This is a genomic window from Serratia sp. SM04 (assembly GCF_040280225.1).
GTDB classification, from domain to species: domain Bacteria; phylum Pseudomonadota; class Gammaproteobacteria; order Enterobacterales; family Enterobacteriaceae; genus Serratia; species Serratia sarumanii.
Window position 1 is genome coordinate 113903 of the sequence record NZ_JBEOQT010000003.1, and the last position, 226174, is coordinate 340076.

Below are 226174 nucleotides of genomic sequence, written 5' to 3' on the forward strand. Positions count from 1 at the left end.
TGATGGCCGAGCCGGTAGCGGTAATTCCCAAGCCGGCGAACGAGCGGAACACGATGCTCGCCAGCCAGTTGAAGTTGCCGATGATGTAGGCGAACGCGCCGACACAGAGCACCTTGCGCAGCAGCTTGGCGATCACGTCGTCGCCCTGGCCGGTGGCGTGGCTCATGGCCCAATACAGGCCAGCGATCGTCATGTCGATGACGATGAGCGTGGCGGTGAGAAATGCCACTTCGCCCTGCAATAAGCCGAAGCCCGAGTCGATGTAGCGCGAGAACGTATCGAGGAAACGGTCGATGATGGTCACGTCGTTCATGGCGAATCCTCGGGCGGAGTGAGCGGAACGGCGCCCTCTGGCAATTCATCTGCGGGCGTATCGAAGCTCGGCGGAATCGGCGGGAGTTCAGCCAGCGAGTTGTATTCATCCGGCCCGGTATGGCCGGCGAAGAAGCGCCGCCGGAAGGCTTCAGCGGCGGCGCGGCAGGCATCCTCGCCCACGGCCTGCCGGTCGGCCGCGCATTGCCCGCGCAACGCCTTGAGCCGCACCGGATCTGCGGCCAGGGCGTCGGCCAGGTTCTCGGCCGGCTGCTGGCCGCACGCGGTCAGCAGCACGGCCATCAGGACGGAAGCGCATCGCATGGCCGCCTCCGGTCAGTTGTTATAGAAGTTGACGGACTGCGGCGTGTACGGCGTGCCGGTGCCCAGAAAGCGCCGCCGCACTTCGCGGGCGCGCTCCATAGCCGCCGCTTGCCGCGCCAGTTCCAGTGAAGCGGCCCGGTCTTGCGTGATCTGGAGCTGCTGCGCCTGGATCGACTGCTTGGCCTGCAAAGCCAGGAGCTGGTTCGTCGCCTGCATCGCTTGCAGCGCGCCGGTGGCCGACTGGCTCTGGCTCACGAGATCGGCCAGCGCGCTTTCGTCTTGGGCGAGGTTCTGCGACACCTGCGCCTGCATCCGCATCGCGGTGTGCAAGCCGTTCAAGGTGTTCTGCCAGCGTTCGCGGGCGTCCTGTGCCATGCGGTCGCCGCTGATGGTGGCGGCGTACTGTTCCGGGTACAGGCGGGCGAACGTGGCATCCATGCTCTGCACGTCGTAGGCCAAGCCGCGCGCCTCGGCGATCAGGCGCTCGGTGGTGGCGAGCGTCGAGCGCAGGCGGTTGACGATGTTGAAGTCGAGATTTGCCAGGTTCCTGGCCTGGTTCATCAACATCTGCGCCTCGTTCTGAAGCTGGTTGATCTGGTTGTTGATCTGTTCCAGCGTGCGCACGGCGGTCAGCGTGTTCTGCACGAAGTTGGACGGGTCGAACACCGTCAGCGCGGATGCGGGCTGCACGGCCAGCAGCGATACCGACAGCACGGCAGCGAGTGAGACAGAGAGCAAACGGGGCTTGGTCTTCATGGTGAAACCTCCAGCGGTTGAGAAGCGAGAAAGGAAGCTGCCGCCGGAGCGGACGGCAGCAGGTCGGCGGCCCAGCCGAGGCCGCGATGGCGCAGCCACGCGCCGGCGAAGCCGGGAGCGCCGGCCTGCGTCAGCACGCGGTCAATATCGCGTTGGTCTTGAGGGGTGGATGCGCCCGCGAATGCGAGCGCGACAGGCCCCAGGTCGAGGTCGAACAGGCGATTGCCGAGGCGCGACTGGTAGTAGTAATCGCGCTTGGGCTGTGCGGTCGCCACGATCTCAATCTGGCGGCTGTTCAAGCCGAAGCCTTCGTAGATCGTGCGAATCTGCGGCTCGGTGGCCTGCGGGTTAGGTAAGAAGATCCTGCTCGCGCAGCTTTCGATGATGGCTGGCGCGATGGTCGAGTCCTTGATGTCGGCCAGCGACTGCGTGGCAAAGATGACGCTGACGTTCTTTTTTCTGAGCGTCTTGAGCCATTGCCGGATGCGGGCCGCGAAGGACGGCTCATCGAGGAACAGCCACGCTTCATCGAGGATCAGCAGCGTGGGCGCGCCGTCAAAACGTTCGTCGAAGCGGGCGAACAGGTAGCGCAGCACTGCTTGCACGGCGGCGGGGCTGTGCATCAGTTCTTCCATCTCAAAGCCCTGCACGTCGGCCATGCCCAGCCGGTCGTGGTCAGCGTCCAGCAGCTTGCCGTGGGCGCCGCCCAACACATAGGGCGCGAGCGCTTGGCGCAGCGCGTTGGACTGCAATAACACCGACAAGCCGGTCATGGTGCGCTGCTCCACTGGCGCACCGGCAAGGCTTCGCAGCGCCGACCAAATGGCAGCCTTCTCGTCCGGGCCGACCGTCACGCCTTCGTGCAGCAGCCGGCCCTCCACCCATTCGGCGGCCCAGGTGCGGTAGCCCTCGTGGGCTATTCGCGCGAGTGGCTGGAAGGCGATGCCGCCATCGGCACCGAGGTCGTAGTGCTCACCGCCAAGGCCGAGGATGGTGGCGCGCATCGAGCGCCCCATGTCGAAGGCGAAGATCCGCGAGCCGAAGTAGCGCCGGAACTGCATGGCCAATATGGCGAGCAGCACCGACTTGCCCATGCCGGTCGGCCCGGCGACAAGGGTGTGCCCCACGTCGCCGATGTGCGTCACCAGCCGGAACGGCGTCGCGCCATCGGTGCGGGTGACGATCAGCGGCGGGCCATCGAGGTGTTCGTTCTTCTCCGGCCCAGCCCATACCGCTGACATCGGCATCATGTGCGCCAGGTTCAGCGTCGAAACGATGGGCTGACGCACGTTCGCGTATGCGTTGCCGGGGACGGACGACAGCCAGGCATCGACTGCGTTGAGGGTTTCGGGGATGGTCACGAAACCCCGGCCCTGGATGACGCGCTCCACCATGCGCAGCTTCTCGTCGGCCACGGCCGGGTCGGCGTCGAGCACCGTCACCGTGGCGGTGAGGTAGCCGAAGGCGACTTGATCGCTGCCCAGCTCCTGCAAGGCGGCATCGGCGTCGGCGGCCTTGTTGCTGGCATCGGTATCGACCAGCGGGCTTTCCTGCTGAAAGATCGTTTCGCGCAGCAGCGCGATGACGTTCTTGCGCTTGGCGAACCATTGGCGCCGCAAGCGCCCCAATTCCCGTTCCGCCTCGGCTTTGTCCAGGCACAGGAAGCGCGTACTCCAGCGATACGCAAAGCCCAGGCGGTTGAGGTCGTCCAAGATCCCCGGCCAGGTCGAGGTCGGGAAGCCTCGTACCGACACCACGCGCAGGTGCTGATCGCCCAGCATGGGCGCCAGGCCGCCGACCAGCGCGGCATCGGCCAGCAGTGCGTCGATATGGAACGGCACGTCGGGCACGCCGACGCGATAGCGCCGCGTGGAGACTGTGGCATGCAGGTAGGTCAGCGTCTGGCTATCGTCCAGCCAGGCAATCTCCGGCATCACACCATCGAGCAGGTCGAACACGCGATCGGTCTCTGCCACGAAGGAATCAAGCCGACCACGCCAGTCCACACCCTCAGTGGGCCGGTTCTCGTACAGCATCCCAGCCGCACGGGCGCGAGACTCTTGCGGCGGTAGGTGTTGCAACGTGAAGTGATAGACGCTCTCGAAATGGCCATCCGACTCCTCGAACGCCGCGCGTCGCTCCTCATCCACCAGCCAGGACAGTGGTTCGGGAAAGGAGGATTGCGGATAGCTCGATGCCCGCATCCGCTCGGCCTCGATATAGAAGGCCCAGCCAGACCCGGTACGGCGAAGCGCGTTGTTCTGCCGCGCCGACGTGGCAATCAGCTCGCCCTGTGTCGCACTGTCCAAGTCGGGGCCGCGAAACTGGAACGTGCGTTGAAACGAACCATCTTTGTTCAGCACAACGCCCGGCGCGACCAGCCCGGCCCAGGGCAGCCAGTCGGCAAGCAAGGCCGGGCGCTGACGATATTCGGCAAGGTTCAGCATGGCGTCCTCCCCTCACACGTCCAGAAGCGGGCGGTGTTTGATATGCCGCGCGAAGACCTGCATGAACTGCGGATCGACGCGCGCACCCCATACGGCCAGCGAGTGGCCGACGATCCAGAGCACCACGCCGGGAATCCACAGTTGCAGGCCCAGCCCGACGGCGGCGGCTAGCGTGCCGTTGGCAATCGCCACGGTGCGCGGCGCACCGCCCAGCAGGATCGGCTCGGTCAGCGAGCGATGCAGCGGCACTTCAAAGCCCGGAAGATCGGTGGCCTTACTCATACGACGGCCCCTCCGGAGAAGCTGAAGAACGACAGGAAGAACGAGGACGCGGCGAACGCGATGGACAGGCCGAACACGATCTGGATCAGCTTGCGAAAGCCGCCGCTGGTATCACCGAACGCCAGCGCAAGCCCCGTCGAGATGATGATGATCACCGCCACGATCCGGGCGACTGGCCCTTGGATGGATTCGAGGATGGAGGTCAGCGGCCCTTCCCACGGCATCGAGGAACCGGCGGCCTGCGCCGTGCCCGCCAGCAACAGCATCAGCGCGGCCAGCAGCAGCCCTTGCCCTGCGGGACGGGCCAGGTGGCGCAGCCGCGCCATGCTGGACAGGCGAGAAATAGGATTTACGGAAAGACGGAAAGCATCAACGTGCGTCATGGCAGTTCTCCAGGTTGGTCAGGGGTCGAGGAAGGCGCAGCGGCAGCGGCTGCAAGAGGAACCGGCGGCAGCTCGGGAAACGGCGTTTCCAGCGCATCTGTCAGGCGATAGCCCGCACCGTCGAAGCCGACGACACGGGAGATGGTTTCGACGTGACGTTTGCGGCCACGGCCTGCGATGTGAATCACCACGTTGACCGCCTCGGCGATCAGGGCGCGGGGCGGATTCACTGCCACTTCGAGGATCAGTTGCTCCAGACGCAGCAGTGCGCCCAAGGCGGAGCCGGCATGGATGGTGGCAATGCCGCCGGGGTGGCCGGTGCCCCAGACCTTCACCAAGTCCAGGGCTTCGCCGCCACGCACTTCGCCGACGATCACGCGGTCAGGCCGCAGGCGCATCGTGGCCCGCACCAGCTCGGTCATTGTGACGACGCCGGCGCGGGTGCGCAGCGGCACATGGTCGCGGGCCGCGCATTGCAGCTCGATGGTGTCTTCGAGCACCAGCACGCGGTCGCCTGTGGCGGCGATCTCGGCCAGCAGCGCGTTCGCCAGCGTGGTCTTGCCGGTGCTGGTGCCGCCGGCGATCAGGATGTTCTGCCGCTCGCGCACGGCGCGGCGCAGGAACTCGGCCTGCCCGGCGGTCAGGATGCCGTCGGCCACGTAGCGATCCAGGCCGATGATGCTCACGGCCCGCTTGCGTAGCGCGAAGGCTGGCCCCGGGGCGGCCGGAGGCAGGATGCCCTCGAAACGCTCGCCGGTTTCCGGCAACTCGGCGGTCAAGAGCGGCTGGCCGCGATGCACCTCCGCGCCGACATGCGCGGCGACCAGGCGGATGATGCGTTCACCATCGGCCTCGGGCATCTCCACGCCCAGCGGCGAGCGACCCGACGACAGCCGATCCACCCACAGGGTGCGATCGGGGTTGAGCATGATTTCCACAACATCCGGATCTTCGAGCGCAGCGGCGATCAGCGGCCCCATCGCCGTGCGCAGCATCTGGATGCGGCGATCCTGGGACGCCGCGGCGGATGAGCGAGATTCAGGCGGAATCTGCGGAACGGCACTCATGACGCACGCTCTGCAGCTCGCTCATCGGCGGACGCCATCGCTGCTGCGTCATCCATCCGCATCGGATCGGGGTGCAGTTCCTCCACCACGTCGCGCACCAGACTGCGGCCACGCAGCAGGTGGCGACCCAACTGCTCGACGAACTGCTCGAAGCGCGCTTTGCCCTGGGCGCGGGCCGCGTCCTTGTGGGCTTCTGGCACCGGCGTGCTGATGGTCAAGAAATAGCGGATGAACAGCGCCAGCGTTTCGATCTGGATGTTCTGGTCGCGCTCCATGCGTTCGGTCTGCCGCGACAGTCGATCCAGCCGCTTGGCAATGGCGGCCTCACGCTGGTCGCCCGCATCGGGTGACAGCCAGGACGCCAAGGCCGCTGCGACGATGGAGGACTTGGACACGCCTTTCTTGGCGGCAAGTTCATCCAGGCGCTTGGCGTGCTCGGGCTGGATGAAAAGATTGAGGCGGTATTGGCTCATAGGTCGATTCCGTCGTTGGGGTCGAGAGAAGCCAGCCGGGCCGTGCGCTGCATGGCCGGGTCGAGCTGGCCGGGAAGCGGGAGCGCCAGGTCGTCGTCATCGAGCAGCTCCAGGTCGTTCGCACACGCGTCCAACTCGGGCTCGTAGGCGACGGTTTCGGAGAGTTCGAGCTGGCGGCGCGGGCCGCCGTCATCGGTGCCGCCCGGACCATCGGCGGATACCGAGGTCGGCGCCGTAGGTACGGCCGGGATCGCCAAGCCGCTCCAGTCGTCGGGGCGGGCTGGCGGCGCGTCGGCGTACCTCCCGACTGCGAGCACGGGCGGTGGCAGGACGCGATCCTTGAAATTGGCGTCGACGTAGTAACGCAGCTTCTTCGCGCGGATCGGGGCAACGCTGGACACCATGACTACGGCGTCCTCAGGTGGAAGCTGCATCACCTCGCCGGGCGTCAGCAGCGGACGTGCAGTTTCCTGACGCGACACCATCAGGTGCCCCAGCCACGGAGCGAGGCGGTGGCCCGCGTAGTTGCGCTGCGCGCGAAGCTCGGTGGCGGTGCCGAGGGTTTCGGAAATCCTTTTCGCCGTCCTTTCGTCGTTGGTGGCGAAAGTCACCCGGACATGGCAGTTGTCGAGGATGGAATGGTTCTGCCCATACGCCTTGTCGATCTGGTTCAGGCTTTGAGCGATGAGAAAGCTGCGGATGCCGTAGCCGGCCATGAAGGCAAGCGCGGACTCGAAAAAATCGAGGCGACCCAGCGCCGGAAACTCGTCCAGCATCAGCAGCAGCTTGTGCCGGCGCGCGATGCCATCGCTGCCGTCGAGCGATTCGGTCAGCCGCCGCCCGATCTGGTTCAAGATGAGCCGGATCAGCGGCTTGGTGCGGCTTATGTCGGAGGGCGGCACCACCAGATAGAGCGATACCGGGTGCTCGGCGGAAATCAGGTCGGCGATGCGCCAATCGCAGCGCGATGTGACTTCGGCCACGGTCGGGTCGCGGTACAGGCCGAGAAACGACATGGCGGTGGAGAGCACGCCCGATCGCTCGTTGTCCGACTTGTTGAGCACTTCGCGGGCAGCGGATGCGACAACCGGGTGAGGCGCATCGCCCAGGTGCTTCGTCGTCATCATCCGGTGCAGCGTCAGCTCGAACGGACACGCCGGGTCGCTGAGGAAGTTGGCGACGCCGCGCAGCGTCTTGTCCTCGCCTGCGTACAGAACATGCAAGATTGCACCGACCAGTAGCGCGTGGCTGGTCTTCTCCCAATGATTGCGCTTCTCTAACGCACCTTCAGGGTCAACCAGAATGTCGGCGATGTTCTGCACGTCGCGCACTTCATGTGCGCCGCGCCGGACTTCAAGCAGCGGGTTGTAGGCGGCCGACTGCCTATCGGTGGGGTTGAAAAGCAGGCAGTGCGAAAAGCGCGAACGCCAGCCCGCCGTGATCTTCCAGTTCTCTCCCTTAATGTCGTGAATGACGGCGGACGCCGGCCACGAAAGCAACGTAGGCACCACCAAGCCCACGCCCTTGCCCGAGCGCGTGGGTGCGAAGCTCAGGACATGTTCCGGCCCCTCATGTCGGAGGTATTGGTCGTCGTGTTGGCCGAGGAAGACGCCCGCCGGGAGGGTCAGTCCAGCTTTGCGGATGTCGACGGCATCGGCCCAGCGTGCCGAACCATAAGTCGTAACCAGCCGCGACTGCCGAGAACGCCATACCGACATGGCGATGGCGACGAGTAAAGCGAACAAACCGCTACCACCCGCAATCGCACCGCCTGTGTCGAAGACGTGCGGCGCGTAGGCATCAAAGAAGAACCACCATTCGAACAAGCGCCACGGGTGATAAACCGGTACACCTAGAAGATCGAACCAGGGCGATCCGAGGCGTACTTGATAGCCAAGGGTCGCTGCTGTCCATTGTGTGGCGCCCCAGACGCCGGCGATCACGATGCCGATTACCACAGCGATCTGGCCGAACAGAACGTTCGTCCCTTGCATGACCTGTCCTCCGATTTCTCCTGCGCTGGTGTCTCATTGAAAGCGTTGCACAGGGGGTGTCGCAGGCGTCAGGATCGGTTCTGGGCTAGTGCCGGTCAAAGACCGTTCGCAGCACAATGGTCGAGGGAAAAGAAAGAATGAGCGCGGTGGCGAGTCAAAGAAAAGCGCCGCAAGCGAAAGCGCACTGCGGCGCATACAGAGTTCCAAGCAAGTTACCCAAAAAAAGCCGTCAATGGGCCTTGCTTCCACTCATAGGCAATATTTAGATATCATGAAAAACGATGATATTTAAGATTGGAATAAAAATGAAAAATATCAAGAGTATGGATCTCAACTTGCTCAAGGCGCTGGACGCATTGTTAGACGAACGCAATGTGACACGGGCGGCGGCCCGTCTGGGACTAACCCAGCCGGCCTTGAGTGGCATGCTGACGCGGTTGCGCGAGAGCTTCGGTGACCCGCTTTTCGCGCGCTCGCAGCGGGGTATCGTTCCAACGCAGCGGGCGCTGGATCTAGGGATGCCTGTCAAGCAGGTGCTCGCCGAAATCGACGCGCTGCTCCAGCCACCTTCCTTCAATCCGGCCACCGCACAACTGACCTTCTCCATCGCCGCGACGGACTATGCGCTGCGTGCCGTTGCTGTCCCATTTCTATCGGCACTTAAACGGCACGCACCGCGTGTACGAGTCTCATTAGTGCCAGTCGAGAGCGGGCAGCTACAGAACCAGCTTGAGCGCGGTCAGATCGATTTAGCCCTCCTGACGCCAGAGATCACTCCGCCAAATCTGCATGCCCGAGAGCTGTTCAAGGAACACTATGTGTGTGTCCTGCGGGAAGACCATCCTGCGGCTATGGGGCGCAAGCTGACCGTTAAACAGTTCTGTGCTCTCGACCATGCGCTTGTTTCCTACGATGGTGGAGGTTTCCGCGGCGTCACCGACGATGCGCTAGAACAGTTGGGCAAACGACGCAGCGTCACACTGTCGGTCAAGAGCTTTCTGATCTTGCCAGACATCCTGCGTGCCAGTGACATGGTTGCGATCTTGCCGAGCCGCTTGGTCGCCGGTATGGACAAGCTGGCTATCTCCCTGCCGCCGGTGAAGATACCGGGGTTCACCAAGACGGCTGCTTGGCACGAACGCACCCATCACGATCCAGCACATCGCTGGATACGAGCACTGCTGTTCACTTCCTGTGCTAACAACAAGTAGGCAAGATCGCTCCTATCGTCATGCTCAGCACAACTCTACCTCGCACTACAAATAAGCAATCAGTCGGCTCAATTGGAGACGCGCCCTTTCGTAGCGCCGCTGCGAGATAGCCTAGTCGGTGGATGGCAGAACCTAGGCCTTGATATCATATTTTATGATATCAAAAATAGAAACTTAGGATTTCACTTATTGCAGATGGAGGCTCATGATTTGCTCCATGACCACTTGAATGACGCAGCCACCCCTGTTGCGTCATCGACATTTTGTGAAGGAGCTTCGATATGAGCAAGCAACAGAACGCCATCCTCTGGCCCGAAGGCTACACGCCGGGCTTTACTGAGAATTTCGCCTCCAATGAGATCATCGCCGCCGGCTTGAGCGCGGCCGACGTATGGCCTCTACTCGTCACACCATCGCTGTGGCCAAGCTACTACGCCAACTCGGCTAACGTGTGCTTTCATGACGGCAAAGGCCCGGTACTGGCCGACGGCGATCGGTTTTACTTCGAGACCTTCGGCTTCCCGGTAGAGGGGCAGTGCAACGAATACGTGCCACCTGCGGATGGGCAACCCGGCCGCGTGGCCTGGCACGGCTGGTCCGGCGAGGAAGGCACAGATACGCGCCTGGATGTGCATCACGCCTGGCTGGTTGAGAACCTGGACGGCAGGCGCGTGCGCATCCTCACGCAGGAAACTCAGAAGGGCAAACCGGCCGAGGAGCTGCACAACGCCAAACCCAACCCGATGATCAACGGCCATCAGGACTGGCTCGACAGCTTGGTCGAGGCAGCGCGCAAAGCCAAGCAGGCGTAGTGGTCTCCGGCCGCTTGATCCCAAGCGTCTGAACGGAGAAAACCATGATGAGAACTCCCCTCAGGATTCTGCTGGTCCTGACTTCGCAGGCAACGATGGGCGACGAACTGCTCAACCGCGAATGGTTCCGCAGTCGGACCGAAGCGAAGGTGCTGATCGAACGTTGGCGACAGTTCTACAACGAGCAGCGGCCGCATAGCGCGCATGCTTACAAACCGCCGGCGACGATCCGGCGCAACTGGATCCAATCCGATAGCATCCCCTCCGAACTCACTGCCTGACTGGCTACAAAGTTCGTACTCAGGTCACCTTGGCGCAGGCACTGAAGGTGGAGCCACCCGGAATGGGTGCTCCCACCGCCTTACGCGCACTGGCTCGAACTCTCCCGAGGCGCCGGCAAGCTCGTCACATAGCGACTAGAGAGAGGAGGTGACCGTACGAGTTCCCAGCGCCCGATCCACTCTGGGAGCTGGGTCGCCTAGCGACTACGCTACCAATGGAGCTAGCGATCAACTCGATAACTTGAGCGTGATAACGCCCAGGATGATCAACGCCACGCCAAGGTATCGCATCAGGGAGGTTGGGTCGCCATAGAAATGAATTCCGACTAAGAAAGTTCCCGCCGCTCCGATACCCGTCCACACCGCATAAGCAGTCCCAATCGGTATCTGACGCTGAGCAAGCCATAGGAAGGCGCCGCTAATTGTCATGAAAGAGACGGCTACTGCGACCCCACTCCAACGCGATGTTGGCTCTTGCGCCATTTTCAGCCCGACCGGCCATCCGATTTCAAACAATCCAGCCAAAACAAGATAGATCCAACCCATTGCGATTCTCCTTCAAATTTTTCATATCCGGCATACATACTCCGGCATGACCACCAGCTTAGAACTTCGGCGGCTCTTTAGGCGTGGTGTGGGGCACATCGCCATCTTCGTAAAAGCGCTTTCGCGTAGCCTCGGCAACCCGGTTACATAGTTGGTCGCCCAGCATTGGTCGATCCAACTTGCATTGCTTGCGCAACTCTTTCAGACGCTCAGGATTGAGCGCTAATTCATCGACTGTCGGAAGGTTGGCTTTATCTGGTTTCCCAGATGGGCTGCAGGCTGCCAATGTCGAGGAAAGCAATATGAGAGCAATCTTCTTCATGGTTAATTTTCTTTGGGAGATTGTGTGATGGTTTACCGCCGACCTTTGGCATCTGGAGATTTGATCGAATGAACGCGTTCCATGAAGCGAGTCAGCATTTCTGACGGCTCGCTGGCCGGCCGTAGTAGATAGGTCGTGAGCATTGGCGAACGTCCAGTCAGCGGCCGTGCGACCACCCCCTGTTCCCTGCTGGCTGTGATATGCGCGCCTCCTGTGAGGCCTAGTGCAAGTCCCGCCGAAACCAGGACCATCATTAGATCGCTGGAAGTCACGCGTTCGGCAATCAGTGGCTCTATGTCCACGCGACGTAGCACCCGTTCAACTTGCCGAGCATGGCCCTCACACGCCACCGCGTCGCAGAGCACCAGCGGATACCGCAACAGCTCTTCTAGGGGAATCTGTTTGTGGGATAGCAAGGGGTGCCGTGCGGGCACAGCTACCATCAGAGGGTCACTCCACACCGGCACGGCGATGATGCCTTCGCCGACTTCATCCGATTGAGCGAAGCCGAGATCGTACAGTTCGCCACACAATCCCTTGATTTGCTGTGCCAAAGGCACCTCGAAGAAGCGAACTTCCACTTCCGGCTCTTCCTGCCGGCAGAGCGCCAACAACGCAGGCAGGCGCGATGGCGTGATTCCATCAGACAATGCAATACGGAGCTGGCAATGAAAGCCATTGGCTGCGGCGTTCACACTGTCGCGCGCCTGCTGCAAAGCTGCGAAGACACGCGGCACGCTCTCAAAGAAGAGCCTGCCCGCACGAGTCAAGCGGGTGCTCCGAGTGGTTCTCGCAAATAGCGCTACGCCCAACTCTTCCTCAAGTTCCTTGATGGCGCGCGACAGCGGCGATGTCTCTATGTGGAGGCGCTCTGCGGCTCGGGCAAAGTGCAGCTCCTCTGCCACCGCCAGAAAGTAGCGCAGGTGTCGAATTTCCATGTTCGCATTCCTCATCACTCAGGCCTCACCACCTTCGCCTTGCGTCACGCTATTTAGCTAGCCTTCGCAAGCTGCTCCAGCATGTTTCTGCGATCAAACAGGAGAGCCGGATAATGCTTTTGCCAGGACGCCCCATTGCATGGCTGTCTCGGCCCGCGTGCGGATCAGCGAAGCCTGCGCTGACAGCACCCCGGCCTCAGCCTCGGCCACCACCGTGGCGTCCACTTGTCCCGCCTCGAACAGACGTCGGCTGCGATCGAGCTGACGCTCCGCGACTGCGACACCCTCGGCCTGATGCTCCAGTGCTGCGTGCTGCGTATGCCAACCGAGATATGCGTTCTCTACGTCCTGCAAAGCACTCAACAAAGTGCGCTCGAACTCCGCACGGGCAGCTCGGCTGCGCGCCTCTCCGGTCTCGATGCCGGCACGGATCGCGCCACCATCGAAGATCGGCAACGACACCCCGGCCCTAAGTGAAAAAATGTTTCCAGTGATGCGGGTTCCCACACTCTCTACGCGCTGCCGTCCGCCGCTCAGGTCCAACACCAGCCTGGGGAAGCGTTCGCCTTCGGCTGCGTTCCAGCGCGCGGTTTCGGCGGCGAACTTCGCTTCGGCGGCGCGCACGTCGGGCCGCTCACTCAGCAGGTCCGCAGGTATGCGTGTCGGTGTCCAGTCCGGGACGGCGAGCGACGCAAGAGTTGGGGAAGCTGCAGGCGCTCCGGGCGTTTGTCCCACTAGTACATCGAGTGCATGCGTCGCCTCGCCGCGCGCACGCCGCAGTTGCTCTTGCTCCACGCGCAGTGCGACGACGCCGGCGCGGGTACGCTCGATGTCGAAGCCGGTAGCTTGTCCGGCCTCGAACTTCCGTTGCATCAGCAAGACGAGTCGTTCTGCGGATGCCAGCCGCGCCGCGGCTAGCGCTTCGAGCTCACTGGCTTGGCGCTGCTGCACAGCCGCCGACACTGTTTCAAACGCGACCTGCCACCGCGTGGCAACCCACGCTTGTTCGGCTGCCACCGCATCCAGGCGCGCACCTTCTGCTGCCTGCGAAAGCCGTCCCGACAGGTCTGCCTCCCACGATGCGGACAACGTGGCGCGGCCATCATTGCCGATTGCAACGTTCTCTGAATAGTCGCGTCCTCGAGTTGCCTGCGTGCCCGCGGACAACGAGGGGAGCAGGGAGGCCCGTGCTCGCCGCGTGGCGGCCGATGCCTCGTCCACGCGCGCTCGCGCAATCGTCAGTTCGGTATTGCGCTCCAGCGCCGCCCGGACCAAGGCATTGAGGTGCGGATCGCCGTAGGCCGTCCACCAATCGACGGGAAGAGTACGGCGGGACGATTTGTCCAAGATGCCTTCACCTCCCTCTTCATTTGAGAAATGGGCCGGTACATCCAGGCGAGGTGGATCGGCAGAGTGCGGGGCATGGCTGCAGGCCGCAAGAAGCAGTAGCGGAGAAATCATGGCAATGAGGCGATAGCGTTCAAGAATTTGAGACATGGCAGCTCCTTGCGCTCCGAAAAAGTCTTGACGGACTGTTGTATGGCTTCTACTATACCGTCTGGACTGTATATGACTCAAGCTTTTTTGGAGCACGACCATGCCGCCCCGCGCGAAAACAAAGTTGCCCCCCCCGTCCACTGCCCATAGCAGCGCCGATGCGCAGCCCGGTCTCCAGCAAGGAGCCCAGCGAACTCGCGACCGCATCCTGCAGGCCGCCCGCGAACTGGTGCTGGAGGAAGGTGCCAGTCGCTTGACACTGGACGCCGTCGTTGTGCGGGCCGGGTTGAGCAAAGGGGCGTTTCTCTATCACTTCAAGACCAAACGCGATTTGTTCGTGACACTGATCGACGAGATGATCCGGGCGTTCGACGCGGTACAAGCCAATCACGAGCGCAGGTTTGCCGGAGATCCGGACCCCTGGCTGTCGAGCCAGGTGGAAGCGATGCCCGACGACGAGATGCAGAAGATGGGCGCAGCGCTGCTCGCGGCAGCTGCGGAAGATCCAACACTTCTCGACCCACTGCGCGAGTGTTACCGCGTGCAGTACGAACGCGTGCGTCGATCCCCGCGTGGCACCGAGACCGCGGCACTCATCATGCTGGCATTGGATGGCGCCCTGTTCGCCGATCTTCTGGGTTTGCCAATACTCGCACCCGCAGAGCGGCGGCATTTCTTTCGGGCGCTCCAGGATCTCGCCTCGGGCCATCTCGAACTTGTCCCGGCAAAAGGACGCACATGAGTCGCGTCCGTAGCGGTGTCATGACCGCGTGCGCACCGCGCTCCTTGGCGGTTGCTTGCACACTATCCATTTCGACTCTGCTCTCAGGGTGCGGAAACTCGCAATCCACCGTATCCGAGCCTCCGCGCGCAGTGAAGCTCGCCGCCGCGCAGTCGGATCTCCCGCATAGCTCTCGCATCGAATTGACTGGCTCGGCGCGAGCAACCGAGCGCAGCATCCTAGGATTTGAAACAGGAGGACGGATCGCCAAGTTGAACGTCGACGTGGGTGAACGGTTCTCCCGCGGCCAAGTCCTGGCAGAACTTGATGCGCAACCTGACCGGCTTCGCGTGACACAAGCGCAAGCATCCCTGGCGGCCGCCGAAGCCGGCCTGATGGATCGACGTGTACAGACAGATCAACAGCGCCGGTTGCTCGAAAGCGAAGTCATCTCCCCTGCTGCGTTCGAGAGCGCGAAGGCGCAGCTAGCGGTCGCAGAGGGTCAAGCGCGCACTGCCAAGGCGGCGCTTGGCCTGGCCGAACGAGCACAACGTGGCACGATGATCGTCGCTCCTTTCGATGGTGTCGTGGCGGAAAAGCTGGCTTTGGCGTTCACCGACATTGCTGCTGGTGCGCCGGTATTTCAGGTCGACGGCGTGCGCAGTGGCACTGAGATCATCGCGAACGCGTCTACTACACAGGCACCTCACATAGATGTCGGCCAACGCGCAGAACTGAGCTGGAGCGGAGCCGAACAACCAATCCGAGCGGTGGTACGTCGTGTCGGTCTGCGCGCCGAAAATGGCTCGCTCCTACCCGTGGTGCTAGTGCCTGAAGATAACGCGCAAGCGCGCGCACTTCGGCCAGGTATTCCCGTACAGGTCGTGCTCGACGCACCTGCGGCAACCTCCAAGACCTCTCGGCCCGAGACTGTATCCATACCTTATGCCTCGCTGGTGCTCGGCACGAAGCCGGGCGAGGCTTCCGTCTTCGTCTACACCCCTGAAGATAAGAAGGTGCACCGTCGCGCGGTGCGCTTCACGCCGGTACAGGAAGGAGACAGCGCGCGCGTCCTCGCTGGACTCAAGCCCGGCGAGACGGTGGTTGCCGCCGGAGGAGGATGGCTCACCGATGGACAGCCAGTGACACCACTGGAAGCCACCACTCAATTGACCAAGCGCTAACGCGATCCACCAGGTTACTTCATCATGAAGATCACCGAGATGGCGCTGCGCGCCAGTCGACTTACCTACTTTGTAGCGCTCATCATTTTCGTCGCCGGCATCGCGACCTTCCTGAATTTTCCTTCTCAGGAGGAGCCGACTGTCACGGTCCGCGATGCGATGGTCACGGCGTTGAACCCGGGGCTGCCCGCCGAACGCGTTGAGCAACTCATTGCCCGGCCGATCGAGGAGCGCTTGCGCGAACTGGCAGAGGTCAAGCGCGTGACGAGCACCGTGCGCGCAGGCAGCGCCATGATCCAGGTCACGATCTGGGACCGCTACACCGACTTGGCACCGATCTGGCAGCGCGTCCGGGCCAAGGTCGCCGATTCGAAGGATGCCTTACCACAGAGCACGATGGGGCCTTTCGTCGACGAAGACTTCGGCCGCGTCGCGGTTGCCTCGATTGCGGTCACTGCACCAGGTTACTCCATGAGCGAGATGCGCGTCGCGCTCAAGCAGATGCGCGACCGCCTGTACACCGTGCCTGGTATTGAGCGCATCACTTTCTACGGCCTGCAGGAAGAGCGCGTCTATCTCGAATTCGATCGGCCTAGGCTCGCGCGATTGGAGCTGACACCACAGGGGGTGATCGACCAACTCGTCAAACAGAACGTCGTCGCTTCGGGTGGACAAATTGTTGTCGGCGGCATCAATGCAACCTTGGCGGTCAGTGGCGAAGTGCGTGACGCTCCCTCCCTGCGAGCAATGCCGATCGCGCTGCCACGACCGCAAAGTAGTACGGCGCCCGTGCCGACGATCGCATTGGGTGAACTGGCGCAGGTGAGTGTGCGGCCAGCCGATCCGCCGGAATCTGCTGCCATCTACAAAGGCCAGCCCGCTGTCGTCATGGCGGTTTCGATGGCCTCCGGTCAGAACGTGGAGCAGTTCGGAAAAGCGCTCAAAGCACGGGTTGCAGACCAGGAGAAGCTGCTGCCGGCGGGTTTCGATCTGTCATACGTCACTTTCCAGGCCGATGTCGTCAAGCACGAGATGGGCAAAATGAACCACGTCATGATGGAGACGATCATCGTCGTCCTCGGTGTCGTCGTGCTATTTCTCGGTTGGCGCACCGGGATCATCGTGGGCATGATCGTGCCGTTGACGATCCTCAGTGCACTCATCGTCATGCGCGCGATGAACATCGAGCTTCAGAACGTCTCGATGGGCGCCATCATCATTGCGCTCGGCTTGTTGGTGGACAACGGCATTGTGATTGCCGAAGACATCGAACGCCGCCTGGCCGGTGGCGAAGATCGTAAGCATGCCTGCCTCGAGGCGGGCCGCACGCTCGCCATTCCGCTGCTCACGTCCTCGCTCGTGATCGTGATCGTGTTCTCGCCGTTCTTTTTTGGCCAGAACGCCACGAGCGAGTATCTGCACAATCTCGTGGTCGTGCTGGCACTGACGTTGTTCGCTTCGTGGCTGCTGTGCCTGACTGTCACGCCCCTATTGTGCTACCACTTCGCCAAACCCCATCACAAGCAGGAGCAGGGCGACGCCTATGACACCCGCTTCTACCGTGGCTACCGGCGCGTACTGGAGTGGGTGCTCCACCATAAGGCGGTCTATGTAGCGTCGATGATCGCGGCGCTTGCCATTGCGCTGTATGGCTTCACCACCCTGCCGTACGATTTCATGCCCAAGTCCGACCGGCTTCAGTTCCAGATTCCGGTGCAGCTCGCCCCCGGTACCGACTCGCGCGAAACGCTCGCCCGCGTGAAGCAGATCAGTGGTTGGCTGGGCGACACGAACATCAATCCAGAAGTCTCCGATCACATCGGCTACGTCGCCGATGGTGGCCCGCGCTTCATCCTTAGCCTGAATCCACCACTGCCGGCATCGAACATCGCGTACTTCGTTGTCACATTGAAGCCGAAGAGCGACATCGACGCCGTCCTCGCCCGCACCCGCAGCTACTTTGCGCAAGCACATGGCGACGTGCGCGCCGAGCCCAAGCGTTTCTCGCTCGGTGCGACCGAGTCAGGGACTGCCATTTATCGCGTCAGCGGTCCGGATGAGGAGGTATTGTTGGGGGCCGCGTCCAAAATCGAAGCAGCGCTGCGCAAGCTGCCCGGCACCATCAACGTCAAGAACGATTGGGATACGCGCGTTGGCCGCATCGACGTACGGGTCGACCAGGACCGCGCGCGTCGGGCGGGCGTGACGACTGAAGACATCGCTGGCGGGCTGGATGTCCGCTACAGCGGCAGATCGATCTCGGTTATTCGCGACGGTGACACCTCCGTCCCGATCGTCCTGCGCAGTATCGTAAGCGAGCGTCGCAGCACGGCAGACGTAGGCGCGACGCTCATCTATCCCACCAACGGCGGTCCAGCGGTGACGCTGGCTCAGGTCGCAGACGTATCGCTCGCGAGCGAGCCCTCGGTCATCCAACGGCGCAATCTCATCCGCACGATCACCGTGCAAGGACAGAACACCTCTTACACCGCCCAGGAGATCATCAACCGCCTGGCGCCTAGCGTCGCTGCCCTGGACCTGCCCGCGGGCTACTCGGTTGAACTTGGCGGCGAGATCGAGGAAGCCGCCGAATCGAACGCCGCGCTGTCGACCTACATGCCCCTCGCATTTCTGGCGATGCTGATGCTGTTCGTATGGCAGTTCAATTCTTTCCGCAAGCTCGGTGTGATCCTCGCGACGATCCCTTTCACGCTTATCGGCGTGGTATTGGCTCTGAAGCTGACCGGCACACCTTTCAGCTTCATGGCGACCTTCGGCGTACTGGCCCTGTTCGGGATCATTGTCAACAACGCCGTGCTCTTGCTGGAACGCATCGACCAGGGGCTAGCGGAAGGCCTGCCACGCCATGAAGCCTTGGTTGGGGCCGCGATACAACGGCTTCGTCCAATCGTGATGACCAAGGTCACCTGCATTTCGGGACTGGTGCCACTCATGCTCTTCTCCGGACCATTATGGAAAGGGATGGCGATCGCGATGATCGGTGGGCTGGCACTCGGAACGCTGGTGACGTTGGGCTTGATTCCGCTGCTTTACGAAGTCCTGTTTGGAATCAAGCGAATTGGGCCGTGGAACCTGAGTGTCGCCACCGCGCATGGAGATCGCTCATGAGTCTCTTGCGAGCCGCCGCGTGCTGCGCATTCTCAGAATTCGTATGCACCCACGCTTCATGCGTATGTCTCGCTAGGCTTATGCGATTCAGCACCCATCCGCTGATCTGGAAATCCTGGTCGATTGTCATTGCCGCAGGGGTTCTAGGAGCGGGCTATCCACTGGGCCTGCGGGCCATCACGGCGGGCGGTCCGATGCGCTGGGTCGGCCTCTGTGTGGCAGTGACGTGCATGGCGGCCAGCGGCGCACTTTTGTGGTTCGCGCTCAAGCGGATTCCGATCAGCGCGGCCTCTGCAGCCTGGGCAGGAATCGGGCTACTTGGAAACTTGGGCGTCGGCGCCCTCCTACTAGGCGATGTCGCATCGGTAACGCGCTGGTCTGGCACCGCCCTCATCGCAGCAGGCATTGCCTGTCTTAGTTTCGTTTGATCAAGGAGACCCATTATGAAGAGCAAAACTGCATTGATCCGCGGCGGCATCTTTTTTTGCGTAGCAGGCGCGCTCTCTGGATGCGCGACCAACAGCATGACGCGCTCCGGATTTCTCGGCGACTACGAGAAGTTATCGCCGACACGATACGAGAACGTACTGATGTACCGCGCAGCGGGATTCGAGCCCAAGCGTTATGCCGCTGTCGTGGTGGAAGAAGCGCAGATCAAGACCGCCTCGGGTCGCATCGATGGGCTCGATGACGCGCAGCAGCGCGAAGTGCTAGACCATGTGACGAGCGAACTGAAACGCCAGGAAGGCAAAAGTCCCGCCCCCCCAGGTGGCGCGGGACAGGTTCGGGTGCGTGTAGCGGTCACCGAACTGCAGACACCGAATCGGGCAGTCAATGCAATGACGACCCTGCTGGTTGGACCCGTGACGACGGGTGGTGCCAGCCTAGAGTTCGAAGCAGTCGATTTAAGGACGGGACGCCGGGTTGCTGCCGCCAGTTGCTTCGAGCGCGGCAACGTCATTAAAGAGTTCGCCGGTTCGTACACATTGCTGGGTCATGCCAAAGCGGCGATCACGAACTGCATCGAGCGCATCGACAGCGCTTGGCGGGACACGCAGCCATGAGCAACGCTTCACAGGCTTGGCTCCGGCAGGATGCCATGGTCGGCGGTGATCACAAATGGCTGGCGGGTGGCGACTGGACGATAGAGCACTACGCCAGTCTGGCAAAATCCGTGTCCGCCGCCCGCATCAGTCATGCCGAGGGGTACGCCACTCCCTTACTCGACTGGACGCAAGTCCAGAGACTGGACACCGCCGGCGCGGCTCTGCTGGTGGAAATTCTCGGGCCAGACTCGATACTCGACCGGCCGGAGGCAGCTCCAAATCTGTCCTCGGATCGCCTCGCCCTAATGAGAGCGCTGGCCGCCGCTGCTACCGATCAGCAGAAGACGGAGAAAGCAGCGGTGAGCGGGAATCCTCTGCTCCGCGGTCTGGGACGCATAGGCCTGACCTTGGAACAGGGCTGTCGTGCGTGTCTTGGTCTGGCCGGGTTCGTGGGCCAGATCATCGAAACATGGAGCCGTACCGTTCGTCACCCGCGTCGCTGGCGCGCGACCTCGGTGATCGCTCAAATCCAGCGATCAGCGGTGGACGCCATTCCCATCGTGGCGCTACTGAGCTTCATGGTAGGAATGGTGGTGGCGTTCCTGGGAGCAACGGTGCTGGCCAACTTCGGTGCGAGCATCTTCTCGGTGCATCTGGTCGCCTTCTCGTTCATGCGCGAGTTCGGAGTGCTGCTCCCGGCCATATTGATTGCAGGCCGTACCGCAAGCGCGTACACCGCCCAAATCGGTTCGATGAAGGCAAATGAAGAGATCGATGCGCTTCGCTCCAACGCGCTCGACCCCATCGAGTTACTGGTGCTGCCACGCGTGCTGGCGCTTCTTGTGTCCTTGCCACTGCTCACCTTAGTAGGCATCTTGGCTGGCATTGCGGGCGGCGCCACCGTATGCGCACTGAGCTTGGAAATTCCTCCCGCACAGTTCCTTGCCATCGTGCAGGAAAAAATCGAGGTGCGCCATTTTCTTGTCGGAATGAGCAAGTCCCCGCTCTTCGCGGTGATGATCGCCGCTATCGGCTGCCATGAAGGGTTCAAGGTCGCCGGTAGCGCTGAGTCGGTAGGCGACCACACGACGTCTAGTGTCGTGCAATCAATCTTCATGGTGATCCTGATAGACGCCATCGCTGCACTGTTCTTCATGGAGATGGGCTGGTGAGCGCGGTGAAGCAAGACACCGACAACGGTGTGCGACACGCTATTGAAGTGCGCGGCCTGGACAACAGGTTTGGAACCCAGCAGGTCCATCAGGACCTAGACCTGGACGTGCGGCGCGGGGAAATCCTTGGCGTGGTGGGAGGGTCAGGCACCGGGAAATCCGTGCTCTTGCGTAGCGTCGTCGGGCTGCAGAAGCCGCATTCGGGCGTGGTCCGTATCGGGGGGCGCGACCTACTGCGAGCCCAATGGCTTGCGCGCGCGCGTATGGAGCGAAGGTTCGGCATTCTGTTCCAGAAGGGCGCGTTGTATTCATCGCTGACCGTCTTGGAGAACGTCGCTCTTCCTTTGATCGAGCATGTCGGTCTGGCGCGGCCTCTTGCCGAGCGTTTGGCAAGAAGCAAGCTGGGCTTGGTGGGGTTGCCTGCCGGAGCGGGAGACAAGTATCCGGCCTCGTTGTCCGGAGGCATGGTGAAACGAGCAGCACTGGCGAGAGCCTTGGCGCTTGATGCGAACATCCTGTTTCTTGACGAACCCACCGCAGGACTGGATCCAATCGGGGCTGCATCTTTCGACCAATTGATTCTGACCCTGCGCAATGCACTGGGCCTCACGGTGTTTCTGGTAACCCACGACCTCGATACGCTGTACACCATATGCGACCGTGTCGCGGTCCTGGCGAACCAGAAGGTACTCATCAACGACGGCATCGAGGCAGTCGAGCGCTTCAAGCACCCGTGGATACAGGAATACTTTCACGGCCCCCGTGGCCGTGCGGCCGCACAGGCCACTGGTGCTTCCAGCCAAGAGACGCAGCCATGAAACCCCTCCGCATCTGCATCATTCTTCCGTCGCGCACGCATTGGGCTGGGCGCACGCAATATTTAAACTCTGAGAACGAGGTGGTCTGATCATGGAACCACGTGCCCATCATGTATTCATTGGTCTGTTCGTCGTGCTGCTCGGTGCGATTGGTATTGGCTTCGCGCTTTGGCTCAGCGACACACGTTCCGACCACGATTACCAGTATTACCGGATTATGTTCGATGAGCCAGTGACCGGGCTTACGCCCGGCAGCCAGGTTCAGTACAGCGGAATCACGATTGGCGAAGTCGTTGCACTTTCTCTTTCACCGCGAGACCCAAGGCGGGCGATAGCGCGCGTACGCATCAATGCCACCATCCCGGTCCGGCAGGATACCCGCGCTGAATTGGTCATCACGGGAATTACCGGCAACGCGGTGATCGAGTTGAGCGACGGTGGGCCAAACGTGCCATTGCTGGATCGGAGAGAGGACGAGGAACCGTTGATCCTCGCACCACGTTCGGCGATGGCATCCCTGGTCTCCGGTGAGGGGAACAGCATGACGACACTCAACGGCATCTTGCTGCGCACGCAGGAGTTACTGTCGAAGGAGAATTTGGCTCTTGTGCACCGCAGTCTGGTGAATCTTGAACAGACCACGGGCGCGGTCGCTGACCAGAGGGCCGAGATCGCGACGTTAATCAGCAATCTGACCGAAGCAAGCAGAGAATCGACAGCTGCCGTGCGCCAAGCAAATAGCACTCTTCGCGATGCCAACCTGCTACTAAATAACGATGGTAAGCAAATCATGGTGAACACGCGTGATGCAACGGCATCCCTCGAACGCGCCGCTTTCAGGGTTGAGACGCTACTGCAAAACAATCAGGAATCGCTGAACCAGGGCTTGGCCGCCACAGGTCCTGCCATGCACGAACTCCAGCAGGCGCTGGCCAATCTAAACACCGTGCTGCGCCGACTGGATCGCAATCCGGCGCAATACCTGCTCGGTGGAGAGAACATTGAGGAAACCAAGCCGTGAACACTTCCGCCAGGATGATTCCCGTCGCTGCCGTGACTATGACGCTAGTACTCGGCTTGTCCGCGTGCAGTGTGCTTCCCAAAGCAGCTCCAATGGTCACCTACAAATTGCCCGACTATCACATCGCCCAGGCGGAGAGTACGCCGCGCGCCGTTCCGGGACCCGGGGCGCTGCGCGTCTACGCCCCTGAGAGTAGTCGCGTCCTGGATTCGGAGCGGCTGTTCATTGCGCAGCCCGATGGTCGCTTGTCGGCTTGGCAAGGAGTGCGTTGGGCCGACCCCGCACCGGTGCTGCTGCGTGACCGAATCGTCGAAGCCTTCATGCGCGATGGGCGGTCGACTTCCGTGATTACCGATAGCACCCCAATGAGCGCCGATATGGAGTTGCGCAGTACGCTGCGGGCGTTCCAGCTCGAATACCGCGGCACTGAAGCGATCGCCGCGGTTCGGCTCGATGTGCAACTGGTCGATCCGGCCAAACGGACTGCTATTGCCAGTAGACGCTTCGAAGCAATCCAAGCCACAGGCAGCAAGCGAGAGGCCGATGTGGTGAGCGCGTTCGGTGTCGCCACGGATATATTGGCCGGGCAGATCGTTGAATGGGCAGTTCAGGTCGGGGCAGCGCGTTTGCGAGTTGCACCGGAATTGGCAAGCAACCATGCACCCACAGCGTCGTCGATAAGCACAGACTAGTCGTCTTAACGGAGCACAGAAGCTAGGGCCAAAACGCTGCTCGACACCTTAACTCGGTACGACAGCCTACGGCCCCGATCCAATCCCAGGACCTCTTTGCCGTCCAACCTCCCATGACACACCGCCGCCGCGTACAGTCGCGGCGATCTGCTGCCCCAGTCGTGGCTCGATTATCGGCCGCCAAGGCACCAGACTGAATCCCATGCCGTCATCGAGCAGCGCATAGCGACCGCTGGCGAGCATGACCGAGCGCCGGTAGATGCCGGCTACGCGCTGCCCGTCTGTGACGTGCCGATGCTCCAATCCGCTATCGGCGGCAATGTGCTGGGCGGCCTGCGCCAGCTCCCGATTGCGCAGCGTTTCCAGCAGATTCCGGGAGAGAATCAGCCGCTGCCCGCGCCGCTGGGCCAGCCCCTGTTCTTCGAGGAAGTCGGCGCGCTGCTGCAAGGCTTGCCTAGCATCGCCGCCAAAGCCCAGGTCGCCCAGTCCCTTGCCGCCGCCGATCAACTGCTGATCCAGCCAGGTCGCGCCGATGACGCGGGCCTGCCGTTCAATCGGCAGATGCGATTTCAGTTCGACCGCCACGCCGCCCAGCCGCTGCGCGTCGTACTGGCGGCCACGCTCGGCCAAGTCGTCCGGCACCTTCCATAACCCCTCGGCCACGCGCTCCACGATGCCGGCCCGCCGTAGGGCTTCCAGCCGGCGGATATGGGCCGCCACAGCCTCTTGCGGGTCGCGGCCGGGCTTGGCTCGGCCTTGCTCGATCGCCAGGTGGTGATCGGTGCGGTACAGGCCATTGCTCGCCAGCGTGGCGATGTTCTTGTCGGCCGCCCGCACCTCGGCGGAACCGCGTACCTCCACCACCGCGCCGATGGGATAGTTCGCCAGCTCGTCGCGGGCGTCCAACGCGACGTAGTGGGCTTTGCCGTCCAACCCGTCGATGACCAGATAGCCGCGGTCGTGCAGCTCGTCGGCCAGACCCTTAGCAGCCACGCGACCGACGATAGTGCGGCCGTCGTCGCCCGGCTCGAACACCGCCAGCTCGCGAGGCTTGCCGCTCATGGCCCGCTGCATCGTTCGGATGATGTCGCCACGCTCGCCCAGGGCACGCAAGGTCTTCTCCGCGTCCGCATGGACGGCCCAGGTGCCGGGCTGCACCTCGTCGGCCAGGCCCAGGCGCTGCAAGTGTTGCAGGCGGCCGATCAGCAGCAGGCGCTGGCGTTGCAGCCGGGGTTCGTTGAAGCGTTCGATCTGCACCCGGCCATCCTCGCCGGCCTCGCGCTGCAACGTGCGGTCGAGGCTCGTCCACCGCTCTTGCTCCACCTCGCGCTGCAAGGTCTGCTGGATCTCCAGTTCGGTGCGCGGCCCCAGCCATTCCGTCGCCAGCTCGGCGGCGCGATGGCGGAAGCCGTGGGCGATGTAGTCGCCCGCGATGATGAGGTCTTTGCCGGTATCGTCGCGTCCGCGCACGATCAGGTGCGTGTGCGGGTTGTCGGTGTTCCAGTGATCGACCGCCACCCAATCCAGCCGCGTCCCCAGGTCGGCCTCCATCCGGTTCATCAGGTGCCGGGTGTAGGTGCGCAGGTCGTCCAGCTCCGCACTGTCTTCAGGTGAGACGATGAAGCGGAAATGATGTCGGTCGTCCTGGCAGCGTTCCTTGAAGGCATCGAGGTCGGCTTCGTCGGTCTGCGGCCCGTAGGCACGGCCCGGCTCGCCGTTCCGGCCGGCACCGTCGCGCTCGATGTAGCGCAGGTGCTTGGCGAGCGACTGCGGACTGGCGTTGCGCTGGTTGACCAGCAGCGTCTTGATGGTCACGCGCCGTGACATAGGGGTCAGCTTTGCGCCTGCGAAGCGCGCCGCCGTATGGCCGCGTCCAAGCCGTGAGCCGGGCCGCTGGCCGGCGTGCTGGCCGCTCCCGCCAGCGGTAGGACGGCGCACCGCCGACTTGCCGCCGCTGGCCTTGCCAGCCTGCTTGAGCACCTTGGAAACGAAGCTCTGGCCCTGGCCTTTGCCTCGGTTCTTCGGCGCGCCAGGGCGCACCCAGAAATCATGGTCGCCGCGGTCGGTCATGGCTGTGCTCCCTGCAAGCTCCGGCGTGTCCGAGCGTGCGAAGCACGCGGACATGCCTGCATCGGCGCGTGCCTCGCGCCCCACGCGGCACGGCGGCGAAGCCGCGCCGTGCCGCGCCACCCCCACGTGCAGACTGGCTTTGCGGGCGGCAGAGTGCCGAACCCTTTTGTCTTGCCTTCCGCCTTTGCCCCTCGCTCCCGCTCCGGGCATCGGCGGCCCGGCGGCGCTGCTGCACGAGCAGCCAGCCCGCCGGCGAACACGCCAATGGCCGCAGGCCAGGCGCGTTCGAGGCAAGACGCCTGCACGTTGGGCGGCTGCGCCGAAGGCAGCGCGAAGTGCGGTGCGAATGCACCCGCACTGCACGCGCGACGACACGGCGACGAACAGTAGAACGACATGCCCGATGGCACGATGAGAGGCGCGGCAAAGTGCAGCGAATCGGCGGCCATCATGGACGTGTCTCCAGCCAGATCGGATGCGCAACGCCGATCACGGCGAACGCGCTGACCGGCCCGAAATAGCGGCTGTCGAACGACGCCGGGTTGGTCGCGCTCAACAGGAACAGTTCGCCCGGTTGGAGACGGCGGCAAAGCTGCAAGGATGGCAGCGGCCGGCCCAGCCGGTCGGCAGGCAGGGCGGCGGCCACCGGCACGCCGTCGATGCGAACCTGGCCGGCGACGATGCAAACGTGTTGTGGCGCGACTGCGCCCACACGTTTGAGCAGCGGAACGCGGGTCGGCAGGTAGCCGCGCTGCGCAGCCAGCATGGCGGCCCTGTCGGGCAGCGGCATCAGCACGATGCTGTCCACGGACAGCGGACGTGGCCGCGAGGCGGTGCGCGGGTCGAACGGTTCGATGCGATACCAACCGACCGCCACGCTGTCGGACGGGTTGTAGGCCATTCGCGGCAGGGGCTGCACGAACGCCGCCCAGGCCAGCGCAGCGAGGCCGACGGTGGCGAAGCCTGCCAGCACGAGGCGAGCGCGCAGGCGCGAGCGAGGATGCGGCACGGGGCCGGTCGTGGAAATCGTGGTCATGGCAATGCCCTCCCGGCCAGCCAGGCGGCGTGCCGTTCTGCGGTGTATGTGGGTAGCGCCGAGCGCGCTGCGAGCCGGTTCGCGAGCGTGCGCCAGTACGCGGGCGATGTGTCTGCGGCTGCGATGCCCAGCGCCTCGATGCCGTCGATGCGTTCCAGCACGGCGCGCACGTTGGCATCGCCTTCGGCGTGCAGCAGCAGACGCGCGCCCGGCTGCACGCCGGGGATGCGCTGCACGGCGTCCAGCGGCGTGGCGGTCTGCATCACCATGAGCTGCCAGCGGATCGTGCCGTAGTCGTTGGCCTGCCAACGGATGCGGCACAGAACCGCGTTCGGCAGGAACACGGCGCAGCGCCGCCAGCGGTCGAGCTGGAGCGTGCGCGCCGGTTCGCCGAAGCGCAGGTAGAGCTTGAAGCGCGGTTCGATGTAGGCCAGCGCCACGCGCGTCAGCGGCACGTTGCCGGCCTGGCCGGCGAGTGTCGAAGGCGCCGGCGGCGGCGCAGCCGTGGGCGCACTTGCTTTGGGGGTGTGGGCGGTCGAAGCGGATGCGTTCACGGCGTGCCCTCCGGGGGAAACTCCCGCTCCAGCAGGTCGCGCAGCAGTTCGGCTACGGTCACGCCTCGCGTGAAGGCCGACACCTTGATGCGCGCCCGCATGGCGGGCGTGATGTCGAGCGTCAGTCGAGCGGTGTAGAGGTCGCCTTTCTGCACGGCATCTGCGTCGCCCTGGCGAATCCACGCTTCGGCGTGCGGATTCGCTGGGGGACGCGCACCGATGCCGACGCGCTTGCTGCGTGGTGGTGGCTTCCCAGTCATGTCGGCCACCGCAGCAGTTCGTCGGTGAGCGCGGCGATCTCGCGGGCAGCGGCGCTGTCGGGCGCGGTTTCGCGGGCGAGCCGGCCAGCGGCTACGCTGTCGGCAAAGACGATGCGCTGGTGGATCTCCGAGCGCAGCGCGGGCAGCGGCTGTTCGGCCAGCGATTGCCGTGCCTCCCTGCCGATGATGGTGGTGCTGACGCGCCGGTTGATGACGAAGGCCGCGCGCAGCGCTGGCCGGAACACCTGTGCTTCGCGGATCAGTGCGACCATCTCGGCAGAAGCCCATACGTCGTAGGGGCTGGGCTGCACGGGGATCAGCACGCGCTCGGCCGCCAGCAGCGCGGAACGCGCGAGGGCGGCGATGCGCGGCGGGCCGTCGATGATGATGTGATCGGCCCGCCTGGCGAGTTCTGGCGCTTCCTGATGCAGCGTTTCGCGGGCAAGGCCCACGGCGCTGAACAGACGGGGCAGGCCCTGCTGGCTACGCCGCTGCGTCCAGTCGAGCGATGACCCCTGCGGGTCGGCATCCAGCAGGATGACATGCAGGCCGCGCATCGCCAGTTCGCCGGCGATGTGCGTGGCGAGCGTGGTCTTGCCGACGCCGCCTTTCTGGTTGAGAAACGCGAAGATCATGGCGCGGCCCTCCGAGCTGGAAAGCCGGCCTGGCCGTGCCGTTTCGTGGTTGTCCACCGAAACGGCGCGCTTCTACTAAAAGTTATGTATTTCTTGTTAGGTAAGTTAGAGGGAACGCAAACCCGCGCCGTTGTTGGCTTTCCGGCGTTTTCGTACTCCTGATAGCACGAGGGTCGTACTCCTGATAGCACGATACCCGGTACTCCTGATAGCACGAGGCCGTCCACAGGTTCTCCCGCAGTTATCCCCGTGCCGCGTGCGGCACGGGCCGGAAGGTCAGCAGCTCGGTGTTGTCGTCCGGCATCCGCTCGATGCCGAGGACGTAGCCGGGCAACGACTGCCGCGCCACCAGGGCGCGCACGTCGTAGGCGAAGTCCGAGAAGCGGGCCGCGCTGCCGGATTTGCGGTACAGGTGTCGGAAGTCGAATTGCCAGCCGTGCTCCTGCCGCCCGCCATGCTTGCGCACCAGGCGGTACAGCCAGCGTTCGATACCGCCCTTCAAGCGGAAATAGGCCGGGTCGATGGTCAGCACCAGGGCGGCGTCGAGCACGCCGGCATAGAACCAGTCCGGCAAGATCAGCTCGATGCCCAGCGGGGTGCCGCTGGCGTCGGCGAGTTCCTTCCACTCGTTGATCCACGAGAAGCGATGCAAGCGCCTTCCCGTGGTTTCGCGGATGGACGTGGCCACCGTGGTCGATTGCAGCCGGTCGAGGGCGGCCTTCAGGCGCTGGTAGTCGTTGAGGGACGTGCCGCGCCCGATGAAGCGCAAAATCTCGTAAGGCGTGGCGCGTATCCAGCGCGACGGGCGCAGGCCCGCGTCGCGCGCCTCCACGATCTGCGAGGCGGCCCATATCAGCACGTCGGCATCCCATATCGTTGCGATGCCGTGCTCCTGCGTGCCTTCCACGCGAATGGTGACGTTCCCGCTGCGGAAGTCGATCGGCGCCGTGCGCCGCGACTTGGCAAGCGAGAAGAACGGAAAGGCCATCAAGTCCTGGGAATCGCGTGGCGCCATGTCGCCCGGCAGCGCGCGGAACAGATCGAGCTGTTCGCGCTGCGGCAAGGCTTGCCCTGGCGGGCTGGACATGGCGAAGGCCACCCACGCGCCGACGATCAGCGGCCATCACGGTAGTCGCCCGCGTGGCGCTCGGCGTATTCGGGATCGGACGTGGCCTCGTAGCTGCGCTGGTCGGCCCAGGCATCGAGGTCGGACACCGCGTACATGACGCGGCGGCCGAACTTGCGGAACTTGGGGCCGCCGCCGATCACCCGCTGCTTCTCCAGCGTGCGCGGCGACAGCCGCAGGTAGTCGGCGGCTTCGTCGTTTGTCAGGTAGCGTTGAGGCTGCGAGGTCGCAGTGACGGCAGCGGCGGCAGGCCGCGAGGGAGCAGGTCGCATGGGATGTACCTCCATCAAGCCCGGCCACACCACGCGGCCGGATAGAGGCACTCTCAAGAAAGCAAGGCTTCTTGCTAAGGGACGATTCGCACGGGTCGAGAAACGTCCCCCCTAATGCGACGGGAACATTGGAAGCTGCGCTAGTCGGCGGTAGCCGCCGTGCATCAGCTCATCGCCGCGGCGTACCAGCCGCCGTACGCGGGCACGCAATGCACTGTCTTTGTGCCAGTCGGCCGCGACGGCATCCGCGCCGAACAGACCTTCGCCCACCTCGCGCAAGGAGGCTCCCGCGAGGGTCGCGTCGAGCGCTTGCAAGGTATGCAGTTCCAGCAGCGCGGCGGGCGTGGGGCGGGAGCGGGCTGTTGCCACAGGCGTGGCCACGGTTGCGGCAGATAGCGCATCCAGCTTCGCAGCGAGCGTGCGGTAGCGCGCACAGGGCGTGGCGCAGGCGCGTGTGGCGTAGAGATAGGCCGAACCATCTTCCAGGTCGGGTGCGAGTGCCAGCCGAACGCAGCAGCCTGGCCAATGCGATACGAGCACCAGGCGCTTGCCGTCGTGGGTCAGTTGCTTGCGCCCAGGAATGCGCCAGAACTCGAAGGTATGCGCATCGGGTGGTGGGTCGGCGTCGGGGTATAGCTGCACCACGGCATCGTGATCGGGGAACCAAGCAGGATGTGCGTCGCGCGCATCCAGGCCGGGATCTTCCAGCAGGCGCAGGCCCCAGGCCTGCGCCGCATCAGGCTTGCGACGCCGGCGTAGCCAGTCGCGCCGGTAGCTTGGATTCCTGCGCAAATACTCCCAAGCCAGCGCTGGGCCATCGAGGTGCAGCGTGTAGAGATACGCGGCCGTGGGATACCAGTGTTGGCTGCTGCGGTCAGTCATGGCGAAACCTCCCTGTTTCTGGGAACGTCGCCACAATTCCGCTGTGCGGGAGCTATCGAATCGCCATCAAGTGGTCATCAAACTCGGGTTACGCTTTAACTGCTGGTGTCAAGACAGATTCGCTCCAGTGCATTGCCGAAATCGTCTAAATGCGACGACTGCACCGCCCGGAAATGGGGTGCAGCATTGAACACCGTGCCGAATCTCGCGCCTGGCATCATGACTGTTTTGGTCAGGAGCGCACCACCCTGGTGCAAGCATGCGGATCAAGACTTGCCAGGTCTTGGCTAAGACCGAAATAGTCACAATGCGATACTTTTTGCCTGGTCGCGCTGGAATGCGTCAATCGGTGATCGAACCGTTTTCCTGAGCCAGTCGAACGTATTCCGACAGCGGCCGCGTCGGCTGGAAATACCGATCTCGTATCACGGGCTGCTTGAGCGGCCCGACGATGGACGCCAGATCGGACAGCTTCACCGTCGCCAGGGCAGGCATCCCGATCCCGAGGTCGATCAGGCCGTAGGCCGTATCGCCATCGGTCGGATCGAGCGCGGCCAATAGCCAGGTCGCATGTGCGTCCGGTGTGAACAGGCGCACCACGGGCAGCGGGTCACATTCCTGGCCTGCGGCGCGGGTGAGGCCGTGGGCCAGTAGGTGCACCCGGTCTTCCTCGGTGACAAGCGTGGTCAAGGCCGCGCCCCTTCCACGAACACACGCAATCGCCGAGGCGCATCTGTGCCTGCGGACGGATGCACGTATGCGCAAGCGCACGAAGCCGCAAAAGCGGAGAGGCACGAAGGCGTATTGGTGGAAGTCAGGAAAGACACGGATGCGGTTCCCTGGGTCTGAGGAAATCCGCAGATGCGGATCTCCGTAAAAGCACGGAAAAGGAAAACATCACCACCAAATGAACACTATAGATTGTAGTCCTATAGGGCGCAATGGGCTGTCATCTTGGTTTTTTGGGGAAACCATAGGTGGCAGCGAAGAACTCATTGGCAGCGGCGATTCGGACGGTAAGGAAGGCGCGTGGTTTGAGCCAGGAAGCGTTCTCCAACGTGTCCAGTCGCACCTACATGAGCACGCTGGAGCGCGACCTGAAAAGCCCAACCATCCAGAAGCTGGCCGATCTGTGCGAGGTCATGGAAGTGCATCCGCTCACGCTGCTCACATTGGCTTATGCCGGTGACAGCACCCGCGAAGCTGATGAATTGCTGGCACAGGTGCGCCAGGAACTCAGGGCGATATTGGAAGAGCCCGACACGCCTTAGCGCGTTGGCGTGTGGTACTGAATTGCAGCAAGCGGAGCGCGCAGCGCCGCAGGCGCGAAGGCGTGAGGGATTGAAGCCGGATGGCCGTGACGGCTTGCCGGCACGGGGCGAAGCCCGAAAGCCCGGCGGCGCTTACAGCGCCGACACGCCACACACCGCTCGTTGACACGGATTGCGAGCCACAAGGCACGCATGCAGGCCCGCCGTGACGGGCGTATCCAGCACGCGGCAGCAGCAGAAATCCTGCGCGTGCGGTGCTGCGATCAGCAGCATCGCGCCCCGCCGCAGTGGGCGGGACGCGGTAAGCGGCTGTCAGGCCGCCTTCGGCTTGTTGCGCGACCAGATCAGGTCGTGCGTGCCGTCCTCGTTCTCGATCAGGCGGGCATAGACCGTCGCCGGGAACGAAGGGTCGTCGATGGATACGGACAGGTATTCCCGCCCGGCCTCGCTGGTCTTCTTCCACGCTGCGCCGACTTCGTGGCCAGCCGCTTGCAGGTGGAAGTCGGGGGCGTTCTCGGTGTCGCCCTTGTCGTTGGGAACCAGCTTGACCTTGACGTTGAGCGTCAGGGTGCGAAGCGTGCCGGTGAAGCCGTCTTTCTCTGCGGTGAAGGTGCCGATGTTAGCCATGATGTTTCTCCTTTCGGGTTGAACAAGGTCGCGCCAGTGCGTCCTTGTTGTGATCCGGCCGGCGGGGGATGGGCTGGTCGCACCGCACAGCGGTCGCAACAACGTGGAGAACCTGGAAGCGAAAAGAATTTGTCCCGCGAGGAATGCGCGCAGCGCAGGGGAAATTGTTTTCGCTGCAAGGTTGCGGCCATCAAGCACAAGGCGCAGCCGCGCCACCGCCAGGATTCACAACAAGACAAGGACGCACAGGCCGCCCGCTCCCGAATGGAGACGTGGCCAACTCGGCATCCCCGCGTGACGGCTGCACCGGCTTGCGCCCTGACGCGGGCCAGGTCAATGCCCCGACGACAAGGCCAGAGCGCCCCTGCCGCAGCTCACGGCCACATACTGAGGCGTGGTGTGGAAGCTCCATAGAAGCGAGGCTGGGCGGCGTGTCGGTGAACCGTCTTTCGTGACGTACAGACAACGAACCGCCAGCGTCGGGGACGGCACGCTTTCGTGCAACCTGCCGCAGCAAGCCGGGGCGTAGCCACACCAGCCCCGCCCATTGCGGCGGGGCTCGGTCGAATCGTTGGCGGCGCGATGCGCCGCCACACTTGCTGGCTTCGTGGATTTCGCGCACGAGCGCCCTTGTGCGTGGCCCCATCGCCGCCTGTCCGAAGGCGGCGATGGGGCGTTTTGGCTTTGAGCAGTGAAACCGGGCGCGGCCACCGCCGCGCCCGGAGTTTTCGACCACCGGCCCCAAGGCGGCACGGCTTGGGGCCGGTGCGGCTCGTTATTCCTTGGTTTCGATGATCCACCACACGGCGCGCGGCAAGGCGCGGCCCGTGAGGGGATGCAGATCGGTCAGGTCGGCGCGGGCCGTCCAGCCACGCGGCGGACGGTAGCCGCGCACGTCGCCGTCGCCGTGCCAGCGGCGGGCGCGCACCGTGCCGGAGGCATAGGTCGCAGCTATGCGGGGGCGGTTTGCGGGTTGGTGGGTCATGGCAGGCATCCTCAACATGAAGCGCCCCGGCCGGAACCGGGGCGCTATCTACGGTGCGAAGTCACGCGGCCAAAGCCTCGGCCTGCGGCTGGTCATCCGCCACGGCGGCCACTTCTTCCTGTGCTTCGGCTTCGCCATCCGCCGGCGCGTCCTGCCCGGTCTGCTGCGGGCCTTCGGAGCGGAAGATGGCGGGCATCCAGCCGGTGCCAGCGGCCAGCCGTTCGGCTTCGCTGGCAATGTCGCCCTTCTTCAACTTCGCCAGTCGGGTGACGTGCGAGGGCGCGAACCCGCCAACGGCTTCCAGAATCGCGGCCTTCGGCACATGCCGGAAGTAACCCTCATTGGTGGGCTGCCACCACGCGGCCATATCCAGCCCCACGGCCTGCGCCAGTTCCGCGCCGGGCTGGTGCGGCGTGGCGCGAGGCGTCACCACGTCCACCGTGGAAGCTAAGCACACGGCCAACAGCCGCACCAGTTCATCCTGTGATTTCGCCAGCAGCGCGGCGAACAGTTCGGCGCTGTCCTCCGGCAAGGTTTCGCCTGCCACCTGTTGCAGTTCGCGCAGCGCCACGGCGGCGGGTGATTCCGGCCAGTCCGGGGCCATGCCTTCCAGCCGGTCTTGCACCGTGAGGCGCACACCCAGCGGCAGGTCGTGCCCGTAGTGCCTTTCCTGCAAGACGGTCTGCACCATGCCATGCACCACGGCGGCCAGCGCTGCTTGCGGATGCCGTGCAACTTCGATTTGCAGCGCAGCGGTACGGTGCGCGCTCAACCGCTGCGCCAGTCGGTCAGACATGGCGGCGGTCTTGGGCTGCTCGTCGTCCTCGCCTGCGTCCTCGTTCGCGGCTTCGCCTTCGCTGCCGAAACCCTGCCGCAGCCGCTCCAGCGTGCGCAGTGCCTTGGCCTCCGCTTCGCGCAGCAGCCCGCGATGAATCGCGGCCTGCCCGTCGCGGTCGATGGTGACAATGGCACCGGCTGCGGCCTTCACGTTGGCCGCATAGTCCAGCAAGCCATCTTCCAGCGCCTGCAACTGCTCGCCCAGGCGTTCGCCTTCTTCCTGCAAGGCATCGGCCTTTTCCTCGTCCTCGTCGTCCAGCGCGGCATCCACCGCCTCGGCCAGTTCGTGCAGCTTGGTTTGCAGCTTCTCGATGCGCTGCGCGTCGCGCTTGTTCGGACTGCGGCGTTCCCTTGGCGCACGCTGGAAGGCTTGCAGATCGGCATGGGTCATGCCCGGCGTGGCATCCACCCACGCCCAGCCCTCGGCCTGCACCTTGGCGGCGATACCTGCCAGCTTGTCCTGCGCCAGCCGTTCCAGCAGTGCGGCATCGGTCAGATACACGCCTTTGTCGCCCTCCGCGAACAGGTCGCGGCGGATGCCACCGCCTTCCTGCTCGTAGCCGTCCAGCCCGACAAAGCGCACCAGCGGATGCCGGTAGGCGTCGATTTCGCGTTCGGTCAGGCGGTCGCGCAGGTTGTGCGGGCCGCGCTGCCATGTGGGCGCATCGTAGAACGCGGCTTCCTGCGCAGCATGGTCGTCGGTGATGGCGAGGGCCATCAACTGGTCAAGGCTCACGGCCTCGGCCCGGTAGTCGGCCAGCAGGCGCGGCGACACGTTGGCGAGTTTCAGACGGCGCTGCACCACCAGCGGCGTGACGCTGAAATCCGCTGCAATGTCCTCGATGCTGCGGCCTTCGGCCACGAGCGCGGCGAACGCCTCGAACTGGTCGGCGGGGTGCATGGCTTCGCGCTGCACGTTCTCGGTGAGGCTGGCCGTGCGGGCGGTGCCATCGGCCACCAGCAGGCAAGGCACCTCCCATTCCTTGCTAATGCGGTGCTTTTTCGCCAGCAGCTTCAACGCTGCGAGGCGACGGTCACCGGCCACGACCTCGTAATGCTCGCCATCGGCGGCGGCAATCACGATGAGGTTTTGCAGCAGGCCGACACGCTGGATGCTGGCGGCGAGTTCGGGAATGGACATGCGCGGGGTCTTGCGCACGTTGCGGCCAGTGGGACGCGACACCAGCCGCGACAGCGGAACCAGAATCAGGTTCTTGGTCGGATCAGCGGCTTCCAGCGGGATAGCGGCGGCGGTGTTGATGGCGCGGGCTTCGGTTTGGGTAACGGCGTTCATGGTGATAACTCCTATCGGTTCAGGGATGCAGCAGCGAAGAAAGCGACAAGGGCTGCTGCCTGCCCCTGCCGCGTGGGGATTCAGGCTTTCAACTGGCGCATGCCATCGGCCAGCAGCCAGAGGGCGCGATTTAGTCGGATGTTTTGGTCGATGCCCTGCACCGGGCGGGTTTGCTGTCGGCGCCCGTTGGCGCTGCGGCCACGCAGCCCGCCTTGGGTCAGGTTTTCTTGGGTGCGGTTGAACACGCTCCACAGGTCGGGGCGGCGGTCGTCGAAGCGGCGCGGCATCAGGATTTGCGATTCCGTGATGGGCGCGGGCTTGTCGGGGTCGTCGTACTTGAGGGCGAGCGCGGCGCGGGCGAACACTTCGGATTCGCCATCGTCCAAGGTGATGCCGCGCATGGCATCGCGCGATTCCTTCACCCGATCGAAACCGCTCAAGACTTCGTAAGCCCCCTCAATGACCAGACCGGCCACGTCGCCTTTATGGGGCACTCGCACATCGGCCACGGTGTTGCCGCAGACAAGGCCATTGCTGCACACGAACCGGAACATTCCGGCCAGCATCTGATAGCTGCTGGTGCCGTCGTGCGAGTTCAGCAGCACGATTTCGTTGGCCTCCGCGCCGTTGATCTGGCTGGCATGGCGCAAGCGAATCATGTGTTTGGTGTGCTCGCGCTTGCCTTCGTCGCGCACGCGGGTTTGCGTCACCATGAAAGGCTGGAAGCCTTCTTTGCGAAGCTCGGTCAGCACGGCGGCGGTGGGGATATAGGCGTACCGCTGCGAACGGCTCTCGTGCGGGGCATCCGCGAAGATGGACGGGGCCACGCGGTGAATCTGGTCGTCGGACAGCGGGTAATCGCTGCGCAGCGAGGGGGAGCGGAAAGCGAAACGGGATGCGAGTTGCATGGTCTTTCTCCTGACAAAAGAGGTTTGCTGTTCACACCGCACACCGGATTTCTAGATTCGGAGCCCAGCCTTTCGGCTGTTTGGTGCGGTCGGCACGAGGAACCCGGTTGGCCCTGTTGCCACCGTCTTTCCTGAGTTCATCGCCCGCGCCCAAAGGAGCGCGCGGACGGGGGCCGTCAAGGAGCCAAGCGCAGGGTTGGTGCGGCCCGCAGGCGCAGCCGAGGACACGGCCCTGCGCGCCTTGACGGCACACGGTCGCGGGCTACGGTCGCGGGTAAGGTGATGAAGTCAGGGGAGACGGCTGGACAAGGCAACGGCCATCCCTTTGTGCTGACCGCACGCAAGCGAAGCGCGCAGGCCCGAAGCTGGAAGCCGGGCCGTAGGCGTCAGCGATGCGGAAGGCTGGCGAAGCCAGTCCCGCCAGGGATGAGCGACTAGCGAACCTGGAGCAGCGCGATCCGCGAAGCGGAGACGCAAGAGGACTCTTCGTTTACCATTTGTTTCGCAAGCAAATGATGGGAAAGCAAGAACACGGAGATATAGAGATGATTGTCTGCATCAACCGCCTCAAACAGTTCGGAATCTTCAGCGACTTCAATGGAACGAAGATCCAAAAGTTCGGCCGGTACAACCTGGTCTATGGTTGGAATGGAACAGGCAAGTCAACGTTATCGAATCTATTCTCTTGCTTTGAGCTTCGCTCGATGGTTCCCCGCTTCAGCACGGGCCAATTTTCAGTAGTTCTGGAGGATGGCTCAACGATCACGGAATCCACACTCCACTCATCCCAATTGAATATTCATGTTTTCAATCAACGCTTCGTGCATGAGAACATTGATTGGGACAAATCCGTAAAGAGCATCCTTCTTATTGCGAAAGAGAAGATTGATGACTTGCAGAAGCTGGAGAAGCTGAAGAGCGAGCTTCAGTCGAAAAAGAAGGCTCACGACGACAAGCAAAGCGATATCAAGAAGCAGCGTGAGGCATTAGAGAAGTTCCTGACCAATGCTGCCAAGAAAATGAAGCTTGGACTTCAGGCGATTGATACGAGCGACAGTTATTACTTGAATTACGACCGCCGCAAGCTCTTCAACTTCATACAGAATAACGGCGAGACAATTATCAAGGCGGAGTCGGTTCTTCCAGATGAGAGGGTTATCGACCTTACGAATGCCGCCAAGCCAGATCAGCTTCCAAGCATTGCTTTCGCCTCAACGGCCATTGAGCCGGACTACTTTAAGAAAGCGGCGGGCCGCATCAGAGATTTGATTGGGACTACGGCGGTCAATCAAGCAATCCAGCGGCTGACCGATAACCCGGAAATCCGCGAATGGGTTCAAGCAGGCTTGGAAATCCATAAAAACCACGACTCGCAATCCTGCGAGTTCTGCGGCTCTCCGTTCGCCCAGCTTCGTGCCGAGGCGCTTGCTGCCCACTTCAGCAAGGAGTTCACGGAGTTTCAGAGCCGACTTCAGAACGCGGCGACATGGATTGAATCTCAAGGCGCTCCAGCTAATCAGTTTCCCGCATCGACCGAGTTTTATAAAGAACTATCGGCCGAGGCAGAGAAGCTTCAAAAGGACTACGCAACTGCTGCTGAAAAGATCGACCAGCAAATCGACGCCTGGCGGGAAGCCCTGAAGGCCAAGATCACAGACCCTGGGAAGACAGACATTCAGATCTCGGATGTGGTTGAAGACGATGTCACCAATTTCAATGACATCCTGAAATCGATTGTTGCTCTCGTTGGAAAGCACAACAATAAGACTTCAAATTTCAAATCTGAGACCTCAAAAAGCAAGGTGGCACTGGAGCTTCACTTTGCTGCGGCTGAGGTGCAAGAGTTTGACTATGCTGGAAGTGAGAAGAAGTGCAATGACCTTGAGTCAGAAGCAAAGAACGACCATAAGGAAATTGAAAAAATTAGTCTAGAGGTCGGAGCCATAGAAGCGGCGCTCTCGAATGAAACGGTCGGGGCAAAGGAGTTCAATGACATCCTGCATCGCTTCATTGGCCGCTCTGAGCTTTGCCTGAACTTCAATCAGAAGAAGAAAGGCTATGAGATCATCAGAAACGGGGTTGGTGAGCACGATGGGAATTTGAGCGAAGGTGAGAAAACTGCGATTGCATTTGTCTATTTCATCACGAAGCTCAAAGAAAATGGAAATAACATCAAGGATACGATCGTCGTCGTTGACGATCCGGTCTCAAGCTTTGATTCTAATCACTTGTTTCACGCCTACTCGTTTTTGAGAACGCAATGCACTGAAGCCAAGCAACTTTTTGTGCTGACTCACAACTTCACTTACTTTAAGCTAGTGAGAGACTGGTTCACTGGCACCAATAGGAATCGAGTCAAAAAAGGCAACGCCGAGAATTGCTTCTTTTATCGCCTGGATGCGCCACCTGGCTCCCCTCGTCACTCCCTACTTGTGGATGCCGACGACTCACTCAAGAACTACGGTTCCGAGTACCACTATATCTTCAAGAAGCTCTACGAATATAGGGCGCACACAACACTCAATCGAGATGAGGCGTTCTTGACCGCCAACCTCGCCCGAAAGCTTGTTGAATCGTTTTTCACCTTCAAATATCCAAGGCGTCGAAGCGACATTAGTCAATTGATGGAGGCTGGCCTAAAAGATTGCACCATCACGACACCAGAGCTTAAAGAAAAAATCTACCGCTTTATCAATAAGTATTCACATAGCGACGTTATTGAGATAACAGAGGAATCCGCAGAAAACTTGGCAGGCGAAAGCCACAGCGTCATCGGGAACATCTTCCAGTGGCTGGAAGAGGTGGACAAGAAACATTACGACGAGATGATTCAGGTTGCGACGGCCTGAGCATCAGGCCGCGAGGGCCATAGCTATGCCACCAGGCGCAGCAAAAAGGGGCCGAAGCCCCTTGGGCTAGATCAGCCCATGCTCGGCGAACGATGCCGTTTCGTTGCCCGCAACGATGATGTGATCGAGCACGCGCACGTCCACCAGACCCAACGCTTCCTTGAGCCGCTGGGTCAGCGCCCGGTCAGCCGCGCTCGGCTCGGGGTTTCCGCTCGGATGGTTGTGCGAAACGACGACCGCCGCCGCATTGAGCCGCAGCGCCTCCTTGACCACTTCGCGCGGATACACCGACGCACCGTCAATAGTGCCGTGGAACATCTCCCTGTATTCGATCAGACGATGGCGCGTATCCATGAACAGCACTACGAACACCTCATGCTCGAAGCTGGCCAACTTTGTACGCAAGTATTCCTTGACCGCCGCCGGCGAAGTGAACTCTGCTCCGCGCCGCATTTTCCGGTCAATGACCTGGCGCGCAGCTTCCAGAATGTCGTCGGCCGATGCCGGTAGATAGCGCCCGTGCGCGTCGCGCACCAGCAGACAGGAATCGAACGAGGGAAAGGACAGTTGCGACATGATCGTGCTCCGGTTGCTCGGGCGGAATTGCCCGGAACCGGCGGCAGCACGGCGCAGCGCAAGCAGTCAGGGGTCGCAGACGGCCGCCAGGACGCAAGCGCGCATGGCGCGCGCCGCCCTTGACGGCGAGAACGCCGTGATACGGTGAAGGGAACAGCAAGACCGCCCACACCCGCCCACTGCACAGAGTCGATTTTTGGCAAGCGGAGCGCGCAGGCCCGGATCAACGAGCCGGGACGGAGGCGTCAGTGATGGAAGCCCGACAGGGGCGAGACTCGCGCAGCGAAGCTCGATGCGCAGCACGACAGCGCGACGGCGGCACGCCGGGACGCCCGACTGCTTGGGACAGGACTACTCGTTGTCCGTCTTGCGCTGCTCGATTTGCAACTGCGCCCGTTGCGTTGCCTGTTGCAGCCGCTCCACCAGCACGCCCCTCGGCGGCAAGGCGGTCAGATACTCGGCAACGTGGATGCCGGACTTGTCCAGCTCCAGCAATTCGATCTGCTCGCGCTTCTTGCCGGTGCAAAGGATGATCCCGAGCGGCGAGGCTTCCTCCGGCTCCCGTTCGTGCTTGTCTAGCCACCGAAGGTAAAGCTCCATCTGCCCTTTGTAGGCCGCCTTGAAGTCACCTACCTTCAACTCCACCGCAACCAGCCGCCGCAGCTTGCGGTTGTAGAACAGAAGGTCAAGGTGGAAATCCTCGTCGTCGATCGGAATGCGCTTCTGCCGGGCGACGAATGAGAAGCCCGCGCCCAGCTCCAGCAGGAAGGACTCCATTTCACGGATGATCGCCGCTTCCAAGTCGCCTTCCTGCCAAGTGTCCCGCAGGCCCAGGAAGTCGAGGATGTACGGGTCGCGCATGACCAGGGCCGGCGACATGCGCTGCGCATCGCGCAGGGTCGCCAACTCCTGCGCTATGGTTTCTTCCGGCTTTTGGGAAAGCGCCGTGCGCTCGTACAGCATCGAGTCGATACGCTCGCGCAGCGTCCGCACGCTCCAGCGTTGGGTGCTGGCCATCTGTGCGTAGTAGTCCCGCTGGAGCGGGTCTTTCAGCGGCATCAGGGCGATGAAGTGCGTCCAGCTCAATTCTCGTATCAGTGATACGAGAATTCGCTCGTCGGGGAAGGTGGCGGCGAACTGCACCATGCGGCGCAAGTTCTGCTCTGCAAAGCTGCTGCCGTACTCCTCCACCAACTGCGCAGCCAAGGTGGGCAGAACTTCCTTGCCGTAGGCGCCCCGGCGCCTGTCCAAGACCTGCGTGTGGATGCGTTGGCCGATGCGCCAGTAGAGCATCGTAAGCTCGCTATTCACCGTCGAGGCGGCGCGCAAGCGCGCCGCCTCGATCAGTGCCCGAATGTCGCCCAGCAGCGCCGCGGGCGCTGCGAGCGATGCTGCTGATGGCCGGCGCCCGTTCATGCCACCGCCTCCGCAAGCTGCCGCGCGCCCGTGATGGCTTGGCGGCGGCTGGCCACCAGCTCGGCCGCCTCGCGCACCGGCTTGTCCTCGGTGTGGACGTAGTGCATGAACATCGCCACGGTCTTGTGGCCCGTCAGCTTCATTCCCACTTTGGTCGGCACACCGGAATTGGCAATGTCGGTGGTCGAGCGATGACGGATGCCGTGCGTGCCTACGTGCGGCACGCTGGCGGCCTTGAGCGTCCGGCACCAGCCGCCATAGTGCTCGCCAAAGGTCAGGTGCTTGGCCGGGTCGTTCGGCGACGGCAGGACGTAAGGGCAGCCTTCCAGACGCGGCGCCGTCGAAAGCAGCCGATAGGCTTCCTCGCTCATGGGCTTGGAAATGCCGCCAACCTTGCTGTCGGGCCACACCACGCGCCGGTTCTCGAAGTCCAGCCAGCTCCATTCGAGCGGGCAGATTTCGGAGCGCCGCGCCGCAAACTCGAATTGCAGCCGGATCGCCAACGGGATGACGTAGTTCTCCAGCCCCTCCGCCTCCAGTTTCTCCAACTGGCGGAAGATCCGCACCATTTCCTCGTCCACGATGAGCCGGGTTTCCTTGCCCGGCGGGTACATCGGGACGTGGCGGCACGGATTCGTGCCGTCCGGGCGGAAGCCCCAGACTTCGGCCAAGTTGAACATCTTGCGCAGCACGCCGAAGGTCTTGTTGGCCTCGGTCGGCTTGTAGGCCAGCTTTTCCATGAGCCCCGCAATGTCGGGCCGCTTCACGTCATGCACCTTCTTGCGGCCCAGCAGCGGGATGATGTTGCGGTCGATGACGCCCTGGTAGCCGTCCTGCGTGCTGACCTTGTTGCGCTTCTTGGAGTAGTCCTCCATGAACTTTTTGCACAACTCGGCCATCGTGGGCGCCTTGCGCGCCTCGGCCTTGGCACCGCCGGGATCACCACCCCGGCGAACCTCGGCCAGCCAGTCCTGCGCTTTGACCCGCGCCTGTTCGACGGTTAGCTCCCCGTAGAGTCCCAGCGAGGGCTTGCGGGGCTGGCCAGAGTTCGTGCGGTACTGGAGCATGAACACCCGGCGTCCCGTCGAGGTAATCTTGCAAAGGAAGCCGGGCACGACGGTATCCCGTAGTTCGATGTCCTTCGCCTGGGGTTGCGCCGACTCTACGGCGGTCTTGGTGAGCTTGATCTTTGCCATGATGACTCCTTGGAACGACCCGGATTCCAGGAGCCAGATAGGAGCGGCGCGAGGGAGAACCGGGTCAAGTTTCAGAAAGCACCGGCATATGATGGAAGCGCGTAAGCTATTGATAAACCTGCTGTATCGGGCTACGTCGCAGTCCAGCGAACTACCGGGCTGGAGTCATCGTGAAACAAAAAACCCGGCCTAGGAACCGGGAATATTTGTACGAAATGCAGTGTTAGCCCAAGCAGGCTAATAACATTTCGCAGCTTACACGCCAATTGTGCAGAGAAAATGAACGCGGCGTCCGCTCAACCGCACCGCCGCCCTCTCTGCACGGAAGGGCTTACGCCAGTTTGGCGGCAAAGCCCGCTACGCGCTGGCCATAGAGCTTGGCGGTCGCCAGATCGCCCGACAGCATCTCATCCACGCCGGCATCCGCCGGGGTCTGCACCAGCAGCCCCACCGAACCGCCCAGGTTATTGACGTCGGTGCGCTGCGCCGATTTGGTGTTGGCCGGCATCAGCCCCAGGCTGACCCACAGGCCGCCATGTTGTGAAGCCAGCGTCTGCAGCGCGATCAGCGTTACCTGCTTGTCGCCGTTCAGGCTGGCGCTGTTGGTAAAGCCGCCGAACACTTTGTCTTGCCACTTGCGGCCGAACCAGGCCTTGGAGCTGGCGTCGGCGAATTTCTTGAACTGCCACGACGGGCCGCCCATATAGGTCGGCGAACCAAAGATGATGGCGTCCGCCTCATCCAGCGTCTGCCAGGCTTCGTCGCTGATATCGCCGTTCTGATCGATGGCGATTAGTTCCGCCCCGGCGCCTTCCGCCACGACTTTCGCCAAACGCTCGGTATGGCCGTAGCCGGAATGAAACACCACTACTGTCTTCGCCATAGAAATTCTCCACTCATTGCACAAAGACGCCGACGGCGCCCCTCTCGCGTTCAATCTAATCAAGCGCGCAGCGGCTGAATACCAAATAAAACTGACGGTGTTATTCAAAAAAATCGCGTTACTCTGCCAGGCATGCGCAGATAAAAAAAATCCCGCGCAAGGCGGGATAAACTTAACAGGGATGGGGTAATACACTACAGGGAATGGATAACACACAACATCATCGGGTAGAGCTACAGTACCAATCCCAATGTATAGAACTGTCATCCCCGCGTAAGTTTGCTCGGCCAGATGTAACGCCGAATGGGAAATATGACATTTTTCTCAACGCACCACGAACAGGCGCGACTCGAAACCGCCGCTCTTGAAGGTGCCGGTATTGCCCCCCCGGCGACGAACGGCCGAAGTTCGAAAATCGGCGCAATCAGCGCGGCGCCGCACGGCCCTCAGCGGATTTCAACAGTGATATCCGGGTAAGCTTGCTCGCCGTCGCTGAGGTAATGCCCCAACGCCCGGTAAGCCATAACGTACAGCACGGCGGCGGCGCACAGGCACAGCAAGGTCACAAGCAGGAATCTGGATTTGCGCACGATAGGCTCCGTGGAGAAATTTTCGCCTATTGTAGCGCGGCAAAATAAACGAAGGTTCAATTGCCGGCGGGTCAAGCGCCTCGCACTCATTCGGCGAGGCGGCTTCATATCATTTCTTCAGCATGTAGATAAACGAATCGACGGTTTCGCCGCCGGCGGTGGTGACGCTGACCGCCACTCGTTCATAACCCTCACCTTCAAACGCATCGAGAGTCGGCCAGTGGTTGACGAGGTTAGCTGAACGGAACAGAAACCCGTTCACCCGATTGCCACTGTTATCCAGCACGATGCCCGGGTAGCCCATCTCGGCGCCCCAGCCTTCGTTAAGCAGCGAGCCGCCGACGCTACCCTCTTCCCAGCTGCCGCCGATGGCTTCCATAATGTGCGCGTTGGGCCTGCCCGGCCCCAGGGTGCCGTAAACGAATAAGCTTTGCATTTTTCTCTCTACTACTCACTGAAAGTTAACGCATGAACATAGCATGACGTTCAGCGGCGAGCCAACGGGAGTACGGGTAGCGCAGTCGAGTTTTCAAGGGAACAAGTAGGGGGAAGAAAATCAAGGGAGTAATGGCACGCCCTATAGGATTCGAACCTATGACCTACGGCTTAGAAGGCCGTTGCTCTATCCAACTGAGCTAAGGGCGCATTGAGATGCGGCAACCTGCGGCTGCGGGTTGGGATTATACGGTCAGAGGTTAGCGAGTCAATGCCTTTTCATGGCGTTACGGCGGCGGCCGTGCTTTATGGCGTTTTTTCCGCCAGCGCCCGCGCGGCGAGGGTTCCCGTCAACCGGGCGCCGCCATGCTGAGCCAGGCTGAGGCCTACGTAAATCGGCGCGCGCTCAGCCCCTTGCCGCCCACCGCCCCGCCGCAGGCAAAGGCGGGCGGACTGCACCACTGCGGCGATGTCCCCCCAATCGGCATGCTCAACCACCCGCGCGTTGCAGGTCATCTCCCCCCTTTCCCCCAGTGTTGCGTCGGGGCGTGCGCTGTTTAAAGAAGCCTGGCTCCCCGATGCCCAAACCAGCAACAGCGCGCAGCCTGTCCAGGCACAGCCTTTCATGCGCACAGCTTCCGCCACAGGGCGCTCAGGCGCGCCCGCCACGACGGCGCTCCTTCATGCTTGCCGAGCCGATGCAGCGCGGTGAGTTGCGCGCTGTCCGCCGGATGCAGCGAAGAATCGAACACCGTTTCCCCTATGCGTTTAGGCTCCGCCGGTTGCTCGTCAGGCTGATGATGCAACGGGTAAAGCCGGGTTATCGCCCTCATGAGCCTGCCCTCTTTCGCCCTGTGAACGGCCCCAGCGTATCCAAGTGCCGGTAAAAATGGCGTAGAGGATCCTGAGGCCAGCATAAAAAAAGCGTAAATCGGCGTCGGCAACGGCCGCGAGGGTGATTCTGCGCCTGACAGCGCGCTCAGCTTCTGCCAGAATAGCGGCATCCCCGCTTTTCTTAATTGATGGATTTCCACACTGATGTCAGCAAAGATTATTGATGGTAAAACGATTGCGCAGCAGGTTAGAAACGAAGTGGCTGAGCAAGTGAAACAACGTCTGGCGGCCGGCAAACGCGCCCCAGGGCTGGCGGTTGTGCTGGTCGGCGAGAACCCGGCTTCGCAAATTTACGTCGCCAGCAAGCGCCGCGCCTGCGATGAAGTCGGCTTCCTTTCCCGCTCCTACGACCTGCCCGCTGCCACCAGTGAAGCCGAGCTGCTAGCGTTGATCGACCAGCTGAATGCCGATCAGGAAATCGACGGCATTCTGGTGCAGCTGCCGCTGCCGGCCGGCATCGATAACGTCAAGGTGCTGGAACGCATCCACCCGGACAAAGACGTCGACGGCTTCCACCCGTACAACGTCGGCCGCCTGTGCCAACGCGCCCCTAAGCTGCGCCCGTGCACGCCGCGCGGCATCGTCACCCTGCTGGAGCGTTATAACATCGATACCTACGGCCTGAACGCCGTGGTGGTCGGCGCCTCCAACATCGTCGGCCGCCCGATGAGCATGGAGCTGCTGCTGGCCGGCTGCACCACCACCGTCACCCACCGCTTCACCAAGAATCTGCGTCATCACGTCGAGAACGCCGATCTGCTGGTGGTGGCGGTCGGCAAACCGGGCTTCATCCCGGGCGACTGGATCAAACCGGGTGCCATCGTGGTGGACGTCGGCATCAACCGTCTGGAAAGCGGTAAAGTGGTCGGCGATGTCGATTTCGACGCCGCCAGCGAGCGCGCCGCCTACATCACCCCGGTGCCGGGTGGCGTTGGCCCGATGACCGTTGCTACACTGATCCAAAATACCTTGCAGGCCTGCGAGGAATATCACGACGTTCAACCTAAATAAGTAAGGCAGTATGGAAATTTTCAATCTGGACAATCATCCCCACGTCGAACTGTGCGATCTGCTGAAGTTCCAGGGCTGGAGTGAAAGCGGCGGCGCCGCCAAAGAAGTCATCGCTGAAGGGCAGGTGAAAGTCGACGGCAAGGTCGAAACCCGCAAGCGCTGCAAGATCGTCGCCGATCAGGTGGTGGAGTTCAACGGCGGCAAGGTCATGGTTAAACCCTGACCCGCAGCCATAGAAAAAGGCGCTGAATTCAGCGCCTTTTTTGTTTTTCCCTGCGGCTGGATTACTTACGGCGCCAGGTGGTGCCCTGCGGGCCGTCTTCCAGCACGATGTTCATCTCGTTCAACCGATCGCGGGCGGCATCCGCCAGCGCCCAATCCTTCGCGGCGCGCGCTTCGTTACGCTGTTTGATCAGCGCTTCGATCTCCGCCACTTCGCCGTCGTCAACCTGAGCGCCCCCTTGCAGGAACTGCTCCGGCTCCTGCTGCAGCAGGCCGAGCACCTTCGCCAGCTTGCGCAGTTCCGCCGCCATGCCGTTGGCCGCTGCCATATCTTCACCCTTGAGGCGGTTAACCTCGCGCGCCAGATCGAACAGCGCCGAGTAGGCTTCCGGGGTGTTGAAGTCGTCGTCCATCGCTTCGCGGAAGCGGGCTTCGAACGCTTCGCCGCCGGCCGGCGCGGCGTCGGCGTCGGTGCCGCGCAGCGCGGTATAGAGGCGCTCCAGCGCGGTACGCGCCTGTTTGAGGTTCTCTTCGCTGTAGTTCAGCTGGCTGCGATAGTGGCCGGACATCAGGAAGTAACGCACCGTCTCCGCATCGTAATGGCCGAGCACGTCGCGGATGGTGAAGAAGTTATCCAGCGATTTGGACATCTTCTCTTTGTCGATCATCACCATGCCGGAGTGCATCCAGTAATTGACGTACGGGCCGTCGTGGGCGCAGCTCGACTGTGCGATCTCATTCTCGTGGTGCGGGAACATCAGATCGGAACCGCCGCCGTGAATGTCGAAGTGGGTGCCCAGCTGTTTGCAGTTCATGGCGGAGCATTCGATGTGCCAGCCCGGACGGCCCGGCCCCCACGGCGACTGCCAGCTCGGCTCGCCCGGCTTGGACATCTTCCACAGCACGAAGTCCATCGGATTGCGCTTCACGTCGTCGATCTCCACGCGCGCGCCGGCCTGCAGCTGATCCAGATCCTGACGCGACAGCAGCCCGTATTGCGGATCGCTGTCGATGGAGAACATCACGTCGCCGTTGCTGGCCACGTAGGCGTGATCGCGATCGATAAGGCGCTGGGTGATCTCGATGATCTCGGCGATGTGCTGGGTCGCGCGCGGCTCTTGATCCGGGCGATCGATCAGCAGCGCGTCGAAGTCGGCGTGCATTTCCGCCAGCATGCGTTCGGTCAGCTGGTCGCAGGTCTCATGATTTTCCGCCGCGCGGCGGATGATTTTGTCGTCCACGTCGGTGACGTTGCGCACGTAGTTCAGCGAATAGCCGAGGTAGCGCAGGTAACGCGCCACCACGTCGAAAGCGACAAAGGTACGACCGTGCCCGATGTGACACAGGTCATAGATGGTTACCCCGCACACGTACATGCCCACTTTCCCGGCATGAATGGGTTTGAATTCCTCTTTTTGACGACTCAGGGTATTAAAAATCTTTAGCATCGGGAGATTCCGTGGTGTGCGTGATAACAAAAAAGATAACCGGGCTTCAGGTTTCCGCCCGGTAGCGTATTGAAACCTGAAGCCTGATCTATTGCAAGGTTAAGGCCATGCTTTGCTGATTTCACGCGAATAAAATGCGCGAAATTCGGCGGCCGGCGCAATTGTTATAATATAACACAAATGCGATTACCACAGACAGTGCGCGGTTGAGCCGCTGCTGACTCGCTGGGGCGGATATGTTATAAGGGCGGTCTGAATGTTCACTCGCTTTACGTGACGTCTCACTTCACCTTGTTAGGATTAAAACTATGGTTACTTTCCACACCAATCACGGCGATATCGTTATCAAGACCTTTGCTGACAAAGCGCCGGTTACCGTTGAAAACTTCCTGAACTACTGCCGCGCCGGTTTCTACGACAACACCATCTTCCACCGTGTGATCAACGGCTTCATGATCCAGGGCGGCGGTTTCGAGCCGGGCATGAACCAGAAAGCGACCAACGCGACCATCAAAAACGAAGCCAACAACGGTCTGAAAAACACCATCGGCACCCTGGCAATGGCGCGCACCAACGATCCGCACTCCGCCACCGCACAGTTCTTCATCAACGTGGCTGACAACGACTTCCTGAACTTCCGCGGCGAAAACGTGCAGGGCTGGGGCTACTGCGTGTTTGCTGAAGTGGTTGAAGGCATGGACGTGGTCAACAAGATCAAAGGCGTGAAAACCGGCCGCAGCGGTATGCACCAGGACGTACCGGTAGAAGACGTGGTGATCAACAGCGTGACCGTCAGCGAGTAATCGCGGCTGCATGAGTACGCTGTTCATCGCAGATCTGCACTTGTGCGCACAGGAACCGGCAATCACTGCCGGTTTTCTGCGTTTTTTACGGCGCGAAGCGGTGCACGCCGACGCGCTGTACATCCTTGGCGACCTGTTTGAAGCCTGGATCGGCGACGACGATCCCGAGCCGCTGCACGCGGAGATCGCCGCGGCGCTGAAAGCGCTGCAACAGGCCGGCGTGCCCTGCTACTTCATCCACGGCAACCGCGATTTTCTGCTCGGCAAGCGCTTCGCCCGCGCCAGCGGCATGCAGCTGCTGCCGGAAGAGAAAGTGCTGGAGCTGTACGGCCGCAGGATCCTGATCCTGCACGGCGACACCCTGTGCACCGACGATCACGCCTATCAGCAATTCCGCCGTAAAGTGCACAACCCGCTGATTCAAAAATTGTTCCTGGCGCTGCCGCTGCGCTGGCGATTGAAGATCGCCGCCAAAATGCGCGCCCGCAGCCAGCAATCCAACCAGGACAAGTCGGAAGCCATCATGGACGTCAACCCGCAGGCGGTCGAGCAAACCATGCTGCGCCACGACGTGCACTGGATGATCCACGGCCATACCCATCGCCCGGCGGTGCACCGGCTGGCGTTGAGCAACGGCGAAGCCCATCGCGCGGTGCTGGGGGCCTGGCACGTCGAAGGATCGATGATCAAAGTCAGCGCCGACGCCGTCGAGCTGATCCAATTCCCATTCTGAATTCCGGACTGGCGCGCGAGTGAAAATTCGCGCTTTTGACGGTGAAAACCGGCGACGCAACCGTTTTCCTCGCCGTGCGCTCATGGTATGCTCTACGCCCTCATTCGGCCCTCAGCCGACGCCAGACAAATCACAGGAGCCTTACACCCATGGGAGCCAACGCCGCTTCAGCCGCCACTACCGGGGCGAAAATCGCAATTGTAATGGGATCGAAAAGTGACTGGGCCACCATGCAGTTCGCCGCCGAAGTCCTGACCCAGCTCGATGTCCCCTTCCATGTCGAAGTCGTTTCCGCCCACCGCACGCCGGACAAGCTGTTCAGCTTCGCCGAGCAGGCTACCGCCAACGGTTTTGACGTGATCATCGCCGGCGCCGGCGGTGCGGCGCACCTGCCGGGCATGCTGGCGGCGAAAACCCTGGTGCCGGTGCTGGGTGTGCCGGTGCAAAGCGCCGCGCTGAGCGGCGTAGACAGCCTGTACTCCATCGTGCAGATGCCGCGCGGCATTCCGGTGGGCACGCTGGCGATCGGTAAAGCCGGCGCCGCCAACGCCGGGCTGTTGGCGATGCAGATCCTGGCGCTGCACGACGCCGCGCTGGCGCAGCGTTTGGCGGACTGGCGTCAGGCGCAGACCGAAGACGTCTTGAACCACCCCGATCCGCGGGAGGATGCATGAAGCCGGTTTGCGTACTGGGCAATGGCCAGCTGGGGCGCATGCTGCGCCAGGCAGGAGAACCGCTGGGCATCGCCGTTTACCCTGTCGGCATCGATGCCGAGCCCGAAGCGGTGCCGTATCAGAACAGCGTCATTACCGCCGAGATCGAACGCTGGCCGGAAACCGCGCTGACGCGCGAGCTGGCGACCCACAGCGCCTTCGTCAACCGCGACATTTTCCCGCGCCTGGCGGATCGCCTGACGCAAAAACAGCTGCTCGATCAGCTCGGCCTGGCGACCGCGCCGTGGCAGCTGCTGGCGAGCGCCGCCGAATGGCCGCAGGTATTCGCTTCGCTGGGCGAGCTGGCGATCGTCAAACGCCGGGTCGGCGGTTATGACGGCCGCGGCCAGTGGCGCTTGCGCCCGGGGCAGGAAGCCGAACTGCCGGCCGATGCCTATGGCGAGTGCATCGTCGAGCAAGGCATCAATTTCTCCGGCGAAGTGTCGCTGGTGGGCGCGCGCGGCCACGACGGCCGTTCGGTATTCTACCCGCTGACCCACAACCTGCATGAAGACGGCATCCTGCGCACCAGCGTGGCGCTGCCGCAGCCCAACCCGGCGCTGCAGCAACAGGCCGAGCAGATGCTGGCGGCGATCCTGAACGAGCTGAACTACGTCGGCGTGATGGCGATGGAGTGCTTTATCGTCGGCGATCGGCTGCTGATCAACGAACTGGCGCCGCGCGTGCACAACAGCGGCCACTGGACGCAAAACGGCGCGTCCATCAGCCAGTTCGAGCTGCACCTGCGCGCCATTCTCGGCCTGCCGTTGCCGCAGCCGGTGGTGAGCACGCCGTCGGTGATGGTCAACCTGATCGGCACCGCCGTCAACGAACAGTGGCTGTCGCTGCCGCTGGTGCATCTGCACTGGTATGAGAAAGAGGTGCGCCCGGGCCGCAAGGTCGGCCATCTCAATCTGAACGACCCGAGCGCCGCCGATCTGCGCCAGGCGCTGCAGGCGCTGGCGCCGCTGCTGCCGGGCGAATACCAAAGCGGGCTGGCCTGGGCGCAGCAGAAGCTGGCTTAACGGTTTAAGCCGCCGAAAAAGAAGAAGGTTCAGCCCAGGCTGAACCTTTTTTTGCCGCAAAGATCAACGCGAGCCGATGTTACGCAACGGTTTGCCGGCCATCAGATTACGTTCAATATGTTCCAGAGAAATATTTTTGGTTTCCGGGATCAGCGCCAACGTGATGAAAACAAACAGCACGTTAAGCCCCGCATAGACCCAAAATGTGTGCGCGCTACCCAACGAATTCAGCATGGTCAGGAACGTCGCTCCCACAATCATATTGGCGATCCAGTTAGTGGCGGTGGAGCAGGTGATGCCGAAATCGCGGCCTTTCAATGGCTGGATCTCTGAACACAGCACCCAAATCAGCGGGCCGGCGCTCATGGCAAAGCCGACGATAAACATCAGCAGCATGACGATGGCGAAATATTGCGCCACCGCCGAGTTCATGCCGATATTCATCATGGTTCCCAGCGCCCCCATGCCGACGGCCATCACGATAAACCCAAGGATCAGGGTGGGTTTGCGGCCCCAGCGATCGACCAGCCCAATAGCGATAAAGGTGGCCAGCACGTTGACCAGACCGACGATCACCGTGCCCCACATCTGCTGTTCCGTGCTGGCGAAGCCCGCCAGACCGAAAATCTTCGGCGCGTAATACATGGTGACGTTCATCCCGGTGAACTGCTGCATCACCTGGAGAAGAACGCCAAGGAAAACCGCGCGGCGGAAATTTTTATTGCCTTTGAACAACGCCCAACCGCTTTGCTTCAGTTTGAGGCTTTCACGAATTTCATTCAGCTCATGCTGCGCCTGGGCACTGCTGTCGCGCAGCTTCTCCAACACCTGGCGCGCCTGCTCATGACGATTGCGCGAGGCCAGCCAGCGCGGGCTGTCAGGTAAAAAGAACACGCCAACCAACAACAGCCCGGCCGGGATGGTGATGACGCCCAACATCCAGCGCCAGGCGCCGGTATAGCTGAATGCCGTATCAGACAGGTAAGCCGCCAAAATACCGATGGTGATCATCAATTGATACATCGAGATCATGCTGCCGCGGATTTTCTCCGGCGCGATTTCAGAAAGATAAATCGGCGCGGTATAAGAAGCGATACCCACCGCCAATCCCAGCAGAATGCGTGAAACGATCAGCACCTCCACGTTGGGGGCGAACGCTGAACACAGCGATCCCGCGACGAACAGAATGGCGCCGATCATCAAACTGTATTTGCGCCCCAGCCGGAAGTTCATCCAGCCGCTGCCGATGGCGCCGACGGCGGCGCCAAACATCATCGAGCTGACCACCCACTCCTGCTGAGAGCTGGTGATATGAAAAGTGTCGGTAATAAACGGCAGAGCGCCGGCGATTACGCCAATATCCAAGCCAAACAACAGGCCGGCCAAGGCGGCCAAAAAACAGACGAAAAAAGTCATGCCGACATGGGTCGGGCTTTTCTCCGCCGGTGCAACTTTAACGGTAGCGCTCATACAGCCTCCAGGAGAAAACGGTCATCAGTTGTGCGACATGATAGGAGGCAATGCGTCGGAGATAAGTGAGTACGATCACATTAGTGGAAGCGGTTACATAATTTTAAACCTTAATCCTACGCGTCAACAGACGACAAACTCGTTTGGTTACTGTCTAACTCATTATTTATATGCATAAAAAAAGTAAGCAACGGCCTGAGTTTGGTAAGAGCATTGCCATACGCATTGTATCGATAGAGTACAAATGTAATCGATTTCACAAAAATCAGCGTGACGTGCGGAAGGGAACAAGGAGAAAAGCCACGGTAACGCGCGGCGGAAAATCGGCAGGCCCGGCCGCGCTTGGCGGCAACGGACCTGCGATAGCAAGATCAGCCATCATAACTGCGGAACAGCGCCCGGCCGCGCAGCAGGCGCACGCCCAGCCAGCCGCCGCACAGCGACAGCAGCAGCGCGCTGGCCAGCGGCAACGCCCACCACAGCACCGGCGTCGGCGTCCACGGAAAGTCGAACACCCGGCTCTGCAGCAGCCACAGCGCCGCCTCGGCGCCCACCGCCGCCGCGATGCCCGCCACCAGCCCCAGCAGGGCGAACTCGCACCACAGCGTGCGGCGCAGCAGCCGTTTGCCGGCGCCCAGCGTGCGATACACCACCAGCTCCTGGCGGCGCTGACGCATGCCGACCTGCACCTGCGCCAGCAGCAGCAGGCCGCCGCACAGCACCACCAGCACCACCATCACCTCCAGCGCGCGGCTGACCTGCTGCAGCACACCGCCGACCTGTTTCAGGATCGCGCCGATGTCCATCAGGCTGAGCGTCGGGAACTGGCGGTTGAGCTGGGTCAGCATCTGACCGTCGCCGTCGTAGCGGAAGCTGGTAAGCCAGGTCTGCGGCTGGCCGTCCAGCGCGCCCGGCGGGAAGATAAAGTAAAAGTTCGGCTTCAGGCTTTCCCAATCCACCTGGCGCAGGCTGGTGACCTTGGCGCTGAACGCCTGCGTATCGCCGCTGAAGGTCAGCGTGTCGCCCAACTTGATCTTCAGCCGCCCGGCAATGCCTTCATCCATCGAGACTTCGCCGCTTTTCGGCGGCCAGCTGCCCGCCACCAGCGGATTATGATCCGGCAGATCGGCCAGCCAGGTCAGGTTCAGCTCGCGGTTCACCGCCTCGCCGCCCGGATCGTCTTCATGCACCCGCTCGGTCGCCAGCTGCTGGTTTATCTCGGTCAGGCGCACCCGGACGATCGGATAATAGGTTTCCGGCTTGATCTGGTGCTGCTGCAGGAAGGTTTTCACCTGCGGCACCTGCGCCTCGGTCATGTTGAGCAGGAAATAGTTCGGGCTGTCCGGCGGCAGCTGTTGCTGCCAGCGGTCGAGCAAATCGCCGCGCAGCACCAGCAACAGCGCCAGCAGCATAAACGACAGCGAGAACGCCGCCAGCTGGCTGATGGTCACCCACGGCTGATGCAGCAGGCGGTTGACCGCCAGCCGCAGCGCCAGGCTCTTGAGCGTGATGCGGCGCAGCAGCTGCAGGCTGCCCCAGCCGATGCCGCCCAGCAGCAGCGCCAGCACCGCCATGCCCGCCAAGATCGCCCACAGCAGCGTGCTGGCCCCCATCAGCGTCACCAGCAGCGCCACCACGATCGCCGCCGTCACCGGCAGGAAGTAGCGCAGCGGCCAGACGTTGGCCACTACGTCGCGGCGCAGCACCCGCAGCGGTTGGGTAGCCAGCAGCTGACGGTACGGCCGCAGCCCGACCAGCAGCGAAATCAGCACCAGCGCGCCGAGCGCCCACAGCCACGGCCAGGCGCCGGCGGCGGGCAACGCGGCCGGCAATACCGGCTTCAGCAGGCGAATCAACAGCGCTTCGAACGCCAGCCCGATCGCCCCGCCGCACACCGCCGCCAGCGCCATCACCGCCAGCCACTGGCCGACGATCAGTTTACGCAGCGCGCCGCGCCCGGCGCCGAGGGTTTTCAGCACCGCGATCAGATCGTAGCGGCTGCGGCAATAGTGGCTCATCGCCACCGCCACGGCGGCGATCGACAACAGCAGCGTCAGCAGGGCCGACAGCAGCAGGAACTGTTGGGATCGCTGCAGTGACTTGCCGAGCGCGCTGCCGGACTCCTGCAGCCCGAACCAGCGCTGATCCGGCGTCAACTGCGGCGTCAGCCGCTCCTCGTAACGCTGAATATCCGGCTCGGCGCCGGCGAACATGTAGCGGTAGGTCAGGCGACTGCCCGGCTGCACCGCGCCGGTCTTATCGACGTCCGCCAGGTTGATCATGATGCGCGGCGCGGTCTGGAACGGGTTGAAGCCGGCGTCCGGTTCCTGAATGATTTCACCGGCGATGCGCAGCGTGGTGTCGCCCACCTCGAGCGAATCCCCCACTTTCACGTTCAGCAGCGCCAGCAAACGCGGCGCCACCAGCACGCTGCCCGGTTCGGGCTTGATGTTGGCCGGGCGCGTTTCCAGCTTGCCATACAGCGGATAGGCCAAATCGGTGGCTTTCACGTCCGCCAGCTGCGGCCGGTCGCCGGCATAGGTCATGGTGGTGAACGACAGCTGGCGGCTCAGCGTCAGCCCCTGCTGCTGCGCGTCCAGCAGCCAGCCTTCCGGCACCGGATGCGCACTGCGCAGCACCCGATCGCCGGCGATAAAATCGCGGCTCTGCTGGCTGAGCCCTTTGTCCATGCGATCGCTGATGCTGCCCAGCGCCAGCACGCAGGCCACGGAGAGCGTCAACGCCAGCCAAACGATCAGCAGCGACGGCGAGCGCCATTCGCGCCAGAACCAGCGCCAGATCATGCTTCCTCCCACAGCTTGCCTTCACGCAGCCGCAGCCGCCGCTGGCAGCGCGCCGCCAGGGTTTCGTCATGGGTCACCAGGATCAGGGTGGTGTCAAAATCGCGGTTGAGAGAGAACAACAGGTCGGCGATGCGATCGCCGGTCTGGCGATCGAGGTTGCCGGTCGGTTCATCGGCGAACAGCACCCGCGGCCGGCCGCTGAAGGCGCGCGCCAGCGCCACACGCTGCTGCTCGCCGCCGGACAGCTGCGCCGGCAGGTGATCGAGCCGTTTGCCCAATCCCAGCTGTTCCAGCAGCTGCACCGCCTGCTCGCGGCTCTGCCTGTCGCTCTCGCCGCGCAGCAGCGCCGGCAGCTGCACGTTTTCCAGCGCGTTCAGCGTCGGCACCAGCATGAACGACTGAAACACGAAGCCGACGTTCCTGGCGCGCAGCGCGGCGCGGCCTTCTTCGTCCAGCGCGGTCAGCGACTCGCCCAGCAGGCGCACCTCGCCCTCGCTGCCGTCATCCAGCCCGGCCAAAATGCCCAGCAGGGTCGATTTCCCCGATCCGGATTCACCGATCAGGGCGATCGTCTGCGCGGGTTTGACAAGCAGCTCGACTCCGGTAAGGATGGTGAGCTGATGCTCACCCTGACCAACGTGTTTACTAAGATGATGAACTTCAAGAACGTTTTCCGCTGGCATCTTCCCTTCCTTTTGCTGTTGGGATTATTCAGTTTACGCGCTGTCGCCGCCGATACCTTGTTGATTTTGGGCGACAGTTTAAGCGCCGGCTACCGCCTGCCGATCGAGCGGGCCTGGCCGACGCTGTTGGCCGAACAGTGGCAGAAAAAACCGGGCGCGCCGCAGCTGGTCAACGCCAGCATCAGCGGCGACACCGCCGCACAGGGGCTGGCGCGTCTGCCCGCGCTGCTGAAACAGCATCAGCCACGCTGGGTGCTGATCGAGCTGGGCGCCAACGACGGCCTGCGCGGTTTCCCGGCGCCGGACATGCAGCGCGATCTCGGCCAGATCATCACGCGGGTGCAGCAGGCCGGCGCACAGCCGCTGCTGATGCAGATCCGCATCCCGCCGAACTACGGCCGCCGCTATACCGAGGCGTTCAGCGCCGTCTATCCGGCGCTGGCCAGACAGTTCAACATTCCGCTGCTGCCGTTCTATATGGAACAGGTGGTGGTGAAGCCGGAATGGATGCAGGATGACGGATTGCACCCCAATGGGGACGCCCAGCCGTTTATCGCCACCTGGATGGCGGAGCGCCTGGAACCGCTAGTAAAACATGAGTCTAACTAAATTAGGGTCGTACACTAGGTAAAGTTATGCAAAAAGCAGTATTGATAACCGGCTGCTCCAGCGGGATTGGATTGATTGCGGCGCAGGATCTGCGCAACCGCGGCTACCGGGTGCTGGCCGCCTGCCGCAAGCCGCAGGACGTGGAAAACATGCGCCAGCTCGGGCTGGAAGGCATCGAGCTGGATCTGGACGACAGCGCCAGCGTCGAGCGCGCCGCCGCCGAGGTGATCGCGCTGACCGGCGGCCGTCTGTACGCCCTGTTCAACAACGGCGGCTTCGGCGTTTACGGCCCGCTCAGCGGCATCTCGCGCAGCCAGCTGGAGCGGCAGTTCGCCACCAACCTGTTCGGCACCCACCAGTTGACCCAGTTGCTGCTGCCGGCGATGTTGCCGCACGGCGAAGGGCGCATTATCCAGACCAGCTCGGTGATGGGCCTGGTCTCCAGCGCCGGGCGCGGCGCCTACGCCGCCAGCAAGTTCGCGCTGGAAGCCTGGTCAGACGCGCTGCGCATGGAGCTGCACGGCAGCGGCATTCAGGTCAGCCTGATCGAACCGGGGCCGATTTCCACCCACTTTAGCCAGAACGTCAATCAGACGCAGAGCGACAAACCGGTGCATAACCCCGGCATCGCCAAGCGCCTGACGCTGCCGCCGGAGGCCATTCTGCCCAAGCTGCGCCACGCGCTGGAAAGCCCGCGCGCCAAACTGCGCTACCCGGTGACCCTGCTGGCGCACGCGATGAGCGTGCTGCGCCGCATTCTACCGGGCCGCTGTCTGGATTGGCTGCTGCGCAGCAACGCTTAATTCGCCCGCCGGGGTTGAAGAATGGCGGCGCGCCCCCATCTACACCCCATGGCTCCGCACGATCAGAGAGAAAAAAGATGCTAGCTCAAGCTGTTGTTGATATTAACGAAACTAACCTGCACCAGACGCTGGAACAGTCGATGTCCATTCCGGTGCTGTTCTACTTCTGGTCCGAGCGCAGCCAACACTGCCTGCAGCTCACGCCGGTGCTCGACAAACTGGCGGCGGAATACGCCGGCCAGTTCATTCTGGCCAAGGTGGACTGCGACGCCGAACAGATGATCGCCTCCCAATTCGGGCTGCGCTCCATTCCGACCGTCTACCTGTTCAAAGACGGTCAGCCGGTCGACGGCTTCCAGGGCCCGCAGCCGGAAGAAGCGATCCGCGACTTGCTGCAGCGTTTCCTGCCGAAGGAAGAAGATCTGAAACTGGCGCAGGCGCAGGAACTGCTGGCCGCCGGCAACGCTGCCGAAGCGCTGCCGCTGCTGAAAGACGCCTGGCAGAGCAGCCAACAGCGCAGCGACATCGGCCTGACCCTGGCCGAAACTCAGATCGCGCTCAGCCGCAGCGAAGACGCCGAAGCGGTGCTGGCGACCATTCCACTGCAGGATCGCGATACCCGCTATCAGGGCCTGGTGGCGCAGATTGAACTGTTGAAGCAGGCGGCGGACACGCCGGAAATCCAACAGCTGCAACAGCAGGTGCAGCAGCAGCCGGGCAACGTCGAGCTGGCGGTGCAGCTGGCGCTGCAGCTGCATCAGGTCGGGCGTAACGAAGAAGCGCTGGAACTGCTGATGGGGCATCTGAAGAAAGATCTGGCCGCCGCCAACGGCAACGCGCGCAAGACCCTGATGGACATTCTGGCCGCGCTCGGCACCGGCGACGCGCTGGCCGCTAAGTATCGCCGCCAGCTGTACTCCCTGCTGTACTGATATACCCTTCGTCTTTCCAGCCGCATCGTTGTTGGCTGCACGTTCGAACCCCAGTCACTTAGTTATCTAAGCTCCTGGGGTTTCTCACGTTTGCCGCCTAGACGCAACTGGAAATCCATTGGGTATATGTGTTGTCCCAAAGTAAATATTGAAGGGTATCCCCTAAATAGTTCGAGTTGCATCAAGGCGGCAAGTTTGTAAGTCCCCGGGAACTTACTCAAGTAAGCGACCGGGGCGCGCAAACGCAGCCAACACAGATGCAGCTTGAAATATGACGGGGATATCAGCGATAGACCCGCACCCCGCCTTCCACGCCCGCCGGGCTGAACAACACCTGCCACAGCTGAATGTTGCGCGAACGGAACGCGCCGGCGCAGGCGTTCAGGTAATAAGTGAACATGCGTTCGAAGCGCTCGGAATAGCCGCCGGCCAACTCTGGCCACGCACGTTTGAAGTTCTCCAGCCAGGCCATCAGCGTGCGATCGTAATCGGCGCCAAAGTTGTGCCAATCCTCCATCACGAAACGCCCTTCGCTGGCCTCGGCGATATGCCGCACCGAAGGCAGGCAGCCGTTGGGGAAGATGTATTTGTCTATCCAGGCGTCGACGTTGAGATCGGTCTGATTGGAACCGATGGTGTGCAGCAGGAACAGGCCGTCGGGCTTCAGGTTGCGCGCCGCGACGCTGAAATAGGTCTCGTAGTTTTTCGGCCCGACGTGCTCGAACATGCCGACCGACACGATGCGATCGAACTGGCGATCCAGATCGCGGTAATCCTGCAGCAAGATCTCGACGTCCAGCCCGGCGCAGCGTGCCTGCGCCAGCTTCTGCTGCTCGGCGGAAATGGTCACGCCGTGCACCGAGACGCCGTAGTTTTGCGCCGCAAACTGCGCCAGCCCGCCCCAGCCGCAGCCGATATCCAGCAGCGTCATGCCCGGTTTCAGCTGCAGTTTCTCGCAGATCATCCGCAGCTTGGCCTGCTGCGCCTGCTCCAGCGTCTGCGCCTCTTTCCAGTAACCGCAGGAGTATTGCATGTAGGGATCGAGCATCGCCCGGAACAGGTCGTTGCCGATGTCGTAGTGCTCTTTGCCCACCTGCCAGGCGCGCTTGCGCGATTGGCGGTTGAACAGCCGGGCATAGGCGATGCGCGCGATGTCGCTCAGGCTTTTCGGCAGCCGCTCATCGACGCCGGCCTGCAGAATGCGGGTGAACAGCATATCCAGCCGTTCGCACTCCCACCAGCCGTCCATGTAGCCTTCGCCGAAACCGAGCGAGCCTTCCTGCAAAATGCGTTTGAACAGCGCCGGGTTGTGCACCCGGATATCCCAGGCGCGCGGGCCGTTGATGGCGACGCCGGCTTCCGCCAACATCTCCTCCACAATGCGATACCAGCGATCCTTCTTCTGGGCGAGTTCATCAACACTGAGCGAATCCATAACAATCCTTGGCCGAAATGTCATTTCAAAAAGCATAGTCGCAAATAAAAATGACAAATTTTTGACGGTAAATACCGGGGTGTTTTTACTCTAGCCAAGGCGAGCAACATCATGAAATGAATAAAAATTATTGAAATCATGCCATTTAGGCATACTTATCCGCGCCAACGCGGGCGCGGATAAACCGACGGCGGCTAAGGCAAAATAGAGGTGCCGGCCTGGCCCGCCAGCACCGCGTCGATATCCTGCAGGCCGCCGATATGGGCCGTCCGCCCGGTGCGATCGACGAAGCGGCTGACCGCCATGATCTTCGGCCCCATGGCGCCGTCCGCCACCGCCATCGGCGCCAGCTCCTGCGTGGTGGCGCGCCGAATGGCGCGCTGGCGCGGCGTGCCCCACTCCTGATACACCGCGTCGGCGTCGGTGAGGATCACCAGATGATCGGCCCCCACCTGCTCCGCCAACAGCGCCGCCGCCAGATCTTTGTCGATCACCGCTTCGCTGCCCGTCAGCCCATGCTCGCCGGCGATCATCGGGATGCCGCCGCCGCCGTTGCAGATAACGATATGCCGCTGCGACAGCAGCAAGGTGATCGCCTCGATGTCGAGGATCTTTTGCGGCGCCGGCGAAGGCACCACCCGGCGGATATAGTTGCCGTCCGCCTTCAGCGTCCAGCCGAACTTGGCCTCCAGCGCCTGCCGCTGTTCCGGCGCATACACCGGCCCGATGAACTTGCTCGGCGCCTGATAATCCGCATCCTGCGCATCCACCAGCACCCGCGTCAGCAGCGTGGACACCGGCTGCTGCGGATGGTTGGCGCTCAGCTGCTGCGCCAGCATATAGCCGATCATGCCCTGGCTTTCGGCCACCAGAATATCCAGCGGATAGGGCGGCACATCGCGGTACGCCAGATTTTGCAACGCCAGCAACCCCACCTGCGGGCCGTTGCCGTGCACGATGGCGATGCGGTATTTCTGCGCCAGCTTGCCGATGGCGTCGGCGATGAGGGCGATGCTCTTATACTGATTTTCCGCAGAGAGCACGGCTCCGCGTTGCAACAAGGCGTTGCCGCCCAACGCAATGACCAAGGTTTTCATGGTTTGCACCCGTAGTTGAAATCATACCGTCCCGGCCGGATCCGCGATCCGGCCCTCATGTTCACACCGCGCGCCGCACAGTGCGTTAATCGTCGTCACCCCCAGCCATACGCCCAGCAGCGTGTCCGCCCCCGAGAAATGCCCCAGGTTCAGCACCGCCGCCACCGCCGCCGATACGCCGTTAGGTACCTGCAGCCCCTGCGCCAGCATATGCAGCGGCGTGGCGAACACGCCCCGCTCGGCGTAATGCAGGTAGTGCGCGCTCACCAGCGTGGTCAACGCTTCCAGCGGTGGCGTCTGGGCGAAAAACGGCGTCAGCCCGGCGACCTGGATGCGGCTGTCGAGGTGCGCGCTCAGCAACAGACCGAGCAAGGTGTCGTCGTTGCTCGGCGTCAGCCCCGGCCCTTTGCCCAGCGTATGGCGCCAGTCGACCGCGCCGCCCCGCAGCCAACGGGAGAAATCCCGCGCCAGCCTGGCCAGCTCCGGCGTTAACGGCCGCTTCACCAGCCGACCGATTTCGCCGTGCAACCCGCACTGCGCCGTGCAGCGCTGCAATACCGCCGCCAGCGGCCGATCGGCAATGGCCGCCCGCTGCGCCAGCGCCAGATCCCGCGCCATCGCGGCGGGCCGAACAAGGAGCGCATCCAACGTGATGCCTGCGGCGGAGAAAGTGCAGCGTCGTACAGACGGCACCGCACGCCGCACGCGATCGAAATCCCGCGCGCCGAGCTGCCACCCCATCGGGCTCAGGCCGCTGCCGGCGCGGTGCAGCGTCAGCAGCCGCGCGTTTTCCGTCAGGAAATTGATCGCGTTGGTGAAGCTGCCGACGCAGCGCAGCGCGCCATAGTCCCGCGTCACATGGCGGCTGCCGGCCAGCGCGACAATGTCCATACGCCCCTCCGTTCACTTACGCCGTGATGCCGAGCTTATCGGCCAGCGCTTCGATCGCCTTCTCGAAACAACCGAGCGGCGCACGCACCGTGCCTGCGCCGATCTGCCCGACCCCGGCTTCGCGGTGAGCAATGCCGGTGTTGATCAGCGGCGTGATGCCGGTTTCCACCACCCGCCGGGCATCCAGCCCCAGGCAGGCGCCCTGGAAGTCCCAGGTCGGGATCTGCAGCATCATGTTGCGCTCAAGATAGATCTCCGCCATTTCCTCGGAGATGTCGGTGGCGGCGCTCATGCCGCCGGAAGCCCCGACGAAACGCGTCACGCCCGGGGCCGCGACCATCGCCGCCCCACCGATGCCGAAGGTTTCGGTGATCGCGCTGTCGCCGATGTCCGGGTTGGCGTCCGCCTGGCTGAAGCCGGAGAAGAACAGCCCTTCCGGCGTATTGACCGGCGCGGTGAACCAACGATCGCCCATGCCGCTGATCTTGACGCCAAAGTTCTTGCCGTTGCGGGTCATTACCGTGACGATAGTGCCCTGCTCAATTTCTGCTCCCGCATCCATCGCCGCCTTGCAGTAAGCCATCGCCAGATTGAGGAAGAACTGATCGGTGATGCTGAGGAACTGCATCACCTGCGCCAGCTCCGCCTTATCGCGAGGCAGCAGGCTAATCTCCGGCGCCAATCTGCGCATCAATAGCGCTGAGGCTGCGATATTGCGCTGGTGGAATTCGTCCCCCATGCTGATCGCCTGCGCCATCAGCGCGGTCAGATCGATCCCCTCCTCCAGCGTCGCCAGCACCGCTTTCAGCACCGGAGCCAAAGAGTCGCGCATCCAGCGCAGACGCTGCTGCACATCCTCGCCATAGGCGCCGAAGCGCATCACCTTACCGATGCCTTCGTTCATGTTGCAGTAGGCGTAGTTGCCGTGGACGGTGTTCCTGACTACCACCATCGGCATGTGGGCCGAGGTGATGCCGCCCATCGGCCCCACCGCGCTCACGCTGTGGCATGGGATGAACTCGATTTCCCCTTGCTCCAGCAGCGCCAGCGCCTGCTGTTCATCCTGCGCCCAGCCTTCGAACAGGCAGGCGCCAATGCAGGCACCGCGCACCGGACCGCTCATCTCTTGCCAGGTGACCGGCGGCCCGGCGTGCAGCAGCTTGCGTCCTTCAGCCAGCTGCGGGATCAACCGATGCGCCAGATCCACATCCTGCCAGTGCGGGCGCGCCTCGCGGATACGGGCGATAACGGCGGCGTTTGCTTGCTCAATCGTTGCGTACATAGCGGTTCCTTACTTTAATTTTTTCAAGATGTTGGCTAATCGTTGATCGCCGCCGGCCACCGGCGCCCACTGGTAGTGCACCACCGGGATGTCGCTGGTTTGCAGGTCATCGGCGAAGCTGCGCAGCCCGGCGTTGATCACCGCGACGCCGTCCAGCAAGGCCGGCCGTTCGCGTTCAGGTGCGGGTAAGACGGGGGTAATCAGCTGGTGCGCCAGCGCGACCGCCGCCGGCAGCGACGGCATCACTGCGATGCCGGCTTCCTGCAGGGTGGCGATTTGCCGCGAGCGCTGCTGCGGATCCTGTTCGGTGCCGGTGACGGTGGCGATCGCCGCCAGCGGGTGGGCCGCGCCGCGCGCCGCGCGCACGTTGGCCACCTCGGCCGCCAGCGACGCCGCCGGATCGTCCTGAGCGCCGAAGCCGATCACCACATCCAGCAGCAACACGCCGGTCTGCGGCTGCTGTGCCAGGCGGGCGATTTCTTGATTGCGGGCGGTCGGGTCAATCATCGGGTGCGGTCGCCCCTGGGTATAAAAGTCATCGCCCATGTCGATGATGCGATGGCCGTCGGCCATCAGCATGGCGCCGCGCGGGTGCTCGCTATCCACCGGCAGGGACAGTTTTTCCGCCAGCAGCATCGCGCATTCGGCGGCCAGCGTGCCGCCGGCGTACAGCCCGGCGATTTTGCCGCCGGGCACCGCGGGCTGTTGTGCCGCCTGTTGCTGCACGTAGCCCAGCATCGCCGCCAGCCGCGCCGCTTCATCCAGCGTGGCGGCGAACGTGATGTTGCCCTCCTGACGCACGGCGGACTGCGCGCCGAGGAACAGCGCCACTACCGGCTTACCGAGCGCTTTCATCTCGTCAATCACCCGCTGGCGCACCTCGGGCGCCGGCGGTTTGGACACGAACGCCAGCACCAGACTCTGCGGATCCGCCGCCAGCATGCGCAGCGCGCTGATGGCGCTGATGCCGCCGATCTCCGCCGTCAAATCCCGCCCGCCGAGGCCAATGGCGTGCGAGATGCCCTGGCCTGCCAGGGTAATTTGCGAAATCAGCTCCTGAATGCCGGTGCCGGAGGCGCCCACCACGCCGATAGATCCAGCGGGTGCCACGTTGGCGAACGCCAGCGGCGCGCCGGCGATGCAGGCGGTGCCGCAGTCCGGCCCCATCACGATCAGCCCGCGTTCGCGCGCCTTGGTTTTCAGCGCCACTTCCTGCGCCGGGCTGACGTTGTCAGAGAACATCATCACGTTGCAGCCGTCTTCCAGCGCGCTATCCGCCAGCTCCGCCGCATATTCGCCGGCGATCGAGATCAGCGCCAGATTGGCGGCGGGCAGCTTCTGCCTGGCGGTGCGCCAGCTGCGCGCCCGCAGCAGTTTTTTGCCGCCCTGGCTGCCCTGCGCAATCGCCTTGAGCGCCGTCTCCAGCGCCGCGCCGATCTCCTCGGCGATCGTCTCGTCGGCGGACTCCGCCTTGATCGCCACGCAAATATCGTTCGGCGTCGCTTCGCTAAACTGCGGGTGCCAGAAACCAGTCACCTCCAATAAGGATTTATTGGCCGGTGTCCCCATCATGACGGATATTTCCTCGACCTTGGGAGATTCACTGAGTTTGCGGGAGATCAACATCAGGCTGACGGAATCCTGAAAGCTCCCCTTTTTAATAAAAGCATGGATCATGGTGATATCCTTAAGACAGCATTTAATAATATCGGCAATATTTCCCGCACCGGCGGTACGGCGACGCATTGAATTCAGCGAAAAGGTTAATTATCAAGCTACAAATTAAAACCGCGCCCCGAGGTGAGTACGGTCACACTTTATCCATTGTTAGAAAAAATAACTTAATCGCCTGAATATTAGTTAATCCAGAAGGGAAAAAACATTTATAAAAAAACTTCTAACAATGGCGATTTAATTCAACGAATTTTTAATCCAATCGGATAAAACGCATCTGGATCACATTATTCCCCCCCGGTATTTATACATTACAACGCAGAGGCGAATTAAATAAACCGTAGTGATAAAAGGACTGTATATGAAGGTCTCTAAACAACAATTACATCAGCTTATCCAGCAAAAAATTCACGCCGCCGGCCTGAGCCAGGAACACGCCGGCATCGTCGCCGACGTGCTGGTTCATGCCGATGCGCGCGGCATTCATTCTCACGGTGCGGTCAGGGTCGAATACTATTCCGAACGCATCAGCAAAGGCGGCACCAATAATCACCCGCATTTCACCTTTGAGAAAACCGGCCCCTGCAGCGCCATTTTCGACGGCGACAACGGCGCCGGGCACGTGGCGGCCAAGCTGAGCATGGATCGCGCCATTGAAATGGCGAAAGAGAACGGCGTGGCGGTAGTGGGCGTGCGCCGCATCGGCCACAGTGGAGCGCTGTCCTACTTCGTGCAGCAGGCGGCGCGCGCCGGCATGGTCGGCATTTCGCTGTGCCAGTCCGATCCGATGGTGGTGCCGTACGGCGGCGCCGAGGTCTACTACGGCACCAACCCCATCGCCTTCTCCGCGCCGGGCGAAGGCGACGAGCTGATCACCTTCGATATGGCCACCACCGTGCAGGCCTGGGGCAAAGTGCTGGACGCCCGCTCGCGCAACGCCGCCATCCCCGACACCTGGGCGGTGGACGCCGAGGGCAAGCACACCACCGATCCGTTCGCCGTCAGCGGCCTGCTGCCGATCGCCGGGCCGAAAGGCTACGGCCTGATGATGATGGTCGACGTGCTGTCGGGCATTTTGCTCGGCCTGCCGTTCGGCAAACACGTCAGCTCGATGTATCACGATCTCAGCGCCGGCCGGGAATTGGGGCAATTGCATATTGTCCTGAATCCGGGTTATTTCACCAACGAATCGGCGTTCCGTAAAAATATCAGCCAGGTCATGAAAGAGTTGAATTCCGTTAAGCCGGCGCCGGGCGTCAGCAAAGTGCTTTACCCGGGGCAGAACAGCCATGCGCGTGAAATGGAAAGCGAGAAAAACGGTATCGAAATCGTCGACGATATTTATCAATACTTAATTTCAAATGCTATTTACCAGCGTTCTTACGACCATAAAGATCCCTTCGCCAGTTAACGCACTCTTATTATCGTGGGCTTTTTACGCCGCGGCTCGCGGTTGATATTTCTGAGCCGGGGAGAAAAAAGAAAACCTTCATCAGCGCGCTCAGCGCAATAGGTCGGCCGGCGGCGAATAGCCTCCGCCCTGGCCGCATCGCCGCTGAGACACAACATGCGGGCAGGTAAACATGAAAGACTTCCAACAAGAAATCCGTGATATTTCCGGCTGGTTATCGAAAATCGGCGCCGACCCCAGCGGCGGCATGACGCGTCTGCTTTATACCCCGGAATGGATCGAAGCGCAGCACGCGCTGAAAAACGCCTTCGAGGCCGCCGGACTGCGCACCCATTTTGATGCAGTCGGCAACCTGTTCGGCCGGCTGGAGGGCAGCAAATACCCCGACCAGGTGATTCTCTCCGGTTCGCATATCGACACGGTGGTCAACGGCGGCAACCTCGACGGCCAGTTCGGTATCGAAGCCGCCTTCATGGCGATCAAACACCTCAAGGACACCTACGGCCCGCCGCTGCGCAGCCTGGAAGTCATCGCGCTGGCGGAAGAAGAAGGCAGCCGCTTCCCTTATGTGTTCTGGGGCAGCAAGAACATCGTCGGCCTGGCCCGGCGGGAAGACGTGCAGCACATTACGGACGCCAAGGGGGTCGGCTTCGTCAACGCCATGCGCGACGCCGGTTTCGATTTCCCCCCGCCGCATCAGCCGCTGCGCAGCGACATCGCGGCCTTCGTCGAGATCCATATCGAACAGGGCAAGGTGCTGGAAACCGAAGGCAAAACCATCGGCGTGGTGACCAGCATCGTTGGCCAACGGCGTTATGACGTGCGGCTGCAGGGCGAAGCCAACCACGCCGGCACCACCCCGATGAGCTATCGCCGGGATACCGTGCATGCCTTCAGCCGCATCTGCTGCGAATCGATCGCCAAGGCGCGCGCCGAGGGCGACCCGCTGGTGCTGACCTTCGGCAAGGTGGAGCCGAAGCCGAACACCGTCAACGTGGTGCCGGGCTTCACCCACTTCACCCTCGACTGCCGCCACACCGATCAGGCCACGCTGCTGCGCTTCACGCAGGAGATCGAGCAGGATATCCAGCGCATCTGCGCCGAGATGGGCATCGAGGCCGAGATCGATCTGTGGATGGACGAAGCACCGATCCCGATGAACGAACAGCTGGTGGCCTGCGTCAGCCGCCTGTGCGAAACGCAGCGGCTGAATTACCGCATGATGCACAGCGGCGCCGGACACGACTCGCAAATCTTCGCCCCGCGCGTGCCAACGGTGATGATGTTCGTGCCGAGCATCGCCGGCATCAGCCATAACCCGGCGGAAAAAACCGCCGTCGCCGATTTGAACGAAGGGGTGAAAATCCTGGCGCAGACGCTGTATCAGCTGGCCTACACCGAACAGGGGGCCAAGGCATGAGCAACGACATCGACCCGCGCTACTGGAAAAAGATCGTCGTCGTGCTCTGTCTGGGCTGGGCGGTGATCTGGATCTATCGCACCGTCCTGACGCCGATCTTCCCCGAGATCCAACAAACCATCGGCGCGCACTCCAATGCGGAAATGGGGCTGATCGCCAGCTTCTACTTCTTCGCCTACACCGGGATGCAGATCCCGGCGGGCATCCTGGTGGACAAATTCGGCAAGAAGGTGGTGCTGATCCCGGGCTTCTGCCTGTTCATCATCGCCACGCTGCTGATCGGCAACGCCACCAGCCTGACCATGGTCTATGCCGGCAGCCTGCTGGCGGGCATGGGCTGCGGCTCTTATTACGGCTCGGCCTACTCTCTGTCGTCGGAGAATATCCCGCTGGAACGCCGTGGCCTGGCGACCGCGGTGATCAACAGCGGCTCGGCGCTCGGCATGGCCATCGGCCTGATCGCCTCCAGCCTGCTGGTGAAAAGCTTCAACATGAACTGGCAGATCATGCTGTTCATCATCACCGGCCTGCTGGTAGTGATGACGCTGGTGTTCGCCGTGGTCATCAAAGGCTCGCAGCCTCAAGCCGCGGCGGCCGTCAGCCAGACCGTTGCGCCGACGGCTATCGCGCCCGAAGAGGACGGCCAGCCCAGCGGCCTGTTCAGCCTGCGCATGATCTCCGCCTACGCGATGTACTTCGCCACCTGCTACGGCTACTACATGATAGTCACCTGGCTGCCCTCGTTCCTGCAGCAAGAGCGCGGCTTTGAAGGGGTGGCCATCGGCTTCTCCTCCGCCCTGGTGGCGTTCGCCTCGGTGCCGGGCGCGCTGTTCTTCAGCCGCATGTCCGACCGTTTCCGCAACAAGAAGGTGCAGCTGATCATTTTCCTCGAGCTGTGCGCGGCGGTGATGCTGGTTTGCACCGTCATTTCGCCGGACTCCACCATGCTGCTGATCAGCCTGATCCTGTACGGGTTGCTGGGCAAGCTGGCGGTCGATCCGATCATGATCTCCTTCGTCGCCGACAACGCACCGAAGAAAGGCTATGGCACCAGCTTCGGCGTGTTCAACTTCTTCGGCATGTCCTCGTCGGTGATCGCCCCCTTCCTGACCGGCGTGATCTCCGACAGCACCGGCTCCAAGGTGATGGGGTTTTACATCTCCGCCGCCATCCTGCTGGTGGGCACCGCCATTTTCTTCACCGTCAACGTCTTGATGAAACGCACTACGCCAACCCGAACGGCCACCGAGGCCTGACGGCGCTTTTTTACCGGGCGCCGCCGCGGCGCCCTTTCAACGATCAGGAGAATCAACGTGGGTTACTTCAACAATCAAACCGGATATCCAACCGACATTCTGTCAACGCGCGCCATCATCAAACGCGGCAACTATGCGCTGATCCCGCCGAACGGCCTGGTGCGCAACGTCATTCCCGGTTTTGAAAACTGCGACGTCACCATCTTGTCGACGCCGAAACTGGGCGCCACCTTCGTCGATTATCTGGTGACGCTGTACGACTGCGGCCGCAACACCAAAGGCTTTGGCGGCGAAGAGATCGAAACCTTCGTGTACGTCATCGACGGCGCCATCACCGCTTCCGCCGACGCCACCGACTACCCGCTGACCGCCGGCGGCTATCTTTACTGCCCGGCGGGCGTCACCCTGCGGCTGGAAAACGCCAACGGCGGCCAATCCAGCCGCCTGTTCCTCTACAAGCGCCGCTACCAGCGCATCAAGGGTTACGAGGCGCACGTGGTCAGCAACAACGTCGCCAACCTGGAAAAGATCCACTACGAAGGCATGAGCGAGGTGATCCTGCAGGATCTGCTGCCGAAAGATCTGGGCTTCGACATGAATATGCACATCCTCTCCTTCGCCCCCGGCGCCAGCCACGGCTACATCGAGACCCACGTGCAGGAGCATGGCGCCTACATTCTCAGCGGCGCCGGTGTGTACAACCTGGACAATGAATGGATGCCGGTGAAACAAGGCGACTATATCTTCATGGGTGCCTATGTGCAGCAGGCAGGCTATGCGGTGGGCCAGGAAACCTTCAGCTACATCTACTCCAAGGACTGCAACCGCGACGTCGAGCCGTAAGCGCTTCGCCGCCAAAACCAAGGCCACCTGCTCGCGCAGCGTGGCCTTCTTTTTTATCCCAATCGCCGGCCGATGCGCATCGCGCGGGCGACGTTGGCGGCGCTGCGCTGCAGGTTGAGCTCCCCTTGCGACAGCGCGGCCTCCAGCGCACTCAGGCGCGGCAGAATGCTGAACATCGCGTCGATTCCCTGCGCGTGCAGCGCCTCCGCCCCTTCCTCCACCACGCCGGCCAGCGCGATGACCGGCAAACCGCGCGCCCGCGCCAGACGGGCGACGCCGGACAGCGCCTTGCCGCCCAGCGTTTGGCTGTCGATGCGCCCTTCGCCGGTGATCAGCAGATCGGCCTCCGCCAGCGCCTGCTCCAGGCCCAGCGCCGCCATCACGATCTCGATGCCCGGCTTCAGCGTTGCGCCGAGAAACACCTGGCAGGCGATCCCCATGCCACCCGCCGCCCCGCCGCCGGCTTCGTGCCGCACGTCGCGCCCGGTGCTCTGGCGGATCACCTCAGCATACTGCGTCAGGCCCTGTTCCAACTGCGCCACCATCGCCGCCGTCGCCCCCTTCTGCGGCCCGAACACCGCCGCCGCGCCGCGCGGCCCCACCAGTGGATTGTCTACGTCGCAGGCGACCTCGATCCGGCACTGCCGCAGGCGTGCGTCCAGCGTGCCGAGATCGACGCCGCTCAGCGTCGCCAGCTCGCCGCCGCCCCACGGCAGCGCCTTGCCGTCCGGGCGGTAGAAGCGCCCGCCCAGCGCCTGCACCATGCCGACGCCGCCATCCACCGTGGCGCTGCCGCCAATGCCGAGGATCAGGTGGCGAATACCCTGATCCAACGCATGCCGGATCAGTTCGCCGGTGCCGTAGCTGGTCGCCAGCAGCGGGTTACGGCGCGCCGCCGGCGTCAGCATCAATCCGCTGGCCGCCGCCATTTCGATCACCGCCGTCTTGCCGTCGCCGCTGACGCCGTAAAACGCCGCCACCCGTTCCCCCAGCGGCCCCGTTGCCGCCACGCTCACTTTGCGCCCGCCGGTGGCGGCCACCAGCGCGTCCACCGTGCCTTCGCCGCCGTCGGCGATCGGCAGGCAGACGCACTCGGCATCGGGATAAACCTCGTGGAAGCCGCGCGCGATCGCCCGCGCCGCCCGTTCTGCGCTGACGCTTTCTTTAAATGAATCCGGTGCAATAACAATTTTCATGCTGCCTCCTTTATTCGAGACGAAATAAAAATGGCCATGCCTTCCCCCGCTGAAATAATCAGATGAGAAATGCATGGCTAAATAAAATAAAACTGTTGCCGACTATTTAATGAAGATGAAGGGAAGCGTTATTTATTGACCCATTTCGCCGGCACGCTGTAGGTTAATATCGCCCCCAGTATCATCATCGTCGACAAGACGCACATCGCCGCCAAATTGCTGTGGGTCAGCTGTTTGAAATAGCCGATGATATAAGGCGAAATAAAACCGCCGATATTGGCGATGGAATTGATGAGCGCAATGCCCGCCGCGGCGCAGGTGCCGGTAAAGATGGCGTTCGGCAGGCTCCAGAACAGCGGCGAGGGCACCAGGCTCGACGCCACCGCCACGCACAGCGCCGCCATCACCACGTGCTTGTTGTCCGGGAACAGGCCGATGAAGATCAGCGACACCGCGGCGATGCAGAACGGCACGATGATGTGCCAGCGCCGCTCGCGATGCTTGTCCGAACTGCGCGCGGCCGCCAGCATCGCCACCACCGCCAGCATGTACGGCAGCATGGTCAGCAGGCCGATATCCATCACCGAGGTCACGCCGGTGTCGCGAATGATGGTCGGCACCCAAAACGCCAGCCCGCCCTGGCCCATCACGGTGCAGAAGCAAATCAGCCACATTTTGGTGAACGCGGACGATCTCAGCATGCTTTTCATCGTCCACTCCTGCCCGCCGGCGGCGCCCTGGCGCGGCGCGCTCTGCGCCATATCCTCTTTGATCAGCGCCTTCTCCTGCGGGCTGAGCCACTTGGCGCTCTGATAGGTGTTATCCAGGAAACAGAAGATGACGATGGCGATCAGCAGCGCGCGCGGGCCGCTGATAAAGAACAGCCACTGCCAGCCGGAGAGATTCATCAGGCCGTTCATGTGCTCGATGATCCACCCGCACAGCGGGCCGCCGATGATGTTGCTGACCGGGATGCCGCACACGAACAGCGCGGTCATCTTGGCGCGCTGGCTGGACGGGAACCACAGCGTCAGATAGAGGATCACGCCGGGGTAGAAGCCGGCCTCCGCCAGCCCCAGCAGGAAACGCGCCAGGTAGAATTGCCAGGGGTTGGTGATAAAGATGCTCAGCATCGAAATCGCCCCCCACACCACCATCAGCAGCGCGATGATCTTTCTGGCGCCGTAGCGGCTCAGCAGAATATTACTGGGTACCCCGGCGATGATATAGCCGATGAAAAACACCCCGGCGCCCAGCCCGTAAACGGCTTCGGCCATCGAGACATTGCCGTTCAGAATATCGGGCATCATTTGAAATTTCGAAAACGAAATGCCAACCCGATCGAGATAACCGACGATATAGCTCACTAATAAAATGGGCATAATGCGCCAGGCGATTTTTCGATATAAACGGTTTTTGTCAGGGGCGGTAAGAATATCTTTATCAATAACAGCATTATCGGTTGCCATATTCAGTGTCTCCTCGGTTGGCATCCTGCTTTTTACTTTTTATTGTGCTGAATCATTTTTTATTGGATTGGCGGGAACCCTCTTTATTTATCATAAAGAGGGCGTTATTAATGTCGAACATCTCTGATTCTAACGATAAGCCGGCGAATTAAATGCCGGGGGTACTCTTAGCCGGCCACCCGGTGGTTGCCCATGATCTCCAGCGCCCGCACCAGCGCGGAATGATCCAGTTCGCCGTCGCCATTGGCGGCGCAGACGTTGAACAACTCCTGGCAAGTGGCGGTATTCGGCAGGCTGAGCGCCAGCACCTTCGCGCCCTGCAGCGCCAGATTAAGATCCTTCTGGTGCAGCGAGATGCGAAACCCCGGCGCGAACGCCCGCTTGATCATCCGCTCGCCGTGCACCTCCAGAATGCGCGACGAGGCGAAACCGCCCATCAGGGCTTCGCGCACCCGTGCCGGATCGGCGCCGGCGCGCGAGGCGAACACCAGCGCCTCGGAGACCGCTTCGATGGTCAACGCCACGATGATCTGGTTGGCGACCTTGCAGGTTTGCCCGTCGCCGTTGCCGCCGATCAGCGTGATGTTCTTGCCCATCAGCGCCAGCAGCGGCTGCACCCGTTCGAAGGTCGCTTCCTCGCCGCCCACCATGATGGTCAGCGTGCCCTGTTTGGCGCCCACTTCGCCGCCGGAAACCGGTGCGTCCAGGTACTGGGCGCCCAGCTGGTTGATGCGCTGCGCGAACCGCTTGGTCTCCAGCGGTGAAATGGAGCTCATGTCCACCACCACTTTGCCGTTCAGCTTGCCGGCGGCGCAGCCGCGTTCACCGAACAGCACCTCCTCCACCTGCGGCGTATCCGGCACCATGATGAAGATCACGTCCGCCTCATCCGCCACCTGCTGCGGATCGCCGCAGGCAATGGCCCCTTGCTGCAACAGCGCCGCCGGCACCTGATGCCGGGTATGGGCGTAAAGCGTGTGCCCGCCCGCCAGCAGTTTTTCCGCCATCGGCGCGCCCATGATGCCCAGACCGATAAATCCCACTTTCATTTTCATCTCCTCAAGACAGGTATTTTTTAATCCATGACAGGCCGCTTTCCGTGGTGGTGAGCGGTTTGTATTCACAGCCGATCCAGCCGCGGTAACCCATGCGATCCAGCTGCGCGAAGATAAACTCGCAGTTGATTTCGCCGGTGCCCGGCTCGTGCCGCCCCGGGTTGTCGGCGACCTGAACGTGGTCGATCTTCGCCAGCAGGCGCTCAAGGGTCTGCGTCAGCTCTCCCTCCATGCGCTGCATGTGGTAAAGGTCGTACTGCAGATACAGGTTGGGGCTGCCGATCGCTTCGATCAGTTCGATTGCCTGCCGGGAGGTTTGCAGGTAGAACTGCGGCATGTCGTAGCGGTTGATCGGTTCGATCAGCAGGCGGATATTCTGCCGCGCCAGAGCGTCGGCGGCGTAGCTCAGGTTCTCTTTCACCCGTTCGTCGGTGGCGTGGCGGCCGACGGCGGGATCCGGATTGCCGATCAGGCAGTTGATGCGATCGCAGCCCAGCGCCTGCGCATACTCGATCGCGCGCCCGACGCCGTCGCGGAACTCCGCTTCGCGCCCCGGCAAGCAGGCGATGCCCCGTTCGCCCGCCGCCCAGTCGCCGGCCGGCAGGTTGAACAGCACCTGGCTCAGGCGATGCGCCTCCAGTTCGCTGCGCAGCGCGGCGATCGGGTAGTCATAGGGGAACATGTATTCCACCGCGCTGAAGCCCTGCTCCTTCGCCCGGCGGAAGCGCTGCATAAAATCGACTTCGGTGAACAGCATGGACAGGTTGGCTGAAAATTTCGGCATGGTAAGGCTCCTTAACGGTAATCAAAGAAGTTGACCGAGGTCGGCGCGTCTTCCGGCGTTGCCGCCACCGGTTCGAACTCGTTGACGTTATCCAGCTCGGTGCCCATGGAAATATTGGTGACGCGCTCCAGGATGATTTCCACCACCACCGGCACCCGGTGCTGCAGCATCAGTTCCTGGGCCTGACGGAACGCCGGCGCGATCTCTTCCGGTTTGAACACCCGCAGCGCCTTGCAGCCCAGCCCTTCCGCCACCTTGACGTGATCGACGCCGTACTCGCCAATCTCCGCATTGTTGATGTTTTCAAACGACAGCTGCACGCAGTAATCCATATCGAACCCGCGCTGCGCCTGGCGGATCAGCCCCAGATAGGCGTTGTTCACCAGCACGTGGATATAGGGCAGCTTGAACTGTGCGCCGACCGCCAGCTCTTCGATCATGAACTGGAAATCATAGTCGCCCGACAGCGCGATCACCTTGCGCTGCGGATCGGCGGCGCACACGCCCAGCGCCGCAGGCAACGTCCAGCCCAGCGGGCCGGCCTGGCCGGCGTTGATCCAGTGACGCGGCTCGAAAACGTGCAGCATTTGCGCGGCGGCGATCTGCGACAGCCCGATGGTGGTGACGTAGCAGGCGTCGCGGCCGAAGGCACGGTTCATCTCTTCATACACCCGCTGCGGCTTGACCGGCACGTTGTCGAAGTGGGTCTTGCGCAGCAGCGTTTGCTTGCGCTGCAGACAGGCGGCGCACCAGGCGTCGCGATTCGGCAACTCGCCGCGCTCGAAGCGGCGCTTTGCCGTGTCCACCAGCATTTGCAGCGCGATGCGCGCGTCGGAAACGATGCCCAGATCCGGGCAGATCACCCGGCCAATCTGCGTCGGCTCGATATCGATGTGCACCACCTTGCGCCCGGCGGTGTACTTGTCCACCGAGCCGGTGTGGCGGTTGGCCCAGCGGTTGCCGATGCCGAACACCAGATCTGAATCCAGCAGGTTGGCGTTGCCGTAGCGATGCGAGGTTTGCAGGCCCGCCATGCCCGCCATCAGCGGGTGATCGTCCGGAATGGCGCCCCAGCCCATCAGCGTCGGGATCACCGGCACGTTGCAGATCTCCGCCAGCTGCTGCAGCAGATCCGCCGTGTCGGCGTTGTGAATACCGCCGCCGGCGATGATCAGCGGTTTTTTCGCCGCGCACAGCAGATCCAGCGCTTTGTCGATCTGCGCCTGGGTGGCCGCCGGCTTATAGGCGGGCAGTGAAGAGTAGGTGTCCGGATCGAACTCGATCTCCGCCATCTGCACGTCGAAAGGCAGGTCGATCAGCACCGGGCCCGGCCGGCCGGAGCGCATCAGGTGGAACGCCTGCTGCAGCACGCGCGGTACCAGCGCCGGTTCCTGCACGGTGACCGCCATCTTGGTCACCGGCTTGGCGATCGATTCGATGTCTACCGCCTGAAAATCTTCTTTGTGCAAACGCGCACGCGGCGCCTGGCCGGTGATGCACAGGATCGGGATCGAGTCGGCGGAGGCGGAGTAAAGGCCGGTGATCATGTCGGTGCCCGCCGGGCCGGAGGTGCCGATGCACACGCCGATGTTGCCGGCGGCGGCGCGGGTGTAGCCTTCCGCCATGTGCGAGGCCCCTTCCACGTGCCGCGCCAGGTAGTGTTTGATGCCGCCGTGCCGCCGCATCGCATCGTAGAACGGGTTGATCGCCGCGCCGGGCACGCCGAACGCGGTGGTGATCCCTTCTTTTTCCAGCACGTGCATTGCCGCGTCTACCGCTCGCATAATTGCCATGTGATGCTCTCCTTAATTTATTGGAAAATTTTTCCAACTTAAAATTACGCTCAAAAAAACCCGTTTGCTCATCAAACGGGGAGTCTTGCTCCGCGCCGGTTCAGCCCGGCGCGCGACGTTTACGCCTTGCTGCGCGATTCGCCCAGCGCGGCGCTGATGTCTCTGGCCACTTCACCCACCAGTTCGCCCAGCTCCTTGAACCGCTCCTTGCCGACCCGCGAACTGGGCCCGGAGATGGAGATGGCGGCGATCACGTTGTTGTTGCGATCGAAAATCGCCGAAGCCAGGCAGTTCAGGCCGAGCGCGTGCTCTTCATCGTCGATGGTGTAGCCCTGTTCCAGCGACTGATGCAGATCCTTGCGCAGCAGGTTCACGCTGGTCAGCGTCTTCGGCGTATAGGATTGCAGCCCCGAACGCACGATCAGATCCAGCATCTCCTCTTCCGCCAGCGGGTACAGCAGCGCCTTGCCAGCGCCCGAGGCGTGCAGCGGCAAACGGCTGCCCAGCGGTGCGCACATGCGCACCATCGCCTGGCACTCGCATTGGCGAATCAGCACCGCGTCGAAATTGTTGCGGATCGCCAGGTTGGCGGTCTCGCCGGACAGCAGCATCAGCCGGCGCATGAACGGCCCGGCCACCGATACCACGTCGCGATCGTTCATGTAAGCGGAACCGACGGTGAACGACTGAATGCCGATATGCCACCAGCCCAGCTGTGGATCCTGAAAGACGAATTCCGATTTCTCCAGCACTTTCAACAACCTGAAGGTGGTGGAAAGCGGCAGCTCCAGCTTTTCGGACAGCACGGAAACCGACGAACTCCCCCCGGCGTTGGCCAGGTACTGGAGGATCTCCAGCCCGCGATCCAACGCCTGCGCTCCTTTGGTGGCGCCGGCTTCGGTGGCGGGGCGTCCTTTCCTGCGTAATTCGGTCATTCAAGCTTCCTTTGTCAGTGACGGCATGGGTGACGCTATGATAAACGCCCAGCGCGGCGTGCGGCCAGCGCTATGCCAAAACTATGCGATACGGCTCCGGCAAGCGGCTGACCACGCAGTTGTCGGCGCCCGCGCGATCGATAGTGAAAAAGTCGGTGACCTTCGCATAGGCGAACAGCGGGTGGTGCCAGACATTGCGATGATAGTTGATCCCCTGTTTGCCGTTGGTGATAAAGGCGCGCAGGGTGCCGACGGGGATGGTTTCGCCCGGTTCGGCGACGATCACCACGAAGCGTTCGCCGTTCATCGGCACAAAGGCCTGCGACGAGAGCGGATGCTTTTCCAACAGGGAAAAGGTCATCGGCAGATCGCAGGGTTCCGCCCGGTTGATGCTGGCCAGCACCCGGTTGCCGTCGGACACCTCTATCCTGGCGAGATCGTGATAACGCTCGGTTTTCCCGTCATTGATATGAAAGAAACGCGAGCCCTCTATCTGCAATACATCGCCGTAAGGCGCAAAGGCCGCCGGCGTTAATTCTTCGATGACTAAATCCATGTGATTCTCCCAAGCGCATGACCCAGACGACGATTGAACGGCGATATTTCACCCAACGCCTTCACTCTAGACAGCGCGTGGTGAATTTGACAGCATTTTTTTGGAAAATTTTTCCACAACAAGATCGCCAGCACACTTTATGATCGAAGAGCAATATTAGTTGCCTTAAATCAATGAATTAAAAAACCGCCTAATTCATCATCGGGCAAAATGGGGCGGCGCATATTCATCGCTATCGGGTGATTCTGTGACCGGGATCGTGGGGTTGCGCTTTGCCGCTGCCTATCGCGCCGCAACATCAGTAGATTCTTCTCACCGATAACCGAAAAGGCGGTGTCAGCCAAGGACCCCTCATGCTGGATCACGAAACCATTCGTTCGTTTATCAAGGTTGCCGAGTGCCAAAGTTTCTCCCGCGCGGCGGAGCTGCTGCACAAAACCACCGCCACCATCAGCTACCGCATCAAAACGCTGGAAGAGAGCATCGGCACGCAGCTGTTTATCCGCACCACCCGCACCGTCAACCTGACGCCGGCCGGAGAGTATTTGCTGGAACGCTGCCGCCAGTGGCACACCTGGCTGGACGCCATGCCGGGCGAGCTGCGGCAAATCAATGACGGCGTAGAGCATCAGGTGAATATCGTGATCAACAACCTGCTGTACGACGCCGCCGCCGTAGCCGGGCTGTTAACTCACCTGCACGACAAATACCCGTTCACCCAATTCCACATTTCCCGCCAGGTGTACATGGGCGTGTGGGACGCGTTGCTGAATGAGGATTGCCATCTGGCGATCGGCGCGGCGGGCAATGAATCGCTGGAAAACAGCATCAAGGTGCTGCCGCTGGGCAAAATAGAGTGGGTGTTCGCCATCGCGCCGACGCACCCGCTGGCCGCCGCCGCCGATCCGCTGAACGAAACGCAGCTGCGCCCTTACGCCGCGATCAACGTCGAAGATACCGCACGCCATTTGGCCAAGCGCACCGCCTGGCTGCTGTCGGGCCAGCAGGAAATCAAGGTGCCGGATCTGCGCACCAAGCTGGAGTGCCATCTGCGCGGTCTCGGGATCGGTTTCCTTCCGCGCCGGCTGTGCCAAACTTATCTGGAGAGCGGCGAGTTGGTGGCCAAACAGCTCAAATACCCGCGCCAGTCTTCTCCCCTGTCGCTGGCCTGGTCCGATGCTCGCGGCGGCGAAGCGGTGCGCACCCTTATCAACCTGTTCCAGACGCGGGATCCGCTGATCGCGGGTTTGATCGGCGCTCTGGATTAAGTCTCGGTATCGGTAGGCATTTTTCCGGCGCTGACGTAATATCTGTTTACATATGTCTGACAGGAGGTTTGCATGCTTACTTTTATCCCCATCGTGATCGTCGTCGCGCTGATTGTGGTGTTCGCCGGCGTCAAAATTGTGCCGCAGGGGTTCCAATGGACGGTAGAACGCTTCGGCCGCTACACCAAAACGCTGATGCCGGGCCTGAACCTGGTGGTGCCGTTCATGGACCGCATCGGCCGTAAAATCAACATGATGGAACAGGTGCTGGACATTCCCTCACAGGAGGTGATTTCCCGCGATAACGCCAACGTCGCCATCGACGCGGTGTGCTTTATCCAGGTGGTCGATCCGGCCCGTGCCGCCTACGAGGTCAGCAACCTCGAACAGGCGATCGTCAACCTGACCATGACCAACTTCCGCACCGTGCTCGGCTCGATGGAGCTGGACGAAATGCTGTCGCAGCGCGACAGCATCAACAGCCGCCTGCTGCACATCGTCGATGAAGCGACCAATCCGTGGGGGGTGAAAATCACCCGTATCGAGATCCGCGACGTGCGGCCACCGGCGGAACTGATCGCCTCGATGAACGCCCAGATGAAGGCCGAACGGACCAAGCGCGCCGACATCCTCGAGGCGGAAGGGGTGCGTCAGGCGGCCATTCTGCGCGCCGAAGGGGAGAAACAGTCGCAGATCCTGAAGGCCGAGGGCGAACGCCAGTCGGCATTCCTGCAGGCGGAAGCGCGTGAACGCGCCGCCGAGGCCGAGGCGCGCGCTACCCAGCTGGTGTCCGACGCCATCGCCAGCGGTAACATTCAGGCGGTGAACTACTTCGTGGCGCAGAAATACACCGACGCGCTGCAGAAGATCGGTTCCTCCAACAACAGCAAAGTGGTGATGATGCCGCTGGACGCCAGCAGCCTGCTCGGCTCGATCGGCGGCATTACCGAACTGCTGAAAGAAAGCAAAGGCAAATAATCATGCTTGAACTGATCGCGGCGAATCCGCTGTGGTTTTGGCTCTCCCTCGGGGGCGTGTTGCTGGCGGCGGAAATGCTCGGCGCCGGCGGCTACCTGCTGTGGAGCGGCGTGGCGGCGCTGTTGGTCGGCGTGCTGATCTGGCTGCTGCCGCCGCTTTCCTGGGCGTGGCAGGGCATGATCTTCGCCGTCCTGACCGTCGTCGTCGCCTATCTGTGGTGGTACTGGCTGCGCCGGCGCCCGGCGGCCGCATCCGGCGGTTCGCCGGTGCTCAACCAGCGCAACCGCCAGCTGATCGGCACTCGCGCTACGCTGACGGAGCCGATGCACAACGGCATGGGGCGCATCAATATCGGCGACAGCAGCTGGCGCGCGCAGGCGGCGGAAGATCTGCCCGCCGGCACCGAAGTGGAAGTGGTGGCGGTGGAAGGGGTCACGCTGGTGATCCGCGCCATCGGCCGTTAATTAGAACGACAGCATCCCGCCAGGTTGTTGATGATGGGGCACTCTGCCCCCTCGTCGCCCGGGCATTGGTCGGCCAGCGTCACCAGGCGCTGGCGCATTTCGCCCAGTTCGCTGATGTGCCTGTCGATCTCCGCCACCTTCTGCAGCGTGCGCGCCTTCACGTCGGCGCTGTGGCGGGCCGGATCGTTGAACAACGCCACCAGCTCGCGGCACTCGTCCAGGTTGAAGCCCACCTGCCGCGCCTGGCGCAGCAGCGTCAGCTCTTCAACGTGCCTGGCGGAATAATGGCGGTAACCGTTATCGCTGCGGATCGGGGCGGTAATCAGCGCTTTCTCTTCGTAAAAACGAATCGTTTTGCTGGTTAACCCGGTTTTTTTCGCGACGTCGCTAATATTCATTTTCCCTCCTTGACCTTACCCTTTCTGGAAGGTTTAAGCTCCATTCTTAGTGAAAACAGGTCCGGCGGTCAACCTTTAAACACCGCCGTTTAAGCAAGGAGTTCAATCATGTCACACACCACTATGCTGGCATTGCAGGGGCTGTCCTGCATGAACTGCGCGCAGCGGGTGAAAAAAGCCCTGGAAAGCCGCAGCGATGTCGAACAGGCGGACGTTAACGTGCATTACGCCAAAGTGACCGGCGACGCACCGGACAGCGCGCTGATCGACAGCGTGATCGCCGCCGGTTATCAGGCCGAAGTCGCGCCGCACGCCGATACCGAACTGCAGCTGAGTGGCCTGAGCTGCATGCACTGCGTCGGCACCACCCGCAAAGCGCTGGAAGCGGTGCCGGGCGTGTTCGCCGCCGACGTCGCTATCGACAGCGCGAAAGTGTACGGCGATGCCGATCCGCAGGCGCTGATCGCCGCGGTGGAAGATGCCGGTTATCACGCCAGCGTGGCGAGCGCCGCCGCCCCAAAAACTGAGCCGTTGACTGACGCAACACCTTCGTTGCCGGACGTTCAGCCAGCGGCGCAATCTCCCCTTCCGGCAACCGACGGCGCGGACGACAGCGTACAGCTGCTGCTCAGCGGCATGACCTGCGCCAGCTGCGTCAATAAAGTGCAGCAGGCGCTGCAAAGCGTTCCCGGCGTTGAGCACGCGCGCGTCAACCTGGCGGAGCGCAGCGCGCTGGTGACCGGCGCCACCGATGCGCAGGCGCTGGTGGCGGCGGTGGAAAAAGCCGGCTACGGCGCCGAAATGATTCAGGACGAGACCGAACGCCGCGAGCGCCAACAGCAGACCGCACGCGCCAACATGAAGCGCTTTAGCTGGCAGGCGGCGCTGGGTCTGGCGTTGGGTATCCCGCTGATGGCCTGGGGGCTGTTCGGCGGCAGCATGACGCTGACGCCGGAAACCCAGCGCCCCTGGCTGCTGGTCGGCGTCATCACCCTGGCGGTGATGGTGTTCGCCGGCGGGCACTTCTACCGCAACGCCTGGCGCGCGCTGATGAACGGCAGCGCCACCATGGATACCCTGGTGGCGCTCGGCACCGGCGCCGCCTGGCTCTATTCGATCGCCGTCAACATCTGGCCCGATTTCTTCCCGATGGAGGCGCGCCACCTCTATTACGAGGCCAGCGCGATGATCATCGGTTTGATCAACCTCGGCCATGCGCTGGAACAGCGTGCTCGCCAGCGTTCTTCGCAGGCGCTGGAGCGGCTGCTGGATCTGACGCCGCCTACCGCACGGCTGGTGACCGACGACGGCGAGCGCGATATCCCGCTGGCGGAGGTGCAGCTCGGCATGACGCTGCGGCTGACCACCGGCGATCGCGTGCCGGTCGACGGTGAAATCGTGCAGGGCGAAGTCTGGCTCGATGAAGCGATGCTGACCGGCGAAGCGGTGCCGCAGCAGAAAGGCCTCGGCGATACGGTGCATGCCGGGACGGTGGTCGACGACGGCAGCGTGCTGTTCCGCGCCGCCGCCATCGGCAGCCAAACTACGCTGGCGCGCATCATCAAACTGGTGCGCCAGGCACAGAGCAGTAAACCGGCGATCGGCCAACTGGCCGACCGCGTTTCGGCGGTGTTCGTGCCGGCGGTGGTGGCGATCGCCCTGTTCAGCGCGGCGATATGGTACTTCTTCGGCCCGCAGCCGCAGCTGGTCTACACGCTGGTGATCGCCACCACGGTGCTGATCATCGCCTGCCCGTGCGCATTGGGATTGGCGACGCCGATGTCGATCATCTCCGGCGTGGGCCGCGCGGCGGAGTTTGGCGTGCTGGTACGCGACGCCGACGCCCTGCAGCAGGCCAGCCAGCTGGACACCCTGGTGTTCGACAAAACCGGCACCCTGACCGAAGGAAAGCCGCAGGTGGTGGAGATCCTGACCTTCAATCAGGTCAGCGAACGGCAGGCGATCGGCTGGGCCGCCGCGCTGGAGCAAGGCTCCAATCACCCGCTGGCGCGCGCCATCATGGAACGCGCCGCCGGGCAAACGCTGCCGCAGGTGGCGCAGTTCCGCACCCTGCGCGGCGCCGGCGTCAGCGGGGAGATCGACGGCGTGCCGGTGCTGCTGGGCAACGCCGCGCTGCTGGAGCAGCATCAGGTCGCGACCGCCGAACTGGAAGCGCCGATGCGCGACCAGGCCGAACGCGGCGTGACGCCGGTGCTGCTGGCCGTTGACGGTAAACCGGCCGCGCTGTTCGCGATTCGCGATCCGCTGCGCGAGGACAGCGTCGCGGCGCTGCAGCGCCTGCACCAGCAGGGGTATCAGCTGGTGATGCTGACCGGCGACAATCCGGTGACCGCCAACGCCATCGCCAAAGAGGCCGGTATCGATCGGGTGATTGCCGGGGTGCTGCCGGACGGCAAAGCGGCGGCGATCAAGCAGCTGCAGGCGCAGGGCCAACGCGTGGCGATGGTCGGCGACGGCATCAACGACGCCCCGGCGCTGGCGCAGGCCGACGTGGGCATCGCGATGGGCGGCGGCAGCGACATCGCCATCGAGACCGCCGCCATCACCCTGATGCGCCACAGCCTGCACGGCGTGGCGGATGCGGTGGAACTGTCGAAGGCCACGCTGCGCAACATGAAGCAGAACCTGTTCGGCGCCTTTATCTACAATACGCTGGGCATCCCGATCGCCGCCGGCGTGCTCTACCCGCTGACCGGCGCGCTGCTCAGCCCGGTGGTGGCGGGCGCGGCGATGGCGCTGTCGTCGATTACCGTGGTCAGCAACGCCAACCGGCTGCTGCGTTTTAAACCCAGGAAGTGATCTCAGGGGCGCCGTCATGGCGCCCCGCCGTTTTCCGGGCTTTCCTGCGCGGCGGATAGCGTTTAGCATGAATGACGATTTTCCCTCGCCTTTCATGCTGAAACGCGCACCCGTTATTCAGGAGCCACGCCGTATGGGTCAACTGTTACGCCGCCTCGCCGCCTTTCTCGGCCTGATCTCGCCCAAACGATACGCTTATCCGGCGCTGGACATCACTCTGCCGGGCGATCGTCGGCTGCATCTGGTGGGCAGCATCCATATGGGCACCGTCGATATGTCGCCGCTGCCGGCGCGGCTGGCCGCCCGGCTGCAGCAGGCCGACGCGCTGATCGTCGAGGCCGATATCACCGGCGCCGCCTCCCCTTTTGACCACGCAGAACAGCAGCCGGCGCTGGAACAGCGCCTGTCCGCCGAAGAATATCAACGGCTGCTGACGCTTTGCCACGAGCTGGGCGCCGATCCGCACGCCTTCGCCACCCTGCCCGGCTGGCAGGTGGCGCTGATGATGCAGGCGCGCCAGGCTCAGCGTCTGGGGCTACGGGCGGAGTACGGCGTGGACTATCAGCTGCTGCAGGCCGCCCGCGCGCATGACAAACCGGTGATCGAGCTGGAAGGGGCACAGCAGCAGTTGGCGATGCTGGAACAGCTGCCGGAAGGCGGCATCGCGCTGCTGCGCGATACGCTGGAGCACTGGCACACCAACGCGCGGCTGCTGCAAACCATGGTGAGCTGGTGGCTGGACGCCAAACCGCGCGGCACGCTGGACACCCTGCCCGCCACCTTCAGCGCCGGGCTGTACGATGTGCTGATGCATCAGCGCAATCGCGACTGGCGGCATCAGTTGGAGGCGCTGCCGGCGGGTGACTATGTGGTGGCGGTTGGCGCATTGCACCTGTACGGCGAGGATAACCTGCCGGCGATGCTGCAGCCACAGGGCTAAAAAAGAGGCCAATATCGCTATTGGCCAGTCAAAGAGGAATTTCTTGTATTGTAGTTATACGCATAGCAACCGTGTTAACGGTTACAACAAACAGGGTAGCAACCCGGTGAATATCTTGGCAACCCGCTTTATGTAACAGCCGCTCAGGTTGCCGGGCGGGTTGGATTTTTGTATTTTTAAGGCTGGTTATCACCCCTTCCCCGTTAGGGACATTTTGGACAATACATTATGACGCCCGCAGTCGTTCTGCTCGAGAAACAAAAGGTCGCCTTCACCCTTCATCCGTATCACCACGACAGCGACGAAACCAACTTCGGCGACGAAGCGGTGAGAAAGCTGGGGCTGGATGCCGATCGGGTTTACAAAACGCTGCTGGTGGCGCTGAACGGCGACGCCAAACATCTGGCGGTGGCGGTCACGCCGGTCGCCACCCAGTTGGATCTGAAAAAGGTTGCCCGCGCGCTCGGCGCCAAAAAGGCCGAGATGGCCGATCCGCAGCTGGCCCAGCGCGTCACCGGGTATCTGGTGGGCGGCATCAGCCCGCTGGGGCAGAAAAAACGGCTGCCGACGGTGATCGACAGCCCGGCGCAAGCGTTCGCCACCATCTACGTTTCCGGCGGCAAACGCGGGCTGGACATCGAGCTGGCCGCCGCCGATCTGTGCCGCCTGCTGGCCGGCAGCTTCGCCGACATCGCCAAGCGCGACTGACGCCGCCTTCTCAGCGGCACACCACCGTGGCGTCACAGGCCGCCAGCGTCTCGACCAGGCGATCCTCCAGCGCTTTCACCTCTGCGCCGGGCACCAGGTAGTTGTTGCTGATGATGGCGAACGCCAGCGGCCGCCCGGCCGCCGAGTCGACATAGCCGCTGAGCGACGAGACCCCGGTCATGGAACCGCTCTTGGCGTGGACGCGGCCGGCAGCCGCGCTTTTCACCATGCGGCTCCGCAGCGTGCCGCCCACCAGCAGCCCCGGCTGGCCCGCGATGGGCAAGGCGTTATACCAGTCGGCGAACCACGGCTGTTTTCTGGCCGCCAGCAGCAGCGTCGTCAGCTGCTGCGGCGTGATCTGGTTCATGCGCGACAGCCCGGAACCGTCCACCTGGCGGTACGCGCCGGCCTCGATGCCCTGGCTTTGCACAAACCGGCCGATCGCCTGCAGGCCGGCGGCCCAGTCCCCCTTGCCCTGCGTCTTGCGGCCCATCGCTTTGGTCAATACCTCGCCGTAACCATTGTTGGACACTTTCAGGAAGGTGACGGCCAATCGGGAGAGCGGCGGCGAGGTTTTTTCCGCCAGCAGCCGGGCGCCCGCAGGGGTCACGCCTTCTTCAGCGTTGCCGCGCAGCGTGATGCCGTGCGCGCGCAGGGCATTTTGCAATAAGGCGCCAACCACGCGGGCGGGCTGATCGACGGTAATCAAGCGTGAGCTGGCCTCCGCCTGCGCGGCGACGGTGCCGCTGACCACGATTCGGTTGCTGCCCGGCTGGCGATCGAACGTCAGTGCGGTGTCGCCGCCGGTGGTGGTGCGGTTGACCAGCGTCACCGCGTCATTGGCGGGATAGAAACTCACCCGCCCTGGCGCACCGGCGCGGGCGCCCGGCTGCACGTCCACCCGCACCACGTTGATATCGCCGCCGGGGGTAAAGGCGTAGTTCAGCGCCGAGATCGGCGCGGCGAAGGCGAAGGGTTCATCGTCCCAGCTCCAGCCGGCGCCGAATGGCGTTTGATCGAACGCGCTGGCGTCCAGGATCAGCCGCCCATGGATATGGCGAATGCCGCGCTGCGCCAGCGTGGCGGCAAAGGTGTCGAGATCGTCCGGGTGCAGCGTCGGATCGCCGCTGCCCTGCAGATAGAGATCCCCCCGCAAAGTGTCACCGCGCTGCTCGCCGGTGGTCAGCAGCCGGGTTTCAAACCGGTAATCCGCCCCCAGCACGCCGAACGCCGCCAGAGACGTGAACATCTTCATGTTGGAAGCCGGCGCCAAACGCTGCTGCGCGTGCGCCTGATACAGCACGGTGCCGCTCTCGGCGTCGCGCACCATCACGCCGTTCGACGCTCCAATCAGCGCCTTGTCTTGGCCGAGGGCCGTCAGCGCCTGGCTAAGCGTTTGCTCATGACGTTGGCCGGATGACGAACACCCCGCCAGCGCCAGGATGGCGGGCAGCAGCCAGCCTGCGGTTTTCAACATGTCATCTTCCTGCTTGCGTTATCAAAACCAAATTGCCGCTCAGGCTATCATTGGAAGGCGGCGGTGGCGAGAATGTCCGGCCCGTTTATCATTCAGATACGCTCAGGCAACGCCAAACGGCGCTCGTTGTGCACCACCCGCCACGCCAACAGCAGCACGCACAGGCTGCAGAGCGACAGCACGGCGCCCAGGTGCTGCGACAGCCCGGCCAGCACCAAGCCACCGCCTAGCATCAGGTAATACATCAGGCCAAGGATCGCGCCGGCGGTGCCCATGCAGTCTTTATAATGCCGCAGCGCGCGCGCCAGAATATTGGGAATGGCGATGCCGTACGCCATCACCACCAGCATCATCGGCAGAACGAACCACAAGCTCCCTTCCAGCAGCAGTACCAGCAGGCCGCCGGCCAGTGATAAAACGCAGGCCAGCATCAGCAACGCGGGGAACAGCCAGTGTTTGCCGATCAAAAACTTGTTGATCGCCGCGCCGATACCGACCCCGGCCGCCAACACCAAACCGGTATAACCGAACCACTGCGCCGGCAGTTCCAACGCCGCGAAGTGGAATGGCGCCAGCTGGTAATAGCTGAACATGCAAATATTGAACAACGCCACCAGCAGCGCACTGAGCCAAATATCCCCGTCCTTGATCATCCGCCCCAGCGTGCCGAAAAATGAATGCCTCACCACCTGTTGCGGACGCGTCTCCGGCAATTGCCAACCGGCATAGCCCAGCAACAGCGCCGCCAACAGCGCCAAACCGCCAAACACCCCCTGATAGCCCCAATAGTGAGTCAGCACTGCGCCGCTCAATACGCCAACCGCCGGGCTGATCGCCATGGCGATCCCCATCACCGAGAACACCCGCGCCAACTCATAACCGTCGAAGCGATCGCGAATCGCCGTTTGCGTCCCGACCGAACCGACCGCCGCGCCAAAGGCGGCCAGCACCCGCGCCGCCAGCAGCACGCTGAAGCTGCCGCTGAACAGTGCGACGATAGAAGCCAGCAGATAGAGCGTCAGCCCGGCCAAAATGGTGGGACGGCGTCCGATGACGTCGCACATCCGCCCCCAAACCACCACGCCCAGCGCAAAGGCGAAAAAGTAGCAAGAGAGCGTTTGCGCCGCCATTTCCGCACTTACCCGGAAACCATGCGCAATGTGCGTCAATGCCGGGCTGTAGATGGTCTCCACCACCTGGGGAAACATCATCATCGACGTCGCCAATGTCAGAGTCAGCTTACGTTGCATAACAGATCCTGTAGCCAAGAATAAGCTGCACAAGGTAGCATCTGCTCCCGGCGCCGATTACAATATAAAAGACAATAAATTTACAAAATCGGACATACTATGGCGTGGCTTCAGGCGCAGGACAGTTTTAATCCGGATACGCTCGACAACGGCGTGCTCGGGATCGCCGCCGAACTGGCGCAGCACGACTCTGGCACGCATTGGCATGACAGAGGCCAGTTGCTGTTCTGTCAGCAAGGCAGCATGCGTATCACGCTCAACCAAAGCATCTGTATGCTGCCGCCGGGCAGAGTTGCCTGGATCCCGCCGCAAGTGGCTCACCGCGTTCAGGTCAACGGCGTAGTCGGTTACCGTTCGCTTTATCTCGACGCCGATCGCTATGCCTGTCTGCCTGCGCAGCTTGCCGTACTGACAGCCTCGCCGCTGCTGCGCGAGGTGTTGGAACGCATCGCGTTCGCCGCATTCGACACCGACTGGCAGCATGGGCCTCACGCCAATATTCTGGCGGTCTGCCTGGACGAGATCGCCGCCGCGCCGCGCGAACTGACGTTGCTGCCGCTGCCCAGCGACCGGCGCCTGCGCCATCTGGCCAATCTGGACATGCTTCCGCCGCTGCACGAGCTATCGCGCTACAGCGGCGCTTCCGAGAAAACCATCAGCCGGATTTTCCGCCGTGAAACCGGCCTCAGTTATCAACAGTGGCGTCAGCAATGGCGCCTGATCAAAGCAATAGAGATGCTGGCCGCAGGGCTGAGCCAATCCAACGTCGCCGGTCGGCTGGCGTTTTCCAGCGACAGCGCCTTCGCCACTTTTTTCAAGAATATGGTGGGCTGCCCGCCGAGGGCGTATATGGAGAGAAGAAAGTAAGAGGCCGTCTAAAACGGCAACGCTGACAGAAAGCGTTGATGGGGAGGAAAAAAGCGACGGCGGGAACGGCGCCCCCGCGACAAGCGAGAAACGCCGTTCCGCTACGCCCTTATCGATAGACGATCTCGCCCTTCGGCTCGTAGGCCGCCGCATCCAGCGGTGAATGTTTCTCGATGTACTGCTTCAACACCTCGGCGTCGATAAAGCCGGTGTTGACGTAGCTCGGCAGCCCGTCCAGCTTCGGATAGCCGTCGCCGCCCAGCGCGTTGAAGTTCAGCGTCGCCATGCGGTAGGTTTTATCCGCCTGCAGCGGCTGGCCGTTGATCTTCACCTCGCTGACGCCCTTGCCGTCCGCCACCAGGCTGACGTTGGCGAACTGGGCGTAGGCGCCGGAATCCGGCTTCATGTTGGCCACCACCGCCAGGTACTGCTCAACCTCGCTGCCTTTCATATCGACATGCACCAGGGTGTTGCCGAACGGCTGTACCTTGAGCACGTTCTTATAGGTGATATCGCCGCTTTCAATCGAATCGCGCACCCCGCCGCCGCTCATCACCGCGAAGTCGGCATCGGCGCGCTCCCTCTGCGCCGCCAGCATCACCCGCGCCAGGTTGGTCTGCACGAAGCGCACCTTGCTGCGATCGCCCTCCAGCTTGCCGTTAACGCTGCCGATCTTCACGCCCAACTGCGCCTTGCCCTTCTCCTGGAACGGCGTCAGCAGTTTCATCATGGCCGGGTCTTCCGCGATCTGCTGGGTGTAGTACACCCGCTCGCTGGTGCCGTCCGCCTTCTCCACCTTCTTCTTCAGGTTTACCGGGATCAGCTGATAATGCACCAGCTTCAGCTCGCCGTTGCGGAATTCGAAGTCGGCGCGGCCCACGTATTTGCCCCACTCGTGCGCCTGCACGATCCAGGTGCCGTTCTGGCGATCCGGCGAGCACGGCGTGCCCGGCACGTAATCTGCCTGTTTGCGGTTGTCGCCGGCCATGCACACCGGATCCTGCGAGTGGCCGCCGACAATCATGTCGAGATACCCGGCTGGCAGGCTGCGCGCCATTTCCACGTCGCCCGGCGCGTTCGAGCCGTGTTCGCCGTTGTCGTAGTGCCCCATATGGGTGGCGGCGATAATCACGTCCGGCTTCTCGTCCTTACGCAGTTGCTCCACCACCTGCTTCGCCTCCTGCGCCGGCACGCGGAACTCCATGTCGGTGAAGTACTCCGGGTTGCCTATCTTGGCGGTGTCGTCGGTCGTCAGGCCGATCACGGCAATCTTGATGCCCTGCTTGTCGAACAAGACGTAAGGCTTGAACAGGCGCTGGCCGGTGCTTTTCTGATAGATATTGGCGGACAGCAGCGGGAAGGTCGCCCATTTTTCCTGCTGCCGCAGCACGCTCAGCGGGTTGTCGAATTCGTGGTTGCCGATCGCCATCGCGTCGTAACCCACCAGGTTCATGCCGCGGAAGTCCGGCTCGGCGTCCTGCAAATCCGATTCCGGCACGCCGGTGTTGATATCGCCGCCGGACAGCAACAGCAGGCTGCCGCCCTGCGCCGCCACTTCCTGACGAATGCCGTCCACCAACGTTTTCTGCGCGCCCAGGCCGTATTCGCCATGATCGTTCTGCCAGAAGTGACCGTGATGGTCGTTGGTATGCAGAATGGTGATGGCGTAGGTCTTATCCTTTTCCCAGGCACTGGCGGCCCCCGACAGCAACGTCAGGGAAACGGCCAACGCACATGCGGTGGTTTTCAGCGAAAAACGCATGGCGGATCTCCGTGTATTAAATGGCTTTTATGATGAGGGCGAAATTGTAGCGCGAATCAATGACAGCTGATTTCAAATTTTTGCGATGTGAGTCTGATTATTTCAGATATGGTAAAAATTGCGCACCCTGCCTAAGATGTCTTCTCTGTGCTCAACAACTTATCAGGCTAATAATAATATGACCGACAGTAGCCAAAGCGCGATGCCGCCCGCCAAGGGCAGTGCGGTGAAAGGCACCGCCTTCTCCATCCTCGGCGCCATCAGCGTGTCTCACCTGCTCAACGATATGATCCAATCGCTGATTCTGGCGATTTACCCGATCCTGCAAGCCGATTTTCACCTCAGCTTCGTGCAGATCGGCATGATCACCCTGACCTATCAGCTGACGGCCTCGCTGCTGCAGCCGCTGATTGGTTATTACACCGATAAACACCCGCAGCCTTATTCGCTGCCGATCGGCATGGGCTTTACCCTGTCCGGCCTGCTGCTGCTGTCGGTGGCGAGCACCTTCCCGCTGGTGCTGCTGGCGGCGGCGCTGGTGGGCACCGGCTCATCGGTGTTCCACCCGGAATCCTCGCGCGTGGCGCGCATGGCCTCCGGCGGCCGGCACGGCCTGGCGCAGTCGCTGTTCCAGGTCGGCGGCAACTTCGGCAGCTCGCTCGGCCCGCTGCTGGCGGCGCTGATCATCGCGCCTTACGGCAAGGGTAACGTCGCCTGGTTCACGCTGGCGGCGCTGCTGGCGATCGTGGTGTTGCTGCAGGTCAGCAAGTGGTATCAACATCAGCACCGGGCAACTAAAGGGCAGCCGAAAAGCCCATCAACGCTGAAACCGCTGCCAAAACGTACCGTAGTCTACTCGCTGGGCATCCTGCTGGTGCTGATTTTCTCTAAATACTTCTATCTGGCCAGCATCAGCAGCTATTACACCTTTTATCTGATACATAAATTCGGCGTTTCGGTGCAGAATGCGCAAATTCACCTGTTCGCCTTCCTGTTCGCGGTGGCGGCAGGCACCATTATCGGCGGGCCTCTCGGCGACAAGATAGGGCGAAAATACGTTATTTGGGGCTCTATTCTCGGAGCTGCGCCGTTTACCCTTATTTTACCTTATGCATCGCTCTATTGGACCGGCATTTTAACGGTGATTATCGGGGTTATTCTCGCCTCGGCGTTCTCCGCCATTTTGGTCTACGCCCAGGAGCTGATCCCCGGCAAGGTGGGCATGGTTTCCGGCTTATTCTTCGGTTTTGCTTTCGGTATGGGCGGATTAGGCGCGGCAGTTCTTGGTTATGTCGCGGATTTGACCAGTATCGAACTGGTCTACCAAATCTGTGCTTTCCTGCCGCTGATCGGTATTATCACCGCACTGCTGCCCAATATGGAGCATAAACCGCAATAACCCCGCGACTAGCCCGGATGAAATTACTTATTCGTCCGGGTTATCTTACGGATAAATCAATGTTATTTTCCCTATCTGGCACAAAACCCCCTCATTGCCGCGCCTTAAGTGAAATCCTCTGCCTTTTTACAAAAAAGGCCAAATTAGCCAAGCAAGCCGCGCACAAATGCAATAAACTAAATGTATCTTTTCGTAACTTTGTTGCGTTTCTCCCGTGCCGCGATGCATAGCCAGAAGGAGTATGGATGCATAATTCAACACCGCTCATTACCACCATCGTCGGAGGGTTAGTACTCGCCTTCCTCCTCGGCATGCTGGCGAACCGCCTGCGCATCTCCCCTCTGGTGGGGTATCTGGCCGCAGGCGTGCTCGCCGGCCCGTTCACCCCCGGTTTCGTCGCCGATACCTCATTGGCGCCGGAACTGGCGGAAATCGGCGTTATCCTGTTGATGTTCGGTGTTGGCCTGCACTTCTCTTTGAAAGACCTCCTCGCAGTAAAATCTATCGCCATTCCCGGCGCCGTAGCGCAAATAGCCGTCGCCACCCTGCTCGGCATGGGGCTGTCCAAGCTGCTCGGCTGGGATCTGATCTCCGGCCTGGTATTCGGCCTCTGCCTCTCCACCGCCAGCACCGTGGTGCTGCTGCGCGCGCTGGAGGAGCGGCAGCTGATCGACAGCCAGCGCGGGCAAATCGCCATCGGCTGGCTGATCGTCGAAGATTTGGCGATGGTGCTGACGCTGGTATTGCTGCCGGCCTTCGGCAACATGCTGGGCAACGACAACGCCAGCAGCAGCCAGCTGCTGATGGAGCTGGCGCTGACCATCGGTAAGGTCATCGCCTTTATCGCACTGATGATCGTGGTCGGCCGCCGCCTGGTGCCGTGGATCCTGTCAAAAACCGCCAGCACCGGCTCGCGCGAGCTGTTCACCCTGGCGGTATTGGCGCTGGCGCTCGGCATCGCCTACGGCGCGGTGAAGCTGTTCGACGTCTCCTTCGCGCTGGGCGCTTTCTTCGCCGGCATGGTGCTGAACGAGTCCGAACTGAGCCACCGCGCGGCGCACGACACCCTGCCGCTGCGCGACGCATTCGCAGTGCTGTTCTTCGTCTCGGTCGGCATGCTGTTCGATCCGATGATCGTGATTAACGAACCGCTGGCGGTGCTGGCGACGCTGGCGATCATCGTGTTCGGCAAATCCGCCGCCGCGTTCCTGCTGGTGAAAATGTTCGGTCACTCCAAGCGCACCGCGCTGACCATTTCCGCCAGCCTGGCGCAAATCGGCGAGTTCGCCTTTATTCTGGCGGGCCTCGGCATTGCGCTCGGCATGATGTCGGAACACGGCCGCAATCTGGTACTGGCCGGCGCCATTCTGTCCATCATGCTCAATCCGCTGTTGTTCACCCTGCTGGAACGCTATCTGGCCAAGACCGAAACCATCGAAGACCAAATCCTCGAAGAGGCGGTGGAAGAAGAGAAGCAAATCCCGGTGGATATGTGCAATCACGCGCTGGTGGTCGGCTATGGCCGCGTCGGCAGCCTGCTGGGCGGCAAACTGGCCGAAGCGGGCATCCCGCTGGTGGTGATCGAGAACTCCCGCCCGCGGGTGGAAGCGCTGCGCGAACAGGGCATCAAGACGGTGCTGGGCAATGCCGCCAATCCGGAAGTGATGGATCTGGCGCGGCTCGACTGCGCGCGCTGGCTGCTGCTGACCATCCCCAACGGCTATGAGGCCGGCGAGATCGTCGCCTCGGCGCGCGCCAAGCGGCCGAATATCGAGATCATCGCCCGCGCCCACTACGACGACGAGGTGGCCTACATCACCGATCGCGGCGCCAACCAGGTGGTGATGGGCGAACGGGAGATCGCCAACAGCATGCTGAACATCCTGCATCTGGACACCCTGAGCGAAGAAGAAAAAATGGGCGGCTGCCCTATCTGAAGCGCCACGCGCGCAAAAAAGGTCCGGCATGCCGGACCTTTTCTTTTTCAGCGGGTTAACGCTCCCAGTAAGACTCTTCCAGGCTGTCTTCCCGCTCCGGCAGGCCGCGAGTGAGGCGCGGCGAATGCTGGTTCAACACCTGGTAGCTGACGCGGTTGGCGTATTTGCACACCTGCGCCAGGGAGGAGTAAGTCAGGTAGCTGCGCACGTGCTTGCTGGAGTTCGGCACGTTGTGGCGGTGATAGCCGTTGGCGGCGATATCGTGCAGCAACGCCGACAGCGCGCCGTCGCCGGCGCCGTTGGTGTTCATGATCTTCTCCGGCCCGCCCATATACGGCGCGATGTGCGAATAAACGCGCAGCGGATTTTCACAGTGTTCGCGGCGCATGGCGCGGCTGAATTCGTAGCGGTTGAACTCGGCGATATGCCCCGGCAGCAGCGGGTGCTGGGTCTGGCGCTTGTTGGCCTCTTCGGTGTAGCCCGCCATATACAGGCCGTTCGGCCCGGCGGTGCACAGCACCAGATCCACCCACTCCAGCGCCATGTCCGAGGCGGTCAGCGGATCGCTCAGCCCGGTCAGCTCCAGCGCTTCGTCTTCGTTCATCGCCAGAATCGTCACGTTTTCCTTCAGGAAGTCGCGCCACCACTGTGGGTTGTCGGCAATGACGTACTTGGTGCCCAGCGTCAACACCACCGGCACGTCGTGCTTTTTGGCGTATTCGATCGCCTGCAGGGTGGCGGCCTTCATCGGCTCGCCTTCCTTACAGCGCACCAGATAAGAGCTCAGCACCAGCGCCGACGCGCCGGCGATCACTTCTTCAGGAATGCTTTCCGGGCGCAGCTGGTTCATTTGGCCCGGGTTGATGGCGAAGGTGCGCTCGCCGCTTTCGCCAATCAGCGTGAAACAGCGGCCGATGGCGCCGTCTACGCCCTGCAGATAGTTGAGATCGGTACGGCTGGAGGTATTGCACAGGTAACGGTAGGCGTAGCTGCCGATTTTCACGTTGCTGCACATCACGCCGAGCAGCACCGAGCGATCGTCCGCCAGCACCGAATAGTTGTGCATGGTATTGCCGATGGTGCCGCCGGCGAACTGATGGGTAACCAGGTTGTTTTCATTCAGTTCCTGATACAGCGCCTCGGCGACGTCGTCTTCGATCACCAGAGAGTGGCCCAGGCTCAGGCCGTAGCGCTGGACAAAAGCGTCGTCCACCTTCGCCTCGATATCCACCAGCGTCTGGTCGATGCCGACGATATACGAGGTGCTGATTTCACTTTCGGGCTGGGCCTGCTGCAGAAGCGGATCGCGGGCGCTCACCGGGAAATAGTGTTTGGACTTGCGTTTACCAGGAAATTTCATGTGATTGGCGGTGGTGGCGGTTTAACAAGCGGAGAATGTTAACACATTCCCGCCCGATCACGATGATTCTAATATACAGATTATTGATGATTAGAGGCGCTGCGCCACCAGCTGCTGCATCATATCGATATGCGCCGGCTCGTCGTTCAACGCAGAGATATACTCAAACTTCTCGCCGCCGGCCTTGAGGAAGATCTCGCGGTTCTGCTCCTTGATCTCTTCCAGCGTTTCCAGGCAGTCCGCCGAGAAACCCGGGCAAATCAGCTGAATGTGCTTCACGCCCTGCGCCGGCAGCCCCTTCAGGGTCTCATCGGTGTACGGCGTCAGCCACGGCTCGCGGCCGAAGCGCGATTGGTACGTCATCATCACTCGCTCCGGCGCCAGCGGCAGCGTGGCGCTCAGCGCTCGCAGCGTATCCTCGCAGCGCTGCGGGTAGTCGTCGCCCAGGCGCGCATAGCGTTTTGGGATGCCGTGGAACGACAGCACCAACCGATCCGGCTGGCCATGCTCGGCGAACGAGCGCTCCACGCTTTGCTGCAGCGCGGCGATGTAGGCCGGGTGTTCGGCGTAATCGCGGATGAAGGCCACAGAAGGCAAGCGGCGATAGCCTTTCAGCACCCGCGCTACGCCATCCCATACCGCCGCGCTGGTGGAACAGGAATATTGCGGATAGAGCGGCAGCACCACCAGGTTGGTCACGCCCTGCGCCAGCAGCTTGTCGATGGCTTCCGCCAGGCTCGGCGAGCCGTAGCTCATGCCCAGCTCCACCGGCGTATTCGGCATGCGCGCCGCCAGCGCCCGCTGTTGGCGGCGGCTGTACACCAGCAGCGGCGAGCCTTCTTCCATCCACACCGACTGATAGAGCTTCGCCACGCGCGGCGAACGGATCGGCAAGATCGCGCCGTTGAGGATCGGCCACCAGATCAGCGGCGCCGTGTCGACCACGCGATCGTCACTGAGGAATTCCTTCAGATAGCGTTTGACCGCCGACGAGGTCGGCGCATCTGGCGTGCCCAGGTTCACCAGCAATACGCCGTGTTTCTCTTGCTTCATCTCAGTTCCCCTCATTTCCTTTCCGGCCGGCATTCCGTTCTGGGTCGGGATGTCAGCAGCCATTAATGCCGGCTATTGTAACGGAAAAGTCGTGCATCGAAACCGATAACAGCAACAGGCTATGCCTGTGGGCCTCCCCCTTGCGCCAGTCGCCACACCGCCGCCACGTTGCGCGCCGTCACCTGCAGATTGCGATCGGCGCCCGCCAGCGCTTCTTCCAGCGTCACGATGCCATCGAGCACCGAAAACGCCGCGTCGATGCCGTGTTGATGCACCACCTGGTAATCCGGCGTCAGGCTGCCGGCGATGGCGATCACCGGCACGCCGTGGCGCTTGGCCACCCGCGCCACGCCGATCGGCGTTTTGCCGTGGATCGACTGGCTGTCCAGCCGGCCTTCCCCGGTGATCACCAGATCGGCATCGCGCACCGCCTCATCCAGGCGCAGGGTTTCGGTGACGATCTCGATGCCCGGCCGCAAACGCGCGTTGAGCATGCCGAGCAGCGCCGCACCCATGCCGCCCGCCGCGCCCGCCCCTGGCTGGGTGAGCACCGCGCGGCCGGTTTCCCGTTCCAGCAGCTCGCCATAGTGATGCAGCGCCGCATCGAGCTGCGCCACCATCTCCGGCGTCGCTCCCTTCTGCGGCCCGAACACCGCCGAGGCGCCCTTTTCGCCGCACAGCGGGTTATCGACGTCGCAGGCGGCGGTCACGCTCACCCGTTGCCAACGCGCATCCAGCCCGGTGAGATCGAGATGCGCCAGCTGCGCCAGCGCCGCTCCGCCCGCCGGCAGCGGCCGGCGTGCCTTATCCAGCAACTTCACGCCCAGCGCCTGCATCATCCCGGCGCCGCCGTCGTTGGTGGCGCTGCCGCCGATGCCGAGAATGACCGCCTTCACGCCGCGTTCCAACGCCGCCAGCATCAGTTCGCCGGTGCCGTAACTGGTGGTGATGCGCGGATCGCGCCGGCCGGGCGGCGCCAGGTGCAGCCCTGAGGCGGCGGCCATTTCAATCACCGCGGTTTCGCCGTCGCCCAGCAGGCCATAGAACCCCTGCACCGGCTCCCCCAGCGGCCCGGTGACCGTCACCTGGACGATTTCACCGCCGGTGGCCGCCACCATCGACTCCACCGTGCCTTCGCCGCCGTCCGCCATCGGCAGCTTCACGTAGTGCGCCTGCGGGTAAATTTGGCGGAACCCCCGCTCGATGGCGTCGGCGACGCCGAGCGCGCTCAGGCTCTCTTTGAAAGAATCCGGGGCAATAACCACTTTTTTCAGCGTTTTCATCACTGTTCCTTATCCCGCCAGGTTAAATACGCCAAACATCAGCGCCGAGATTGCCGCAATGGTGAACCCCACCAGCGTTTCGTACGGCAGCAGCTTCAGCCGCTCGTGCACCGCCATATTGACGCTGCCGCCGGTGGCGTGGAAGAAGCTGCCGTGCGGCAGGTGATCCAGCACCGTGGCGCCCGCATGGATCATCGCTGCGCCGGCCAGCCCGCTCACGCCCAGCTCAAGCAGCGTGGAGCTGAACACCCCGGAAGCCACGGCGGTGCCGGCGGTGGTCGACGCGGTCGCCATCGACATCAGCGCGCCGGACAGCGGCGCCAGCAGCCAGGCCGGCAGCCCGGTGTGCGTTAAGCCGTTAATCAAGACATCCTTCAGCGCCGAGTTGGCGATAATGCCCGCCAGCGTGCCGGTGCCGAGCAGCATGATCGCCACCGGCGCCATGCGCGACAGGCCGGAGACCATAAACTGATTGCACTGGCGGATGCGCCCCATCAGCAGCGCGCCCGCCAAGCCGCCGGCCGGCAGCGCGATCAGCGGATCGACGGCGATGCCGGCGATCGGCCGCAGCGACAGCAGCAGGATCGCCACCAGCGGCGCGCTGATCGCCGCAGCGAAGCCCGGCCGCGCCCCTTCGGTATGCTGAGTCAGCTCTTCGGCCATCACTTTGCTGCCTTTATCGCTCAGGCGACGCGCCAGCAGATAGGCCACCACCAGGCCGCACAGCCCCGGCACGATGCCGGCCATCATTACCGAGGTGAGCGGCACGTGGAAATTGTCCGCCGCCGCGATGGTGTTCGGGTTGGGCGACATCACGTTGCCGGCCTTGCCGCCGCCGATCATCGCCAGCAGGATCGCCGCGCGCGAAATGCCGGCCTTTTGGGCTATCGACAGCGCGATCGGTGCGACGGTGATCACCGCCACGTCGATAAATACCCCCACCGCCGTCAGGATCAGTGTAGCCACCGCCAGCGCCAGCAGCGCGCGGGTTTCGCCCACCTTGCGCACGATGGTTTCGGCGATGGTGTGTGCCGCGCCGGATTCGATCAGCACCCCGGCCAGCACCCCCGCCGCCAGGATGCGCATCACGGCGTTGGTGATGCCCTGCGCCCCGCCGATCATCAGCGTTACGGTCTGCACCAGGTCGGCGCCGCCGCACAGCCCGCCCGCCAGCGCGCCGGCGATCATGCCGTAAGCCGGCGGCACCTTGCGTAGAATCAGGACGATGGCGACGGCTAACGCCACCAGCGCCCCCAGAGTGGATACGGTTGTCATTGTTGTTTTCTCCGTGGTTGATGTGCAGGCCAACATATCCCGCGCGCCCGGCGTTGGCCTGAGGGGAAACAACAAAAAATCGCCGGGGGAACGGCGTGGAATTTGTGGGTTGGCACAACTCAGTCGTGCATCAGCATGCCGATATATAACCGCAGAGCGTCGGTTAATTGGTTGATTTTCATGCCGGTTATCGCTTCGATACGCTGCAGGCGATAGCGCAGGGTATTGACGTGGATATGCAGCTGCGCGGCGGTCTGCGTCTGATCACAATTCTGCGAAAAATAGTGGCGCAGCGTGCCGCGCAGCACGCCTTTTTCGTCCTGTTCGCCCAGCGTCCGCCAGGGGCGACCCAGCTCCTGCGCGCGCCAATCCTCCCCCAGATCGCACAACAGCGAGGGCAGCGGGTAGTCGTGGTAGAACAGCGTGGCGTGACGCAGTTTCAGGCGCTGCGCCATCGCCTGAGTGGCGCGCGCCGTCAGGCTGGAACGATAGGCGCTTTGCGGATCGTCATAAAAACCGCCGACGATCAGCCGCACCCGGAAGCGGTGTTTGAGTTGGTTTTGCAAACGCTGGGCCTGTTGGCGCTCCAGCTTCAGGCTCCATTCGCCCTGCACCATGCAGGCCGGGCGCAGCAGGGTCATTTCATTGAAGCCGGTAATGGCGATCAACGCGTCGCGCTGGGTGGCCTCCAGCTCCGCCAGCAGCTCGCGCAGCAGGTGCGGCTGCGCCTCTTGCAGCTCGACGATCCACACGATGCGCGCCTGGCGCAGATCCAATCCCAAATACGCCGCCATCGCCGCCAGCGACGCGGTGTTCGGCTGGGGCTGCAGCAGCTGATTCGCCAGCTCTTCCCGGTAGCGTTTTTCCCACTGGTGCTGATCCAGCAGCGCCGCCTGCTCCACCATCATCTCCGCCGCCATCTTCACCAGCTCGGCGTAGGCGCGCACCTCGGCCGGTTCGCCGGAGATGCCGATCACCCCCACTCGCTGGTTGCGAAAGCTGAACGGCAGGTTGATGCCGGGCCGCACGCCCTTCAGATGTTCGGCGGTGGCGCGGTCGATTTCCACCACCCGGTTCTCCGCCAGCGCCAGCACGGCGCCTTCATGGCGCTGGAACAGGCGCTGCGAGTTGCCGGAGGCGATAATCACGCCGTTGCTGTCCATCACGTTGACGGAATGGCTGATGATGCCCATCGCCCGCTGGACGATCTGGCGCGCGGTGGCTTCCGCCAGAAGATTGGTTTGTCTGAGCATGCCCGCTCCCTGCTGAGGGTGAAAACGCAGGCTTGTTATACGCTATTTGGCGCGGGCGATTAACGGGCACGGCCGCAACAAGCCGCCGCGATCACAATTTGGCGGGAAAACGGCAAAAAAAACGCCGGGCCACAGGCCCGGCGTCATGCACAACGTGCTTGCGATCAACCGAGGATGGTCGCCAGCTCTGCGCTCACTTCGGCCACCTTGCGGGTGCCGTCGATTTTGCGGTATTGGGTGTTGCCCGCCGCCGCTTCTTTGCTGTAGTAAGAGATCAGCGGCGCGGTCATCTGATGGTATTCCACCAGGCGCTTGCGCACGGTCTCTTCCTGATCGTCCTTGCGCGTGGTCAGCTCTTCGCCGGTCACGTCGTCTTTGCCTTCCACCTGCGGCGGGTTGAACTTCACGTGGTATACGCGGCCGGACGGCGCGTGCACGCGGCGGCCAACGATGCGGTCAACGATCAGCTCGTCCGGCACGTCGAACTCCAGCACGAAGTCCACGTTGATGCCGGCTTCTTTCATCGCGTCAGCCTGCGGAATGGTGCGTGGGAAACCGTCCAGCAGGAAGCCCTTGCGGCAATCTTCCTGAGCGATGCGCTCTTTGACCAGCGCGATCACCAGCTCATCGGTCACCAGCTTGCCGGCGTCCATGATCTCTTTCGCCTGCTTGCCCAGTTCACTGCCGGCCTTCACGGCTGCGCGCAACATATCACCGGTGGAGATTTGCGGAATGCCGTATTTCTCCATGATGAATTGAGCCTGAGTACCTTTACCAGCGCCCGGAGCGCCCAGCAGAATGATACGCATTGCGTAAATCCCCTTGCTATGTAGTTTTTATAAAATTGCGAAAACGCTCAACGATACCATTTCAGGGGGGGCAGGCTCAAGGCGCGCGAAGGAAATCGATTGCGGAATGTGCAAAAAAACGGACGAACAAAAAGCGAGAAAAGGCGGGGAAAAATCGGCAATGCGCCCCTAACGGTGCCGTTAAGGGCGCATATTTTCAGTTTCAGGCGGACAGCAACTTGTTCATGCGACGGATGAACAGGTTCGGATCCTCCAGCGTGCCGCGTTCAGCCAGCAGCGCCTGATCCAATAACAGGTCGATCCATTCGGCGAAATGTTCGTTATCGCCCACATCGGATGCGCGTTTGACCAGAGCATGCTCCGGATTAAGCTCGAAAATGTACTTCACTTCCGGCGCCTGCTGGCCGGCGGCGGCGAACAGCTTGGCCATCTGGGTGCTCATTTCGTCGGCGTCGGTCACCACGATCGCCGGCGTATCGGTCAGGCGGTGCGTCAGGCGCACATCCTTCACCCGCTCGCCCAGCAGGGTTTTCACGCGTTCGATGAACGGCTCCAGCTGCTTCTCGGCGGCCTTCTGCTCTTCGGTTTCATCCGCCAGTTTGTCCAGCGTTTCATCCGCTTTGCTAACCGACTGGAACGGCTTGCCGTCGAATTCGGTCAGATAGCTCATCATCCACTCGTCGATGCGATCGGACAGCAACAGCACTTCGATGCCTTTCTTACGGAACAGCTCCAGGTGCGGGCTGCTCTTGGCGGCGGCGTAGCTGTCGGCGGTGATGTAGTAAATCTTCTCCTGCCCTTCCGCCATGCGGCCGACGTACTCTTCCAGCGACACGGTCTGCGCCGAGCTGTCGCCGTGGGTGGAGGCAAAGCGCAGCAGCTTGGCGATCGCTTCCTGGTTGCCGTGGTCTTCCGCCGGGCCCTCTTTCAGCACCAGACCGAACTGCTGCCAGAATTTCTGGTAGCCTTCGGCGTCATCTTTGGCCAGCTTATCCAGCATCTGCAGCACGCGCTTGGTCAGCGCGCCGCGCAGGTTTTGCGTCACGCGGCTGTCTTGCAGGATCTCGCGCGACACGTTCAGCGGCAGATCGTTGGAGTCGATCAGGCCGCGCACGAAGCGCAGGTAGTTCGGCATGAACTGCTCGGCGTCGTCCATGATGAACACGCGCTGCACGTACAGCTTCAGACCATGCTTGTGATCGCGGTTCCACATGTCCCACGGCGCCTGCGCCGGGATATACAGCAGGCTGGTGTACTCCTGCTTGCCTTCTACCCGGTTGTGGCTCCAGCTCAGCGGATCGGTGAAGTCGTGGGCGATGTGCTTGTAGAACTCTTTGTACTCTTCGTCGGTCACGTCAGCCTTGCTGCGGGTCCACAGGGCCTGCGCCTTGTTGATCTTCTCCCAGGTGACGGTGTCGTCTTCTTCATTTTTGCTTTCGATCTCTACCGGCAAGGCGATGTGATCGGAATATTTGCCGATCACCGAGCGCAGGCGCCAGGCGTCGAGGTATTCATCTTCGCCTTCGCGCAGATGCAGGGTGATTTCGGTGCCGCGGGTCTCTTTGGTGATGTCGGCGATGGTGTAGTCGCCTTCGCCGGCGGACTCCCAGAACACGCCTTCGTCATCGGCGGCGCCGGCGGCGCGGGTGCGCACGGTCACTTTGTCCGCCACGATGAACGCCGAGTAGAAACCGACGCCGAACTGGCCGATCAGCTGGCTGTCTTTCGCCTGGTCGGAACCGATGGATTCCAGGAACGCTTTGGTGCCGGACTTGGCGATGGTGCCGAGGTTTTCGATCACTTCTTCGCGGCGCATGCCGATGCCGTTGTCGGCGATGGTCAGGGTGCGCTGCTCTTTATCGAAGGACAAGCGGACGCGCAGCTCGCCGTCGCCGGCGTACAGCTCTGGCGCGGACAGGGCGCGGAAGCGCAGCTTGTCAGCGGCGTCAGAGGCGTTGGAAATCAGCTCGCGCAGGAAAATTTCTTTGTTGGAGTACAGCGAATGGATCATCAAATGAAGCAGCTGTTTTACTTCAGACTGGAACCCGCGGGTTTCTTGACCTTTCATACTCATTGATTACCTCAAAAGACAATGGCTACCAAAATCGAACAATGAGGATCAGATGAGGGTCAGGGTCTTGTTTTTCAAGCGGACGGCGGGAAATTTTTGGCAAAAAAACGACGGGGCCGAACGGCCCCATCCGGGAAAACATCAGAACTTGATGGCGTGGCGCCCGGCCAGCGAATGCGACAGCGTGGTGCCGTCGACCATCTCCAGCTCGCCGCCCACCGGCACGCCGTGGGCGATGCGGCTGGCGAGCACGCCATACTGGCCGCACATCTCGGCGATGTAGTTGGCGGTCGCTTCCCCTTCCACCGTCGGGTTGGTGGCGAGGATCACTTCGGTGATGCTCTCCTTTTCCAGCCGTTGCTCCAGGCGATCCAGACCGATATCGCCCGGCCCGATGCCGTCCAGCGGCGACAGATGCCCCATTAGCACAAAGTAGCGCCCGGCGAACTGGCCGGTCTGCTCGATGGCATGGATATCCGCCGGGCTTTCCACCACGCAAATCTGGCCGTTTTGCTGACGGCGCGGATTGGCGCAGATGGTGCAGACGTCCTGCTCGGTGAAGGTACGGCAGTCGGCGCAGTGGCCGATTTCCGACATCGCGCGCGTCAACGCCTGCGCCAGGCGCATGCCGCCGCTGCGATCGCGCTGCAGCAGCTGAAACGCCATGCGCTGCGCCGATTTCGGGCCGACGCCCGGCAGGCAGCGCAGCGCCTCCATCAGGGATTCAAGGAGCGGGCTGGTTTGCATCAGAACGGCATCTTGAAGCCAGGCGGCAACTGCATGCCGCTGGAGACGGAGGCCATCTTCTCTTTCTGGGTCTCTTCGATGCGGCGCGCGGCGTCGTTGAACGCGGCGGCGATCAGATCTTCCAGCATCTCTTTGTCGTCTTCCATCAGGCTAGGATCGATCTCCACGCGGCGGCAGTTGTGCGCGCCGTTGATGGTGACCTTCACCAGGCCCGCGCCAGACTCGCCGGTCACTTCCAATTTGGCGACTTCTTCCTGCATCTGCTGCATTTTTTCTTGCATTTGCTGGGCTTGCTTCATCAGGTTGCCCAGACCGCCTTTACCAAACATAGTCGTCTCTCGTCGCTAGGGCCGCGCACCTCGCGCGGCGTTTAAAGGGGGCGAATACTCTCTTCATCCAGATCCGCGTCGAAGAACCGGCACAGCGTCTGAATATGGGTATCCGCAACGATGGACTGGCGCGCCTGCGCCAGCTTTTCTTCATAGATGGCTTGTCGCCATTCCAGCGGGGTGCGCTCCGCCGGATTATCGTCCTCTATCACGGTCAGCTCGATCGGGCTGCCGTACAGCTCGCCGAGCGCTTCGGCCAGCGTCTTCTGCGCCGAAGGCGAATTCAGATGACGCTGCGAAGACCGCAGATGGAGGCAAATCTTGCCCGCTTCCGGCTGCTGCTTGAAGGCGTTCAACGCCAGCTGCTGCACCAGTTTCGGGATCTTCAGCCTGTCGATTTCCGCCGCCCAGGCGTCGCGCTCCAGCGACTCCACCACCAGCTTGGCGGCCAGCTCCGGCGTTTTCTCGTGCTCCAACGCCGTGCGCAACGCTTTCGGCGTCGCCAGCGGTTCCGGCGCCGCTTCCGGCTCGGTCTGCGCGCGCCAGCGATAGGCTTCCGGCTTGGCCGGTTTTTCCGGCACCTTCTTCTCCGCCAGACGCTGCTGGCTACGCTCGGTCACGGAAGCCAAACGCCCCAGCGCCGAGTTTGCCGGCCGCGCTATTCCTGGCGCCGCCGGCTCATTCTTTTTTGGTGTGGATGCTCCCTGCTGCCGCTGCAGCTGGGACCGCGCTTTCAACAGCTGGGCGGTGGCATCCGGTAATGGGGTCGATGATTGCCGCGACGGCGCGGCCGGCTGCCCTAGCGGCGGCGCGTCCTGAAACTGCGGCGGCTGTTGCGATGCGGCGGCCTGCGGCTGCGCCATCGGCGCCGGCGCGGTCTGCACCAACGCCACCGGCTCCGGGATCACCGCTTTCGGGTGAAACGCCAGCGCGCGCAGCAGGGTCATCTCAACCCCCATGCGGCGATCCGGCGCATAGGCCAGCTCTTTGCGGCCGACCAACAGCGTCTGGTAGTAAAGTTGCACATCGGCCGGCGGCAGGGTGCGCGCCAGCTCGCGCAGCCGTTGTTCCACGGCGGCGTACTGATTGTCGAGCATCGAAGGCAGCAGCTGCACCATCGCAATGCGGTGCAGCAGCGCCAGCGTCTCCACCAGCAGGTTTTCCCAGTCCACGCCGCGCGAAGCGGCCTGTGCGACCTGAGCCATCACCTTTTCGCCGTCGGCGCTGACCAGCGCTTCGAGGATCGCCAGCGGCTGTTCGTCATCGAGCGTGCCGAGCATCTGGCTGACGGTGGCGGCGGTCACCTGCCCCTGCCCCATGGCGATCGCCTGATCGGTCAGGCTCAGCGCATCGCGCATGCTGCCGTCGGCGGCGCGCGCCAGCAGCTGCAGCGCGCGGGCGTCGCTGGTGATCTGCTCCGCCGTCAGCACCGTTTCCAGCTGCTGGCGGATCTGATCGACGTCCAGCGCCTTGAGGTGGAATTGCAGACAGCGCGAGAGAATGGTCACCGGCAGCTTTTGCGGATCGGTCGTGGCCAACAGGAATTTGACGTGCGGCGGCGGCTCTTCCAGCGTCTTGAGCAACGCGTTGAAGCTGTGGCGCGAGAGCATGTGCACTTCATCGATCAGGTAGACCTTGAAGCGGCCGCGCGCCGGCGCGTACTGAACGTTGTCCAGCAGATCGCGGGTATCTTCAACCTTGGTTCGGGAAGCGGCGTCGATCTCGATCAGATCGACGAAGCGCCCCTGCTCGATCTCGCGGCAGTTGTCGCATTGGCCGCACGGCGTGGCGGTGATGCCGGTTTCACAGTTCAGGCCTTTGGCCAGCAGGCGCGCGATGGTGGTTTTCCCCACGCCGCGCGTGCCCGAGAACAGATAGGCGTGATGGATCCGCCCCAGCGAGAGGCCGTTGGCCAGCGCGGTCAGGACATGTTCCTGGCCGACCACGTCTGCGAACGTTTGAGGGCGCCACTTACGGGCGAGAACCTGATAGCTCATTAATACCGGAGAAGTCGAGGAATCTGGAGGGTCATGCTAACACAGCCCCGCGGCGATCCGCGAGGCCGTTGTGCCCAAGGGGCGATGCCGCATCAATGGCCGGCGAAGTCCACCAGGCAGTAGCAGTCGATGCCCAGCTTGTTCAGACGCGCTTCCCCGCCCAGATCCGGCAGGTTGATGATGAATGCGGCGTCGTTCACTTCACCGCCCAGGCGGCGGATCAGTTTGGTGGTCGCTTCGATGGTGCCGCCGGTCGCCAGCAGATCGTCCACCACCAGCACTTTGTCACCCGCGGTGATGGCGTCGGTGTGGATCTCCAGCTTGTCGGTGCCGTACTCCAGCTCATAGCTTTCGCTGAGCGTGGCGCGCGGCAGTTTGCCCGGTTTGCGCACCGGCACGAAACCGACGCCCAACGCCAGCGCGACGGGCGCGCCGAACAGGAAACCACGCGCTTCGGTACCCACCACCTTGGTCACGCCCGCTTCGCGATAGCGCTCAACCAGCAGCTCGATGCTGGCGGCGTAGGCCAACGGGTTTTCCAGCAGGCTGGTCACGTCGCGGAACAGGATGCCCGGCTTCGGATAATCCGGGATGGTTTTGATACTGTCTTTAATAAACTGAAGCTGCTGCGCAGTAGCGGTCATAATTGTTGCCTGATAAAACTGCCTGAAAACCGGCGCGCCGCTCACCCGCCGCCGCCGGGTGAAACACACCGGAGATGAAATGGCAGGCGATCCGCGCACGAAAACGCCCAAATCTATGCAAACCGGCGGACAAATGCAACTCTCCCCTGCATCTTTCAACCCGCAGCGTTGTTGACTGCACGCATTCCCCCCGGTCACTTACCTAAGTAAGCTCCCGGGGATGCCTGCGTTTGTCGCCTGGCTGCGGCTTGAAAGCTATTGGGGAGTTTAAGGGACAATCAGCGCTGTTTTTGTTGCGGCAGGTCAATAACCGGCAGGCGCAGCATAAAGGTCAGCAAAATGACCAGCATCAGCAGCAACAGCCCGCGCACCCACCAGATTTTCACCAGCCACAGCGAACAGGCGAAGGTGAGCACGATCACCAGCACCGCCTTCCACTTCGCTCCCGGCGGCAGCGCGCGATGCTGTTGCCAGTGGCGCAGGTAGGGGCCGAACCAGGAGCGGTGCAGCAGCCAGTGATGAAAGCGCGGCGAAGAGCGGGCGAAACACCAGGCGGCCAACAGCAGAAACGGCGTGGTCGGCAACAGCGGCAGCACCACGCCCAACGTCGCCAGCACCACCGCCAGCCAGCCCAAAATGATCAATAACCCACGCGTCATGCGGCTCTTCGCTCCTCAATCGGTTGCCGCCTACTGTAGCATCGGCGCCGCGCCGGCGGAATATGCGTGCGGCGCTTGTTTCACGGCAGGATCGCGGGCAAGCTTACGCCTGTTGAAATCAAGAGGGAGCTTATGTGAGCACTCAGCGTCTATTACAGGTGTTGGCACAGCAGATCGCGGCGCTGGCGGCCGAAGTGACCCCGCGCGGCGACGCCCCGATCCCGCAGGCGCGCTTCGACGCCGCCCTGTTCGCCAACCGCGGTACGCGGCTGCGCGACTACCTGGCCGAGGTGGAGAAGAATTTCGCCCAGCTGCAAAGCGCCGCCAACGACAGCCGCACCAGCCAGGTGGCCTTTCTGGCCGAAAAACTGGTGGCTCAGATCGCCGCCCTGCAGCGCGAGCTGGCCACCCAGGCGCTGCGGCGCAAGAACCAGCCGAAAGAAGCCCCTGAGGCCGATCTGTACCACAAGCTGGCCGAGCATCAGGACTACGAACGCCGGCTGATCGCCATGATTCAGGATCGGGAAAGCCTGCTTGGCCGTCAGACCACGCTGGCGGCGCAGCAAAAGCTGCAGCACGAGCTGGCGGCGCTGGAGGGGCGCCTGATGCGCTGCCGCCAGGCGCTGGCGCGCATCGAGCGCAATATCGAGCGCAAAGAAAACGGTTTTTGAAGATTTATCACAATATTTTAATGATTATTCCCGGTTGCGCGCCGGGTTCACTATACTCTGCCGGTACGCGAGTTATTCATTCCATTAATTAAGCGCAGGTGCTATGTCTCTGGAAAACGCCTCACCCGAACTGCAGCTGGCGGTAGACTTGATTTACCTGCTGGAATGCAACGAGATCGATCCGGCCACCGCGCTGGCGGCGCTGGATATCGTCAAACGGGATTATCAGGAAAAACTGCAGCGCGCCGGCGTCACCTCTCCCTATCTGCCTGCCGGACAGTAATCCGGGACAGCGCCGCTGTCCCTTTCGTCTTTCAACGCTCATCAGCCCGCCGTCTGGCCGCCTTCGTCCGGCGAGCTGAGCGCGCAAATAAACAAGGAAAAAAAAGCGTGTCGCGGCGGCGATGCATCGACAAACGTGAGCGGCGCCAGAGAAGGCAGAATCAGTCAGCGCTGCATGATTTAGCTTCGGATCGGTTAAGAAGCCTGAAGATTGTCACGGCCGCCGGCGGGCAACGAACAACAAAAGCGTTGCAGCTGATGGCCCATTGCAGCGGAATCAGAAAGTCAGCACTTTTTCCGCCGCCAGCGTCCACTGCGCCAGCTCGACCAACGTACCGATCGCCACGCCGTCCGCCAGCGGCAAGCGGCTGACGCCGCGCGCGTCGGCACAGGTCTTGCACAGTTTGACCGGCACCTGCTGCGCGGTGAGGATCTCCAGCATCTGCTGCAGGTGGTATCCCTCGTGCGGCTGCTGCCCCGCCAGCCCGGCCACCACCGCATCGGACATCAGAAACAGCCGCAGGTCGAGACTGCTCTGCTGCTCTTTCATGGCGATGGCCAACCGCAGCGCATTGAACAAGGATTCATGACCATAGGCGGCGCCATTGGCGATGAGAACGATGGATGACATGAAATCTCTCCTTATAAAGGAAGGCGGTCGGCGTCAGGCGCCGCCGCGTCGGGTTTGAGGCGCAAGGTGGGGCAAAACTGCAGCATTTCCAAAAACGCGTCCACCAGCGCTTCGGCTTCGGCCCGCAGATCGAAACTTTCCGGCATAAACAGCCAGTTTTCCATCAGGCCGGTGATATAACCGCGCAGGATGATCGCCGCGCGGCGGGTATGTAAATCGGCGGGTAATTGCCCGTGGTGAATGCAGTTATACAGCACCGCTTCAATACGTTCGTAGCCGGCGAGGTACAGCACCTTGCGCGAATCCAGCAGCGGCATCATTTCACCGACAAACTCGCATTTGTGGAATATAATTTCCATCAACGCCCGCCTACGGCCGTCTTCAACCGTAGACGTCAGAATGTAAATCAGAATTTCTCGGATAACCCGCAGTGGATTATCGGGAAACTTTGCCTGATACTCTGTTTCGAGCTGGTCAATTTTCGGCTCGGTAGATTCCCAAACTTCATTAAACAGGTCTACCTTATTCTTGAAGTGCCAGTAAATGGCTCCACGCGTAACCCCGGCAGCGGTGGCAATATCTGTCAGTGACGTTGCAGCAACGCCACGTTCAGAGAACTCTCTCACCGCAGCATCAAGGATTTGCTGTCGGGTTTCTTGCGCCTGCTGTTTGGTTTTTCGTGCCATGGCATTGTTATTTAGGGGGAGTGTGATTTACATACATTCGCGAATGTATGTACCATAGCACGCACATATAATTAACGCAGCAATGGGTTTTAAAGCTTGTGATCCATTGATCATTTTGAAATCGGACACTTGAGGTTTTTCTATGAACAAAAACAGAGGGTTAACGCCTCTGGCGGCCGTTCTGATGCTTTCAGGCAGCTTAGTGCTAACAGGATGTAACGATAAAGAAACCCAACAGCAAGGCGCCCAACAACAGGCGCCTGAAGTGGGCGTAGTCACCTTGAAGGCCGAGCCTCTCAACATCACTACCGATCTTCCTGGCCGCACCGCTGCGTATCGTATCGCCGAAGTTCGCCCTCAGGTCAGCGGCATCATCCTGAAGCGCAACTTCGTTGAAGGCAGCGATATCAAGGCCGGGACGTCTCTGTACCAAATCGATCCCGCAACCTATCAAGCCAGCTACGACAGCGCGAAAGGCGATTTGGCCAAAGCACAGGCCAGCGCTTCCATCGCACGCGTGACGGTAAACCGCTACAAGCCATTGCTGGGTACCAGCTACATCAGCAAGCAGGACTACGACAACGCCGTCTCCACCCTGCAGCAGGCGGATGCCGCCGTGGTGGCCGCCAAGGCCGCCGTGGAAACCGCGCGCATCAACCTGGCGTACACCAAGGTGACCTCCCCGATCTCCGGCCGCATCGGCAAGTCCGCCGTGACCGAAGGCGCGCTGGTCAGCAACGGCCAGGCAACCGCCCTGTCCACCGTGCAGCAGTTGGATCCGATGTATGTCGACGTCACCCAGTCGAGCACCGACTTCCTGCGCCTGAAGCAAGAGTTGGCCAGCGGCGCGCTGAAGCAGGAAAACGGCAAGGCTAAAGTGAAACTGCTGCTGGAAAACGGCACCGAATACGCGCAGGAAGGCACGCTGGAATTCTCCGACGTCACCGTCGACGAGACCACCGGCTCCATCACCATTCGCGCCCTGTTCCCTAACCCGAACGATACGCTGCTGCCGGGCATGTTCGTGCGCGCCCGTCTGGACGAAGGCGTGCGCAGCGATGCGCTGCTGGTGCCTCAGCAAGGCGTCACCCGCAACCCGCGCGGCGAAGCGACGGCGTTGGTGGTAGGGGCAGACGACAAAGTTGAGCTGCGCACGCTGAAGGCGGACCAGGCGATTGGCGACAAATGGCTGGTTACCGATGGCCTGAAAGCCGGCGATCGCGTGATCGTCTCCGGCCTGATGAAAGTGCATCCGGGCGCGCAGGTAAAAGTGCAGGAAGTTGACACTCAGGCGCAAAAACAGCCGCAGTCTGAAGCGCAGAAGTCATAAAAAGGAGCCTGTAATACATGGCTAAGTTCTTTATAGACCGCCCAATTTTCGCCTGGGTAATCGCCATCATCGTCATGTTGGCGGGGGTGCTTGCAATAATGAAACTGCCGATCGCGCAGTATCCCACTATTGCACCGCCGGCGGTGAGTATTTCCGCCAACTACCCGGGCGCAGATGCCAAAACGGTGCAGGATACCGTCACGCAGATTATCGAACAGAACATGAACGGTATCGATAACCTGATGTACATGTCCTCCACCAGTGATTCCTCTGGTAGCGTCACCATTACCCTGACGTTTGAATCCGGCACCGATCCTGACATCGCGCAGGTTCAGGTCCAGAACAAACTGTCGTTGGCCACCCCGTTGCTGCCGCAAGAAGTTCAGCAACAGGGCCTGAAAGTAGAAAAATCCAGCAGCAGCTTCCTGATGGTGGCCGGCTTCGTTTCCGACGATCCGAACATGACTCAGGACGATATTGCGGACTACGTGGCGTCCAACATCAAGGATCCGATCAGCCGTTCGTCCGGCGTGGGTGAAGTGCAGCTGTTCGGTGCCCAGTACGCGATGCGTATCTGGCTGGATCCGAACAAGCTGAACAACTACCAGCTGACGACCACGGACGTGACCTCCGCCATCACCGAGCAGAACAACCAGATCGCCGCAGGCCAGCTGGGCGGCCTGCCGCCGGTACCGGGGCAGCAGTTGAACGCCTCGATCATCGCGCAGACCCGTCTGACTTCGCCGGAAGAGTTCGGCAAGATCCTGCTGAAGGTGAATACCGACGGTTCCCAGGTACGCCTGCGCGACGTCGCTCACATCGAGCGCGGCGCGGAAAGCTATGCCGTTACCGCTCGCTATAACGGTAAGCCTGCCGCCGGTCTGGGTATCAAACTGGCAACCGGCGCCAACGCCTTGAACACCGCCAAAGGTGTGAAAGACGAGCTGGCCAAGATGACGCCATTCTTCCCGCAAGGGATGAAAGTGGTTTATCCGTACGACACCACCCCGTTCGTTAAGATCTCCATCAACGAAGTGGTGAAAACGCTGATCGAAGCCATCATCCTGGTATTCCTGGTGATGTATTTGTTCCTGCAGAACTTCCGCGCGACGCTGATCCCAACCATCGCGGTGCCGGTGGTGCTGCTGGGGACCTTTGCGATACTCGCGGCGTTCGGCTTCTCGATAAACACCCTGACGATGTTCGGCATGGTGTTGGCGATCGGCCTGCTGGTGGATGACGCCATCGTGGTGGTGGAAAACGTCGAGCGCGTCATGGCCGAAGAGGGGCTGCCGCCGAAAGAAGCCACCCGTAAATCGATGGGCCAGATTCAGGGCGCGCTGGTGGGTATCGCCATGGTGCTGTCGGCGGTATTCGTGCCGATGGCGTTCTTCGGCGGTTCAACCGGCGCCATCTATCGCCAGTTCTCGATCACCATCGTGTCCGCGATGGCGCTGTCGGTGCTGGTGGCCTTGATCCTGACGCCGGCGCTGTGCGCCACCATGCTCAAACCGATCCCGAAAGGCGATCACGGGGTTAAAACAGGCTTCTTCGGCTGGTTTAACCGCATGTTCGAGAAAAGCACGCATCACTATACCGACAGCGTGGGCAACATCCTGCGCAGCACCGGTCGCTATCTGATCATCTACCTGCTGATCGTGGTTGGCATGGGCCTGCTGTTCCTGCGCCTGCCTTCCTCGTTCCTGCCGGACGAAGATCAGGGCATCCTGTTGACCATGGTGCAGCTGCCTGCCGGCGCCACCGAGTCCCGCACCAACAAAGTGCTGGAAGAAGTCTCCGACTACTTCCTGAACAAGGAAAAGGACAACGTGGTTTCGGTGTTTACCGTCGCGGGCTTCGGCTTCAACGGTAACGGCCAGAACAACGGCCTGGCATTCGTCAGCCTGAAAGACTGGGGCGAGCGTCCAGGGAGCGAGAACAAGGTCGAAGCGATCGCGGGTCGCGCCATGGGCGCATTCTCGCAGATTAAAGAAGGCCTGGTATTCCCGTTCAACCTGCCGGCGATCATCGAACTCGGTACCGCAACCGGCTTCGACTTCGAGCTGATTGACCAGGGCGGCCTGGGGCACGAGAAACTGACCGAAGCGCGTAACCAGCTGTTGGGCATGGTTGCTCAACATCCGGACGTGCTGGTGGGCGTGCGCCCGAACGGCCTGGAAGATACGCCGCAGTTCAAACTGATCGTCGATCAGGAGAAAGCCAAGGCGCTGGGCGTCAGCATCACCACCATCAACAGCACGCTGAGCACCGCGCTGGGCGGCTCGTACGTCAACGACTTCATCGACCGCGGTCGTGTGAAGAAGGTATACGTACAGGCCGACGCGCCGTTCCGTATGCTGCCGGAAGACATCAACAAGTGGTACGTGCGCGGTACAAGCGGCCAAATGGTGCCATTCTCCGCCTTCTCTTCGGCGAAATGGGAATACGGCTCACCGCGCCTGGAACGCTATAACGGCTTGCCGTCGATGGAAATTCTGGGCCAGGCCGCACCGGGCAAGAGTACCGGTGAAGCGATGAACCTGATGGAACAGTTGGCGTCCAAACTGCCAAGCGGCATCGGTTACGATTGGACCGGCATGTCCTATCAGGAACGTCTGTCGGGCAACCAGGCGCCGGCGCTGTACGCCATCTCGATTCTGGTGGTGTTCCTGTGTCTGGCGGCGCTGTATGAAAGCTGGTCCGTGCCGTTCTCGGTCATGCTGGTATTGCCGCTGGGGGTTATCGGTGCGTTGCTGGCCGCGACGATGCGCGGCATGAACAACGACGTGTACTTCCAGGTGGGGCTGCTGACCACCATAGGTCTATCGGCGAAGAACGCCATCCTGATCGTGGAATTCGCCAAGGATCTGATGGAGAAAGAAGGCAAAGGCCTGATCGAAGCGACGTTGGAAGCGGTGCGTATGCGTCTGCGTCCAATCCTGATGACGTCTCTGGCCTTCATCCTCGGGGTTCTGCCGCTGGTTATCAGCAGCGGTGCGGGCTCCGGCGCACAGAACGCGGTAGGTACCGGCGTAATGGGCGGGATGATCACCGCCACCGTCTTGGCGATCTTCTTCGTGCCGGTGTTCTTCGTGGTGGTTCGCCGCCGCTTCAGCAAGAAGAACGAGGACCTGGAACACAGCCATCCGGTAGAGCACCACTGATCGCTCAGTGATATGAGCTCTACCCGATAATCGAAAAGGCCGCGCATGCGGCCTTTTTCTTTTGCTTCAGTTGCTTAATGCAAACCGTTCTCATTAATTCACTCGTGGGCGCAATTTACGCTTGATCGCGACGCCGGGTCGGTGCATAATTATTGTTATAGTATAACATTACACGAGAGAGCCATTATGAAACCCGGCATCCATCCCGATTACCGCACCGTGGTCTTCCACGACGTCAGCGCCAACGCCTACTTTAAAGTGGGATCGACCATCAAAACCGATCGCACCATCGAGCTGGACGGCGAAAGCTGGCCGTATGTCACCCTCGACGTCTCTTCCGCTTCGCATCCGTACTACACCGGCAAGCAGAAAGACTATTCCAAAGAAGGCAGCACGGCGCGCTTCCAGCAGCGCTTTGGCCGCTTTATCGGCAATAAGTAACAAGGAAATCCCATGCAGGTATTGAGTTCATTGCGTTCGGCGAAAAATCGCCACCCGGATTGCAAAGTCGTGCGTCGTCGTGGCCGCATCTATGTGATCTGTAAAAGCAATCCGCGATTCAAAGCGGTACAGGGACGTAAGAAAAAGCGTTAACTCCCCAGTGTCATCTGTCGCAAAGCCCCGTTGCTGCTCAACGGGGCTTTTTTTATGGCGAGAAAGTGCCTGCAAGCTGTCCCCCGCCGGCAGGCGGGGGCAGAGGTTACTTCATGCTGCTCAGCAGCGCGTCGACATTGTGTTTGAACGCCTGTTCATAGGTGGCCGCCGGGCCGCCCGTACGGGAGAGCGCTTCAGGGTACAGCTCGCCGCCCGCCTTGGCGCCGGTGGCGGCGGCAATCTGTTTCACCAACCGCGGATCGGTCTGATTCTCGATAAAGTAAGCGTTGACCTTTTCCTGTTTGATCTGCTTGATCAGGCCGGCCACGTCGCTGGCGCTGGCTTCGGCCTCGGTGGAAAATCCGACCGGGGCAAGGAAAGTGACGCCATACTCTTGCCCAAAGTAACCAAAAGCATCATGGCTGGTCAGCACTTTACGTTTCTGTGGCGGCACTGCGGCGAACTGGGTTTTGGCCCACAGGTCCAGCTTTTGCAGTTGCTGAATGTATTCGGCCCCGCGCTGGCGAAAATAGTTGGCATCCTCGGGATCGGCGGCAATCAGGGCGTTCATCACGTTGGTGGCGTACTGCACGCCGTTTTTCATGCTGTTCCAGGCGTGAGGATCGGTAATCGCTTTGCCGTCCTCCTCCATCTGCCGGGTGCTGATGCCCTGTGAAGCGGTGATCACCTGCCCTTTATAACCCGAAGCGCTGACCAGGCGATCGATCCACCCTTCCAGCCCCAGTCCGCTGACGAATACCACATCAGCCTGAGCCAACTTTTTGCCGTCCTGCGGCGAAGGCTCGAAACTGTGCGGATCGCCATCCGGCCCCACCAGCGTGCTGACCTTGACGTGATCGCCCCCCACCTGTTTGACGATATCGCCCAGAATGGAAAAGCTGGCGACGGCGTCGACGGTCTTCGCCATCGCCAATGGGCTGGCCAGCAGCGCAGCGACCGCCAGCGATATAGGTAAACGTTTCATACTTTCTCCTTGCAAATGGCACTTCTCAACGGCGCGCGAAGGCGTAAATGCCTCCGCGCGTTCCAAACAGGATCGAGACGAAAAAGATGACGCTGGCGCTGAGCACGATCGCCGGGCCGGCGGGCAGCGAAGCGTAATAGGACCACACCAACCCAATCAGGCTGGAAAGCGCGCCGATGCCCATCGCCGTCGCCAGCGTCTGCGGCAGATTGCGCGCCCAGAAGCGCGCGCTGGCGGCGGGCAGCATCATCAGCCCCACCGACATCAGGGTGCCGAGGATCTGGAATCCCGCCACCAGATTGACCACCACCAGCGCCAGAAACAGGCCGTGGATCAGCGCCAACCGGCGCGGCGCGTTGACGCGCAGGAACGTGACGTCGAAGGACTCGATCACCAATGCACGGTACAGCGCCGCCAGCGCCAGCAGCGAAACCGAGGCGATCGCTCCGACCATCAGCATCGCCTGCGCATCCACCGCCAGGATCGAACCGAACAGCACGTGCAGCAGATCCACGCTGGAGCCGCGCAGCGAGACCAGCGTGACCCCCAGCGCCAGTGAGCCCAGATAGAACCCGGCGAAGCTGGCGTCCTCTTTCAGCGGCGTGCGGCGGCTCACCAGGCCGGACAGCATCGCCACCGCCAGCCCGGCGATAAAGCCGCCCACCCCCATCGCCACCAGCGACATACCGGAGATCAGATAGCCGATCGCCGCACCCGGCAACACCGCGTGGGACAAGGCATCCCCCACCAGGCTCATGCGGCGCAGCAGCAAAAACACGCCCAGCGGGGCGGCGCTGAGCGACAACGCCAGGCACGCCATGAGCGCGCGGCGCATAAAACCGAAAGAGAGGAAAGGATCGATAAGCCCATGCCACAGCATCATGGCGCCACCGCCCGCAGATCCGGCTGCCGTTCGGCGGCGTGATACCTCGGCACCTGTTCCAATACCCGCTCGGCCGCGCCCCAGTGGCAAGCCTGCGGCGTCAGCAACAGCACCTGTGGAAAATGCTCGGCGACCATCGACATATCGTGCAGCACGGCGATCACCGTTTTCCCCTGCCGATGCAGTTGCGCGATCGCCTGCAGCAGGATCTGCGTGGTGGCGCTGTCGATGCCGGTGAAAGGTTCATCCAGCAAAATCAGCGGCGCCGGTTGAACCAGCAGGCGCGCAAACAGCACCCGCTGCAGCTGGCCGCCGGACAGTTCGCCCACCGGGCTGCGCGCCAGCGCGCTCATGCCAACGTTCGCCAGCGCCTCATTGACCTGGCTTGCCGCGCGCCTGTTCATACCGCCGAACATGCCGCTTTGCGGCCAACAGCCCATCGCCACCAGATCGCTTACCGCGATCGGGAATTGCCGATCCAACTCGGCCTGCTGCGGTAGATAAGCCCTGCGCGGTGGCTTGCCGCCACTAAAACTCAGACTGCCGCCCAGCGGCGGCAACAATCCGGCGAGCGTTTTCAGCAACGTCGATTTCCCGGCCCCGTTGACGCCCACCACCGCGGTTAACGAACCGGCGCTGAACTGCCCGCTCAGCGGCGGGAAAAGCGGCGTGACGCCATAGCCTATCGCCAGTTGGCGCAAGGAGATCATGGCAGCGATACCGCCCAGAAGATGCCGAGCCACAGCAGGGCCAGCAGCGCAACGGCCCCCGCACAGCGCGCGGCGGCGGAGGTGGTAAACAACGAATTCAGTGACGGCGCGGCGTCATGTTGTGAAGAGGGAGTCAATGTGGTGACCAAAATGATGGGTTAATAGTTATAATATAACATCACACACACTACCACATCTCAAGCTATGGCGCGACAATAATGCAACGGAACGTAACAGTCCTTCGCGCAGCGGCGCTTCCCCCGCAGCCTCCTTATCAAATTCAGGGATATTCCCATTCGGTTGAAATGTTGGCATAAGGTAAAGAACAGCGGTAAATCGAAAAATTTACCGGCGTGAGTGAAAAAGGAGTAAGATAAGCAGATAACATTGCTGTTGGCCGAGATTAATGCTTGTTACCCTTGCCTGTAACCTGGACGTCAACGCACTTTCTGTTAAAAAATTAAAGAAAGTGATTAATGACAATATAGCGGAGTTAGTGCCGGCGCTGACCAGCGGACTGAGTTTTTATTCTGAAAGCGCACGCTATGCCGAAGATTCATTAGAAATACTTGATATAGTACGACAAGGTGACGGCGATTATTCAATGAGTTATCGCTATAAGTGGGGCATTTTTAATGCCTGTCTGGATATCAACAGCGAAGATATCATCAACGACAGCGTACGGTTCCGAGTGACGGAGCGGGGTTTAATCTTCGACATCATTGATAACTCACGGCCATCAACTGCGGATGAATTGTAAGTTTACGTAATAACTGCAGGCCAAACGCGAAAAAATGATTTATATTCATTTTACGGGAAGTTTATTTAACCACCGTTAAGCTGCCTCCGTCCATGATGTAAATCAGCTTACTCACATAGTGTTATCACACCGCAATTAAGACTTACGGAGGGGATGATATGGATGAGTATTCGCCTAAGCGACACGACATTGCTCAGCTCAAATTCTTGTGCGAAAATTTGTATGATGAAGGTATCGCTACCCTGGGAGACAGTCACCATGGGTGGGTCAACGATCCGACGTCCTCCGTCAACCTGCAGCTTAATGAGTTGATCGAACATATCGCTTCGTTTGTGATGAGTTATAAAATTAAATACATGGACGAATCAGACCTGTCGGAGTTAGTCGAAGAATATCTCGACGATACCTATACGCTGTTCAGCAGCTACGGTATCAATGATTCCGACCTGCGCCGCTGGCAAAAAACCAAGGCGAGATTATTCAGAATGTTCTCAGGAGAGGACATCTGTACGACAATGAAAACTTAGGGGATAATTATTCCCGAGCTATTTTACGGTTATTAAACTAAAGGCCACCATGACTAAAACCGACTATCTGATGCGTTTACGTAAATGCACCACGATTGATACTCTCGAACGTGTTATTGAGAAAAATAAGTACGAGCTTTCCGATGATGAACTGGAGCTGTTTTACTCAGCGGCCGATCACCGTCTGGCGGAGCTCACCATGAACAAACTGTATGACAAAATCCCCACCTCCGTTTGGAAATATGTCAGATAATCATCCCCCAACGCGTTGAGCCGATGCTTTTATCGGCTTCAATGTTCAAACTGAATACGTATTTTTCCTATTGACAATGAAATGTTAATTACGTTCATTTTTATCGTTAATAATAAATAGAAACAATTCTCTGTTCCTGTCCGGGGTATTACGCCTTAACGCGATTAACGCGTGCTGTCTCTCGCACTCCCTGCTTATCGGCCACACGCGTCACGGTCATGCCGTCGCTCTTCCCTATTACCTTCGCGGCCACGCCGCCGCACTGCCTCGCTGGGCGGCGCGATCGCCCCGTAAAATCAGAGCATGCGGCGCAAAATCGCCTGCCCGGCGAAGCAGTGGTGTTTAATCACCGCCGCTATGTGCAGCACGATCATGGCCGACAGCGCGATGCACGAATAACGGTGCACGGCGAAAAAGAAGCGGTTAACGTCGAGATTTGCTATCGGGCGAGGGAAGTCGATCGCACCGAAAACGGCAAAGCCGTGCTCCAGCATAAGGAATCCACTGAGCAGCACCACGAAAATCAGCAGGTAGAATATTTCGTGCAGCAAATGCACCAATCCCTTCTCGTGCCCTTGCAGCATATCGCCATAGGGCACCTTAGGCCGGAAAAAACGCCAGATAAAGCGCGCCGCCATCAGCGGTGTCAGCACCAAGGCCAGCGACATATTGGTCACGGAGAAAAAGGCGAAGATGCGTGCATCCGTCATAAAATGCAGTGAATAACCAACGATCATTACGTAGATCATCACGGCGGCAATGCCCCAATGCAGTAACCGACTGAAAAGATCGTAACGGGCAGGTTCGTATGACATAAAACTCCTTTAAAAGCGGCCATCGCTGGCCGCTTGGCTATCCGATTTACGCTTACTTTTTCACGACCCAGGCATCCTGCCAGTTGGAACCCACGCCCGGCTCAAAGTGAGTCGCACCGCTGTTCCACTGCATGCAGTAACCGCTGTAAGGGAAAGGTTTGCACTGATATACCTTGCCGTCTTTCGGTTGCAGCACCGTGGTGCCGGCAGTGTATTTACTCAGCGCGTTCGGGAAGACGAAGTTATAGTCGCCGTTGCCGCCGCCACCGCCGGTGGATTCCGCCTCCAGGTTGAAGTTTTCGATATCTGGTTGAATGCTCTGCCCGTTGTCGTTGCTGGCGATCACTTTCAGCATGTGGTGGCCTTCGCTGACGTTGCTCAGCGCCATAGTCAGCGGCTGGCTGGCGTCTTCCAGCGTCGCTTTCAGGTAGCCTTTTTCCGTCTGGCCGTGGTCATAAACGCGCGCTTCAACCGTCAGTTTGCCTTTGACCTCGGCATTGAAGGTCAGCTGAGCTTTGCCGTCCTTGATTTTGGTGCTGGACAGGTTGCCGATGCGGATCTCTTCGGTGATAGCTGGCGTTTCTTCCTCATAGGAAATCACCACGCTCTTCATCGTGCTGCCCTGCTTGGCGTAGACCGCGTTGTTGCCAAACACCGGATTGACGTTGCCTTTGCCGTCTTTCACTCCGGCACGCACAGCTTTCTGTTCGGCGTTGATCTTGCAGGCCAGCGCGTGACCCCAGCGGTTTTTGTCGGTCAGCGTCTCACTGTCGATCGCCAGTTCGGTTTTCATCGTCAGCACTTCACCGTCCGCATCGAAGAAGCGGGCGATCACCTTGTCGCCAACCTGCAGGTTTTTACCGGTGAGGGAACCTTGCAGCTGCTTGCGCCATTCCGACACGACGCCGTCGTCTTCGAAGTTAACGTCAACCACCTGATAGAAACTGTTTACCGTGTCATTGATTTCCCACACGCCGTAAATCACCTGATAGCCGGTTCTCTCCGGCACCACGCACTGGTGCACTTCGCGATCTTTTGGCGGCTTGGCATGGCCATCAATCTCGCAGAACGGCTCTTTTTCGAAGGCCTCGCGCGACAGCGGCTTGTTCACATCCCAGTCCTGTTTGGTGATGTAGTAACGCCAGTTATTGGTTTTGTGCTTGGCGGTGTGGTACCAGGTGAACGTCTGTGGCCCCGGCTTCATGGTATTCAACGCCCAGACGTTGACGCCCTGGCGATCCAACGACTCGAAGCCGTTCACCCCGCCGCTGGCCAGCTGGCCGTCGAGCGGCGTCGCGCCGCCAGGGAAGCCGGAAACCTGCTCGACGCTCTGCGGTTCCCACTGCGCCCGGCCGCAGTCGGTGTTGCTGCCCAGCTTGCACTTGTAGGCGCGGCTCTCGGGCACTTCGATATAACCGTGCGACCAGGCGGCCGAGGAGGCCGCGAGCGTTGCCATCATCAGGGCGATTTTGGATAATTTCATTACGACTCCAGTTAAATTTATTGGATTCCAACTGAGTGAGAAGAAACTCAAAGAGGTGCGGCGATACCGCGAGAGGAATAATAAGTAGAAGCCCTGAACGCCCGGCACTTAGAATGCATTAAAATAATAAAACCTAATATCGTCATGATATTAAATGGCATGACAAACGTTTAAAATAATCCGGAAAGCGTGAAATACCGTAGTACCGAGCAAGAAAATAAATACACCGTACCAACACCGCAGAGAAAATAACGTGACATTGAAAAGTATTGCCGCAGCGATCGTGGCATCCCTGCTGTTATCCGGCTGCCAGCACGCCGCCAAATCGGCTCCTGACGCCGCCACCCAACGCGACCAGCTGTCGTCGCTGGTCGGCGCCGGTCAATTTCTAAGAGACAGGTGCAACCGCGCCGATATTCCGGCCGGCGATAAGCTCGCGGCGGCGGCGCTGCAGGAAGCGAAGGAAAAAGATTGGACGCCGGCGCTCAATCGCGCCCAACTGCTTGCGGCGGGTAAACACGTCGCCGCGCAGCTGGAGGCCGACGCCACGCCGCTGCAGGAAAAGTGCCGTGAACTCAACCGCTCGCTGGCGCCTTTTTTAGCCCAGCTGCGTTAGCCCCCTATCGGCAGCGCAAGCCACTGACAGGCCACCGCGCCGGCGCCCGCCGTCGCCAGCCCCGGCCCGAAAGGCAGGGGTTGGGCCGCATCGCCGCCGCGCCACGCGCGCAGCAACAGCCACAGCAGGCTGCCGGCGGAGGCGAACAGCAGGATCGACGGCAAAGCGGCATAACCGCCCCAGGCGCCAAGCGCCGCCAACAGTTTGAAATCGCCGTATCCCAGCCCCTCGCGGCCGGTCGCCAAACGAAATCCCCAATACAATAGCCAGAGCGCCAGATAGCCCGCCATCGCGCCAATGACCGCCGCAGGCAAAAAGGCCGGGTGCGCCAGGCAATGCCACAGTAAGCCGATCCACAGCAGCGATAGCGTCAGGCAATCCGGCAGCAGCTGACATTGGTTGTCGATCGCCGCCAACGCCAGCAACAGCGCAACCAACGCCAGCATGAAAAACCAATCCCCCCCGATGCCGAGCCGCCAGGCCAGCGTTATCCCCATCAGCATCAGAAATAATTCCAGCAGTGGATAACGCACGGCAATAGGACGGCGGCAATAACGACAGCGGCCACGCAACAGCAGCCAACTTAATAAAGGAATATTATCGAACGCCGATAATTTTTTTGTGCATGACGGACAGAATGAACGCGGCCAAAAGAGATCGAACCGCTCGGCCTGCGCCGTTTCCATTTCGCGCTCAAGCATAATGGGCAGCCGATAAACGACTACGTTAATAAAACTGCCGACGCACAGACTCAACACGGCGCTAAATAACAGCCAGTGTTCATCTGCCGCCGCATTTATAGCAAATAGCATGATTTTTTCTGATCCCTGATGATTCTTTCGCGTTGGTTACATCGACGGCTGCGTCGTTACCCGCAGCAGGCTGACCTGCACTATGCCCGGCGCCTGCTCCGCGCGTTCCACGGCGAGCGCCAGCACGCGGATGCCATGCTCACGCTGCAGGGCAGCCAGCCACGACAGCAGGCTTTCAAACGGCACGGGCGGCAGCCCCACCTGCATCTGCGCATCACTTTCCGTCAGGGCGATGATGGGGATGCGGAACGCCTGCGCGCTCTGCCGCAGCCGCTCCGGCAGTTGCTCGCGCGCAGCGGCATCCGGCGGCAAGCGCGCCTGCAGTTGCTGGATGACGCGTGCCTGCCCCTGCAGCGCGGCCAGGCGCTGTGCGCTTTTCTGCGCCTGTGAAAACTGATACAGGCAGTAGCCGCAGGCTGCCAGCAGCAACAGGCTTAACAGCACCGCCCGCCGCAACGCCTTATCGCGCCACCCGATATTCATCGCTCACCTCTCACCGTCAGGATCGCCTGGTTGGACGCACCGCCTTCGCTGAACGCCATGCTGACCTCGCCGTCGTTAACCGGCGCCGGCAGCGGCACGTCGTTTCTGTTCACCGTCACCACCAGACGATCGTCGGCGGCGTCGAAAGCCAGCGCCTGCAGCTGCGGGGGCGCCCATAACGCGAGCGCCCCGGCCGCGTAGGGCAACAGCCTGAACAGCTGCGGCGCATTCAGGGCATCCTGCATACGCCGCACCCGCGCTTTCGCCGCCTGCTCGGCAAACGCCGACGCGGCCTGGCCCGGCAGCAGGTGCCGTGAGAGCGCCGCAATCTGGCTCTCGCTCTGCCGGGCCATCTGTTGGTGATGCAAACCGCCCACCAGCAGCGAACCGCTGAGCAACAGCAGCGCGCAGGCGGTCTTGTCGGGCAGGCGGCGCGGCCAGCGTACGCTCGGTTTGAAACGTCCCTGCAGCAGCGTGAATGTACTGTTCCAGGCCTCTTCCGCCAGTCGCCAGAGCGGATCCTCGTCAATGCGCGCCGCTTCCCAGCCCGCCGGAACCTCCCCGCCGCGGTGCAGACACCAGTCCGGCGTCGGCAGTGAAGCGCAGCCCAGCCAAGCGTCGGGCAGCTGCATTCCCTGCCCGCTTCCCGTTCGGATCAACCAGTGGTTGCGCCAATGCAGCGCGCTGCATTGGCCGGGCAGCGGCAATGCCAGCACGTCGGGCAGCATTTTATCGGCGCGAATGCCGCTGGCGCTCAGGCGCTCGACCCATTCCTGCATCTGCGTCAGCGCGACGCCGGCGAGGGTGAAATCGAGCTGCGCCTTGTCCAACACCGCCCAGTGCATCTGCTCGACATCGGCCAACAACCCGGCCTCATGGGCGTAGGCCAGCGCCAGCGGCGTCGCCTGCCGGGCCTTGCCCTGGAATGTCGTTTGCCTCAGCGCCACATGACGGGCAGGCACCAACACCACGACGCGGCTGCCCTGCGCCATGGCCGCCAACTCGCCGCCGCCTTCGGTCAGATCGAGGTGGGCGGCGAAACGGCAACTCGTCTCGCCGACGCGGCCCCAGCGCACATCGGCCATCAAGTCCTCGCTCAGCGCGATAAGCAGGATTGTATTCGCCACCCTTTACCCCTCCCCTCTGTCGAACAGGCGTCCGCTGACCGTGACGCCTGACTGGCCCGGTTGCAACGCGCTGACGAGCCGATAGCGCCCGTCGTTCAGCGTCAGCTGCAGCTGCGCAATCCAGCGGCTATCGTCGAACGTCAATCGCTCGCCGAGATCGTCGTCACCCAAGTCTTGCAGCGCTTTTTCCTGCGACAAAAACGCCAGCGTCTGCCAGCCCTGCGGCGGACGGGCCGCCAGCAGCGCCCGCAGCCGTTCATCTCTCAGGGCGTTCATCAGCATCGCCCGCAGCAGCGGTAATTGCGCCTCGCTCACGGCATCCGGGTTGATGCGCAGTTCGGCATCCGGCGCCGCACAAAGCTGCGGTGCCAGGCGCAGGTAAAGCTCACGATCGATGCCGGCCAGCTCCCGCAGTTCGCTGACATTCCCCATCAGATACCCCTCGTCATTGCCCCTGGCGACGATGGCCTCGGCAATCGCGCCCGCCTGCGCGTCGGCGATCCCCAGGTTGTTCAGTAACAGCATGAATATCCGCCTCTCCTTATTGGGGGGAACCCCCTCGCTATCCCCGGCCTCCGTTGGGCCGGCGGCGCGGATCAGGGCGTTTAGGTTGAAACAGGCATCGACGCGGCGCAGGCGTATCGTCACCTCCCCCTCTTCGGTACGCATACTGAACGCCGCTCCTGATGCTCCCCAGGCCTTGCGCTTCTCTCCCGCCTGCCGCAACCGCTGTTGGGCGTAGATCTCCCCGCCCAGCAGCAGCCATTTGGCCTTCAGCCGATCCTGTTGAGACTGGGTGCGCGCCAGCGAACGCTGCCAGTTGTCGTTGATATTGATCGCCACGATCGCCATCAGCGACATCAGCAGCAGCACCATCAACAGCGCCATACCGCGTTGTTTTTTCATGATGGCCTCGCGGCGGGCACCGTGACGATGCGGCGCACCTCCCCCAGCGCGGGGGTTTCGACGACGATCTCCACCGCCTGCGGCAGCAGCCCGCCGGCGCGCCAGGCCGTCAACCATTCGCCCTGCAGGTAAAAACGCAGGCGGAACCGCGTCACCTCCGGCAGCAGCAGCACGCTGCGCGCCGCCGCCTGCGGGCTGCCCAAACTCGGATAGCTGAGACGCTCGAGCCGCCCCTGCCGGTAGCGATACTCCACCCGCTCCAGCGTGGCGCGCGGCAGCCGAACGTGTGGATTCGGCCAGCCGTTTCGGATCAGCAGCAGCTGTATATCCGCGTCCTCGCCCACCGTCTGCCGCACCGCGAACTCCGGCACCGCCGGCAAGCGCTTATCGCCAATCGGCGCCCGCGCCTGCGCATGAGTGAAATCGCGTTCGACGATCGCCAGCGCCCGTTGCAGCTGGGTCAGCTGCGTCGATTTGCGCCGGGTGATTTCATCGCTTTTCAGCACGCCCCTAAAGACCGCCAGCGCGGTGAGCGACAGCATGGCGAACAGGGCGATGGCCAGCAGCATTTCCACCAGCGTAAAACCGCATTGCGAACCGCGTTTCATGGCAGTGCCCTGTAGGCCAGCATCTCCACCAGCGCGTTACGATCCTGCGGATCGCGCCGGACTTCAATCGCGATCGCCCGCATTCCGGCGTCGCTGGTCTCCTGCCCGCGATAGCGCCAGTGCCAGGTTTCACCGGCCATCGCCGCAGTGCCCGAATGCCAGGCCAGCGTCGGCGGATACGGGTCGAGCTGCAGCAGCGTCAACTGGTTGTCCGCCACCCACAGCGCGACGGTCTTGGCTTCGATCGCGCTCAGGCTGCGCACCTGGCCCCCGGTGCTGTTGATCAGCGCCAGGCAGCCGATGGCGAAGATCATCAAGGCCACCATTACCTCCAGCAGCGTCATACCCCGCTGGCGTTTAATTTTCCGCGTCATCGCAACGAATATCCGTCGTTTCAAATACGAAGTAACCGGGTGCCTGCAATCGCCACTGGCACTTGCCCTGCGACAGCGCCACGCTGAACGCGGTGGTTTCGCCCCCCGGATACAGCCACACCTGCGGCATCTGCGCCGCCGCGTCGTCAAGCGTGACGGCTTGCCCCTCAACGCTCAGCCGCAGCGCGATGCCCTCCGGCAAAACGTATTCATCCCGCCCCTCTTCGGCGACGACGCTGCGCCAACCGCCGCTGCCGAACGCCACGCCATAACTCCCCCCTTCACGTTCGGCCCGCTCGGCGAGGGCATACAGCCAATGGCTCAGCCGCTCCCCCTGCCGCGCCAGCGGCTTCTCATCCGCAGGAAAGCTCAGCATCACCAGGCCGCTGGTCACCCCCAGCAGCAGCAATACCAGCATGATCTCCAGCAGCGTAAAGCCGCGTATACGCCTCATGGCGCCTTGGCGTCGGCCACCCAGTTGCCGATGTCGTCATCGGTGTCGGCAACGCCGTCCTGGCCCAAAGAAAACACGTCCAGCTTGCCGTGGCGCCCCGGGTTGCGCAGACGGTACTCCTGCCCCCAGGGATCTTGCGGCAACCGGCGAATATAGCCGTCTTCGGGATAATTCCTCGGGATCGGCGCCAGCACCGGCCGGGTCACCAGCGCCGCCAGCCCCTGCTCCGCGCTGGGATAACGCCCGTTATCCAGCTTGTACATATCCAGCGCGTTCTCCAGCGCCACGATATCGCTGGCGGCCTTTTGCCGATCGGCCTTCTCCTTGTTTCCCATCAGGCTTGGAATGGTCAGGCTGGCCAACAGCCCCAGAATGACGATCACCACCATGATTTCCAGCAGCGTAAACCCTCGCTGCCGCGATCTGCGTATTTTGCTGATATGACTCACTTTACTCTCCATTAACGGCATGATTAGCCGACCATATTATTGAGCTGCAATATCGGCTGCAGGATGGCCAAAATGATGAACAGCACCGAACCGGCCATCGCGATCACCAATAAAGGCTCGAACAGCCCCAGCGCCAGCGTGATTTGCCGGCTGAAAGCCTCTTGCTGCATCGTCGCCGCCCGCTCGAGCATCATGTCCAGCTCACCGCTGCGCTCGCCGGACATGATCATGTGCCGCATCATCGGCGAGAACAGCGCGGTGCCCTCGAGCGACGGCGATAACCCTTCGCCCTCCCGCACCCGCTCCATCGCCGCCAGCAGCCGTTCGCGGGCGGCGTCGTTGCCCAACACGCCGGCGCTGATGCGCATCGCCTCCAGCAACGGCACCGCGCTGGCGTTCAAAATGCTCAGCGTTTTGGCGTAGCGCGCCGTATTCACCGCCAGCGACAGCTTGCCGACCACCGGCAACCGCAGGATGAACGCATGCCAGCGCACGCGCCGCGCCGGATCCCGCAGGCGATAGCGGAAAGCGCCGAGACTCGCCAGCGCCAACATCAGCGCCAATGCCCCCCATTGGCGCAGCCCGTCGCTGGCGCCGAGCAGCATCCGGGTCGACAGCGGCAAGGTCTGCTTCATATGCACAAACTGTTCGATCACCTTCGGCACCACCGCCGTCAACAGGATCGCCACCACGCCGATCGCCACCGCCGTCAGCACCATTGGGTACACCAGCGCCTGCACGATTTTGTTCTTCATTTGCTGGCGCTGTTCGACGTAGTCGGCCAGCCGCTCCAGCACCGGCGCCAGATGGCCGGAAATCTCACCGGCCGCCACCATGGCGCAGTAGAGACGGTCAAAAATTCGCGGATGCTGCCCTAGAGCCTGCGCCAGCGGGAAGCCCTCCAGAATGTGCTGCCGCACCTGAGCCAACGCCGCCTGCAGGCCTTTTTTCTCCGTTTGCCGCGCCACCGCCATCAACGCTTCCTCCAGCGGCAGCGCAGCGGAGAGCAGCGTCGCCAGCTGCCGGGTCAACAGCGCCACATCGCCGCTGCTCACGCCGCTCATCCAGCGGCCGGCCAACATGCCGGCGAAAACGGGCCGCCCGCGCGCTTGCACCGCCAGCACCTGCCACCCCTTTTCACGCAGGCGATCGCGGGCGTGGCGCAGAGAATCCGCCTCCAACACGCCGCGCTGGGCGCGCCCCTCACGATCGCAGGCGCGATAATCAAACTTCATCGCCGTCCCCTTCGCGCGTCACCCGCAGCACTTCCTCCAGGCTGGTCTCCCCGGCGCGCATCTTGGCGATCCCATCCTGGCGCAGCGGCAGATAGCGTTCGGCGGCCAGTTTCGCGATGTCCAGCTCGCCGTCACCGCGATGGATCGCCATGCGCATCGGTTCATCCAGCACCAACAGTTCGTGCAAGCCGATTCGGCCGTGATATCCCTGCCCGCCGCAGGCCTCGCACCCCAACGGGCGCCAGCAGGTCACCGCCTGCGTCGGTGGCAGCCCCAGCAGGCGCCGCTGCGCGTCAGGCAGCGCATAGGGCTCGCGGCACTGCGGACAAAGCCGACGCACCAGGCGCTGCGCCAACACGCCGCTGAGCGAACTCGAAAGCAGAAACGGTTCGACCCCCATGTCCCGCAGCCGGGTCACGGCGCCGATCGCCGTGTTGGTATGCAGGGTCGACAGCACCAAATGCCCGGTCAATGAGGCCTGCACCGCGATCTGCGCCGTTTCGCCGTCGCGGATCTCGCCGATCAGCACCACATCGGGATCCTGCCGCAGCAGCGCGCGCAGGCCGCGTGCGAAGGTCATGTCCACCTTGGGATTCACCTGCGTCTGCGCGATGCCGGCCAACTCATACTCGACGGGATCTTCGATCGTCATGATGTTGCGCTGTTCATCGTTGATCTGGCTCAGCAGGGTATAGAGCGTGGTGCTCTTGCCGGAGCCGGTCGGCCCGGCGACCAAAATGATGCCGTGCGGCTGGCGGATCAGGCGCAGCAACGCCTGCTGGTGCGCCGGCGCCATACCCAGGCTGGGCAGTTCGAGCCGCACGCCCTGTTTGTCCAACAGGCGCATGACCACGCGCTCGCCGTGGCTGGCCGGCATCACCGACACCCGCACGTCGATCGCCCGCCCGCCGACCTTCAGCGCCATGCGCCCGTCCTGCGGCACGCGCTTCTCGGCGATATCCAGCTTCGACATCACCTTGATGCGCGACACCAGCAGCGCCGCCAGCTTGCGCTGCGGCGCCAGAATCCGCCGCAGCGCGCCGTCGATGCGAAAGCGGATCACCAGCTCGCTCTCGTAGGTTTCGATGTGGATATCGGAGGCGCGCTCTTTGATCGCCTCGCTCAGTAAAGCGTTGATCAGGCGGATAATCGGCGCATCGTCCTGTTCGTCCAACAGGTCTTGCTGCTGCGGCAGCTCTTCGGCCAGCGCGTAAAAATCCAGTTCGCCGCCCAGATCGTCGATCATTCTCTGCGCCTGGCCGCTCTCCTGCTGGTAGTGCGCCACCAGCCGTTGATCAAAAGCCGCCACCTCCAGCTGGGCCAGCGCCGGCACGCCGGGCAGGCAGCGGTAGGCCTCCATCAACCCGGCGTGGCTCGTTTCAGGATGGCAATACATTTGGATGCCGCTCTGCCCATCGACGGCCAGCACGCCATGCTGGCGCGCCCAGGCGAAAGGCAGCAGCGGCCCCGCGGAACGGCGCTTCACGGGCGTGCTCCCCGCGGATAAAACGCGTCGATACTGGCAACGGTGGCGAGAAACGCCCGATTGTCGAGCGCCTTCTTATCGCCGGCGATCTCGCCGCGCAGCGCGTCATTCAGCTCACGATCGTCCTGCTGCTCGGCGTCGAACTTGCCTAACTTGCGTTGGCTCTGCCGGGCATACCCCTCGGTGCTGCGAATGATGGTCGGGCGGATAAACAGCATCAAATTGCGCTTGCTCGCTTTGGTGGCGGTCGAGCGAAACAGCGCCCCCACCAGCGGGATCTTGCCGAGGATCGGCACGCGGCTCTCCAGCTCCGAGTTGGACTTGTCCAACAGGCCGCCCACCACCACAGTTTCGCCGCTGTCCACCAGCACCGTGTTGTTGACCGTGCGGATATTGAAGGTCGCCCCCAGCGAATCCGGCGTGGCGCCGGCGCTGTCGGCAACGCTGGAGACCTCCTGTTCGATCTGCAGCAGCACGGACTGGCCCTGGTTGATCTGCGGTTTGACCTTGAGTTTGATCCCCACCGTCTTGCGCGACACGGTATTGAAGACGTTATCGCTGTTGGTGGTTTGCGAACCGGTCAGGATCGGCACATCCTGCCCGACGCTGAACTCCGCCTCGGCGTTATCCAGCGTGACGATGCTCGGCGTGGCCAGGATATTGTTTTGGTTGTTGCTGGCGATGGCGGACAGCAATACGCCCCAGTTACCGCTGTAGAAACCGGTCATCAGGCCGTTGGCCTTGCCGAACACGTCGCTCATGCCGTTTTCGAACCCCGCCGACACCCCGGGCGCCGAGCCGGCGAACTGCGTGCCGCCGCCGTATTTGTTGGCCCACTGCACGCCGATGTTCAGCCCCTGCCCATCCTGCACTTCGACGATCACCGCTTCGACCAGCACCTGCGCGCGGCGCACGTCGAGCTTGGCGACCACCGCCTCCAGATCGCGCATCACGTCCGGCGCGGCGGTGATGATCAGCGCATTGGTCTGCTCATCGGCCTTGATCACCACGTTTTTCAGCAGCGCCACGTTGGCGGCGGCGCTCTCTTTCTCGTTTTGCAGGCCCGCACTCACGCCGGTCAATACCTCGACCAGGCTCTGTGCCTTGGCGTATTTGAGCGGAATAACCTGGGTATTGCCCTGGGTGACGCTCTTGTTATCCAGCTGATCAATCAGTTCTTTGGCGTGTTCGCGGGCCCGCTCGTCCCCGGCGATCATCACGCTGTTGGTTCGCTCATCCGCCACCAGCCGCAGCGAGCTCGCGCCGGCCGTACGCCGCTTGCCCTCTTCGCGAAACAGTTCATTCACCATGCGCGCGATCTCCGGCGCCGCCGCATGCTTCAGCGCGAGGGTCTCGACCCGATTGCCGTCGTCCTGATCCATCTCCCTGACCAGCTCGAGCAGGCCGTTGACCACGCTGGCCCGCCCGGTGATCAACAGCGCGTTGCCCTGCTCGTAATGCGCCACGCTGCCCACGCCGATGCTGTCGTTGAGCTGGCGTAATATCGGCGAAACGTCCTTGGCCGCGATATTGCGCAGCGGCACCACGCGCATTACCACCTCATCCCCTTCGGCGATCGCCTCTGCGCCGTTTTGCGCCAGCGCGGCTCTTTTTCCCTCTTTGGCGGCAATCACCTTCAGGACGTTGTTGGGCATGCCGATGACCGTATAGCCATAGACGTCCAGCACGTTGAGAAAGAACTGGTAATACTGTTTCTCGTCGAGCTGTTCGTAGCTGCGCACCGTGACCTTACCTTTCACCGCCGGATCGATAATGATGGTTTTGCCCAGGTTTTTACTGACCGTATTGATAAATTCCTGAATGTCCGTGCCTTTGAAATTGGCAGAGAATTGCTCCGCGCGCGCCGCGCCGCCCAGCGCGATCATGACGGCCGCCGCCGCTAATGCGCGCCATAAGCCGGCGCTCCAGCCTGGGCCGGAACGATAAATGAAATGCGTAATCACAATGTCGCCTTATGCTATGAAACACCCCGCGCCGAAACGGCGCGCCGGCTACTCTTTAAACGTCAGCGTGGCGTAATAGCCGTTTTCATCGAGCAGTATTTTATTTTTCACTATCCGCACGATAACGGCATTGCTGCCGGCCAGACGGTCGCCAACGCCATAACCGGTTTGCTTGCCGCCATGCTCGACGATGACCAGGCTTTTTTTGGCGTTGTCGCTGAACAGCAGGCCGGCTATCTTGCCGAGCGCTGCGGCTTCCGGCGCGTTAGCCAGCAGCTCGGCACCGATCGCCCATTCGCCGACTTTATACCCGTGCGCCTTTTCGCCGTTTTTCGCCGCTTGATAGCGGCCAAACCAGTGCGCGTCATTAATTTTTCCGATGTCATCTTCCTGAGGAAAGACACTATGACGCACCGGCCCGCGCGCGTTTTCACGGCTCGGCTCAACGGGCGCGCCATCCCCGGCCACCATTCGCCATCCCAGCTGGAGCATGAATGCCAGATTTATCAGGCAGAAAAGTAGAATAAGAAGGTCTGTCAACCGCTTGCTCACGTGCCCCCCGGTTATTCAACGGTGTCAACGCTAAGCGGAAATACCGACCACCATCGCGACAGAAAACAGCAGCGTGATGATCAGGGCCACTTTATAATTCACGGCGTCCAACCACGTTCGCCGGCGCTTATTAGCCGATGGCGACGGGCATTCCCCCTGCAAATTAGCGGCCGCGCGCTCGCAGGCCTGAAAACTCAGCATCACGCCAAATCGGGGAATGGTCTTGATCACCTCGCCGGGAATACCGTGGCGTGAGAGCAAAGAGCGGCATTGGAATATCATCTGATAATAATTGTTGTCGCTGATGGTCTCATGATTGCAAAACCAGACCGCGCGAATAATGTCGTTCTTCTTATAAATACCGCTCAACAGGCACAGCATGAAGCGCCGCTGTAATTCGGTCATTTCAATGAGCACATTCTCTTTTTTAAACAACAGCGTTTTTTCATTGTTGTTTAATATCACCAACTCATTTTCCAACAGAGTCTCGTTCAGGGCAATGTTATGTATGTCCATCTCTCGCCTATCAGTTTAATGAAGTCCAAAGGCTCTTGTGCCATCACCTTTGCACGCATGCGGCGAGATGCATTTTCAATGAAAATTAATAGTTCGCCGTTTCAAGAGCGGCCTCAATTAATCATGCGAAAAACATTCATGCAACTTATTTCTTTAATATAAACAATATAAAATTAATATGGCTACACCGCATCGCCTTAGATTCATTAAATCATTTAAAAACATGATGATAGCCGTTTTTGTAAAATAGCTAAATCACCATTAAATTTGATTAACAATGAAAAAATAGGCATTCACGCATAATAACCCATGTTATTAGCTGCGTGCGAAAAAGGCAGGGCACGAGGATATAAAAGGTAACCAGAATACACCTTAACCCCATATAAAAATAACATGCATATCAGGATTCAATATTGCATAAAAACATCGGCGAGTAGGCATCGCTAAACATCAACGTATTCTTATCCATGCTGCGAATATGATAAAACGTCGATTCAGTGCTGAAAAAGTAAGTATACACCTCGTCCGGCAAGGTATCACGCGGCGAATAATTCACCTCGCCATAGTGGAAGCGATAAAAACTGCCTTGCGAGACGTAGCTGAAGTTAACCCGTCGGTTGACGAAATACCTCTCTTCGCCATCGTTGGCCAGGCCCGACAGCATCATCACGCCCTTATCGCCGGACAAAAAGATGTAGTTTATTTTTAGCGACAGCTGGATATCATCGTGCGCCGCCTGCGCGTCCAGCGAATTGAAATAATTAAACGTGGCGTTCGCTTCGCAGGACAAATCGCCGAAGCCATGATGGCTGCGCACCAGGGAATACACCACGCTGCCGGTCAACACGCACAGGCCGACCAGCGTGGCTGACAAGATATTTAACTTTTTTTCCATGCCCGGATGTACTCGCTCTCACAATTATGCAAAACGGCCGCACTGTCCTTCGTGCATTTGGCGATAAACTGGCGTCCGCTGTCTTCACTGGCATTATGAGAACGGTTAACCTTGGTGATGATAATCTCACCGGGGCGGCAACGCTGGCCATAAAGATCCTTACGGATCAAGAACTGCAAATAGTCGTCCTGATGATTCTCCAAAAAATGGCCGGCATAGTAGATCGGGCAGCCGTTCACCGTACCGACGTAAGACAATACCTGCTTCTTTTCACTGTCGCGATGATGTTTGTAATAGATGAAGCACAGCGCCAGAAAAGATAATGGCACGACGATCGATAAGCTGCGCAGCAGAATAAAAAAATAATGGTGGGTATTTTTTGACGCCGCGGCGGATGCGGGCGATGTAGCGGGAACGTCCGCGGCGTGGGGAGGCTCAGGCAAATCAATCCGCAGCCGCTCTATCGATATTATTCTATTGAGTCTATACCCCTTTTTAGAGAGGGTAACGATCAGGCGCTCGTTGAAACCGACAGACGTCAAGGCCCGCCGCGTCAGGCTGATATATTGATTTAACGTCGCGGAAGAAGCGCTCAAGCCGTGATCGCTCCAAACCTGTTGCAACAGCGTTTCCCGGCTTACCGCCTCGTGGCCATGCTCGAGCAAGCATTTGAATACTCTCGAATTGACGCTGGATAAGAAAACTTCCCGTCCCTTCTTTATACTCTTCAATGAACCGTTTTCAGTGTTAAATGTAATATCTTTATCAATGATATAAATCATGTTCAGCCTGACAGCGCACACGGGTTATTATTTAAACTTATTCAGCCAGTTCGTCGACCGCCGCGAAGCGCGGATAGTTTTTTTGCAACGAGAATAAACCATACTAACGCCATCCCAACAGGCGTGCAACTTTAAGAATTTTCCCTATCCCTGCGTCATTATTTGTCCCACAAATAACGATATAAACGCTATTTTTTCACCGTCATCGGATCTGTTGGCAACAATACATTTGGTCACGGGAGGAGAAGGGCAAAAACGGCGCAGAGGAAAAGATTCACGCTCGCGGCGTGCGAAATGACGCTTGCGCAGCTTGTCGACATGAGGAATAACGGGGATAAGCGTTTTGCGGGTCGCAAAATGGGTGGGGACCCTGCCAGCTACATCCCGGCACACACGTCACCTGCTGCGGCTGCTTCCTTCCGGACCTGACCGAGTTCACAAGTTAGTGTTGCGGGAGAACCAACAGGGCCCCCATTGACGGCTTCTGTACTCCGAAGCGGTGGGCATTATCGGCGATGCCCCATCAAATAGCAAGCCAACCGGGGTTAACCGCTGTTTTCTTACCCACCTGCGCTGTGGCACACTCTTCGCCTGGGTTTTGAGTCACGCAGGAACAGCAATATGCAACCAGAAGACGCCTCTTTCAGCCAGCGGGTTTTCCATATCGTGGCCGCCATCCCGTTCGGCAAAGTCACCACCTACGGCGAAGTCGCCCGGCTGGCCGGCTCGCCGCGCGCCGCGCGTCAGGTCGGGGGCGTGCTGCGGCGTTTGCCGGAAGGCAGCACGCTGCCCTGGCACCGGGTGATCAACCGGCACGGACAGATCTCGCAGCAGGGGGAGGATTTTCAACGGCAACGGCAGGCATTGCTGGCGGAGGGGATTATTTTCGGCCCGCACAGCACGGTCGATTTCGATCGCTACGGCTGGCGCTGGTAAAACAAAACAGCCTTTGGCCGAAGCGCAAAGGCTGCTGATTTCATCTTGCTGTACCGCAGTAAGCTTACTGCACGGCGGTTGGCGCAGCCTGAATCGGCACACCCTGAACCGGAACCAGCAGCAGATCGGCACGGGTGCCGTTGCGGTTAACCACTTCCTGGATGGTGTCGGTAATAAACATCAGTCGCCCGTTGACCGTCACCGCCGCGCTCAGAATGATACGCGCATTCGGTTGGATGTCGGACGGGTTGTACGGCAGCGTAAAGCTGAATGGCGCCTGCTGCCCTTCAGTACGTACCGCGCGCTGTGCAATCACTTTGGACGGCGCATCTGCCAGCGAGGCATCAGAGAGGGTGACCGTCAGTACGGCGTCCGGCGGCAGCGCAATGCGCTGACGTATATTAACCGAACCTGTCACCGCCGGGCCCTGAATCTGCGTTTGCGCAGCCGCCGGGTTACCGGCCGCCTGGGTAGGCACATCAGCACTCTTTTGCGCGCATCCCGCCAGCGTGATCGTCAGTGCCGCAGCACCGCCTACGATTTGCCAGAGTTTCATGGATCGGTCTCCTTTTTTATTATCAACATGTTGGTGGCTTTCACCACCTCACCTATTAAACCTAGCACAAAACACTGATAAATCCACTTTGCCCCGCCTATTAATCACTTAAACAACCCAAGGCGTCCACGATTAAGAGCATTCTCATCGGCCCTTTAACGCAAAATGTTGACGCCGCGCCGTGATATTCCGCACACTGCGCAAAATGATTATTAGAAAGGTAATAACTTTATGAGCCAGGCATTGCAAAACCTCCTCGATCTGCTGGATCTGGAGAAAATCGAAGAAGGGCTGTTCCGCGGCCAGAGTGAAGATCTGGGGCTGCGCCAGGTGTTCGGCGGGCAGGTGGTCGGCCAGGCGCTGTACGCAGCCAAACAGACGGTGCCGGACGAACGCAGCGTGCATTCGTTCCACAGTTACTTCCTACGCCCAGGCGACAGCAGCAAGCCTATCGTTTACGACGTGGAAACCCTGCGCGACGGCAACAGTTTCAGCGCGCGCCGCGTCAGCGCCATCCAGCACGGCAAACCTATCTTCTATATGACCGCTTCCTTCCAGAGCCCGGAAGCGGGTTTCGAGCATCAGAACCTGATGCCGGACGTGCCGCCGCCGGAAGGGCTGCTGTCCGAGTCAGAGATCGCCCAGAAACTGGCGCATATGCTGCCGGAAAAAGTGCGCGAAAAATTTATCGGCCAGAAGCCGATCGAAATGCGCCCGGTGAAATTCCACAACCCGCTGAAAGGCAGCGTGGAAGAACCGCATCGCTACGTGTGGTTCCGCGCCAACGGCAGCATGCCGGACGATCAGCGCATCCACCAATATCTGCTGGGCTACGCGTCGGACTTTAACTTCCTGCCGACGGCGCTGCAGCCGCACGGCGTCGGCTTCCTCGAGCCGGGCATGCAGGTGGCCACCATTGACCACTCGATGTGGTTCCACCGTCCGTTCCGCATGGATGACTGGCTGCTGTACGCGGTGGAGAGCTCCTCCGCCTCCGGCGCACGGGGCTTTGTGCGCGGCCAGATCTATACCCGCGACGGCGTACTGGTCGCCACCACCGTGCAGGAAGGGGTGATTCGCCAGCGCGACGCCTGATCCGCAATATAAAGAAAGGGGCGATGTTTCCATCGCCCCTTTTGGCTTCATCATTATTTTAGTCTTTAGCGCACTGCCCTGCTTCGAGTCTTATTGGTTGTAGGCGCTCTCGCCGTGGCTGTTGACATCCAGCCCCTCGCGTTCCTGCTCTTCCGGCACTCTCAGCCCCACCATGGCGCCCGCGATCTTGAAGGCGATAAAGGCGGCGACGCTCGACCACACCAGCGTGATCAGCACGCTCACCAGCTGGATCCAGACCTGGTGGCCCATCGTCACGCCTTCGGCGTAGCCGGTGCCGCCCAGTGAAGAGGCGGTGAACACGCCCGTCAGCAGGCAGCCGACGATGCCGCACACCCCGTGCACGCCGAATACGTCGCAGGTGTCGTCCACTTTCAGCCATTTTTTCAGCGTTACGACGCCCCACAGACCGGCGACGCCGCCCACCAGGCCGATGATCAACGCCCCGCCCACGCCCACGGTGCCCGCCGCCGGCGTCACCGCAACCAACCCGGCGATCATGCCGGAGCAGGCGCCCAGCAGCGAAGGCTTGCCACGCAGCACCCATTCGGCGAAGGTCCAGGAGAGAATGGCGCCCGCGGTGGCAACCACGGTGTTGAGGAATGCCAGGGCCGCAATGCCGTTGGCCGCGCTGGCGGAGCCGGCGTTAAAGCCGAACCAGCCGATATACAGGATCGACGCCCCGGTAAACACCATCGGCAGGTTGTGCGGTTTGAAGGCCTCTTTACCGAAGCCGGCGCGCTTGCCGATCAGGTAGGCGCCGATCAACCCGGCGCTGGCGGCGTTGATGTGCACCACGGTGCCGCCGGCGAAGTCCAATGCGCCGTCGGCGGCCAGGTAGCCGCCGCCCCACACCATGTGCGCGATCGGCAGGTAAGACAACGTGAACCACAGGATCGCGAAGATCAGCACCGCCGAGAAGCGAATGCGTTCGGCGAAGCCGCCCACCACCAGCGCCACGGTGATACAGGCGAAGGAGGCCTGGAAGGCGACGTGGATCATCTGGCTGATGCTGCCGGTGACGCTGTCGATACCGATGCCTTTCAGCATCGCCGTCTCGAACCCGCCGAACACCGCATTGCCCTCGCTGAACGCCAGGCTGTAGCCATACAGCACCCACAGCACACAAACCAGCGCGAAGGTGACGGTGACCTGCGTCAGCATCGACAGCACGTTTTTGCCGCGCAGCAGGCCGCCGTAAAACAGCGCGATGCCGGGCAGCGTCATGAACAGCACCAACGCGGTGCAGATCATCATAAAGGCGTTGTCGGCCTTATCAGCAACCGCCGGAGCGGCCAGGGCCAAAGAAGGAACCAGGGTTACCGAACTCAGGCCCAACATGGATAACAGTCTTTTCATTATCAATCATCCCCATCACTTAACTGAGTTCGCGGTTACAGTGCCGATTCGTCGGTTTCGCCGGTGCGAATGCGGATCACGCGTTGCAACTCGGCAACGAAAATTTTGCCGTCGCCGATTTTGCCGGTGTAGGCGGCTTTGCTAATAACATCAACCACTTCATCCAACTGATCGTCGGCGATGGCGATGTCGATTTTGACCTTGGGCAGGAAGTTGACGTTATACTCGGCGCCGCGATACAGCTCGGCGTGCCCCTTCTGGCGGCCAAAGCCCTTCACTTCGGTTACAGTCAACCCCTGAATGCCCACGGAGGACAGGGCCTCGCGCACGTCCTCCAGCTTGAACGGTTTGATTACCACGGTCACCAGCTTCATATTGCCCCTCCACGAATTAAGCCCAAACTCACCCCTGGTACACCTCTTATGTAGCAAGGGCTGTGCCAAATTTAATTTTTCATGGCGATTCAGCGGATTAGCGGGCGCGCGGGCGCCCCCGCGACGCAGCGCAGCACCGATACCTTGAATGGGTTAAATAATGCGCACTGATTTGGTGCGCATCGCGTCGAAAAAGTGCAGAAAGGGGGCGTGACGCAGGCGGGTTGCCTGCTTGTGGTGCGAGGGGAAGAAACAAGGGCCGCGATCGCGGCCCATGCTCAGGCGGGTTGGCTCTCTTCGCGCACCGCTTCCGCCAGCTGCTCGCCCGCCAGCTGCAGCTGGTACATCTGGTAGTAGCGCCCCTGCTGCGCCAGCAGCTGCTGATGGTTGCCCTGCTCTACCGCCTGGCCGCGATGCAGCACCAGGATGGAATCGGCATCGACGATGGTCGACAGCCGGTGAGCGATCACCACCAGCGTGGTGTGCTCGCGGATCGCACGCAGCGCGCGCTGGATCGCCTGTTCGGTGCCCGAGTCGATGTTGGCGGTCGCCTCGTCGAGGATCAGGATCTGCGGCGCCTGCACCAAGACCCGCGCCATCGCCAGCAACTGTTTCTGCCCGACCGACAGGTTATTGCCCTGCTCTCCCAGCCGGGTGTGAATGCCCTGCGGGAAGCCGCGCACCAGATCCGCCAGCTGCACCGTTTCCAGCGCCCGCCACACGGCCTCTTCCTCGATGTTGCGCCCCAGCGTGACGTTAGCCAGCACCGAATCGGCGATCACCACCGGATCCTGCTGCACCATCGCCACGCCCTGGCGCAGCGTGCGGTGCGACAGGCTGGAGATCGGGCGCCCATCGAGGCGCACTTCCCCTTCGCTGACCGGGTAATAGCCCATCAGCAGGTTGGCCAAGGTGCTCTTGCCGCTGCCGGTATGCCCGACCAGCGCCACGAAGCCGCGCGACGGCACCGCCAGCGAAATGTGCTGCAGCACCTTTTTGTCCGCGCGGTAGGCGAAGCTCAGATCGGTGATGTCGATGCGGCCACCGGCCAACGGACGATCGTCGGCGCCGTAACTCTGCTGGCTGCGATCCATCAGCTCGAAGATGCGTTCGCCGGCCACCACCGCCTGTTGCAGGATCGACTGCTGTGACGTCAGCTCGATCAGCGGTTCGTTCAGGCGCCCCAGGTAATTGATGAAGGCGTAGAGCACGCCGACGCCAATCACGCCTTCGCCGCTGAAGCCGAACAGCATCAGCAGGCCGCACAGCACCAGCGCCGAAAACAGGCTGAGCAGCGGCCGCAGCAGAAAACCGTCGAGCCGCAGGGTCTGCATACGCGCCAGATAGTGCGACTGGCTGGCAGCGCTCATGCGCTCGCCGAAGCGCACCTGCTGGCGGAACTGCTGAATCACGCCCATGCCGTTGATCACTTCGTTGAAGCCGTCGTTGATGTCCGCCAGATAGCTGCGCACCCGGCGCACGATCGGCGTGCTGTAGTATTGATAGATGCCCATCACCACGAACACCGCCGGGAAGATGCAGACCGCCACCAGCGCCATGCGCCAGTCGAGGCTGAACATCGCCACCAGCATGGCGCCGATCAGCGCGGCGCTTTTCAGCACCGTGGAAACCACCATCACGTACAGATCCTTGATCACCTCGGTGTCGTTGGTGACGCGCGAGATCAATTGCCCGACCGGCTGCGTGTCGAAGGCGCTGAGCGGCTGGCGCAGCGCGGCGTCCATCACGTCGGTACGCAGCCGCTGCACCACGCCCACCGCAGCCTGGTTGAACAGCAGCGCCTGGAAGTAATGCAGCGCCGCCGCCAGCAGCTCCAGCAGAATGTAAGCCGCCGCCAGCCCGCCGACGATCGTCAGCGGCAGCTGCCCTTTGGCGACGTAGTTATCGATGAAATAGCTCACCAGGATCGGCCCGGCGACTTCCGCCGCCGCCGCGATCCACAGCATCAGCACCGCCAGTCCCAGCGGTTTACGGTACGGCGAGCCGTAGGCCAGCAGCCGCTTCAGCGTCGGCCACAGCTTTTGCACTTTATTCATCGGCCAACGCCTCCTCGCCGTTTTCCGGCGCTTCGTCCAGCGCCGCTTCCAGCTGCTGATAACGGTACATATCGCGATACCAGCCCGGCTGCGCCGCCAGCGCCGCATGATCGCCGCGTTGCGCCACGCCACCGTGCTGCATCACCAGGATCTCGCCGGCTTCGGTCAACGCCGACAGCCGGTGCGCGCTGATGATCACCGTGCGATCTTGCCCCCAGCTGCGCAGGTTGTGCAGGATCTGGTGTTCGGTGCGGCCGTCCACCGCCGACAGCGCGTCGTCGAGGATCAGGATCTCCGCATCCAGCAGCAGCGCGCGCGCAATGGAGATTCGCTGTTTCTGCCCGCCCGACAGCATCACGCCGCGTTCGCCCACCTCGGTGTCATAGCCCTGCGGCAACCGCAGAATGTCCTCATGGACGCTGGCCAACCGCGCCGCTTGTTCGATCTGCGCCTGCGTCGCGCCCGGATGACCCAGCGCGATGTTGTTCGCCACGGTATCGGAGAACAGGAACGGCGTCTGGCTCACCACTGACAGCCGCGAACGCCAGTCGTCGAGTTTGGCCTGCGGCAGCGGCAGGCCGTGATAGCGGATCTGCCCTTGATCGACGTCGAACTGGCGCTGGATCAGCGACAGCAGCGTCGATTTGCCGGCGCCGGTCGGCCCGCACAGCCCCAACATTTGCCCCGGTTTCAGCGTCAGCGCCACATCATGCAGCGCCGGGTGCGGGTTTTCCGGGTAGTGGAACGCGCGGATATCCACGTCCAGCACGCCGCGCCCGGCCGGCAGCGCCTGCGGGCCGTCCTGCACCGCCGGCGCCTCGTCGAGCAGGCTGCGGATGCGGCTGTAGGCCGCGCTGCCGCGCTCGACGATGTTGAACATCCAGGCCAGCGCCAGCATTGGCCAGATCATCAGGCCGAGGTACATCACAAAGCTGGTCAGCTGCCCGAGCGTCAGCGCCCCGTTCACCACCATCCAGCTGCCGCCGCCGATGGCCAGCAGGTTAGAGGCGCCGATGGCGATATAAATGGTCGGATCGAAGCGCGCATCCACCCGCGCCACGTGCATGTTCTTGGCGCCGGTCTGCGCCGCGACGTCGGCAAAGCGGTTGGATTGGTGATCTTCCAGCCCAAAGGCCTTGATCATGCGGATGCTGGTCATGCTTTCCTGCGCCTGATCGTTCAGGCTGGAAAACGCCGCCTGCGCCGATTTAAAGCGCTGGTGCAGCTGGTCGCCGTAATATTTGATGGCGATCGCCATCAGCGGCATCGGGATCAACGCCAGCACCGTCAGCTGCCAGCTGATTTGGGTGCTCATCACCACCAGCACCACCAACCCCATCACCAGCGAATCCACCAGCGTCAGCACGCCTTCGCCGGCGGCGAACACCACGCGGTCCACGTCGTTGGTGGCGCGCGCCATCAGATCGCCGGTGCGGTGGCGCAGGTAGAACGCCGGGTTTTGCCGGCTGAGCTGGCGGTAAAAGTTCTCGCGCAGCTCGACCGCCAGCTGGTAGGACGCGCCGAACAGCAATACCCGCCACACATAGCGCAGCAGGTAAACGACGATCGCGGTGCCGATCATCAGCCCGAGCCAGGCCATCAGCACGCCGGTAGACATTTGTTTTTCGGTGACGCCGTCCACGATGATGCCGACCAGCTTAGGCGGCAACAGTTGCAGGATGGCGATGACGATCAGCAGCACCACCGCCCCGAGGTAGCGGCGCCACTCCCGGCGGAAGTACCAGCCGATTTGAGCAAATAATCTCACGCAGTTTGATTCCAGGATTTTATGGGATTTGTCTCTTTTTCTGCTTCAGCGGAGCAGGATACCACCGTTGAGCCGCCCGTCCGGTGAACTTTTCACTCCGGCACCGGCAATGCAGTGGTGTATTTGATTTTTTCCATGGCAAAGCTCGAGGTGACGTCGATGAGGCCCGGCACGCCGTTCACCAGGCGCTTATAAAAGCCGTCGTAGCTTTTCATGTCCGCCACTTCGACCTGCATCAGGTAATCGTACTCCCCCGCCATGCGGTAGAACGCCAGCACCTCGGGCATCTGGCTGGCCAGCTGCACAAACACCTGATACCACTCGCTGCTGTGCTGCTGGGTCTTGATCAGCACGAACGCCGTCAGCCCCAGGCCGAGCTTTTCGTTATCCAGCAAGGCCACCCGGCCGCGGATATAGCCCTCGTCTTCCAGGCGCTTCAGCCGTTTCCAGCACGGCGTCGAGGTCAAATTGACCGCATCGGCCAGCGCCTGCAGCGACTGGGTGCAATCTTGCTGCAGCATGCACAGCAGCTTACGGTCTGTTTTATCTAACATAGCGGCTACCAGGAGAAAAATTTTCTCCCATTAGGCGATTAAACAGGGAAAATGGCAATCCTTTTTTCCTGCCGACAGGCTATGCTACGCCATAAACCAGCCCCCTATTCTGAGGCCAAATCATGACAAACTCTTGGGTAAAATATGCTATCGGTGAAATAGAAGCGGATTTTCAGCGCTCCGCCGATACGCACCTGATTCGCCTGAACCTGCCGGCGTTTCCCGGCATCTGCCTGTATCTGAAAGATGAGAGCACCCACCCGACCGGTAGCCTGAAACACCGTCTGGCGCGCTCGCTGTTCCTTTATGGCCTGTGCAACGGCTGGATCACCGAAAACACCACCATCATCGAGGCCTCTTCCGGCAGCACCGCGGTGTCCGAAGCCTACTTCGCCCGTCTGATCGGCCTGCCGTTCATCGCGGTGATGCCGTCCTGCACCGCGCGCCGCAAGGTGGAGCAGATCGCCTTTTACGGCGGCCGCTGTCACTTCGTCGATCACGCCGCCCAGATCTACGCCGCCTCCGAACAGCTGGCGAAAGAGCTGAACGGCCACTATATGGATCAGTTCACCTACGCCGAGCGCGCCACCGACTGGCGCGGCAACAACAATATCGCCGACAGCATCTTCCGCCAGATGGCGCGCGAACCCTTCCCGGTGCCGAAACACATCGTGATGAGCGCCGGCACCGGCGGCACCTCCGCCACGCTGGGGCGCTACATCCGCTATCAGGGGCACGATACGCAATTGACGGTGGTCGATCCGGAAAATTCGGTGTTCTATGACTGCTTCCACCACGGCGATCGCACCCTGATCGGCAGCTGCGGCAGCCGCATCGAAGGCATCGGCCGCCCACGTGCCGAGCCGTCGTTCATCCCGTCGGTGGTCGACAACATGCTGCGGGTGCCGGATGCCGCCAGCGTCGCCACCATTCACTGGCTGGAAGGCGTGCTCGGCCGCAAGGTTGGCGCTTCCACCGGCACCAACGTCTGGGGGGCGCTGCAATTGGCGAAACAGATGCGGGAAAACGGCGAGCAAGGGTCGATCGTCACCCTGCTGTGCGACAGCGGCGAGCGTTATCTGGATACCTATTACAACCCGGAATGGGTCAGCAATAACATCGGCGATCTGCAGCCGTATCTGGCGCAGCTGGCGGATTTGTAACGCCAGGCTGCGGATAAAAAAAAGCCGGGTAGTCATACCCGGCCGGCTGTAAGGAGAACCTCATTCTTCGGGGGAATAGGTGAGGCAAGGTGAACGCAGCCAATGTTGTAAATAGTGGGCCACCGCCTGTTGTTGGCAATGGCCGATAACCGGTAGCTGCGGCAGCAGGGATTTCAGCTGCGGCAGGGCGTTGCCCATCACCACGCCGTGCCCCACCGCCCCCAGCATCTCTTTGTCGTTCATCGCGTCGCCGAACGCCATGCAGTCGGCCATCGTCAGCCCCAGATGGCGGCTCAGCCGGTCCAGCGCCGTGCCCTTATTGCAACCGAGCGGCAGCACCTCCAGGCAGTCGTAGGCGGAAAAGCACAGGTCTGCCTCGTCACCCAGCTGCGCCCGCAGCTGCACCTGCAACGCCAGCAGCTCCTCATGCGGCGCGACAAAGCACACCTTGCTGTTGCCGAACGCCGGCAGGCGGCGCATGTCGGCCAGCTGAAAACGAAAGCCGCTCAGGTGGTGCGCCCGCAACATCTCTTCCGGCACGGGAAACTCGGTCAGCCAGCCTTCGTCGCGGAACACGTGCATGCTGGCGCGGGTGCGCCAATGATGATGCAAAACCTCCTCGGCGACCGCCGCCGGCAGATCGGTGGCGTGCAGCTGTTGGCCGCGGTTGTCATACACCCGCGTGCCGTTGCCGGTGATCAGGTAGCCCTGCAGCCCCAGCTGCGCCATGATCGGCTGCGCGTCGAGGTAGTGCCGCCCGGTGGCGAACGTCACCACCATCTCCCGTTCCACCAGCTGGTTCAGCACCGCCAGCGTTTCCGGGCCAACCCGGTGATCCGGCATCAACAGCGTGCCGTCCATATCGAAAGCTGCCAGGCGATACATAAAGACCTCTTGAATGTGAACGCGATTGCAATCAATGCAGTATGGGATGGCATTTACGGAAGTAATAGTGAACAATTTGAGAAAACCGTTCCGGATTTCTGCCCATGCGCCTGGTTCACCGCCTCAGCCAATATCAACGCCTGTACCATCAGCTCGGCAGCGCGCCGGTCGCCGTGACCATCGGCGAGCTGGCGGCGATGTTCTACTGCAGCGAGCGGCACGCCCGCACGCTGGTGCAACAGCTGCAGGATCAGGGCTGGCTGAGCTGGCATTCGCAGCCCGGCCGCGGCAAACGCGCCCGCCTGCACTGCCTGAAAACCCCGGATGAGCTACGCGCTCAGTTGCTGCAACAGCTGCTGCAGCAGGGCAACCATCAGGGGGCGCTGGAGATGGCGCAGCTCGATCCGCAGCACCTGCAGGATCTGCTCAGCCCGCACCTCGGCGGGCAATGGCAGGCCGGCAGCCCGACGCTGCGCATTCCCTATTACCGCACGCTGGAAGCGCTCGACCCGCTCACGCTGACCGGCCGCGCCGAGCAACACCTGGTGTCGACCCTTCACGCCGGGCTGACGCGCCTGATGACCGGTAACCCGGAACCGCAGCCCGATCTGGCGCACCATTGGCAGATTAGCGATCGCGGCCTGCGCTGGCGCTTCTTTCTGCGCAGCCAGCTGCGCTGGCACAACGGCGAACCGTTGACCGGCCACCAACTGCTGCAAACGCTGGAAAAACTGCAACACCACCCGCGCAGCCAACCGAGCCTGGCCAACGTCGCGCGCATCAGCCTGCCGCATCCGCTGTGCGTTCAGTTCGATCTGCATCTGCCGGATTACTGGCTGGCCCACCGGCTGGCGGAACTGCCTTGCCTGATGACCCACCCGGAGCTGCCGGCCATCGGCGCCGGCCCGTTCAAGCTGACGCTGAATGAACCGCAGTTGGTGCGGCTGGAACAGCACGCCGGTTACCACCTGCAGCATCCGTATCTGGACACCATCGAATACTGGATCACCCCCGATCTGCCCACCGCCGCCCCCTACACCAGCTGCCAGCACCCGGTGCGCATCACCATCGGTCAACAAGACGATTTGGCGCAGGCCCGGCCGGTGCAGCGCAGCATGAGCCTGGGCTGGTGTTATTTGGCGCTGAACCTGCGCCACGGCGTGCTGAGCGAAGCCCAGGGGCAAAAACTGCTGATGCTGATCCAGCAGTCCGGCCTGCTGAGCCATCTGCCGATCGCCAACAGCGTGATCACCCCCAGCCATGAAATGCTGCCCGGCTGGCGCATCCCCCGCCAACAGGTCGAAGAGGACGTCGCCCTGCCCGCCCGGCTGACGCTGCTGTATCGGCCGCCGGTCGAGCTGGAAACGGTGACGGCCGCGCTACAGCGGCTGCTCGCGCAGCACGGCTGCGAGCTGGAAGTGCGCTACTACGCCGGCAAGCGCTGGCAAAGCGAGGAACAGATCGCCCAGGCCGACCTGCTGCTGGCGGACAACCTGATCGGCGAAGCGCCGGAGGCGACGCTGGAGAGCTGGCTGCGGCAGGATACGCTGTGGCGCGGCATCCTGACGGAAAGCCGCTGGCAACAGCAACAGGACACGCTGCGGCAGATCCAGCAGCTGCAGGCGCAGCAACCGCGCTTCGCACAACTGCAGGCTTATTATCAACGGCTGATGGCCGCCGCCATCATCACGCCGCTGTTTCACTACCAGTATCAGATCAGCGCGCCGCCGCGCATGCATGGCGTCACGCTGACCGCTCACGGCTGGTTCGATTTTTGCCAGGCGTGGCTGCCGCCGCCGGTGGACGACGCCCCGGCCTGAGCCGAACCGCCCTGCGCCTGGCGGCCCTTTCTGCTACTATTGTCGCCGCAACGCAATTTTATCCTGCCGCCCGAATGTGTATCGGGAGAGGCCAAAGCCCAAAAAGGTGATTTTATGAAGCGCGCGGTTGTCGTTTTCAGCGGTGGACAAGACTCCACGACCTGCTTGATCCAGGCATTGCAACAGTATGACGAAGTTCACTGCGTCACGTTCGATTACGGCCAGCGCCATCGCGCCGAGATTGAAGTGGCTCAGGAGCTGTCGGTGGCCCTCGGCGCCAAGGCGCACAAGGTGCTGGACGTAACGCTGCTCAACGAGCTGGCCGTCAGCAGCCTGACGCGCGACAATATCCCGGTTCCCGCCTACGACCCCAATCAGAAAAATGCGCTGCCGAGCACCTTCGTGCCGGGCCGCAACATCCTGTTCCTGACGCTGGCGGCGATCTACGCCTACCAGGTGGAAGCGGAAGCGGTGATCACCGGCGTGTGTGAAACCGATTTCTCCGGCTACCCCGATTGCCGCGACGAGTTCGTTAAAGCGTTGAACAAGGCGGTGACGCTGGGCATCGCCCGCGATATCCGCTTCGAAACGCCGCTGATGTGGCTGAACAAGGCCGAGACCTGGGCGCTGGCGGACTATTACCACCAGCTGGATCGCGTGCGCCAGGATACGCTGACCTGCTACAACGGCATCAAGGGTGACGGCTGCGGCGAGTGCGCCGCCTGCAACCTGCGCGCCAATGGCCTGACGCAGTATCGCGCCAATCAGGCGGAAGTGATGGCCGCGTTGAAACAAAAGGCCGGTCTGGCCTGAGGCAGTGACGGCGGCAGCTTCTGCCGCCCGTTCTCCCCCTGTTTACCGTGAGTTTTCCTGCGGCACAAGCGCCTCCAGATGCGCACGCAGTTCCCCCTCGAGCGGCAGCGCACGCTGCGTTTTCAGATCGACGCACACGAAAGTCAGCAGCGCGTCGGCCACCGGCGTCCCCGCCGGATCCTGCGTCACCTTTTGGCTCAGCACGCCGCTCTTGCCGTTGAGCTGCACCATCTGGCTGTCGATACGCAGCTTATCCCCCAATACCGCCGGGCTGCGGTAATTGATATTGATGTTCACCACGATGAAAGCGATGTTGTTTTCCGTCATCCAGCGGAACCCGGCCTCGTTCTCCAGCCACTCCCAACGCGCCTCTTCCAGAAACTCCAGATAGCGAGCATTGTTAACGTGCTGGTAAACATCAAGATGATAACCGCGAACTTTGATAAAGGTTTGCATAGGGAACGATCGCTCCTGCCTGGTGATTACAGAAAGAGGGAGCCGCGCTGGCTCCCTCGCCCGTTTGGTCAACGCGCCAAACTGGTAAGACCTGTAAAATGTAGCAGAGGAGTTTCGGCCTCAGCGGCATTTTGCCACGCAGCCGCGACCGGGATCACATTTTCAGCCGGGCGCGGTTCTTCTCAAACAGCGCCGGCCCGATGCCCGGCACCTCCTGCAACTGCTCAACCTGGGTGAATGGCCCATTCTGCTCGCGGTAGCGCACGATGCCTTCCGCCTTCTTCAGGCCGACGCCGCTCAAGGCGGCGGCCAGCTGTTCGGCGGTAGCCTGATTGATGCTGACCGCCGTTTCTTCGGCCACCCTGGTCATCGTCTGTTGCCCGCCATTGCTCGTCGGCGTTGAGAGCATGGGCGCCGGCGCCTCGGCTTTATTCACCGCGGCGCCCGGCCCAGCCAGGCATAACAACAGCGCGGTCAGCGCGGCGTTAACGTGACGACGGTAACCGAAAAACGCTTTTTTCTCTGAATGTTGCATGCTGTATCCTCCTTGTGTGTGACAGCACGGTTACCTTGCCGCGGCGGCGGATATTCAGCAATCGGCGGATATCAGATGTGGAAAAGGCCGCGAAAGCGGCCTTTGTTTGTTGCACTGCGTTGCAGAAAAATGCGGCGATTACTGAGGCTGTTGCTCAGCGGCGCCCATTTTGATCTCGGCTTCTTTACGCAGGCTCGCCAGCAGCGAATCGAAGGAGACGCCGGTCGCGCCCTCTTCCATCTTGCCAACGAAGGTTTTCATTTCGTCTTCCGGCAACGTGCCTGGCTTCACCGCATCGAGCGCGATCAGCACCACGTTGTCCTGACGATCCTGCGACATGCCGTATACCGGTTTACCGTCCTGCGGGTGCGGCAGCGCGAACACGCTCTCTACCAGCTGGCTGTCTTCCGGCGCGCGCGCCATCTTCTGCACGGCGCCAAAGCTCAGGCCGGCGGCTTTCATCGCCTCGTCGCCCTTGCCCTGCTTCAGCTCAACCAGCAGCTTCTCGCCCTGCAGTTTCGCTGCCTGCAGCGCCTTGTTGCGCTTCACCAGTTCCGCCACGCGGTCTTTCACCTGGTCGAACGGTTCGATGCCTTCCGGCTTGTGGCCGCTCACGCGCACCACGAAGGCGCGGTCGCCGTCTACGGTGATCACGTCGGAGTTGCTGCCCGGCACGCCGTTCTCGCCGATCAGCGAGCCGTCGAAGATCGCCTGCACGACCGGCTTGAAGTTCAGCGCGGCAGGAATGTTGTCACGGGTGAACCAGTCGCTTTGCGCCGCTTTCACGCCGGCCGCTTCTTCAGCCGAGGCCAGAGATTCGTTGTCGCTGGTCGCCGCTTCGCTCACCTTCTGCTGCAGCGCGTAATACGCGTCTACCGCTTTCTCCTGCTGCACCTGCTTGGCGATGGCGTCATGCACTTCGCTCAGCGGCTTCACTTTCTCAGGTTCGATATCGTTCAAACGCACGATCAGGTAGCCGACGGAAGACTTCACCACGCCGGACAGCTGCCCTTTCTCGGTCAGGTTAGCCTGCTTCAGCTCGTCGGCGGTGGTTTCCGGCTCCAGCCAACCCAGCTCGCCGCCGGTGCGGCGTGAGATGATATCGGTGGATTTCTCTTTCGCCAGCGTGGCGAAATCGGCGCCCTTCTTCAGCTCGTCCAGCGCCGCGTTGGCTTCCGCCTCGGTTTTCAGCTGGATCACGCTGTAGTTTTTACGCTCCGGCTGGCCGTAGCTGCTCTTGTGCTGGTCGTAGTAAGCGCTGATGTCTTCTTCACTCACTTTCACCTTGTCCTGCATGGACGCAGCGTCCAGCGGGATATAGCTCACCTTCATCTGCTCAGGTGCGATGAAGCTGTTCTTGTTCTGATCGTAATACGCCTTCAGTTCGTCGTCGCCGGCGCTCTGTTTCGCCTGCAGCGCTTTCAAATCGATGGTCGCCAGGCGCACGTCGCGCTCCTGCAGCACCAACGCCGCCATGGCTTGCGATTCGGACGGCAGCACGAAGCCGGAATCGCCGAAGGCCTGGATCACCTGCTGATTGACCAACTGCTGGCGCATCGACTGCGCGAAGTTGTCGGCGGTGTAGCCCATGCGGCCGATCAGGTCGAGGTATTTGGCGTTATCGAACTGGCCGTTGGTCTGGAAGTAAGGCGCCTTGCGGATGGCGTCCTTGATCTGATCGTCGCTGACCGCCAGGCCCAGCTTCTTGGCGTACTGGTCGAGCAGCATGTTGTCGATCAACTGGGACAACACCTGACGGCGCATCTGCTGCATATAGCCTTCGTTGCCGGCCAGCGCGGAGAACTGGTCACCCAGCTGCTGCTGCATGCGGCTACGCTCGCTTTGGAAAGCCTGTTCCAGCTGAGCGCGCTCGATCGTCTGACCATTTACTTTCGCAGCATAATCGCCGGAGCCGCCGATCAGGTAGTTACCCACCCCGGTCAGAACGAATGACAGGATGATCAGGGCCAGGATGATTTTGAGCACGACGTGATTAGCAGCCGCGCGTAAATTGTCCATCATAGTGTGACAACACTCCGCTGTGATGTGGATTAACAACCCTTGTGCAGGCGCGTTCCCTGCGACAAAAATAAAAAAAGCGCATCAGTCCGATGCGCCTTGTATCTTACCTTACCAGCACCGCTGCGTCAGGTGATTGTTTATTACAAAACCCTGTTACGCTAAACGGTTAGACGCTAAATCAGTTTACAGCGTCTTTCAGCGCTTTCCCTGCACGGAAGGCCGGTACTTTGGCTGCCGCGATTTTGATCTCTTTACCGGTCTGCGGGTTGCGGCCGGTACGAGCCGAACGTTCACGCACGGTGAAGGAACCGAAACCTACCAGAGCCACGTCATCCCCTGCTTTCAGAGAGTCGGTAACGGAAGCGATTACTGCGTCTAAAGCACGTCCCGCTGCCGCTTTGGAAATATCAGCACCTGCGGCAATCTTGTCGATCAGTTGTGACTTATTCACTCTATCATCCCCTCTAGAATTCTATCGTCGCACCGAAAAATCCCTACGGTTGCGACAGCGCAGCTGTTATATCAATCCCATCGAACCTTGGCAAGCCACCGACTGCGTGGCAAAACGCGGGCCGACAGAGATCTAACTTAGCGGTACAAAAAAATACTGGCAAGTCCGAAATGGCTTGCCAGTATAAGTTTTATCAATGGTTTTTGCGATTCGTCACTATTTTGCCGCTACCGGCAGTGCGCCGAAGGCCGGGTTTTGCAACGCAATGTTCAAAACTTCATCGATTCGCTGCACCGGATGAATCTCCAGATCGGCGATAACATTGTCCGGAATCTCTTCCAGATCGCGCTTGTTCTCGTAAGGGATCAGCACGGTTTTGATGCCGCCACGATGCGCCGCCAACAGCTTCTCTTTCAGGCCGCCGATCGGCAACACCTGGCCGCGCAGCGTGATCTCCCCGGTCATCGCCACATCGGCGCGTACCGGGTTGCCGGTCAGGCAGGAGACCAGCGCGGTGCACATCGCGATACCGGCGCTCGGGCCGTCTTTCGGCGTCGCCCCTTCCGGCACGTGCACGTGGATGTCGCGTTTCTCGTAGAAATCGGCGTTGATGCCCAATTTCTCCGCGCGCGCGCGCACCACGGTCAGCGCCGCCTGAATCGATTCCTGCATCACTTCGCCCAGGGAACCGGTGTAGGTCAGCTTGCCTTTGCCCGGCACGCAGGCGGTTTCGATGGTCAGCAGATCGCCACCCACTTCCGTCCACGCCAGCCCGGTGACTTCGCCCACGCGGTTTTCGGTATCCGCACGGCCGTAATCGACGCGCTGCACGCCCAGGTAATCCTTCAGGTTGTCGCCGTTGATCTCGAGATGCTTGAGCTTCTTGTCCATCAGCAGCGTTTTCACCGCTTTACGGCACAGTTTGGAGATTTCACGCTCCAGGCTGCGCACCCCGGCTTCGCGGGTGTAGAAGCGAATGATGCCGATGATGGCGCTGTCGTCGACCGTCAGCTCGCCTTTTTTCAGCGCGTTGCGCTCAAGCTGCTTCGGCAGCAGGTGCTGCTTGGCGATGTTGAGCTTCTCGTCCTCGGTGTAACCCGACAGGCGGATCACTTCCATACGGTCCAGCAGCGGCGCAGGAATGTTCATCGAGTTCGAGGTGGCGACGAACATCACGTCGGACAGATCGTAATCCACTTCCAGGTAGTGGTCGTTGAACGCCACGTTCTGTTCCGGATCCAGCACCTCCAGCAGAGCGGAGGCCGGATCGCCGCGCATGTCGGAAGACATCTTGTCGATCTCATCCAGCAGGAACAGCGGGTTCTTCACCCCGACCTTGGCCATCTTCTGGATCAGTTTGCCCGGCATCGAACCGATGTAGGTACGACGGTGGCCGCGGATTTCCGCTTCGTCACGCACGCCGCCCAGCGCCATGCGCACGTACTGGCGGCCGGTCGCTTTGGCGATCGACTGCCCCAGCGAGGTTTTACCCACGCCCGGCGGCCCCACCAGACACAGGATCGGCCCCTTGATTTTGCTGACGCGGCTCTGCACCGCGAGGTACTCGAGAATGCGATCCTTGACGCGCTCCAGGCCGTAGTGATCGGTATCGAGCACTTCCTGCGCCTTGTTCAGGTCTTTTTTCACCTTGCTGCGCGCATTCCACGGCACCTGCAGCATCCAGTCGATGTAGCCGCGCACCACGGTCGCTTCCGCCGACATCGGCGACATCATCTTCAGCTTTTGCAGTTCCGCTTCGGTTTTCTCGCGCGCCTCTTTCGGCATTTTCGCCGCATCGATCTTGCGCTTCAGCGCTTCGTGCTCGTCCGGCGCGTCGTCCATCTCGCCCAGTTCTTTCTGAATCGCCTTCATCTGCTCATTCAGATAGTACTCGCGCTGGCTCTTCTCCATCTGCTTCTTGACGCGGTTGCGGATGCGTTTCTCGACCTGCAGCAGGTCGATCTCCGATTCCATCATCGCCATCAGGTATTCCAGGCGCTCGGTGATGTCGGACATCTCGAGCACCGACTGCTTGTCGCTGAGTTTCAGCGGCATGTGGGCGGCGATGGTGTCCGCCAGGCGCGCGGCGTCGTCGATGCTGTTCAGTGAAGTCAGCACCTCCGGCGGGATTTTTTTGTTCAGCTTGATATAGCCTTCAAACTGATTGATCGCGGTGCGCACCAGCACTTCCTGCTCGCGCTCGTCGATCGACGGCGACTCAAGGTATTCCGCCTGCGCGGCGAAATGCTCACCGCTGTCGGACAGCGTGGTGATGCGCGCGCGCTGCAGCCCCTCGACCAGCACTTTTACCGTGCCGTCCGGCAGCTTCAGCATCTGCAGGATCGACGCTACGGTGCCAACCGAGAACAAGTCGTTAATGCCAGGTTCATCCGTTGAGGCCTCTTTCTGTGCCACCAGCATGATCTTCTTATCGTGATCCATTGCGGCTTCGAGGCACCGAATCGATTTTTCCCGGCCAACAAATAACGGGATCACCATGTGCGGATAAACCACCACGTCGCGCAATGGCAGAACGGGGATTTCAATGCGTTCGGAACGCTCAGGGTTCATAGAGCTCTCTCTTAGTTTAATTTCCGCCAGGTTGAGGGGGAATCTCATGAGACGCAAGCATCTAACGTTTCATAAAATCTGGTTAACGAGTATATGGGGATGAATCTCTTACATTCAACGGCAAGAATGCAGGAAAAAGAAATGGGGGATAAAATCCCCCATTTTGCTGATAACGCCCTGGTTTGACTGGCTAATTATTCGCCAGACGCCTGAGCTTCCGGCTTGCCGTAAATCAGCAGCGGTTTGGATTGGCCGGCGATGACCGACTCGTCGATCACCACTTTGTCTACGCTGTCCATCGACGGCAGATCGTACATGGTGTCGAGCAGCGCGCCTTCCACGATGGAACGCAGGCCGCGGGCGCCGGTTTTGCGCGCCATGGCTTTCTTGGCGATGGCGTTCAACGCTTCGTCGCGGAACTCCAGCTCGACGCCTTCCAGGTTGAACAGCGCCTGATACTGCTTGGTCAGGGCGTTCTTCGGCTCTTTCAGGATCTGAATCAGCGCGTCTTCGCTCAGCTCGCTCAGGGTCGCCACCACCGGCAGACGGCCGATGAACTCAGGGATCAGGCCGAACTTGATCAGGTCTTCCGGTTCGGCCTGCAGCAGCAGTTCGCCTTCGGTCGCCTTCTCGGACTCGCCCTTGACGGTCGCGCCGAAGCCGATGCCGGAGCCGGTGTTGACGCGCTGGCCGATCACCTTATCCAGGCCCGCAAATGCGCCGCCGCAGATAAACAGGATCTTGGAGGTATCGACCTGCAGGAACTCCTGTTGCGGATGCTTGCGCCCACCCTGCGGCGGAACCGCGGCGATGGTGCCTTCAATCAGCTTCAGCAGCGCCTGCTGCACGCCCTCACCCGAGACGTCACGCGTGATCGACGGGTTGTCGGACTTGCGGGAAATCTTATCGATTTCATCGATATAAACGATGCCGCGCTGCGCTTTCTGCACGTCATAGTCACATTTTTGCAACAGCTTCTGGATAATATTTTCCACGTCCTCGCCCACGTAACCGGCTTCGGTCAGCGTGGTGGCGTCGGCCATGGTGAACGGCACGTCCAGGAAGCGCGCCAGCGTTTCCGCCAGCAGGGTTTTGCCGCTGCCGGTCGGGCCGATCAGCAAGATGTTGCTCTTGCCCAACTCGATACCGTTGCTGGTATCGCCGTTGCGCAGGCGTTTGTAGTGGTTGTACACCGCAACCGCCAGCACTTTCTTCGCCTGCTCCTGGCCGATGACGTAGTCATCCAGGTGGTGGCGGATCTCGTGCGGCGTCGGCAGCGCACTGCGCTCACGATGCGGGGCAACTTCTTTAATCTCTTCGCGAATAATGTCGTTACACAGATCGACACATTCATCGCAGATATACACTGACGGCCCGGCAATCAGCTTACGCACTTCATGCTGGCTTTTGCCGCAAAAAGAGCAGTACAGCAGCTTTCCTGAACCGTCTTTGCGCTTATCTGTCATCAGTCAAACCTCTTCTTTAGTCTTGTCCCGCAGGAAAATCACGGCGGCAGTGCGCCCAAACTCATATCGGGAACGCCGAGTGGCCACAGCAGAGCGAGCCCCTGCCCACTCTGATTACTATAGTCCATCGGCGCCGCGTGGTTCTAGCTGCGGTGTGTCAGAATGCCATCAACCAGGCCGTATTCCACGGCTTCTTCCGCGGTCATAAAGCGATCGCGCTCGGTGTCGCGCTCGATCTGCTCCAGCGGCTGGCCGGTATGTTCCGCCATCAGTTCGTTCATGCGCGCTTTCACCTTGAGGATTTCGCGCGCGTGGATTTCGATGTCCGTCGCCTGGCCCTGGTAGCCGCCCAGCGGCTGGTGAATCATCACGCGCGAGTTCGGCAGGCAGAAACGTTTGCCTTTGGCGCCCGCGGTCAGCAGGAAGGAGCCCATCGAGCACGCCTGCCCCATACAGATGGTGCTGACGTCCGGCTTGATGAACTTCATGGTGTCGTAAATCGACATGCCCGCGGTGATCACCCCGCCCGGCGAGTTGATGTAGAGGAAAATGTCTTTTTCCGGGCTTTCCGCTTCGAGGAACAGCATTTGCGCCACGATCAGGTTGGCCATGTGATCTTCCACCTGGCCGGTCAGGAAAATGATGCGCTCTTTCAGCAGGCGGGAATAGATGTCGTAAGAACGCTCCCCGCGTGAAGTCTGCTCTACCACCATCGGCACCAGCGCCATGTTCGGTGCAAATTGATCTCGTTCGCCACTGTATGACATTACCGTCTCCTAATAGAAATTGCCTTGGCGGCCAGGGTGTCACCCTAATACGCCGATTCTACTTGAGAACGGCCATGATGACTATGCTCAAGCATTCGACCCGCGCCGCACGTACCCGACGGTTATTTCATCCCGCGCACTTTGGCAAACAGCCCCAGAATTATTCTTTACAGATTGGGGGATCCCGGCGCGATTTCAAGCCCAGAGACCGATTTTCTCCGCGCGCCGAAAACGATGCCGTTAATCTGACCGTTATCATGCCAGCCAGTTCCCCAGGCAACAGGGTAAATATAGTGCATATTGCCCCGCTTAACCTGAGATTAATCAGCAACGTGGCAAAAAGAAAAGCCCGCAACCTGAGGTTGCGGGCTTTTTCATCGTGCGCCGGTTCGCCAGGCGAAACCGGAGGCGCCGTTCATGGCGCCCGGCACGCCGGCATTACGCCTGTTGAGTCTGGTTCATCAGCTCGCTGAAGGTAGTGGCTTTTTCAGTCACTTTCGCTTTTGCCAGCAGGGCTTCAACCGCTTGCTCTTCCAGAGCCACGTTGCGCATGTTGTTCATCAGCTCTTTGTTTTTGCTGTAGAACTCGATGACTTCGCTCGGATCTTCGTAGGCAGAAGCCATTTCTTCGATCAGCGTCTTCACGCGGTCTTCGTCAGCTTTCAGGTCGTTGGTGCTGATCACTTCGCCCAGCAGCAGGCCAACCACTACGCGGCGTTTCGCTTGTTCTTCGAACAGCTCGCGTGGCAGTTCCAGCGCTTGCTTCTCGTTGCCGCCGAAACGCTGTGCAGCCTGACGACGCAGCACGTCGATTTCGCCGTCGATCAGGGCAGCTGGCACGTCGATTTCGTTCGCGCTCACCAGGCCGTCGATCGCCTGAGACTTGATGCGGTTACGCACGGCGCCTTTCAGCTCGCGCTCCATGTTCTTGCGAACTTCGGTGCGCAGGCCGGCAACGGAACCGTCCGCCACGCCGAAACGCTTGATGAACTCTTCGGTCAGCTCCGGCAGTTCGCGCTCTTCAACTTTCTTCAGCACGATAGCGAATTTGGCCGCTTTGCCCTTCAGGTTTTCCGCGTGGTAATCTTCCGGGAAGTTCACGTCGATGGAGAACTCTTCGCCCGCTTTGTGACCGACCAGGCCTTCTTCGAAGCCTGGGATCATGCGGCCCTGGCCCATTGCCAGTACGAAGTCGGACGCTTTGCCGCCTTCGAACTCTTCACCGTCGATAGAACCGGTGAAGTCAACGGTCACGCGATCTTCAGCTTCCGCTGCGCGATCGGTTTCTTTCCAGGTCGCCTGCTGCTTGCGCAGGGTATCCAGCATCGCGTCGACGTCTTCGTCGTTCACTTCAACCACAGGTTTTTCAACTTCGATGTTTTCCAGGCCTTTCAGCTCAACTTCTGGATACACTTCGAATTCAACGGCGAAAGTGAAGTCTTCACCTTCTTTGTACTCGCCCGGCACGTAGTTTGGTGCGCCGGCCGGATTAATCTTTTCTTTGATGATCGCGTCAACGAAGCTGCGCTGCATCGCTTCGCCCAGCACGTCCTGACGAACAGAGGCGCCGTAACGCTGTTCCACGATGTTCATCGGCACTTTGCCTTTGCGGAAGCCGTCGATACGCACGCTTTTCGCTGCGTTGATCAGCTCTTTCTTCACCGCCTGCTTGATAGTATCAGCCGGTACAGTAATAGAGAGACGGCGCCCAAGGCCTTGAGTGGTTTCTACTGAAACTTGCATCTTGTTACCTCAAAAAAATCACAGTGCTCGGTCAACTCCGTTCCAAGAACCAGGACGGCTACAAATAAGAACCGAGTTCCCTGATGACAGAAGCGTCCCGAAACCATTCCGGAAAAATAAGACGCGACATTATAGCGGCGCATGCATGGCGAGTCGAGGAAAGCTAGGCGGCGCAGGCGCGCTAAAACTCACACTTTTGCCGATTCGATCGCCAAAAGGCCGCCAAAACAGACCGAACGTTGGCCACATTGCGCATCGGCCGTGTCGTCGTCAAAAACAGAAACGGCCCGCAGGCCGTTTCAAAATTCGTCAGTAGTAATACCCTAATTCAAGGGCAAAGTTCCACTGATACCTGAAAATTTCCCCCTCAGGCCAGCGTCCCGGCGCCGCGACACGGCGGCGAGGCCGGCACGGTATCCTGCAACCCTTCCCACTCTTTGAGCGTGTAGGTGTGCAGCGCCAGCGCGTGTACGCCGTCCGCCAGCTCCTCCGACAGCACGCCGTAGATGGAGCGGTGGCGCGTCAAAAAACGTTCGCCGACGAAGCGATCGCTGACCAATACCACTTTGAAATGGCTTTCTGAGCCCGCCGGAACGTTATGACGATAGCTTTCATCAACGACTTCCAGATACGCGGGCTCAAACGCCGCCCTTAACTTTGCTTCTATTTGCTCGCGAATCATAGGATCTCCTTACAACACCGGCAGAGGACCGTGCCCATCTAGTTCAATATTAGCCGGTTTCCCCCCGTTTAGACCATCGCCGGGACAAATTTCTCTTTTCTGCGGTCAAATGATGAGCGTCATCCCCGCCGCTTGGGGGATTATCCGATTGAGCGGGCCAAAAAAGCGTGTTTTTATCAACGGCAGGTAAAAATTTGTCACTCAGGCGCCTTCCGCGCTTCCACCGCACGGCGGCGATGCTATGATGTCGGCAATTTGTTGTCGGCTATCCCGCTCTGATTATTGCTAAACCCATCGAGAATGAGACAGAAAACATGTTAAAGAAACTTTGTCTTCCTTTGCTGGCCGCCCTGCTGCTGGCCGGCTGCGCGACCAGCAGCAACACCTTGAACGTCACGCCGAAAATCGTTCTGCCGCAGCAGGATCCTACCCTGCAGGGCATCACTGTCAGCATCAACGGCGCGGATCAGCGCACCGACCAGGCGCTGGCCAAGGTGAACCGCGACGGCCAGTTGGTCACGCTGACGCCATCGCGCGATCTGCGTTTCCTGCTGCAGGAAGTGCTGGAGAAACAGATGGGCGCACGCGGCTACATGATCGGTGCCGACGGCCCGGTGGCGCTGCAAATCGTCGTCAATAACCTGTACGCGGACGTCGCCGAAGGTAACCTGCGCTACAACATCACCACCAAAGCCGACATCTCGATCATCGCTCAGGCGAAGAACGGCAACAAGCAGGTGAAGAATTACCGCTCGACCTATAACGTGCAGGGCGCCTTCACGGCGACCAACGAGAAGATCACCGACGCCGTCAACTCCGTGCTGGGCGACGTGATCGCCGACATGGCTCAGGACACCAGCGTCAACGATTTCATCAAGCAAAACGCGCGCTAATCGGCGCGCCTGGCGCCGCCCGGCGGATCGGGCGGCGCAGACAGGGAACTCATGTCGAAACACTATCTGAACATCTTCACCCAGCGTAACTCCGCCATTCTGCTGCTGCTGGGCTTCGCGTCGGGTCTGCCGCTGGCATTGACCTCCGGCACGCTGCAAGCCTGGATGACCGTCGAAAATATCGATCTGAAAACCATCGGCATCTTCTCGCTGGTGGGCCAGGCCTATGTCTTCAAATTCCTCTGGTCGCCGTTCATGGACCGCTATACCCCACCGTTCCTCGGGCGGCGGCGCGGTTGGCTGCTGGTCAGCCAGCTGCTGCTGGTGGCGGCGATCGTGGCGATGGGCTTTATGCAGCCCGCGCAGCACCTGTGGTGGCTGGCGGCGTTGGCGGTGCTGGTGGCGTTCTGCTCCGCCTCGCAAGATATCGTGTTCGACGCCTACAAGACCGATCTGCTGAAAGCCGAAGAGCGCGGGGCGGGCGCGGCGATCTCGGTGCTGGGTTACCGGCTGGCGATGCTGGTTTCCGGCGGCCTGGCGCTGTGGCTGGCGGATCGCTATTTCGGCTGGCAAGCCACCTACTGGCTGATGGCCGGATTGATGCTGATCGGCGTGGCCGCCACGCTGCTGGCGCCGGAGCCGGACGAAAGCATCCCGGCGCCGCGCACCATGGAACAGGCGGTCGTCGCGCCGCTGCGCGATTTCTTCGGCCGCAACAACGCCTGGCTGATCCTGCTGCTGATCGTGATGTACAAAATGGGCGACGCCTTCGCCGGCAGCCTGAGCACCACCTTCCTGATCCGCGGTGTGGGGTTCGACGCCGGTGAAGTCGGGCTGGTCAACAAAACCCTCGGCCTGTTCGCCACCATCGTCGGCGCCCTGTTCGGCGGTGTGCTGATGCAGCGTCTCAGCCTGTTCCGCGCGCTGATGCTGTTCGGCGTCCTGCAGGCGGTCTCCAACCTCGGGTATTGGATCCTGGCGGTGACCGACAAGAGTCTGCTCACCATGGGCAGCGCCATTTTCCTTGAAAACCTGTGTGGCGGCATGGGCACCGCGGCCTTCGTGGCGCTGCTGATGACGCTGTGCAACCGTTCGTTCTCCGCCACCCAGTTCGCGCTGCTGTCGGCGCTGTCCGCCGTGGGGCGCGTCTATGTCGGCCCGATCGCCGGCTGGTTCGTCGAAGCCCACGGCTGGCCGTTGTTCTACCTGTTCTCTATCGCCGCCGCCCTGCCCGGCTTGCTGCTGCTCGGCATCTGCCGTCAGACGCTGGAGCACACCCAGCAGCATGGCGACTTCATGCCGCGCACCGAGTTTTCAGAATCTTACCGTTGGGCACTGCGCCTGCTGACGCTAGGCTGTTCGCTGTTGGGCCTGTGGTTGCTGTTGCTGATCGCCAATGCGCTGGACTGGACGCAGGCACCGCTGCTGGCCGATCGGCTGCTGCAGGTCGGCGCCGCGCTGAGCCTGCTCGGCGTCGCGATGGGCAGCACGCTGGATTACCTCGCCCTTCGCCGCACCCGTTTGGCATAATCTGACCGGCCGGCGATTTCGCCGGCCGAAAAAAAAGCGATCCGGGGGTATATTTATTTCGGTAAAAAAAGATAATCGGCGCGAAAATTATTTTTTTATCCGACTGCCGCGCTCGGAAATAAAATTAAATTCACCTTTAAGACACAATTATTTTACATTAAATAAACCTTTTCTTCGTATTTCCCTGCCGCGCATTTCTTCGCCAAATTCATCATACCTTTAGTTTTCCTTAACATACGGGCTGCTCGTCACGATTCAGCGTGCCAACGCGTTGTTGTCATTAGTAAATTGTCACGCAGGGTTACATCTGTGACCCCCTTAACAGAAAGTGTCAACAAGCCGCTGACACTCCCTTAAGCATGTTTACAGTACTGCAACCTTCCCGTAAAATGCCCGCACACATGAAACGACAATTGAGCCTTTGTTATTGAGGTCGTTAGATGAGACTTAAGAAATACAATAAAAGTATTGGGATGCTGTCATTAATCGCAGCCACTGTATTGCTCAGTGGTTGCGATATGGTTTTGATGAATCCCAAAGGAGCAATTGGTGTTGAGCAACGGACACTGATTATCACTGCAATCGCGTTGATGTTGATCGTGGTGGTGCCAGTTATCTTCATGGCGTTCGCCTTTGCCTGGAAGTATCGCGCTTCCAACAAAGACGCCAAGTACAGTCCGAACTGGGCCCACTCCAACAAGATCGAAGCGGTCGTCTGGACCATTCCTATCATTATCATCGCCATCCTTGGCACCATTACCTGGAAGACCACCCACGAACTCGACCCGTTCAAGCCGATTGTCACAGACAAGAAGCCGATGACGATCGAAGTGGTGTCGCTCGACTGGAAATGGCTGTTCATCTACCCGGAACAAGGCATTGCGACCGTTAATGAGCTGGCTTTCCCGAAAGATGTTCCAGTCGAATTCAAGATCACCTCTAACTCGGTAATGAACTCGTTCTTTATCCCGCAGTTGGGTGGACAGATTTATGCGATGGCCGGCATGCAGACCAAACTGCACCTGATCGGCAACGAAGCCGGTGCCTACAAAGGCATCTCCAGCAGCTACAGCGGCGCAGGCTTCTCCGGTATGAAATTCACCGCGATCGTTACCCCGACCGAAGGCGACTTCGATCAATGGGTGGCCAAGGTGAAGGCATCGTCTAAAAACCTGAACACCACCGACGACTTTAACAAACTGGCAGAGCCGAGTGAAAACAACCCGGTTGAGTACTTTGCCGCTGTCAAACCGAATTTGTTCAAAGAAACAATTGCCAAATTCATGGGCGACATGGATATGCACAAGGGCGCTGGCGCGCACGAAGGCATGGACATGAGCCAAGGTATGGACATGGGTGAACATGCTGCTCACGCCGGAGCCGAGGAATAACTGATGTTGGGAAAATTAACACTTGATGCGGTTCCGTACCACGAACCGATCATCATGGTCACCGTAGCCGCAATTATTGTCGGGGGCCTGGCAGTGCTGGCGCTGCTGACATATTTCGGCAAATGGAAGTGGTTGTGGAGCGAATGGCTGACTTCGGTCGACCATAAAAAAATTGGTATCATGTACATCATCGTGGCGATGGTCATGCTGCTGCGCGGTTTCGCCGACGCCATCATGATGCGTAGCCAGCAGGCGTTGGCGTCCGCCGGCGAAGCCGGGTTCCTGCCGCCGCACCACTACGACCAGATCTTCACCGCGCACGGCGTTATCATGATCTTCTTCATGGCGATGCCTTTCGTGGTCGGCCTGATGAACGTCGTGGTGCCGCTGCAAATCGGTGCGCGCGACGTCGCCTTCCCGTTCCTGAACTCCCTGAGCTTCTGGTTCTTCGTGGTGGGCGTTGTGCTGATCAACATCTCCCTGGGGGTCGGTGAGTTCGCTCAGACCGGTTGGCTGGCGTATCCGCCGCTGTCGGGTAAAGAGTACAGTCCTGGCGTCGGGGTCGATTACTGGATCTGGAGTCTGCAGATTTCCGGTCTGGGTACCCTGCTGACCGGCGTGAACTTCTTCGCCACCATTCTGAAGATGCGTGCCCCTGGCATGCCTATGATGAAGATGCCGGTGTTCACCTGGGCGGCCCTGTGTACCAACGTCCTGATCATCGTTTCTTTCCCAATTCTGACCGTCACCATCGCGCTGCTGACCCTGGATCGCTATCTGGGCACCCATTTCTTCACCAATGATATGGGCGGCAACATGATGATGTACATCAACCTGATTTGGGCCTGGGGTCACCCAGAGGTGTATATCCTGGTTCTGCCGGTGTTCGGCGTGTTCTCCGAAGTCACCGCGACCTTCTCCAGAAAACGCCTGTTTGGCTATACCTCACTGGTATGGGCAACCATCGCGATTACCGTTCTGTCGTTCATCGTCTGGCTGCACCACTTCTTCACCATGGGGTCCGGCGCGAACGTTAACGCCTTCTTCGGTATCGCCACCATGATCATTTCCATCCCGACCGGGGTGAAAATCTTCAACTGGCTGTTCACCATGTATCAGGGCCGTATCAAGCTCAACTCCGCGATGCTGTGGACCGTTGGCTTCATCATCACCTTCTCCGTGGGTGGTATGACCGGCGTTCTGCTGGCGGTGCCGGGCGCGAACTTCGTGCTGCACAACAGCCTGTTCCTGATCGCTCACTTCCACAACGTCATCATCGGCGGCGTGGTGTTCGGTTGCTTCGCGGGCCTGACCTACTGGTTCCCGAAATCCTTCGGCTTCACGCTGAACGAAAAATGGGGCATCCGCGCGTTCTGGTTCTGGATCATCGGCTTCTTCACCGCCTTCATGCCGCTGTACGCATTGGGCTTTATGGGCATGACCCGTCGTATCAGCCAGAACATCAACCCTGAGTTCCACCCTCTGCTGCTGGTTGCAGCCGGCGGTGCGGCGCTGATCGCCTGCGGCATCCTGTGCCAGCTGATTCAGATCTTCGTCAGTATCCGTGACCGCGAACAGAACCGCGATCTGACCGGTGACCCATGGGGCGCTCGTACTCTGGAGTGGTCAACCTCGTCTCCACCACCGTTCTATAACTTTGCCGTAGTGCCGCAGATTCATGACCGTGATGAATTCTGGGACATGAAAGAAAAAGGCGAAGCGTATAAGAAACCGGCTAAATACGAACCGATTCATATGCCTAAGAACACCGGCGCCGGCGTTATCATCGCCTTCTTCAGCCTGGTCTTCGGTTTCGCAATGATTTGGGAAATCTGGTGGATGGCTCTGGCCGGCTTCATCGGTATGATCGTTGTCTGGATCGGCAAGAGCTTCGATCACGATGTTGACTACTATGTGCAGGTTGATGAAATCGAGCGCATTGAGAACCAACACTACGAACAAATCCGTAAAGCAGGCGTGAACCATGTCAACTGAAACTCTGACCAATCATAACGCAGCCCATGCAGAGCATGGGCACCACGACGCGGGAGAGACCAAAGTCTTCGGATTCTGGATCTACCTGATGAGCGACTGTATTTTGTTTGCGAGCTTGTTCGCGACTTATGCAGTCCTGGTGAACGGGACCGCTGGCGGTCCCTCAGGTAAAGACATCTTCGACCTGAAGTTTGTCCTGGTCGAAACTTTCCTGCTGTTGTTCAGCTCCATCACCTACGGCATGGCGATGATCGCCATGAACAAGGGTAAAGTTGGCGGTGTAAACACCTGGCTGTTCCTGACCTTCCTGTTTGGTCTGGGCTTCGTGGCGATGGAAATCTATGAATTCCATCATCTGATCGCCGAAGGCTTCGGTCCGGATCGCAGCGCGTTCCTGTCCAGCTTCTTCGCGCTGGTCGGCACCCACGGTCTGCACGTAACTTCCGGCCTGATTTGGATCATCGTGCTGATGATTCAGGTGAGCAAGTTCGGCCTGACCGCGACCAACAAAACCCGCCTGATGTGCCTGAGCCTGTTCTGGCACTTCCTGGACGTGGTCTGGATCTGCGTATTTACCGTTGTCTACCTGCTGGGGGTTATGTAATGAGCCATTCATCCCATGAAACCTCTCACGGCGGCGCAAGCCACGGCAGCGTGAAGTCATACCTGATCGGCTTTATTCTGTCGATCATCCTGACGGTAATTCCATTTGCGATGGTAATGAACGGCACTGCCTCTCATTCCACCATCCTGGCGGTTGTTGTCGGCATGGCGGTTATCCAGGTGATTGTTCACCTGGTTTACTTCCTGCACATGAACACCTCATCGGAAGAGCGCTGGAACCTGGTGGCATTGCTGTTCACCGCTATGATCATCGGTATCGTTGTTGTAGGTTCACTCTGGATTATGTACAACCTCAACATCAATATGATGGTCGATTAAGAGCTGAGCTGCACGTGATGATTAAGCAATACCTGCAAGTCACTAAACCAGGAATTATTTTCGGCAATTTAATTTCTGTCGTTGGGGGATTCCTGCTCGCTTCCAAAGGGAGCATCGACTATCCCCTGTTTCTCGCCACCCTGGTGGGTGTCTCGTTGGTGGTCGCGTCGGGCTGTGTGTTTAACAACTACATCGACCGCGACATCGACAAGAAAATGGAGAGAACGAAGAATCGGGTGCTGGTAAAAGGCCTGATCGCGCCGAGTGTCACCCTGGTTTATGCGACCGTTCTGGGTATTGTGGGCTTCGCGTTGCTGTATATCGCGGCCAACCCGCTGGCCATGTGGCTGGCGGTGATGGGCTTCGTGGTTTATGTCGGCGTTTACAGCCTGTACATGAAACGCCACTCGGTCTACGGCACGCTGATCGGCAGCCTGTCGGGCGCCGCGCCGCCGGTTATCGGCTACTGCGCGGTAACCAACGAGTTCGACGCCGGGGCATTGATCCTGCTGGCTATCTTTAGCCTGTGGCAGATGCCGCATTCTTATGCGATCGCTATCTTCCGCTTTAAAGATTACCAGGCGGCCAACATTCCGGTGCTGCCGGTGGTGAAAGGCATTTCCGTCGCCAAGAACCACATCACGGTCTACATCCTGGCATTTATGATCGCCACGCTGATGCTGACCCTGGTGGGCTACGCCGGCTACAAATACCTGATCGTCGCTGCGGCGGTGAGCGTCTGGTGGCTGGGCATGGCGCTGCGCGGTTACAAAACCGAAAACGACAGCGTCTGGGCGCGTAAACTGTTCGTGTTCTCCATCGTCGCCATCACCTCGCTGAGCGTGATGATGTCGATCGACTTCAGCGCCACGGCGGCGCCTGAAGCGCTGGTGACCTACGTTTGGTAAGCCAAATCATCTGTGAATGGGCCGCTTTTGCGGCCCATTTTATTTGTCACGCCGAAAAGCGGCCGAACTGTAATATCTGTTAAACAACATTCGATTTACCCCCCCTGCCCTGCACACTAAAATGACGCAGCTTTACAGAAATCATGCCATCAGGCGCTGTCTCAACGTCTGATGGCATGGTTTTTACCGAGGTTTGATGTGAACGATAATTCAATGACCCCGCAGGAGCGCCGCGCCACCTGGGGATTAGGCACCGTATTCTCCCTGCGCATGCTCGGCATGTTTATGGTACTGCCGGTGCTGACCACCTACGGCATGGCGCTCAACGGCGCCAGCGAAGCGCTGATCGGCATCGCCATCGGCATCTACGGCCTGGCGCAGGCGGTGTTTCAAATCCCGTTCGGCCTGGTGTCCGATCGCATCGGCCGCAAGCCGCTGATCGTCGGCGGCCTGCTGATCTTTGCCCTCGGCAGCGTGCTCGCCGCCGCTACCGACTCGATCTGGGGCGTGATCCTCGGCCGCGCGCTACAAGGCTCCGGCGCCATCGCCGCCGCAGTAATGGCGCTGCTCTCCGATCTGACCCGCGAGCAGAACCGCACCAAGGCGATGGCGTTTATCGGCGTCAGCTTCGGTATCACCTTCGCCATCGCCATGGTATTGGGCCCTATCATCACCCACGCCTTAGGCCTGCATGCGCTGTTCTGGATGATCGCCGTACTGGCGCTGGCCGGCATTGTCATCACCCTGGCGGTGGTGCCTTCCGCCGACACTCACCTGCTGAACCGCGAGTCCAGCATCGTGCGCGGCAGCTTCCGCAAGGTGCTGAGCAACTCGCGCCTGCTGAAGCTCAACTTCGGCATCATGTGCCTGCATATCCTGCTGATGTCGAGCTTCGTGGCGCTGCCGCTGGCGATGGAAAAAGCCGGGCTGGCGGCCAGCGAGCACTGGATCGTCTACCTGGTCACCATGCTGGTGTCGTTCGCCGCCGTGGTGCCTTTCATCATCTATGCCGAAAAATATCGCCGCATGAAACAGGTGTTTATGGGCTGCGTGGCGGTGCTGTTCTGCGCCGAAGTGTTGCTGTGGCTCTCCGGCGCGCGCCTGTGGGGCATCATCGCCGGCGTGCAGCTGTTCTTCATAGCCTTCAACGTGATGGAAGCCATTCTGCCTTCGCTGATCAGCAAAGAATCGCCGGCCGGCTACAAGGGCACCGCGATGGGGGTCTACTCCACCAGCCAGTTTATCGGCGTGGCGATCGGCGGCAGCCTCGGCGGCTGGCTATACGGATTGCAGGGCGCAGGGCTGGTGTTTATGGCCGGCGCCGTGTTGGCCGCGGTCTGGTTCCTGGTCAGCAGCACCATGAAAGAGCCGCCGTATGTCAGCAGCCTGCGCATTACGCTGTCGGAACTGGCGGTAAAGGATTCGGCGCTGGAAAGCCGCCTGAAGGCGCAGCCCGGCGTGGCCGAAGCGATCGTGGTGCCGGAAGAGCGCAGCGCCTACGTCAAGGTGGATACCAAGCAGACCAATCGCGGTCAGCTGGAAGCGCTGGTCAATTCGCTATAAAGCATCAGGGCCGGCAATGCCGGCCCTGTAGAGATTAATCGCGGAAGTTCTTGAACTGGAACGGCTGCCCCAGATCGCCGCCGCGCACCAGCGCCATCACGCTCTGCAAATCGTCGCGTGACTTGCCGGTCACCCGCACTTCTTCGCCCTGGATCTGCGCCTGCACCTTCAGCTTGCTGTCTTTGATCAGCTTGACGATTTTCTTCGCCACAGAGGTTTCAATCCCCTGCTTCAGCTTGGCTTCCACGCTGTAGGTTTTACCGCTGTGGGTAAACTCTTCCGGGATCTCCAGCGCGGCGCCGTCGATGCTGCGCTTGCTCAGCTTTTCGCGCAGAATGTCGAGCAGCTGCTGCACCTGGAAATCAGACTCGGTGGCAACCTTGATGCTTTGGTTTTTCTCGTTTAGCTCAAAGCTGGCCGGCACGTTGCGAAAATCCCAGCGGGTGCCGAGATCGCGGGTGGCGTTCTCAACGGCGTTACGCACTTCCTGCATATCAATTTCGGAAACGATGTCGAAAGATGGCATACTTCTTCCTCCTGAATGAGTGCCTAATAGCTTAGGCGATTTTGATGCCGAGCATGATAACCGCTTTGCCGCCTCAGACAAAATCTGCTGAACGCACGCAGGGATAGCGCTTCGGGCTGCCATAAAGCCTATAGTTAATTCACGGTAATTGAGCGGTATTCCCGTGTTTCCAAGGAGACTGAATGAAAATAACCATTCTTGGTTGCGGCGCGCTCGGACAACTGTGGCTCTCCCGGCTGTATCAACAGGGCCACGATGTGCAGGGATGGCTAAGAGTGCCTCAGCCTTTTTGCGCCGTGAACGTGATAGAGCCGGAAGGCGTCTCGTTCAATCGCAACTTGCCCACCAACGATCCGGAGCACCTTGCGCAGAGCGAGCTGCTGCTGGTGACGCTGAAAGCCTGGCAGGTGTCCAGCGCGGTCAGCGCGCTGCTGCCGAAGCTGAACCCCCAGTGCGCCATTTTGCTGCTGCACAACGGCATGGGCACCCAGGAGGAGCTGCCGCCGAACGGCCAGCCGATCCTGCAGGGCACCACCACCCACGCCGCGCGCCACGAAGGCAGCACCATTATTCACGTCGCCACCGGCATCACCCACATTGGCCCCACCTCGCCGGCCGCCCAACACCTCAGCCACCTGGCGGAAGTGCTGCATCAGGCGCTGCCCGACGTCGCCTGGCACAACAACATCGCCTCGGCCAACTGGCGCAAGCTGGCGGTCAACTGCGTGATCAACCCGCTGACGGCGCTGTACGGCTGCCGCAACGGCGATCTGCAGCGCTACCCGGAGCAGATCGAAACGCTGTGCCGTGAAGTCGCCAGCGTGATGGCGATGGAGGGCTACCACACCTCCTGCGAAGGTCTGATGCAATACGTGATGGACGTGATCCACAGCACCGCCGACAACGTTTCGTCGATGCTGCAGGATATCCGCAGCCAGCGGCACACCGAGATCGACTACATCACCGGTTACCTGCTGCGCCGCGCGCGCAGCCACGGCCTCACTCTGCCGGAGAATGCGCGGCTGTTTGAACTGATTAAACGAAAGGAAAATGAATATGAGCGTATCGGCGCTGGTCTGCCTGGCACCTGGTAGCGAAGAAATCGAAGCCGTCACCACCCTCGATCTGCTGGTGCGGGCGGGCGTAAAAGTCACTACCGCCAGCGTTGCCGGCGACGGCGAGCTGACTATCGTCTGTTCGCGCGGCGTCAAGCTGCTGGCCGACGCGCCGCTGGTGGCGATCGTCGATGAGCCGTTCGACGCCATCGTGCTGCCCGGCGGCCTGAAAGGCGCAGAATGCTTCCGCGACAGCCCGCTGCTGGTGGAAAAGGTGCGGCAGATGCATCTGCAGGGCAACATCGTCGCCGCCATCTGCGCGGCGCCGGCGCTGGTGCTGCAGCATCACGATCTGTTCCCGATCGGCAACATGACCGGCTTCCCGGGCCTGAAAGACCAGATACCGGCGGATAAATGGATGGAGCGCCGCGTGGTGTACGACGCGCGCGTCAACCTGCTCACCAGCCAGGGGCCGGGCACCGCGATGGAGTTCGCGCTGAAGCTGATAGACCTGCTGCTCGGCAAGGCCAAGGCGGCGGAGATCGCCGCGCAGCTGGTGCTGATCCCCGGGATGTACGATTATCGCGACAGTGAAGAAAACTGAATCAGCGATCGTAAACACGGGGCGCAGCTCCACGCCCCGTATCGCGTCAAAAACTGAGCTGGCTGGAGAAGCCCAAAACCAGACGCTCACTCGGCAGCGCGCCGGGTTTGATCACCGGCGTGCCGGCGAAAATGTCCGCAGCAAAACGCCCCTGATTCACCTGCAGGCCAATGACGCTCCCCGCCAACTGGCCGCCTTCCCCCTGTTGTTTGGCCAACTGCCCGTAGTCGAATCCAATATAGGGTTGTAGCATGTCACGTTCCAACGTCAGCGTATTGCGCAGATACCCTCCGCTGCTGCCGATCAATTTGCTGTCGCCGCTAAACCCACGCACCGTAGAACGGTCGCCGATAAACGACTTATCCTGGATCGGCTGTGCGGCGCTCGCCCATTGCCCCGATAACTCCCCGAGATAACGCAGACGATGACCAAATGCATTGAAGGGTTTCAGCATACTGCCGCCCGCTCGCAGCTGCTGTTCGGCATGTGAGCTCCCCTTCCCGACCCCGGCAAGGGCGTCGGCGGTCAGCGCGATTTGCGCACGGGCACCATAATAAAGATGGCTGACGCCCAGCTTCAGGCTGGTTAGCCGTGCGCTCTGCAAGGCAATCTCCGTGTCATTGAGGTAATAGCGGTAATGACGTTGCAGCAGTTGCGCATTCAACGACGTTTTCTCATTCATCCCGCGCGCCAACGTATAGTCAGCCTGCAGCCCCCAATACTGCGAACGGCCGTTATAGCGATAATCGGTGAAGTTGCCGGCGAAAGTCTGGTGATAGCGGCTGTCTCCGCCCAACGCGCTGAAGCGCCAGTATCCCCAAGGCAAGCTATAGTACAGGGCGCGGCTTTCATTGCCTTTGCCCGGCGGCGCCAGAATGCTGCGCGCCATCGACAGGTATAAAACGTCGCCCAAGGCGGTCAGATTATCGAGATACAGCGCGCCGCCGGTCTGATAACGCCCCGTAGAACGAACGCCGGCGTCATCCGCCCAGGCGGTAAAACGCCAATATTTATCCTGTTGGCGCAGGATCTCGATATCGCTTTCGCCAGCTCGTTCGCCCGGAGCAATGCGGATATCGCTGATGACGCCCGGTATCCCCCCCATGTTCTCCAGCCCTTGCTCGATACTACGCAAATTCAGCACATCGCCGGCCGCAATGGGAAAAAGCGCATCGGGGCGGAAATAGGCGCTGCTGCCCGCCTGCATTTTCAGCTGACCGATGCGGCCATAATGCACACGAACCTTCAGTATCCCTGCCGGTACCTCTTGAACGTCGAGCTGCACCCGCGAAGTGATATAGCCTTGCGCTATCAGCGCGTTTTGCAGCTTTTTGCGCAACCTCGCCAACCCTTTATCCCCCATACAGCGGCCACGGGCCGTATGCGCCAACTGTTTGAAAGCCGTGAGGCGTAGCGGCGCCGTCGCCGTTTCGACGTTATCGATCATCCAACACGGAGATTCGCTGATAAATATGTCCGCTTGCGCGTTTTGCTCCGGCTGCGGCGACAAAACAGGAGGGGTGGACGGTAACAGCTTGCGTTGCGTATCGCCGATGAGGCTTTCCTGGCTAACGCGTTGTTTGGCCGGCGCCGGCGTGGCTTCAGCGCGGCTGCAACAGCTGAACAGCACGCCCAGACAAAGAATAAGACATTCCCTTTTCATGCTCTCTCATCCATTCCCCCACCCTTGGGTGGGGGAAACGTTTGTCACATCCAATAAGACCAACCGTAAGGCCAGCCAAAACCGCCGTATCCCCAACCCCAGCTATTCACGGGCTTGTTGATGTCGCGGCCGTTGTTGGTGACCGCGCCGGACGTGGAGCGCATCGTGCCTGAGTTGTTGAAAGAGACGCCGCGATGGCTGATATCGCCATAGGCTTCAATCCTGCCGTAGTTGCTGAAACTGGTGTCCGACAAGCTGATGGAAGAAGCGCGAGAAACGATGCTCCCGCGGTTGGTGATGGACGTTCCCTGGATCGCCGCGCCGTTTTGGGCTTCGATCACGCCATTGCCGGCGTTGAACAAGCTGGTGGCGTTGAGTTGCAAAGCCTGCGCGGATTGAATGCCGCCGGTATTGTCGACGCGGGTCGCCCGCAGTGTCAGCGCGCCGTTTTGCGTTTTGACGCTGCCGCGATTGTTCAGTTGGGTCGCATTCAGCCGTATTACCCCGCCCTCGATGCGGCCGATATTGTCCAACTGCGTTGCCGTCAGGGAGGCCGAACGCGCACTCACGTTCTTTTCATTTTGCAGCCGGGTAGCGCTGATGTTCAATTGCCCCTGTGAAGCGATATTTCCTTGATTGACCAGCGAGTCGGTACTGATGTCGGCGCCGCCGTTTTTCGCCTGAATCTGACCGCGGTTGGCGATACCGACGGAAGCGCGAGATACGTTTTGAGCGCCGTTGCCGATTTGCACGCGTTCATCACTTCCCGCGTCGGTTTGGATACTGACGATGCTGACATTGTTCAACGCGGCGCCGGCGTTGGAGCCCGCCCCATTGGCATTGCCGCTATTGACGCCTACGCCGTTTTCATTGGCGACCAGCCTAATCTTGTTGGCATACATTCCCCCCAACTCGGCGACGTCGATCAATACTTCAGGCTTATCTTTAGACGCATCAACGCTATTGAAGCGGGATAGATCTGCCGAAACCGTTTTTTTCCCCGCCGAGACTAACAGGGCGTCCGCATGAACCGCCGCGCTGATTTCCGCCGTGCGCGCAATAACAGCCGTATAATCGACATCGCCCTTCGTCAAGCCCTCCCCCTCGACTCGAATATTGCCTTGATTAACGTGGAAGCCGTTAAAAGCGCCGTCCTTGAACTGCAAATCGGCGGTAGTTAATACGCCGTTGCGGGCATTAATAAAACCGCAACCGTTGCAGGTAATGCCGGATTTATTGGCAATGACAACATCGGCACGTTGCCCGGCGACTTCTACCACCCCCTTCAAAATACTTTTATTTGCCGAATTCACTTCATTCAGAATTACCTTAGCTGCACGGCCCTCTAACTGAGCGTTCCCCGCAACGGTTCCGGCCAATGACGTATTCGCGCCCGCAAGGCTGTTATTTAAAATAGCGCCCTGAGCGCCAACGTCGAACTGCGTGTAAACGTTATGCGAGACACCGTCCGCACCCGCACGATTGATATTCACCACCGGCACCTGATTGATATGGTCAACCGATGCGCCCCCCGCCTGAGGTGCTATTTGCGCCAACAGCGGCGCGCTGGGCAACAGCAACGCCGCTGCCGACAACAGCAATGTCGTCTTATTCATTTTCATTAATCGCTCTCCTTAAATAACGTTGTCCATCCCTGCCAACCATTAACTGACGTTCAGACTAATGGCGAAAAAAATTAATGGCCATAGGGATATCCTCCTTTGCAATGTGCATTACCCTGATAACCATAAAATACGAATGGCTTATGCTCAGCAAAAATATAATTTGCACAGTAAGAAAAAACATGTGCAATCAAATGCCAAAACACAATTTCAATAGGGAGTCAGCAGATAAACGCCGACAGGGCTGCCAGCGTTCGATAACAATAATATCCATACCATCAAATAAAAAAATCAATAGATTTTTAATATATTGACTGAAGTGATTTTAATAAAAGGAAAAACAAGTTAAGTGTATTATTTAAAAAAAGGCGTAATAAGCAGGGTTATTTGGCGGGAAAATGCGCTTTGAAAGAAAACGGCCGGCGTCTGGCGGCGCCGGCGGATAAATTACGGACGATAAACCTTCACGTTTCTGAAGCCTTGCTCCAACAGGTACAGCGCCTGCAGGCGGCTCATCACGCCGCGCTCGCAGTACAGCAGGTAGGTTTTGCTCTGATCCAGATCGCCGAACTGGGTGCTCAGCTTATAGAACGGTAGCGCTTTCACTTCAACCTGTTCCAACTGCAGCGGCTTCTCTTCCTGCTCGTCGTTGGAGCGGATATCCAGGATCACCTCGTCGGCGCCGAAGGCCGCGACGGTTTCCACCTCGGTCACCTGCTCCTGCGCCTGCTCGGCGATGGAGCGGATATCGACGTTCTTCGCTTCGCTCACCACCCGGTCGAGAATGCTGAAATCGAAGTGGCTCTCTTCCTCTTCGATCTTGGCCTTGACAGCTTTCACCGTCGGGCTCTTCGAAATCACGCCGCAGTATTCCGGCATGGTTTTGGCGAAGTCTTCGGTGCCGATTTCGCGCGCCAGCTTGATGATGTGCTCTTTATCGTGCGAGATCAGCGGACGCAGGATCAGGGTATCGGACGCGTTGTCGATCAAGCGCAGGTTGGTCAGCGTCTGGCTGGAGACCTGCCCCAAGGCTTCGCCGGTCACCAGCGCCTGCACGCCGTAGCGTTCGGCCACTTGCGAAGCGGCGCGCACCATCATGCGCTTGAGCACCACGCCCATCTGGCCGTCGTCAATCTTCTCCAGGATCTCACCCACCACCGGCTCGAAATCGATGGCGACGAAGCGCACCTTGTGCGAGCTGGCGAAGCGATTCCACAGGTAGTGCGCCACCTGCTTCACGCCGATCTCGTGCGCGGCGCCGCCCAGGTTGAAGAAGCAGAAGTGCACGCGACAGCCGCGACGCATCAGCATGTAGCTGGACACGCCCGAGTCGAAACCGCCGGAAATCAGCGACATTACGTCTTCCTGGGTGCCGACCGGGTAACCGCCGATGCCTTCGAGGCGGCGTTTGACCAGCATCAGCTTGTCGTCTTCGATCTCCAGGTTTACCGTAACCTGCGGGCGGCTCAGGTTAACGCGCGCGCTCTCGATATGCTGGTTCAGACCGCCGCCGACATAGCGCTCCACGTCCTGCGAGTTGAACGCCTGCTTGCCGCGGCGCTTGACGCGCACGCAGAAGGTTTTGCCTTCCAGCTGGGCGCGGTAGGCTTCCAGGGTCTGCTCGAAGATGTGGTGGATATCGGTATAAGCGCGATCTTCCACTTCCAGAATATGGTGGATGCCGGGAATGCGCGTCAGGGCGTCGGCGATGACCGGCCGCTGGTTTTCATCTTTGGCGCGAACTTCGATATGATCCCAGTGACGGACGACCGCCAGCGTTTCATCATACTGCTTCAGGACGTTGCGAATATTGGTCGAGAGAATCTTGATAAAGCGCAAGCGCACAGATTGGCTCTTGATGGTGATTTCCGGGAACAATTTAATGATAAACTTCATGGCGGTCTTTGTTGTCAGATAAGAATTACGGCGCGGAGTATATCACCATATCGCCGCGCTCTGCGCACAAAACCATACATGAGCGCCATGATTTGCTAATCAAGATCCGCTAGGATAGGCTCTGGCGCCACGGTTCACATGATGACGTAAAAAGAAAATTATGCCGAAAAAACCAGCACAATCAGCCAGTACAGAGCAAACAGCCAGCTTTGAAAGCGCCCTCGGCGAGCTGGAAAGCATCGTGACGCGTCTGGAATCAGGCGAACTGCCGCTGGAAGACGCGCTGAACGAATTCGAACGCGGCGTGCAGCTGGCGCGTCAGGGCCAGCAGAAACTGCAACAGGCGGAACAGCGTGTGCAGATACTTCTTAACGACAGCGCCGACGACGCGGCGCTGGCGCCTTTCACACCGGATACCGAGTAACCGACATGTCTGAGATCGCCCCAGCGGCCGCTTTTGCCGATCAACTGCAGATTTTCCGCCAGCGCGCCGATCGCGCGCTGCTGGACTTCATCGCCCCACTGCCGTTCAACGACGGCAACATGGTGGCGGCGATGCGTCATGGCGCCTTGCTGGGCGGCAAGCGCCTGCGCCCGTTCCTGGTCTACACCACCGGCCAGATGTTCGGCGTGTCGTTGGCCAACCTGGACGCGCCGGCGGCGGCGGTGGAATGCATTCACGCCTACTCGCTGATCCACGACGATCTGCCGGCGATGGACGACGACGATCTGCGACGCGGCCAGCCGACCTGCCACATTAAATTCGGCGAAGCCAACGCGATCCTGGCCGGCGATGCGCTGCAAACGCTGGCGTTTTCGATCCTGGCCGATGCCGAAATGCCCGACGTGGCCCTGCGCGATCGGCTGGCGATGGTCTCCGAACTGGCGACCGCCAGCGGCGTAGCCGGCATGTGCGGCGGCCAATCGCTGGATCTGGAAGCCGAAGGCAAGCGCGTCGACCTGCAGGCGCTGGAGCAGATCCACCGCCACAAAACCGGCGCGCTGATCCGCGCGGCGGTGCGTCTGGGCGCGCTGAGCGCCGGCGAAGCCGGGCGAGCGGCGCTGCCGCAGCTGGATCGTTACGCCGCCGCGGTTGGCCTGGCGTTCCAGGTGCAGGATGACATTTTGGACGTTGTCGGCGAGACTGAAAAGATCGGCAAGCGCCAGGGAGCGGACCAACAACACGGAAAGAGTACCTACCCGGCGTTGCTCGGGCTTGACAGCGCGAAAGCAAAAGCGTGGGATCTCTATCAGGAAGCATTAGCTGCATTAGACACTTTGGCAGCGCAATCTTATAACACAGCGCCATTGCGAGCGTTAGCCAGCTTCATTATTGAACGCGACAATTAACGTGTGACGTTAACTCCTCTGATATGAGTATCGAATGAGTCTTGATATAGCCAAATACCCAACCCTGGCGCTAGCGGAAAACCCCGAGGAACTCCGCTCACTGCCCAAAGAGAGCTTGCCGAAGCTGTGCGATGAGCTGCGGCAATACCTGCTGAACAGCGTCAGTCGCTCCAGCGGCCACTTTGCCTCCGGGCTGGGTACCGTCGAACTGACGGTGGCGTTGCATTTCGTCTACAACACGCCGTTCGATCACCTGGTGTGGGATGTCGGCCACCAGGCCTACCCGCACAAAATTCTGACCGGCCGCCGCGACCGTATCGCCACCATTCGGCAAAAGAACGGCCTGCACCCCTTCCCGTGGCGCGCCGAAAGCGAATACGACGTGCTGTCGGTCGGCCACTCGTCGACCTCGATCAGCGCCGGCCTCGGCATGGCGGTGGCGGCGGAACGTGAAGGCAAAGGCCGCCGCACGGTGTGCGTGATCGGCGACGGCGCCATCACCGCCGGCATGGCGTTCGAAGCGATGAACCACGCCGGCGACATCAACCCGGACATGCTGGTGGTGCTGAACGACAACGAGATGTCGATCTCGGAAAACGTCGGCGCGCTGAACAACCACCTGGCGCAGCTGCTGTCCGGCAAGCTTTACTCCACCCTGCGCGAAGGCGGCAAGAAAGTGCTGGCCGGCGTGCCGCCGATCAAGGAGCTGGTGAAACGCACCGAAGAGCACCTGAAAGGCATGGTGGTGCCGGGCACGCTGTTCGAAGAGCTGGGCTTTAACTATATCGGCCCGGTAGACGGGCACGACGTGCAGGGGCTGGTCGCCACGTTGAAAAACATGCGCGATCTGAAAGGCCCGCAGCTGTTGCACATCATGACCAAGAAAGGCCGCGGTTACGCGCCGGCGGAGAAGGATCCGATCAGCTTCCACGCGGTGCCGAAGTTCGATCCTGCCAGCGGCACGCTGCCGAAAAGCGCCGGCGGTCTGCCGACCTATTCGAAAATCTTCGGCGACTGGCTGTGTGAAACCGCCGCCAAAGACAGCTCGCTGATGGCGATCACGCCGGCGATGCGCGAAGGCTCCGGCATGGTGCAGTTCTCTCGTGACTACCCGCAGCAATATTTCGACGTGGCGATCGCCGAGCAGCACGCGGTCACCTTCGCCGCCGGGCTGGCGATCGGCGGCTACAAGCCGGTGGTGGCGATCTATTCCACCTTCCTGCAACGCGCCTACGATCAGCTGATCCACGATGTGGCGATCCAAAACCTGCCGGTGATGTTCGCCATCGATCGCGGCGGCATCGTCGGCGCCGACGGCCAGACTCACCAGGGGGCGTTCGATCTGTCGTTCATGCGCTGCATCCCGACCATGGTGATCATGACGCCGAGCGACGAGAACGAATGCCGCCAGATGCTGTACACCGGCTATCACTACAACGACGGCCCGAGCGCCGTACGCTATCCGCGCGGCACCGGCACCGGCGCGGCGCTGGAGCCGCTCAACCAGCTGCCGATCGGCAAAGGCGTGGTGCGCCGCCAGGGGGAAAAGATCGCCATTCTCAACTTCGGCACCCTGCTGCCGGAGGCTGCGCAAGCGGCGGAGGCGCTCAACGCCACGCTGGTCGACATGCGCTTCGTCAAACCGCTGGACGAGCAGCTGGTGCTCGAACTGGCCGCCAGCCATGAAACGCTGGTCACGTTGGAAGAGAACGCCATCATGGGCGGCGCCGGCAGCGGCGTCAACGAACTGCTGATGGCCAAACGCCGTCCGGTGCCGGTGCTGAACCTCGGCCTGCCGGACAGCTTTGTCTCGCAGGGCAGCCAGGAAGAACTGCGCGCCGATCTGGGGCTGGACGCCGCCGGCATTCAGCGCCAAATCGAAGCCTGGCTGGCGCAGTAATCGCCACTCGCGCCTGAAAAAACGCCTCCGCTCTCGGGGGCGTTTTCGTTTCCGCCCTCCGGGATCCGCGCTACAGTTACTGTCTGAGCTTTCGAATGGGAGGCAAGCATGAAGTACCTGAAACTGGGCAACACCGATCTGAACGTCTCGCGCATCTGCCTGGGCTGCATGACCTACGGCGAACCGAACCGCGGCAATCACGCCTGGACGCTGCCGGAAGAGAGCAGCCGCCCGCTGCTGAAACAGGCGCTGGAAGCCGGCATCAACTTTTTCGACACCGCCAACAGCTATTCCGACGGCAGCAGCGAGGAGATCCTCGGCCGGGCGCTGCGCGACTATGCGCGCCGCGAAGACGTGGTGGTCGCCACCAAGGTGTATTTCCCGCTGAGCAACCTGGAGCGCGGTTTGTCGCGCGCCAACATCATGCAATCCATCGACGACAGCCTGCGCCGTCTCGGCACCGACTATGTCGATTTGCTGCAGATCCACCGCTGGGATTACGAAACGCCGCTGGAAGAGACACTGGAAGCGCTGCACGACGTGGTGAAAGCCGGCAAGGCGCGTTACATCGGCGCCTCCTCGATGTACGCCTGGCAGTTCGCCAAGGCGCTGTATACCGCCGATCTGCACGGCTGGACGCGCTTTGTTAGCATGCAGGATCAATACAACCTGATTCAGCGCGAAGAAGAGCGCGAAATGCATCCGCTGTGTACCGCCGAAGGCATCGCCGTGCTGCCGTGGAGCCCGCTGGCGCGCGGCCGCCTGACCCGCCCCTGGGGCGAAACCACCGCGCGGCTGGTTTCCGATCAGTTCGGCAAGAGCCTGTACGAGGAAACTGAAGGCATCGACGCCATTATCGCCGAGCGCGTCGCCAGCCTCGCCGACGAACGCGGCGTTTCACGCGCGCAGATCGCGCTGGCCTGGCTGCTGAACAAGCCGGCGGTCAGCGCGCCGATCGTCGGCGCTTCACGCAGCGAGCAGTTGGATGACGCCATCGCCGCGGTCGATTTGAGTTTGTCGCCGCAAGAGGTCGCAGAACTGGAGACGGCTTACGTGCCGCATCGGGTGACGGGATTTGAATAAGAGAAGCGGGCGCAAAACGGCGCGCCCGTCTGTCAGAACAGCCCGATCGGCCAGTGGTGCCCAATCAGGTAGATGATGCCGGCGGACAGCACGCCGGCGATGATATCGTCGACCATGATGCCCATGCCGCCATGCACGTTGCGGTCGAACCAGCGGATCGGCCACGGCTTCCACATGTCGAGAATGCGGAAGATAACGAAACCGACGGCGACCCAGCGCCAGTCATTGACCGGCAGCGCCATCAGCGTGATCCACATGCCGACGAACTCGTCCCAGACGATGCTGCCGTGATCGTGCACCTTCATGTCTTTTGCCGTGCGGTGGCAAATATAGACGCCGATGCAGATGCTGAACATCACCGTCAGCGAGTAGAGCTGCCACGGCAGCTGGATCAGCAGCAGCCAAAACGGGATCGCCGCCAGCGATCCCATGGTGCCCGGCATCACCGGCGACAAACCGCTGCCAAACCCGGTGGCCAGCAGGTGCCACGGATTGCTCATCCGCAGCCGACGCTTGGCTTCATCCATGGGTGCCCGGCTCCGCGTTGAAATGATCGAACCCAGCCCAGTCCAGCTCTACCGCCTCATCGTCGCGATAATAGCGGATGCCTTCAGACAGCGGGCCAATTTGGCCGATGCAGGTGTAGTCGGCCCCGAGGTGGCTCAACGCCACTTCCAGCGCGCCGCGGTTGATCTCCGGCACGGTGAAGCACAGCTCGTAATCTTCGCCGCCCGCCAGCGCCCAGCGCAGCGCCTGTTCGGCATCGGCGTGGCTGCTCAGCGCCTGCGACATCGGCAGCTCGTCCAGCACGATGCGTGCGCCACAGTCGCTGGCCTTAAGGATATGCTTCAGATCGGAAATCAGGCCGTCGGAGATGTCGATCGCCGAGCTGGCCAGATCGCGCAGCGCCTGCCCCTGCAACACCCGCGGCTGCGGCCGCAGATGGCGAGCGACCAAATAATCGCGCGCCGTCGTTTCCGTCACCGCCAAACGATCCTGCAGGATCGCCAACCCGGCGGCGCTGTCGCCCAGCGTGCCGGTCACATAGATCCAGTCGCCGATGCGCGCGCCGCTGCGGGTCAGCGCCCGGCCGGCCGGGATCAGCCCCTGGATGGTCAGCGTCATGCTCAGCGGCCCGCGCGTGGTATCGCCGCCGATCAGCTGCATGCCGTAATAGTTGAGCTGATCGAACAGGCTGTCGCTGAAGGCCTTCAGCCAGGATTCGTTCACTTCAGGCAGGGTCAGCGCCAGCGAAAGCCAGGCCGGATCGGCGCCCATCGCCGCCAGATCGCTCAGATTGACCGCCAACGCCTTATAGCCGAGATCGGCCGGATCGATGTCCGGCAGAAAGTGCACGCCCGCCACCAGCGTATCGGTACTGACGGCCACCAGCTGTTTTTCCGGCACTGCCAGCAGTGCGCAGTCATCTCCAATGCCCAACTGTACATCCCGGCGCACACGCTTGAACCGGTCAAAATAGCGGGCAATGAGGTCAAATTCGCCGCATGCCATATCGATATTCCACTAGAAGAAATTAAGGCCGGGAATGCCGGCCTTAATGTTTTACTTTTTCTTGCGAAGGGTTGGCGCCACTTTATCCAGCACCCCGTTCACAAACTTGTGGCTGTCTTCCGCGCCGAAGGTTTTCGCCAGTTCGATCGCTTCGTTGATCGCCACCTTGTAAGGGACATCCTCGCGCATTTTCAGTTCAAACAGCGCGACGCGCAGCACCGCGCGCTCCACCTGGCCCAGCTCTTCGAGCTGACGCGACAGGTAAGGCGCCATCAGTTCGTCCAGCATACCTGCATTCACTGCCGCGCCGGACAGCAACTCGCGAAAATAGGCGACGTCAACATCTTTGACATCCTGCTCCGTCAGGAACTGGTGTTCAACATCGGCAAGGTCGTTTTTAGACAACTGCCAAGAGTAAAGCGCTTGAACAGCGCACTCACGAGCGCGGCGACGAGCAGCAGGTTTCACGGAATTCCCCTTAACTAAATTCAGGCTTTAATAGCTTTGATAACATTAATCATTTCAAGTGCGGTCAGCGCGGCTTCAGCGCCCTTGTTGCCCGCTTTGGTGCCGGCGCGTTCGATCGCCTGCTCGATGCTTTCGGTGGTCAGCACGCCAAAAGCAACCGGGATTTCGGCATTCATCGCAACGTTGCCGATGCCGGAGCTGGCTTCGCCCGCCACATATTCGAAGTGCGCGGTGCCCCCACGGATAACGGTGCCCAGCGCGATAACCGCGTCGTATTTGCCGGTTTTGGCCAATACGCTCGCCGTCAGCGGCAGCTCGTAAGCGCCCGGGACCCAGACAACGGTGATGTTGTCGTCAGCAACCTGACCAATGCGTTTCAACGCGTCGATAGCGCCTTCCAGCAGGCTGTCGTTGATGAAATTGTTAAAACGTGCAATTGCGATCGCCACACGGGCCTTTGGAGTAGCAACAACACCTTCGATAACTTTCATGGGCTTTCCTTAAAAATGGGTTCAATACCCCGCAGGGGGGCGGATTCTATCATATTCTTTCATCGCCTGCGCGGCGCTTTTGTAAAACCGGCGCACGGGCGCGAGATTCAGTGTTTCACCCGCAGGCGCAAACGCAGATCGGGGCCGACCTGGCGCACATCGCTAAAGACGAATTCCGGCGCGTCGGCCAACCGCTCCAGGCCCGGCAGGTGGCACAGGCCACGGCCATTATCGCCCAACAGTTTCGGCGCGATGTACAAAATGAGCTCATCCACCAGGCCGGCCTGCAGCAGTGCGCCGGCCAGCGATGCGCCCGCCTCCACCCAGATTGAATTCACCTGGCGCTTGGCCAACAGCATCATCATCACCACCAGATCGACGCCGCCGCCGTGCGCCGGGCAGATAAACTGCTCGACGTCTTGCGGCCAGGCCTGTTCATCCGCCTCCAGGCGCGCCAGCCAGGTGGCGCCTGGCTGCTGCACCACGCGGTGCTGCGGAGTAATGCGATTTTGGCTGTCGAGCAGGATGCGCAGCGGCTGGCGCAGATTGTCGCGCGGATAGAGGCGCTGCGTCTCGGCGTCCAATTCATCCCAACGCACCGTCAGCGACGGATCGTCCGCCAGCACGGTGGCGCTGGTGCTGAGAATGGCGGCGCTCTGCGCGCGCAGGCGCTGCACGTCCTGACGCGCTTCGGGTGAGGTGATCCACTGGCTCTCGCCGGAGGCCATCGCCGTGCGGCCGTCCAGCGACGCGCCCAGCTTCAGCTGCACGTAAGGGAAACCGGTGCGCATGCGCTTGAGGAAGCCCAGGTTGACCGCTTCGGCCTCGGCCAGCATCAGGCCGTGCCGCACCTCGACGCCGGCCTGCTGCAGCTTGTACAGCCCGCGCCCCGCCACCTGCGGATTGGGATCTTGCATCGCCGCGACCACCCGGGTTACGCCGGCGGCCACCAGCGCATCGGCGCAGGGCGGCGTGCGGCCGTGATGGCTGCACGGCTCGAGCGTGACATAGGCGGTGGCGCCGCGCGCCTTGTCGCCCGCCATGCGCAGCGCGTGCACTTCCGCGTGCGGCTCGCCGGCGCGCAGATGATAGCCTTCACCGACAATTTCGCCGTCGCGCACGATAACGCAACCGACGTTCGGATTGGGTGCGGTGGTAAAACGCCCCAGCCGCGCCAGTTCGAAGGCGCGCGCCATATAAAGTTCGTCGTGATGCATGAAAGATCCTTTAGTCTTGCAGGCGGGCAATCTCTTCGCCGAACTCGCGCACGTCTTCGAAGCTGCGGTACACCGACGCGAAGCGAATATAGGCGACCTTATCCAGCTTTTTCAGCGCGTCCATCACCAGATTGCCCACCAGTTTGGTCGGCACTTCGCGTTCGCCGGTGGCGCGCAGTTGGGATTTGATATGATTAAGGGCGTTTTCCACGTCGTCCGAGCTGACCGGGCGCTTTTCCAGCGCTTTCAGCATGCCGCGGCGCAGTTTGTCTTCGTTGAACGGCTCGCGCACCTCATCGCTTTTAATCACTCGCGGCATCACCAGCTCAGCCACCTCGAAGGTGGTGAAGCGTTCATTGCACACCAGACACTGGCGGCGACGGCGCACTTGCGAACCGTCCCCCACCAGGCGGGAATCAATGACTTTGGTATCAACGGCGGCGCAGAAAGGGCAATGCATAACACGTCCTGATAAACGTTTTTTATAGATAAATGCAGTTTACCCCGAAGTGCAGCCACAACAAAGGGCGGCGGCCATTTGTTGCGACGCGCGGCCGGGAAGCGGCGCCGATATGACTTTCCCCTCCGGGCGGACTAAGCTGATAACAGGAGATTCAGCATAGGAAATCGCCGTCATGACAACCTGTTACCCCAAAATAGCCCTGCTCGCCGCCGCCGTGTTGCTGGCGGGCTGCGCGCATAACGCCGCCGTGCCCCAGCTGCGCCATCAGGTCGCCGCGCTGAACCAGAAAGTGAGCGTGCTGACCGATCAAACCACCGCGCTGGAGCGGCAGAATCAGCTCAATCAGCACTCCGACAATGGCGTCTATCTGCTGCCGGCGGCCCGAAGCGCCGCCCGTTTGCAGAGCGGTATCGGCGAACTGAGCGTTTCGCTGAGCCACATCAAGAATGAAGCCAACGGCACGCAGGCGCAGCTGCATGTGCGCGTCCTCTCACAGGCCACGCTGCCGCCGTTCAAAGCCGTGGTGGAATGGGGCCAGTTGGACGACGCCACCGGCCGGCCGTTGACCGCCGAGGCGCTGTCGCAACCGATCGCCAGCGCCGATTCGCTGCTGCCGAAGCCCGGCCAGGACTTCGAACTGCGCTTCAGCGGCCTGACGCCGGAACAATTGGGCTATATCCGTCTGCACAGTCTGGTTTCAACCGCCCAACCGGCGGTAGTGAAGCAGCACTGACCCCCGAGGCAAAAAAAGGAGCGCCATCGGCGCTCCTTCTCATATCGCTGAATACTGCGGTTGTTAAGGCAGAATCGAAGGCTGATCTGCGCCCTCTTTTTCCACTTTTTGCTGCAGCATGTGTTCGCGTTTCATCCCCAGCTTCAACGCCAGCGCGGACGCGACGTAGATCGAGGAGACGGTACCGATCGACACGCCGATCAGCATCGCCAGCGAGAAGCCTTGCAGCATCGCGCCACCGAAGATGTACAGCATCAGCACCACCATCAGGGTGGTCCCGGAAGTCATCAGCGTACGGCTCAGCGTTTGGGTCAACGACACGTTCATGATCTCGTAAGGCGTACCGCGGCGGATCTTGCGGAAGTTCTCACGAATACGGTCGGAAACCACGATGCTGTCGTTCAGCGAGTAACCGATAACCGACATCAGGGACGCGACGATGGTCAGGTCAATCTCGATGTGGAACAGCGACAGCACGCCCAGCGTGATGATCACGTCGTGCGCCAGCGCGATAACCGCCCCCAGCGCCAGGCGCCATTCGAAGCGGAAACCGACGTAGATCAGGATACAGATCAACGCCACCAGCAGCGCCATGCCGCCGGTTTGCGCCAGTTCGCTGCCCACGCTCGGGCCGACGAACTCGATGCGCTTCACGGTGGCATTTTTATCCACCGAGTCGTTGATCACGCCGATCACCTTGTTGCCCAGTTCCTGGCCTGCGGTGCCGGTCGCCGGTGGCATGCGCACCATCACGTCGCGGCTGCTGCCGAAGTTCTGGATAATCGGATCCTGGAACCCGGCCTTCTCCAGCGTATCGCGCATCAGGTCGAGATTAGCCGGTTTCTCCAGGTTGATTTCAATCACCGTACCGCCGGTGAAATCCAGACCCCAGTTAAACCCGCGCACCGACATGGTGGCGATCGACGCGACCAACAGCACCAACGAGATGCCGAAGGCCACGTAGTCCCAGCGCATAAAGTCGTAGACTTTACGGCCGTAGTTGAGTTGCTCAACAGTATAATCCTGTGCCACAACGCACTCCTCAGATAGACAGCTTGTTAATGCGTTTGCCGCCGTAAAGCAGGTTGACGATGGCACGGGTACCGACAATCGCGGTGAACATGGACGTCGCCACACCGATAGCGGTGGTGATCGCAAAGCCTTTGATCGAACCGGTGCCGACTGCGTACAGGATGATCGCGGTGATCAGCGTGGTGATGTTGGCGTCGACGATACTGGAGAACGCGCCTTTATAGCCCTCATGGATCGCCTGCTGAACGGACCTGCCGTTCTTCAGCTCTTCCTTGATACGTTCGTTAATCAGTACGTTGGCGTCAACCGCCACCGCCAGCGTCAACACGATCCCGGCAATGCCCGGCATGGTCAGCGTCGCCCCCGGCAACAGGGACATCACGCCGACGATCAGCACCAGGTTGGCGACCAGCGCCGTGGTGGCGATCACGCCGAACTTACGGTACCAGACCACCATGAAGACGATGGACGCCACCAGGCCCCACAGGCAGGCTTCCAGACCTTGGGTGATGTTCTGCTGACCCAGGGTTGGACCGATGGTGCGCTCTTCGACGATCTGAATCGGCGCGATCAGCGCGCCCGCACGCAGCAGCAGCGAAAGCTGACGCGCTTCGTTCGGGTTGCCGATACCGGTGATGCGGAAGCTGTTGCCCAGACGCGACTGAATGTTCGCCACGTTGATCACTTCTTCCTGTTTCACCAGCACCGCGCGGCCGTTGGCGTCTTTCTTGCCGCTGTCCTTATACTCCACGAACAGGGTCGCCATCGGCTTGCCGATGTTGTCCTTGGTGAAGTTGGACATGGACGTGCCGCCGGCGCTGTCCAGCGAGATGTTAACCTGCGGCTGGTTGTATTCGTCGGTGCTCGAGGTGGAGTCGGTGATGTGATCACCGGTCAGGATCACGCGCTTGTACAGCACGATCGGCTGGCCGTCACGGGTGTATTTCACCTCGGAGTCGCCCGGCACGCGGCCGTTGGCCGCCGCAGTGGCGTCCGCATTGGTGTTCACCAGACGGAACTCAAGGGTCGCGGTGGCACCCAGAATTTCTTTGGCGCGCGCGGTGTCCTGAATGCCCGGCAGCTCGACCACGATGCGGTCGGCGCCCTGGCGCTGCACCAGCGGTTCGGCGACGCCGAGCTGGTTGACGCGGTTACGCAGGATAGTGATGTTCTGCTGGACGGCGTATTCGCGCGCTTCGCTCAGACGGGCGTCCGTCAGGCTGGCTTTCATGGTGTTGGCGCCGTTGGCGGACAGCACCAGATCGCGCTGACGCGGGCCGATGTAGCTGATGGCCTGGTCACGCGCCGCATTGTCGCGGAAGCGAACTTCCACGCCGTTGTTGTCCAGCTTGCGGATAGACGCGTAAGGAATGCCCTTCTCGCGCAGCTCGCTGCGCAGGGTATCCATGGTCTGTTCCTGCAGCTTGCTCAACGCGGTGTCCATATCCACTTCCATTAGGAAGTGCACGCCGCCGCGCAGGTCCAGGCCGAGTTTCATCGGCTCTGCGCCCAGCATGGCCAGCCAGGTCGGCGTGGCCGGCGCCAGGTTCAGCGCCACGACGAATTTGTCACCCAGCTCGGTCACCAGCGCTTCGCGGGCGCGCAGCTGAACGTCAGGATCTTTAAAGCGAGCCAGGATGGCGCCATTTTCCAGCGCAATCGACTTGCTCGCGATGTTGTCTTTTTCTAATACGGTACGGACCTGGTCCAGCGTAGTTTCACTGGCGGCGACGCCGCGCGCGCCAGTGATTTGTACGGCCGGATCCTCACCGTAGATGTTGGGAAGCGCATAAAGCAGACCGACGAGGATCACCACGATCAACATCAGATACTTCCACAAAGGATAACGGTTTAGCACGGCAATTCCCTTCGGGAAAAAAGATTACAGGGCCTTCATGGTACCTTTCGGCAGAACGGCCGCCACGAAGTCACGCTTGATCATCACTTCCGTGGTGTCGTTCAGCGCGATGGCGATGATGCCGGTGTCGGCCACTTTGGTCACGCGACCGATCAGGCCGCCGGTGGTCAGCACTTCGTCGCCTTTACCGATGGAGTCCATCAGCTTCTTGTGATCTTTAGCGCGCTTCTGCTGTGGGCGCAGGATCATGAAGTAGAAGATCAGGCCGAACACCACCAGCATAATGATCAGAGAGTACGGGCTTCCCTGAGCCGGAGCCCCTGCGGATGCGACGGCGTCAGAAATGAAAAAGCTCATTGAAATTCCCTCATTAAGTTATCAATTATTAGATCAAGCGTTTAAAGGCGGAATCGGCTTGCCGATCCGACCATAGAAATCCGCAACAAACTGCTCTAATTTACCCTCTTCGATAGCCTGGCGTAAACCCGCCATCAGGCGTTGGTAGTGACGCAGGTTATGAATCGTGTTCAGTCGAGCACCCAATATTTCGTTGCAACGGTCGAGATGGTGCAAGTAGGCGCGGCTGTAATGGCGACAGGTGTAGCAATCACAGTCCTTATCCAGCGGAGAAGTATCATCCTTGTGCTTGGCATTACGGATTTTTACCACACCGTCAGTCACGAACAGATGGCCGTTGCGGGCGTTGCGGGTCGGCATGACGCAGTCGAACATGTCGATGCCGCGACGCACGCCTTCCACCAAATCTTCCGGCTTGCCGACGCCCATCAAATAGCGTGGCTTATCTTCCGGAATTTGCGGGCAAACGTGTTCAAGAATGCGATGCATATCCTCTTTCGGCTCGCCTACAGCCAAGCCGCCCACAGCGTACCCGTCAAAGCCGATATCCACCAGCCCTTTGACTGAAACATCACGTAAATCTTCGTAAACGCCGCCCTGAATGATGCCGAACAGCGCATTTTTATTTTCCAGCTCGTCGAATCGCTTGCGGCTGCGCTCCGCCCAGCGCAGCGACATTTCCATCGAACGCTTGGCGTAGTCCCAGTCGGCCGGGTACGGCGTACATTCATCGAAGATCATCACGATGTCGGAACCCAGGTCGTACTGGATTTCCATCGATTTTTCCGGGCTCAGGAACACCTTGTCGCCGTTGATCGGGTTGCGGAAGTACACGCCTTCCTCTTTGATCTTGCGCATCGCCCCCAGGCTGAACACCTGGAAACCGCCGGAATCGGTGAGGATCGGCCCATGCCACTGCATGAAATCGTGCAGGTCGCCGTGCAGCTTCATGATCTCCTGGCCCGGGCGCAGCCACAGGTGGAAGGTGTTGCCCAGCAGGATCTGCGCGCCGGTTTCTTTCACTTCTTCCGGCGTCATGCCCTTGACCGTGCCGTAGGTGCCGACCGGCATAAAGGCCGGGGTCTCCACCACGCCGCGGTCGAAGATCAGGCGGCCGCGACGCGCGCGGCCATCGGTAGTTTGTAGTTCGTACTTCACAAAACCTCCAGCATCAGAGAAACAGTCTGATGTCGTTGAAACGGGGCCGCGCCGTGGGCGCAGCCCGGGAAATTAACCGCCGACGGACTCGTTTTCCGCCTGCGGGTTACGGCTGATGAACATCGCATCGCCGTAGCTGAAAAAGCGATACTGCTCGGCCACCGCCTGCTGATAGGCGTTCATGGTATTTTTATAGCCGGCGAAGGCCGACACCAGCATGATCAGGGTCGATTCCGGCAGGTGGAAATTGGTCACCAGCGCGTCGATCACCTGATAGTGATAGCCCGGATAGATAAAGATGCTGGTATCGCCGAAGAACGGCGCAATCAGCGCTTCTTTGCTGGCCGCCGCGGCGCTTTCCAGCGAGCGCACCGAGGTGGTGCCCACCGCCACCACGCGCTTGCCGCGCGCCTTGCAGGCCAGCACCGCATCGACCACCTCCTGCGGCACTTCGGCGTATTCGGCGTGCATCACGTGATCTTCGATGGTTTCCACGCGCACCGGCTGGAAGGTGCCGGCGCCGACGTGCAGCGTCACGAACGCCATTTCCACGCCCTTGGCGCGCAGCGCCGCCAGCAGCGGTTCGTCGAAGTGCAGGCCGGCGGTCGGCGCGGCAACCGCGCCGGGCTTCTCGCTGTAGACCGTCTGATACAGCTCGCGGTCGGCGTCTTCATCCGGGCGGGCGATATAAGGCGGCAGCGGCATGTGGCCGGCGGCGTTGAGGATAGTGAACACGTCGCGCTCGTCGTTGAAGCGCAGCTCGAACAGCGTTTCGTGGCGCGCCACCATGGTGGCGGCGATGCTCTCGTCATCCCCCAACAGCAGCTCGGCGCCCGGCTTCGGCGCTTTCGACGCGCGCACGTGCGCCAGCACGCGATGGTCGTCCAGCACGCGCTCCACCAGCACCTCAATCTTGCCGCCGCTGACCTTGCGGCCGAACATGCGCGCCGGGATCACGCGGGTATTGTTGAACACCAGCAGGTCGCCGGCTTCCAGCTTATCCAGCAGATCGGTGAATACGCCGTGCGTCAGCGCCCCGCTCGGCCCGTCCAGCTGCAGCAGGCGGCATGCGCTGCGTTCGGCCTGGGGATAGTGGGCAATCAGGGATTCGGGAAGTTCAAACGAAAAATCAGCGACGCGCATGGGTATTCACTTCTTCAATTTAGGGCTGGTTGGTAAAAAACAGGCGGCCTAGTCTAAAGCCGGGGGCGGTCAGCGGCAAGAAATAAGGAGGATTTGCCTGACTTCGGGTATAGTTGAGGGATGAATTTTCTCGCTCATCTTCACCTGGCCATGCTGGCGGACAGCTCGCTGCTGGGCAACCTGCTGGCCGATTTCGTGCGCGGCAACCCCGCCGCCGACTACCAGCCCGAGGTGGTGGCCGGCATCATGATGCACCGCCGCGTCGACGTGCTGACCGACAGCCTGCCGCAGGTCAAAGCCAGCCGCGACTATTTCAGCGCCCCCTACCGCCGCGTGGCGCCGATCACCCTCGACGTGGTGTGGGACCATTTTCTGGCGCGCCACTGGCAGCAGCTCGAGCCTTCGCGCGACCTGCACCAGTTTACCCAGGAAGCCCGCAGCCAGATCGAACCTTTTCTGCCGCTCACGCCGCCGCGCTTTCAGAACCTGAACGGCTACCTGTGGCAGGAACGCTGGCTGGAGCGCTACGCCGAATTGCCGTTCATCGCCCGGGTGCTGCAGGGCATGGCCAGCCGCCGCCCGCGCCTCGAGGCGCTGGCCGGTTCGTTCGCCGACGTCGAGCAACATTATCATCAGCTTGAAACACAGTTCTGGCAGTTTTACCCGCAAATGATGCGGCAGGCGAAGGACAAAGCGCTCTGAGGTCAAGCTCAAGCCATTGAAATTGCAACGCCTTGCAAGAATTTACGTTTTGCCGCTTGCCCTTTTGTGGGAAAAGGTTATTTTTAAAGCTCGCTAAATTATATCAACGACTTTGATAGGTGAAAGCTATCTCATCGATTGGTCTTTTACCCTTTATTCACCAAGTCGCGGCCCCTATACTGGCCCTTGTTTTTACATCCACCCTTTAACACCTATTACAGGAGTAATTATGGTCCTGGTAACTCGTCAAGCCCCTGACTTCACTGCAGCTGCCGTACTGGGTAGCGGCGAAATCGTTGAAAACTTCAACCTGAAGAAGCACCTGAACGGCAAACCGGCCGTGCTGTTCTTCTGGCCAATGGACTTCACCTTCGTATGCCCTTCCGAGCTGATCGCTTTCGATCACCGCTATGAAGAGTTCCAGAAGCGTGGCGTTGAAGTGGTTGGCGTTTCCTTCGACTCAGAGTTCGTTCACAACGCATGGCGTAAAACCCCTGTCGACAAAGGCGGCATCGGTGAAGTGAAATACGCAATGGTTGCTGACATCAAGCGTGAAATTCAGAAAGCTTACGGCATCGAACACCCGGAAGCCGGCGTTGCGCTGCGCGGCTCCTTCCTGATCGACAAAGACGGCATCGTGCGTGCTCAGGTTGTTAACGACCTGCCAATCGGCCGTAACATCGACGAAATGATCCGTACCGTTGACGCGCTGCAATTCCACGAAGAGCACGGTGAAGTGTGCCCGGCTCAGTGGGAAAAAGGCAAAGCAGGTATGGGCGCTTCCCCAGACGGCGTTGCAAAATACCTGTCTGAAAACGCTGCCAAGCTGTAATTTCAGCCTGATAGTGAATCAACCGGCCCACGCGGCCGGTTTTTTTATGCCCCTTTATGGGGCAGACCGCCCACCTTCAGTGCTTTATTTCCCTGTTTCCGCTCACATTTCCCACCCTGCTCGCCGCGCGTGCGCCCATCTGCGGCTACTATCAATAACGCTGGCTCGCGCTTTGCAAGCGAACAGCGGCAAGCAAACACAACACAATAAAAAACTGACAGGGTAGGAATAACTATGTTTTTACAGAAATGGAGCAAACCCCTGACCATGGCGGCGCTGCTGGTCAGCGGCAGCCTGTATGCGGCATCCAACCCCGCGGTGGAAGCCAAAAACGGCATGGTGGTCACCTCGCAGCACCTGGCCTCGCAGGTCGGCGTAGATATCCTGAAGATGGGCGGCAACGCCATCGACGCCGCCGTGGCGGTCGGTTACGCGCAGGCGGTGGTTAACCCCTGCTGCGGCAACATCGGCGGCGGCGGCTTTATGACCGTTCACCTGGCGGACGGCACCGACACCTTCATCAACTTCCGTGAAACCGCGCCGGCGGCGGCCAGCGCCAACATGTATCTGGATGCCGACGGCAAGGTGAAGAAAGACGCCAGCCTTTACGGCTATCTGGCGGCGGGCGTGCCGGGCACCGTGCTGGGGATGGAAACCGCGCGTGAGAAGTACGGCAAGCTGAGCCGTGAACAGGTGCTGGCGCCGGCGATCAGGCTGGCGCGCGAAGGCTTTGTGCTGACCCGCGCCGATACCGATATTCTCGACACCACCGTCGCACGCTTCAAACAGGATCCCGAGTCGGCCAAAATCTTCCTGCGCCCGGACGGCAGCCCGCTGCAGCCGGGGGACAAACTGGTGCAAACCGATCTGGCCAATACGCTGGAAGCCATTGCCAAAGGGGGAACCGATGCCTTCTATAAAGGCAAGATCCCGCAGGCGGTGGAGGCGGCGGCCAAACAGGGCGGCGGTATCTTGACCGCCGCCGACTTCGCCAATTACAAGGTCACCGAAACGCCGCCGATTACCTGCAGCTATCGCGGCTACAAGTTCGTGTCGGCGCCGCCTCCCAGCTCCGGCGGCGTGACGCTGTGCGAAATCCTCAACGTGGTGGAAGGCTACGACCTGAAAAGCATGGGCTTCAACTCGGCGGCGGCCATTCACACCATGACCGAAGCGATGCGCCATGCCTACATGGATCGCAACACCTACCTCGGCGACCCGGAATTCATCAAAAACCCGATCGACCGGCTGGTGAGCAAGAGCTACGCCGAGCAGATCCGCAAGAAAATCGTCGCGGACAAGGCCACGCCGTCGGAAAACGTGCAGCCCGGCATGGAACCGCATGAGAAACCGGAAACCACCCACTATTCGATCGTCGATCACGACGGCAACGCCGTCTCCACCACCTATACCGTCAACGGCCGCTTCGGCGCCGTGGTGATCGCACCGGGCACCGGCTTCTTCCTCAACGACGAGATGGACGACTTTACGGTCAAAGTGGGCGAGAAAAACCTGTACGGGCTGGTGCAGGGCACCGCCAACAGCATTGCCCCCGGTAAGCGCCCACTATCGTCGATGAGCCCGACGCTGGTGACCAAGGACAACAAGATCTTTATGGTGCTGGGCTCGCCGGGCGGCTCGCGCATCATCACCATCACCCTGCAGACCGCGTTGAACGTGATAGACCACGGCATGGCGCCGCAGGAAGCGGTGGACGCGCCACGCATCCATCACCAATGGTTGCCGGATGAGGTGTACTACGAACAGCGCGGCGTTTCCGCCGATACGCTGAAGCTGCTGAGCGGCATGGGCTATAAGATGATCGAGCAAACGCCGTGGGGCGCCGCCGAACTGATTCTGGTCGGCTTGCCGGGCGCGGCGGGCGTCAGCCCGGCCAACTCCGGCAACGACTCGGCGGTTTCCGGCAAGGTGCGCGAAGGCTATCTGTACGGCGCCAACGACGTGCGTCGCCCGGCAGGTTCTGCGGTCGGTTACTGATGTAAACGCCTACTCACCTTTATCGCGGGGGCCCTTCGGCCCCCGCAGTGTCTTTAGCCTTCACAGCGCCACACGGTGGCCGTCTCTTCCGCCAGCTGCAGGCGCAGCCCGCCTGCCGTTTCGCTCAACTCTCCCCGCCCTTCCACACGCCGCCACGGGCCGCGCGCCAACAGCGGGTTGTAAGGCAGCTGCGCCTGGCCGCTGCCGTCGCGCTGCAGCGCCACCAACACCTGCTCCTGCTGATACAGGCGCACGAACACCAGCGTTTCCCCGCTGGCGTACAGCACCTGACAACCGCCGCGGCGCAATGCCACGCTCTGTTTACGCAGCGCCGCCATGCGCTGGAACAGCGCCAGCAGCGGCCGGTCCCAGTCGCCGACGTCCCACGGGAACGGCTTGCGACAGAACGGATCGTTGCCACCGTCCAGACCAATCTCATCGCCGTAATAGAGGCAAGGCACGCCTATCCAGCTCAGCAACCACACCGCCGCCATCTGCATGCGCGCCGCGTTCCCCTGCAACAGCGTGAGAAAACGCGCGGTATCGTGGCTGTCCAGTTGGTTGAACTGGATCAGCTGTCGGCCGTGCGGCAACCCGGCGCGGTAGCCGTCCATCCACTGCGCGCACCCGGCGGCGTCCAGCCGCACCGGGTGATAGGCTACGTCCAGCCCCGCCAAGAACGCCCGCACCGGCAGCGCGAAGCCCATGTAGTTCATCGCCGCATCCTCCACGCCGGCGTGCAGCCAGCGGCGCGCGTCGCCGAAGTGCTCGCCCAATACGTAGGCCTGCGGATTCTCCTGCTTCACCGCCTGATAGATGCCAGCCAGGTGGTGCAGGTTGCCGGTGGCGCCGCCGTTCTCCCCCAGCATGTGCACCACGTCCAGCCGCCAACCGTCGATGCTGTACGGCGGGCGCAGCCAGTGGCGCACCACGCTGCCTTCCCCGCGATAGATCGCTTCCGCCACCTGCGGCTCGGCAAAGTTGAGCTTCGGCAGGCTGGCGTTGCCCTTCCAGTCGAGCGCGCGGCCGTCCGGGTAAAAGTTGAACCAGCCGCGATACGGCGAATCGGGGTGGTGACAGGCGCCGTTTTCGCCCTGACGATGGCGGTCGAACCACGGATGCGAGTCGCCGGTGTGATTGAATACCCCGTCCAGCACCAGTTTCATGCCCACCTTGTGAGTGCTCACTCGCAAACGCTGCAGCGCCGCGTTGCCGCCGAAGTGTGGGTCGACCTGGTAATAGTCCTCGGTATCGTACTTATGCACGCTCGGTGCGGTAAAAATCGGGTTCAGGTACAGCGCCGTCACCCCCAGCTGCTGCAGGTACGGCAATTTGGCGCCGATGCCGTCCAGATCGCCGCCGTAAAAGGTCGAGGCGGCGTGGCGATCTTCCAGCGGGTGCTGCCAGTCGCGCCGAATCACCTCGGCGCCGGCCGCGTGATGGCGGTAGCTGCCGCTCTGGATGCCGTGCTCGCCGCCGCTGCTGGCGAAGCGATCGGGGAAAATCTGATAGAACAGCTGATCCGCCACCCACTCGGGGCCATTGTCGGGCTCGTCGACGGCGAACTGCGCCAGCTGCCCCGGCGGCGTTGGCGACCAGCCCTGCGGCCCGAACCACTGCTGGCGATCGGCCCACAGCAGCTTGAAGCAGTAACGCCGCGTCGGCTCGCCCTCATTCAGCGTCAGGCTGGCCTGGTAGCGCCGCATCCCCTCGTGGCGCTGCGCTTTCATCGCCAGCAGCCACTCTTCGTTGTCCGGTTCGGCGCGCAAAAACACCCGTTCCGGCAGTTCATCCCCCTGTAACCACAGCGTGATATCCAAACGTTGCCCTTGCTTCACCACAAAAGGCGGGACCGGTTGATGCCAGGCGTTAAGCATACTGTTCTCCTGCTGTACCAAACGAAATCGACGGCGTTCTTCAAGAAGCGAACAATGCCACGTTAAGTGCAACTCCCCCTCCTCTCTGGCCGCAAAACCCGGGGATGAGCCGGGGGGCGGAGACCGAAAAATAACGCTAACCCGATGTAAAAAAAGGTAAACAGGCACAAATCCTGCACGTTACCCCTTAGGCTAACGCGTTTTAAGTTTACAGGATATTTTTTGCGCATTTTTTAAGGAGCGGTAATGCAACAACAGATAACGCGCTGGCTGGAACAATTTGGTTTGGAATTCGGCGGAGTGATGTCGCTGTTGATGGTATTGGGGTTGATTGTCCTGATCTCGGTCGCGATCCACCTGGTGCTGCACCGGGTGGTGCTGGCCGCCCTTCAGCGCCGTGGCCAGCAATCGCAGCGCGTCTGGCAACAGGCCATCACCCAATACAAACTGTTCCAGCGCGTGGCGCTACTGCTGCAAGGGGTGATCATCAGCATCCAGGCGACGCTGTGGTTACAGAGCGGCAGCCAGACCCAGGCGGTGATCGTCACCGCCGCACAGGTGTGGATCCTCGCCTTCACCCTGCTGTCGCTGTTCTCGCTGCTGGATACGCTGCTGGCGCTGCTGCGCCAAAGCCCGATCTCCAATCAGCTGCCGCTGCGCGGCATTTTCCAGGGCCTGAAACTGGTGGCGGCGGTCCTGATCGGCATCATGATCGTCTCGCTGCTGATGGGCAAATCGCCGCTGCTGCTGCTCAGCGGCCTGGGCGCCATGACCGCGGTCCTGATGTTGGTGTTCAAGGATCCGATCCTCGGCCTGGTGGCCGGCATCCAGCTCTCCGCCAACGATATGCTGAAGATCGGCGACTGGCTGGAAATGCCGAAATACGGCGCCGACGGCGCGGTCACCGACATCGGCCTGACCACGGTCAAAGTACGTAACTGGGACAACACCGTCACCACCATTCCCACCTACGCGCTGATCTCCGACTCGTTCAAAAACTGGCGGTCGATGTCGGAATCCGGCGGGCGCCGCATCAAGCGCAGCCTGAATATCGACACCGGCAGCGTGCACTTCCTGTCGGAAGAGGAACAGCGCCGCCTGCAGCGCAACCCGCTGCTGCACAGCTACCTGAACGATAAAACCCAGGAGCTGAGCCGGCACAATCAGGAGATTGCCATCGATCTGGCCTCGCCGCTCAACGGCCGCCGCCTGACCAACCTCGGCACGCTGCGCGCCTATCTGGAAGCCTACCTGCGCGCTCACCCGCGCATTCACCAGAACATGACGCTGATGGTGCGCCAGCTGGCGCCGACGCCGGAAGGCCTGCCGCTTGAAATCTACGCCTTCACCAACACCACGGTCTGGGCGGAGTATGAAAGCATTCAGGCGGATATTTTCGATCATATTCTGGCGGTGATCGACGAGTTCGGCCTGCGCGTGCATCAAACGCCAACCGGCAATGACCTGCGCGGCATGCTGCTACAAAACGCCAACGCTTCCTGACGTCGGCTGACGTAACTGTGTCTGCTGGTAATGATGTTCTTTCAATTGCCAGCAGATATCTCCATCCCCTTCTTTTCCCCGGTGAAAACGGCGTTAATGCGCCATCACCTTCACCACCGAGAGGGAAAGCCCTTGCTGAAACGCTTACGTCACCGGCTGTTTACCCTGATGGCCACCCTGCTGTTTATCGGCTGCCTGCACAGCGCTTCGCTGGACGAAAGCCGCATGCCCCGCAACCTGCAACCTTCGCTGAGCGCCCTGAGCAGCAATATGCAAGACATTCGCGAGGTGCTGGCGCGCTGCGCCGGCGAGGAAGAGGAGGAACGCCTTAACGGCGGCGACATGCGTATCGAAGCGCGCGTCGCCGGGGAGGATGAAGCGGAAGACAAACGCCCGGCATAATAGGTTAAAAAACGCACCATTTTGTTGCGCCATACGCAACACCTGGCTATGATGCGTATAGCGCAACACTCATGGAGCCGTCAGGATGATAAGAAGCTTCAAGCATAAGGGACTCAAAAAGTTTTTCGAAACCGGTTCAACGGCGGGTATCGACGCCAAGCAGGCGAAGAAAATCGCGCTGCGGCTGAGCGTGCTGGATCTGGCGAAAGTGATTGATGACGTAGATCTGCCCGGCTTCTTCTTGCACCCGCTAACGGGCGCTCGCAGCGAGCAATGGTCCGTCACCGTAACCGGCAACTGGCGTATCACGTTTGAGCTGGTCGAGGGTGATGTTTATATCGTGAATTATGAGGACTATCACTAATGAACCGCATGCATAATCCCCCTCATCCTGGCGAGTTGATCAAAGAAACCATGGAAACGCTGAATCTCAGCGCGCGTGCGCTGGCTAAAGCGCTGGACGTCGCGCCCTCCACGGTTCAACGCCTGATCAGCGGAAAGTCCGATATCTCGCCGGAAATGGCCATCCGCCTGTCCATCGTGATAGGCAGTTCCGAACAGGTTTGGATGGGCATGCAGGATGCTTACGATCTGTGGCAGGCCAGGCAGTCCATCGACGTTTCCAAACTGCGCAAGCTGGACTTCGCTTGACGCCTGCTCCTAAAAAAACACCGGCCTTAGCCGGTGTTTTTCCATTTAGTCTTGCTGCGTCGCCAGCGGCGCGCGTTTTTTCTGATGGTTGACCTTGAACCAGTATCCCGCCAGCAGCAATACCACCCAGACCAGGCCGGCGTACAGCGAGACGCGCGTGGTCGGGAAATAGCCGATCAGGCCGATGATGAACACCAGGAACACGATCGCCACCACCGAAGTGAATACCCCGCCGCGCAGCGGGAACGCCAGCTGCTTCACCTGTTCTTTGCTCAGGCTGCGGCGGAAGGCGATTTGGGAGAACAGGATCATGATCCACACCCACACGGTGGCGAAGGTCGCCAGGGAGGCGATCACCAGGAACACGCTCTCCGGCATGATGTAGTTGAGGTATACCGCCAGCAGCAGCGCCAGCATCATCACCACCACCGTCACCCAGGGAATGCCGCGCTTCGACACCTTGCTGAACATCTTCGGCGCATGGCCCTGCTCGGCCATGCCGTGCAGCATGCGGCCGACGCCGAACACGTCGCTGTTGATCGCCGACAGCGAAGCGGTAATCACCACGAAGTTGAGGATACCTGCCGCCACGGTGATGCCCATATGCTGGAAGGTCAGCACGAACGGGCTGCCGTTGGTGCCCACCTGATTCCACGGGTAGATAGACATGATGACGAACAGCGTGCCGACGTAGAACACCAGAATGCGCCACGGCACCGAGTTGATGGCCTTCGGAATCGATTTTTTCGGATCTTTGGCTTCGCCGGCGGTGATGCCGATGATTTCAATGCCGCCGTAAGCGAACATCACCAGCTGCAGCGACAGGATCATGCCGATAAAGCCGTTGCTGAAGAAGCCGCCGTTCGACCACAGGTTATGAATGCCGGTCGGTTGCCCGCCGTTGCCGATGCCCCAGATGATGATGCCGATGCCGGCCACGATCATGATGATGATGGTGGCGACTTTGAAGAACGAGAACCAAAACTCCAGCTCGCCGAACACCTTGACGCTCATCAGGTTGATAGCGCCGATGATCAGCACCACGCTCAGCACCCAGATCCAGTGCGGCACTTCCGGGAACCAGACCCCCATATAGATGCCGAAGGCGGTCACGTCGGCGATGGCGACGATCAGGATTTCAAAGCAGTAGGTCCAGCCGGTGATGTAACCCGCCATCGGGCCGAGGTAGTCCTGCGCGTAGCGGGAAAACGAGCTGGCCTGCGGGTTGTTGACCGACATCTCCCCCAGGGCGCGCATGATGATAAAGGCCACGATGCCGCCGATCAGGTAAGCCAGCAGCACGCTCGGGCCGGCCATTTTGATGGCGTCCGCCGAGCCGTAGAACAACCCGGTGCCGATGGCCGATCCCAGCGCCATAAAGCGGATATGACGCGTACTGAGGCCGCGTTTCAGCTTATTGTCGGGGGCAGTGGTGGGTGACTGTTGTTGCATGAAAATGACCCATAGTTTTAAACGTAAAAAAGCCACGGACATGTCCGTGGCCCTGGATTAAGCCGGGGGATTATCAGTGCGCGGTCACTTGGGAACGCGTGCACACCCGATCATAAATCGCGACCAGCACCAGCATCAGCAGCGAAGGCGGCAACCATGCCAACCCCTGCTCCGCCAGCGGCAGGTGAGTGGTCCAGGCCGGCAGCAGCTGCTGGAAACTGGAGGCTTTCACCGCGTCAAGGATACCAAACAACAGGCTGACAAGCATCACCGGCGCGATGATGCGCGGCGCGCTGTGCCACCAACGCAGGGTGAAGCTCAGCACCACCAGCACGATGCACGGCGGGTAAATCGCGGTCAGCACCGGAATGGAGATCTGGATCAGGTGGCTCAGGCCGAGGTTGGACACCACCATCGAGAACAGACCCAAGATAAACACCAGCGTCTTGTACGAGAACGGCAGGTATTGCGCGAAGAACTCGGCGCAGGCGCAGGTCAGGCCTACCGCGGTCACCATACAGGCGATGAAGATCAGCGCCGCCAGGAAGAAGCTGCCCAGGCCGCCGAAGGTGTTCTGAACGTAAGCGTGCAGGATCACCGCGCCGTTGGTGGCGTCCGGCACCAGCGCGCCGCTGCCGGAGCCCAGCTTGAACAGGCTCAGGTAAACCAGCGTCAGGCCCACGCCGGCGATCAAACCGGCCAGAATGGTGTAGCGGGTCAACAGACCGGCGTCTTTCACGCCGCGCGAGCGCGCCGCGTTGACGATAACGATGCCGAATACCAGCGCGCCCAGCGTATCCATGGTCAGGTAGCCGTTAACGAAGCCGGAAGAGAAAGGCACGCTCTGGTAAGCCGCCGTCGCCGGAATCGGCGCGCCGGCAGGCCACAGCAGCGCGGCGATGCCCAGTACGCCTAACGCCACGATCTTCAGCGGCGCCAGCACATGGCCGACGGTGTCGAGCAGGCGGCCCGGATACAGGGAGATGCCGATCACCAGCGCGAAGTACACCAGGCTGTAGATGAACAGCGGCATGGCGCCGTCGCCGGTCAGCGGGGCGATGCCCACTTCAAAGGACACGGTGGCGGTGCGCGGCGTGGCGAACAGCGGGCCGACGGCCAGGTAGCAGACGGTCGCCAGCAGCAGGCCGGCGCCGCGGCCGATCGGCGAACTGAGGGCGTCGATGCCGCCGCCGACGCGCGCCAGCGCGATGACGGTGATGACCGGCAGACCGACGGCGGTGATCAGGAAGCCCAGCGCCGCGATCCAGACGTGTTCACCGGACTGCAAGCCGACCATCGGCGGGAAGATGATGTTCCCAGCCCCAACGAATAAGGCAAAGGTCATGAAGCCCAGTGCCAGGATATCTTTTGACGTTAAACGATGACTCATACGATGTCGTGTTGCCTGTTCAAATGAAAAAAATTGTCCGATAGCGTGGTGGCGTGACGCCCCACCGGTTGCCGGCATGCCCGATCGTCGCAGCGCCAAATAAGCATCCTAAACGCAGTCGATCCGGCGTTTATGTCCCTATTCGAAAGTGGCCGCTCATGAAGATGGGCAAAATTTTAGGAGTTATAAAAATGGAGGTTTAATCCGACAACGAGGGCTAAGGTAAACGTTTATAGCGCTTCAAGGCAAGGCGCACGGCGAAAAGCAGAGCTATCGACCATATAAACTTTAGCCACCAGTCGATCATATTGGCTATCAATAAATATACACTACATGATTTGTATCATTTTTGAACAATGGATTCACGAAACGTGAAACATATACCGCTTTACCGCGCGAAAACGCCAATAAATGCCCGGTTTTCGCGTGGTATAAGCTCCGTTTGGCCGTTAAAAAAGGCGAAAATTACGCCGCTTTTTGTCGCTTATTGCACCGTGGCCGCCGCGAGCGGCTGCAGCCCGAGCGCCTGGCGGGTCCTCTGCAGGGCGCCCGGCGGCAGCGGCAGATAGCCGTCGTGATTGACAAGGTTCTGCCCTACGTTCGACAGCACGCGATCGAGGAACGCGGCGGTCAGCGGCTCCAGCGGTTGATTGGGGGCTTTGTTGATGTAGATATAGAGATAGCGCGACAGCGGGTAGCGATCGTTGCGCACGTTGGCGGCGGTAGGCGCGACATAGTCCTCTCCCGATTCCGCCAACGGCAGCAGCCGCACGCCGCTGGCGCGAAAACCGATGCTGGCGTAGCCGATGCCGTTGAGCGAACCGGCCACCGCCTGCACCACCGAGGCCGAGCCGGGCAGCTCATTGACGCGCGGCATAAAATCGCCGCCGCACAGCGCGCGCAGTTTGAAATAGCCGTAGGTGCCGGACGCCGAGTTGCGGCCGAAGCGCTGCAGCGAGCGCGTCGCCCAGTCGCCGCTCAGCCCCAGCTCGCCCCAGCGCGTCAGCGGCTTGCTTTCACCGCAGCGCCGGGTGGCGGAGAAAATGCGATCGAGCTGCTGCAGATTGAGGCCGCGCAGCGGGTTGTCCTGATGCACCAACACCACCAGCGCGTCCACCGCCACCGGCACCGCCAGCGGCGCATAGCCGTAACGGTGTTCGAACGCCGAAACCTCGGCCGCCTTCATCGGCCGGCTCATCGGGCCCAGCTGCGCGGCGCCCGCAGCCAACGCGGTCGGCGCGGTCGACGAGCCGGCGGCCTGGATCTGCAGGTTAACGTTGGGGTAATGCCGGCTGAAATCCTGCGCCCACAGCGCCATCAGATTCGCCAAAGTATCGGAACCGACGCTGGACAGGTTGCCCGCCAGCATGCCGTCGGGCTGCGCCAGCGCGCCGCGTCCGGCCAGCAGCGCCAGGCAAAGCAACAGCCCTCGGGTTATTCGGGTCATACCGGTGTCTCGCGTTAATTTTTCACCGCATTCTCTGATAAAGCGGCGGGAACAATCAACCGGTTGGGTAAGGTAAAGATAAAGCGGGTGCCGATCCCCGGCTCGCTGAGGATCTCCAGCCGCGCGTCGTGATGGCTGAGCGCATGCTTGACGATCGCCAGCCCCAGCCCGCTGCCGCCGGTCTGGCGCGAACGGGCCTTGTCGACGCGGTAAAAACGCTCGGTCAGGCGCGGCAGGTGTTCGGCGGCGATGCCCGGCCCGTTGTCGCTGACCTGGAACTGCGCGCCGTGCGCCGTCTGCTGCCAGCTCACTTCGATATGGGTGCCCTTCGGCGTGTGGTTGACCGCGTTGTACACCAGGTTAGACACCGCGCTGCGCAACTGGTCTTCATTGCCGAACACGTTGAGCTGTTCGTTCACTCGGAAAGTGATCTCGTGATTGCCGCCGCTCAGCGATTGCGCCTCGCGCTGCAACACCCGCAGCATCAGCGGGATATCCACCCGCTCGTTCATGTCGACATTGGGCGCCGCCTCGATGCGCGACAGCGTCAGCAGCTGCTTGACCAGCCCGTCCATCCGGCGGGTCTGTTCCTGCATGGTGCCGAGCGCCTTGCTGCGCAGCGAACCGTCCTGCTCTTCGTCGCCCATCATCTCCAGATAGCCCTGCAGCACCGTCAGCGGCGTGCGCAGCTCATGGCTGACGTTGGCGAAGAAGTTGCGCCGCGCCCCCTCCAGCTGGCGCATTTGGGTGACGTCGCGCGCCACCATCAGCAACTGCCCTTCGGAATAGGGCATCACGCGGAATTCGACGTAGTGTTCGTTGTTCAGCTGCAGCGTCAGCGGGCGCGAGAACTCCTGCTGTTGCAGGTAATGGCTGAATTCCGGATAACGCAGCAGGTTGAGGATGTGCTGGCCGTTGTCTTCCGGCCAGCGGAAGCCGAGCAGATGCTGCGCCAGCCCGTTGCACCAGAAGATGTTGCCTTCAACGGTGGTCATCACCACCGCGTCAGGCAGCGATTCGGCCCCGCTGCGAAAGCGCTTGATCAACAGCGCCAGCTCGCGCCGGCGGCGGCGGTTGCGCTGCTGCATCTGATACAGGCCATAGAACAACGGCTCCCAACTCCAGCGGCCGGGCGGCGGCGTCATGCTGCGGTCGATCCACAGCCAATGAGAGAGTTTGAGCTGGTTGTAGAAATTCCACACCAGCGCGGCCAGCGCGGAGGCCAGCAGGAACCAGGGCAGATAACCGAAAATCAGCCCCAGCAGTAAGGCGGGCAAACAGAAAAGAGCCAGCTCCAGAGCCAGCCTCTTCCACGACAGACGTTCTAACACGGCATATTCTCCAGCGCAGCGCGATCAGTAGCGCGTTGAGAACCGGTAGCCGGTGCCCCGAACGGTTTGAACCATTTTATCATGCCCACTGGTTTCTAACGCCTTGCGGAGCCGACGGATATGCACGTCAACGGTACGGTCTTCCACATAAACGTTAGTGCCCCAGACGTGATTAAGCAACTGCTCACGGCTATAAACCCGCTCCGGGTGGGTCATAAAGAAGTGCAGCAGCTTGAACTCGGTCGGCCCCATGTCCAGCGCCTGATCGTTCGCCATCACGCGGTGGGAGGACGGATCCAGGCTCAGCCCTTGCATTTCAATCACCTCTTCCACCGCCATCGGTGAAATGCGGCGCATGACCGCTTTGATGCGCGCCACCAGTTCCTTGGGCGAGAACGGCTTAGTGATGTAATCATCCGCCCCCACTTCCAGGCCGCGCACCCGGTCTTCCTCTTCGCCGCGCGCGGTCAGCATCATCACCGGGATATCGCGGGTCAGCGCTTCGCGCTTCATATGTTTGATAAACTGAATGCCGGAACCGCCGGGCAACATCCAGTCGAGCAACACCAAATCAGGGAACGGCTCAGACAGGCGCGTCACGGCGCTGTCATAATCCTCGGCTTCCAACGGTTGGTAACCATTCTGTTCCAACACAAAGCACACCATCTCACGGATCGGCGCTTCGTCTTCCACCACCAGTATGCGTCTTGCCATCGTCAATCCTGCCAATGTGTTAGCGACTTTGCGGGCGCCATTATGCGTCAGTTTTGTGACACTTTTATGAAAAAAAGCGGCTGTTATAGGCAGTAAGCATAGCGATTATTTCCCGGCGCAAAGAAAAATCATCCGGTTGTCATCATCATTGCGCCGGGACAGCCGCCGCCGCGGCCTTTATAATCATCGCCATTACCTTTGCATCCGGGAGTGTCATGCGCCTGATCCACACCTCTGACTGGCACCTTGGCCAGTACTTTTTCACCAAAAGCCGCGCCGCCGAGCACCAGGCTTTTCTGAACTGGCTGATCGAGCAGATCGAGCAGCAGCAGGTGGATGCGCTGATCGTCGCCGGGGATCTGTTCGATACCGGCTCGCCGCCCAGCTACGCCCGCGAGCTGTACAACCGCTTCGTGGTGGAGCTGCAGCGCACCGGCTGTCAGCTGGTGGTGCTGGGCGGCAACCACGACTCGGTGGCGACGCTGAACGAATCGCGTGAGCTGCTCTCCTGCCTGAACACCACGGTGATCGCGAGCGCGCAGGGCTCCCTTGAGCAGCAGATCGTGGTGCTGAACCGGCGCGACGGCCAGCCGGGCGCGGTGCTGTGCGCCATCCCGTTCCTGCGGCCGCGCGATCTGCTCACCAGCCGCGCCGGCGAATCCGGCGCGCAAAAACAGCAGGCGCTGCAGGAAGCCATCGCCGAACATTACCAGGCGCTGTATCAGGCGGCCTGCGAACGCCGCGATCGGCTGGGCCTGCCGCTGCCGATCGTCGCCACCGGCCACCTGACCACCGTCGGCGTCACCACCTCCGACTCGGTGCGCGACATCTATATCGGCACCCTCGACGCCTTCCCGGCGCAGGCCTTCCCGCCCGCCGACTATATCGCGCTGGGCCACATTCACCGCGCGCAGAACGTCGCCAAATCAGAGCATATTCGCTATAGCGGCTCACCGATTCCGCTCAGCTTCGATGAACTGGGCAAAGCCAAAAGCGTCTTCCTGGTCGATTTCGCCGGCGGCGCCCTGCAGCAGGTAGAAGCGTTAACGATCCCGCAGTTCCAGCCCATGCAGCTGATCAAAGGCGATCTGGCCGAGATCGAACGGCAGCTGCAGCAATTTGCCGACTATGCCGGCGAGCTGCCGGTGTGGCTGGATATCGAAGTGGCGACGCAGGACTACCTCAGCGATATCCAGCGCCGCATCCAGCTGATGGCGGATGAGCTGCCGGTGGAAGTGGTGCTGCTGCGGCGCAGTAAAGAGCAGCGCCGCCAGGCGATCGCGCAGCAGGATAAGGAAACGCTCAACGAACTGAGCGTCAACGAGGTGTTCGAACGGCGCCTGGCGCAGGAGGCCGACATGCCAGAAGCGCGCCAACGGCGGATGCACCAACTGTTCCGCCAGGTGGTCGAGGCGGTGCAGCACAATCCTGAGGAGACCAATCCATGAAGATCCTCAGCCTGCGGTTAAAAAACCTCAACTCGCTGCAGGGCGAGTGGAAAATTGACTTCACCGCCGAGCCGTTCGCCAGCAACGGCCTGTTCGCCATTACCGGCCCGACCGGCGCGGGCAAAACCACCCTGCTGGACGCCATCTGCCTGGCGCTGTACCACCAGACGCCGCGTCTCAACGTCACGCCGAGCCAGAATGAACTGATGACCCGCCACACCGCCGAATCGCTGGCGGAGGTCGAATTCGAGGTCAAGGGTGTCGGCTATCGCGCCTTCTGGAGCCAGCGCCGCGCCAAAAACGCGCCGGACGGCAACCTGCAGGCGCCGAAGGTGGAACTGGCGCGCCGCGAGGACGGCAAGATCCTGGCGGACAAGGTGCGCGACAAGCTGGAGATCACCGCCGCCATCACCGGGCTGGACTTCGGCCGCTTCACCAAATCGATGATGCTGTCTCAGGGGCAGTTCGCCGCGTTCCTCAACGCCGACGCCAACGATCGCGCTGAGCTGTTGGAAGAGCTGACCGGCACCGAAATCTACGGGCGGTTGTCCGAACAGGTGTTCGAATCGCACAAGCAGGCCAAAACCGACCTGGATGGGTTGCACCAGCGCGCCAGCGGCATCGAGCTGCTGAACGATGAACAGCGCCACTCCCTGACTGAACAGCTGACGGCGCTGAGCGCGCAGGAAAGCGCCCTCGGTAAGCAAACTCAGCAACAGCAACAGGCACTGAGCTGGCTGCAGCAATGGCAACGCCTCCAGCAACAGCAAAACGAGGGTCAACGGCGGCTGGAAACCGCCCAGCGCGAGCAGACGGAGGCCGCCCCGCAGCTGCAGCGGCTGGCGCTCAGCGAACCGGCCGAGAAATTGCGGCCGCTGCGCGGTGAACGCGATCGCTGCCGCGCCGAGCTGCAGACGATACAACAGCAGGCAGCCCAGCTGACGCAGCAACAGGAACAGCACTCGGCGCAGCTGGCGCCACTGCAGCAGGCGGTGGAAAAGGCCCGTCTGGCGCAGCAAGCCCATGCCGAGCATATGCGGCAGCAGCAACAGCTGATCGATGACCAGGTCGCCCCGCTCGACCACCAAATAGCCCAACTGCAGTCGACGCAGGCCGAGCGGCGACAGGCCGGCGATGCCGCCGCGCAGCAGTGTGCCAAACAGAAAACCACGCTGGAGCAGCTCACCGCCGAGCGCAGCCAGCTGACGGCGCAGGCCGCACAGCATCAGCAGCGGTTGAACGCGCTGACCGAAGCGCTGGCCGTTCAGCAGCAACAGCAGCAGGCGCTGGCGGCGCAAACGCCGCTGGCCCCGCTGCGCCAGCGCCTGAGCGCCCTGGCGGATCTGCGCCCGACGCGCCAGCAGTTATTTACGCTCGCCTCTTTATCGCAACAAGTTGTTAAACGGCTGGAACAGCAGCGGCAAGAGCTAAACATCGGTCAAAATGAACTGACCCAGTTGGAGCCACAGTTAGAGCTCATCCGTCAGCAATTTAAGCAGCAGAAAGCCCACCAGGCCGATGTTGAAAAAACCTATGCGCTGGAACAACGGATCGTGGGTCTGGAAGTCGAGCGCGCCCGTTTGCAACCCGGCGCCCCCTGCCCGCTGTGCGGCTCATGCGAGCACCCGGCGGTAGAACAATACCAAGAGGTAAAACTGTCAGAAACTGCGCAACGTCTGGAGCAAATGAAAGTCCAGACCGAAGCATTGCAAAAACAAGGCGTCGAGCTGCGAGCCCGTTACGACAACCTGCAACAGCAATTGCAACGCCAACAGCAGGCTATCGCGCAGGATGAGCAGCAGCTGGCTGCCCAACAGCAGCAGTGGCAGCAGCTCAGCGCGCCGCTGGCATTCGACTTTACGTTGGCCGAGGGCGAGCGGCTCAGCGCCTGGCTAAGCGGCTGCGACGATGAAGAGCGGCGCGGGCAACACGCGCTGCAGCAGCATGAACAGGCGGCGCAGGCGGTACAGCAGGCGAAAGACGCGCTCGCCGCTCTGCAAACGCAACAGCAGCAGGCGCAGCAACGGCAGGCGCTGCTCGAAGAGCGCTTTACGCTGCTGCAGAAAACCCATGCCGACAGCCTGCAACAGCAGCAAGACCTGCAACAACGCTGGCAAGAAGGCGAGAAGACCCTCGCCGAACGGCGCGCACAGCGGCTGGCGCTGTTCGGCGAACAGCAGGTCGCCGAGGTGCGCGAACAGCTGCGCGCCAAACAAACCGCCTGTGAACAGGCCAGCTTGCAGGCCGCCGAGCAGTGGCAAAAAGCGCAGGAACTGCGCGAGCGCCTGGCCGGCCAGCAGGCCGGATTGCAACAACAGCACACCCAAATGCAGGAACGGCTGCAGCAGGCGCAGCAGCAGTGGCAGCAGGCGCTGGCCGACAGCGAATTCGCCGATGAAACCGCCTTCGCCGCCGCGCTGCTGGACGACGCCCTGCGCCGCGAATTGCAGCAGCGCAAAGAGCAGCTGCAACAGCGGCAGGTAGAGGCTGCGGCTCTGCTGGCTCAGGCGACGCAAACGCTGGAGCAGCATCGGCAAAGCCGCCCGGAAGGGGTGGATGAGGCCAACGCGGATCTCGACGCACTCACCCAATCGCTGGCCGAGCTGGCACAGCAGTTGAAAACGTTGCAGTTGCGCCAGGGTGAACTGCGCAACCAGCTGGAAAGCGACGCCGCCCGCCGCCTCAATCAACAGGCGCTGTTCGAGCAAATCGCCCGCAGCCAGCAAGACTACGACGACTGGAGCTACCTCAACCAGCTGATCGGCTCGAAAGAAGGCGACAAGTTCCGCCGCTTCGCTCAAGGGCTGACGCTCGATCATCTGGTTTATCTGGCCAACCAGCAACTCGGCCGGCTGCACGGGCGCTACCTGCTGCAGCGCAAAACCAGCGACGCGCTGGAGCTGCAGGTGGTGGACACCTGGCAGGCCGACGCGCTGCGCGATACCCGCACCCTGTCCGGCGGCGAGAGCTTCCTGGTCAGCCTGGCGCTGGCGCTGGCGTTGTCCGATCTGGTCAGCCACAAAACCAGCATCGACTCGCTGTTCCTCGACGAAGGCTTCGGCACGCTGGACGCCGAAACCCTCGATACCGCGCTGGACGCGCTGGACAGCCTGAACGCCTCCGGCAAAACCATTGGCGTGATCAGCCACGTCGAGGCGATGAAAGAGCGTATTCCGGTGCAGATCAAGGTGAAAAAGGTCAACGGACTCGGCGTCAGCCGGCTGGAGGCGCACTTCAGGCTGGAGTGATCCCGCGGCGCGCGGCGCAGAAGTGTGACCGCGGCGGCACTCCGCGGTGAAAAGCGTTGAGCCGCGGCGAACACGGGTTATTATGCAGGCATAACAGGATTGTTACTGTATCCCCTCCGCCGCTCAGGCCGCAGGACAGAAACATAAAATACAGGCAAAACCTGACGCCCGGGATCGCTTCCGGGCGTCAGGTTTTTTCGTTTTCAGGATGCTGAAACACCGGGAAAGACCATGAAAATCGCTAAAATACTCAATAATAACGTGGTGATTACGCTGGACGACCGTCAGGAAGAGACGGTGGTAATGGGAAAAGGAATTGGCTTTAAAAAGAAGCCCGGCGACACGCTGGACGAAAGCCTGATCGAAAAGGTGTTCACCCATAACGGCGGCGAAATCGCCGAGCGCTATAAAGAGCTGCTCTCCGAGATCCCGCTGGCCTGCGTCACCACCGCCGACAAGATTATTACCCTCGCCCGCGAACGGCTACCGGGCAAGTTGCATAACATCGTCTACATCACGCTGACCGACCACATCCATTTCGCTCTGCAGCGCCATGCGGAAGGGTTGGATATCAAAAATGCGTTGCTGTGGGAGATTAAAAAGCTCTATCAGGCCGAGTTCGCCGTCGGGCTGGAGGCGCTGGCCTTGATCGCCGAGCGGCTGAATACCGCGCTGCCGGAAGACGAGGCCGGATTTATCGCCCTGCACCTGGTCAACGCCCAGCTTAACGACGAGATGCACAACACGCTGCACATCACCCGCGTAATGCAAGAGATCCTCAACCTGGTCAAATACCACTTCCGCTTTGATTACAACGAGGAAGCCCTGAGCTACCATCGTTTCGTCACCCATTTGAAATTCTTTGCCCAGCGCCTGCTGGGGAAAAACTACGTCGACAGCGACGACGACTCGCTGTATCAGGTGGTGAAAGAGAAATACCGTGAGTCATTCGCCTGCGCCGGCAAGATCAACCGCCACATCGAAAAGCATTATCAGCACCAGCTCACCACGGAAGAGATGATGTTCCTGACCATTCATATCGAACGGGTGCGCAGCGAAAGCGAGGAGAAACCGGCTTAACGGCGGGCGTCCGCCACCCGCACGCCGTATTGCGGAAACACCGCGTCGGCGGAGATCAGCGTCAGCCCCTCGGCCTGCGCCTGTGCGATCAGCATGCGATCGAAAGGATCCTGATGATAGGGCGGCAGCTGCCCGGCCTGTTGGCAATGAAAGGCGTCCATCGGCAGCGCCAGAAAATCTTCGGCCTCTATGATCGCAAAGATGTCTTCCGGCAGCGCCAGCTTGCCCAGCGCCTGCTTGATCGAGATCTCCCAAATGCTGGCCGCGCTGACGTACACCGCATTGCCCGGATCGGCGATCTGCCTTTTGGCGTTCGCGCCCAGGCAGGCGTCATCAATCAGCCACCACAGCAACGCGTGGGTATCCAGCAGCAGGCGCTTCATGCATCGCCCTCAAACAGCGCCGCAATGGCCGCATCCCCCGCGTTGAAATCCGCCGGCACGGTAAACTTGCCCTTGGCGGCGCCGGGCCGGCGCGCTTCGCCCTGGATGGCGACCAGCTGTACGTACGGCTTCCCTGCTTTTGCAATAATCACGGTTTCTCCCTCCGCGGCTCTGTCCGCCAGCTGGCTCAGATTGGATTTGGCTTCGTGCATATTGGCCTGAATCGGCATACGCGTCCTCCTTAGCTAAGTTAGCTAAAGCATAAAGCGCCGTCCAGTTTTTGTACAGGGAAGGGTTTAAAGCGCGAGCAGCCTCGCGCTTTGCTGCAACGCTTAGCGCTGCTGTTGCGGCCATAACCAGGCTGCGCCGCGTACGCCGCTGGAGTCGCCGTGCACCGCCTTGCGGATCGGCGTTTCACACTCGCCGCCGAACACCCAATCTTTCACCCGCTGCGGCACCGTGCGGTACAGGCGATCCACATTGCTCATGCCGCCGCCGAGCACCACCACGTCCGGATCCAGAATGTTGATCACGTGCGCCAACGCTTTCGCCAGCCGCATTTCGTAGCGCACGATCGCCTGCTCCGCCAGCGCATCGCCCCGCTCGCTCAGCGCCACGATCTCGTGCCCTTGCAGCGCGTTGCCGCCCAGGCGCGCATAGTCGGTGGCGAAACCGGTGCCGGAAATAAAGGTTTCGATGCAGCCCGGTTTGCCGCAGTAGCACGGCACTTCGCGGGCGTAGCGCAGCTCATCGTCATCCTGCCACGGCAGCGGATTGTGGCCCCACTCGCCGGCGATGCCGTTGCCGCCGGAATGCGCCTGCCCATTCAGCGCCACGCCGGCGCCGCAGCCGGTGCCGACAATGACCGCAAACACGGTTTGCGCGCCGGCGCCTGCGCCGTCGGTGGCTTCCGACACCGCCAGGCAGTTGGCGTCGTTGGCGATACGCACCTCGCGCGCCAACAGCGCTGAGAGATCCTTGTCCAGCGGTTGGCCGTTGAGCCATACCGAGTTGGCGTTTTTCACCCGCCCGGTAAACGGCGACAGCGTGCCGGGAATGCCGATCCCGACCGATCCCCGCTCGCCGGTATAATCTTCCGCCAGTTTCACCAGCCCGGCGATCGCCGCCAGGGTTTGCCCATAGTCATGGCGCGGCGTGGCGATGCGATGGCGAAACAGCTCCCGGCCGTCGTCCGCCAACGCAATCACTTCAATTTTTGTCCCGCCCAAATCGATGCCAATGCGCATGTATTTTTCTCCTCGATGCCGCGCAGCGTTGCCACAGCCTAATGTAAGTGCGCGGATGAATCACCTGTTTCCCTCTCCCCCGCCCGGCCTTTTCCGCTGCGGTCGGCGACGCAATTCGGAGAGAATGGGGCGATTTTTCAGCGTCAATTCGTTATCATGCCGCCCTGCTTTTGACGAATCAGCGTGCCAAGCGCACGCCCAGCCAGGGATAACATTATGCTGTGGTTTAAGAATTTGATGGTTTACCGTTTGAGCCGCGAAGTGGCGTTAAACGCGGATGAAATGGAAAAACAACTCAGCGCGTTCGCCTTCACGCCGTGCGGCAGCCAGGACATGGCCAAGACCGGCTGGGTCTCCCCGATGGGCTCGCACAGCGATGCGCTGACGCACGCGGTCAACGGCCAAATCGTCATCTGCGCGCGCAAGGAAGAGAAAATCCTGCCGTCGCCGGTCATCAAGCAAGAGCTGCAGGCCAAAATTGAGCGCCTGGAGGCGGAACAACATCGCAAACTGAAGAAAACCGAGAAAGACGCGCTGAAGGACGAAGTGCTGCACAGCCTGCTGCCGCGCGCCTTCAGCCGCTTCAACCAGACCTTCATGTGGATCGACACCGTCAACGATCTGATCATGGTCGATGCCGCCAGCGCCAAACGCGCCGAAGATACGCTGGCGCTGCTGCGCAAAAGCCTCGGCTCGCTGCCGGTGGTGCCGCTGACCATGGAAAGCCCGATCGAACTGACGCTGACCGAATGGGTGCGTTCCGGCGAGATGCCGGCTGGTTTCGCCATTCAGGATGAAGCGGAACTGAAAGCGATTCTGGAAGAAGGCGGCGTGATCCGCTGCAAGAAACAGAATCTGATCAGCGACGAAATCGCGGTGCATATCGAAGCCGGCAAGCTGGTGACCAAGCTGGCGGTGGATTGGCAGGAGCGCATTCAGCTGATGCTGTCGGACGACGGCTCGCTCAAGCGCCTGAAATTCGCCGACACGCTGCGCGAACAGAACGACGATATCGATCGCGATGACTTCGCCCAGCGCTTTGACGCCGACTTTATCCTGATGACCAGCGAGCTGGCGGCGTTGATCAAAAACACCATCGAAGCGCTCGGCGGCGAAGCCCAGCGTTAATCCCGCCGCAGAAATGACCAGGGCCCAGCATCCGCTGAGCCCTGCGTTTCCCTAACGAACAAAATTTATTTGCTCAGGTAACGGCACAGATAGGCGGTCGCGTCGGCCACCTGCAGGTTGAACTCGCTGTGCCCCGGCACGAAGAACTTCTCGCCCGGCGTAAACACCTGCCAGTCCGGCGCCCCCGGCAGCAGCACTTTCAGCGCCCCGGTGATCACCGTCATTTCTTCCGGCTGCGCGGTGGAGAAGGTGTATTCCCCCTCTTCCATCACGCCCACGCTGGTAAGACCGATGCTGCTACTGTCAAAACCGATAGACTTCACTTTTCCGGCAAAATACTCATTCACTTTCAGCATAGACTGGCACCCGCGTAATCATCTTGATGGAAAATCCATATTGGGGGATTGCGGTTGATCTGTCACTGGTTTTTCGCGCGAAATGCGATCGCGGCGCAGAGGAAAACGCCGCCGGGCCTCTCTACGGCAGTCAGGGCTGCTGAAACCCGGGGATACCCGCGAGCGCAAAGCGCCCGAGGCCGCGCCGGGCGGTGATTTATGGCTATTTGAATCAGCCGATTAACTCTGCGGCCAGCTTGGCGACCAGAACGTTCGACAGCAGCACCGGCACCGACAGACGCGCCTGCAAAAAAGCGCGGTGGCGCTGGTGATAACCGATGCAATCGAGCACCACCACCTCCGCCCCCTGCCGCAGCAGTGCGCAAGCCGCCTGCTCCAGCGCGGCGTCATCCGCCAGATAAGGACTGGCGACGGCATAGCTCGGCGGCGTCGCCAGCTGCCGCCATTTGCGCGCCTGCTGCCCAACCTGTTCCGCCACCGGCACCACGATGCCGACGCGGTGTTCGCCGACGATCGCGGAGATCAACGGCGGGATGATGCGATCCGGCTCCAGCAACAGCGCCTGCTCCGCCTGCAATCGGCCGAATTCGCCGGTGCACAGCAGCAGGATCACCTGGCATCCCGCCGCCTCCAGCTCGCGGATCTTCTGCTGCAACCCGCTTTCGACGCGAGCGGCACAGAGCGTCACCTGCGTGCCGTCCAACAGGCGCGACACCAGCAGCTTATCGCCCCATTGCGGCGCATAACGCTCGGCGATCTGCCCAGCATCCAGGCCGTCCAGCAAACCGACGTGCCTCACCCGCTCCGCCGGCAGATAAGCAGACAGCAGCGGCATGATATCGCTGCGCGGCGCCTGACCGATGGTCAGCGTGGCGAATGAAGCCGTCATGGGGCTATCTCCTTTTTTGCAGGTGACTCAGACTGCCGTACAGCGCCAGCAGCTGGCCATATTCGGCGGCATCGTAGAACCGGCAGGTGCCGCGGCCGAATTCTTTGGCGACTTCCACCGCGAATTTGACCGCCAGCGCGATATCCGTTTCGTGGCTGGCGCCGGTGCCGCAGCCCGGCACCACCGATTCGCTGCAGATCGCCACGCCGACCACCGGCGCCGCAGTAGCGGTCGAGGGCTGCAGGATGCTGTTGAGGTGATGCACGCCGTTGCCGTAAGGGGTGATGTCCTGCGTGGTGATCGGGAAGGTCACCGCCGGGCGGCCGCTGGTCATCTCCATGATGCGCAGCAGATCTTCCGCCACCCGCAGGATGTAGCCCTCTTTCACCGTCGGCGATAGCGCATAGCCTTTGTGGTTGATGATGCGGTTGCCTTTGGTGGTGTCGATCGACAGGATGGCGTCAGCCTCCGGCACCACTTCATTATCGTTCATCGTCACGTCATCGATCGGCGAATCCATAAAATCGACCGGATCGTGCGGCCGGGTCGGTGCGTTCGGGCAAATATGGGTGGTGACGATCACATCCCCCGGCAGCGTGTCGCCCTTGCGCTGCATCTCCGCCAGCTTCAGCGCGGCGGCAATGGCGGCGATCGCGCCGTCGCCGTCGGACACCAGCCCGATACGCGTCGGCCGCGCGCCGATGCCGCCCAGGCGGCCGATAATGCCCAGCGTCGGCGCCGCACCGCCAGCGAATTTGCCTGCGCTGCCGGGGATCTCGATGCGCACGAAATCGGTGCCGCCCTTCGGCCCCTCGGCGCGCAGGGTGCTGGCGCGGATCGCCGGGTAAGGCGCAAACAGATCGACGACGTCCTGGCCGCTGACGAATGCGCTATCAATCAATTCAAAAACCTGCAGCGTTTGTTGCAAACTCATGGTCGTTTTACCTCACCAATGTCATCGGTAGGGGCTATTTGCCCTTGCTGGAAAAAATCGAGCTGAAGAAGTTGTAGAGCGCGTCGCCGGCGATAAACCCGGCCGCCATGATCTCCATCGGCGTGCGGCCGCGATCGCCCCAACGGCGCAGGATCGCCACGCGCAACGCGATGCCCACCAGCACCGCCCACCCAGCCAAGGCGTTGTTGATCAGCAGGCCGGTTGCCAGCAGCACGCCGAGCTGGCGCTTGGGGCCGCCGATCAGCTGCACCACGGCGCCGGGGATCGCCCAGATCAAAAGGCTCCAGGCGATGCCCGGCTGCGCACCGGCCTCGATGGTCTTGGCGTAAACGCGCGCGACCGGCGGGATCAGGTCCTGCAGGAAATAGCTGTGGTAAGAGAGGTAAACCACCGGAATGGCGATGAGGAAGGCGATCAGCGCCGCAAACAGCTGAATGCGGCGCCCCAGCAGTTCCTGCCGCAGATCCTCGCCGTAGCCGCGCAGGATGAAGCCGGCTTTCAAGTCAAAGCCCATGTCGGCGAAGGCCGGCCCGGTAGCGGCGGTAAAGCCGGTCAGGATGCACAGCGCCAGCGGTGGGAAACCGATCAGGATACCGACGATCAGGGTGATCAACGCCACCGCGAACGCCGGAAACCAGCCGGAGTGCATGGCGGCGATACCGACGATCAGCTCATGAACGAAAGCGGCGAACGCCGCGTAAATCACGAACAGCGCCAGCATCGGCAGCGACATCTCGCTAAACAGCCCGCCGACCAGAGCCAAAAACGCGGCGATGGCGATGTAGCCGACCGCCCCCAGGCCGAGCGCTTTGCTTACCGCGCTGTCCGGTTGGGTATAACCGGCGCTATCGGCGCGGCGGCTGCGGATCACCTGCGCGACCTGGATCAGCGCCACCAGGCCGGCGCCGACCATCACGCCGTGCGGAATAAAATGGGCATTGATATCGAAACCGGCCACCGGCTCGGCGTAGGCCCGCAGCAATAGCCCGACGCCGAACATGCTCAGCGCCCAGATATTGCCGATAAAGGCGGTGCCGAAGGCCGCCATGGGGATCTTGAGCATTGATCCGGCGATGCCCACCCCTACGCCCACCACCAAAAGCCAGGCCTGCTTGCCGCCGCGATCGCCGGCTTTAATCGCCTCCGCGGCGGCGACGCCCGGCGGCCAGGCATTGGCGGCGGGGAACACTTTGGTATCGAACAGGCGATAAAGCAGATAGGCGTCGAGCAGCATCGCCGCCGCCACGCCGCAGAACATCGGCAGAATAAGCTGCGGTTGTCCCATCACGTAAGGCACCGCAATCGGCATCAGCAGGCAGTTGGCCGCGCCGAAGGTGGCTGAGGAGATCACCGTCTGCGCCAGGTTCTGGGTGTGCACCGAGCGGTAGCGTTGAAACATTTGCAGCGGAATGCGCGCCAGCAGCATGGCGATCAGCGCACCGATGATCGAGGTGTTGGGCGTCACGCCCAGCGTGGTGATCAGCTGAACGCCGATGATCGCCCCCACCACCGAAAGCAGCGCCATGACCAACAGCGTGCCGGCCTCTTTTAGCGGATTATTTGATTTCATGCTTGGTATCCCTGAATATTTCCTGCCGCATGCCGGAAATAACGCCCGACGATAGTTCGCCGCGACAGTTCCATTATTTGGAACTGCCGGCGTCATAACGTGATTATTTTCTTATTTAGCCCGTCTATTTCTCACCAATAAAATACGGTGAAATATAATTAATGAGTTCCCTGGTGTCGGCGCTCGTTAATGATGATGAAACGTTATAGCTCCGGCGCGTTAGTTGATCTGCTGCCAATTATCATCGCCATATTTTTCCGCCAGTTGGCGGCTGACTGCGGTTAATTCGGCCAGAACTTCCGGTACAAACGGCTGTTCCTCGCCCTGCGAAGGGAAGGACAGACACAGCCCCACCGTCTCGCTGCCGTGCTTGTTCACCAGCGCGGTCGCCAGCGAACTGATGCCGTTCAAGGTTTCATTGCGCGCCAGCGACCAGCCCTGGCGCCTCACCTGCTGCAACTTCTGCAGCAGCGCATCCAGCGTTTGCGGCGCATTGGGCGAAGCCGCCCGGTAACCGCCGGCGTAACGCGCCCGAACCTGCTCGTCGCTTTCACGCGCCAGTATCGCCCGACCAACCGAGGTTTCCGCCGCCGGTGAACGGTAGCCCGCCGGGGTGACCACCTGCAAAAAGTGGCGGCCGGGGAACATGCGCATCACCATGATCTCCTGCCCCTCCAGCACCGAGAGGTAGCCGGTACACGCCGTCTGGCGGCACAGCTGCGCCATGCTGGCCGCCAGGTTGTCCACCAGCGGCATCGACAGGTAGTGGCTGGATGCCGCCAGCAACAGCGCGCCGATGCGGTAACGCCGGCTATCGGGATCGCGCTCCAGCATGCCCTGATTTTCCATGCTCTGCAGCAGGCGCGATACCGTGCTTTTCGGCAGCGCCAATTGATCTACCACGTCGCTGAATGCAATGCCCGGTTGGCCATGCATCACGCGTTGTTGAGAAAAGAGTTTTAATACCGCAGCGGCATTTTCCAGCGTTGTCATGATCCGCCTTGTTCCACTATATGGAACTCAGTTCCTATTTTATAATTAAAAACTAAAACCCGAACTCCGCAGCGTCAAGCTGTTTATTTTTTGTCAGCCGCAAAATAAAAGGCATTCGTGCTTTTTAAACGAAAATATCGCGCAGAACGCCAACTCCGTCGCGCCAAATAAAATAACGATACGCTTTGAAAATAATGAATGGCAGGACAAGCTGCTGAAAAATGATTTTATCAGGGAGAGATATTGTCGCGGCTCAAAAACTTGCGGCGCGCAAACTGAAATCGATCGGCAACGTCAATTCCACCGTGCCGTTGACGTAGGCGTCCGCCGGCGGCGTAGGCAACGGCGAAGCGCGCTTGACCAGCGCCTGGATTTCGCGATCCAGCGACGGCAACCCGGCGCTGCTGACCAGCGTCACCGCCAACACATGGCCCTGCCTGTCCAAGGTGAAACGCACCTGCCCGACGCCCTGGCGCTTCAGCCGCAAGGCGTCTTTGGGATAACGCTTAAAGCGATTAAGGCGGCCGTTGATGCGGCTGCGCCAGCTATCTTCCCCCGCCTGTGCATAGGGCGTCAGGCGGGTTTGCGGCGCGGCCGCTTTATCCGCCCGGCCCGGCGGCGGCGCGCCGACGCTTTGCTCCTGAATTCTCGGCGGCGCGATCGTTTTCTCCTGCGGCGGCGTGCGCGGCAGGGGGATTTTCTTCACCGGCTTGGGCGATTTTTTCTGCTTCGGCGGTACGGCGATGTTCGGCCGTACGGCTTCAGGCACCTTCACCGCCGGCAAGGGTTCCGGCGGCGCCGGCGGTTCAACCTGAGGCGGCGGCGTCCTTTGCCCCGGCGGTTGTTTTACCTCGGCCGGAGCCTGCGGTGCGGCGGCCATCACCACCATGACCGCCGGCGGCGGCACCCACGCCGGCGCGGCCTTGTCTCGCCAGGGCCAGAGCAGCGCCGCGGCCAGCAGGTGCAGCGCCAGCACCAGTACCAGATAACGGCGCCAGGGCATGGCAGCGCCGGGCGCGGCGAAAGGCAGCGGCGAAACCGACATGCTCACTCTTCCGTCAAGGCCAGATGAAGGCGATCGGTCAGCGGTTTGAACAGGTAGTTCATCATCGAACGCTCGCCGGTGCGGATGAACCCTTCGACCGGCATCCCCGGGCGAATTTCCAACCCGTTCAAACGTTGCAATCCTTCTTCGCTGACCTTGGCGCGCACGCTGTAATAGGGCGCGCCGCTTTTCTCGTCGGTCAGGCGATCGGCCCCGACCAGCGTCACTTCACCCTCGACGCGCGGCGTGGTGCTTTGGTTAAACGCCGAGAACAACAGCTCGACCGGCAAGCCCACCTGCACCTTGTCGATCAGCTCGACCGGAATACGCGCCTCCACCTGCAGCCCCCGATCGCTGGGCACGATCTCCATCAGCTGCTGACCGGCGCCGATCACGCCGCCTTCGGTGAACACGCTCAGCCCCACCACGGTGCCCGCCACCGGCGCTTTCACCTGCGTATGACCCAGATCGGCCTCCGCCTTGGCCAGGCGGTTATCCAGCTCGTCCAACTTCATCCGCACCTCGGCCAATTGGCTGCTGACCTCTTTTTGATACTCTTCCCGCCGCTGGATCGCCCGCAGCTTCAGCTCCAGGATCTGGCGCCCCAGGCGGCCGATATTGCCGGTGTCTTCGGACGCCTGGCCGTCGATCTGCGCATACTGCCCTTCCAGATCCAGCAGCCGATTGCGCGCTACATACCCTTGCGCCGCCAGCTTGCGCATGCCGCTCAGCTGCTCCTGCAACATGGCCTTTTGCCGCTGCTTGCTGGCGTAAGACTGCCGGATCCCTTCCAGCATCGCCTGCGATCCGGCGATGCTCTCCGCGATCGCCGCCAGCTCGCTCTGCAACGCCGCGCGGCGGCTGGTGAAAAGCTGCTGTTGCAGCAGCATCAACGACATCACCTCCGGCTCCTCCCGCCGCGCCTGCAGCAATGCCGGGAAAGCGATCGCCTGCAGGCCGTCGCGCTCGGCCTGCAGCCGCGCCCGCTGTGCGGCGTTGCTCAACTGCTGGCTGCGCAGCGCATCGCGCTGGGTGCGGCTGTCGACGGTATCCATCAGCAGCAGCACCTGCCCGGCGCTGACCCGGTCGCCCTCATGCACCTGAATTTGCGACACCACGCCGCCGCTCGGGTGCTGTACCGCCTTGCGGTTGCCGGCCACCACCACGCTGCCGGAGACCGGCACGCCCTTATCCAGCGGCGCCAACAGCCCCCACAGCAGGAAACCGCCAAACCCCAACAGCACCAGCCAACCACCGAGCCGCAGGTGGCGCCCTTCGTCGAACTGCCGGGAAAGCGCGTCGATATCGCCGGGGATCACACTCTGATTGCTCATACTTTTCGTTCACCGCTGGCCGTTTTGGCAAAATTGGCGTAGTTGACGTTGAAACCGCCGCCGCTGCTGCGGCCGGCGTTGGCCGGTACGGCCGCGGGCGTAAAACCAGGCAGTTTTTTCAGAATGGCGTCGCTGGGGCCGAAGTGCTGCACCTGGCCGGCGGCCAGCACCAGCAATCTGTCGGTCGTCGCCAGGATCGCCGGTTTGTGGGTCACCAACACGATGGTGGTGCCGCGCTTTTTCAGCGCTTCGATCGCCCGCTGCAGCGCCTCTTCCCCTTCGCGATCGAGGTTGGCGTTCGGTTCGTCCAATACCACCAACGCCGGAGAGCCATACAGCGCGCGCGCCAGCGCCACCCGCTGACGCTGGCCGCCGGACAGGCCGCTGCCACCCTCGCCCAGCTCGGTTTCATACCCTTTGGGCAAATGCAGGATCAGTTGGTGCACGCCGGCCAGCGCGGCGGCGGCCACCACCTTCTCGGCGTCAACCTGGCCAAAGCGGGCGATATTTTCCGTCAGGGTGCCGGCGAACAGCTGGATATCCTGCGGCAAGTAGCCGATATGCGGCCCCAGTTGCTGTTTGTCCCACTGCCGAAGATCCGCACCGTCCAGCCGCACGTCGCCGCTGAGCGGCGTCAGCGCGCCGACCAGTTGGCGCATCAGCAGCGTTTTGCCGGAGCCGGACGCGCCAATGACGCCCAGCACCTCCCCGGCTTCCAGACGAAAACTGACGCCGTGCAACACCGGCGCGCTCCCGCCCGGCGCGCTGGCGGCCAGCTGATTTACGGTCAATGTGCCATTGGGCGCAGGCAGCGGCAGGCTCGCCGCCTGCGGCGGGTTGGCGGCCAGCATCACCTCCAGCCGCTGCAGGGACTGGCGCGCCGACGACCACTGCTTCCAGGCGCCGATCAGCTGATCGATCGGCCCCAGCACCCTGCCGATCAGGATCGATCCGGCGATCATCATGCCCGGCGTAATGTCGCCGTTGACCGCCAGCAGCGCGCCGCAGCCCAACATCAGCGACTGCAGCGCCAGCCGCACGGTTTTCGACCAGGCGGTGACGGCGGCGATTTTCTCGCTGGCGCGGTTCTGCAACAGCAGGAACTGCTGATGCTGCCGCAGCCAGCGCAGGCGCAAGTCGGTCAGCATCCCCATGGCGGCGATGGCCTCCGCATTGCGCAGGTTGCCGTTGGCCTGCTGCGTGGCGCTCAGCGCGACCCGGCCGGCCTCCGCGAGCGGCGCCTGCGACACCCGTTGGTTGAGCCAGGCCAGCAGCACCAGCACGATCACCCCGGCGCTGGCCAGCGCGCCAAGCCAGGGGTGGAGCAGAAAAACCACCAGCAGATAAACCGGGAACCAGGGCGCATCGAAAAAGGCGAACAGCGCATTGCCGGTGGCAAATTGGCGCAGGTTGGTCAGATCGTTCAGCGCCTGCCCCGCCAGCGGGTTGCCGGTTTTCAGATTGGTTTCGAAGGCGGCGTCGTAGACCCGCTGATTCAGGCGCATATCCATCTGGGCGCCGAGGCGGATCACCACCTGGCTGCGCACCCACTCCAGCAGCCCCATAAACAGGTAAAGGCCGACCACCATCAGGGTCAGCATTGCCAGCGTCATGCGGTTGCCCGACGGCAACACACGATCGTAGACCTGCAGCATGTACAGCGCCGGTGCCAGCATCAGCAGGTTGATCACCGCGGTAAACAGCGCGATGCCCCAAAATCCGCGCCGGTATGCGGCCAGCACGCTCATCACTTCTCCGCGCCTGACGGCGTTTTTCATGGCGTTTTCCATCGGCTAAAAACGAGAAAATGCCCGCCGGGGCGCGCGGCGCCGGCGGGCAAACGGCCGCGATCAGGCCGCCAACAGTTCCGGGCTGTCGGCGTGCTGCACGCCCACCGCCGTCGCCGCCGCCACCTGATCGAAGGTGGAGTTGACGCTCAGGCCGTAGTCGTCGAGGATGCCGTTCAGCGCGGTTTCCAGCGCGCCGGTATCGCCGGACATCAGGCCGTACACCACCTGGTGCACCACGCCATCGTGGCCCTGCGCCTGCAGGCTACTGAGGTTCAGGCCGCCGAAGCTGACGTCAGGCACCTGAATGCTGTACGGTGATGTATCACCACCGCTCAAACCGTCGCCGAACGACAGGGAATCCAGCTGGCCGTACAGGGTATGCGCCGGTTCATTGAACAGCGTGTAGGTCAGGTTGCCACCCGCCACGACCGACGTGACATGGTTGTCCGTACTGGTCACGGCGTATTGGCTACCGGACAACCGGCCGCCGTAGAAGCCACCGCTGTTTGAGCCTTCGACGACATTGCCGTTGGTATGGTTGATATCACCGAATGTCGAAGCCCATTGGCCCAGATAGTCATGAATGCTGTAACCGCCAAAGCTGCTGTCATAGTTAACTGAAAATGCCATTTCTCTATCTCCATTGATGAACGGCGCCCCTTGCGAGGCAGCCCTTGTGCTCAAGGATGAGCAACGCCCTTTTACTGCTTAAAAACGGTATTCCACCCCGCCCTGCACGGTGCGGCCGCGCCCCAGGGTATTGGCCAGCGTCTCCCCATAGCTGACGACGTAGGCGCGGTTGGTTAGGTTCTCCACCGAGCCGCGCAACGTCAGGCTGTCGGTCAGCTTGTAGCTGGCGTACAGATCGAACAGGGTGTACTTCGGCCAGTCGGCCAGGTACGGATAGTTGGATGGCACCGAGCTGTCCTGATAGCCCGGCGCAAAGCGCACGGTCACCCCGGCGTCCAGCTTGCGATCGAAGGCGCGGCCGCCCAGCGTCACCGAGCCGCGATCGCCCGGCAGGTAGGCGGCGGAGCCGAACTGCGTCCCCCCGTCACACGTGACGAAGTCATTGGAAGCGGCATCCGGCTCAACATAGAAGTTGCCGCGGCGCGATCCGTCGCCGTAGCGCAGACGCCCTCCCAACCAGGCCTTGTTCGAGCAGAACTCGTTTTTGCCGATCATGTGGGTATAGGTCAGGTCGGCGTAGAACACCCCGGCGTCATAGTTGAGCTGGTACTCCAGCCCGCGGAAGCGGGTTTTAGACAGGTTGTTGACGTAAGCGGCATTGCCGATGCTCGGCTGCACCAGCCCCGGTTTATTGCGGTCTATCGCCAGGTTGATGTAGTTATCCACTTTGGTGTCGAAGTAGGCCACCTTGGCCACCAACCGATCGCCCTCAAACCACAGATCCGGCTGCTGCACGTTGAACCCGACTTCCCAGGCGCGCGAGCGCTCGGGCTGCAGGAACGGGTTGGGGTATTGCGTGGAAGAACTGTGTGCGCTGCCGTTAGTCAGCGTTTCGGTGATCGCCGGCGGCCGCCAGGATTTGCCGTAGGTGGTATACAGCTCAAGCCACTCCACGCCGGGGCGCACCGCCACCGCCAGCGTCGGCGACAGCTTGCCCTGATCGCGATCCACGTCCCAATCTTCGCGGGTCGTGGTTGAACAGCCGGTCAGACGCAACGCTTTGCAAGGATTGTCAATCGTGTAGCGTTGCCCATCCTTGGCCAAATCCGGATAGCTCAGGCCGGTCTGGCCGCGCAGGCGATAGCGGTCGTAACGCAGCCCGCCCTCCAGCGTCAGCCAGCCGTCGTAGTCGTAGGTCAGGTTGGCGAACAGGCTGCCGACCGAACGGTTGCCGGCCGGCGTCACCCCTTCCATACCCTCACGGGAAGAGTCGCTGGTCGCTTTGTCGTAATAGAACTCCAGCCCGTAGTTGGCGCGGAAGTCATGCCCCGGCGCCAGGCTGAAGCGCGAGGTGTTTTGCGCCTGCGCGCCATAGGTGCGCAGGCGGGTGCGCGTCGCGTAGCCGTTGTCCAGCAGCGAGCTGGTGCTGTAGGTGTCGCTGTCGTCCTGAGTATCGACGTAATACAGCTTGGCCTGAAAATCGAGCCAGTCGACGCCTTCCGGTGCCAGGCTGTAGTCGAACGCCGCGTTGCGCGCCATCACGTCGCTGTAACCGGTGCGCTTCCAGCCCAGTTCATAAGGCGGCCGGGTGCCCAGGTTGGTCAAGGTGCCGGCGATCGGCGACGTGGTCTGGGTCTGCAGATAGCTCAGCTGCAGGCGCTGATTGGCGGGCAGGTTCCAGCCCACCTTGGCCAGCCGCGAGTGCATGCGGTAATTAGTGTCGGGGATTTTGTTGTTCTTGATGCTCTCGGCGTAGCGATCGTAATTGCCGGTGTCGTTATTGATGCGAATGTTGCCGATGTCGCCCTTGTTGCCGGGCCAATAGTCGCCGAGGTGGCGTTCGCTGGCGGCCAGCAGGATATCGCCGGTTTCGTTGCCCAATGCCAGTATGCCGCTGCCGATGAAGTGGGTGCCGTTATCGCCGGTGCTGGCGTGCAGCTTGCCGCCCAGCTCTTTGCCCGGCGCCAGGAAATCGCTCGCGCTGACGGTATTGAAGGTGGCGATGCCGCCGAGCGTGCCGGCGCTGCCCATACCGCCGGTGGTGCCCTTGTCGATGGTTACGCCGGACAGCAGTTCGGAATCGATGTACATGGTGCCGTTACGCTGGCCATGGCCGCTCTTTTGAAAATTCTGCCGCATGCCGTCGATGTTCATGTTCACCCGGCCGTAGTCTTGTATGCCGCGGATGTTGACCGACAGCGCCGGATCTTGCTGGCTGACGCTGGAATAGGCCCCCGTCGTCTGCTCCAGAATATCGGCCGCGTGTCGCGCCGGGCGATTGTCCATCTGTTCGCGGCTGATGACGCTGACCGAGCGCGGTTCGTCGTAAACCCAATCGTTAGCGTTGATGCCGCCGGCGCCCAGCACCGTCAGGCTGTCCAGCGCCAGCGCGCCGCCGTCGCCGTCGCCGTTCGCCGTCGGCAGCCGGCTCAATACGATCTGCCCCTGCGGCTGCAGGCGGAAAGCCACCGGATTGCCGCCGATCAAGCGCCGCAGGCCCTGTTCAACGCTCATGCTGCCGTTCAGCGCCGCCGCCTGCATGCCGTCGAGCTTCACCTCGTCAAAAAATACCTGCATGCCGGCCTGCTCGGCGAAGCGCAACATGGCGCTTTGCAGCGGCTGCGCCGCAACGTTGAAATGCTTTTGCTGTACAGCCTGCGCGCCGTTCGCCTCAGGTTGGGCAGCGAGCGCCACAGCCGGCTGAGTCAACATCATCGCCGCCAGCGCGGCGCGTACCGCCGTGGCCAATCGGCCGGCCGGCGTGGTTCCCTTGTGAATAAGCATGCGTGTGTGTTCCACCCGAAAGAATGTCAAACCAAGTGATAATGGAAATCAATCTCGTTTAAACATAAGGACGTTCCGGGAGGCAAAAACCCGTAAAGATTTTTTACAGAAAGTGAAAATAGCGGCGAAACGGGCATCCCGGCCCGCCTGCGCCGCTCAATAAAGCAGCGTGATGCCGGGGAGATTCAGCTGGCGGGCGGAGAGTTCCTGACGAATGGCGCCGACGCCGTCGTCGAGTTTATTGAGCGCGAACACGCCGCTCACCGTGCGCGCTCTTAGCGCGGGATTGACCGCCACGATGCGGGTCTCGCGATAGCGGTTGAGCTGCGCGAGCGCCTGCGTCAGCGGTTGACGGTCGATCACCAGCCAGCCGCGTCGCCAGGCGTCATCACCGGCCGTTTGCCGCGTCAGCTGCAGCTGCCCGTTGCGGTAATGCGCCGCCTGGCGTTGCGTGACCACCAACGAGCGCTCACCGCGTTCAAGCGTTACCCGCACGCTGTGCTGATGTACGCTGACGTCGACGCCCCGTTCGGTGCGCGCCACGCTGAACTCGGTGCCCAACGCCTGGGTGACACCGTTTTCCGCCTCCACCCTGAACGGGCGGCTTTCCGTCCCGCCCAACGGCGCGACGATAAAATAGGCGCCGCCGCTCAGCAGCCGTACCTTGCGTTCGCCTGCGGAATACGCCAGCGCGATCGCGCTGCCGCTGTCCAGCGCCACCCGGCTGCCGTCCGGCAACGCAACTTCGCGCACCTCGCCGCGAACGGTTTGATAATCCGCCTGCAGGCCAATCCATAGATCCGGCCCGCGATAAACGCCGAAGGAAACGGCGATCGCCACCGCCGCCGCCACCGCCCAGCGGGGCCACCTGCGATGGGATGACGTTTTCAGCGTCACCACCTGTGGTTGTAACGCCCGCCGCTGCTCTGGCGGCAATTGCCCCAGCGTCGTCCACAGCAGGCGAGCCTGACGCAGCGCCGCCGGATGCTGCGGATCGGCGGCCAGCCAGGCGTCCAACGCTCGCCGCCGATCGGCCGGCAGCGCCCCTTCGGCCAGGCTCACGGCCCAGGCGGCCGCCTGCTGTCGCGCCTGTGCGGTTAGCGGTTTCATAATGGCATAGACCTCTGTTTTTTCTGGTTATAGGTTAAGACGTCTGAGCGCGGATAAACCCGTAAAAAAATTGCCATTATTGTTCTTCCATCCGCGCCATCAGCCGCTCGAGCGCGCTGGCCAAGTGTTTTTCCACCGTGCTGAGCGACACGCCCAGCTGCGCCGCCACCTGCGCCTGGGTCAGGCCATCGAGCCGGTTAAGGCGGAAAATCTGCTGCGTGCGCGGCGGCATGTCCGCCAGCGCCTGTTGCAACAGCTGCAGCAATTGGCTATCGATCGCCAG

The 226174-nt window shown here is 61.2% G+C and carries 216 protein-coding genes, 1 tRNA gene, 1 other RNA gene, 1 pseudogene and 1 other annotated feature (2 of these 220 cut by a window edge); of the genes and pseudogenes, 77 read left to right on the forward strand and 142 right to left on the reverse strand.

Translation table 11 applies throughout. The annotated features are described in order from the left end of the window. The 9 genes in view from trbL to ABTW55_RS06215 are tightly spaced (at most 12 nt apart) and all read right to left on the reverse strand, a layout consistent with a single transcriptional unit that may run on beyond the window. On the reverse strand, window positions 1–313 hold the beginning of the coding sequence (gene trbL / locus ABTW55_RS06175; protein ID WP_023093366.1) for a P-type conjugative transfer protein TrbL. The gene continues 1055 nt to the left of window position 1, outside the view; only the first 313 of its 1368 coding nucleotides appear in the window; it begins with the start codon at window positions 311–313; the stop codon falls past the left edge of the window. Further along, window positions 310–636: a hypothetical protein gene (locus ABTW55_RS06180; protein WP_014603538.1), complete on the reverse strand. Its 327-nt coding sequence runs from the start codon at window positions 634–636 to the stop codon at window positions 310–312. The genes trbL and ABTW55_RS06180 overlap by 4 nt, the downstream gene beginning before the upstream one ends. Before the next feature lie 12 nt (window positions 637–648). Then, window positions 649–1392: a P-type conjugative transfer protein TrbJ gene (trbJ, locus tag ABTW55_RS06185; RefSeq protein WP_003092277.1), complete on the reverse strand. Its 744-nt coding sequence runs from the start codon at window positions 1390–1392 to the stop codon at window positions 649–651. Beyond that, entirely contained in the window at window positions 1389–3839 is a 2451-nt protein-coding gene (gene trbE, locus ABTW55_RS06190) for a conjugal transfer protein TrbE (protein WP_000933135.1), read from the reverse strand. Before trbE ends, trbJ begins: the two co-directional genes overlap by 4 nt. A gap of 12 nt (window positions 3840–3851) precedes the next feature. Continuing rightward, entirely contained in the window at window positions 3852–4121 is a 270-nt protein-coding gene (locus tag ABTW55_RS06195; protein ID WP_003092280.1) for a VirB3 family type IV secretion system protein, read from the reverse strand. After that, a complete protein-coding gene (locus ABTW55_RS06200; protein ID WP_000150010.1) occupies window positions 4118–4504 on the reverse strand; it encodes a TrbC/VirB2 family protein in 387 nt (128 codons plus the stop codon). The genes ABTW55_RS06195 and ABTW55_RS06200 overlap by 4 nt, the downstream gene beginning before the upstream one ends. Next, the gene (trbB, locus tag ABTW55_RS06205; protein WP_023093367.1) at window positions 4501–5571 is read right to left on the reverse strand and encodes a P-type conjugative transfer ATPase TrbB; all 1071 of its coding nucleotides are present in this window, start codon (window positions 5569–5571) and stop codon (window positions 4501–4503) included. The genes ABTW55_RS06200 and trbB overlap by 4 nt, the downstream gene beginning before the upstream one ends. Continuing rightward, on the reverse strand, window positions 5568–6044 hold the full coding sequence (locus tag ABTW55_RS06210; protein ID WP_000085131.1) for a ribbon-helix-helix protein, CopG family: 477 nt from the start codon (window positions 6042–6044) through the stop codon (window positions 5568–5570). Before ABTW55_RS06210 ends, trbB begins: the two co-directional genes overlap by 4 nt. Further along, entirely contained in the window at window positions 6041–8038 is a 1998-nt protein-coding gene (locus ABTW55_RS06215) for a conjugal transfer protein TraG (protein ID WP_001163195.1), read from the reverse strand. Before ABTW55_RS06215 ends, ABTW55_RS06210 begins: the two co-directional genes overlap by 4 nt. Before the next feature lie 305 nt (window positions 8039–8343). On the opposite strand from ABTW55_RS06215, the gene ABTW55_RS06220 reads away from it, so the two are divergent. From ABTW55_RS06220 to ABTW55_RS06230, 3 genes and pseudogenes are all read left to right on the forward strand, one after another. Beyond that, window positions 8344–9249 (forward strand): LysR family transcriptional regulator, encoded by a 906-nt coding sequence (locus ABTW55_RS06220; RefSeq protein ID WP_023093368.1) that lies wholly within the window; start codon window positions 8344–8346, stop codon window positions 9247–9249. Between the two features lie 281 nt (window positions 9250–9530). Further along, window positions 9531–10061 (forward strand): hypothetical protein, encoded by a 531-nt coding sequence (locus ABTW55_RS06225; RefSeq protein WP_000043569.1) that lies wholly within the window; start codon window positions 9531–9533, stop codon window positions 10059–10061. A 101-nt stretch (window positions 10062–10162) separates the two neighbouring features. After that, window positions 10163–10342: pseudogene (locus ABTW55_RS06230) on the forward strand (integrase core domain-containing protein); the annotation flags it as partial. 228 nt (window positions 10343–10570) lie between these two features. Here ABTW55_RS06230 and ABTW55_RS06235 read toward each other — a convergent pair. The 4 genes from ABTW55_RS06235 to ABTW55_RS06250 form a co-directional block, all read right to left on the reverse strand. Then, entirely contained in the window at window positions 10571–10888 is a 318-nt protein-coding gene (locus ABTW55_RS06235) for a multidrug efflux SMR transporter (RefSeq protein ID WP_000539741.1), read from the reverse strand. Window positions 10889–10946: 58 nt separating this feature from the next. Then, window positions 10947–11210: an EexN family lipoprotein gene (locus ABTW55_RS06240; protein ID WP_000717310.1), complete on the reverse strand. Its 264-nt coding sequence runs from the start codon at window positions 11208–11210 to the stop codon at window positions 10947–10949. A gap of 32 nt (window positions 11211–11242) precedes the next feature. Beyond that, window positions 11243–12148 (reverse strand): LysR family transcriptional regulator, encoded by a 906-nt coding sequence (locus ABTW55_RS06245; RefSeq protein ID WP_000405670.1) that lies wholly within the window; start codon window positions 12146–12148, stop codon window positions 11243–11245. Window positions 12149–12241: 93 nt separating this feature from the next. Next, the gene (locus tag ABTW55_RS06250) at window positions 12242–13645 is read right to left on the reverse strand and encodes an efflux transporter outer membrane subunit (RefSeq protein WP_200761787.1); all 1404 of its coding nucleotides are present in this window, start codon (window positions 13643–13645) and stop codon (window positions 12242–12244) included. Window positions 13646–13745: 100 nt separating this feature from the next. On the opposite strand from ABTW55_RS06250, the gene ABTW55_RS06255 reads away from it, so the two are divergent. The 9 genes from ABTW55_RS06255 to ABTW55_RS06295 all read left to right on the forward strand — a co-directional run bounded on the left by ABTW55_RS06255 (window position 13746) and on the right by ABTW55_RS06295 (window position 23428). After that, entirely contained in the window at window positions 13746–14387 is a 642-nt protein-coding gene (locus tag ABTW55_RS06255; protein WP_024944154.1) for a TetR/AcrR family transcriptional regulator, read from the forward strand. Window positions 14388–14407: 20 nt separating this feature from the next. Beyond that, a complete protein-coding gene (locus ABTW55_RS06260; RefSeq protein ID WP_223294861.1) occupies window positions 14408–15550 on the forward strand; it encodes an efflux RND transporter periplasmic adaptor subunit in 1143 nt (380 codons plus the stop codon). 24 nt (window positions 15551–15574) lie between these two features. Next, window positions 15575–18679, forward strand: a complete 3105-nt coding sequence (locus ABTW55_RS06265; protein ID WP_003092293.1) for an efflux RND transporter permease subunit — start codon at window positions 15575–15577, stop codon at window positions 18677–18679. Window positions 18680–18759: 80 nt separating this feature from the next. Continuing rightward, on the forward strand, window positions 18760–19107 hold the full coding sequence (locus tag ABTW55_RS06270) for a multidrug efflux SMR transporter (protein ID WP_038421338.1): 348 nt from the start codon (window positions 18760–18762) through the stop codon (window positions 19105–19107). Window positions 19108–19122: 15 nt separating this feature from the next. Next, window positions 19123–19743: a DUF3313 family protein gene (locus ABTW55_RS06275; RefSeq protein WP_000837791.1), complete on the forward strand. Its 621-nt coding sequence runs from the start codon at window positions 19123–19125 to the stop codon at window positions 19741–19743. Next, window positions 19740–20897, forward strand: coding sequence for an ABC transporter permease (locus ABTW55_RS06280; RefSeq protein ID WP_000063629.1), 1158 nt, complete (start codon window positions 19740–19742; stop codon window positions 20895–20897). Before ABTW55_RS06275 ends, ABTW55_RS06280 begins: the two co-directional genes overlap by 4 nt. After that, a complete protein-coding gene (locus ABTW55_RS06285; protein ID WP_023093371.1) occupies window positions 20894–21715 on the forward strand; it encodes an ABC transporter ATP-binding protein in 822 nt (273 codons plus the stop codon). Before ABTW55_RS06280 ends, ABTW55_RS06285 begins: the two co-directional genes overlap by 4 nt. Window positions 21716–21806: 91 nt before the next feature. After that, a complete protein-coding gene (locus tag ABTW55_RS06290) occupies window positions 21807–22736 on the forward strand; it encodes an MlaD family protein (protein WP_000433686.1) in 930 nt (309 codons plus the stop codon). A gap of 92 nt (window positions 22737–22828) precedes the next feature. Then, a complete protein-coding gene (locus tag ABTW55_RS06295) occupies window positions 22829–23428 on the forward strand; it encodes an ABC-type transport auxiliary lipoprotein family protein (protein ID WP_003124411.1) in 600 nt (199 codons plus the stop codon). A 66-nt stretch (window positions 23429–23494) separates the two neighbouring features. Here ABTW55_RS06295 and ABTW55_RS06300 read toward each other — a convergent pair whose 3' ends face one another. The 9 genes from ABTW55_RS06300 to ABTW55_RS06340 form a co-directional block, all read right to left on the reverse strand. Further along, window positions 23495–25498, reverse strand: coding sequence for a relaxase/mobilization nuclease and DUF3363 domain-containing protein (locus tag ABTW55_RS06300; RefSeq protein WP_000132148.1), 2004 nt, complete (start codon window positions 25496–25498; stop codon window positions 23495–23497). A 448-nt stretch (window positions 25499–25946) separates the two neighbouring features. Continuing rightward, a complete protein-coding gene (locus ABTW55_RS06305) occupies window positions 25947–26534 on the reverse strand; it encodes a S26 family signal peptidase (protein WP_003092304.1) in 588 nt (195 codons plus the stop codon). Next, complete coding sequence (locus ABTW55_RS06310; RefSeq protein ID WP_023093372.1) at window positions 26531–27088, reverse strand: DUF2840 domain-containing protein; 558 nt, start codon at window positions 27086–27088, stop codon at window positions 26531–26533. Before ABTW55_RS06310 ends, ABTW55_RS06305 begins: the two co-directional genes overlap by 4 nt. Next, window positions 27085–27348 carry a hypothetical protein gene (locus ABTW55_RS06315; protein WP_000147048.1) on the reverse strand — a complete coding sequence of 88 codons (264 nt, stop codon included), beginning with the start codon at window positions 27346–27348 and terminating at the stop codon, window positions 27085–27087. Before ABTW55_RS06315 ends, ABTW55_RS06310 begins: the two co-directional genes overlap by 4 nt. After that, a complete protein-coding gene (gene parA, locus ABTW55_RS06320; RefSeq protein WP_003092312.1) occupies window positions 27345–27983 on the reverse strand; it encodes a ParA family partition ATPase in 639 nt (212 codons plus the stop codon). Before parA ends, ABTW55_RS06315 begins: the two co-directional genes overlap by 4 nt. 241 nt (window positions 27984–28224) lie before the next feature. After that, window positions 28225–29070: a replication initiator protein A gene (locus ABTW55_RS06325; RefSeq protein WP_022652188.1), complete on the reverse strand. Its 846-nt coding sequence runs from the start codon at window positions 29068–29070 to the stop codon at window positions 28225–28227. A gap of 26 nt (window positions 29071–29096) precedes the next feature. Then, window positions 29097–29381 carry an AlpA family transcriptional regulator gene (locus ABTW55_RS06330; protein WP_001247107.1) on the reverse strand — a complete coding sequence of 95 codons (285 nt, stop codon included), beginning with the start codon at window positions 29379–29381 and terminating at the stop codon, window positions 29097–29099. Between the two features lie 111 nt (window positions 29382–29492). Then, window positions 29493–30263: a DUF2285 domain-containing protein gene (locus ABTW55_RS06335; RefSeq protein WP_003092318.1), complete on the reverse strand. Its 771-nt coding sequence runs from the start codon at window positions 30261–30263 to the stop codon at window positions 29493–29495. Between the two features lie 342 nt (window positions 30264–30605). Beyond that, complete coding sequence (locus ABTW55_RS06340) at window positions 30606–30953, reverse strand: DUF2958 domain-containing protein (RefSeq protein ID WP_016487838.1); 348 nt, start codon at window positions 30951–30953, stop codon at window positions 30606–30608. Between the two features lie 287 nt (window positions 30954–31240). Here ABTW55_RS06340 and ABTW55_RS06345 point away from each other — a divergent pair, with 287 nt between their 5' ends. Beyond that, entirely contained in the window at window positions 31241–31534 is a 294-nt protein-coding gene (locus ABTW55_RS06345) for a helix-turn-helix domain-containing protein (protein ID WP_006379425.1), read from the forward strand. 312 nt (window positions 31535–31846) lie between these two features. Here the strand turns inward: ABTW55_RS06345 and ABTW55_RS06350 are convergent, their stop codons facing one another. From ABTW55_RS06350 to ABTW55_RS06365, 4 genes are all read right to left on the reverse strand, one after another. After that, complete coding sequence (locus tag ABTW55_RS06350) at window positions 31847–32161, reverse strand: DUF736 domain-containing protein (protein ID WP_001273857.1); 315 nt, start codon at window positions 32159–32161, stop codon at window positions 31847–31849. 775 nt (window positions 32162–32936) lie between these two features. Next, entirely contained in the window at window positions 32937–33146 is a 210-nt protein-coding gene (locus ABTW55_RS06355) for a hypothetical protein (protein WP_022580212.1), read from the reverse strand. A 61-nt stretch (window positions 33147–33207) separates the two neighbouring features. After that, on the reverse strand, window positions 33208–35277 hold the full coding sequence (locus ABTW55_RS06360; protein WP_000994919.1) for a ParB/RepB/Spo0J family partition protein: 2070 nt from the start codon (window positions 35275–35277) through the stop codon (window positions 33208–33210). Between the two features lie 80 nt (window positions 35278–35357). After that, window positions 35358–36185 (reverse strand): DUF932 domain-containing protein, encoded by an 828-nt coding sequence (locus tag ABTW55_RS06365; protein WP_003092327.1) that lies wholly within the window; start codon window positions 36183–36185, stop codon window positions 35358–35360. Between the two features lie 392 nt (window positions 36186–36577). On the opposite strand from ABTW55_RS06365, the gene ABTW55_RS06370 reads away from it, so the two are divergent. Further along, window positions 36578–39034 (forward strand): AAA family ATPase, encoded by a 2457-nt coding sequence (locus ABTW55_RS06370; protein WP_001223964.1) that lies wholly within the window; start codon window positions 36578–36580, stop codon window positions 39032–39034. Window positions 39035–39100: 66 nt separating this feature from the next. Here the strand turns inward: ABTW55_RS06370 and radC are convergent, their stop codons facing one another. The 9 genes from radC to ABTW55_RS06415 all read right to left on the reverse strand — a co-directional run bounded on the left by radC (window position 39101) and on the right by ABTW55_RS06415 (window position 44963). Then, complete coding sequence (radC, locus tag ABTW55_RS06375; RefSeq protein WP_003092330.1) at window positions 39101–39610, reverse strand: DNA repair protein RadC; 510 nt, start codon at window positions 39608–39610, stop codon at window positions 39101–39103. Window positions 39611–39961: 351 nt separating this feature from the next. Next, complete coding sequence (locus ABTW55_RS06380) at window positions 39962–41026, reverse strand: YhcG family protein (protein WP_003092331.1); 1065 nt, start codon at window positions 41024–41026, stop codon at window positions 39962–39964. Further along, window positions 41023–42222 (reverse strand): site-specific integrase, encoded by a 1200-nt coding sequence (locus tag ABTW55_RS06385; RefSeq protein WP_001062689.1) that lies wholly within the window; start codon window positions 42220–42222, stop codon window positions 41023–41025. The genes ABTW55_RS06380 and ABTW55_RS06385 overlap by 4 nt, the downstream gene beginning before the upstream one ends. Window positions 42223–42553: 331 nt before the next feature. Then, entirely contained in the window at window positions 42554–43105 is a 552-nt protein-coding gene (locus tag ABTW55_RS06390) for a flavodoxin family protein (protein ID WP_033653217.1), read from the reverse strand. A gap of 446 nt (window positions 43106–43551) precedes the next feature. Then, the gene (locus ABTW55_RS06395; RefSeq protein WP_162882640.1) at window positions 43552–43695 is read right to left on the reverse strand and encodes a hypothetical protein; all 144 of its coding nucleotides are present in this window, start codon (window positions 43693–43695) and stop codon (window positions 43552–43554) included. Window positions 43696–43804: 109 nt separating this feature from the next. Further along, the gene (locus tag ABTW55_RS06400; RefSeq protein WP_033647222.1) at window positions 43805–44131 is read right to left on the reverse strand and encodes a gamma-glutamylcyclotransferase family protein; all 327 of its coding nucleotides are present in this window, start codon (window positions 44129–44131) and stop codon (window positions 43805–43807) included. A gap of 132 nt (window positions 44132–44263) precedes the next feature. Continuing rightward, a tRNA-Arg gene (locus tag ABTW55_RS06405) sits at window positions 44264–44340 on the reverse strand. A 96-nt stretch (window positions 44341–44436) separates the two neighbouring features. Beyond that, window positions 44437–44646, reverse strand: a complete 210-nt coding sequence (locus tag ABTW55_RS06410) for a hypothetical protein (RefSeq protein ID WP_146224400.1) — start codon at window positions 44644–44646, stop codon at window positions 44437–44439. A gap of 107 nt (window positions 44647–44753) precedes the next feature. Beyond that, a complete protein-coding gene (locus tag ABTW55_RS06415; protein WP_033637398.1) occupies window positions 44754–44963 on the reverse strand; it encodes a hypothetical protein in 210 nt (69 codons plus the stop codon). 205 nt (window positions 44964–45168) lie between these two features. On the opposite strand from ABTW55_RS06415, the gene folD reads away from it, so the two are divergent. Continuing rightward, window positions 45169–46035: a bifunctional methylenetetrahydrofolate dehydrogenase/methenyltetrahydrofolate cyclohydrolase FolD gene (gene folD / locus ABTW55_RS06420; protein WP_033637396.1), complete on the forward strand. Its 867-nt coding sequence runs from the start codon at window positions 45169–45171 to the stop codon at window positions 46033–46035. A gap of 10 nt (window positions 46036–46045) precedes the next feature. Continuing rightward, on the forward strand, window positions 46046–46258 hold the full coding sequence (ybcJ, locus tag ABTW55_RS06425; protein ID WP_060420317.1) for a ribosome-associated protein YbcJ: 213 nt from the start codon (window positions 46046–46048) through the stop codon (window positions 46256–46258). Between the two features lie 61 nt (window positions 46259–46319). Here the strand turns inward: ybcJ and cysS are convergent, their stop codons facing one another. Continuing rightward, window positions 46320–47705: a cysteine--tRNA ligase gene (gene cysS / locus ABTW55_RS06430; protein ID WP_033637393.1), complete on the reverse strand. Its 1386-nt coding sequence runs from the start codon at window positions 47703–47705 to the stop codon at window positions 46320–46322. Between the two features lie 308 nt (window positions 47706–48013). Here cysS and ppiB point away from each other — a divergent pair, with 308 nt between their 5' ends. The 4 genes from ppiB to purK all read left to right on the forward strand — a co-directional run bounded on the left by ppiB (window position 48014) and on the right by purK (window position 50979). After that, complete coding sequence (gene ppiB, locus ABTW55_RS06435; RefSeq protein WP_004940183.1) at window positions 48014–48508, forward strand: peptidylprolyl isomerase B; 495 nt, start codon at window positions 48014–48016, stop codon at window positions 48506–48508. 10 nt (window positions 48509–48518) lie between these two features. Then, window positions 48519–49241 carry a UDP-2,3-diacylglucosamine diphosphatase gene (locus ABTW55_RS06440; RefSeq protein ID WP_047568932.1) on the forward strand — a complete coding sequence of 241 codons (723 nt, stop codon included), beginning with the start codon at window positions 48519–48521 and terminating at the stop codon, window positions 49239–49241. Window positions 49242–49390: 149 nt separating this feature from the next. Then, window positions 49391–49915, forward strand: coding sequence for a 5-(carboxyamino)imidazole ribonucleotide mutase (purE, locus tag ABTW55_RS06445; protein WP_033653219.1), 525 nt, complete (start codon window positions 49391–49393; stop codon window positions 49913–49915). After that, window positions 49912–50979 carry a 5-(carboxyamino)imidazole ribonucleotide synthase gene (purK, locus tag ABTW55_RS06450; protein WP_043146773.1) on the forward strand — a complete coding sequence of 356 codons (1068 nt, stop codon included), beginning with the start codon at window positions 49912–49914 and terminating at the stop codon, window positions 50977–50979. The genes purE and purK overlap by 4 nt, the downstream gene beginning before the upstream one ends. Before the next feature lie 63 nt (window positions 50980–51042). On the opposite strand, the gene ABTW55_RS06455 is transcribed toward purK, so the two are convergent. The 3 genes from ABTW55_RS06455 to ybbA form a co-directional block, all read right to left on the reverse strand. Continuing rightward, window positions 51043–52449 (reverse strand): sugar porter family MFS transporter, encoded by a 1407-nt coding sequence (locus ABTW55_RS06455; RefSeq protein ID WP_033647230.1) that lies wholly within the window; start codon window positions 52447–52449, stop codon window positions 51043–51045. A gap of 371 nt (window positions 52450–52820) precedes the next feature. After that, on the reverse strand, window positions 52821–55253 hold the full coding sequence (gene ybbP, locus ABTW55_RS06460; RefSeq protein ID WP_041033729.1) for a putative ABC transporter permease subunit YbbP: 2433 nt from the start codon (window positions 55251–55253) through the stop codon (window positions 52821–52823). Continuing rightward, complete coding sequence (gene ybbA / locus ABTW55_RS06465) at window positions 55250–55936, reverse strand: putative ABC transporter ATP-binding protein YbbA (protein WP_004940192.1); 687 nt, start codon at window positions 55934–55936, stop codon at window positions 55250–55252. The genes ybbP and ybbA overlap by 4 nt, the downstream gene beginning before the upstream one ends. Between ybbA and tesA the strand changes: the two genes are divergently transcribed. The 3 genes from tesA (at window position 55907) to ABTW55_RS06480 (ending at window position 58280) form a co-directional block, all read left to right on the forward strand. Next, a complete protein-coding gene (tesA, locus tag ABTW55_RS06470; protein ID WP_160866764.1) occupies window positions 55907–56545 on the forward strand; it encodes a multifunctional acyl-CoA thioesterase I/protease I/lysophospholipase L1 in 639 nt (212 codons plus the stop codon). The genes ybbA and tesA overlap by 30 nt on opposite strands. A gap of 26 nt (window positions 56546–56571) precedes the next feature. After that, window positions 56572–57348 carry an SDR family oxidoreductase gene (locus ABTW55_RS06475; protein WP_060420321.1) on the forward strand — a complete coding sequence of 259 codons (777 nt, stop codon included), beginning with the start codon at window positions 56572–56574 and terminating at the stop codon, window positions 57346–57348. Window positions 57349–57425: 77 nt separating this feature from the next. After that, window positions 57426–58280: a co-chaperone YbbN gene (locus ABTW55_RS06480; protein ID WP_033647233.1), complete on the forward strand. Its 855-nt coding sequence runs from the start codon at window positions 57426–57428 to the stop codon at window positions 58278–58280. A gap of 283 nt (window positions 58281–58563) precedes the next feature. On the opposite strand, the gene cfa is transcribed toward ABTW55_RS06480, so the two are convergent. The 5 genes from cfa to ABTW55_RS06505 form a co-directional block, all read right to left on the reverse strand. Further along, the gene (cfa, locus tag ABTW55_RS06485) at window positions 58564–59715 is read right to left on the reverse strand and encodes a cyclopropane fatty acyl phospholipid synthase (RefSeq protein WP_033637384.1); all 1152 of its coding nucleotides are present in this window, start codon (window positions 59713–59715) and stop codon (window positions 58564–58566) included. Between the two features lie 194 nt (window positions 59716–59909). Continuing rightward, entirely contained in the window at window positions 59910–60812 is a 903-nt protein-coding gene (locus ABTW55_RS06490; protein WP_049242735.1) for a carbamate kinase, read from the reverse strand. Window positions 60813–60833: 21 nt separating this feature from the next. Then, window positions 60834–61703 (reverse strand): DUF2877 domain-containing protein, encoded by an 870-nt coding sequence (locus tag ABTW55_RS06495; RefSeq protein WP_060420323.1) that lies wholly within the window; start codon window positions 61701–61703, stop codon window positions 60834–60836. Window positions 61704–61719: 16 nt separating this feature from the next. After that, a complete protein-coding gene (locus ABTW55_RS06500) occupies window positions 61720–62985 on the reverse strand; it encodes a DUF1116 domain-containing protein (protein ID WP_049242741.1) in 1266 nt (421 codons plus the stop codon). Between the two features lie 9 nt (window positions 62986–62994). Next, window positions 62995–64662, reverse strand: coding sequence for an acyl-CoA synthetase FdrA (locus ABTW55_RS06505; RefSeq protein WP_060420325.1), 1668 nt, complete (start codon window positions 64660–64662; stop codon window positions 62995–62997). Between the two features lie 358 nt (window positions 64663–65020). Between ABTW55_RS06505 and allD the strand changes: the two genes are divergently transcribed. From allD to allE, 4 genes are all read left to right on the forward strand, one after another. Beyond that, window positions 65021–66070 (forward strand): ureidoglycolate dehydrogenase, encoded by a 1050-nt coding sequence (allD, locus tag ABTW55_RS06510; protein WP_060420327.1) that lies wholly within the window; start codon window positions 65021–65023, stop codon window positions 66068–66070. A 172-nt stretch (window positions 66071–66242) separates the two neighbouring features. After that, window positions 66243–67490, forward strand: coding sequence for an allantoate deiminase (gene allC / locus ABTW55_RS06515; RefSeq protein WP_060420329.1), 1248 nt, complete (start codon window positions 66243–66245; stop codon window positions 67488–67490). Beyond that, complete coding sequence (locus ABTW55_RS06520) at window positions 67487–68746, forward strand: MFS transporter (protein WP_060420331.1); 1260 nt, start codon at window positions 67487–67489, stop codon at window positions 68744–68746. The genes allC and ABTW55_RS06520 overlap by 4 nt, the downstream gene beginning before the upstream one ends. Window positions 68747–68803: 57 nt before the next feature. Continuing rightward, complete coding sequence (gene allE, locus ABTW55_RS06525) at window positions 68804–69589, forward strand: (S)-ureidoglycine aminohydrolase (protein WP_060420333.1); 786 nt, start codon at window positions 68804–68806, stop codon at window positions 69587–69589. 53 nt (window positions 69590–69642) lie between these two features. On the opposite strand, the gene ABTW55_RS06530 is transcribed toward allE, so the two are convergent. From ABTW55_RS06530 to ABTW55_RS06560, 7 genes are all read right to left on the reverse strand, one after another. Then, entirely contained in the window at window positions 69643–70785 is a 1143-nt protein-coding gene (locus tag ABTW55_RS06530) for a glycerate kinase (RefSeq protein WP_060420335.1), read from the reverse strand. Between the two features lie 128 nt (window positions 70786–70913). Beyond that, window positions 70914–72167: an MFS transporter gene (locus ABTW55_RS06535; protein WP_223915619.1), complete on the reverse strand. Its 1254-nt coding sequence runs from the start codon at window positions 72165–72167 to the stop codon at window positions 70914–70916. Between the two features lie 254 nt (window positions 72168–72421). Continuing rightward, window positions 72422–73303, reverse strand: a complete 882-nt coding sequence (glxR, locus tag ABTW55_RS06540) for a 2-hydroxy-3-oxopropionate reductase (RefSeq protein WP_060420338.1) — start codon at window positions 73301–73303, stop codon at window positions 72422–72424. 10 nt (window positions 73304–73313) lie between these two features. Continuing rightward, window positions 73314–74093, reverse strand: coding sequence for a hydroxypyruvate isomerase (hyi, locus tag ABTW55_RS06545; protein ID WP_047568952.1), 780 nt, complete (start codon window positions 74091–74093; stop codon window positions 73314–73316). A gap of 11 nt (window positions 74094–74104) precedes the next feature. After that, window positions 74105–75886: a glyoxylate carboligase gene (gene gcl / locus ABTW55_RS06550; RefSeq protein WP_060420340.1), complete on the reverse strand. Its 1782-nt coding sequence runs from the start codon at window positions 75884–75886 to the stop codon at window positions 74105–74107. A gap of 119 nt (window positions 75887–76005) precedes the next feature. After that, the gene (gene allR / locus ABTW55_RS06555; RefSeq protein ID WP_015376892.1) at window positions 76006–76821 is read right to left on the reverse strand and encodes an HTH-type transcriptional repressor AllR; all 816 of its coding nucleotides are present in this window, start codon (window positions 76819–76821) and stop codon (window positions 76006–76008) included. Between the two features lie 70 nt (window positions 76822–76891). Beyond that, on the reverse strand, window positions 76892–77377 hold the full coding sequence (locus ABTW55_RS06560) for an ureidoglycolate lyase (protein ID WP_033653231.1): 486 nt from the start codon (window positions 77375–77377) through the stop codon (window positions 76892–76894). Between the two features lie 353 nt (window positions 77378–77730). On the opposite strand from ABTW55_RS06560, the gene allS reads away from it, so the two are divergent. The 3 genes from allS to ABTW55_RS06575 all read left to right on the forward strand — a co-directional run bounded on the left by allS (window position 77731) and on the right by ABTW55_RS06575 (window position 80087). Further along, entirely contained in the window at window positions 77731–78645 is a 915-nt protein-coding gene (allS, locus tag ABTW55_RS06565; protein ID WP_033653232.1) for an HTH-type transcriptional activator AllS, read from the forward strand. Window positions 78646–78717: 72 nt separating this feature from the next. Further along, complete coding sequence (locus ABTW55_RS06570) at window positions 78718–79623, forward strand: SPFH domain-containing protein (RefSeq protein ID WP_004940203.1); 906 nt, start codon at window positions 78718–78720, stop codon at window positions 79621–79623. A 2-nt stretch (window positions 79624–79625) separates the two neighbouring features. Continuing rightward, complete coding sequence (locus ABTW55_RS06575) at window positions 79626–80087, forward strand: NfeD family protein (RefSeq protein ID WP_033637369.1); 462 nt, start codon at window positions 79626–79628, stop codon at window positions 80085–80087. Here the strand turns inward: ABTW55_RS06575 and cueR are convergent. Then, a complete protein-coding gene (gene cueR / locus ABTW55_RS06580; RefSeq protein ID WP_033637368.1) occupies window positions 80084–80485 on the reverse strand; it encodes a Cu(I)-responsive transcriptional regulator in 402 nt (133 codons plus the stop codon). The two genes, ABTW55_RS06575 and cueR, sit on opposite strands and share 4 nt — an antisense overlap. 108 nt (window positions 80486–80593) lie before the next feature. Here cueR and copA point away from each other — a divergent pair, with 108 nt between their 5' ends. The 3 genes from copA to ybaK all read left to right on the forward strand — a co-directional run bounded on the left by copA (window position 80594) and on the right by ybaK (window position 84953). Continuing rightward, window positions 80594–83305, forward strand: coding sequence for a copper-exporting P-type ATPase CopA (copA, locus tag ABTW55_RS06585; protein WP_033653233.1), 2712 nt, complete (start codon window positions 80594–80596; stop codon window positions 83303–83305). Window positions 83306–83438: 133 nt separating this feature from the next. Next, on the forward strand, window positions 83439–84245 hold the full coding sequence (locus ABTW55_RS06590) for a TraB/GumN family protein (RefSeq protein ID WP_043146751.1): 807 nt from the start codon (window positions 83439–83441) through the stop codon (window positions 84243–84245). Window positions 84246–84473: 228 nt separating this feature from the next. Beyond that, complete coding sequence (gene ybaK / locus ABTW55_RS06595) at window positions 84474–84953, forward strand: Cys-tRNA(Pro)/Cys-tRNA(Cys) deacylase YbaK (protein ID WP_004940240.1); 480 nt, start codon at window positions 84474–84476, stop codon at window positions 84951–84953. Window positions 84954–84963: 10 nt separating this feature from the next. Here ybaK and dacB read toward each other — a convergent pair whose 3' ends face one another. Together dacB and ABTW55_RS06605 are read right to left on the reverse strand one after the other, a co-directional pair. Next, window positions 84964–86430 carry a D-alanyl-D-alanine carboxypeptidase/D-alanyl-D-alanine-endopeptidase gene (gene dacB / locus ABTW55_RS06600; protein ID WP_060420342.1) on the reverse strand — a complete coding sequence of 489 codons (1467 nt, stop codon included), beginning with the start codon at window positions 86428–86430 and terminating at the stop codon, window positions 84964–84966. Between the two features lie 92 nt (window positions 86431–86522). Continuing rightward, the gene (locus ABTW55_RS06605) at window positions 86523–87680 is read right to left on the reverse strand and encodes an MFS transporter (protein WP_033653236.1); all 1158 of its coding nucleotides are present in this window, start codon (window positions 87678–87680) and stop codon (window positions 86523–86525) included. 99 nt (window positions 87681–87779) lie between these two features. On the opposite strand from ABTW55_RS06605, the gene ABTW55_RS06610 reads away from it, so the two are divergent. Further along, entirely contained in the window at window positions 87780–88547 is a 768-nt protein-coding gene (locus ABTW55_RS06610) for a helix-turn-helix domain-containing protein (RefSeq protein WP_033653237.1), read from the forward strand. Window positions 88548–88656: 109 nt separating this feature from the next. Here the strand turns inward: ABTW55_RS06610 and ushA are convergent, their stop codons facing one another. Then, window positions 88657–90309, reverse strand: coding sequence for a bifunctional UDP-sugar hydrolase/5'-nucleotidase UshA (gene ushA / locus ABTW55_RS06615; protein ID WP_060420344.1), 1653 nt, complete (start codon window positions 90307–90309; stop codon window positions 88657–88659). A gap of 178 nt (window positions 90310–90487) precedes the next feature. Between ushA and ABTW55_RS06620 the strand changes: the two genes are divergently transcribed. Next, window positions 90488–91708 carry an MFS transporter gene (locus ABTW55_RS06620; protein ID WP_033647264.1) on the forward strand — a complete coding sequence of 407 codons (1221 nt, stop codon included), beginning with the start codon at window positions 90488–90490 and terminating at the stop codon, window positions 91706–91708. A 245-nt stretch (window positions 91709–91953) separates the two neighbouring features. Further along, window positions 91954–93645, forward strand: coding sequence for a YbaL family putative K(+) efflux transporter (ybaL, locus tag ABTW55_RS06625; protein WP_060420347.1), 1692 nt, complete (start codon window positions 91954–91956; stop codon window positions 93643–93645). 55 nt (window positions 93646–93700) lie between these two features. Here ybaL and ABTW55_RS06630 read toward each other — a convergent pair whose 3' ends face one another. The 12 genes from ABTW55_RS06630 to ABTW55_RS06685 all read right to left on the reverse strand — a co-directional run bounded on the left by ABTW55_RS06630 (window position 93701) and on the right by ABTW55_RS06685 (window position 107125). Beyond that, window positions 93701–95005, reverse strand: coding sequence for an inosine/guanosine kinase (locus ABTW55_RS06630; protein ID WP_033647265.1), 1305 nt, complete (start codon window positions 95003–95005; stop codon window positions 93701–93703). Between the two features lie 90 nt (window positions 95006–95095). Next, the gene (gene hemH, locus ABTW55_RS06635; RefSeq protein ID WP_004940253.1) at window positions 95096–96058 is read right to left on the reverse strand and encodes a ferrochelatase; all 963 of its coding nucleotides are present in this window, start codon (window positions 96056–96058) and stop codon (window positions 95096–95098) included. Window positions 96059–96177: 119 nt separating this feature from the next. Then, window positions 96178–97341: a glycerate kinase gene (locus tag ABTW55_RS06640; RefSeq protein ID WP_060420349.1), complete on the reverse strand. Its 1164-nt coding sequence runs from the start codon at window positions 97339–97341 to the stop codon at window positions 96178–96180. Between the two features lie 9 nt (window positions 97342–97350). Beyond that, complete coding sequence (locus ABTW55_RS06645) at window positions 97351–98616, reverse strand: GntP family permease (protein WP_060420351.1); 1266 nt, start codon at window positions 98614–98616, stop codon at window positions 97351–97353. A gap of 119 nt (window positions 98617–98735) precedes the next feature. Beyond that, on the reverse strand, window positions 98736–99869 hold the full coding sequence (locus ABTW55_RS06650; protein ID WP_033647267.1) for a sugar diacid recognition domain-containing protein: 1134 nt from the start codon (window positions 99867–99869) through the stop codon (window positions 98736–98738). A gap of 164 nt (window positions 99870–100033) precedes the next feature. Continuing rightward, window positions 100034–100678 (reverse strand): adenylate kinase, encoded by a 645-nt coding sequence (gene adk / locus ABTW55_RS06655; RefSeq protein WP_004940261.1) that lies wholly within the window; start codon window positions 100676–100678, stop codon window positions 100034–100036. A gap of 202 nt (window positions 100679–100880) precedes the next feature. Further along, a complete protein-coding gene (htpG, locus tag ABTW55_RS06660; RefSeq protein ID WP_033637352.1) occupies window positions 100881–102746 on the reverse strand; it encodes a molecular chaperone HtpG in 1866 nt (621 codons plus the stop codon). A gap of 144 nt (window positions 102747–102890) precedes the next feature. Further along, window positions 102891–103496 (reverse strand): recombination mediator RecR, encoded by a 606-nt coding sequence (recR, locus tag ABTW55_RS06665; protein WP_004940263.1) that lies wholly within the window; start codon window positions 103494–103496, stop codon window positions 102891–102893. Further along, window positions 103496–103825: a YbaB/EbfC family nucleoid-associated protein gene (locus ABTW55_RS06670; protein WP_004940264.1), complete on the reverse strand. Its 330-nt coding sequence runs from the start codon at window positions 103823–103825 to the stop codon at window positions 103496–103498. Before ABTW55_RS06670 ends, recR begins: the two co-directional genes overlap by 1 nt. A 41-nt stretch (window positions 103826–103866) precedes the next feature. Further along, window positions 103867–105822, reverse strand: coding sequence for a DNA polymerase III subunit gamma/tau (gene dnaX, locus ABTW55_RS06675; protein WP_060420353.1), 1956 nt, complete (start codon window positions 105820–105822; stop codon window positions 103867–103869). Then, window positions 104470–104534 (reverse strand) — a sequence feature (DnaX frameshifting element). (Overlaps the previous gene by 65 nt.) Window positions 105823–105914: 92 nt before the next feature. Continuing rightward, window positions 105915–106466, reverse strand: a complete 552-nt coding sequence (gene apt / locus ABTW55_RS06680; protein ID WP_015376864.1) for an adenine phosphoribosyltransferase — start codon at window positions 106464–106466, stop codon at window positions 105915–105917. Window positions 106467–106744: 278 nt separating this feature from the next. Further along, on the reverse strand, window positions 106745–107125 hold the full coding sequence (locus tag ABTW55_RS06685; protein ID WP_041033683.1) for a DUF454 family protein: 381 nt from the start codon (window positions 107123–107125) through the stop codon (window positions 106745–106747). Between the two features lie 134 nt (window positions 107126–107259). Here ABTW55_RS06685 and priC point away from each other — a divergent pair, with 134 nt between their 5' ends. Further along, window positions 107260–107796 carry a primosomal replication protein PriC gene (gene priC, locus ABTW55_RS06690; RefSeq protein WP_033637350.1) on the forward strand — a complete coding sequence of 179 codons (537 nt, stop codon included), beginning with the start codon at window positions 107260–107262 and terminating at the stop codon, window positions 107794–107796. Between the two features lie 103 nt (window positions 107797–107899). After that, window positions 107900–108079 carry a pleiotropic regulatory protein RsmS gene (rsmS, locus tag ABTW55_RS06695; RefSeq protein WP_016928837.1) on the forward strand — a complete coding sequence of 60 codons (180 nt, stop codon included), beginning with the start codon at window positions 107900–107902 and terminating at the stop codon, window positions 108077–108079. A 276-nt stretch (window positions 108080–108355) separates the two neighbouring features. Here the strand turns inward: rsmS and ABTW55_RS06700 are convergent, their stop codons facing one another. Both ABTW55_RS06700 and acrR read right to left on the reverse strand, forming a co-directional pair. Then, entirely contained in the window at window positions 108356–108709 is a 354-nt protein-coding gene (locus ABTW55_RS06700) for a DsrE/DsrF/TusD sulfur relay family protein (RefSeq protein WP_033647269.1), read from the reverse strand. Window positions 108710–108720: 11 nt separating this feature from the next. Next, complete coding sequence (gene acrR, locus ABTW55_RS06705) at window positions 108721–109395, reverse strand: multidrug efflux transporter transcriptional repressor AcrR (RefSeq protein WP_033647271.1); 675 nt, start codon at window positions 109393–109395, stop codon at window positions 108721–108723. 142 nt (window positions 109396–109537) lie between these two features. On the opposite strand from acrR, the gene sdeX reads away from it, so the two are divergent. The 4 genes from sdeX (at window position 109538) to ykgO (ending at window position 114483) form a co-directional block, all read left to right on the forward strand. After that, on the forward strand, window positions 109538–110725 hold the full coding sequence (sdeX, locus tag ABTW55_RS06710; RefSeq protein ID WP_033637347.1) for a multidrug efflux RND transporter periplasmic adaptor subunit SdeX: 1188 nt from the start codon (window positions 109538–109540) through the stop codon (window positions 110723–110725). A 17-nt stretch (window positions 110726–110742) separates the two neighbouring features. Next, window positions 110743–113889 (forward strand): multidrug efflux RND transporter permease subunit SdeY, encoded by a 3147-nt coding sequence (gene sdeY, locus ABTW55_RS06715; RefSeq protein WP_033637346.1) that lies wholly within the window; start codon window positions 110743–110745, stop codon window positions 113887–113889. 186 nt (window positions 113890–114075) lie between these two features. After that, window positions 114076–114330, forward strand: a complete 255-nt coding sequence (locus ABTW55_RS06720) for a type B 50S ribosomal protein L31 (RefSeq protein WP_004940303.1) — start codon at window positions 114076–114078, stop codon at window positions 114328–114330. A 12-nt stretch (window positions 114331–114342) separates the two neighbouring features. After that, on the forward strand, window positions 114343–114483 hold the full coding sequence (gene ykgO / locus ABTW55_RS06725; protein ID WP_004940304.1) for a type B 50S ribosomal protein L36: 141 nt from the start codon (window positions 114343–114345) through the stop codon (window positions 114481–114483). Window positions 114484–114589: 106 nt separating this feature from the next. Here the strand turns inward: ykgO and ABTW55_RS06730 are convergent, their stop codons facing one another. From ABTW55_RS06730 to ABTW55_RS06740, 3 genes are read right to left on the reverse strand one after another with little or no spacing between them, the layout of a single operon-like run. Next, the gene (locus ABTW55_RS06730) at window positions 114590–115468 is read right to left on the reverse strand and encodes a metal ABC transporter substrate-binding protein (protein ID WP_041033680.1); all 879 of its coding nucleotides are present in this window, start codon (window positions 115466–115468) and stop codon (window positions 114590–114592) included. Between the two features lie 25 nt (window positions 115469–115493). Beyond that, window positions 115494–116351: a metal ABC transporter permease gene (locus ABTW55_RS06735; RefSeq protein WP_033637343.1), complete on the reverse strand. Its 858-nt coding sequence runs from the start codon at window positions 116349–116351 to the stop codon at window positions 115494–115496. Next, a complete protein-coding gene (locus tag ABTW55_RS06740) occupies window positions 116348–117061 on the reverse strand; it encodes a metal ABC transporter ATP-binding protein (protein ID WP_033647273.1) in 714 nt (237 codons plus the stop codon). The genes ABTW55_RS06735 and ABTW55_RS06740 overlap by 4 nt, the downstream gene beginning before the upstream one ends. 406 nt (window positions 117062–117467) lie before the next feature. Between ABTW55_RS06740 and ABTW55_RS06745 the strand changes: the two genes are divergently transcribed. From ABTW55_RS06745 to ABTW55_RS06755, 3 genes are all read left to right on the forward strand, one after another. Beyond that, window positions 117468–117821 (forward strand): hypothetical protein, encoded by a 354-nt coding sequence (locus ABTW55_RS06745; protein ID WP_033653245.1) that lies wholly within the window; start codon window positions 117468–117470, stop codon window positions 117819–117821. A gap of 158 nt (window positions 117822–117979) precedes the next feature. Continuing rightward, window positions 117980–118348 carry an Hha toxicity modulator TomB gene (gene tomB / locus ABTW55_RS06750; protein WP_004940312.1) on the forward strand — a complete coding sequence of 123 codons (369 nt, stop codon included), beginning with the start codon at window positions 117980–117982 and terminating at the stop codon, window positions 118346–118348. 49 nt (window positions 118349–118397) lie between these two features. Further along, on the forward strand, window positions 118398–118601 hold the full coding sequence (locus ABTW55_RS06755) for an HHA domain-containing protein (protein ID WP_004940313.1): 204 nt from the start codon (window positions 118398–118400) through the stop codon (window positions 118599–118601). A gap of 296 nt (window positions 118602–118897) precedes the next feature. On the opposite strand, the gene ABTW55_RS06760 is transcribed toward ABTW55_RS06755, so the two are convergent. Together ABTW55_RS06760 and gbpA are read right to left on the reverse strand one after the other, a co-directional pair. Further along, a complete protein-coding gene (locus tag ABTW55_RS06760; RefSeq protein ID WP_060420355.1) occupies window positions 118898–119416 on the reverse strand; it encodes a cytochrome b in 519 nt (172 codons plus the stop codon). Window positions 119417–119468: 52 nt separating this feature from the next. Beyond that, a complete protein-coding gene (gene gbpA, locus ABTW55_RS06765; protein WP_350429242.1) occupies window positions 119469–120899 on the reverse strand; it encodes an N-acetylglucosamine-binding protein GbpA in 1431 nt (476 codons plus the stop codon). Between the two features lie 253 nt (window positions 120900–121152). Here gbpA and gspS point away from each other — a divergent pair, with 253 nt between their 5' ends. After that, window positions 121153–121515 (forward strand): type II secretion system pilot lipoprotein GspS, encoded by a 363-nt coding sequence (gspS, locus tag ABTW55_RS06770; protein WP_060420357.1) that lies wholly within the window; start codon window positions 121153–121155, stop codon window positions 121513–121515. On the opposite strand, the gene ABTW55_RS06775 is transcribed toward gspS, so the two are convergent. The 16 genes from ABTW55_RS06775 to ffs form a co-directional block, all read right to left on the reverse strand. Continuing rightward, window positions 121512–122327, reverse strand: coding sequence for an A24 family peptidase (locus ABTW55_RS06775; protein WP_060420359.1), 816 nt, complete (start codon window positions 122325–122327; stop codon window positions 121512–121514). The two genes, gspS and ABTW55_RS06775, sit on opposite strands and share 4 nt — an antisense overlap. Before the next feature lie 36 nt (window positions 122328–122363). Continuing rightward, on the reverse strand, window positions 122364–122810 hold the full coding sequence (gene gspM / locus ABTW55_RS06780; RefSeq protein ID WP_039566985.1) for a type II secretion system protein GspM: 447 nt from the start codon (window positions 122808–122810) through the stop codon (window positions 122364–122366). Continuing rightward, a complete protein-coding gene (gene gspL, locus ABTW55_RS06785; protein ID WP_060420361.1) occupies window positions 122807–123937 on the reverse strand; it encodes a type II secretion system protein GspL in 1131 nt (376 codons plus the stop codon). Before gspL ends, gspM begins: the two co-directional genes overlap by 4 nt. Before the next feature lie 3 nt (window positions 123938–123940). Continuing rightward, a complete protein-coding gene (gspK, locus tag ABTW55_RS06790; protein ID WP_060420363.1) occupies window positions 123941–124843 on the reverse strand; it encodes a type II secretion system minor pseudopilin GspK in 903 nt (300 codons plus the stop codon). Then, on the reverse strand, window positions 124840–125451 hold the full coding sequence (gene gspJ / locus ABTW55_RS06795; RefSeq protein WP_060420365.1) for a type II secretion system minor pseudopilin GspJ: 612 nt from the start codon (window positions 125449–125451) through the stop codon (window positions 124840–124842). The genes gspK and gspJ overlap by 4 nt, the downstream gene beginning before the upstream one ends. Then, a complete protein-coding gene (gspI, locus tag ABTW55_RS06800) occupies window positions 125448–125825 on the reverse strand; it encodes a type II secretion system minor pseudopilin GspI (protein WP_223307169.1) in 378 nt (125 codons plus the stop codon). The genes gspJ and gspI overlap by 4 nt, the downstream gene beginning before the upstream one ends. Then, window positions 125809–126279: a prepilin-type N-terminal cleavage/methylation domain-containing protein gene (locus ABTW55_RS06805; protein WP_060420367.1), complete on the reverse strand. Its 471-nt coding sequence runs from the start codon at window positions 126277–126279 to the stop codon at window positions 125809–125811. The genes gspI and ABTW55_RS06805 overlap by 17 nt, the downstream gene beginning before the upstream one ends. Further along, window positions 126276–126740 (reverse strand): type II secretion system major pseudopilin GspG, encoded by a 465-nt coding sequence (gspG, locus tag ABTW55_RS06810; RefSeq protein WP_049213857.1) that lies wholly within the window; start codon window positions 126738–126740, stop codon window positions 126276–126278. Before gspG ends, ABTW55_RS06805 begins: the two co-directional genes overlap by 4 nt. 11 nt (window positions 126741–126751) lie before the next feature. Beyond that, entirely contained in the window at window positions 126752–127963 is a 1212-nt protein-coding gene (gene gspF / locus ABTW55_RS06815) for a type II secretion system inner membrane protein GspF (RefSeq protein WP_060420369.1), read from the reverse strand. Beyond that, on the reverse strand, window positions 127953–129449 hold the full coding sequence (gspE, locus tag ABTW55_RS06820) for a type II secretion system ATPase GspE (RefSeq protein ID WP_060420371.1): 1497 nt from the start codon (window positions 129447–129449) through the stop codon (window positions 127953–127955). The genes gspF and gspE overlap by 11 nt, the downstream gene beginning before the upstream one ends. After that, the gene (gspD, locus tag ABTW55_RS06825; protein WP_060422272.1) at window positions 129446–131335 is read right to left on the reverse strand and encodes a type II secretion system secretin GspD; all 1890 of its coding nucleotides are present in this window, start codon (window positions 131333–131335) and stop codon (window positions 129446–129448) included. The genes gspE and gspD overlap by 4 nt, the downstream gene beginning before the upstream one ends. Window positions 131336–131461: 126 nt before the next feature. Further along, the gene (locus ABTW55_RS06830) at window positions 131462–131965 is read right to left on the reverse strand and encodes a type II secretion system protein N (RefSeq protein ID WP_033653256.1); all 504 of its coding nucleotides are present in this window, start codon (window positions 131963–131965) and stop codon (window positions 131462–131464) included. A gap of 30 nt (window positions 131966–131995) precedes the next feature. Then, window positions 131996–132481, reverse strand: a complete 486-nt coding sequence (locus tag ABTW55_RS06835; protein ID WP_033647291.1) for a CadC family transcriptional regulator — start codon at window positions 132479–132481, stop codon at window positions 131996–131998. Between the two features lie 400 nt (window positions 132482–132881). Next, complete coding sequence (locus ABTW55_RS06840) at window positions 132882–133376, reverse strand: FidL-like protein (RefSeq protein WP_060420373.1); 495 nt, start codon at window positions 133374–133376, stop codon at window positions 132882–132884. Then, window positions 133361–134158, reverse strand: a complete 798-nt coding sequence (locus ABTW55_RS06845; protein WP_033637326.1) for a winged helix-turn-helix domain-containing protein — start codon at window positions 134156–134158, stop codon at window positions 133361–133363. The genes ABTW55_RS06840 and ABTW55_RS06845 overlap by 16 nt, the downstream gene beginning before the upstream one ends. Window positions 134159–134526: 368 nt before the next feature. Further along, window positions 134527–134623, reverse strand: an RNA gene (gene ffs, locus ABTW55_RS06850) — signal recognition particle sRNA small type. Window positions 134624–134779: 156 nt separating this feature from the next. Between ffs and ABTW55_RS06855 the strand changes: the two genes are divergently transcribed. Continuing rightward, window positions 134780–135094 carry an MGMT family protein gene (locus ABTW55_RS06855; RefSeq protein ID WP_033647296.1) on the forward strand — a complete coding sequence of 105 codons (315 nt, stop codon included), beginning with the start codon at window positions 134780–134782 and terminating at the stop codon, window positions 135092–135094. Window positions 135095–135158: 64 nt separating this feature from the next. Here the strand turns inward: ABTW55_RS06855 and ABTW55_RS06860 are convergent, their stop codons facing one another. Then, window positions 135159–135650 carry a YbaY family lipoprotein gene (locus ABTW55_RS06860; RefSeq protein WP_060420375.1) on the reverse strand — a complete coding sequence of 164 codons (492 nt, stop codon included), beginning with the start codon at window positions 135648–135650 and terminating at the stop codon, window positions 135159–135161. A gap of 231 nt (window positions 135651–135881) precedes the next feature. Between ABTW55_RS06860 and tesB the strand changes: the two genes are divergently transcribed. Then, window positions 135882–136745, forward strand: coding sequence for an acyl-CoA thioesterase II (gene tesB, locus ABTW55_RS06865; protein WP_004940320.1), 864 nt, complete (start codon window positions 135882–135884; stop codon window positions 136743–136745). 90 nt (window positions 136746–136835) lie between these two features. Here the strand turns inward: tesB and amtB are convergent, their stop codons facing one another. The 5 genes from amtB to ABTW55_RS06890 form a co-directional block, all read right to left on the reverse strand. Continuing rightward, window positions 136836–138122 (reverse strand): ammonium transporter AmtB, encoded by a 1287-nt coding sequence (amtB, locus tag ABTW55_RS06870; RefSeq protein WP_004940322.1) that lies wholly within the window; start codon window positions 138120–138122, stop codon window positions 136836–136838. 35 nt (window positions 138123–138157) lie between these two features. Further along, on the reverse strand, window positions 138158–138496 hold the full coding sequence (gene glnK, locus ABTW55_RS06875) for a P-II family nitrogen regulator (protein WP_004940327.1): 339 nt from the start codon (window positions 138494–138496) through the stop codon (window positions 138158–138160). Between the two features lie 278 nt (window positions 138497–138774). Continuing rightward, the gene (smdB, locus tag ABTW55_RS06880) at window positions 138775–140553 is read right to left on the reverse strand and encodes a multidrug efflux ABC transporter permease/ATP-binding subunit SmdB (RefSeq protein WP_060420377.1); all 1779 of its coding nucleotides are present in this window, start codon (window positions 140551–140553) and stop codon (window positions 138775–138777) included. Further along, window positions 140546–142321: a multidrug efflux ABC transporter permease/ATP-binding subunit SmdA gene (smdA, locus tag ABTW55_RS06885; protein WP_060420379.1), complete on the reverse strand. Its 1776-nt coding sequence runs from the start codon at window positions 142319–142321 to the stop codon at window positions 140546–140548. Before smdA ends, smdB begins: the two co-directional genes overlap by 8 nt. 92 nt (window positions 142322–142413) lie before the next feature. Beyond that, window positions 142414–142875 (reverse strand): Lrp/AsnC family transcriptional regulator, encoded by a 462-nt coding sequence (locus ABTW55_RS06890; RefSeq protein ID WP_060420381.1) that lies wholly within the window; start codon window positions 142873–142875, stop codon window positions 142414–142416. A gap of 122 nt (window positions 142876–142997) precedes the next feature. On the opposite strand from ABTW55_RS06890, the gene ABTW55_RS06895 reads away from it, so the two are divergent. Continuing rightward, the gene (locus ABTW55_RS06895) at window positions 142998–144038 is read left to right on the forward strand and encodes a PLP-dependent cysteine synthase family protein (RefSeq protein WP_015376851.1); all 1041 of its coding nucleotides are present in this window, start codon (window positions 142998–143000) and stop codon (window positions 144036–144038) included. A gap of 60 nt (window positions 144039–144098) precedes the next feature. On the opposite strand, the gene cof is transcribed toward ABTW55_RS06895, so the two are convergent. Then, window positions 144099–144923 (reverse strand): HMP-PP phosphatase, encoded by an 825-nt coding sequence (cof, locus tag ABTW55_RS06900; RefSeq protein ID WP_060420383.1) that lies wholly within the window; start codon window positions 144921–144923, stop codon window positions 144099–144101. Between the two features lie 104 nt (window positions 144924–145027). On the opposite strand from cof, the gene ABTW55_RS06905 reads away from it, so the two are divergent. Both ABTW55_RS06905 and queC read left to right on the forward strand, forming a co-directional pair. Then, complete coding sequence (locus ABTW55_RS06905; RefSeq protein ID WP_060420385.1) at window positions 145028–146743, forward strand: SgrR family transcriptional regulator; 1716 nt, start codon at window positions 145028–145030, stop codon at window positions 146741–146743. Window positions 146744–146857: 114 nt separating this feature from the next. Beyond that, on the forward strand, window positions 146858–147556 hold the full coding sequence (queC, locus tag ABTW55_RS06910) for a 7-cyano-7-deazaguanine synthase QueC (RefSeq protein ID WP_004940343.1): 699 nt from the start codon (window positions 146858–146860) through the stop codon (window positions 147554–147556). Window positions 147557–147598: 42 nt separating this feature from the next. Here the strand turns inward: queC and ABTW55_RS06915 are convergent, their stop codons facing one another. From ABTW55_RS06915 to bolA, 9 genes are all read right to left on the reverse strand, one after another. Next, window positions 147599–148012, reverse strand: coding sequence for a thioesterase family protein (locus ABTW55_RS06915; RefSeq protein ID WP_033637318.1), 414 nt, complete (start codon window positions 148010–148012; stop codon window positions 147599–147601). Window positions 148013–148166: 154 nt separating this feature from the next. Continuing rightward, a complete protein-coding gene (locus ABTW55_RS06920; protein WP_060420389.1) occupies window positions 148167–148547 on the reverse strand; it encodes a helix-hairpin-helix domain-containing protein in 381 nt (126 codons plus the stop codon). 138 nt (window positions 148548–148685) lie between these two features. Continuing rightward, window positions 148686–150569 carry a peptidylprolyl isomerase gene (ppiD, locus tag ABTW55_RS06925; RefSeq protein ID WP_060420391.1) on the reverse strand — a complete coding sequence of 628 codons (1884 nt, stop codon included), beginning with the start codon at window positions 150567–150569 and terminating at the stop codon, window positions 148686–148688. Between the two features lie 178 nt (window positions 150570–150747). Next, a complete protein-coding gene (gene hupB / locus ABTW55_RS06930) occupies window positions 150748–151020 on the reverse strand; it encodes a nucleoid-associated protein HU-beta (RefSeq protein WP_004940351.1) in 273 nt (90 codons plus the stop codon). A 216-nt stretch (window positions 151021–151236) separates the two neighbouring features. Further along, the gene (lon, locus tag ABTW55_RS06935; RefSeq protein WP_033653263.1) at window positions 151237–153591 is read right to left on the reverse strand and encodes an endopeptidase La; all 2355 of its coding nucleotides are present in this window, start codon (window positions 153589–153591) and stop codon (window positions 151237–151239) included. Window positions 153592–153785: 194 nt separating this feature from the next. Beyond that, complete coding sequence (gene clpX / locus ABTW55_RS06940) at window positions 153786–155057, reverse strand: ATP-dependent protease ATP-binding subunit ClpX (protein ID WP_004940354.1); 1272 nt, start codon at window positions 155055–155057, stop codon at window positions 153786–153788. 143 nt (window positions 155058–155200) lie between these two features. Next, entirely contained in the window at window positions 155201–155824 is a 624-nt protein-coding gene (gene clpP, locus ABTW55_RS06945) for an ATP-dependent Clp endopeptidase proteolytic subunit ClpP (RefSeq protein WP_016928858.1), read from the reverse strand. A 438-nt stretch (window positions 155825–156262) separates the two neighbouring features. Continuing rightward, window positions 156263–157567, reverse strand: coding sequence for a trigger factor (tig, locus tag ABTW55_RS06950; protein WP_004940358.1), 1305 nt, complete (start codon window positions 157565–157567; stop codon window positions 156263–156265). Window positions 157568–157934: 367 nt separating this feature from the next. Next, a complete protein-coding gene (bolA, locus tag ABTW55_RS06955; RefSeq protein ID WP_004940361.1) occupies window positions 157935–158249 on the reverse strand; it encodes a transcriptional regulator BolA in 315 nt (104 codons plus the stop codon). A 314-nt stretch (window positions 158250–158563) separates the two neighbouring features. Here bolA and ABTW55_RS06960 point away from each other — a divergent pair, with 314 nt between their 5' ends. The 8 genes from ABTW55_RS06960 (at window position 158564) to ABTW55_RS06995 (ending at window position 167471) form a co-directional block, all read left to right on the forward strand. Then, the gene (locus ABTW55_RS06960) at window positions 158564–159142 is read left to right on the forward strand and encodes a lipoprotein (protein ID WP_004940363.1); all 579 of its coding nucleotides are present in this window, start codon (window positions 158564–158566) and stop codon (window positions 159140–159142) included. Window positions 159143–159193: 51 nt separating this feature from the next. Next, window positions 159194–160672, forward strand: coding sequence for a muropeptide MFS transporter AmpG (ampG, locus tag ABTW55_RS06965; protein WP_033653264.1), 1479 nt, complete (start codon window positions 159194–159196; stop codon window positions 160670–160672). Window positions 160673–161112: 440 nt separating this feature from the next. Continuing rightward, window positions 161113–162063, forward strand: a complete 951-nt coding sequence (gene cyoA, locus ABTW55_RS06970; RefSeq protein WP_025301763.1) for a cytochrome o ubiquinol oxidase subunit II — start codon at window positions 161113–161115, stop codon at window positions 162061–162063. A 3-nt stretch (window positions 162064–162066) separates the two neighbouring features. Further along, window positions 162067–164058: a cytochrome o ubiquinol oxidase subunit I gene (gene cyoB, locus ABTW55_RS06975; RefSeq protein WP_033637313.1), complete on the forward strand. Its 1992-nt coding sequence runs from the start codon at window positions 162067–162069 to the stop codon at window positions 164056–164058. Beyond that, window positions 164048–164662, forward strand: a complete 615-nt coding sequence (locus ABTW55_RS06980) for a cytochrome o ubiquinol oxidase subunit III (RefSeq protein WP_004940367.1) — start codon at window positions 164048–164050, stop codon at window positions 164660–164662. The genes cyoB and ABTW55_RS06980 overlap by 11 nt, the downstream gene beginning before the upstream one ends. Then, window positions 164662–165000, forward strand: coding sequence for a cytochrome o ubiquinol oxidase subunit IV (locus ABTW55_RS06985; RefSeq protein ID WP_004940369.1), 339 nt, complete (start codon window positions 164662–164664; stop codon window positions 164998–165000). The genes ABTW55_RS06980 and ABTW55_RS06985 overlap by 1 nt, the downstream gene beginning before the upstream one ends. Before the next feature lie 17 nt (window positions 165001–165017). Next, the gene (gene cyoE, locus ABTW55_RS06990; protein WP_019454196.1) at window positions 165018–165908 is read left to right on the forward strand and encodes a heme o synthase; all 891 of its coding nucleotides are present in this window, start codon (window positions 165018–165020) and stop codon (window positions 165906–165908) included. A 198-nt stretch (window positions 165909–166106) separates the two neighbouring features. Next, window positions 166107–167471 carry an MFS transporter gene (locus ABTW55_RS06995; RefSeq protein WP_060420393.1) on the forward strand — a complete coding sequence of 455 codons (1365 nt, stop codon included), beginning with the start codon at window positions 166107–166109 and terminating at the stop codon, window positions 167469–167471. Between the two features lie 34 nt (window positions 167472–167505). Here ABTW55_RS06995 and ABTW55_RS07000 read toward each other — a convergent pair whose 3' ends face one another. Then, a complete protein-coding gene (locus tag ABTW55_RS07000; RefSeq protein ID WP_004940373.1) occupies window positions 167506–167997 on the reverse strand; it encodes a YajQ family cyclic di-GMP-binding protein in 492 nt (163 codons plus the stop codon). 182 nt (window positions 167998–168179) lie between these two features. Between ABTW55_RS07000 and panE the strand changes: the two genes are divergently transcribed. Continuing rightward, the gene (panE, locus tag ABTW55_RS07005; protein WP_033647309.1) at window positions 168180–169091 is read left to right on the forward strand and encodes a 2-dehydropantoate 2-reductase; all 912 of its coding nucleotides are present in this window, start codon (window positions 168180–168182) and stop codon (window positions 169089–169091) included. After that, window positions 169054–169656: a protein deglycase YajL gene (gene yajL / locus ABTW55_RS07010; protein WP_033647310.1), complete on the forward strand. Its 603-nt coding sequence runs from the start codon at window positions 169054–169056 to the stop codon at window positions 169654–169656. Before panE ends, yajL begins: the two co-directional genes overlap by 38 nt. Before the next feature lie 46 nt (window positions 169657–169702). Here the strand turns inward: yajL and ABTW55_RS07015 are convergent, their stop codons facing one another. The 3 genes from ABTW55_RS07015 to thiI all read right to left on the reverse strand — a co-directional run bounded on the left by ABTW55_RS07015 (window position 169703) and on the right by thiI (window position 174837). Beyond that, entirely contained in the window at window positions 169703–171319 is a 1617-nt protein-coding gene (locus tag ABTW55_RS07015; protein WP_072264999.1) for a ShlB/FhaC/HecB family hemolysin secretion/activation protein, read from the reverse strand. A 44-nt stretch (window positions 171320–171363) separates the two neighbouring features. Next, window positions 171364–172941: a filamentous hemagglutinin N-terminal domain-containing protein gene (locus ABTW55_RS07020; protein WP_060420397.1), complete on the reverse strand. Its 1578-nt coding sequence runs from the start codon at window positions 172939–172941 to the stop codon at window positions 171364–171366. A 447-nt stretch (window positions 172942–173388) separates the two neighbouring features. Continuing rightward, a complete protein-coding gene (gene thiI, locus ABTW55_RS07025) occupies window positions 173389–174837 on the reverse strand; it encodes a tRNA uracil 4-sulfurtransferase ThiI (protein WP_060420399.1) in 1449 nt (482 codons plus the stop codon). 160 nt (window positions 174838–174997) lie between these two features. Here thiI and xseB point away from each other — a divergent pair, with 160 nt between their 5' ends. The 4 genes from xseB to ABTW55_RS07045 all read left to right on the forward strand — a co-directional run bounded on the left by xseB (window position 174998) and on the right by ABTW55_RS07045 (window position 179170). After that, window positions 174998–175261: an exodeoxyribonuclease VII small subunit gene (gene xseB / locus ABTW55_RS07030; protein WP_033642062.1), complete on the forward strand. Its 264-nt coding sequence runs from the start codon at window positions 174998–175000 to the stop codon at window positions 175259–175261. A 5-nt stretch (window positions 175262–175266) separates the two neighbouring features. Beyond that, window positions 175267–176187: a (2E,6E)-farnesyl diphosphate synthase gene (gene ispA / locus ABTW55_RS07035; RefSeq protein ID WP_033637304.1), complete on the forward strand. Its 921-nt coding sequence runs from the start codon at window positions 175267–175269 to the stop codon at window positions 176185–176187. A 34-nt stretch (window positions 176188–176221) separates the two neighbouring features. Further along, the gene (gene dxs, locus ABTW55_RS07040; RefSeq protein WP_060420401.1) at window positions 176222–178087 is read left to right on the forward strand and encodes a 1-deoxy-D-xylulose-5-phosphate synthase; all 1866 of its coding nucleotides are present in this window, start codon (window positions 176222–176224) and stop codon (window positions 178085–178087) included. A 108-nt stretch (window positions 178088–178195) separates the two neighbouring features. Continuing rightward, window positions 178196–179170, forward strand: coding sequence for an aldo/keto reductase (locus ABTW55_RS07045; RefSeq protein ID WP_033637302.1), 975 nt, complete (start codon window positions 178196–178198; stop codon window positions 179168–179170). 32 nt (window positions 179171–179202) lie between these two features. Here the strand turns inward: ABTW55_RS07045 and pgpA are convergent, their stop codons facing one another. The 6 genes from pgpA to nrdR all read right to left on the reverse strand — a co-directional run bounded on the left by pgpA (window position 179203) and on the right by nrdR (window position 183318). Then, window positions 179203–179697 carry a phosphatidylglycerophosphatase A gene (gene pgpA, locus ABTW55_RS07050; protein ID WP_060420403.1) on the reverse strand — a complete coding sequence of 165 codons (495 nt, stop codon included), beginning with the start codon at window positions 179695–179697 and terminating at the stop codon, window positions 179203–179205. After that, a complete protein-coding gene (thiL, locus tag ABTW55_RS07055) occupies window positions 179690–180682 on the reverse strand; it encodes a thiamine-phosphate kinase (RefSeq protein WP_033637301.1) in 993 nt (330 codons plus the stop codon). The genes pgpA and thiL overlap by 8 nt, the downstream gene beginning before the upstream one ends. A 51-nt stretch (window positions 180683–180733) precedes the next feature. Next, entirely contained in the window at window positions 180734–181150 is a 417-nt protein-coding gene (gene nusB / locus ABTW55_RS07060; protein WP_004940384.1) for a transcription antitermination factor NusB, read from the reverse strand. Window positions 181151–181170: 20 nt separating this feature from the next. Further along, window positions 181171–181641 carry a 6,7-dimethyl-8-ribityllumazine synthase gene (gene ribE / locus ABTW55_RS07065; RefSeq protein ID WP_033637299.1) on the reverse strand — a complete coding sequence of 157 codons (471 nt, stop codon included), beginning with the start codon at window positions 181639–181641 and terminating at the stop codon, window positions 181171–181173. 107 nt (window positions 181642–181748) lie between these two features. Beyond that, window positions 181749–182858: a bifunctional diaminohydroxyphosphoribosylaminopyrimidine deaminase/5-amino-6-(5-phosphoribosylamino)uracil reductase RibD gene (ribD, locus tag ABTW55_RS07070; RefSeq protein ID WP_060420405.1), complete on the reverse strand. Its 1110-nt coding sequence runs from the start codon at window positions 182856–182858 to the stop codon at window positions 181749–181751. A gap of 10 nt (window positions 182859–182868) precedes the next feature. Continuing rightward, complete coding sequence (nrdR, locus tag ABTW55_RS07075; RefSeq protein WP_004940387.1) at window positions 182869–183318, reverse strand: transcriptional regulator NrdR; 450 nt, start codon at window positions 183316–183318, stop codon at window positions 182869–182871. A 175-nt stretch (window positions 183319–183493) separates the two neighbouring features. On the opposite strand from nrdR, the gene ABTW55_RS07080 reads away from it, so the two are divergent. After that, window positions 183494–184054 (forward strand): DUF3251 domain-containing protein, encoded by a 561-nt coding sequence (locus ABTW55_RS07080; protein ID WP_033653274.1) that lies wholly within the window; start codon window positions 183494–183496, stop codon window positions 184052–184054. Between the two features lie 63 nt (window positions 184055–184117). On the opposite strand, the gene secF is transcribed toward ABTW55_RS07080, so the two are convergent. The 5 genes from secF to queA all read right to left on the reverse strand — a co-directional run bounded on the left by secF (window position 184118) and on the right by queA (window position 189602). Then, on the reverse strand, window positions 184118–185086 hold the full coding sequence (gene secF / locus ABTW55_RS07085; RefSeq protein WP_019454209.1) for a protein translocase subunit SecF: 969 nt from the start codon (window positions 185084–185086) through the stop codon (window positions 184118–184120). A gap of 10 nt (window positions 185087–185096) precedes the next feature. After that, on the reverse strand, window positions 185097–186944 hold the full coding sequence (gene secD, locus ABTW55_RS07090; RefSeq protein ID WP_072008390.1) for a protein translocase subunit SecD: 1848 nt from the start codon (window positions 186942–186944) through the stop codon (window positions 185097–185099). 24 nt (window positions 186945–186968) lie between these two features. After that, window positions 186969–187301 (reverse strand): preprotein translocase subunit YajC, encoded by a 333-nt coding sequence (yajC, locus tag ABTW55_RS07095; protein ID WP_004940391.1) that lies wholly within the window; start codon window positions 187299–187301, stop codon window positions 186969–186971. A 33-nt stretch (window positions 187302–187334) separates the two neighbouring features. Beyond that, complete coding sequence (tgt, locus tag ABTW55_RS07100) at window positions 187335–188459, reverse strand: tRNA guanosine(34) transglycosylase Tgt (RefSeq protein ID WP_033647322.1); 1125 nt, start codon at window positions 188457–188459, stop codon at window positions 187335–187337. 72 nt (window positions 188460–188531) lie between these two features. Next, entirely contained in the window at window positions 188532–189602 is a 1071-nt protein-coding gene (gene queA / locus ABTW55_RS07105; RefSeq protein ID WP_004940394.1) for a tRNA preQ1(34) S-adenosylmethionine ribosyltransferase-isomerase QueA, read from the reverse strand. Between the two features lie 120 nt (window positions 189603–189722). Between queA and ABTW55_RS07110 the strand changes: the two genes are divergently transcribed. The 3 genes from ABTW55_RS07110 to ggt all read left to right on the forward strand — a co-directional run bounded on the left by ABTW55_RS07110 (window position 189723) and on the right by ggt (window position 193134). After that, complete coding sequence (locus ABTW55_RS07110) at window positions 189723–190304, forward strand: ACP phosphodiesterase (protein WP_033647323.1); 582 nt, start codon at window positions 189723–189725, stop codon at window positions 190302–190304. Window positions 190305–190533: 229 nt separating this feature from the next. Then, window positions 190534–191136, forward strand: a complete 603-nt coding sequence (locus tag ABTW55_RS07115) for a peroxiredoxin C (protein ID WP_019454212.1) — start codon at window positions 190534–190536, stop codon at window positions 191134–191136. A gap of 234 nt (window positions 191137–191370) precedes the next feature. Beyond that, window positions 191371–193134 carry a gamma-glutamyltransferase gene (gene ggt / locus ABTW55_RS07120; protein WP_060420407.1) on the forward strand — a complete coding sequence of 588 codons (1764 nt, stop codon included), beginning with the start codon at window positions 191371–191373 and terminating at the stop codon, window positions 193132–193134. Between the two features lie 53 nt (window positions 193135–193187). Here ggt and malZ read toward each other — a convergent pair whose 3' ends face one another. Then, the gene (malZ, locus tag ABTW55_RS07125; protein ID WP_033653277.1) at window positions 193188–195011 is read right to left on the reverse strand and encodes a maltodextrin glucosidase; all 1824 of its coding nucleotides are present in this window, start codon (window positions 195009–195011) and stop codon (window positions 193188–193190) included. Between the two features lie 246 nt (window positions 195012–195257). Between malZ and ABTW55_RS07130 the strand changes: the two genes are divergently transcribed. The 4 genes from ABTW55_RS07130 (at window position 195258) to ABTW55_RS07145 (ending at window position 197567) form a co-directional block, all read left to right on the forward strand. Then, entirely contained in the window at window positions 195258–196514 is a 1257-nt protein-coding gene (locus ABTW55_RS07130; RefSeq protein WP_060420409.1) for a mechanosensitive ion channel family protein, read from the forward strand. Window positions 196515–196646: 132 nt separating this feature from the next. Then, complete coding sequence (locus ABTW55_RS07135) at window positions 196647–196916, forward strand: hypothetical protein (RefSeq protein WP_033653279.1); 270 nt, start codon at window positions 196647–196649, stop codon at window positions 196914–196916. 85 nt (window positions 196917–197001) lie between these two features. Further along, a complete protein-coding gene (locus ABTW55_RS07140; protein ID WP_049235171.1) occupies window positions 197002–197280 on the forward strand; it encodes a type II toxin-antitoxin system RelE/ParE family toxin in 279 nt (92 codons plus the stop codon). Next, the gene (locus ABTW55_RS07145) at window positions 197280–197567 is read left to right on the forward strand and encodes a HigA family addiction module antitoxin (protein WP_025160069.1); all 288 of its coding nucleotides are present in this window, start codon (window positions 197280–197282) and stop codon (window positions 197565–197567) included. Before ABTW55_RS07140 ends, ABTW55_RS07145 begins: the two co-directional genes overlap by 1 nt. A gap of 45 nt (window positions 197568–197612) precedes the next feature. Here the strand turns inward: ABTW55_RS07145 and proY are convergent, their stop codons facing one another. From proY to phoB, 5 genes are all read right to left on the reverse strand, one after another. Continuing rightward, window positions 197613–199019 carry a proline-specific permease ProY gene (proY, locus tag ABTW55_RS07150; protein ID WP_033653281.1) on the reverse strand — a complete coding sequence of 469 codons (1407 nt, stop codon included), beginning with the start codon at window positions 199017–199019 and terminating at the stop codon, window positions 197613–197615. A gap of 73 nt (window positions 199020–199092) precedes the next feature. Continuing rightward, the gene (brnQ, locus tag ABTW55_RS07155) at window positions 199093–200409 is read right to left on the reverse strand and encodes a branched-chain amino acid transport system II carrier protein (protein WP_033653282.1); all 1317 of its coding nucleotides are present in this window, start codon (window positions 200407–200409) and stop codon (window positions 199093–199095) included. A gap of 484 nt (window positions 200410–200893) precedes the next feature. Further along, window positions 200894–201856 (reverse strand): PstS family phosphate ABC transporter substrate-binding protein, encoded by a 963-nt coding sequence (locus ABTW55_RS07160; protein WP_060420411.1) that lies wholly within the window; start codon window positions 201854–201856, stop codon window positions 200894–200896. 14 nt (window positions 201857–201870) lie between these two features. Next, window positions 201871–203187: a phosphate regulon sensor histidine kinase PhoR gene (phoR, locus tag ABTW55_RS07165; RefSeq protein ID WP_025301740.1), complete on the reverse strand. Its 1317-nt coding sequence runs from the start codon at window positions 203185–203187 to the stop codon at window positions 201871–201873. Window positions 203188–203211: 24 nt separating this feature from the next. Then, window positions 203212–203901 (reverse strand): phosphate response regulator transcription factor PhoB, encoded by a 690-nt coding sequence (phoB, locus tag ABTW55_RS07170; RefSeq protein ID WP_004940438.1) that lies wholly within the window; start codon window positions 203899–203901, stop codon window positions 203212–203214. Window positions 203902–204116: 215 nt separating this feature from the next. Between phoB and sbcD the strand changes: the two genes are divergently transcribed. The 3 genes from sbcD to licT all read left to right on the forward strand — a co-directional run bounded on the left by sbcD (window position 204117) and on the right by licT (window position 209677). Continuing rightward, window positions 204117–205349: an exonuclease subunit SbcD gene (gene sbcD, locus ABTW55_RS07175; protein ID WP_047569064.1), complete on the forward strand. Its 1233-nt coding sequence runs from the start codon at window positions 204117–204119 to the stop codon at window positions 205347–205349. Then, window positions 205346–208597 (forward strand): exonuclease subunit SbcC, encoded by a 3252-nt coding sequence (sbcC, locus tag ABTW55_RS07180; RefSeq protein WP_060420413.1) that lies wholly within the window; start codon window positions 205346–205348, stop codon window positions 208595–208597. The genes sbcD and sbcC overlap by 4 nt, the downstream gene beginning before the upstream one ends. Window positions 208598–208828: 231 nt before the next feature. Then, on the forward strand, window positions 208829–209677 hold the full coding sequence (gene licT / locus ABTW55_RS07185) for a BglG family transcription antiterminator LicT (protein WP_060420415.1): 849 nt from the start codon (window positions 208829–208831) through the stop codon (window positions 209675–209677). Here the strand turns inward: licT and ABTW55_RS07190 are convergent. From ABTW55_RS07190 to mak, 3 genes are all read right to left on the reverse strand, one after another. Beyond that, on the reverse strand, window positions 209674–210060 hold the full coding sequence (locus ABTW55_RS07190; RefSeq protein WP_033637281.1) for a type II toxin-antitoxin system VapC family toxin: 387 nt from the start codon (window positions 210058–210060) through the stop codon (window positions 209674–209676). The two genes, licT and ABTW55_RS07190, sit on opposite strands and share 4 nt — an antisense overlap. Then, the gene (locus ABTW55_RS07195; RefSeq protein WP_033637280.1) at window positions 210057–210290 is read right to left on the reverse strand and encodes a type II toxin-antitoxin system Phd/YefM family antitoxin; all 234 of its coding nucleotides are present in this window, start codon (window positions 210288–210290) and stop codon (window positions 210057–210059) included. Before ABTW55_RS07195 ends, ABTW55_RS07190 begins: the two co-directional genes overlap by 4 nt. A 102-nt stretch (window positions 210291–210392) precedes the next feature. Beyond that, window positions 210393–211307, reverse strand: coding sequence for a fructokinase (gene mak, locus ABTW55_RS07200; RefSeq protein WP_060420417.1), 915 nt, complete (start codon window positions 211305–211307; stop codon window positions 210393–210395). Window positions 211308–211523: 216 nt separating this feature from the next. Between mak and rdgC the strand changes: the two genes are divergently transcribed. Next, window positions 211524–212435: a recombination-associated protein RdgC gene (gene rdgC / locus ABTW55_RS07205; RefSeq protein ID WP_004940461.1), complete on the forward strand. Its 912-nt coding sequence runs from the start codon at window positions 211524–211526 to the stop codon at window positions 212433–212435. A 65-nt stretch (window positions 212436–212500) separates the two neighbouring features. Here rdgC and ppnP read toward each other — a convergent pair whose 3' ends face one another. The 12 genes from ppnP to ABTW55_RS07265 all read right to left on the reverse strand — a co-directional run. Beyond that, a complete protein-coding gene (gene ppnP, locus ABTW55_RS07210) occupies window positions 212501–212791 on the reverse strand; it encodes a pyrimidine/purine nucleoside phosphorylase (protein ID WP_004940463.1) in 291 nt (96 codons plus the stop codon). Between the two features lie 211 nt (window positions 212792–213002). Continuing rightward, on the reverse strand, window positions 213003–213680 hold the full coding sequence (locus ABTW55_RS07215; protein ID WP_033653288.1) for an AroM family protein: 678 nt from the start codon (window positions 213678–213680) through the stop codon (window positions 213003–213005). Window positions 213681–213684: 4 nt separating this feature from the next. Beyond that, complete coding sequence (locus ABTW55_RS07220) at window positions 213685–214614, reverse strand: DUF1177 domain-containing protein (protein WP_033647333.1); 930 nt, start codon at window positions 214612–214614, stop codon at window positions 213685–213687. Window positions 214615–214648: 34 nt separating this feature from the next. Beyond that, the gene (locus ABTW55_RS07225) at window positions 214649–216205 is read right to left on the reverse strand and encodes an OPT/YSL family transporter (protein WP_060420419.1); all 1557 of its coding nucleotides are present in this window, start codon (window positions 216203–216205) and stop codon (window positions 214649–214651) included. Window positions 216206–216424: 219 nt separating this feature from the next. After that, the gene (locus tag ABTW55_RS07230) at window positions 216425–217198 is read right to left on the reverse strand and encodes an IclR family transcriptional regulator (protein WP_060420421.1); all 774 of its coding nucleotides are present in this window, start codon (window positions 217196–217198) and stop codon (window positions 216425–216427) included. Window positions 217199–217451: 253 nt separating this feature from the next. Next, window positions 217452–218243, reverse strand: coding sequence for an energy transducer TonB (locus tag ABTW55_RS07235; RefSeq protein WP_060420423.1), 792 nt, complete (start codon window positions 218241–218243; stop codon window positions 217452–217454). Between the two features lie 2 nt (window positions 218244–218245). Continuing rightward, window positions 218246–219577, reverse strand: a complete 1332-nt coding sequence (locus tag ABTW55_RS07240; protein ID WP_060420425.1) for an HlyD family type I secretion periplasmic adaptor subunit — start codon at window positions 219575–219577, stop codon at window positions 218246–218248. After that, window positions 219574–221355, reverse strand: a complete 1782-nt coding sequence (locus ABTW55_RS07245) for a type I secretion system permease/ATPase (protein ID WP_060420427.1) — start codon at window positions 221353–221355, stop codon at window positions 219574–219576. The genes ABTW55_RS07240 and ABTW55_RS07245 overlap by 4 nt, the downstream gene beginning before the upstream one ends. A 72-nt stretch (window positions 221356–221427) precedes the next feature. After that, entirely contained in the window at window positions 221428–221997 is a 570-nt protein-coding gene (locus ABTW55_RS07250) for a heme acquisition protein HasA (protein ID WP_033647344.1), read from the reverse strand. Window positions 221998–222075: 78 nt separating this feature from the next. Next, window positions 222076–224781, reverse strand: coding sequence for a TonB-dependent receptor (locus ABTW55_RS07255; protein ID WP_060420429.1), 2706 nt, complete (start codon window positions 224779–224781; stop codon window positions 222076–222078). Between the two features lie 156 nt (window positions 224782–224937). Beyond that, window positions 224938–225891 (reverse strand): FecR domain-containing protein, encoded by a 954-nt coding sequence (locus ABTW55_RS07260; RefSeq protein ID WP_060420431.1) that lies wholly within the window; start codon window positions 225889–225891, stop codon window positions 224938–224940. A gap of 76 nt (window positions 225892–225967) precedes the next feature. Beyond that, window positions 225968–226174, reverse strand: the 3' portion of a protein-coding gene (locus ABTW55_RS07265; protein WP_033653296.1) for an RNA polymerase sigma factor. The gene runs 294 nt beyond the window's last position; the window shows 207 of its 501 coding nt (coding positions 295–501); the start codon falls outside the window, past its right edge — the gene reads right to left on this strand; the stop codon is at window positions 225968–225970.

What these genes read in the sequence shown, in the direction of transcription:
- ykgO (WP_004940304.1), top strand. Translation starts at nt 114,343, where the DNA reads ATGCAGGTATTGAGTTCATTGCGTTCGGCGAAAAATCGCCACCCGGAT.
- ABTW55_RS06985 (WP_004940369.1), top strand. Translation starts at nt 164,662, where the DNA reads ATGAGCCATTCATCCCATGAAACCTCTCACGGCGGCGCAAGCCACGGC.
- dacB (WP_060420342.1), bottom strand. Translation starts at nt 86,430, where the DNA reads ATGTTGAAAACCGCAGGCTGGCTGCTGCCCGCCATCCTGGCGCTGGCG.
- ABTW55_RS07245 (WP_060420427.1), bottom strand. Translation starts at nt 221,355, where the DNA reads ATGAAAAACGCCGTCAGGCGCGGAGAAGTGATGAGCGTGCTGGCCGCA.
- htpG (WP_033637352.1), bottom strand. Translation starts at nt 102,746, where the DNA reads ATGAAAGGTCAAGAAACCCGCGGGTTCCAGTCTGAAGTAAAACAGCTG.
- ABTW55_RS06270 (WP_038421338.1), top strand. Translation starts at nt 18,760, where the DNA reads ATGCGATTCAGCACCCATCCGCTGATCTGGAAATCCTGGTCGATTGTC.
- ABTW55_RS06305 (WP_003092304.1), bottom strand. Translation starts at nt 26,534, where the DNA reads ATGACCACGATTTCCACGACCGGCCCCGTGCCGCATCCTCGCTCGCGC.
- ABTW55_RS06220 (WP_023093368.1), top strand. Translation starts at nt 8,344, where the DNA reads ATGAAAAATATCAAGAGTATGGATCTCAACTTGCTCAAGGCGCTGGAC.
- ABTW55_RS06215 (WP_001163195.1), bottom strand. Translation starts at nt 8,038, where the DNA reads ATGCAAGGGACGAACGTTCTGTTCGGCCAGATCGCTGTGGTAATCGGC.
- ABTW55_RS06415 (WP_033637398.1), bottom strand. Translation starts at nt 44,963, where the DNA reads ATGAGGGCGATAACCCGGCTTTACCCGTTGCATCATCAGCCTGACGAG.
- ABTW55_RS07160 (WP_060420411.1), bottom strand. Translation starts at nt 201,856, where the DNA reads ATGACCCGAATAACCCGAGGGCTGTTGCTTTGCCTGGCGCTGCTGGCC.
- purK (WP_043146773.1), top strand. Translation starts at nt 49,912, where the DNA reads ATGAAGCCGGTTTGCGTACTGGGCAATGGCCAGCTGGGGCGCATGCTG.
- panE (WP_033647309.1), top strand. Translation starts at nt 168,180, where the DNA reads ATGAAAATAACCATTCTTGGTTGCGGCGCGCTCGGACAACTGTGGCTC.
- ABTW55_RS06645 (WP_060420351.1), bottom strand. Translation starts at nt 98,616, where the DNA reads ATGACAACCGTATCCACTCTGGGGGCGCTGGTGGCGTTAGCCGTCGCC.
- gbpA (WP_350429242.1), bottom strand. Translation starts at nt 120,899, where the DNA reads ATGAAATTATCCAAAATCGCCCTGATGATGGCAACGCTCGCGGCCTCC.
- gspF (WP_060420369.1), bottom strand. Translation starts at nt 127,963, where the DNA reads ATGAAGTTTGATTATCGCGCCTGCGATCGTGAGGGGCGCGCCCAGCGC.
- ggt (WP_060420407.1), top strand. Translation starts at nt 191,371, where the DNA reads ATGTTTTTACAGAAATGGAGCAAACCCCTGACCATGGCGGCGCTGCTG.
- rdgC (WP_004940461.1), top strand. Translation starts at nt 211,524, where the DNA reads ATGCTGTGGTTTAAGAATTTGATGGTTTACCGTTTGAGCCGCGAAGTG.
- ABTW55_RS06440 (WP_047568932.1), top strand. Translation starts at nt 48,519, where the DNA reads ATGAGTACGCTGTTCATCGCAGATCTGCACTTGTGCGCACAGGAACCG.
- ushA (WP_060420344.1), bottom strand. Translation starts at nt 90,309, where the DNA reads ATGCGTTTTTCGCTGAAAACCACCGCATGTGCGTTGGCCGTTTCCCTG.
- trbJ (WP_003092277.1), bottom strand. Translation starts at nt 1,392, where the DNA reads ATGAAGACCAAGCCCCGTTTGCTCTCTGTCTCACTCGCTGCCGTGCTG.
- ybbP (WP_041033729.1), bottom strand. Translation starts at nt 55,253, where the DNA reads ATGATCTGGCGCTGGTTCTGGCGCGAATGGCGCTCGCCGTCGCTGCTG.
- yajC (WP_004940391.1), bottom strand. Translation starts at nt 187,301, where the DNA reads ATGAGCTTTTTCATTTCTGACGCCGTCGCATCCGCAGGGGCTCCGGCT.
- ABTW55_RS07015 (WP_072264999.1), bottom strand. Translation starts at nt 171,319, where the DNA reads ATGAAAAGGGAATGTCTTATTCTTTGTCTGGGCGTGCTGTTCAGCTGT.
- ABTW55_RS06860 (WP_060420375.1), bottom strand. Translation starts at nt 135,650, where the DNA reads ATGAAACTCTGGCAAATCGTAGGCGGTGCTGCGGCACTGACGATCACG.
- ABTW55_RS06745 (WP_033653245.1), top strand. Translation starts at nt 117,468, where the DNA reads ATGCTTGTTACCCTTGCCTGTAACCTGGACGTCAACGCACTTTCTGTT.
- ABTW55_RS07255 (WP_060420429.1), bottom strand. Translation starts at nt 224,781, where the DNA reads ATGCTTATTCACAAGGGAACCACGCCGGCCGGCCGATTGGCCACGGCG.
- ABTW55_RS06530 (WP_060420335.1), bottom strand. Translation starts at nt 70,785, where the DNA reads ATGAAAATTGTTATTGCACCGGATTCATTTAAAGAAAGCGTCAGCGCA.
- trbE (WP_000933135.1), bottom strand. Translation starts at nt 3,839, where the DNA reads ATGCTGAACCTTGCCGAATATCGTCAGCGCCCGGCCTTGCTTGCCGAC.
- dxs (WP_060420401.1), top strand. Translation starts at nt 176,222, where the DNA reads ATGAGTCTTGATATAGCCAAATACCCAACCCTGGCGCTAGCGGAAAAC.
- queA (WP_004940394.1), bottom strand. Translation starts at nt 189,602, where the DNA reads ATGCGCGTCGCTGATTTTTCGTTTGAACTTCCCGAATCCCTGATTGCC.
- ABTW55_RS06195 (WP_003092280.1), bottom strand. Translation starts at nt 4,121, where the DNA reads ATGAGTAAGGCCACCGATCTTCCGGGCTTTGAAGTGCCGCTGCATCGC.
- ABTW55_RS06845 (WP_033637326.1), bottom strand. Translation starts at nt 134,158, where the DNA reads ATGATTTATATCATTGATAAAGATATTACATTTAACACTGAAAACGGT.
- bolA (WP_004940361.1), bottom strand. Translation starts at nt 158,249, where the DNA reads ATGATTCGCGAGCAAATAGAAGCAAAGTTAAGGGCGGCGTTTGAGCCC.
- ABTW55_RS06835 (WP_033647291.1), bottom strand. Translation starts at nt 132,481, where the DNA reads ATGGACATACATAACATTGCCCTGAACGAGACTCTGTTGGAAAATGAG.
- ybaL (WP_060420347.1), top strand. Translation starts at nt 91,954, where the DNA reads ATGCATAATTCAACACCGCTCATTACCACCATCGTCGGAGGGTTAGTA.
- tomB (WP_004940312.1), top strand. Translation starts at nt 117,980, where the DNA reads ATGGATGAGTATTCGCCTAAGCGACACGACATTGCTCAGCTCAAATTC.
- ppnP (WP_004940463.1), bottom strand. Translation starts at nt 212,791, where the DNA reads ATGCTGAAAGTGAATGAGTATTTTGCCGGAAAAGTGAAGTCTATCGGT.
- ABTW55_RS06630 (WP_033647265.1), bottom strand. Translation starts at nt 95,005, where the DNA reads ATGAAATTTCCTGGTAAACGCAAGTCCAAACACTATTTCCCGGTGAGC.
- purE (WP_033653219.1), top strand. Translation starts at nt 49,391, where the DNA reads ATGGGAGCCAACGCCGCTTCAGCCGCCACTACCGGGGCGAAAATCGCA.
- apt (WP_015376864.1), bottom strand. Translation starts at nt 106,466, where the DNA reads ATGACCGCTACTGCGCAGCAGCTTCAGTTTATTAAAGACAGTATCAAA.
- licT (WP_060420415.1), top strand. Translation starts at nt 208,829, where the DNA reads ATGAAAATCGCTAAAATACTCAATAATAACGTGGTGATTACGCTGGAC.
- gspM (WP_039566985.1), bottom strand. Translation starts at nt 122,810, where the DNA reads ATGAATATCGGGTGGCGCGATAAGGCGTTGCGGCGGGCGGTGCTGTTA.
- ABTW55_RS06575 (WP_033637369.1), top strand. Translation starts at nt 79,626, where the DNA reads ATGCTTGAACTGATCGCGGCGAATCCGCTGTGGTTTTGGCTCTCCCTC.
- ABTW55_RS06250 (WP_200761787.1), bottom strand. Translation starts at nt 13,645, where the DNA reads ATGTCTCAAATTCTTGAACGCTATCGCCTCATTGCCATGATTTCTCCG.
- ABTW55_RS06290 (WP_000433686.1), top strand. Translation starts at nt 21,807, where the DNA reads ATGGAACCACGTGCCCATCATGTATTCATTGGTCTGTTCGTCGTGCTG.
- ABTW55_RS06775 (WP_060420359.1), bottom strand. Translation starts at nt 122,327, where the DNA reads ATGCTATTTGCTATAAATGCGGCGGCAGATGAACACTGGCTGTTATTT.
- glnK (WP_004940327.1), bottom strand. Translation starts at nt 138,496, where the DNA reads ATGAAGCTGGTGACCGTGGTAATCAAACCGTTCAAGCTGGAGGACGTG.
- ABTW55_RS07230 (WP_060420421.1), bottom strand. Translation starts at nt 217,198, where the DNA reads ATGACAACGCTGGAAAATGCCGCTGCGGTATTAAAACTCTTTTCTCAA.
- ABTW55_RS06760 (WP_060420355.1), bottom strand. Translation starts at nt 119,416, where the DNA reads ATGTCATACGAACCTGCCCGTTACGATCTTTTCAGTCGGTTACTGCAT.
- ABTW55_RS06650 (WP_033647267.1), bottom strand. Translation starts at nt 99,869, where the DNA reads ATGCTCAGACAAACCAATCTTCTGGCGGAAGCCACCGCGCGCCAGATC.
- tig (WP_004940358.1), bottom strand. Translation starts at nt 157,567, where the DNA reads ATGCAAGTTTCAGTAGAAACCACTCAAGGCCTTGGGCGCCGTCTCTCT.
- rsmS (WP_016928837.1), top strand. Translation starts at nt 107,900, where the DNA reads ATGTCTCTGGAAAACGCCTCACCCGAACTGCAGCTGGCGGTAGACTTG.
- malZ (WP_033653277.1), bottom strand. Translation starts at nt 195,011, where the DNA reads ATGCTTAACGCCTGGCATCAACCGGTCCCGCCTTTTGTGGTGAAGCAA.
- gspG (WP_049213857.1), bottom strand. Translation starts at nt 126,740, where the DNA reads ATGGAGAGTAAAGTGAGTCATATCAGCAAAATACGCAGATCGCGGCAG.
- ABTW55_RS06200 (WP_000150010.1), bottom strand. Translation starts at nt 4,504, where the DNA reads ATGACGCACGTTGATGCTTTCCGTCTTTCCGTAAATCCTATTTCTCGC.
- ABTW55_RS06960 (WP_004940363.1), top strand. Translation starts at nt 158,564, where the DNA reads ATGTTAAAGAAACTTTGTCTTCCTTTGCTGGCCGCCCTGCTGCTGGCC.
- radC (WP_003092330.1), bottom strand. Translation starts at nt 39,610, where the DNA reads ATGTCGCAACTGTCCTTTCCCTCGTTCGATTCCTGTCTGCTGGTGCGC.
- ybcJ (WP_060420317.1), top strand. Translation starts at nt 46,046, where the DNA reads ATGGAAATTTTCAATCTGGACAATCATCCCCACGTCGAACTGTGCGAT.
- ABTW55_RS06560 (WP_033653231.1), bottom strand. Translation starts at nt 77,377, where the DNA reads ATGGATTTAGTCATCGAAGAATTAACGCCGGCGGCCTTTGCGCCTTAC.
- ABTW55_RS07130 (WP_060420409.1), top strand. Translation starts at nt 195,258, where the DNA reads ATGCAACAACAGATAACGCGCTGGCTGGAACAATTTGGTTTGGAATTC.
- ABTW55_RS07225 (WP_060420419.1), bottom strand. Translation starts at nt 216,205, where the DNA reads ATGAAATCAAATAATCCGCTAAAAGAGGCCGGCACGCTGTTGGTCATG.
- cof (WP_060420383.1), bottom strand. Translation starts at nt 144,923, where the DNA reads ATGTATCGCCTGGCAGCTTTCGATATGGACGGCACGCTGTTGATGCCG.
- folD (WP_033637396.1), top strand. Translation starts at nt 45,169, where the DNA reads ATGTCAGCAAAGATTATTGATGGTAAAACGATTGCGCAGCAGGTTAGA.
- trbB (WP_023093367.1), bottom strand. Translation starts at nt 5,571, where the DNA reads ATGAGTGCCGTTCCGCAGATTCCGCCTGAATCTCGCTCATCCGCCGCG.
- ABTW55_RS07250 (WP_033647344.1), bottom strand. Translation starts at nt 221,997, where the DNA reads ATGGCATTTTCAGTTAACTATGACAGCAGCTTTGGCGGTTACAGCATT.
- hyi (WP_047568952.1), bottom strand. Translation starts at nt 74,093, where the DNA reads ATGCCGAAATTTTCAGCCAACCTGTCCATGCTGTTCACCGAAGTCGAT.
- ABTW55_RS07110 (WP_033647323.1), top strand. Translation starts at nt 189,723, where the DNA reads ATGAATTTTCTCGCTCATCTTCACCTGGCCATGCTGGCGGACAGCTCG.
- ABTW55_RS06670 (WP_004940264.1), bottom strand. Translation starts at nt 103,825, where the DNA reads ATGTTTGGTAAAGGCGGTCTGGGCAACCTGATGAAGCAAGCCCAGCAA.
- ABTW55_RS06620 (WP_033647264.1), top strand. Translation starts at nt 90,488, where the DNA reads ATGACCGACAGTAGCCAAAGCGCGATGCCGCCCGCCAAGGGCAGTGCG.
- mak (WP_060420417.1), bottom strand. Translation starts at nt 211,307, where the DNA reads ATGCGCATTGGCATCGATTTGGGCGGGACAAAAATTGAAGTGATTGCG.
- ABTW55_RS06400 (WP_033647222.1), bottom strand. Translation starts at nt 44,131, where the DNA reads ATGCAAAGCTTATTCGTTTACGGCACCCTGGGGCCGGGCAGGCCCAAC.
- allC (WP_060420329.1), top strand. Translation starts at nt 66,243, where the DNA reads ATGAAAGACTTCCAACAAGAAATCCGTGATATTTCCGGCTGGTTATCG.
- gspI (WP_223307169.1), bottom strand. Translation starts at nt 125,825, where the DNA reads ATGACGCGGAAAATTAAACGCCAGCGGGGTATGACGCTGCTGGAGGTA.
- ABTW55_RS06245 (WP_000405670.1), bottom strand. Translation starts at nt 12,148, where the DNA reads ATGGAAATTCGACACCTGCGCTACTTTCTGGCGGTGGCAGAGGAGCTG.
- acrR (WP_033647271.1), bottom strand. Translation starts at nt 109,395, where the DNA reads ATGGCACGAAAAACCAAACAGCAGGCGCAAGAAACCCGACAGCAAATC.
- ABTW55_RS06325 (WP_022652188.1), bottom strand. Translation starts at nt 29,070, where the DNA reads ATGTCCAGCCCGCCAGGGCAAGCCTTGCCGCAGCGCGAACAGCTCGAT.
- ABTW55_RS07140 (WP_049235171.1), top strand. Translation starts at nt 197,002, where the DNA reads ATGATAAGAAGCTTCAAGCATAAGGGACTCAAAAAGTTTTTCGAAACC.
- ABTW55_RS06280 (WP_000063629.1), top strand. Translation starts at nt 19,740, where the DNA reads ATGAGCAACGCTTCACAGGCTTGGCTCCGGCAGGATGCCATGGTCGGC.
- cfa (WP_033637384.1), bottom strand. Translation starts at nt 59,715, where the DNA reads ATGGATTCGCTCAGTGTTGATGAACTCGCCCAGAAGAAGGATCGCTGG.
- copA (WP_033653233.1), top strand. Translation starts at nt 80,594, where the DNA reads ATGTCACACACCACTATGCTGGCATTGCAGGGGCTGTCCTGCATGAAC.
- ABTW55_RS07190 (WP_033637281.1), bottom strand. Translation starts at nt 210,060, where the DNA reads ATGAAGCGCCTGCTGCTGGATACCCACGCGTTGCTGTGGTGGCTGATT.
- dnaX (WP_060420353.1), bottom strand. Translation starts at nt 105,822, where the DNA reads ATGAGCTATCAGGTTCTCGCCCGTAAGTGGCGCCCTCAAACGTTCGCA.
- ABTW55_RS06350 (WP_001273857.1), bottom strand. Translation starts at nt 32,161, where the DNA reads ATGGCTAACATCGGCACCTTCACCGCAGAGAAAGACGGCTTCACCGGC.
- recR (WP_004940263.1), bottom strand. Translation starts at nt 103,496, where the DNA reads ATGCAAACCAGCCCGCTCCTTGAATCCCTGATGGAGGCGCTGCGCTGC.
- cyoE (WP_019454196.1), top strand. Translation starts at nt 165,018, where the DNA reads ATGATTAAGCAATACCTGCAAGTCACTAAACCAGGAATTATTTTCGGC.
- ABTW55_RS07020 (WP_060420397.1), bottom strand. Translation starts at nt 172,941, where the DNA reads ATGAAAATGAATAAGACGACATTGCTGTTGTCGGCAGCGGCGTTGCTG.
- clpX (WP_004940354.1), bottom strand. Translation starts at nt 155,057, where the DNA reads ATGACAGATAAGCGCAAAGACGGTTCAGGAAAGCTGCTGTACTGCTCT.
- ABTW55_RS06520 (WP_060420331.1), top strand. Translation starts at nt 67,487, where the DNA reads ATGAGCAACGACATCGACCCGCGCTACTGGAAAAAGATCGTCGTCGTG.
- ABTW55_RS06700 (WP_033647269.1), bottom strand. Translation starts at nt 108,709, where the DNA reads ATGTCATCCATCGTTCTCATCGCCAATGGCGCCGCCTATGGTCATGAA.
- ABTW55_RS06740 (WP_033647273.1), bottom strand. Translation starts at nt 117,061, where the DNA reads ATGATCTCCTTGCGCCAACTGGCGATAGGCTATGGCGTCACGCCGCTT.
- ABTW55_RS06840 (WP_060420373.1), bottom strand. Translation starts at nt 133,376, where the DNA reads ATGGAAAAAAAGTTAAATATCTTGTCAGCCACGCTGGTCGGCCTGTGC.
- ABTW55_RS06300 (WP_000132148.1), bottom strand. Translation starts at nt 25,498, where the DNA reads ATGACCGACCGCGGCGACCATGATTTCTGGGTGCGCCCTGGCGCGCCG.
- ABTW55_RS06590 (WP_043146751.1), top strand. Translation starts at nt 83,439, where the DNA reads ATGGGTCAACTGTTACGCCGCCTCGCCGCCTTTCTCGGCCTGATCTCG.
- sdeX (WP_033637347.1), top strand. Translation starts at nt 109,538, where the DNA reads ATGAACAAAAACAGAGGGTTAACGCCTCTGGCGGCCGTTCTGATGCTT.
- smdB (WP_060420377.1), bottom strand. Translation starts at nt 140,553, where the DNA reads ATGAATAAAGTGCAAAAGCTGTGGCCGACGCTGAAGCGGCTGCTGGCC.
- ABTW55_RS06455 (WP_033647230.1), bottom strand. Translation starts at nt 52,449, where the DNA reads ATGAGCGCTACCGTTAAAGTTGCACCGGCGGAGAAAAGCCCGACCCAT.
- ABTW55_RS06380 (WP_003092331.1), bottom strand. Translation starts at nt 41,026, where the DNA reads ATGAACGGGCGCCGGCCATCAGCAGCATCGCTCGCAGCGCCCGCGGCG.
- gspD (WP_060422272.1), bottom strand. Translation starts at nt 131,335, where the DNA reads ATGATCGCGCTGGGCGGCGCGGCGCGCGCGGAGCAATTCTCTGCCAAT.
- gspK (WP_060420363.1), bottom strand. Translation starts at nt 124,843, where the DNA reads ATGAAAAAACAACGCGGTATGGCGCTGTTGATGGTGCTGCTGCTGATG.
- hemH (WP_004940253.1), bottom strand. Translation starts at nt 96,058, where the DNA reads ATGAAGCAAGAGAAACACGGCGTATTGCTGGTGAACCTGGGCACGCCA.
- ABTW55_RS06390 (WP_033653217.1), bottom strand. Translation starts at nt 43,105, where the DNA reads ATGGCGAAGACAGTAGTGGTGTTTCATTCCGGCTACGGCCATACCGAG.
- allD (WP_060420327.1), top strand. Translation starts at nt 65,021, where the DNA reads ATGAAGGTCTCTAAACAACAATTACATCAGCTTATCCAGCAAAAAATT.
- cueR (WP_033637368.1), bottom strand. Translation starts at nt 80,485, where the DNA reads ATGAATATTAGCGACGTCGCGAAAAAAACCGGGTTAACCAGCAAAACG.
- tesA (WP_160866764.1), top strand. Translation starts at nt 55,907, where the DNA reads ATGAACTTCAAGAACGTTTTCCGCTGGCATCTTCCCTTCCTTTTGCTG.
- ABTW55_RS07260 (WP_060420431.1), bottom strand. Translation starts at nt 225,891, where the DNA reads ATGAAACCGCTAACCGCACAGGCGCGACAGCAGGCGGCCGCCTGGGCC.
- ABTW55_RS06385 (WP_001062689.1), bottom strand. Translation starts at nt 42,222, where the DNA reads ATGGCAAAGATCAAGCTCACCAAGACCGCCGTAGAGTCGGCGCAACCC.
- ribE (WP_033637299.1), bottom strand. Translation starts at nt 181,641, where the DNA reads ATGAAAGTTATCGAAGGTGTTGTTGCTACTCCAAAGGCCCGTGTGGCG.
- allR (WP_015376892.1), bottom strand. Translation starts at nt 76,821, where the DNA reads ATGACCGAATTACGCAGGAAAGGACGCCCCGCCACCGAAGCCGGCGCC.
- ABTW55_RS06235 (WP_000539741.1), bottom strand. Translation starts at nt 10,888, where the DNA reads ATGGGTTGGATCTATCTTGTTTTGGCTGGATTGTTTGAAATCGGATGG.
- ABTW55_RS06355 (WP_022580212.1), bottom strand. Translation starts at nt 33,146, where the DNA reads ATGACCCACCAACCCGCAAACCGCCCCCGCATAGCTGCGACCTATGCC.
- ppiD (WP_060420391.1), bottom strand. Translation starts at nt 150,569, where the DNA reads ATGATGGACAATTTACGCGCGGCTGCTAATCACGTCGTGCTCAAAATC.
- nrdR (WP_004940387.1), bottom strand. Translation starts at nt 183,318, where the DNA reads ATGCATTGCCCTTTCTGCGCCGCCGTTGATACCAAAGTCATTGATTCC.
- adk (WP_004940261.1), bottom strand. Translation starts at nt 100,678, where the DNA reads ATGCGTATCATTCTGCTGGGCGCTCCGGGCGCTGGTAAAGGTACTCAG.
- ABTW55_RS06260 (WP_223294861.1), top strand. Translation starts at nt 14,408, where the DNA reads ATGACCGCGTGCGCACCGCGCTCCTTGGCGGTTGCTTGCACACTATCC.
- xseB (WP_033642062.1), top strand. Translation starts at nt 174,998, where the DNA reads ATGCCGAAAAAACCAGCACAATCAGCCAGTACAGAGCAAACAGCCAGC.
- ABTW55_RS06890 (WP_060420381.1), bottom strand. Translation starts at nt 142,875, where the DNA reads ATGTTAGATAAAACAGACCGTAAGCTGCTGTGCATGCTGCAGCAAGAT.
- lon (WP_033653263.1), bottom strand. Translation starts at nt 153,591, where the DNA reads ATGAACCCTGAGCGTTCCGAACGCATTGAAATCCCCGTTCTGCCATTG.
- thiI (WP_060420399.1), bottom strand. Translation starts at nt 174,837, where the DNA reads ATGAAGTTTATCATTAAATTGTTCCCGGAAATCACCATCAAGAGCCAA.
- ABTW55_RS06905 (WP_060420385.1), top strand. Translation starts at nt 145,028, where the DNA reads ATGCGCCTGGTTCACCGCCTCAGCCAATATCAACGCCTGTACCATCAG.
- ABTW55_RS06225 (WP_000043569.1), top strand. Translation starts at nt 9,531, where the DNA reads ATGAGCAAGCAACAGAACGCCATCCTCTGGCCCGAAGGCTACACGCCG.
- ybaK (WP_004940240.1), top strand. Translation starts at nt 84,474, where the DNA reads ATGACGCCCGCAGTCGTTCTGCTCGAGAAACAAAAGGTCGCCTTCACC.
- ABTW55_RS06505 (WP_060420325.1), bottom strand. Translation starts at nt 64,662, where the DNA reads ATGATCCATGCTTTTATTAAAAAGGGGAGCTTTCAGGATTCCGTCAGC.
- ABTW55_RS06410 (WP_146224400.1), bottom strand. Translation starts at nt 44,646, where the DNA reads ATGACCTGCAACGCGCGGGTGGTTGAGCATGCCGATTGGGGGGACATC.
- glxR (WP_060420338.1), bottom strand. Translation starts at nt 73,303, where the DNA reads ATGAAAGTGGGATTTATCGGTCTGGGCATCATGGGCGCGCCGATGGCG.
- ABTW55_RS06335 (WP_003092318.1), bottom strand. Translation starts at nt 30,263, where the DNA reads ATGACTGACCGCAGCAGCCAACACTGGTATCCCACGGCCGCGTATCTC.
- cyoB (WP_033637313.1), top strand. Translation starts at nt 162,067, where the DNA reads ATGTTGGGAAAATTAACACTTGATGCGGTTCCGTACCACGAACCGATC.
- ABTW55_RS06495 (WP_060420323.1), bottom strand. Translation starts at nt 61,703, where the DNA reads ATGGACATTGTCGCGCTGGCCGGCAGCCGCCATGTGACGCGGGACTAT.
- ABTW55_RS06685 (WP_041033683.1), bottom strand. Translation starts at nt 107,125, where the DNA reads ATGACGCGTGGGTTATTGATCATTTTGGGCTGGCTGGCGGTGGTGCTG.
- ribD (WP_060420405.1), bottom strand. Translation starts at nt 182,858, where the DNA reads ATGCATCACGACGAACTTTATATGGCGCGCGCCTTCGAACTGGCGCGG.
- ABTW55_RS06210 (WP_000085131.1), bottom strand. Translation starts at nt 6,044, where the DNA reads ATGAGCCAATACCGCCTCAATCTTTTCATCCAGCCCGAGCACGCCAAG.
- brnQ (WP_033653282.1), bottom strand. Translation starts at nt 200,409, where the DNA reads ATGAGTCATCGTTTAACGTCAAAAGATATCCTGGCACTGGGCTTCATG.
- ABTW55_RS06535 (WP_223915619.1), bottom strand. Translation starts at nt 72,167, where the DNA reads ATGCCCATTTTATTAGTGAGCTATATCGTCGGTTATCTCGATCGGGTT.
- allS (WP_033653232.1), top strand. Translation starts at nt 77,731, where the DNA reads ATGCTGGATCACGAAACCATTCGTTCGTTTATCAAGGTTGCCGAGTGC.
- ABTW55_RS06920 (WP_060420389.1), bottom strand. Translation starts at nt 148,547, where the DNA reads ATGCAACATTCAGAGAAAAAAGCGTTTTTCGGTTACCGTCGTCACGTT.
- ABTW55_RS07240 (WP_060420425.1), bottom strand. Translation starts at nt 219,577, where the DNA reads ATGAGCAATCAGAGTGTGATCCCCGGCGATATCGACGCGCTTTCCCGG.
- ABTW55_RS06275 (WP_000837791.1), top strand. Translation starts at nt 19,123, where the DNA reads ATGAAGAGCAAAACTGCATTGATCCGCGGCGGCATCTTTTTTTGCGTA.
- ABTW55_RS07145 (WP_025160069.1), top strand. Translation starts at nt 197,280, where the DNA reads ATGAACCGCATGCATAATCCCCCTCATCCTGGCGAGTTGATCAAAGAA.
- ABTW55_RS07045 (WP_033637302.1), top strand. Translation starts at nt 178,196, where the DNA reads ATGAAGTACCTGAAACTGGGCAACACCGATCTGAACGTCTCGCGCATC.
- sdeY (WP_033637346.1), top strand. Translation starts at nt 110,743, where the DNA reads ATGGCTAAGTTCTTTATAGACCGCCCAATTTTCGCCTGGGTAATCGCC.
- ABTW55_RS06475 (WP_060420321.1), top strand. Translation starts at nt 56,572, where the DNA reads ATGCAAAAAGCAGTATTGATAACCGGCTGCTCCAGCGGGATTGGATTG.
- ABTW55_RS06730 (WP_041033680.1), bottom strand. Translation starts at nt 115,468, where the DNA reads ATGAAACGTTTACCTATATCGCTGGCGGTCGCTGCGCTGCTGGCCAGC.
- queC (WP_004940343.1), top strand. Translation starts at nt 146,858, where the DNA reads ATGAAGCGCGCGGTTGTCGTTTTCAGCGGTGGACAAGACTCCACGACC.
- ABTW55_RS06855 (WP_033647296.1), top strand. Translation starts at nt 134,780, where the DNA reads ATGCAACCAGAAGACGCCTCTTTCAGCCAGCGGGTTTTCCATATCGTG.
- sbcC (WP_060420413.1), top strand. Translation starts at nt 205,346, where the DNA reads ATGAAGATCCTCAGCCTGCGGTTAAAAAACCTCAACTCGCTGCAGGGC.
- pgpA (WP_060420403.1), bottom strand. Translation starts at nt 179,697, where the DNA reads ATGGATGAAGCCAAGCGTCGGCTGCGGATGAGCAATCCGTGGCACCTG.
- ABTW55_RS07220 (WP_033647333.1), bottom strand. Translation starts at nt 214,614, where the DNA reads ATGAGTTTGCAACAAACGCTGCAGGTTTTTGAATTGATTGATAGCGCA.
- ABTW55_RS06240 (WP_000717310.1), bottom strand. Translation starts at nt 11,210, where the DNA reads ATGAAGAAGATTGCTCTCATATTGCTTTCCTCGACATTGGCAGCCTGC.
- ppiB (WP_004940183.1), top strand. Translation starts at nt 48,014, where the DNA reads ATGGTTACTTTCCACACCAATCACGGCGATATCGTTATCAAGACCTTT.
- ABTW55_RS06720 (WP_004940303.1), top strand. Translation starts at nt 114,076, where the DNA reads ATGAAACCCGGCATCCATCCCGATTACCGCACCGTGGTCTTCCACGAC.
- ABTW55_RS06180 (WP_014603538.1), bottom strand. Translation starts at nt 636, where the DNA reads ATGCGATGCGCTTCCGTCCTGATGGCCGTGCTGCTGACCGCGTGCGGC.
- ABTW55_RS06570 (WP_004940203.1), top strand. Translation starts at nt 78,718, where the DNA reads ATGCTTACTTTTATCCCCATCGTGATCGTCGTCGCGCTGATTGTGGTG.
- ABTW55_RS06255 (WP_024944154.1), top strand. Translation starts at nt 13,746, where the DNA reads ATGCCGCCCCGCGCGAAAACAAAGTTGCCCCCCCCGTCCACTGCCCAT.
- clpP (WP_016928858.1), bottom strand. Translation starts at nt 155,824, where the DNA reads ATGTCATACAGTGGCGAACGAGATCAATTTGCACCGAACATGGCGCTG.
- ABTW55_RS06330 (WP_001247107.1), bottom strand. Translation starts at nt 29,381, where the DNA reads ATGCGACCTGCTCCCTCGCGGCCTGCCGCCGCTGCCGTCACTGCGACC.
- ABTW55_RS06500 (WP_049242741.1), bottom strand. Translation starts at nt 62,985, where the DNA reads ATGTACGCAACGATTGAGCAAGCAAACGCCGCCGTTATCGCCCGTATC.
- ABTW55_RS06915 (WP_033637318.1), bottom strand. Translation starts at nt 148,012, where the DNA reads ATGCAAACCTTTATCAAAGTTCGCGGTTATCATCTTGATGTTTACCAG.
- ispA (WP_033637304.1), top strand. Translation starts at nt 175,267, where the DNA reads ATGTCTGAGATCGCCCCAGCGGCCGCTTTTGCCGATCAACTGCAGATT.
- cyoA (WP_025301763.1), top strand. Translation starts at nt 161,113, where the DNA reads ATGAGACTTAAGAAATACAATAAAAGTATTGGGATGCTGTCATTAATC.
- proY (WP_033653281.1), bottom strand. Translation starts at nt 199,019, where the DNA reads ATGCAACAACAGTCACCCACCACTGCCCCCGACAATAAGCTGAAACGC.
- amtB (WP_004940322.1), bottom strand. Translation starts at nt 138,122, where the DNA reads ATGAAAAGACTGTTATCCATGTTGGGCCTGAGTTCGGTAACCCTGGTT.
- ABTW55_RS06295 (WP_003124411.1), top strand. Translation starts at nt 22,829, where the DNA reads ATGGTCACCTACAAATTGCCCGACTATCACATCGCCCAGGCGGAGAGT.
- ABTW55_RS06605 (WP_033653236.1), bottom strand. Translation starts at nt 87,680, where the DNA reads ATGCAACGTAAGCTGACTCTGACATTGGCGACGTCGATGATGATGTTT.
- ABTW55_RS06365 (WP_003092327.1), bottom strand. Translation starts at nt 36,185, where the DNA reads ATGCAACTCGCATCCCGTTTCGCTTTCCGCTCCCCCTCGCTGCGCAGC.
- ABTW55_RS07235 (WP_060420423.1), bottom strand. Translation starts at nt 218,243, where the DNA reads ATGTCGGTTTCGCCGCTGCCTTTCGCCGCGCCCGGCGCTGCCATGCCC.
- parA (WP_003092312.1), bottom strand. Translation starts at nt 27,983, where the DNA reads ATGATCTTCGCGTTTCTCAACCAGAAAGGCGGCGTCGGCAAGACCACG.
- ABTW55_RS06480 (WP_033647233.1), top strand. Translation starts at nt 57,426, where the DNA reads ATGCTAGCTCAAGCTGTTGTTGATATTAACGAAACTAACCTGCACCAG.
- ABTW55_RS06370 (WP_001223964.1), top strand. Translation starts at nt 36,578, where the DNA reads ATGCGGAAGGCTGGCGAAGCCAGTCCCGCCAGGGATGAGCGACTAGCG.
- ABTW55_RS06265 (WP_003092293.1), top strand. Translation starts at nt 15,575, where the DNA reads ATGAAGATCACCGAGATGGCGCTGCGCGCCAGTCGACTTACCTACTTT.
- ABTW55_RS06640 (WP_060420349.1), bottom strand. Translation starts at nt 97,341, where the DNA reads ATGAAAACGCTGAAAAAAGTGGTTATTGCCCCGGATTCTTTCAAAGAG.
- ABTW55_RS07000 (WP_004940373.1), bottom strand. Translation starts at nt 167,997, where the DNA reads ATGCCATCTTTCGACATCGTTTCCGAAATTGATATGCAGGAAGTGCGT.
- ABTW55_RS06610 (WP_033653237.1), top strand. Translation starts at nt 87,780, where the DNA reads ATGGCGTGGCTTCAGGCGCAGGACAGTTTTAATCCGGATACGCTCGAC.
- sbcD (WP_047569064.1), top strand. Translation starts at nt 204,117, where the DNA reads ATGCGCCTGATCCACACCTCTGACTGGCACCTTGGCCAGTACTTTTTC.
- ABTW55_RS07115 (WP_019454212.1), top strand. Translation starts at nt 190,534, where the DNA reads ATGGTCCTGGTAACTCGTCAAGCCCCTGACTTCACTGCAGCTGCCGTA.
- ABTW55_RS06360 (WP_000994919.1), bottom strand. Translation starts at nt 35,277, where the DNA reads ATGAACGCCGTTACCCAAACCGAAGCCCGCGCCATCAACACCGCCGCC.
- ABTW55_RS06980 (WP_004940367.1), top strand. Translation starts at nt 164,048, where the DNA reads ATGTCAACTGAAACTCTGACCAATCATAACGCAGCCCATGCAGAGCAT.
- thiL (WP_033637301.1), bottom strand. Translation starts at nt 180,682, where the DNA reads ATGGCATGCGGCGAATTTGACCTCATTGCCCGCTATTTTGACCGGTTC.
- gspJ (WP_060420365.1), bottom strand. Translation starts at nt 125,451, where the DNA reads ATGAAACGCGGTTCGCAATGCGGTTTTACGCTGGTGGAAATGCTGCTG.
- ABTW55_RS06490 (WP_049242735.1), bottom strand. Translation starts at nt 60,812, where the DNA reads ATGAAAACCTTGGTCATTGCGTTGGGCGGCAACGCCTTGTTGCAACGC.
- ABTW55_RS06805 (WP_060420367.1), bottom strand. Translation starts at nt 126,279, where the DNA reads ATGAGGCGTATACGCGGCTTTACGCTGCTGGAGATCATGCTGGTATTG.
- phoB (WP_004940438.1), bottom strand. Translation starts at nt 203,901, where the DNA reads ATGGCAAGACGCATACTGGTGGTGGAAGACGAAGCGCCGATCCGTGAG.
- ABTW55_RS07080 (WP_033653274.1), top strand. Translation starts at nt 183,494, where the DNA reads ATGACAACCTGTTACCCCAAAATAGCCCTGCTCGCCGCCGCCGTGTTG.
- ABTW55_RS06895 (WP_015376851.1), top strand. Translation starts at nt 142,998, where the DNA reads ATGACAAACTCTTGGGTAAAATATGCTATCGGTGAAATAGAAGCGGAT.
- cysS (WP_033637393.1), bottom strand. Translation starts at nt 47,705, where the DNA reads ATGCTAAAGATTTTTAATACCCTGAGTCGTCAAAAAGAGGAATTCAAA.
- ybbA (WP_004940192.1), bottom strand. Translation starts at nt 55,936, where the DNA reads ATGCCAGCGGAAAACGTTCTTGAAGTTCATCATCTTAGTAAACACGTT.
- ampG (WP_033653264.1), top strand. Translation starts at nt 159,194, where the DNA reads ATGTCGAAACACTATCTGAACATCTTCACCCAGCGTAACTCCGCCATT.
- ABTW55_RS06755 (WP_004940313.1), top strand. Translation starts at nt 118,398, where the DNA reads ATGACTAAAACCGACTATCTGATGCGTTTACGTAAATGCACCACGATT.
- tesB (WP_004940320.1), top strand. Translation starts at nt 135,882, where the DNA reads ATGAGCCAGGCATTGCAAAACCTCCTCGATCTGCTGGATCTGGAGAAA.
- yajL (WP_033647310.1), top strand. Translation starts at nt 169,054, where the DNA reads ATGAGCGTATCGGCGCTGGTCTGCCTGGCACCTGGTAGCGAAGAAATC.
- ABTW55_RS06735 (WP_033637343.1), bottom strand. Translation starts at nt 116,351, where the DNA reads ATGATGCTGTGGCATGGGCTTATCGATCCTTTCCTCTCTTTCGGTTTT.
- ABTW55_RS07215 (WP_033653288.1), bottom strand. Translation starts at nt 213,680, where the DNA reads ATGACGGCTTCATTCGCCACGCTGACCATCGGTCAGGCGCCGCGCAGC.
- ABTW55_RS06315 (WP_000147048.1), bottom strand. Translation starts at nt 27,348, where the DNA reads ATGACTGGGAAGCCACCACCACGCAGCAAGCGCGTCGGCATCGGTGCG.
- gcl (WP_060420340.1), bottom strand. Translation starts at nt 75,886, where the DNA reads ATGGCAATTATGCGAGCGGTAGACGCGGCAATGCACGTGCTGGAAAAA.
- ABTW55_RS07195 (WP_033637280.1), bottom strand. Translation starts at nt 210,290, where the DNA reads ATGCCGATTCAGGCCAATATGCACGAAGCCAAATCCAATCTGAGCCAG.